The following is a 230,686-nucleotide window of genomic DNA, read 5'->3' on the forward strand; positions in this document are numbered from 1 at the left end:
TGCAGCTAAGCCGGCTACTGAAGCGGCGGACGTACCTCAGGCTCCTGAGCAGCAGTAACACCCTGTAGGTTGTAAGCAACAAACGATTTTGCCGAGGTGGTGGAATTGGTAGACACGCTACCTTGAGGTGGTAGTGGCCATAGGCTGTAGGGGTTCGAGTCCCCTCCTCGGTACCAATTTTCAGGAAGGCCCGCTCGATGCGGGCCTTTTTGTTGCTGGAGTGTTGATTGACCCTGGTTGGGGTTCAGTCGTATAATCCGGCCCCAGCTTTGATGTGGGATTGAGCAGCAAGGTCGCTCCTCGGATGTTTAATCCGAAGCTGGCTGGGTTAAACCAGCCCCCGCATTGAGTTGCAGAGGAGCCCCTTTTAAGGGGCTTTTTGCTAGCTGGGCGACAGCTTTGCCGGCCTTTAGAGGGCGGTTTGATGATGGGCGATTCGCCCATTTTTTATTTTTACAGCATGCGCGAGGGGTTCAGGTGTCGAGCAAGCTAGAACAGTTGCAGGCCTTGGTGGCCCCGGTAGTCGAGGCTCTTGGCTACCAATGTTGGGGTGTCGAGTTCCTGTCACAAGGGCGGCATTCTCTGCTGCGAATTTATATTGATAAACAGCCTGACGGCGTGTTGATCGAGGACTGTGAAATTGTCAGTCGGCAGATCAGTGGCGTGCTCGATGTCGAGGACCCGATCAGTGCCGAGTACACCCTTGAGGTGTCCTCGCCAGGTATGGATCGGCCTCTGTTCACCCTTGAACAGTTCGCCAGCCATGCCGGTGAGCAAGTAAAGATCAAGCTGCGTTCGCCTTTTGAAGGTCGACGCAACTTCCAGGGCCTTCTGCGCGGTGTGGAAGAGCAGGACGTGGTAGTGCAGGTGGATGACCATGAATTCCTGTTGCCGATCGACATGATCGACAAGGCCAACATTATCCCCAGGTTTGATTGAGACGCGGATCCCCCGCAAGTGGCGCGGATAGCGCGGATCCAATGGATTGCGAAAGGCGAGGCGTACGATGAGCAAAGAAGTACTGCTGGTTGTTGAGTCGGTATCCAACGAAAAGGGCGTACCGGCTAGCGTAATTTTTGAGGCGCTGGAGCTGGCTTTGGCCACAGCGACCAAGAAGCGTTTTGAAGACGAAGTAGAGTTGCGTGTGGCGATCAATCGTCAGACCGGCAACTACGAAACATTCCGCTGCTGGACGGTGGTGGAAGAAAGTGACTTTGATGATCCTGCACACCAGGTCACTACTGACATGCCGCGTGCAGTCGAGGCCAACGCCAAAGTTGGTGACGTGCTGGAAGAGAAGATCGAATCCATCGAATTTGGTCGTATTGCCGCGCAAACCGCCAAGCAAGTGATTGTGCAGAAAGTCCGCGAAGCTGAGCGTGCTCAGGTGGTTGAGGCTTATCGCGAGCGCCTTGGCGAAATCATCTCCGGCACCGTGAAGAAAGTTACTCGTGACAGCGTCATCGTTGACCTGGGTAACAATGCTGAAGCAATGCTGGCTCGTGAAGACATCATCTCTCGCGAAACCTTCCGCGTCGGTGTGCGTCTGCGCGCACTGCTCAAGGAAATCCGTACCGAGAACCGCGGCCCGCAGCTGATCCTCTCGCGTACCGCGCCAGAAATGCTCATCGAGCTGTTCCGCATCGAAGTGCCGGAAATCGCCGAAGAGCTGATCGAAGTCATGGGTGCGTCCCGTGATCCGGGTTCGCGCGCAAAGTTGGCGGTGCGTTCCAAAGACAAGCGCATCGACCCGCAAGGTGCCTGTATCGGCATGCGCGGTTCGCGCGTGCAGGCGGTTTCCGGCGAATTGGCGGGCGAGCGTGTGGACATCGTGCTGTGGGATGACAATCCCGCGCAGTTCGTGATCAACGCCATGTCGCCGGCCGAAGTTGCAGCCATCATCGTCGACGAAGATGCCCATGCCATGGACATCGCCGTCGGCGCAGACAACCTTGCTCAGGCCATTGGCCGTGGTGGTCAAAACGTACGTTTGGCCAGTCAGTTGACTGGCTGGACCCTGAACGTGATGACCGAAGCGGACATCCAGGCCAAGCAGCAAGCAGAAACAGGCGACATCCTGCAGCGCTTTATTGACGAGTTGGAAGTCGACGAAGAGCTGGCCCAGGTGTTGGTCGAAGAGGGCTTCACCAGCCTTGAAGAGATTGCCTACGTACCGATGGAAGAGATGCTCAGCATCGATGGTTTTGACGAGGATATCGTCAACGAGCTCCGCGCCCGTGCCAAAGATCGCTTGCTGACCAAAGCCATCGCCAACGAGGAAAAGCTGGCAGATGCCCACCCAGCCGAAGACTTGCTCTCGCTTGAGGGGATGGATAAGGCGCTTGCGCATGAACTGGCAGTGCGCGGCGTTGTTAACCGCGAAGACCTGGCCGAGCAGTCTATTGATGACCTGCTCGACATCGACGGTATCGACGCTGAGCGAGCCGGCAAGTTGATCATGGCCGCCCGAGCCCATTGGTTCGAGTAAGCAGTTGCGGCCTGAGGAGAGAAATGCATGACGCAAGTCACGGTTAAAGAACTGGCCCAAGTGGTCAATACGCCGGTTGAACGCCTGCTGCAGCAAATGAGTGAGGCAGGTTTGCCGCACAAGAGTGCTGAGCAAGCAGTGACTGACAGTGAGAAGCAGGCCCTGTTGGCCCACCTCAAGAGCAGTCACGGCGACAGCAAAACAGAAGAGCCGCGCAAGATTACCTTGCAGCGCAAAACTACCAGCACCCTGCGAGTTGCCGGTAGCAAGACCATCAGCGTTGAAGTGCGCAAGAAGAAAACCTTCGTCAAGCGCAGCGCTGAAGAAATCGAAGCTGAAAAGCAGCGTGAGCTGGCTGAACAACGCGCTGTAGCTGAAGCGGCCAAGGCAAAGGCTGACGAAGAAGCCAAGCGCCGCGCCGCAGAAGAAGCGCAGCGTCCTGCGCCTGCTGCTGAAGCGGTAGTTGAAGCAGCTCCAGCTGTAGCGGCTGAGTTGCCGGTAGTGGCTGCTCCTGTGGTTGAAGAGCGCAAGAAGGACGAGCCGCGTCGTCCGGACAAAGCGCGTAATGATGATGCCGATCGCCGTGGTGGTGAGCGCAAGACCACTCAGCATCGTCCGACCGTCAAGGAAAAGGCTCCAGCACCACGTGTTGCGCCGCGCACCATCGACGAAGAAAGCGACAGCTTCCGTCGTGGCGGTCGTGGCAAGGCCAAGCTGAAGAAGCGTAATGCTCACGGCTTCCAGAGCCCAACAGGTCCGATCGTGCGTGAAGTGAAGATCGGCGAGACCATCACTGTGGGCGATCTGGCTCAGCAGATGTCGGTCAAAGCCGCTGAAATCATCAAGTTCATGTTCAAGCTGGGCACTCCCGCGACTATCAACCAGGTGCTGGATCAGGAAACTGCTCAGCTGGTTGCTGAGGAACTGGGCCACAAGGTCATCCTGGTCAGCGATACGGCTCTGGAAGACTCCCTGGCGGAGTCGCTGAAGTTCGAAGGCGAGACCTTTGCTCGTGCGCCGGTTGTTACCGTAATGGGTCACGTTGACCACGGTAAGACCTCGCTGCTCGACTACATTCGTCGCGCCAAGGTGGCGGCTGGCGAAGCTGGTGGTATCACCCAGCACATCGGTGCCTACCACGTAGAGACCGAGCGCGGCATGGTCACCTTCCTCGACACCCCTGGTCACGCCGCGTTTACCGCCATGCGTGCCCGTGGTGCCAAGGCGACCGATATCGTGATTCTGGTGGTTGCAGCGGACGACGGCGTGATGCCGCAGACCATTGAAGCCGTTCAGCATGCACAGGCAGCTGGCGTGCCGCTGGTGGTCGCAGTGAACAAGATCGACAAGCCGGGCGCTGACCTTGATCGCATTCGTAGCGAGCTGTCGGTGCACGGTGTGACCTCGGAAGAGTGGGGCGGTGATACTCCGTTCGTTCCTGTGTCGGCGAAAGTCGGTACCGGTGTCGACGAACTGCTCGAAGCCGTACTGCTGCAAGCCGAGATCCTCGAGCTGAAAGCCACTCCGTCGGCCCCGGGCCGTGGTGTTGTGGTTGAATCGCGTCTGGATAAAGGCCGCGGTCCGGTTGCGACCGTACTGGTTCAGGACGGTACTCTGCGCCAAGGCGACATGGTGCTGATCGGCTCCAACTACGGCCGTATCCGCGCCATGCTCGACGAGAACGGCAAGCCGATCAAAGAAGCGGGCCCGTCGATTCCAGTCGAGATTCTCGGTTTGGACGGCACTCCGGATGCTGGCGATGACATGAGTGTGCTGGCTGACGAGAAGAAGGCCCGTGAAGTTGCACTGTTCCGTCAAGGCAAGTTCCGCGAAGTGAAACTGGCCCGTGCTCACGCCGGCAAGCTGGAAAACATCTTCGAGAACATGGGCCAGGAAGAGAAGAAGACGCTTAACATCGTCCTCAAATCCGACGTCCGTGGTTCGTTGGAAGCACTGCAAGGCTCGCTCAGCGGCCTGGGTAACGATGAAGTGCAGGTGCGTGTGGTCGGTGGCGGCGTCGGTGGTATCACCGAGTCCGATGCCAACCTGGCACTGGCCTCCAACGCTGTACTGTTCGGCTTCAACGTGCGTGCTGATGCCGGTGCGCGCAAGATCGTCGAGCAGGAAGGTCTGGATATGCGTTACTACAACGTGATCTACGACATCATCGAAGACGTTAAGAAAGCCCTGACCGGCATGCTCGGCAGCGATGTTCGCGAGAACATCCTGGGTATTGCCGAAGTGCGTGACGTGTTCCGCTCGCCGAAATTCGGTGCGATTGCCGGTTGTATGGTGGTCGAGGGTACGGTCTTCCGTAACCGTCCGATCCGCGTACTGCGTGACGACGTGGTGATCTTCGAAGGCGAGCTGGAATCCCTGCGTCGCTTCAAAGACGATGCCTCCGAAGTGCGTAATGGCATGGAGTGCGGTATCGGCGTGAAGAGCTACAACGACGTCAAGGTCGGCGACAAGATCGAAGTGTTCGAGAAAGTCCAAGTGGCTCGTAGCCTGTAAGCACGAGTCGCAACATGCAGCGCCCGGCCCCGCTTTTGCGCGGCCGGGCGTTTGCCGCTTTTAGGTCCGCTGCTTTTTCGAGCAGCGTGACGAGTGAAGGTAGTAGAAATGGCCAAAGAATTTAGCCGGGCCCAGCGCATCGGCGACCAGATACAGCGCGAACTGGCGCAGTTGATCCGCCTGGAAATCAAAGATCCGCGTCTTGGTGGCTTGGTAACCATCACGGCGGTAGAAGTCAGCCGCGATTCCAGTCATGCCAAGGTGTTCGTCACCATCATGGGTGGCGAGCCTGAAGAAGGTGTTGATCCAGTCGTGCAGAGCCTTAAGGTGCTCAACGATGCCAGCGGCTTCCTGCGCATGCAGTTGGGTAAGGCAATGAAGCTGCGCAGCGTGCCGAACCTGCGTTTCCATTACGACGAAAGCGTGATTCGCGGTGCGCAGCTGTCGGCACTGATCGAGCGTGCAGTCAGCGAAGACCGTCAGCACGCTGATGAACCCGAGGCCAAGGAGTAAGCGCGTGGCCCAGGTCAAACGTATTCGTCGTGCCGTTGATGGCATCATCCTGCTGGATAAGCCCAAAGGCTTTAGCTCCAATGCTGCGCTGCAGAAGGTACGCTGGTTGCTGAATGCCGAGAAGGCTGGGCACACCGGTAGTCTCGATCCCCTGGCCACCGGCGTATTGCCGCTGTGCTTCGGCGAGGCAACCAAGTTCTCCCAGTACCTGCTGGATGCCGACAAAGGCTACGAAACCCTGATGCAGCTGGGGGTCACCACCACCACGGCTGATGCCGAAGGTGAAGTGTTGGAGCGTCGCCCAGTGACCGTTGGTCGCGCCGATATCGAGGCTGTTCTGCCCGGTTTTCGTGGTGAAATCAGTCAGATACCGCCGATGTACTCGGCGCTCAAGCGTGATGGGCAGCCACTCTATAAGCTGGCTCGTGCAGGTGAAGTAGTGGAGCGCGAGCCGCGTTCTGTTACTATTGCGCGCCTGGAATTACTGGGCTGCGAGGCGGAGCAAGCGCGCCTGGCGGTCGATTGCAGCAAAGGCACCTATATTCGCACCTTGGTCGAAGACATCGGCCATCTGCTGGGTTGTGGTGCGCACGTTGCAGAGCTGCGTAGAACCAAAGCCGGCCCCTTCGATTTGAGCCGTACCGTAACGCTCGAAGAGCTGGAGCGGGTGCACGCTGAAGGTGGCAACGAAGCGGTTGATCAGTTCCTGCAACCGGTCGACAGCGGTTTGGAACACTGGCCGTTGCTGCAGTTCTCCGAGCACAGTTCGTTTTACTGGCTGCAAGGGCAGCCGGTACGTGCCCCGGAAGCGCCGAAGTTCGGCATGGTTCGGGTGCAAGATCACAACGGTCGTTTTATCGGTATCGGTGAAGTGAGCGAAGACGGGCGCATTGCGCCGCGTCGTTTGATTCGGTCAGCATGACCGTAGCGCATACCTGGGGTTTCGGCTCTGGTGTGCGTGTATCGAGGGTGGCTGTTAATAGGCACGGTCATACCTCACTTAAAAACACGGGAAGATATTCCCGGCCTATTGAAATGGTTGCTTTGCAGCCGTTTCTTAACTGAGAGGATTGCCCCATGGCACTCAGCGTTGAAGAAAAAGCCCAAATCGTAACTGACTACCAGCAAGCTGCTGGCGACACCGGTAGCCCGGAAGTGCAAGTTGCACTGCTGTCCGCCAACATCAACAAGCTGCAAGGCCACTTCAAGGCCAACGGTAAAGATCACCACAGCCGTCGTGGTCTGATCCGTATGGTTAACCAGCGTCGTAAGCTGCTGGATTACCTGAAGGGTAAGGACACCAGTCGTTACAGCGCCCTGATCGGTCGCCTGGGTCTGCGTCGCTAAGCAATGCTTACGCGTAGCTGACTGCCGAAGCTGGAAGTGGGGTTTACCCTGCTTCCAGCTTTTGCTTTTCTGCTTTAGCTGTTTTGGACGATAGCGGGTCCGATTCCCGCAACCGCCCACTCATTCTGTAAGACCCGTCTGTTCACATGCTGAACAACGGCTGCAAGAAACGCTTTCCCCAAGGGCAACAAAGAGAAGGAAAACACCGTGAACCCGGTAATCAAGAAGTTCCAGTTCGGTCAATCGACCGTTACCCTCGAGACAGGCCGTATCGCCCGTCAAGCCTCCGGCGCAGTGCTGGTCACCGTTGACGACGACGTCGCTGTACTGGTCGCCGTAACCGGCGCCAAGACTGCTGACCCAAGCAAAGGCTTTTTCCCGCTGTCCGTGCACTACCAGGAAAAAACCTACGCTGCCGGCAAGATCCCAGGCGGTTTCTTCAAGCGTGAGGCCCGTCCTTCCGAGAAAGAAACCCTGACCTCGCGTCTGATCGACCGTCCGATCCGTCCGCTGTTCCCAGAAGGTTTCCAGAACGAAGTGCAGGTCATCTGCACCGTGATCTCCACCAGCAAGAAAACTGATCCGGACATCGCTGCGATGATCGGTACCTCGGCTGCGCTGGCCATCTCCGGCATCCCGTTCAACGGCCCGATCGGTGCCGCACGCGTCGCTTTCCACCCGGAAACCGGCTACCTGCTGAACCCGACTTACGAGCAACTCAAGGCCTCGAGCCTGGACATGGTCGTTGCCGGCACCAAAGACGCCGTGCTGATGGTTGAATCGGAAGCGAAAGAGCTGACCGAAGACCAGATGCTGGGCGCCGTACTGTTTGCCCACGACGAATTCCAGGTGGTTATCAACGCTGTTGCCGAACTGGCTGCTGAAGCCGCCAAGCCGACTTGGGACTGGCAGCCGAAAGCGGAAAACACTGCGCTGCTCAATGCTATCCGCAGTGAGTTTGGTGAAGAAATCTCCAAGGCCTACACCATCATCATCAAGCAGGACCGCTACGCGCGTCTGGGCGAGCTGAAAGACCAGGTGGTTGCCAAGTTCTCCGGCGAAGAAGGCCAGCCTTCTGCTGGTGAAGTCAAAGATGCCTTCGGCGAAATCGAATACCGCACCGTGCGCGAGAACATCGTTAACGGCAAGCCGCGTATCGATGGCCGTGACACCCGCACTGTGCGTGGCCTGAACATCGAAGTGGGTGTTCTGGACAAGACCCACGGTTCGGCGCTGTTCACCCGTGGCGAAACCCAGGCTTTGGTGGTTGCCACCCTCGGTACCGCGCGCGACGCACAGCTGCTCGACACCCTGGAAGGCGAGAAGAAAGACCCCTTCATGCTGCACTACAACTTCCCGCCTTACTCGGTCGGTGAGTGTGGTCGCATGGGCGCTACCGGTCGCCGCGAAATCGGTCACGGCCGTCTGGCCCGTCGTTCGGTCCAGGCCATGTTGCCGGCTGCTGACGTGTTCCCGTACACCATTCGTGTGGTTTCGGAAATCACCGAGTCCAACGGTTCCAGCTCCATGGCATCCGTCTGCGGTGCTTCCCTGGCGCTGATGGACGCCGGTGTACCGATGAAGGCGCCGGTTGCCGGTATCGCCATGGGTCTGGTTAAGGAAGGCGAGAAATTTGCCGTTCTGACCGACATCCTCGGCGACGAAGATCACCTGGGCGACATGGACTTCAAAGTAGCCGGTACCGCTAATGGCGTTACTGCGCTGCAGATGGACATCAAGATCCAGGGCATCACCGAAGAAATCATGGAAATCGCTCTGGGCCAGGCCCTGGAAGCGCGCCTGAACATCCTCGGCCAGATGAACCAGGTCATTGCCCAGTCGCGTACCGAGCTGTCGGCTAACGCGCCGACCATGATCGCCATGAAGATCGACCAGGACAAGATTCGCGATGTGATCGGCAAAGGTGGTGCAACCATCCGCGCGATCTGCGAAGAAACCAAGGCGTCGATCGACATCGAAGACGACGGTTCGATCAAGATCTTCGGCGAAACCAAGGAAGCTGCAGAAGCGGCGCGTCAGCGCGTACTGGGTATCACCGCAGAAGCCGAGATCGGCAAGATCTACGTCGGTAAGGTTGAGCGCATCGTCGACTTCGGTGCCTTCGTCAACATCCTGCCGGGCAAAGACGGTCTGGTGCATATCTCCATGCTGAGCGATGCTCGCGTTGAGAAAGTGACTGACATTCTGAAAGAAGGTCAGGAAGTTGAAGTACTGGTGCTGGACGTGGACAACCGCGGCCGTATCAAGCTGTCGATCAAGGATGTAGCTGCTGCCAAGGCTTCGGGCGTTTAATCGCCGCGTTTCTAAACAGCAGAAAAGAGGGCCCTTCGGGGCCCTCTTTTTTTGTCTGTAGATAAAGCGTTTAGCCTCGTCGTCCATAGAGGTCGCAGCTGTCGTGCAATATGCCTTGCTCGGTAGGCCCTAGCATGCAGATTGCACGAGGCTGGCTGATCTATTTTGTATTTAAGTTATTGATATTTAAAGATTATTTAATTTTAAGAGGGTTGGCACAACGCTTGCGATAGTACTGGGGAGACTGCAGCTCGTAGTGGCTTGCAGATTGTTCAGTACACGCAGGAGGCATTATTTATGAAAAAGCCAATCAAGCATTTCGCAGTAACCGCCATGACCGCTACCGCGCTGGGTCTGTTGCTCGCCGGGCCGGTTATGGCAGCGGACGCCCCGACCGTGCAGCCAACCCTGCTGGCCGCCAGTGAGACGATGGATAAAGCAGAAGATGCGGTTTCCGACACCTGGATCACCAGTAAGGTGAAGTCGACTTTTCTGGCCGACAGCAGCTTGAGCGGTATCGACATCAAGGTCGAAACCAATAAGGGCGTTGTTACGCTTTCCGGGGTTGTTGCCAGCTCCGCCGAACGTGATCTGGCCATTGCCAAGGCCGGCGAGATCAAAGGTGTGAGCGCTGTATCCGCCGAAGCGCTGAAAATCGCTCAGTAATCCATGGAAGCGTGCCAGGCGCTGCGATAGGCCTGGCAGCCACTCAACGACGAGGACAAGCAGATGAATGCTGACGTAATCAAAGGCAAGTGGAAGCAAATCAATGGTCGCATCAAGGAGCGTTGGGGCAACCTGACCGATGATGACCTGGACGTCGCTGAAGGCCATAGCGAGTACCTGGCCGGCAAGCTGCAAGAGCGTTACGGCTGGACCAAGGAAAAGGCTCAGGATGAGCTGCGCGATTTCAGCAGCAAGCTGTAATCAGGCGTAAAAAAGCCCCGCAGGCATAACCTGCGGGGCTTTTTTGTGGCTCTTATGGAAAGGCTTAGCTGCCGCGTTTACTTTCCACGCTCTTCAGGCGGCCGCCTTCGAAGCGCAGGTAGTAGTTCATGCCGTTACGCGGGCCATAGACCCACTCCTCGACGAGGAACTCGTTATTGCCGTGGGCATCCAGGGTGTAGCCGAGCATGTCGCGGGCAATCGGTTCGCCACATTTGCTGGCGACCTCTGTGGTGCGGTCGCCGGTGCTGGCGATGCCCTTCTCACAGCGCAGGGTGCTGGCCTGGGCGCTGGTTGCCAGCGCGAGCAGGGTCAGGCTGAGTGCTATCCGTTGCATGGTGCAATGTCCTTATCGTGGGTGTGTGAGTTTCAGGGGGGGCCTAGTTGCCGCGTTTACTGTCGATCTTGATCAGTCGATTGCCTTGAAAGCGCAGAAATTGGTACATGCCGTTGCGTGGCCCGTATGACCACTCTTCGACTGCGACCTCATTGTAAAAACCGTATTCATCCAGCACTTCGCGGTAGCCGAGAAAATCACGACTCAGGGGTTCGCCGCATTTGCTGCTGACTTCGCTGGTGGTGTCGTCGAGGCTGACCAACCCGCTGTCGCAACGTAGGGTCGATGAGGCCTGTGCACAGAAAGGCACAAGTAATAGCAGGGCGCTGATCAGGGCTTTCATCTATTAGCGGCTACGACGGCGTTCGATGGCGCGCAGGCGCGTGCCTTCGAAGGTGAGAATACTGAGCATGCCGTTATCGGGGCCGTAGACCCATTCCTCGATCTGGTATTCGCGCCGCTCGTTTGGACCGAGCGAGTAACCGACCAAATCGCGGAAGGCTGGTTCGCCGCATTTCTGCAGTACCTCGAAGCGCCGGTCATCCAGGCTTACCAGTTGGCTGCCGCAGCGCAGCGTTTCGGCCTGGGCCAGCGACGAGATACCTGTGCAGGCAAGGACCAGGGTTGTGACAAGAGCACGCATATGACGAAGACCTTACTCGCTGCCGAGATGCAGGGTGGTGGCGACGCGGCCATCGGCGTCAGCCTGTGCAATATTGACATCCAGCAGGTAGATACGTTCGTCGGCCAGGCCGCCGCGCTCGACCAGATAACTCTTAATTTCTGCCGCCCGCGCCTGGGCCAGCTGACGCTGCAGCAGTTCGCTCTGCGCCCAGGATTGCAGCACACCTTCGCGCATCTTCACGCTGCGCTCCTCGTCGGGCAATTCGGCCCACTCGGCTGGTGGCTGCTGCTTGAGGCGGGTGCGGTAGATGCCCTCAAGCAGTACGGCCTTGTCGTCCTCATCCACCACCAGCTCACTGGCTTCGGCAGGTACATCCTCCCCACGGCGTTGCAGCATCTTGTACCAGGTGTTCTGGTATTCGCGCTCCAGGCGCGCGGCGGCCAGTGGTGGGCCGTCGCTGCTCTGCACGCTCATGCCTTCGACTTCCAGGCGCAGAGTCGGACGTTCCTTCAAGGCGCTGGCCAGGGTATCCAGCGCTTTCTGTGCATCGCCGTCGAGCTCGCTGTCGCCGGCATTAAAGCGCACGGTGCTGAGGTCAACGTCACTGCCGCCGCTGACCAGGCCGCCGATAAATTTGAACGGTGCTTGCGCGGCGCGCAGGACCAGATTGCGCAGGGTCTGCCAGACGATCGGCATAACGCTGAACTGCGGGCTGTTGAGGTCGCCCTGCACGGGCAGCTGGATACTGATATTGCCCTCGGTATCTTTGAGCAAGGCAATGGCCAGGCGAATGGGCAGGTCCATAGCGTCCTTGCTGTCGACTTTCTCGCCCAGCTGCAGGTCTTCCAGTAGCAGTTTGTTCTCGGCATTGAGCTGGCCTTTCTCGATCTGGTAATGCAGGTCGAGGTTGAGGCGGCCCTTGCGGATGCGGAAGCCGGCGAACTTGCCGGAGTAGGGCGTGAGGGTGGTCAGTTCGACATTCTTGAAGCTGGTGGCGATATCCAGGCTGTTCATCGGGTCGAACGGCGTCAGCTTACCCTTGATGCTGACGGGCGCGTACTTGTCGACTTTGCCTTTTATATCGACGCTGGCGGTTTTCGGGCTCTGGTTGTCGAGTGTACCGATCTGGCCGTTGAGTTGCTGGATGGCCGTAGCGAAGTTAGGCGTCAGGCTGAAGTCGGCAAAGTTCGCCGAGCCGTCCTTGATGCTGATACCGCCGATGCGCATCGGCAGCGGTTTACTCGCTGCAGCGGGCTTGGCGTTGGCCTCTGCCTGCTGTGGAATCATCAGGTCGTTGATATTGGTGGTCAGGTCTTCATTGATGATAAAGCGCACATAGGGCTGCTGCAGTTTGACCTGGCCGATCACCAGGCCCTTGCCGTGTTGATAGTCGATTCCTTCCACCAGCACTTGCTGCCATTTGAGGAAGTCGCGGTCCTTTAGCGTGTCGAGAGTATGCAGCTGGTTGATCTCGGCTTGCCCGCCAATGCTGAAGACCAGCGGCTCGACGCTCTGCAGATCAACCGCCAGGTCGCTGCCGAGCTTGCCGCTGCGCAGTTCCAGACGGACGAAGGGGCTCAGGTAGGTCTGCGCCAGGCGCAGGTCTATATCGCGGGTGGCAACCTGCAGCTTGGCCGTGGTTGGGCTCAGTTGCACCTGGCCTTCGGCCTTGATCTGCCCGGTCTTGTTTACCCCTGTATCGAGTTTGAGGGCAAAGGGCGAGGTGCCCAGGCTGTCAAAGTCGCTTAGGTCGAGATTAAGCGGGGCCAGGTCTATTTTGACTTCCGCGCCGCCGGCGCGGTCGGCTAGATGCACCTGATAGTCGCGCAGTTGCACGTCACGCAGGATTACCTGCCAGGGTTTGCTGGGCTCTTCCGGCTCGGCGGCAGTGGCGGTTTCCAGCTCAGCGGATTGCTCCGCAGTGCTCGGTTCGCTTGGCTCTTTAACCGGCTCGGCTTCCGTTGCTGCCGAGCCTGCGCCACCCTCATTTGGAGCTGGAGCTGGAGCTGGAGCTGGAGCTGGAGCTGGAGCTGGAGCCGGTTTGGCGGGTTGGCTGGCCAGCAATTTCTGCCAGTCGAGCTGACCATCGGCCTCACGCGCGGCCCAGGTTTCCAGCTTCTGGCTACGAATTTTGCCGACGATGACCTGCTGCTTGGCCAGGTCCACGCTGGTTTCGCTGATATCCAGGCTTTCCAGGCGCAGCAGCGGTTTGTCCGCCGGGCTCTTGATGGCAAAGCTGCTGACACTGAGCTGAGTGTTGCTCAGTAGCAGTTCGGTGCCTTTGGCCAGATTCAGGCTGTAGTCGCTGCTCAGATCGACGGTGCCGTCCTCCAGGACCAGCGGCACCGCATCGCGCACGTAGGGCCAGATGGCTTTAAGTTTGCCGTCAGTGACTTTCAGACTGCCGCTGGAGCTGATTGGCACCAGACTGATGCGTCCGGTCCAGTCGATGCGCCCGCCGGTGGGGCCCGTGGCGACCAGGCTCATGTCGGCATTGTCGTCAGGCAGGGTGCTGAGGTTGAACAACTCGAAGTTGAGGTCGTCGTAAATAAACTCGATTGGCTCGCTGGGGCGCAGATCCTGAAAATGCACGTTGCCGCCACTCAGTTTGATCCGCGAAATACGCAGCGGGAACGGCTCGCCGGCCGGCTCTTCAACCGCAGGCTCGGTGCTAGGCGGGACGTTAAACAGTTGCGTTAGATTGAGTCTGCCATCCTTGCCGAACAGCACTTCACTGTGCGGCTTGTCCAGTTCTATATCGGCCAGGTGCAACACGCCGCTCCACAGGCTATCGAGTTGCAGATTGGCATACAGGCGTTCGAAGGCGATCTGCTGCTGGTCGGTTTCGCCAATCTGCAGGCCCCAGAGGCTGAGCTCCAGGCTGAACGGGTTGAGTTGCAGGCGCTGCAGGGTGGCGGGTACTTCGGCGTAGTGCGCCAGTTGCTGGTTGGCGATGCGCAAACCGATACCGGGCAGAATCAAAAAGCCCAGCAGGCTGTAGAGGGCAACGGCGATGGCAATGGCGCTGGCAGCGCGCTTTATTCCTTTAAGCATAAAAACGTCATCTATCCCGACGAGAAGTGCCTTGGAGTATGGCACGCGTGTGCAGTTCCGCAGAGGCTCTGCGCGGGGATTTTCTGCGAACTTGCGCGTGGATCAGAACTGCAGGATCAAGGTTTTCAGCGGCGGCTGGCCATCCTGTGAGGGGAAGTCGCTGGCTGGTGGCAGCAGCTGCCAATCGCGCACCGGGCGGCCGAGCTTTTCCGCGCAGCGCAGCACCTGTTCGCGCCAATCGGCCAGGGCGACTTTTGCCAGGTTGTTGCAGCAGATCAGCACACCATCATCGGCGGTGGCGAGGATCGCCGGCTTGAGCAGGCTCTGGTAATCGCGCAGCAGGTCGACAGTGCCGAACGCACTTTTGGCCCAGGCGGGCGGGTCGAGCAGTACCAGATCAAACTGACGCTGCTCAAGGCGCGGATAGTGCGGCAGTTTCTGCCCGCGCCGCGCATTGATCGGCAGCCCCGCCAGTTGGCGAATCGCTGGAAAGTAATCAGATTGCACAAACTGCATGGGTAATAGCTGCGGATTGAGCTGGCCATTCTCGCGCCCGACTGCCAGGTTGCCCTCGGCAAAATCCAGGTTGACGACTTCGCTGGCTCCGCCTGCTGCTGCACTCAAACCGACGCCACAGGTGTAGGCGAACAGGTTAAGCACCGATTTACCGGCGCTGTGCGCTTTGACCCAGCCGCGGGCATTACGCAGGTCGAGAAACAGCAGCGGGTCTTGCCCAGCATGGCGGCCACGTACGCGGTAGTTGAGGCCCCATTCATGGCCGATCAGGTCTTCCAGTGCAGCAGGCTCGGCCTGGTAGACAGCATCAGTGCGGTCGATCCGCGAGTTGCCCTGGGAGCGATCGTTGTAGACCAGTAGCAGTTGTGTGCCGAGGCTGGCCTGGCACTGCTCGGCCAGTTGTAGCAGTTCGTCGCGACTCAGGCTCTGGTGGAAGCTCTGTACCAGTAATTGCGGGCCGTAACGGTCGATGGTCAGGCCGCCGGCGCCTTCCTGGCTGCCATGGAACAGGCGATAGCAGTCGGTGCCTTGCTGATGCAGTGCAGTCAGCAGATCTTGACGGTTATGCAGTGCGGCGCGCAGCGCCTGATCGTGAGAGGGCATGCGCTGCGACTCGAAAAAGGAGGGCGCGCAGTTTATCAAGATTCACCTGCTGGGACGCAGGCTCGGCAAAAACAGCAAGGGCACCCTAAGGTGCCCTTTAATTTGCGAGTGTTATTTGATCAGACGATGCGGTTAACGCCAGTGCGGTCAGCGCCATCAGCAGCGATGCGGTTGCCACCAGTGCGGTCAGCGCCGTCAGCAGCTACGCGATTACCACCCGTGCGATCTGCACCGTCTTCGGCGATGCGGTTGATGCTGGTATGGTCAAAACCATCAGCAGCGATACGGTTGCTCAGGCTGCGTTCGGCGCCGTCTGCGGCGAAAACGTTGCTGGTCAGGCTGGCGGCAAGCAGGGAAGCGATCAGGTACTTGTTCATCTGGGTGTCCTCGCAAGAGTGGGGGTAAGTGGCTACGGGGCTCATGTTGCGCCGCAGCCCGACTCTTGAGAAACGCAGGCGGTCAATAGCAATCATCATTGCTGTCGATGGCAAATAAAAAAGCCGGCCCCCTGATTGATGGGCGCCGGCTTCTCTGTCGCAATCACTGAGCGGTGTTATCAGGCCCGTTCGATCGCCAGTGCCACGCCCTGGCCGCCGCCGATACACAGGGTGGCGAGGCCTTTCTTGGCGTCGCGTTTGATCATCTCGTGCAGCAGGGTCACCAGCACGCGGCAGCCGGAGCCGCCAATCGGGTGGCCGAGGGCAATGGCGCCGCCGTTGACGTTGACCTTGCTGGCATCCCAACCCAGTTCCTTGCCGACCGACAGGGCCTGGGCGGCGAAGGCTTCGTTGGCTTCGATCAGGTCCAGGTCGCTCAGCTGCCAGCCAGCCTTGGCCAAGCAACGCTGGGTGGCGCCGACCGGGCCGATGCCCATGATCGCCGGGTCGACGCCGGAGTTGGCGTAGCTGGCAATTTTTGCCAGCACCGGCAAACCGAGGGTCTTGGCCTTTTCTGCGCTCATCAGCATTACGACGGCCGCACCGTCATTCAGGCTGGAGGCGTTGCCGGCGGTGACACTGCCGTCTTTCTTGAACGCAGGCTTGAGTTTGCTCAAAGACTCGGCGGTGGTGCCGGCGCGCGGCTGCTCGTCAGTGGCGAAGGCCAGTGGCTCGCCCTTGCGCTGGGGAATCATGATCGGGGTGATTTCATCGACAAAGCGTCCGGCTTCGATGGCTGCCACGGCTTTTTGCTGTGAGGCGGCGGCGAAGGCGTCTTGCTCTTCACGACTGATGCCGTATTTGTCGACCAGGTTCTCGGCGGTGATGCCCATGTGGTAGTCGTTGAAGGCATCCCACAGGCCGTCAGTGATCATGGTGTCGACCAGCTTCGCGTGGCCCATCCGCAGGCCGGTGCGTGCGCCGGGCATGACGTAGGGGGCCAGGCTCATGTTTTCCATACCGCCGGCGATGATCACCTCGGCGTCGCCGCAGCGAATTGCCTGGGCACCCAGGTGCAGGGCTTTCAGGCCCGAGCCGCAGACCTTGTTCAGGGTCAGTGCGGGTACGGCGTGCGGCAGGCCGGCGAGGATCACCGCCTGACGTGCCGGGTTCTGCCCGCTGCCAGCGGTGAGTACCTGGCCAAGGATCACTTCGTCGACCTGCGCGCCGTCCAGGCCGGTCTGTTCCAGCAGGCGGCGGATTACCGCTGCGCCCAGTTCTGGTGCCGGGATATTGGCCAGCGAACCCTGGAAGCTGCCGATGGCGGTGCGGGTGGCGGCAACGATGACGACGTCTTGCATAACGCGATCCTCACAAGTGACAGGCGCGGCTGGCCGCGAAAGGTCGCTATGGTGGCACAGCGGCTTTGTTTACGGCCAGCATGCGAACCGGCCGGTCAGCGTGGCGGTAACTGCAAACGTTTGCGCGCGCGGTGGATGGCGCCGCCGCGTACTGCCCAGCGCAGCACGGGGGCCAGGCTATGCACGCCGCTGTAGATCACTCGGCTGCGCGCCGGGCTGATGTGCTGGCCGAGCATCTCTTGTGCCCAATCTGGCAGCAAGTCGATGCCAGCCTGCATCAGCAGCTTGGCCGCCGGGGCAGCGGAGGCGCTGGGTGCCGGGGCGTTGAGCAGGATGCGCAAGATTTCCAGCGAGCGTTCATCACAGAGCAGCTCGGGGCGCACAGCTGCCAGGTAGGCGGCGACCTCGGCGCGTGAGCGCGGCACCTGGGTGGCGCCCAGGCGTTCGGCGATCAGTGCAATTTCCGCGTAGTAGCGGTCCTGATCGGCTTCGCTCAGTTGTGGGTTGCGGTAACGCAGGTGGGCCTGGAGGAAACTGTGCACCTCGGCCACATGCACCCAGGTCAGCAGCGTCGGGTCACTGGCGGCATAGGCGCGGCCATCCGGGGCGGTGCCTGTGACCCTGAGGTGAATGGCCTTGACCTTGTCGATCAGCCAGTCGGCATCGGCACGCGAGCCGTAGGTGGTGCCAGATATAAACTGGCCGGTGCGACGCAGTCGGCCGAGCAGATCTTCGCGAAAATTCGAGTGATCCCACACGCCGGCCAATGCCAGTGGATGCAGAGCTTGCAGCAGCAGGGCGCTGATACCGCCGATCAGCATACTGGTGAAGTCACCATGCACCTGCCAGCTCACCGAGTCCGGGCCGAACAGGCCGGGGTCGCCCTGGGGCTTTTCGAAGTCGATCTGGCCAAGGGCGATACCGCTCAGGCTAAGGACTTGGCTTTCGATACGGCGGCGCAGAAATTCCATGGCGGCTCTGCAGGGCGGCCATGTTTTTGTGCATGGCAGCCCTGCGTCTGGGTCAGCGGTTTAGGCGCTGCTCGATCAATCCGTCGACCACCGTTGGGTCGGCCAGAGTCGAGGTGTCGCCCATGTTTTCCAGTTCGTTGCAGGCTATCTTGCGTAGGATGCGCCGCATGATCTTGCCCGAACGGGTCTTCGGCAGGCCGGGTGCCCACTGGATCAGTTCGGGTTTGGCGAAGCTGCCGATTTCCTTGCCAACCAGGGCCAGCAGTTGCTGCTTCAGCGCATCGTTGATTTCCACGCCGTTCATCGGTGTGACGAAGGCGTAGATGCCCTGGCCTTTGAGGTCATGCGGGTAACCGACCACGGCGGCTTCGGCGACGGCGTCGTGCAGCACCAGAGCGCTTTCCACTTCGGCAGTGCCGATGCGGTGGCCGGAGACGTTGATCACGTCATCCACCCGGCCGGTGATCCAGTAGTAGCCATCCTCGTCGCGGCGCGCGCCGTCGCCGCTGAAGTAGTAACCGGGGTAGGGCTTCAGATAGGTGTCGATCATCCGCTGATGGTCGCCGTAAACGCTGCGGATCTGGCTCGGCCAGCTGTCCTTGATTGCCAGCACGCCGCTGCCAGGGCCGTCGATCTCCTTGCCCTGTTCATCCAGCAGCACCGGCTGCACGCCAAAGAACGGCCGGGTCGCCGAACCCGGTTTGAGGTCGGTGGCCCCGGGCAGTGGGGTGATCAGAATGGCGCCGGTTTCGGTCTGCCACCAGGTGTCGACGATTGGGCAGCGGCGTTCGCCGACCACGTTGTAATACCACTCCCAGGCTTCCGGGTTGATCGGCTCGCCGACGCTGCCGAGCAGGCGCAGGCTGGTGCGTTCGGTGCATTCGACCGGGCCGCTGCCTTCACGCATCAGCGCACGCAGGGCGGTGGGCGCGGTATAGAAGATGTTCACCTGGTGTTTGTCGATCACCTGCCAGAAGCGCGAGGCGCTCGGGTAGTTGGGCACACCTTCGAAGATCAGACTGGTCGCGCCGTTGGCCAGCGGGCCGTAGACGATATAGCTGTGCCCGGTGACCCAGCCGACGTCGGCGGTGCACCAGTAGATATCGCCCTCGTGGTAGTCGAACACGTACTTGTGGGTCATCGCCGCCATCAGCAGATAGCCACCGGTGCTGTGCAGCACGCCCTTGGGTTTGCCGGTGCTGCCTGAGGTGTAGAGGATAAACAGCGGGTCCTCGGCGTCCATCGGCTCCGGCGGGCAATCGCCGTCGGCTTCGCGCAGGGCTTCGTGGTACCAGATATCGCGGCCTTCCACCCAGTCGATCTCACCCTGGGTGCGTTCGACCACCACCACTGTGGACACTGCTGGACAGCTCTGCAGCGCCTTGTCGACGTTGGCCTTGAGCGCCACGTACTTGCCACCGCGCACGCCTTCATCGGCGGTGATCACCGTGCGGCAATCGGCATCGAGAATGCGGTCCCGCAAGGCGTCCGGAGAGAAGCCGCCGAACACCACCGAATGCACCGCGCCAATGCGTGTGCAGGCGAGCATGGCGTAGGTGGCCTCGGGGATCATCGGCATGTAGATGCACACCCGGTCGCCTTTTTTCACCCCACGGCTTTTCAGCACGTTGGCCAGGCGGCTGACGTTGTGGTGCAGCTTCTTGTAGGTGATATGAGCCGATTCGCTGGGGTTGTCACCTTCCCATATCAGTGCGATCTGCTCGCCGCGCTGTTCCAGATGGCGGTCGATGCAGTTGTAGCTGACGTTCAGTTGTCCGCCCTTGAACCAGCTACCCGAGCCGCTGAGCAGGTCGCCCTGCTGCACGCTGTCCCAGGGCTTGCTCCAGTCGAGGAAGGCCTTGGCCTGCTCGGCCCAGAAGATTTCCGGTTGTTCGATCGATTGCTGGTAAAGACGCAGGTAGTCGTCGTTGTCCAAGTGTGCGCGTTGGCGCACGGCATCGGGCACGGGGTGGCGGGTGATTTCGAACATGGCGGGTCCTTGTTGTTGTGTTCCGCGATGTTCGTAGGGTGAACCAAGCGGGTGCTTGGTTCAAGTGCTGGCCTTGTGCTCAGTCGCCGTGGATCAGCCGCGATGCCGTTCGCGGAAGTGCTGGATCAGACCCTGGGTCGAGGCGTCGCTGGCAGGCTCGTCGAGCTGACCGGTGAGGCGCTGATAGACGCCCTGGCCGAGCTCCTTGCCCAGCTCGACGCCCCACTGATCAAAGGCATTGATACCCCAGATGGCGCTCTGCACGAAGACCTTGTGCTCATACAGCGCTACCAGCGCGCCGAGGTTGAACGGGTCGACGCGGTTGAGCGCAAGGATATTGCTCGGGCGGTTGCCGGGAATCATTTTGTGCGGGGCTAGGCGCTGTACTTCTGCCTCATCCAGGCCTTTGCCACGCAGCTCGGCCTCAGCCTCGGAACGGGTTTTGCCATGCATCAATGCCTGGCTCTGCGACAGGCAATTGGCAAACAGCCACTGGTGATGGTCGGCCAGTGGACTGAAACTGTTCACCGGCACGATAAAGTCCGCCGGTATCAGCTCGGTGCCCTGGTGCAGGAGCTGGTGGTAGGCATGTTGGCCGTTGCAGCCAACGCCGCCCCAGATCACTGGGCCGGTGCTGAAGTCCACGGGGCTGCCATCCTGGCGCACGCTCTTGCCATTGGATTCCATGTCCAGCTGCTGCAAGTGCTTGGTGAAGTTACGCAGGTAGTGGTCGTAGGGCAGGATCGCCTGGCTTTTCGCGCCCCAGAAGTTGCCGTACCAGATACCCAGCAGGGCCATCAGCACTGGCATGTTTTCCGCCAGCGGCGCCTGGGTGAAATGCTGGTCCATGGCGTAGGCGCCGGCCAGCAGCTCCTTGAAGTTGGAGATGCCAATCGCCAGCGCAATTGGCAAACCGATGGCCGACCACAGCGAATAACGCCCGCCGACCCAGTCCCACATCGGGAAGATGTTTTCCGCCTTGATACCGAATTCGATGGCGGCCTTCTGATTGCTGGTGACCGCAATAAAGTGTTTGTGCAGCTCGGCTTCCGGACCGCCCAGGGCCAGGTACCAGTCGCGCGCGGCGAGGGCGTTTTTCAGGGTTTCCAGGGTGCCGAAGGATTTCGACGAGACGATAAACAGGGTGGTCTGCGGGTTCAGCCGTGCGGTCAGTTCGCGGAATTCGCTGCCGTCGATATTGGCCAGGTAATGACAGCGCACGCCGCGCTGGGTAAAGGGCCGCAGTGCTTCGGACACCAACTGCGGGCCGAGGAACGAACCGCCAATGCCAATGTTCACCACTTCGGTGATCGGTTTGTCGCTGTAGCCGCGCCACAGACCGCTGTGTACGCGGCTGACCAGTTCGGTCATCTGATGCAGCACGCGATGCACTTGCGGAATCAGGTCGACACCGTCGAGTTTCAGGCTACGGCCAATTGGGCTGCGCAGGGCCGTGTGCAGGGCTGCACGCCCTTCAGAGGCATTGACCTGATCGCCGCTGAACAGCGATTGAATGGACTCCTGCAGCTGGGTCTGTTCTGCCAGTTGTACCAGCAGTGCCAGGGTCTTTTCGTCGATCAGGTTCTTTGAGTAATCCAGCAGCAGGCCGCAGCTGCTCAAGGAGAAGCGGTTAAAACGTTGCGGATCACTGGCAAAGGCCTCGCGCATGCTGAAGTCGTTCATCTGCTCGCGCTGCTCGCGCAGCGCCTGCCAGGCGGGCAGGCTGGTGACGTCATGCGGCTGCTGGAAATAGGCCATTGGTGCGTGTTCCTTGCTCTGGGTGCGACGATTTATGCAAAAAAGCCCGGTGTGATCCGGGCCTTGAGTGTAACTGGCGGGCGTGGGGCCAGCATCTACGCCGTGGATCAGCCTGGAGTATCGAGGTCGAAAGCCAGGTTGTCGATCAGCCGGGTGCTGCCAATAAAGGCGGCCACCAGAATCACCAACTGGCGATCATCGGCGCAGGCCGGGCGCAGGCTGTTGGCTTCGCGTACTTCCAGGTAGTCCGGGCGAAAACCGGCGGCGCTGTGCTGCTGCTGCGCTGCCGCAACCAGCGTGGCGTAGTCGCGCTCACCCGCGCGGATCGCCGCAGCCATACCCTGCAACGAACGGTACAGCACGGGCGCAGCTTCACGCTGTTCGGTAGTCAGGTAACCGTTGCGCGAGGACAGCGCCAGGCCATCTTCGGCGCGTACGGTCGGCTCGCCGATAATCTGGATCGGCATATTCAGGTCACGCACCAAGGTGCGGATCACCGCCAGTTGCTGGAAATCTTTCTGCCCAAAGATCGCCAGATCCGGCTGCACCATGTTGAACAGTTTGCTCACCACCGTGGCGACGCCTTCGAAGTGCCCTGGGCGGCTGGCACCACACAGTCCTTCGGACACACCGGGCACGCTGACGCGGGTCTGGCCATCCATGCCGTTGGGGTACATTTCCTCGACATCCGGAGTAAACAGCAGGTGGCAACCGGCTTCGACCAGTTTTTCCTGATCGGCGAGCAGGGTGCGCGGGTATTTGTCGAGGTCTTCGCTGGGGCCGAACTGCAACGGATTGACGAAGATGCTGGCGACCACGAAGTCGGCGCGCTGGGCGGCTTTTTCCACCAGTGCGGCGTGGCCGGCATGCAGGTTGCCCATAGTCGGGACAAAGGCGATCTGTTTGCCTTCGGCGCGCGCCTGGGCGACAGCGGCGCGCAACTCGCGCACGCTTTTAACTGTGTTCATGCAGAAAATCCGTGTTCGGCTGCTGGGAAGCTCTGGTCTTTGACCGCTTTGACATAAGCGCTGATGGCGTTCTGGATGCTGCTCTGGCCGGCCATGAAATTCTTCACGAACTTCGGTGTACGGCCGCTCAAAGACAGGCCGAGCATGTCGTGCAGTACCAGCACCTGGCCGTCGGTGGCCACGCCGGCACCAATGCCAATCACCGGGATTTTCACCGTCTGGCTGATTTCGGCGGCCAGTTCGCTGGGCACGCATTCGAGCAGCAGCATGGCGGCGCCGGCTTGTTCCAGGGCCATGGCGTCGGCACGCATTTGCCGTGCCTGGGCTTCCTGGCGGCCCTGCACTTTATAACCACCAAGGATATTCACTGCCTGTGGGGTGAGGCCGAGGTGGGCGCATACGGGTACGCCGCGCTCAGCCAGTTGGCGAATTGGCTCAGCCAGCCAGGCTGCACCTTCAAGCTTGACCATGTGGGCGCCGGCTTGCATCAGTGCCGCGCTGTTGTTCAGGGCCTGCTCAAGGGTGGCGTAGGCCATAAAAGGCAGGTCGGCGAGAATCAGCGCGCCCTGGTTGCCACGTTTGACGCTGGCGGTGTGGTAGGCCATTTCGGCGACAGTGACGGGCAGCGTGCTGTCATGGCCTTGCAAGACCATGCCGAGGGAATCGCCCACCAGCAGCACATCGACACCGGCCTGGCAGGCCGTTTGGGCGAACGTGGCGTCATAGCAGGTCAGCATGGCGATTTTCTCGCCGCTCTGCTTGAGGCTTTGCAGGGTGGTCAGGGTTACATCAGGCATGAAAACTGTCCTCACTCAGGCGTTCAGTCAGCAGTTGTGCTGCTTCAAGTTGGCCTGCATTGGCCTCGAATTGCACCGGTGCGGGGCAACGGGACGCCTATAGTCCTGATGGGGGGGCTCGAAGTCAATTGCAGGTGTTACCGGCTTGTTACTGGCGTTACCGCCAATGTGCCTGCTGGCTGCCGAGGTTATCGCTGTGCCGATAGGATGACCCGTCAGTCGAGATTGCCCTGCTTTCAGTTCAGCTCTGCTTTGTTAAGGCGTTCCAGCCCGACAAAGGGGCAGGCGTCCAGCAGTTCGGTCAGCGTGCGGCCATCTGGCAGCTGCAGGTTGGGGGCGATCTCAGCCAGCGGGTAGAGGACAAAGGCGCGGGCATGCATGTGGTAGTGCGGCACGGTCAGGCGTGGTTCATTCAGCTGGTGTTCACCGAACAGCAGGATATCCAGATCGAGGGTGCGGGGGCCCCAGCGTTCGGCCTTGCGCGTGCGACCCTGCTCCAGTTCGATGCGTTGCAGCTCATTGAGTAAGGCGAGAGGGCTGAGCTCGGTATCCAGCGCGGCCACGGCATTGACGTAGCGCGGTTGATCCGCCGGGCCCAGCGGGTCGCTGGCATAGAAGGACGATTGCGCAACCAGGTGCGTTTGCGGCAGCGCGGCCAGGGCGGCCAGGGCGCTGCGCAGCTGTTCGAGCGGGGTGGCCAGGTTACTACCCAGGCCGATATACACGCGTTCCATTATTCGCCAGCAGGGTTGCTTGGGCTTTCGCCCGCCGGACCACGTTTGCGCTTGCTGTTGCTGCGTTTGCGCTTGCGCGGCGCGCCAGGTGCGTCGTCCTTGTTGCTGAGGTCGCGGATCATATTGCGCCGCTCGCTGTCACTGACGTCCTGATAACGGGTCCACCAGTCGCCGAGGCCGCCGGTTTCTTCACCGGCGCTTTCACGCAGCAGAAGGAAGTCGTAACCGGCGCGGAAGCGTGGGTTTTCCAGCAGCATATCGGCGCGTTTGCCGCTACGACGTGGCAGACGTTCCTGCATATCCCAGATTTCGCGGATAGGCATGGTGAAGCGCTTGGGCACGGCGATGCGCTGGCATTGTTCGCTGATCAGCTCGTGAGCGGCTTCCTGCATGGCCGGGATCGGCGGCATGCCGCGATCCTGCAGCTTGATCACGCGGGCCGGCAGGGCTGGCCAAAGCAGTGCTGCAAGGAGGAAGGCTGGGGTGACGGTCTTGCCCTGATGGATGCGCAGGTCGGTGTTGTCCAGGGCGTTGCGGATCAGCTGGTCGGTGTAATCCGGGTTGAGTTTCAGCGCCTCGGCGCTGGCTGGGAACAGTTGGCCGAACAGGCCGTAGTCGACCAGCAGCTCGTAGGTGTACACCGCGTAGCCGGCGAGAAACAGCTTGAGTACTTCGTCGAACAGGCGTGCGGCGGGGATGCCGCCGAGCAGCGGGGCCAGTTTGTAGATCGGCGCGGCGCTGTGTTTTTCGATGTCGAAATCCAGCTTGGCGGCAAAACGCACGGCACGCAGCATGCGCACCGGGTCTTCCTGGTAGCGCTGGGTCGGGTCGCCGATCAGGCGGATTAGGTGGTTGCGGATATCGTGCACGCCATTGGCGTAATCGAGAATGCGTTCGGTGACTGGGTCGTAGTACAGCGCATTGATGGTGAAGTCGCGGCGCTGGGCATCGTCTTCGAGGGTGCCGTAAACGTTGTCGCGCAAAATACGCCCGCTTTCGTTGCGCGAGGACAGGTTGCTGTTCTCTTCTTCATCACCTTCGGGGTGATTGGCGCGGAAAGTTGCTGTTTCGATTATTTCCCGACCGAAGTGCACGTGAACCAGCTTGAAGCGCCGGCCAATTACTCTGGCGTTACGGAACTCGGCGCGCACCTGTTCCGGAGTGGCGCTGGTGGCCACGTCGAAATCCTTGGGGTCGATATCCAGCAGCAGGTCGCGCACGCAACCACCGACCAGATACGCCTGGTAGCCGGCCTGTTGCAGGCGTTCGACCACGCTGATGGCGTAGCGGCTGATTTCACCGCGCTCGATAGGGTGCTGGCTGCGGCTCAGCACTTCGGGCGTGCTATGCGAGTGTTTGCCACGGCGGATGGGGGTGCGAAAGGATTTGAACAGCTTTTTCAGCATGGGAGGCACTGTTTGACTAAATGACTGGCCAGAGTATATGCCGGCCGCAGGAATGGCGCGGATTCTAGCATTGAGTCGGGGTTTGATGCAGGAAACGGCGGGAGGCTGCTGCAGGCGGGGAGTTTGAAGCTACTGGGGGAGCCGAAGCTCCCCCCCAAATTGGTGCGTGCTCTTTTTTTATTATTATGGCGGGCTTGTTGTTTTTGTTGATTTACCCGTTCCATCCAGTCAAGGACTTTTGGAAAACTTCCCAAGCTGGGAATCAAGAGCAAACGGATTTCTTTGGATGCTGATGCTGCCATGATCACACAGTGACCCAACCAGTTCCGGCGCTGCCTTAGGGCAGTTTTATTATTCTCAGCCTGGTTTTGGGGCGAACCCCAAAGGCAATTCCTTTCCAAAAGAATCAGTTAGCTGCGCCTCCGCGTTGTTGTTTTTATTGTGCTGGAGTCGGTACGTCTTATTTTTATATAGGTTTGGAGCGTGCTTGTTATTGTTGTTGTGCCAGTAATAAAGCAGAACCCGTGCCAGTTTTTACAATTCCTTTAAAAACAAGGGCTTGAGCTGTAGTTAGGGTGCTTGGGTGGCATAAAAAAGCCGGGCTCTCGTTACCATAAGACCCGGCTTTTGTTACTAAGTGTTGAATGGGTAACAGGCTGTGGAACCTCTTGCGCACACATCTGTCACCCATGCGCAGGGCTCTAGCCTGCGGTTGCCCCCGAAGATTTGCGCCGTGGGATACCCAGGCGCTGGCGGCGTTCCCACAAACATTTGCGGCTGATGCCGAGTTTGCGCGCCAGTTCGGTCTCGGTCATATGGTCCTGGTGTTCCAGTACGAAGTGCTGAAAGTAGTCTTCCAGGGACAGGTCTTCGGTCGGTTCGCTCGGTTCATGCCCCAGGCCGCCGCTTTGCGCGGGCAGGCCGGTGAAGTCGTCCTCCAGGTCATCCAGCTCGATGTCGATGCCTAGCAGCTCGGCTGAGATGCTGCTGCCTTCGCAGAGAATCACCGCGCGCTCGATGGCGTTTTCCAGTTCGCGCACGTTACCCGGCCAGGGGTAATGGCGGATGGCCTGTTCAGCATCGCTGGCAAAACTCAGGTCGAGACGGCCCTGGCGAGTGCTTTGACGGATCAGGAAGGCGCGGGCGATTTCGATTACGTCCGCCCCGCGCTCACGCAGCGGCGGCAGTTTCAGCGCAATCACGTGCAGACGGTAATACAGGTCTTCGCGGAACTGGCCGATCTTCGACAGGGTTTTCAGGTCACGGTGCGTCGCGGCGATCAGGCGCACATCGACCTTCTGTGATTGCACCGAGCCAACCCGGCGAATCTCGCCTTCCTGCAAAACGCGTAGCAGGCGCGCCTGAGCTTCCAGCGGTAGTTCACCGATTTCATCAAGGAACAGGGTGCCGCCATCGGCGGCTTCCACCAGGCCGGCGCGGCCGGCGCTGGCACCGGTAAAGGCACCTTTTTCATGGCCGAACAGTTCGGACTCGATCAGCGATTCCGGAATGGCCGCGCAGTTCACCGAAATCAGCGGGGCCTTGGCGCGGCGCGAGAGGTTGTGCAGGGCGCGGGCGACCAGCTCTTTACCGGTGCCGGACTCGCCTTGAATCAGCACGTTGGAGTCAGTTGGCGCGACCTTGCGGATCTTGCTGTACATCTCCTGCATGGCGGTGCAGGAGCCGATGATGCCGATTTCGCCATTGCTGTTGTCCACCACCTTGTCGGTGCTGGTTTTTGCCGAGTTGGCGGCCGGCGCTGGTGCACTCTTGGCCTGCTGGTGATCGCGCAGGATACGCGCCACGGCCTGGAGCATTTCGTCGTGGTCGAAGGGTTTGGCGATGTAATCCACCGCGCCCATCTTCATCGAGTCGACTGCCGAGCGCAGGCTGGCGTAACTGGTCATGATCAGCACCGGGGTGCCTTGGCCGAGCTTGATCAGTTCGGTGCCGGGCGCGCCGGGCAGGCGCAGGTCGCTGACAATCAGGTCGAAGCTGGGGATGCTGAAGCGCTCTTGCGCTTCCTGCACCGAGCCCGCTTCGCTGACTTCGTATTGGTTACGTTCCAGCAGACGACGCAAGGCAGAGCGGATAATGGTTTCGTCTTCGACGATCAAAATATGAGGCATCAATTCGGTCTCTCGACGGTCTCGGGGCATGCCGCTGGACTAAAGGGCCTGGCAGGCATGCTCGCTGGTAGCTGGTTTAAGTCGCTATGGACGTCGCCTCGACATGCCTCGGCAGGCTGACCCTGATACGGGTGCCGCGTTGAAGCTCGGGGTCGGCCGGGCTGTCGATTGTTATCTGTCCATAATGCTCTTCCACGATCGAATAGACCAGTGCAAGGCCCAGTCCCGTACCTTTGCCCGGGTCCTTGGTGGTGAAGAAGGGTTCGAACAAACGATCGATGATCGCCTTGGGAATACCGCTGCCTTCGTCCTCAACGATCAGGTCGACGGTGTGCTCGAAACGTTCGCTCTTGACCCGGATCGCGCTGCCCGGCGGTGAGGCATCGCGGGCGTTGGAGAGCAGGTTGATCAGCACCTGAGCCAGGCGTTGTGGGTCACCGACCACCCAGTGATCGGAGTCGCAGAGATTGAAGAACTGCACTTCGACGCTGCGCCGGTTGAGTGCCAGCAGGGCGATGGCGTCCTGGGCGACCTGCGCCAGGCACACTGGTTCCTCACTGTTCTGGTGGCTGCCGGAATGGGCAAAGCTCATCAGCGACTGGACGATGCGCGACACGCGTTTGGTCTGCTCGATGATCTGTTCGCTGATCTCGGTTAGCTCGCTGTCACCTTCGCGTTCTTCGCGCAGGTTTTGCGCCAGGCAGGCAATGCCGGTGATCGGGTTGCCGATTTCGTGAGCCACCCCGGCAGCCAGGCGACCAATGGAGGCCAGGCGCTCGGAGTGCACCAGCTTGTCTTCGAGCATCTGGGTTTCCGTGAGGTCTTCAACCAGCAGCACCAGGCCGCTGTTACCCGGCGCCAGGGGCTCGTCGATGGCCGCCTTGTGCAGGTTGAGCCAGCGGGTCTGTCCATCGAGGGCCAGGCGCTGTTTGTGTAAGTGCTCGTCGGGCAGTTCGATAAACCGTTCCAGCAAGCCGCGCCAGGGTTCACCCAGAGTATTCAGGCGCGAGCCAACGACGCGCTGGGCGGGGATTTCCGTGAGCTCTTCCATGGCCTTGTTCCACATCAGGATCTCCTGATCCTTGGCCAGCGAGCAGACACCCATGGGCAATTCCTGCAGGGTCTGGCGATGGTAACGGCGCAGGGTGTCGAGTTCGGCGGCCAGGCCGGTGAGGCGCGAGTGGTAGTCCTCCAGGCGGTTCTCGATAAAGTGAATGTCCTCGGTGACATAGGTTTCGCTGCCGGCTTTATAAGGCAGGAAGGTCTCGACGATGTCCTGGGCCACGCTGGGGCCCATTAGCCCGGAGAGGTTGGCTTCGATGCGGTCACGTAGGCGGCGCAGGGCATAGGGGCGGCCTTCGTCGAACGGTAAATGCAGGTCGCGCAGTGCTTGCTCGACTTCGTGCTGCGCGGTCTTGGCGCCCAGGGGTTTGGCCAGCTGCGCGGCAAACTCCTGCGGCGAGGCGGCCAGCAGTTCGCGGCGTTGCGGACGGCGCACGTTATCCACGGCGCAGGCTTCGGCGGCGCTCTTTTCTTCCGGACTGGCTTCGGTAAATACCGACACCAGGGTGAACACCAGCACGTTGGCGGCCAGCGAGCCGATTGCGGCCAGGTGCCAGCTGCTGTCATCCAGTACATAGATGACGTTGAACCAGGGCAGGTAGAGACCCTGCAGATTGCCGAGCATCGGCAACAGCATGCTGACTATCCACACGCCGATCCCCGCCAGCAGACCGGCAATAAAGCCTTTGCGGTTGGCGGTCGGCCAGTACAGTACCGACAGCACGCCGGGGAGGAACTGCAGGGTGGCGACGAAGGCGACGATGCCCAGGTTGGCCAGGTCCTGTTCGGCGCCGAGTAATAGATAGAAGCCATAGCCAGCCATGATGATCAGCAGGATCAGCGCGCGCCGCGTCCACTTCAGCCAGCGGTAGATATTGCCTTCCGAGGGCGGCTGATACAGCGGCAGCACCACATGGTTGAGCACCATGCCAGACAGCGCCAGGGTGGTGACGATGATCAACCCGCTGGAAGCCGACAGGCCGCCGACATAGGCAATCAATGCCAGGGTCTGGCTATTCACCGCGATGCCGACGCCAAGGGTGAAGTATTCCGGGTTGGTGGTGGCACCCAGCTTGAGCCCTGCCCAGAGGATCAGCGGCACCGCCAGACTCATCAGCAGCAGGAACAGCGGCAGACCCCAGCTGGCGCTGACCATGGCGCGCGGGTTGAGGTTCTCGGTAAAGGTCATGTGGTACATGTGCGGCATGACGATGGCCGAGGCGAAAAACACCAGCAACAGGGTGCGCCAGGGGCCTTCCTGCAGCGGCGTGTGCAGGCTGGTCAGCGAGGACTGGTTCTGCACCAGCCAGGATTGCAGGTCCTGCGGGCCGTCGAATACGCCATACAGCGCATACAGACCGATCACGCTGATCGCCACCAGCTTGACCACTGACTCGAAGGCGATGGCGAAGACCAGGCCTTCATGTTTCTCGCGGGTGGCGATATGCCGGGCGCCGAACAGGATGGTGAACAGAATGATCAATCCGCAATAGGCCAGCGCTACGCGTTCCTGCACCGGCTCGCGGGTGAGGATGCCGATGGAGTCGGCCACCGCCTGAATCTGCAGGGCCAGCAGCGGCAGTACGCCGACCAGCATAAAGACTGTGGTCAGTGCGCCGGCCCAGGTGCTGCGAAAGCGGAAGGCAAACAGGTCGGCCAGTGATGAAAGCTGGTAGGTGCGGGTGATGCGCAAAATCGGATAGAGCAACACCGGCGCCAGCAGAAACGCCCCAGACACCCCCAGATAACTGGCGAGAAAACCGTAGCCGTATTGATAGGCCAGCCCCACGGTGCCGTAGAAGGCCCAGGCGCTGGCGTAGACGCCTAGTGACAGGGTGTAGGTCAGTGGATGGCGAATTATCCAGCGCGGAATCAGGCCGTGCTCACTGATCCAGGCCACGCCGAACAGAATAAGAAGGTAGGCGGCGCTGATCAGAATCAGCTGGCTCAGGCTAAAGCTCGTCAGCATTACGTTGGCTCTGTAGCGAATAAGGGTAAGGAGCGGTCACGCAGGTCGCGCCGCAGCAGGTCAGAGCTCATCGGCATCACGCTGACTCTGCAGGATGAAGGTCACGACTATCAGGATCAGCCACAGCAGGTAGGGGCGGTACCAGGCCCCATTGGGGTCGATCCACCAGTCCATGATGGCCGGGGAGAACAGGTAGATCCCCACCACCAGGATCAGCACCAATCGATAGATATACATGCCGCATCTCTTCGCTTAATTGCCGGCGATGGTAACGGATGCGTGACGCTCTGGGCTATTGGTCGGGAGGCGTGGGCTGAGTGCGTGCGGGGGTTGGCTTTTTCTTATTAATTGGTACTATCGTTCCACTTAATAAGAACAACGCTGGAGATTGCCATGCGCCTTGCCCCGCTTTCCGTGCTTGCCCTGTCCGTGCTGCTTGCCGCCTGCAGCGAAGAACCGGCCCCAGTGGCCGATCTGGATTTCCAGAAAGACCTGCAGACCCAGCTGATCAAAGCCAAGCCCGGTAGCGTGATCGAGATTCCTGCCGGCACCTATCAGCTTGATCGCAGCCTGAGCCTGAAAGTCAGTGGCGTGACCATCAAGGGCGCGGGCATGGATAAGACCATCTTGAGCTTCAAGGGGCAGAAGTCCGGCGCCGAAGGCCTGCTGGTGGATGCTTCTGATTTCACCATCGAAGACATCGCCTTCGAAGACACCCTGGGTGATTCGCTGAAAGTGGTAGGCGGTAAGAACATCATCATCCGCCGCGTGCGCACCGAGTGGACTAATGGCCCTGCCACTGAGAACGGCGCCTACGGCATCTATCCGGTGCAGACCGAGAACACCCTGATTGATGGCGCGGTGGCCATCGGCGCCTCCGATGCTGGCATCTATGTCGGCCAGTCGCGCAACGTGGTGGTACGCAACAGCCGCGCCGAGCGCAACGTCGCCGGCATCGAGATCGAAAACACCATCGACGCCGACGTGTATGACAACGTCGCCACTGGTAACACCGGCGGCATTCTGGTGTTCAACATGCCCAACCTGCCGCAGGCCGGGCGGGTGACGCGGGTATTCCGCAACAAGATCGAAGGCAACAACCACAAGAACTTCGGCCATAAAGGCACACCGGTGGCCAGTGTGCCGGCAGGTTCTGGTGTGGTGATCAACTCCAACGATGATGTCGAGGTGTTCGACAACGATATCGGCGATCACAAGACCGCCAACGTGATCATCAGCAGCTACTTCAGTACCGGCTATACCGACCTGTCCACGGCGGAGAGTTTTGACCCCTATCCGGAAGGCATCCATATCCATGGCAACCGCTTCGGCCCTGGTGGCGACAGCCCGGATCACCTTGAACTGAAGGCGCTGAAGGTCAGCCAGTTCGGCTTGAACGGCCGCCTGCCGGATATTCTCTGGGACGGCTACGTCAACCTCGACATTCTGGTGGACGGCAAACTGCCGGCGGATCGGGCGATCTGCATCAATAACGGCGAGGCGGGGATGATCAACGTCGACGGGCCGAACAGCTACAAAAACATCAGCACTGACATGACCGACTACCGTTGCAGCCTGCCGCCATTGCCTGCCGTCAAACTGGCTTCGGCTGACGCCGACCAGGGGGCCTGATGCGTCGTCTGTTATTGGGGGCGCTGTTGCTCCTCGCTGGCTGCGAGCAGCAGCCGGCGCCGCTGTACTTGCCGCAAGGTGACAACTACCCGCAAACCCTCAGCGAGTGGGGCATGCTGCAACGCGCCGATGGTTTTATCGCGCCCGTTGCTGAGGCCTTGCCCTACGACCTGAACACCCCGTTGTTCACCGACTACGCGCACAAACTGCGCAGCGTGTGGATGCCGGCGGGTACAGCGGCGAGTTATGGCGACGCGCACTTCGATTACCCGGTGGGCACGGTGCTGAGCAAGACCTTCTACTACCCCAAGGATGCTCAGGGCCGCCTGCTGCTGAACGAGCGGGATGATCGCGATCCGCAGCGCGGTCTGGAGCTGGCGCGGGTGCAGTTGATCGAGACACGCATCCTGCTGAAACAGCAGGACGGCTGGGTAGCGTTGCCCTATGTGTGGGATGAACAGCAACAAGAGGCGCATCTGGAATGGGCGGGTGACAGCCGCGAGTTGAGCTTGCTGAATGCCGAGGGCAAGACTCAGGCAGTGGCCTATCAGGTGCCGGATGCCAACCAGTGTGCTGGTTGCCATGAAGAAACCGCAGGGCAGGGCGTCAATCCGCTGGGGCCGAAGGCGCGGCACCTGAACAAGGATTTTGCCTACGCCGACGGCACGCACAATCAGTTGCAGCACTGGCAGCAGCAGGGCCGTTTGCAGGCTGTGCCGGCCGAGTTGCAGGGCGTGCCGCAGAACGCCTTATGGCCGACGCCGCGCGCTGGCGAAAGTCTGGAGCAGCAGGCGCGCAGTTACCTGGACGCCAACTGCAGCCACTGTCACAACCCCAAAGGGCCGGGGCGTACTTCGGGGCTGTTGCTCGACCCGGCCACGGCCATCGGCATCAGTTATGGCTTGTGCAAGCAGCCGGTGGCGGCGGGCAAAGGCTCGGGTGATCGGCTGGTGGATATTCACCCGGGCCAGCCGGATAAGTCGGTACTGCTGTTTCGCGTGGAAAGTGTCGACCCGAGCATCATGATGCCGGAGCTGGGACGCTCCACCGTGCATACCGAGGGCGTGGACGTACTGCAGCGATGGATTGCCAGCCTGCAAGGAGACTGTTGAAGGGCGCGACCTGTTTTCGTGCGCCGCAGCAAGTGTGGGGCATGGCTGGCCCTGTTGTGGTGCGTGCCTGTAGCGGATGAATGCGCCAGGCCGCGCCAGCTCTGGCTTGGGCCACTGGCATAAGTCTTGCGCTGCCTGGTTATCGCCCAGGCTCGCAGGAGGCCCGCTGTGTCGATTCATATCGCCTTGCACCATGTCAGCCACTACCGCTACGACCGCGCGGTCAATCTTGGCCCGCAGGTCGTGCGCCTGCGTCCTGCACCGCACAGCCGTACCCGGGTGCTGTCCTACGCGTTGAAGGTCGAGCCGGGCGAGCACTTTATCAACTGGCAGCAGGACCCCCAGGGCAACTACCTGGCGCGCCTGGTGTTTCCGGAAAAGACCCGGGAGTTGAAAATCGAGGTCGATCTGGTCGCCGAAATGGCGGTGTTTAACCCCTTCGATTTCTTCCTCGAACCCTACGCCGAAAAAATCCCCTTCTCTTATACCGAGGGCGAACAGCTGGAGCTGGCGCCTTATCTGGTCAAGCTGCCGGCCGGCAAGCTGTTTGCCAAGTACCTGGCCAGCATCGAGCGCACGCCTCTGCCGAGCGTGGATTTTCTGGTGGCGCTGAATCAGCGCCTTTCCACCGATATCAGCTACCTGATCCGCCTGGAACCCGGCGTGCAGACGCCGGAAGAAAGTCTGGAGAAAGGCTCCGGCTCCTGCCGCGATTCGGCCTGGCTGCTGGTGCAGCTGTTCCGCCACCTGGGCCTGGCCGCGCGCTTTGTTTCCGGCTACCTGATCCAGCTGAAAGCCGATGTGAAATCCCTCGACGGTCCATCCGGCACCGAGGTGGATTTCACCGACCTGCATGCCTGGTGCGAGGTCTATTTGCCTGGCGCCGGCTGGATTGGCCTGGACCCGACCAGCGGCCTGTTTGCTGGGGAGGGCCATATCCCGCTGGCCTGCAGCCCTGAGCCGTCTTCGGCCGCGCCGATCAGCGGTGGCGTGGATGAAAGTGAATGCGAGTTCAGCCATGAAATGTGGGTCGAACGTATCTGGGAAGCACCGCGGGTGAGCAAGCCTTACAGCGAGGCGCAGTGGCAGGCGATTGTCGACCTCGGGCAAAAGATCGATGAGGACCTGCAGGAGCAGGACGTGCGCCTGACCATGGGCGGCGAGCCGACCTTTGTCGCCCTCGATTACCCGGATGATCCGGAGTGGAACACCGCCGCCCTCGGGCCGAACAAACGCCGCCTGGCCACCGATTTGTTCCATCGCCTGCGCGAGCACTACGCAGCGCAAGCACTGGTGCATTTCGGTCAGGGCAAGTGGTACCCCGGCGAGCAGCTGCCGCGCTGGTCGTTGAATGCCTACTGGCGGCGCGATGGCGAGCCGATCTGGCACAACCCGGCGCTGTATGCCGATGAGCAAAAAGACTACGGCGTCGATGCGGCCAAGGCCGCCGACTTTCTTACCCTGCTCGCCGAGCGCCTGGGCGTGGACGCTAAATACTGCGTGCCGGCCTATGAGGACCGCTTCTACTACCTGTGGCGCGAGCGCAAGCTGCCGATCAACGTCAGCGCCGAAGACCCACGCCTGGCTGACCCGCTGGAGCGCGAGCGCCTGCGCAAGGTGTTCGAGCAGGGGCTGGACAAAGTGATCGGGCATATCCTGCCGTTGGCCCGGCAGGCCAAGCAGCTGGGCTGGCAGAGTGGCAGCTGGTTTTTGCGTGATGAGCACTGCCGGCTGATCCCCGGCGATTCGGCGATGGGCTACCGCCTGCCGCTGGATTCGCAACCCTGGGTCAGTGAGGCCGACTACCCCTACATTACCCCGGAAGACCCGAGCCAGTGCTTCGCTCCGTTGCCGGCAGCGGCGCAGATCAAGCCGCAGTCGCGCGGTGTCTGGTCGGGCAGTCAGACCAGTACGAACAAACGTCCGCTGCTCGGTCAGTCGGCTGCCGGTGTGGTGCGCACCGCGCTGTGCGCCGAGCCGCGTGACGGCAAGCTCTATCTGTTTATGCCTCCGCTGGTGCGCCTGGAAGATTACCTGGAGTTGGTGGCCGCCATCGAAGCCACTGCTGCCGAGATGAAGTGCCCGGTGCTGCTGGAAGGTTATGAACCGCCACTGGACCCGCGCCTGCAGTTCTTCCGTGTAACTCCGGACCCCGGCGTAATCGAGGTGAATATCCACCCGGCCGCCAGTTGGGATGAGCTGGTCGAACGCACCGAGTTTCTCTACGAGCAGGCGCGCGAGTGCCGCCTGTCCAGCGAGAAATTTATGATCGATGGCCGTCACACCGGCACCGGTGGCGGTAATCACTTTGTTCTCGGCGGCGCGACGCCAGTGGACTCACCGTTTCTGCGGCGGCCGGATCTGCTGCGCAGCCTGATCAGCTACTGGCACAACCATCCGTCGCTGTCCTACCTGTTCAGCGGCCTGTTTATCGGCCCGACGTCCCAGGCGCCGCGTATCGATGAAGCGCGTAACGATGCGCTGTATGAGCTGGAAATCGCCTTCGCGCAGATGCCCGAAGTGGGCCGCGACTGCCAGCCCTGGTTGGTCGACCGCCTGCTGCGCAACCTGCTGGTGGACGTGACCGGTAACACCCACCGCTCCGAGTTCTGTATCGACAAGCTGTACTCGCCGGACTCGGCCTCTGGGCGCCTTGGTCTGCTGGAGCTGCGCGCCTTCGAGATGCCGCCCCATGCGCAGATGAGCCTGGCCCAGCAGCTATTGATTCGCGCGCTGATCGCGCGTTTCTGGCGTGAACCCTACAAGCCGGCGCGACTGGTGCGCTGGGGCACCGAGCTGCATGACCGCTACCTGCTGCCGCACTTTATCGAGCAGGATTTTGCCGACGTGCTGCAGGAGCTCGACGGCTGTGGCTATCGCCTGCACAGCGAGTGGTTTGCCCCGCACTTCGAGTTCCGCTTTCCCAAATCCGGGGATTTCAACGTCAAGGGCATCGAGCTGGAACTGCGTCAGGCCCTGGAACCCTGGCATGTGCTGGGCGAGGAGGGCGGTGGTGGCGGCACGGTGCGTTATGTGGATTCCTCGCTGGAGCGTATGCAGGTCAAACTCAGCGGCCTGCCGAGTGACCGCTATGTGTTGACCTGCAACGGCGTGCCGGTGCCGTTGCGGCCCACCGGCAAGGTCGGCGAGTTTGTCGGCGGCGTACGTTTCCGCGCCTGGCAGCCGGCCAACTGCCTGCACCCGACCATCGAAGTACACGCGCCGCTGGTCTTCGACCTGGTGGACAGCTGGATGAACCGCTCTCTGGGTGGCTGCCAGTACCATGTCGCCCACCCCGGCGGACGTAATTACGACAGCCTGCCGGTGAATGCCTACGAGGCGGAGAGCCGGCGCATGGCGCGCTTCTTCCGTTTGGGCCACAGCCCCGGCAAACGCCCTACATTGCCGCCAATCAACAATAATGAACTGCCCATGACCCTGGATTTGCGCCTGGTTTAGCCGCGCATACGAAATGCCTTTTATCGAGCCTGCCATGCCCGACCTGCTTGCCGACTACCCCCTGACGCCAGGGGCTTACCACGAACTGTTTGACACAGACGGTCAGGTGCGTCCGCACTGGCGCCTGTTGCTGGAGCGTCTGCAGCGCAGCAGCCCGGCGCAGCTGGCGCAGCGTCAGGCCTTGCTGGCCCGACAGATTCAGGAAAATGGGGTGACCTACAACGTCTACGCCGACCCCGATGGCGCCGACCGGCCGTGGGAGCTGGACCTGCTGCCTAATCTGATTCCGGCCGAAGAATGGCAGCAGATCGCCGCCGGCGTGGCCCAGCGGGCCGGTTTGCTAAATGCCGTGTTGGCCGACCTGTATGGCCCACAGCAACTGCTGGCCGACGGGCTGTTGCCGGCTGAGCTGGTGTTTGGCCACAACAACTACCTGTGGCCCTGCCAGGGTGTGCAGTCGCCTGGCGGCACCTACCTGCACCTGTATGCGGTGGATCTGGCCCGTGCGCCGGATGGCCGCTGGTGGGTCACCGCCGACCGCACCCAGGCGCCGTCTGGTGCGGGTTATGCCCTGGAAAATCGGCAGATCGTCTCCCGCGCTTTTCCCGAGCTGTACCGCGACCTGCGCGTGCAATACCTGGCCGGTTTCTTCCGCACTCTGCAGGACACCCTGGCGCGCCAGGCCCCGGCCGGCAGTGAAACACCGCTGGTGGTGCTGCTCACCCCGGGGCGTTTTAACGAGAGCTATTTTGAGCACCTGTACCTGGCGCGTCAGCTCGGCTATCCGCTGGTGGAAGGCAGCGATCTGACCGTGCGCGACGCCAAGGTCTACCTGAAGACCCTGGCTGGCCTGCGCCGTGTGCATGCAGTGCTGCGCCGTCTGGATGATGACTTTTGCGACCCGCTGGAATTGCGCACCGACTCGGCCCTCGGTGTGCCAGGCCTGCTGGAAGCGGTGCGCCAGGGCCATGTGCTGGTGGCCAATGCCCTCGGCAGCGGTGTGCTGGAGTCCCCAGGTTTGCCGGGCTTTCTGCCGGCCATTGCGGAAAAGCTATTGGGCGAAGAACTGCTGCTGCCGAGTGTCGCCAGTTGGTGGTGCGGCGAACCGCCGGTGCTGGACAAGGCCCTGGAACAGCTCGACGAGTTGCTGGTGCGCGCCAGCTTTCCCTCGCAGAGTTTTGCCCCGGTGTTTGGCCGTGATCTGGATGAAGCGCAGCGCGCCGAGTTGGCTGAGCGACTCAAGGCGCGGCCTTATGCCTATGTTGCCCAGGCGCTGGCGCAGCTGTCGCAGGCACCGGTCTGGCAGCCTGAAGAAGGCCAACTGGCGCCGCGCGCCATCGGCATGCGGGTATTCGCTGTGGCGAGTGCCGAGGGTTACCGGGTCATGCCCGGTGGCCTGACTCGGGTCGCCGCCGAAGCCGATGCCGAAGTGGTGTCGATGCAGCGCGGCGGCGCCAGCAAGGACACCTGGGTGCTCGGCGAACGGCATGCCGGCGGCGAACCCTGGCAATGGCTGCGCCCGCTGGGCGTGGCCGACCTGGTGCGCAGCGACCCCTATCTGCCTTCGCGGGTGGTGGAAAACCTCTACTGGTTTGGCCGCTACAGCGAACGCTGTGAAGACGGTGCGCGGCTGCTACGCATCATGCTGGCGCGCTATGTCGATGACGACGATGACCCGCAGGCGCTGCAAACCGCCCTGAGTCTGGCCGAGAGCCTGGGCCTGCTACCGGATGCTGAAAGCGGCGAACTGCAACAGCGCCTGCTTGAAGCGCTGCTGGGTGAGGACTGGCCGGGCAGCCTGCGTGGCAATCTGCAGCGCCTGCAGTGGGTGGCCGGCAGCGTGCGCGGCAAGCTGTCCCAGGCCAACTGGCAGGCCCTGCTCGAATTGCAGCGCGAGGCCCAGGGGTTGAGCAGCGAGCAGGCCGACTTCGGCGAACTGCTGGATTTTCTCGACCGCCTGCTGCTGTCATTGGCGGCGCTGTCGGGCTTTGCCCTGGACGATATGACCCGCGATGACGGTTGGCGCTTTCTGATGCTCGGGCGTTGTATCGAACGCCTGCAGTTTCTCTGCGACAGCCTGGCCAACTTCCTCACCAGCAGCGCGGCGCAGGATCAGTCGGCGCTGGAATGGCTGCTGGAGCTGGGCAACAGCAGCATCACCTACCGCACCCGTTACCTGGCTTCCGCGCAGCTGATTCCGGTACTCGACCTGTTGCTGCTGGATGAGCAGAACCCGCATGCCGTGCTGTTTCAGGTGCGCACCCTGCTGCGCTCGCTGGCGCGCCTGGGCGAGCGTTTCGAGCTGCCCAGCGAGCGTCGGCTGAAACACCTGGAAGGGCAGTTGGCGCGCTTTAGTCTGGCCAGCCTGGAGAATCCGCTGTTTGGCGCGGCGAGCGTGCAGGAGGTGCTGGATGGTTTGTCTGGGCTGTTGGAAAGCATCAGCCAGGCCAGTGCGGACATCTCCGACCGTTTAGGCTTGCGCTTTTTTGTGCATGTCGACGCCAGCCAGCGGACGCAATCCTCATGAGCAGCGCCTTCTACCAGATTCTTCACGACACCCATTACCGTTACGCCAGCCCGGTGTCGCTGGCCCAGCAGCTGGCCCACCTGTGGCCACGGGCTTGCCCCTGGCAACGCAACCATGCACAGCAACTGCTGGTCAGCCCGCAGCCGTGCCAGCGCCAGGATGCTCTGGATGTATTTGGTAACCCGCTGACCCGCCTGGTGTTCGAGCGCCCGCATGACGAACTCAAAGTCAGTGCGCGGCTGCAGGTCGAAGTGCTGGCGCGCCCAGCGTTGGATCTGCAGGCGTCAGCGCCCTGGGAAGACGCCTGCACGGCGTTGCGCTACAGCGGTCAGGCGTTGCTGCCTGGAGTGCTGGAGGCGACGCGTTTTCGTTTCGAGTCGCCCTATGTGCACCTCAAGCAGGTGTTTGCCGATTACGCGGCGGATTGCTTCAGCCCCAGTCGTCCGCTGCTGGCCGCCGTGGACGGGCTGATGCAGAAGATCTTTGCCGAATTCAGCTTTGATGCCGCCGCCACTCAGGTGGCGACGCCGCTGCTGCAGGTGTTGGAGGAACGCCGCGGCGTGTGCCAGGACTTTGCCCACCTGATGCTTGCCTGCCTGCGCTCCATGGGCCTTTCGGCGCGCTATGTCAGCGGCTACCTGCTGACCCAGCCACCGCCCGGCCAGCCCCGGCTGATCGGCGCCGATGCCTCGCATGCCTGGGTGTCGGTGTTCTGCCCGCAGCAGGGCTGGGTGGATTTCGACCCGACCAACAATATCCGACCGTCGCTGGAACATATCACCCTGGCCTGGGGCCGCGATTTTGCCGATGTCTCACCGCTGCGTGGGGTGATTCTCGGCGGCGGCAGCCATGACCCCGAGGTGCAGGTGACGGTGCTGCCGATCCCCGCGATCTAGCGCTTATGTAACGGCGTGCTAGCGTTTTTCCAGTGAATACTCACTGGAGCTGCGCCATGGAAGAAACCAACCTGATCAATCTCGGCACCGAAAAAGTTGCCGATCTCTACAACCTGGTCGCGCAGTACGGCGCGGCGTTTGCCATCAAGATCATCTCGGCAATTGCCTTCTGGGTGATCGGCCGCTGGCTGATCGGTTTTGCCGTCGGCATGGTGCAGCGTGCCCTGGGTCAGCAGCGGGTCGATCCGACGGTGCTGCGTTATGTCGGCAACTTTATCTCGGTGACCCTCAACATCATTCTGGTCATCGGCATTCTCGGCTACTTCGGCGTGCAAACCACCAGCCTGGCGGCGCTGATTGCGGCGGTCGGCCTGGCCATCGGTATGGCCTGGTCGGGGCTGTTGGCCAACCTGGCGGCGGGTGGTTTTATTATCGTGCTGCGGCCGTTCAAGGTCGGCGACTTTATCAGCGCCGGTGGGGTGACCGGCACCGTCACCGAGATCGGCTTGTTCGTCACCGCGATCAATACCCCGGATAACGTGATGACCCTGGTGGGTAACAACAAGATCTTCTCCGACAACATCCAGAACTTCAGCCACAACGCGTTTCGCCGGGTTGATCTGCAGGCGCAGCTGTCCGGCGCGGCAGATTACAAAGCCGCTGTGGCGCTGCTCAAGGAACGTATTGCGGGTATTGCCAATGTGCTGAGCGAGCCGGCGGTGGATGTGGAAATTATCGAGTTCAATCTGGTTGGCCCGGTGCTGGCGGTACGTCCGTATTGCCACACTGACCACTACTGGCAGGTGTATTTCGATAGCAACAAGATGATCAAGGATGCCCTCGGCGAAGGCGGCTTCCCGGCGCCGATGCCAGCGCAGACGGTGATCATGCAGCAGGCGGGGTAACAGAGGAGGCCGGCCGCCAGGGGGCGGCCGGCGCTGGATCAGGCTTGCGTCTTGCTCGGTTTCACCGCTTTCCAGATGCGGGTTGCCAGGCTGACCAGCAGTAGGGCAATGGCCCCGGCGATAATCCCGGCGATGGCATTCAGCAGGGTTGGCAGCAAGGCCGCGAGCAGGCCGCTGCTGGCCGCCACGCTCTGCGCCATCTGGTCGATCCATTCCTGCGCGGCATGTACGCCGTGGGTGAGGATGCCGCCGCCGACCATAAACATCGCTGCGGTGCCGAGAATCGACAGGGTTTTCATCATGTACGGCGCGGTAAACAGAATGCCGCGACCGACGCTGCGTTGCAGGCGGCCGCCCAGGCCTTCGCCGCCACGCTGATTGAGGTAGAGGCCGGCGTCGTCCAGCTTGACGATACCCGCCACCAGGCCATAAACCCCGACCGTCATAACCAGGGCGATGGCGGACAGCACCGCGACCTGCTTGCCAAAACTGGCCAGGGCCACGGTGCCAAGGGTGATGGCGATGATTTCTGCCGAGAGGATAAAGTCGGTGCGGATCGCGCCCTTTATCTTGTCCTTCTCGAACGCCAGCATGTCCACTTCCGGGTCGGCCACGGCCTGCAGCAATTCTTGATGCTGCGCCTGATTATCGGCCTTGCTATGGAGGAACTTGTGCGCGAGCTTCTCGAAGCCTTCGTAGCAGAGGAAGGCGCCGCCAAACATCAGCAGCGGCGTCACCGCCCAGGGCGCAAAGGCGCTGATCAGCAGGGCGGCAGGCACCAGAATCAGCTTGTTTTTCGCCGAACCCTTGGCCACCGCCCAGACCACCGGCAGTTCACGTTCGGCGCGCACGCCGCTGACCTGCTGGGCATTCAGCGCCAGGTCGTCGCCGAGTACCCCGGCAGTTTTCTTGGCGGCGACTTTGGTCATTACCGCCACATCGTCAAGGACGGCGGCAATATCATCAAGCAGGGTTAACAGGCTAGCGCCGGCCATGCGAGGGATTCCTTTCTTGGGTTTCTGGGGCAAATCGCCTGGCAGAAGGGCAGGCGACGGTGCGCAGATTTATACGTGAGTCAGCACGCATCAGCCATAGGCGGCAAAGCCAGTTTTGCCGCAGTGCACGAAAAAACGGTGGTACGGGTTAGTCGCTGCTATTGCCGCACGATCCACTGGCGCCACTGGCATAGGCGGCGAGCAGGCTGCGTAACAGGTCATTGAGCGGCATGGGCGTATCTCCTTGGTGAGTGGAGTGACGTTACGCCTGTGCCCGGTGGCTGGGCTGTTGATTGTCTTGATGGGGGTCATAGCCGGAAGCCGCTTTGGCGTTATGCACAGCCATTGCGGCAGCGCACAGTTAGTTGTGCACAAAGACTGTGGAGCGAATTGTGGATAAGGTGGGCGTAGGCGATTGCAGGCTTAGTCGTGTGGCTGCTTGCGGCCTTTGTACGCTTTTTGATCAGTCAATTATTTACCGTTAAAACAACAGGTTAGCCTGGTTATTCAGGACGTTATGGGGTAGCACTGAAGTTGTCCACGACTACTGTGGGTAGAGCTGTTGATAACTCTGGTATGCCTGGCTGTGAGGCTGATAAAACCTGGTTTTGCGCTCTTTGATCGATTTTTAAGCAGCTTGCCGAGGTCTCGAAATACGTCATTTATGCTCTGCCGAGTCAAGCAATAATCGCGTTATTTCAAGGGTTTGCCGCAGGGCTGCGGCGCACGGTGGATAACTTATCCCAGGTTGCTGTGGAGCGATCTGTGGATAAGCTGAGCACGCTTGCGTTCAGGCCACAGCAGGCGTGGTCTGAACGCGGTAGGTTGTTTTTTATACAGAGTGGCGCGTTTAGTCTTCCAGGGCGCTGATCTGCGTCGAACGCCCGAGCACCTGCAGGGCACGGTCCGGGTAATCGGTGATCAGTGCGTTTGCCCCCAGATCAATCAGGCGGCGCATATCGGGCTGTTCGTTGATGGTCCATAGCTGCACGTTCAGCCCACGCTGTGCGGCAGTCTTGAGCAAGCTGGCGCTGGCGACGTGCAGGCCGCCGTGGGCTTCGGGAATCTGCAGTGCCTGGTAGGACGGCGACAGCAGGCTGCCCAAACCGACCCAGTTGAGTGCTACCAGCAGGCGAACCGAGCCAGGCCCGGCAGAGGTGGCAACGCCCGGGCACTGTTCGCGGAACAGTTGCAGGCTGCGGTCATAGAAGCTGCCGACAATCACCAGGTCGCGTTGCTGGTGCGCCTCAAGTGCATCACACAGCTGCGCTTCCATGCCGACATCCGGCACCTTGATTTCAATCACCTTGGGAATGCTGGGGAAACGTTCGAGCACTTCGGTAAAGGTCGGAATGCGCACGCCCTGGCCACGGTAGGGGTAGCTTTGGCCGCCGTCGGCGCTCCAGCGGTAACCGGCGTCCAGCGCCTGCAGCTGCGCCAGGCTGAGTGCAGCAACCGGGCCCTCACCATTGGTGGTGCGATCCAGGGTGCGGTCGTGAATCACCACCAGTTCGCCGTCACTGGACAGGTGCAGGTCCATCTCCAGCATGTCCACGCCCAGGGCGCTGGCGCGCTCGAAGGCAAACAGGCTGTTTTCCGGCCACAGGCCTTTGCCGCCGCGGTGGGCAATCACCAGCGGTTGTTCGGCAAGGCTGCTGAGCACTGCGGCTGGTTGGGCCGGTTTACTGGTCAGGGCCAGTACGCCGAGGGCGATGGCCAGTAACAGCAGTGGAACAGAGAGAAAGCGGGCAACGCGCAGCATGGTCAGGGTCCAGGGCAATCAAGAGAGAGGAGGTTTAATACGCCTCGACTATGACAAAGCCATGGCGGCTGGGCGAGAGGCGAAATGCGCCAGCCGAGCGACCTATGCGGTCAGGGGGCGGATGCGGGTGGACGCTGGCCGTCCACCCGAGCCAGTAACTCAGCCGGCTAGCAGCCAGGCGCCGGTGACTGCTGAAGCCGCGCCAAGTACGCGCACCACCGGTGCAGCGGCCTGGGGCAGCAGGCGCACCAGGGCGTAGCCGCTGGCGTGCAGGGCAGCGGTGGCCACCACGAAACCGGCGGCATAGCCCCATGGGCTGGCCAGCTCTGGCAGCTCCAGGCCGTGGGCGACGCCGTGAGTCAGGGCGAACACTGCAGTCAGGGCGATGGAGAAAATCATTGGTAGGCGAATGGCTACAGCGACCAGCAGACCGAAAGCCAGAACAGAGGCGGCGATGCCGGTTTCCATCAGCGGAATCTGCAGACCGTTAAAGCCCAGCAGGCCGCCGAGCAGCATAGTGCCGACAAAGGTCAGCGGCAGCGCCCAGCGCGCCGCGCCGGATTGCTGAGCAGCCCATAGGCCGACGGCGAGCATGGCCAGCAGGTGGTCGAGGCCGAACACCGGGTGCGCCAGGCCGGCCATTAGGCCGGAGTGATCGTGGCCAGCGTGGGCGAACGCCACTGCGGGGCTGAGAAACAGGGCGAGGGCGAACAGGGATTTACGCAGGTTCATCGGGTGTCTCCTTGACTGAATAGGTTCTCAAGCGGCCGTGAGCATGCCGTGTTGTTCGATAAAGGCGATGATCTGCTCCAGACCCTGGCCGATCTTCTGGTTGCTGAAGACAAACGGCTTATCGCCGCGCATCTTCAGGGTGTCGCGCTCCATTACCTCCAGCGAGGCGCCGACCAGCGGGGCCAAGTCGACCTTGTTGATAACAAGCAGGTCGGACTTGCAGATGCCCGGGCCGCCTTTGCGCGGCAGCTTGTCGCCGGCGGACACATCGATCACATAGATAGTCAGGTCTGACAGCTCCGGGCTAAAGGTGGCCGAGAGGTTGTCGCCGCCGGACTCGACGATGATCAGGTCCAGGCCCGGAAAGCGCCGGTTGAGCTGGTCGACCGCTTCCAGGTTGATCGAAGCGTCTTCGCGAATCGCCGTGTGCGGGCAGCCGCCGGTTTCCACGCCGATGATCCGCTCTGGCGCCAGGGCCTCGTTGCGCACCAGAAACTGCGCGTCTTCCTGGGTGTAGATGTCGTTGGTCACCACGGCCAGGTTGTAGCGTTCGCGCAGGGCCAGACACAGGGCTAGGGTCAGGGCGGTCTTGCCGGAGCCGACCGGGCCACCGATGCCGACACGCAGGGGTTGGCTGTTCATTTTCAAGTCTTCCTTATCATCAAGAACGGAATAAACGGCTGTACTGGCGCTCATGCGCCATGCTCGCCAGGGCCAGGCCAAAGGCGGCGCTGCCCCAGTGTTGCGGTTCTAACTCGCTAGCCTGGCGCTGCGCCTGATCGAGCAGCGGCAGCAGTTGCGAGGTCAGACGCTGAGCGGCTTGCTGGCCCAGCGGCAGGGTTTTCATCAGCACCGCCAGCTGGTTTTCCAGCCAGCCCCAGAGCCAGGCGGCGAGGGCATCCTCGGGCGCGATTTGCCAGGCGCGTGCTGCCAGTGCCCAGCCGACGGCCAGGCCGGGTTCGTCCAGCTCGTCAAACAGCTGCTGCGCCGGTTGATCCAGTTCAGGCAAACCGCTAAGCAGTTGTTGCAGGGAGTAACCCATCTGGCGGCTTTCCAAACGCAGTTCGCGGGTTTCGCGGCTGGCACGTTGTTGTTCGGCCAGGCTGCGCAGCTGGGACCAGTCCTCGCGTGCGGCAGCCTGGCAATGGGCGAGCAGCAGCGGTGCCTCGAAGCGCGCGAGATTGAGCAGCAGCTGATCGGCAATCCAGCGCTGGGCGCTTTCCGCGTTATCCACCAAGCCCTGTTCCACGGCCATTTCCAGGCCCTGGGAGTAGCTGTATCCGCCAATAGGTAATTGGGGGCTTGCCAGTCTCAGTAGCGCCCAGGCCTTATTCATCGGGATGTTCCAAGTCGCGACCGATAGACCCTTCTGCCGAGTACGCTGTAGCCGGCGTGCTACTCGGCAGCTGCGGGCTGGCGAGCCGGAGGAGCTGCCAGGCTTTATTCACTTGCGCGCACCGAATTGATGCAGGCGCGGCGCATAGCTGAACTCGGCATCCCCAGCATGGGAATGGTGATGGCCGCCGCCGTAAGCGCCTTGCTCGGGCTGGTAGGGGGCTTCGATCAGTTCCACCGTGGCGCCGAGTTGTTCGAGCATGGCCTTGAGTACGTAGTCATCCGGCAGGCGCAGCCAGCCATCGCCGAGTTGCAGGGCCACGTGACGATTGCCTAGGTGGTAGGCGGCGCGCATCAACTCGAAGGCGTTGGCGCAGGTGACGTGCAGCAGCGGCTCTGCGCGGGCGATGACGCTTACGATGCGGCCGTCTTCGGCCTGCAGGCATTCGCCATCGTGTAAGGCGGGTTGGCCGCGTTCGAGGAACAGGCCGACATCTTCGCCTGTGCGGCTGTAGCAACGCAGACGGCTTTTGCTGCGGGCTTCGAAGCTCAGTTCGAGTTCAGCATCCCAGTGCGGCTGGGCGGCAATACGGCGGTGGATCACCAACATGGGGCAGTTTCCGGCAGGGCAATGCCGGTTATAGAGCAAGTGCCTTGCCAAACTGCCGTTGCGCCACGCAGAGCGGGGCGCCGGGGTGGGTGTGGCTGAAATTAGAGCGTGATGAGGTTTGGTTTGGTGCGCCTGCTTGGGTTTTGCGCGTTTTTGGTGCGATGGGCCGGCGGTGATCAGTCGCGGGTTTGCCCGAGGCCTTGCCAGTGCTTGGCACCGATAAAGATAAAGCGCAGCTGCTCGATCATTTTGACCTCGGGCGAGGCGTGCATCGGCAGGGGCGCTGCGGGCGGGTCGATCAGCTCGGGCAGGGTGGCGAATACGGTTTTCACCACCAGGTCGGCGATTACATTCTGCGCCGGTGCGTCGAAGTGTTGCAGCTTCGGCATGGCCGCAAGATCCGCCACCAGGTCGGCGGTAATACGTTCACGCAAAGCGCCCACTGCCTGGCGTACCAGTAGTGAGCCGCCATACTGCTCGCGGGCGAGAAACAGAAACTGCGAGCGGTTGGCCGCCACGGCGTCGAGGAAGATGCGCACCGAGGCGTCGATCACACCGCCCACCTCGAACTCATGGTGGCGTACCTGGCGAATGGTTTCGCGAAAGGTTTCGCCGACTTCGGCAATCAGCGCCAGGCCCAGGGCATCCATATCGTCGAAATGCCGGTAGAAACCGGTCGGCACGATGCCGGCGCAGCGCGCCACTTCGCGCAGGCTCAGGCTGCCAAAGCCACGGCCGCTGTCCATCAGGCTGCGCGCTGCGTCCATCAGGGCGTGGCGGGTTTGCAGTTTTTGTTCGGCGCGCGGTTGTAGTGGTTTCAAGCGGGCATGGCTCTGCATGGCGAAATCAGCGCAGCACTCTAACAAACGCTCATTGTTTACGTCGAACCGTGCGTGCGTCGCCGGCTTTGAGTGTACGACTGTTGACTGAATAAGCGTGCTCTGCCAGCCTAGTGAACAATTGTTCACTGGAGTCTTGTCGTGGCCCTTCTTCCTTTTGTCTGGGTGCGCGTGCTCGCCAGCCTGCTGTATCCGCTGCGTGTGCTGGTCGCCCATGGTTGGTTACGAGAAAGTGATGTAGATGCCGGGTTGAAGTGGCTGCACCCGGCGCTGCGGCTGAATCGAGTGTTTGCCCGGGTTACCCAGCGCCAGTGGGTGGCGGATGACATGCTCGAACTGACCCTGCAGGCCAACGGCAACTGGCGTGGCGCGCAGCCGGGTCAGCACCTGCAGCTATTCCTCGAACGCAATGGCGTGCGCCTGAGTCGCAGCTACAGCCTGACGGCGGTGCGGCCGAATGGCTGCGTGCAGGTCGCCATCAAGTATCAGGCCGGCGGCCGGGTGTCACCCTATTTACTGGAACACCTGGCGGTGGGTGATGTGCTGGAACTGGGTCCGGTGTATGGCGAATTGAGTTGGCCAGAGGCGCACGAGGGTGTGTTGTTGTTGGCGGCAGGCAGTGGCATTACGCCGTTGCTGGGTCTTTTGCGCAGTGCTCTGGCGCAGGGTTTCAGTGCGCCGATTACCTTGCTGCATTACGTGCGGGAGCAGGGCCAGCGCGGTTTTGTTGCCGAATTGCAGGCCCTGCAGGCGCAGCACTGCAACCTGCAGGTGCGTTGGTCACTGACCGCTGCTGGTGCTGGGTTGGAAGGATCAGTTGGGCGTTTTACGGATAAGCATCTGGCCGAGGTTACGCAGCTGGATCAGCGCCGTGTGCTGGCCTGCGGCCCGGCAGGTTTTGTCGCCCAGGTGCAGCAGTGGTGGCAGGCCGCTAGCTTGCCTGGCGCGCTGCAGGTCGAAGCTTTCACTGCACCCGTGCTGCGCGCTGACGTCAGCCTGCGCGAAGTCCGCCTGAGGTTTGCCCGCAGCCATCAGCAGGCGACCGCCAATAATCAGCTCAGCTTGCTGGAACAGGCCGAAGCCCATGGCCTGCAGCCGGCCCATGGCTGTCGTCAGGGTATCTGTGCCAGCTGCACCTGCACGTTGCTGAATGGCACGGTGCGCGATTTACGCAGCGGTGTGCTGTTTAGTGAGCCCGGGCAATCCATTCGTTTGTGCGTCAGTGCCCCCCACAGCGACGTCGAAATTGATCTTTAACTTGCGAGTGAATCCCCATGCGTCGTGATCGCGAACTCTCCACGGATGAAATGAACGCCTTCGGCAACGAGCTGGACGCCCTGCGCCAACGCACTCTGGCCGATCTCGGCGAGGCGGACGCCCGTTATATCCGCCGGATTCGCGCAGCAGTACGGTTCTGCTGCTGGAGCGGACGTGGCCTGCTGATGCTCGGTTGGTTTCCGCCGACTTGGTTGCTCGGCACCTTGCTGTTGGGCCTAGGCAAGATTCTGGAGAATATGGAGCTGGGGCATAACGTCATGCACGGCCAGTACGACTGGATGAATGACCCCGAGTTTGCCGGACGCAGCTATGAGTGGGATATCGCCGGGCCGAGCGACTTCTGGCGGCACACCCATAACCATGTGCACCACACCTGGACCAATGTGCTGGGCATGGATGATGACGTGGGCTATGGCGTGGTGCGCTTGTTTCCCGAGCAGCGCTGGAAGCCGTTCTACCGTTGGCAACCACTGTGGGTGACGATTCAGGCCGTGCTGTTCCAGTACTCGGTGGCGATTCAGCATCTGCGCCTGGACAAGGTCTACAAGGGCAAGCTGAGCAAGGCCGAGGTGCGCCCGCTGATCAGGCAGTTCAACGCCAAGGTGCTGCGGCAGTGGGGCAAGGATTACCTGTTCTTCCCGTTGCTGGCGCTGCTGGTCGGGGCCAATGCTGTGGCGGTGCTCGCCGGTAATGCCGTGGCCAACCTGATTCGCAATCTGTGGACCTTCACGGTTATCTTCTGCGGTCACTTTACCGAGCAGGCGGCGGTGTTCAGCAAGGAGTCGGTGGTCGGCGAGAGCCGTGGGCACTGGTATCTGCGCCAGCTGCGCGGGTCCAGCAACCTGAATGGCGGACCGCTGTTCCATATCCTCACCGGTAACCTCAGCCATCAGATCGAACACCACCTGTTCCCCGATCTACCGGCGCGGCGCTATGCGGCGATGGCCGTGGAGGTCCGTGAGATCGCCGAGCGTTATGGTCAGGTCTATAACAATGGCAGCTTGTGGAGCCAGTTTTCGACAGTGCTTAAGCGGATCTGGATCTACCGCCGTCGTCCGGTCGAAGCTATGCCAGCTGGCGCTTAACTGTGCGATCCAAGCTGCGTAGGGTGGGTGACGCTGTTTTCATCCACCATTCATCCTGAGTGACAGTCAGCGCGTAAACACGCACGTCAGGTAACGGTTGCTAAAGCCGTAGCGCAGCATCGAATACAGCCGGCTGAACAGGTACAGCGGGCGCTTGCGGTAATACAGCAGCACCGCATTGCCGACCCCTTCACTGCGGTGCTGTTTCTGTTGATCGACCTGTTTCGAGAACAAACCTTTGAACTGCCACCACTGAATCTGTTCCAAGTGCTGGCTGGCATGCAGCCCTTGCTGGCGGAACAGTGCATAAAAGCTGCGTTTGCTGAAGTCATGCAGGTGGTGGGGGTTGCCGTCCAGGGTTGGCGTGATCGGCACCGAAGCGATCACTTTGCCGTCGTCAGCCAATAAGCGCGCATAGTTGGCCAGCAGCACGTGCGGGCGCGGCAGATGCTCGATGGTTTCCAGGCTGACGATGCAATCGAAGCCCTGGTCGCTGCTGAACTGCTCGGCATCGGCACACTCATAGCGCAGGTTGGGCAGCTGGTAATGCTCGCGAGCGTAGGCAATGGCCGCAGGGTCAATGTCCACGCCAGTGACCTGCTTGTCCGGGTTGCGCTCGGCCAGCAGGGCGGTGCCATAGCCACAACCACAGGCCATATCCAGCACGCGCTGGCCGCTGAGATGCTCGGCGGCGAATTCATAGCGCTGCATGTGAATCTGCAGGCTGGCCTGGTCATCCGGGTTAAGCGGGTTGAGATCCTTCGGGTAAATCCGTTCGATGGTATGCATGGTCATGGCAGCGCAAAGAGAAGCCGGGACTATATGTCAGGCGGCCCAGTTTTCCCACGCGCTGTATTGGCATGCTTCGTGGTTCTGTACTTTCTTTCTCGGCGGTATGACACAAGGATGGTTTGCTATGTCGACATCTTCTGCACCCCGTTATCCCCTGGTTCTGGTGCCAGGCTTACTCGGCTTTGTCAGCCTGCTCGGTTATCCCTATTGGTACGGCATCGTCACGGCGCTGCGCCGCATCGGTGCAAAAGTCTTCCCGGTACTGGTGTCTTCGGTGCATTCGACTGAGGTGCGCGGCGAGCAACTGTTGCTGCGTATCGCCGATGTGTTGCAGGAGACTGGCGCAGAAAAGGTCCATCTGATCGGCCATAGCCAGGGCGCGCTGACGGCGCGTTATGCGGCTGCGCTAAAGCCCGAGTGGGTGGCGTCCGTCACCTCGGTGGCCGGGCCTAATCATGGTTCGGAGTTGGCGGATTTTCTCAAGCGTAAAGCCCCGCACGGCAGCCTGCGTGAGCGCGTGTTGAGTGCTTTATTACGCAGCGTGGCGCGTTGTATGGCGTGGCTGGAGCGTGGTTATAAAGGCGAGCCACTGCCGATGGATGTGGCAGCGGCGCAGCAGTCACTGACTAGTGATGGCGTGGCGGCCTTTAATGCGCAGTATCCGCAAGGCTTGCCTGAAATATGGGGTGGTGAGGGCGCGGCCGAGGTCAACGGCGTGCGCTACTACTCTTGGTCCGGCACCATTCAACCTGGTATCACCGATAAGGGTGGCAACCGCTTCGACGGGCCGAATGTCGCCTGCCGGATGTTTGCCAAAACTTTTCAGCGTGAAGTTGGGCAGTGCGATGGCATGGTCGGGCGCTACAGCTCACACCTGGGCACGGTGATTGGTGATCAGTACCCGCTGGATCACTTCGACATCATCAATCAGACCTTCGGCCTGGTCGGTAAAGGCGCCGAGCCGGTAAAACTGTTTGTCGAGCACGCGCAGCGTTTGGCGGCGGCCGGGCTCTAGAGTTCGTTTAGCTCAACCCAGATGCCCTGATCGTCTTCGCGGATGGCAAGCTCTTGCAGCGCTTGCCCAGCGCAGGGGCCAGCGACGCATTCGCCGGATTCGATGAGAAACAGTGCGCCGTGGGTGGCGCACTGGATCAGGCTGGCGCTGGCATCGAGAAACTGGTCGGGCAACCATTCCAGGGGGATGCCACGGTGCGGGCAGCGATTGCGATAGGCATACAGCTGGCCATCCTTGCGCACTGCAAACAGCTTCTCTCCGGCTATCTCAAAGCCCCGGCTCTGGCCTTCGGCCAACACATCCGGTGCACATAAACGCAACATAAGAACCTCCCCGACAGGCCGGCATTATGCCGCCCTGGCGCGGAAGTGAAAGAGGAGGGCGCATCCATGCGCCAAGTGGAACTCAGTATTGCCAGGAAGCGGATACGCGCAAACTACGTCCGGCTTCGCTGTAGTAGTCGTCCGGCTGCACCAGGGCACTGGTCGGAACGTTCAGGGCATTCCAGTACTTCTTGTCGAGCAGGTTGAACAAGCCAGCCTGTAGTTTCACGCCGTCCAGGGCGGCAGGTTTCCAGTAGCCGGTGAGGTCGACCACACCGTAGCCGGGGGCAGCGAAATCACTGTCGTTCTCCACCTTGTCTCGCGCCGCAGCGGCGGTCAGCATCAGGTCGGCGCCGTAGCGGTCCTGCTCGTAGCTCAGGCCAACGATGCTGGTGAGCGGAGCCACGGAGCTGAGGTACTGGTTGGTTTCGCGGTCTTCACCTTCAGCCCAGGCCAGGGAGCCCCAGACCTTCCAGTGCGGTACGAACTCCCAGTGCGCAGTGGCTTCGGCGCCATAGATCTGCACCTTGGCGCGGTTCTCGGTTCGGGTTACGCCCAGCGGGTAGTCGGCGGTGCTCAGGCCGACGGCAGCCAGGTCGGCAGCGTTCATCGCCACATCATCGTCGATGAAGTTCTTGTAATGGTTGTCGAACAGGCTCAGCGATCCGCCCAGCTTGTGATTACCCAACTCCAGACCGACTTCGTAGCCGTTGCTTTCTTCCGGTTTGAGGCCGGTGTTGCCGAGACGCAGATAGCTGCCTTCGGCGCCGTAGTTCATATACAGCTGGGTGGCATCAGGGGCTTTGAAGCCTTGGGCCCACTGCGCATACACCATCGCCTGCTCGGTCACTTGCCAGGTCGCCAGCAGGCTGCCGGAGAGCTTGTGGTCGCTGCTGGATTGCATGGTTTCCGGATTGGCCGGGTTGACGTTGTTGTTGAAATCGCTAGTGGCCTTGGGATCCTGTTTGTAGTGGTCGTAACGCAGGCCGGGAGTCAGCTTGACGCGGCCGTCAGCGAAGGCGATCTCGTTGGTGGCGTAAAGCGCCCACTGAGTGCCTTCGGCCTTGGGCATGTCGGCCTGGTTGGTATGCAGGAAGCCGCATGCACTTGGGCCCATGAGTTCGTTGAGTACCGCAGGGCAGTTGTCGTAGCCCTCGGATACCTGCTCGGTGGTTATCTGGTAGACCTCGCCACCGAGAGTCAGGCTGTTCGGCAGGCCGGCAATCTCAAAGGTTTTACCGACATCGCCGGAGACCCCAAGGAGCTCCTTTTCGATCTGGTTGTCACGGCCGAAGGCTCCGCTGGGAAACTTGTACGGGTTGCCGCCGGGGCCGAACATTGCATCGGGAAACGCTGCGCGGGCGTCGGTGACAGTGCGGATGCCGTTCTGATCGTCGCGGCGGCGCAGCTTCTGCCAGTAGGCAATGGCATTGGCGCTATCGATCAAGCTGTTGTGGTTTTCTGCCCGGAAGGCATAGTCGACGGACAGGCGCTGGCGCTTGTTGTGCTCCGAGGTGCCATTCTCGCCGATCAGGTAGTTGCTGCCCTGGTTGGTGCGGCTATCGATGTCATTCTCGCGCTCGAACAGTTCGCCAGTGAAGCCGACCTTATGGCCGCCGTCGAAGCGCTGTTGCAGTTTGACCAACAGGCTCTGCTGTTCGGTGTCGGCAGGGTTGGCTTCAGTACGGGAGGTGTCGTAGGTATTGGCATCGCCGCCGCTTTCCAGCTCGTTGCCCTGGCGCTGGCCTGCTTGCAACAGCCAGGAGGTGTCCTGGAAACGGCCGGCGATGGCGCCGTTGAGACCCCAGCTGTGGTCGGCGCTGTCGTAGTCGGTCTTGACCAGGCTGCCGAAGTCCTTGCCGCCCTGCAGCAAGTCTTCCGGGTTGAGTGTGTAGAGCGCTACCGCGCCACCCAGGGCGCCGGAACCGACCACGCTGGAGTTGGCGCCGCGCACGATATCCACCGAGGACAGGCCGTTGAAGTCGATCGAGTCGAGGCCGCCCTGAGCGCCGCCGGTTGGGCCCTGGCTGCGCGCGCCGTCAGTCATCCATGGCACGCGAATGCCGTCGATGGTGGTCAGTACGCGGTCGCGATCCAGGCCACGGATATTGATGCTTTCGCTGGTGCGGCTGTAATTCACGCCCGGCTCGGAGCGCCGCGAAAGATCGTCAAAGCTGCGGATAAACCGCTTGTCCAGCGTTTCGGCGTCAGTGCTCGTGGTGGTGGGCAATGACTCTTCAACTACGCTTCCGATTACCTGTGTATCCGGCAGCGTCGCCGGCTGTTCGGCCAGGACCAGTGAAGGGCTTAGCAACAGCAGCGCAAGCCAGGGGCGGAGGGCAAAGGGAGGACGTATCGGCATGGGACTACTCCAAGAACATGCAGGACGGGTTCTGTGACCGTTCGGGTTGGCGATGGCGGCGAACGATAATAGGATTGACAGTCATATGCAAATGATTATCAAATAGATCCTGTCTTGGAGGTCAGTCTGGCCTGCGAGTGCTGCTAGCCCGACCTGTTCATGCTTGTGTATGGCGCTGGGCGGCTGTGCGTGAATAACCAAGCGCCTTGTTTTCGGCACGGCGTACCCCGTGATGAAGGAGTTTCCATAATGAATACCCAGTCCCCCAGTCAGCCGACTAGCGACCTCTACTTGGCGTGGCAGGTGCTGCGCACTGAGCAGCCGCGCCTGCGCGCGCGCGATGCGGCCGAGCGCCTAGCTGTCAGTGAAGCCGAGCTGGTCGCCAGCCGCCTAGGGGTCGATACCCTGCGCCTGCGCCCTGAGTGGGCGGGGTTGCTGCCTGCATTGGGCGAGCTGGGTTATGTGATGGCACTGACCCGCAACGAGCATTGCGTGCATGAGCGCAAAGGCTATTACCGCGAGGTGACTGTTACCGGCAATGGTCAGATGGGCCTGGTGGTTTCGGCAGATATCGATCTACGCCTGTTCCTCGGCGGCTGGGCCAGTGTATTTGCCATTGAAGAGCAAACCAGCAAGGGCACTCAGCGCAGCATTCAGGTGTTTGATCGCCAAGGCACAGCGGTACACAAGGTGTTCCTCACCGAGGACAGCCAGCTACAAGCCTGGGAGCCGCTGCTGGAGCGTTTTGCGGCGGCTGAGCAAAGCGCCGATCTTGACCTGCAGCCACTGCCGCCGGCTACTCCAGCCCAGGCTGATGAGGTGATCGATGCCGAGGCTTTGCGCGTGGGCTGGTCTGCCCTGAAAGACACTCACCATTTCTTTGCCTTGCTGAAAAAGCACGGCACGACCCGTACCCAGGCACTGCGTCTGGCGGGTCGTGAGTGGGCCGAACCGCTGGATGTGCGCGAATTGCCGAAGCTGATGGAGCAGGCTGGCGCGCGGGAAGTGCCGATCATGGTGTTTGTCGGCAACCGCCACTGCATCCAGATCCACTCCGGACCGGTGAAGAACCTGCGCTGGATGGACACCTGGTTCAATGTGTTGGACCCCGAGTTCAACCTGCATCTCAAGACCACGGGCGTGACTGAACTTTGGCGCGTGCGCAAGCCCAGCACCGATGGTGTGATCACCAGTTGGGAGGCGTTTGATGATGACGGCGAACTGGTGGTGCAGCTGTTCGGTTCGCGCAAACCGGGTGTTCCTGAGCGCGAGGACTGGCGTGCCCTGGCCGAAGAGGCCGTGGCTGTGCCGGCCTGAATCGATTTTCCGCTGTGGTTACAGCGCCGCGTCCCTGGCTTGACCGGGGCCGGCGTTCACCTCTGTTTCCTTAGAGAATTCTCATGAAGCGCCTTAGTTCTCTGCTCGCCCTGAGTGCGAGTTTGTTGTCCTGTTCCTGGCTGATGGCTGCCGAGCCGTTGCCGCAACGCTGGATCAGTTCCGGCGGCTCGCTCAGTGAGTGGGTGGTGGCGCTGGGTGGCGAAAGCCGTTTAGTTGGGGTGGACAGCACCAGTCAGCATCCAGAATCGCTGCGCGAATTGCCGAGCATCGGTTATCAGCGCCAGCTGGCGGCTGAGGGCATGCTGACGCTGCGCCCGGATATGCTGATCGGCAGCGAAGAAATGGGCCCGCCGCCGGTGCTGGCGCAATTACGTGGTGCCGGTGTGCGGGTGGAAATGCTCTCGTCCAAGGCGGATCTGAGCAGTTTGCAGGCCAGCCTGCAGCGCATCGGCACCCTGTTGGGCGAGCCACAACGCGCCGATCAGGCCTTCGCGGCCTACCAACAGCGCTTGCAGCAGCAGGCCGACTGGCTGGTGAGCGCGCAGCGTCAGCAAGCTGCGCCGGGTGTGCTGCTGTTGCTCGGGCATGCCGGCGGTAGCCCGATGGCGGGCGGCAAGGACACCTCGGCAGACTGGCTGATCGAACGTGCCGGCGGGCGCAACCTGGCCAGCCACAGCGGCTTCAAGGCGCTGTCCACCGAAGCCCTGCTGGCACTTGATCCGGAGGTGGTGATCATCGCTGACCGCAGCCTGTCCGGTGACGCTGCGCGTGAGGCATTGCTGCAGCAGAACCCGGCGTTGTCAGCGACCCGGGCAGCGCGTAACCAGCGTGTACTGATGCTTGACCCGACGCTGTTGGTCGGTGGTCTCGGCCCGCGTTTGCCGGATGGGCTGGCGGCCTTGTCCGCAGCCTTTTATCCTGCCAGCCAACCTCTGGTCGCCGAAGCTAAGCCCACGCCATGAATCCTGTTATTCGTCCACGCTCACTGTTTATCGCACTGAGCCTGTTGCTGGCGCTCGCGCTCTGGTTATCCCTGGCGCTGGGGCCGGTCAGCCTGCCGCTGCTCGATACCCTCAAGGCAGCGTTGCGCCTGCTGGGTCTGGCGCAGCCGGGGGATGATCTGGCTCAGGCTGAGCTGATACTCGGGCAGATCCGTCTGCCGCGCACCTTACTCGGCCTGCTGGTCGGTGCGGTGCTGGCGCTGTGCGGCGTGGCGATGCAAGGGCTGTTTCGCAACCCGCTGGCAGATCCCGGCCTGATCGGGGTATCCAGCGGTGCGGCGCTCGGTGCGTCGATTGCGATTGTCGGTGGTGCGGCACTGGGCGGCTTACCGGAAGCGTTCGCGCCGTATCTATTGTCGTTGTGTGCCTTTATCGGCGGCTTGGGGGTGACGGCACTGGTCTATCGCCTGGGCCGGCGTGATGGTGAAACCAATGTGGCGACCATGCTGCTGGCCGGTATTGCGCTGACGGCATTGGCCGGTGCGGCCATCGGCCTGTTCACTTACCTGGCCGATGACGCCACCTTGCGTACCCTGACGTTCTGGAACCTGGGCAGCCTGAATGGCGCCAGCTACGCGCGTCTGTGGCCGTTGCTGTTGGTCACGGCAGCGGTGGCGCTGTGGTTGCCGCGCCGAGCCAAGGCACTGAATGCCTTGTTGTTGGGCGAATCCGAAGCGCGTCACCTGGGCTTTGCGGTTGAGCGGATCAAGGCTGAGCTGGTGTTTTGCACCGCCTTGGGCGTCGGTGCCGCGGTGGCGGCGGCGGGGATGATTGGTTTTATCGGCCTGGTGGTGCCGCATCTGGTGCGCCTGCTGGTCGGGCCGGATCATCGTGTGCTGTTGCCGGCGTCAGCGTTGGCGGGTGCCAGTCTGCTGCTGCTGGCGGATCTGGCCGCGCGGCTGGTGCTGGCGCCAGCGGAACTGCCGATCGGTATCGTCACGGCGCTGATTGGTGCGCCGTTCTTCCTTTATCTGTTGCTGCGGGGGCGTACCTGATGCTGCGCGCGGAAAATCTGGCGGTACAGCGCGGCCCGTGCACGGTGTTGGCGGATATCAATCTGGAGCTGTGTCCTGGGGAGGTGCTCGGCGTGCTGGGCCCCAATGGCGCCGGCAAGAGCACCTTGCTCGGCGCCTTGTGTGGCGAGTTGCAGCCCAGCCACGGCGACGTGTGGCTGGATCAGCGGCGGCTGCAGGACTGGCCCGGCAGCGAGCGTGCGCAACGCCTGGCGGTTTTGCCACAAACCTCGACGCTGAACTTCGCTTTTCGCGTAGAAGAAGTGGTCGGCATGGGCCGTTTGCCCCATGCGAGCGGGCGCGTGCGTGACGCGCAGATCATCAAGCAGGCGCTGGAAGCGGCTGATGCCTTGCACCTGGCTGGGCGCAGCTACCTGGCGTTATCCGGCGGTGAGCGTCAGCGCGTACACCTGGCGCGGGTGCTGGCGCAGCTCTGGCCGGGTGGCGAAGGGCAGATGCTGCTGCTCGATGAGCCGACCTCAATGCTTGACCCGCTGCATCAGCACACCACATTGCAGGCCACCCGCGCATTCGTCGAGCAGGGCGCAGCGGTGCTGGTGATTCTTCACGATCTTAATCTGGCCGCGCGTTATTGCGACCGCCTGTTGCTGCTGGAGCGTGGCCGCCCCCATGCGCTCGGTAGCCCCGAAGAAGTGCTGCGTGCCGAGCCACTGCAGGCCGTGTTCGGTCTCGAAGTGCTGGTGCAGCAGCATCCGGAACGGGGTCATCCTTTAATTGTTGCTCGCTAGGGTTGTGTTTATGCGTATTGCATTACTGCTTGTGGTGGCGCTGTTGAGCGCTTGTCAGGCCTCGTTACCGGCTTTACCCGCTTGGCAAAGCCCGGAAGGTTTGCAGCAGCCTGAGCTGGGGCAGATTGTCGAGTTGCGCACAGGCGCGCGGCTGACCCCTGAGCAACTGCTGACGCGTCTGGCTGCCGCGCCCAAGGTGCTGGTCGGCGAGCGGCATGACAATCCCGATCACCATGCGCTGCAGCTCTGGTTGTTGCGGGCGCTGGCAGCGCAGCGGCCACAAGGCAGCCTGTTGCTGGAAATGTTGACGCCGGATCAGCAGGTCAAGGTCGATCAGGTACGCGCAGCCATCGCGGCCGGGCAGGCGCCGCAGGACATGCTCACTGCTCTGGCCTGGCAGCCGGGCTGGGCCTGGTCGCTCTACGGGCCGCTGGTGCAGCATACGCTGCGTCAGCCGTACCCATTGTTGGCAGCCAACCTTGAGCGCCGCGAAGTCATGCAAATTTACGCTCAGGTGCCGCAGCTGCAAGGCCAGGCTTCTACAGCGCAGCCAGTGCGTGAGGCGCTGTTTGAACAGATTCGCCAGTCGCACTGCAACCTACTGCCGGAAAGTCAGTTACCCGCCATGCTAGCCGTGCAGCAACAGCGTGACCGGCGTATGGCCGAAGCCCTGCTGGCCGCACCTGAGCCTAGCCTGCTGTTTGCTGGTGCTTTCCATGTGCGTCGCGAGCTGGGTGTGCCGCTGCATTTGCAGGATTTAGGTGCAGCTGAAGCTGTGCAGGTGCTGATTCTGGCGGAGGTCGGCAGCCAGATAGCCGCTGAGTCGGCCGATTACGTCTGGTACACCCCAGCGCAACCTGAGCAGGATCACTGCGCAAAACTGCGACCCTAGCCCGATTTGCCTGCGGCTGAGCAGGTAGTCTGCGGTTTTCACCGGAGACTGCTGATGCCAGCTGCTGCCCACGCCCTGCTTACCCGCTACTTCAACGCCCTCAACGAACGCGACAGCCGTGCCTGCCTGGCCCTGCTCAGCGCCGATGTGTTGCTGGACATCAACCAGGGGCCGCGCGAGCAGGGCATACAAGCTTTTGCCGACTATCTGGCGCGCACCCAGCGCTGCTACCGCGAAAGCATCGATAACCTGCAGATTCTCACCGAACCAAGTGGGCAGCGCGCCGCTTGTGAGTTCACTCTGAGCGGCGAATACCTGAGCACCGATGATGGCCTGCCGGACGCCTGTGGTCAGAGCTATCAGCTGACGGCCGCGAGTTTCTTCGAGATTCGCGACGGTAAGATCTGCCGCGTAAGCCAGCATTTCAATCTGCCGGAGTGGCTGGCGCAGGTCGATTTCTAAAGGCTGGTAAGCGTGCTTTTCAACAGGCAAAAAAAGACCCGGCAAAAGCCGGGTCAATAACCGTGATTAGCCTGATGAGGAGATAATCTGAAGAGGCCGACTGAAGGTCTCTTAAGCTTATCGGCTGATCTCGCGATCAGTTGCGATAATAATAACAATTCTCATTTTCAAGTCAACACCATTAATCCAACTTTTTTATCAGCCTGCCAAATGTTTGTTCGCCCCCATAAACAAACAACCCGACACTAGGTCGGGTTGTTGAGGTCGCCAGCGGCTTTCAGGATGCTTCGGCCGGCAGGCGCAGCTGGGTGACTTCCTTGTTCAGCAGATCGATGCGCTTGGCCATGCTCTCGATCAGGCTGTGGGCAATTCGCGGGTTGCTTTGCATCAGGCTGAGGAACTGCTCTTTAGGAATAACCATCACGGTGCAGGGCTCGCTAGCCAATACGGTGGCGCTGCGTTTCTCGCGGGTGAACACCGCCATGGCGCCGAAGATTTCATCCTTCTGCACGTCACCGACCTTGTGTCCGTCGACGTACGCCTCGGCATGGCCTTCGATGATGATAAATACGTTGTCGGCGACATCGCCCTGATGGATCAGCTCTTCACCTGCCGCAAAGTGCTGGAAGCCGGTGGACGGGCGAATTTCCGGCTGTTTCAAGCGCGCCAGGGCATCGGAAAGCAGAGCGGTGTGGCCGATCAGGTACTGGATGAACAGCTCCTGGCGCTGTTCGCTAGCATAGATGTGCTTGAACACGTCGCTGCGTGAGTAGGGAATCAGGCTCAGCTGTTCTTCACTGCTGTAGCGACAGCTGGGCATGTCCAGGCCCTGGCGCAGGCCAACCAGGTCGCCTTCCTGTAAATAAAACAGCGGGCGTTCATCAACCACAGCATGCAGCAGGCCATTCTCAATGATGAATAACTGATTGCCCGGCAGCATCTTGGCCAGGTCTTCTGCGCGTTCGAGTTGTAGTGGCGATCCAGCAGGTGCAAGCCCATCGAGCAATTGAGTGGGGATGCTTTGTAGTCGGTTGATCAGCTGATCGGCGTAAGCCGGTTGCTCCCCGAGTAAATACATGAGCGAATTTCCTTGAACTGGCTGGGCATACTAAACCGCACGAACGTCCCTAAAACAATAGTTGCCAGCGCGCTTCAGGTAAATCAAAAGCCTGAGAGGTTGTGAGCTAGCTCTTGTTGTGGGATGAAGTTTCATCGAGTTGACCATTCAGCTCGGCCTTATGTCCGGGTGGCAGCTCGTTCCAGTGCACGTCCAGCAGTGCGCCTTCAATCGCATACAAAAGCACCTTGGATGCCCTGAAGCCCCGCGCGCGTACCGCTCGATAGGCGCTGACCGCACCCAGTCGACGCAGATCATTGGCGCTGTGAATGCCAACCGCGTGTAACCACTGGGCTGAGGTTTTGCCGAGGTTCTTCAGGTGTTGCAGTTCATCGTTCATCAAGCCTCCTTGCGCTGCTGGGCAGTCGTGCGGGTGGAGTCAGTTTGGCGTGCCTGCCAGAAAGTGTAGCGGCCAGCGGACAAAGCGTGGCTGTTTGGCATCACCCCAGGCCTGGCGCAGCGTTGGTTGCAGTTGCTGCAGTGGATCGACGCCGTTTTGCTGTTCGTAACGTTGCACTGCAGACCAGGTGCGCAGGTAGCCAAATAGTTGTTCCAGCGTCCAGCTGGCTTCGATAGCCGAGGCGGGTGGAGCGAGCGGGGTAAAGGGGTTGTCGATATCGCGGTAGCCGGCATCAACACTGGCGCGGCCTGCAGGCCAATAGCCGTTCAGGGTATTCCAGTAAAGATCGTCGATCAGTGCGTCCAGCTCATCGTCAATGCGCATCAGGCTGTAACACCAGGCACAGAACACGCCGCCAGGCTTGAGTAGGCGACGCACTTCGCTGAAGAACGCTGGAGTGGCGAACCAGTGCAGTGCCTGCGCCACCACGATCAGATCCAGGCTGTTGCTGGGCAGGGGTTGTGTCTGCGCCTCGGCGACGAACAGGTGAAGCCCCGGCTGGTTCGCACCAGCCAGCAACTGCTCAAGACTGGCATCGCAGGCCAGTACCTGCTTGAAGTGCTGAAGCAGCGGGTAGCTGGCCTGGCCATTGCCGCAGGCGATATCCAGAGCCTGTAGGCGTTCTGGGCATTGTGCTGCTAGCCAGGTAAACAGGCTTTCTGGGTAAAGCGGGCGGAAGCTGGCGTAGGCATCTGCTCGGGCGCCGAACAGTCGGCTGACGTGGTTGCCTCTCAACGGGTGTTGTAGCGCAGGCGGGTGCCGAAATTCACCGACATCAGAATCTCGTCAGCCGTCAGTTCGACCGGAAAGTAGGCCCCGGAAATCTGCGCGTGGGCCAGGCTGGCGCCTTCGAGCTTGGCGTTGCGCAGATCGAGGCCGCGCAAGTCAGTACCGCGAAAGTAGGCGTTGGTAAAGTTGATTCCTTGAGCGTCCAGGGCGCGCAGATCAATGCCGCGAAAATCACCGTCGCTCAGGTCGACGACTGTGTCTTTGGGCTTTTGCGCATTAAAGGCGGAGATCTGCTCGTTGCGGATCAGGACATACAGCGGGTTATCCAGTTGGCGGGGCTGGCTCATGGTGCATCTCCTTATGGACTCACCGCCAGTATAGAAGCCGCGGCGCGCTCTGCTCGCGCCGCAACGTCGTTAGCCGTTTTCTGGTTACAGACCTGGCAGGCGTTGACGAATGCGCGCTATCAGGCTGTCCAGGCTGGCGCTTTCGTGGGTGTCGACGCGCTTGCTGTGCAGGCGTTCATCGTCACTCAGTGCTTCGCGGCTGGCTTGCTGGGCGTGCACAACGTCCATGGTGGCATCGGACGGATCGCTGCCGGCGGCTTTGCGCTGTTCCAGCCAACTGGCGATCACTTCGTCTGGGGCGCTGCATTCCAGAATGATGAAGGGGGCGCCGCAGGCTTCTGCCACCTGGCTGGCTGCTTCGCGCTGCGCCTGCTTGAGGTAAGTGGCGTCTATGACTACCGGAAAGCCGGCGTGCAGGGCTGCTTCGGCGAGCTGGTGCAGGCGCTGGTAAGTGGCGGCGCTGGCGCCCTGGGTGTAGATGCCGGCGCTGAGTTTGCCGAGGTCAGCATCCTTCTGTTCGCCGAACAGACGTTTGCGCTCCACATCCGAACGCAAGCGAATAGCGCCCAGAGCCTCAACCAGGCGCATGGCCACATGGCTTTTGCCCACTGCAGAAACACCGTGGGTAATGGCCAGGAAGTTCGAAGGTATGGCGCTGTAGCTTTCCGCCAGGTTGGCGTAGTTGCGGTATTGGCGCAGGGTCACGGCTTTTTGCACCGCATCGGTCTGATGGGCCAGGCTGAATAGCGCGACCTTGGCGCGTACCAGGGCGCGGTAGGCCTTGTAGAAATTCAGCAGTTGCAGGGCAGCGTAATCACCGGTGTGTTCCAGCCAGCCATTGACGAAGCGCCAGGCATGCGCCTTGAGGCCGCGGTCTTCCAGGTCCATGGCGAGGAATGCGGCGTCCGAGGCAATATCAATCAGGCGGAACGGCTCGTTGAATTCGATACAGTCAAACAGCACCACTTGGCCGTCGAGCAGGGTGGCATTGCCCAGATGGATGTCGCCGTGGCATTCGCGAATCGAGCCATTGGCTGCACGCGAGGCCAACAGCGGCTCAAGGCGTGTGCAGTTGGCTTCAGTCCAGGCCTCCAGGGCGTCAAGTTGCTGCAGGTCGGCCGCGTCGCTGAGCATCGGGCGGATCTGTTCGAAGTTCTGCCGCATGGGGGCGACGATTGCTTCAGGTGTGCACAGTGCATGGTTGGTTGCGACGACTGGGGTCGTCCCGTGGAAGTCGGCGATCTGTTTGGCCAGGGCGTCGATATGCGCCTCGCTCAGTTCGCCGCGTGCTTGCACGTCACTGAGTAGCTGGCTTTGCGGGAATTGACGCATTTTCAGGGCGTATTCGATGGCCGGGCCACTGCCGCCGAGTTGTGGCGTATCGACGCTGCCACTGATCGGCAGTACTTCCAGGTAAAGGCCCTGAGTCAGGCGCTGGTTGAGGCGCAGCTCTTCCTTGCAGAAGTGCTCGCGGGCGCTTAGCTCGGTGAAGTCGAGAAAACCGAAGTTCATCGGTTTCTTGATCTTGTAGGCAAAGGGGCCGGTAAGCACCACCCAGGAAATATGGGTTTCGATAACCTGAAACTGCTCCACGGGGTGAGGGTAGAGGGCCGGGTTCTGCAGTGCGGCGATCAGAGCTTGGCTCACGGGCGATCCTTGGCGTTGTACTGAAATAAGAGGCGGCCATTATGGCCGCTCAATGCCAGTCTGCAAACCGCTGCGCTGGCCTGCTGGCAAGTGGGCAAAGTGCGTATAATGCCGCGCCATGACTCGTACCCGATCTTCCCGTCCCCGTTCTAAACGCCGTTCCGGCGGTATGCGCCCCTGGTTGGGCTGGGCTATCAAGCTCGGCTTGGTTGGTTTGGTGGTGCTCGCCGTGTTTGCGGTTTACCTCGATGCAGTGGTGCAGGAGAAATTCTCCGGTAAGCGCTGGACTGTGCCCGCCAAGGTGTACGCCAGGCCACTGGAGTTGTTTGTTGGGCAGAAACTGGCCAAGGACGACTTCCTCAAAGAGCTGGATGCCTTGGGCTATCGCCGCGAAAACGCGGTGGCCGGTCCCGGCGGTGTGTCGGTTGCGGGCAACAATATCGAACTGCATTCACGCGGCTTTCAATTCTATGAAAGCACCGAGCCGTCGCAGCGCGTGCGCGTGCGTTTTTCTGGCGATTACGTTGCAGGGCTGACTCAGGCAGGTGGTGGCAACCTGGCCGTGGCGCGGCTTGAGCCGTTACTGATTGGCGGCTTGTACCCCGCGCATCAGGAAGATCGTGTGCTGATCAAGCTGGAACAGGTGCCACCGTATCTGGTGGAAACCCTGGTGGCGATTGAAGACCGTGAGTTCTTCAATCACTTCGGTGTGTCGCCCAAGGGCATTGCCCGCGCGGTATGGATCAACGCCACTGCCGGTCAGCTGCGTCAGGGGGGCAGTACCCTGACTCAGCAGTTGGTGAAGAACTTTTACCTGACCAACGAGCGCACTCTGGTTCGCAAGGCCACCGAAGCCATGATGGCGGTGTTGCTGGAGTTGCATTACGACAAGAAGGACATTCTTGAGGCCTACCTCAACGAGGTTTTCCTTGGCCAAGATGGCCAGCGTGCAGTGCATGGTTTTGGCTTGGCCAGCCAATACTTCTTCAGCCAGCCCCTCTCGGAGTTGAAACTTGATCAAGTCGCACTGCTGGTCGGTATGGTCAAAGGGCCAACCTACTACAACCCGCGGCGCAACCCGGAGCGGGCGCTGGAACGGCGCAATCTGGTGCTTGATGTGCTGGCCGCACAGGGTGTCGCCAGTGTTGAAGAAGTGGATGCCGCGAAGCAGAAACCATTGGGTATCACGCGGCGCGGTAGTTTGGCAGACAGCTCGTTCCCAGCCTTCCTTGACCTGGTCAAACGCCAGCTGCGCGAGGATTACCAGGAGCAGGACCTGACCGAAGAAGGTCTGCGCATCTTCACCAGCTTCGATCCGATCATGCAGCTCAAAGCCGAAAGTGCCTTGGCCGACACCCTGAAACGCCTATCCGGGCGCAAAGGGGTGGATCAGGTCGAAGCTGGGATGGTGGTGACCAGTCCGGAAAGTGGTGAGGTGCAGGCGATTATTGGCAGTCGTCAGCCGCGCTTTGCCGGCTTCAACCGGGCATTGGATGCGGTCCGGCCGATTGGTTCGCTGATCAAACCGGCGATCTACCTGACGGCTCTGGAGCGTCCGAGCCAGTACACCCTGACCAGTTTGCTCGAAGATCAGCCGTTCTCGATCAAGGGGCAGGACGGTCAGGTGTGGAGGCCACAGAACTATGACCGCAAGGCCCATGGCACCATTTACCTGTACCAGGGTTTGGTCAACTCTTACAACCTGTCTACCGCCAAGCTAGGGCTGGAAATCGGTGTGCCGGAAGTGCTGAAAACGCTTAACCGTCTAGGTGTCGAACAGGAGTGGCCAGCATACCCATCGATGTTATTGGGAGCGGGTGGGCTGAGCCCGATAAACGTGGCGAATATGTACCAGACCATGGCCAATGGCGGTTTCAATACGCCGTTGCGGGGTATTCGTGCGGTGTTGACGGCTGAGGGTGAACCGCTCAAACGTTACCCGTATCAGATTCAGCAGCGCTTCGACAGCGGTGCCATCTACCTGCTGCAGAACGCCATGCAGCGCACGATGTCAGAAGGCACAGGGCGTTCGGTCTACAGCCAACTGCCGCGTTCCCTGGCTTTGGCCGGCAAGACCGGCACCAGTAACGACTCGCGCGACAGCTGGTTTGCCGGCTTCAGTCAGGATGTTCTGGCGGTGGTGTGGTTGGGGCGTGATGACAATGGCCCAACGCCGCTGACCGGTGCGACTGGGGCGCTGCAGGTGTGGACGGACTTTATGCGCAAGGCCGATCCACTGCCGCTGGATATGCCCGTGCCAGATAACGTGGTGCAGGCCTGGGTAGATGCCAGTAGCGGTCAGGGTACTGACCCGAGTTGTCCGAATGCAGTACAGATGCCGTATATTCGCGGCAGCCAGCCTGTCGCCGGACCGGCCTGTGGTATTCAGGCACCGGTCAACGAAGTGATGGATTGGGTGCGCGGCTGGTTGGATTAAGCGAAGAGGGTTTGACGTGAATAAGTGGTTGATTCCAGCTGTAACGGTTTCGCTGGTGCTGGCTGGTTGCAGCAGTGTGCCACGCGGCTCGATTCCGGTCGTTGAAGGCGGTACTGCGGTAGCTGGTGCGCAGTCAGGTACGTCTGGCGGCTATGGTGCTCCAGTTACACAGCCTCAGGCCCTGCCGGAAGACTCCGGCGTGGTAGTGATGGTGCCGGGTGGTGGCGGTAGTTCCGCGCCGATCCAGTCGTTCCCTGCCGGTAATGCTCCGCTGGATACTGGCGTCTCCACGCAGCCGTGGAGTGCTACGCCGCCAGCAGCTACTCAGGGCGGTTATGCCGCGCCGGCGCCGAGTGGCATTCCAGGCAGCGGTTTGGCCATGGATGAGCAGCTGGATGGTCCGGTTCTGGCTTTGTTGACTACGGCTCAGCAACAGCAGGGTGGTGGTGATCTGAATGGTGCTGCTTCCAGCTTGGAGCGTGCCCAGCGTATTGCTCCGCGTGAACCGCAGGTGCTGTACCGCCTGGCTGAGGTTCGCCTGGCCCAGGGCGATGCTGCACAGGCCGAACAGTTCGCCCGTCGCGGCCTGAGCTATGCCAGCGGTCGTCCGGCTTTACAGGCCAGCCTGTGGAACCTGATTGCTCAAGCGCGCGAGCGTCAAGGCGATGCTGCCGGTGCTGCGCAGGCCCGTGAGCAGGCGCGAGTTAACCTCTAATGGATGCGCGTGTGCTTGCGGTGGCAGAACAGTTGCTGCTGATCGAGCGTGAACTACGCCTGCTCGGCTGGTGGGAGATGCAGGCGCCCAGTGCGCAGGCGTTATCCAGTCAGGAGCCGTTCTGCGTCGATACCTTGGCGTTCGAGCAGTGGCTGCAGTGGATATTTCTACCGAGGATGAAACAAATGCTGGAAGCCGGGGCAGCATTGCCTAGTGTTTCCGGGATTCAGCCGATGGCGGAGCAGGTGTACGGTGGTCAGGCCAAAAAGGCTAGAGAACTGATTAAGCTATTGGGCGAGTTCGATCAGCTGATTGTTGGCGCGAGCTGAGTCGCGCCAACTGGCTTACTTGCAGTTTTCCGCAATTGCCTTCTGCGCTGCGCTGATACGACTTTGGCGCTCTTCTTCGCTTAGACGGCGCAGTTCGCCCTCTACTTCCATGCGTAGGCGGGGGTTGTTCTGCAGCTGCGAAAGGTTGGTGCGTACGTCTTCGCAATACTTCTTGCGCTCTATTTCCTTGGCAGCAACCTCTTGCTTGACCTTCTCATCAATGGCCGCCTGCTCGGGGTCGGCGATGCTTTCGAAGGTCGGTGCCGCTTTCTTCTCTTCTGCTGCAACAGGTTTTGGCGGCGGTGTTGCGGTATTGATGCTGGTGGCGTCTTGGCCTTGTGGCGGTTGTGCGCTGAAGTGCGTTACGCCTTGAGCGTCGACCCACTTGTAAACCTGGCTGGCCATGGCGGTGGCGCTCATGGCGAGCAGCAAGCTGCTGGTGATCATCATGCGGCGCATGCGGTTTCCTTATATTGAGCTGCGGTGCCTGCTCACTACTATAACCAAAATGTTCGAATCGTCATCCTGCGCTGCGTCACAGCAGAACATTGCAGATTCAATCACGGATTGCTTGACTTGGCAGCGCCGAATCCGAACAATTCCACGCTCGCTGTAGTGGAGTCCGCCGCAAGCAGGCTTTAGCTCAGTAGACATGAGGTGCACACCCGCGCCGACCTGTTACACCCGCAACGCGTTACCTCGCGCTGGGTGGGAAAACCCCGCAACACTTTGGGGTATTCCCAATACTTGCTCAGTTGTAGCTGACGTAGTCGGCGACCACCGTCGCTCATGCTCTGCTGGCAGTAAACCTATCTTAGGCCGTCCTCCTTGTTGGGCGGTTTTCTGGCGTTTTAGAGGTGAACAACGTGGAGCTTTTATCCGGCGCTGAAATGGTCGTCCGCTTTTTGCGTGACGAAGGTGTTAAGAACATCTATGGGTACCCAGGCGGTGCTCTTCTACACATCTACGATGCCCTGTTCAAAGAGCCGGAAGTGCAGCACATCCTGGTTCGTCACGAGCAAGCGGCAACCCATATGGCTGACGGCTATGCCCGCGCCACCGGTAAAGCCGGTGTGGTGCTGGTAACCTCGGGTCCTGGCGCAACCAATGCCATTACCGGTATTGCCACTGCCTATATGGACTCCATTCCGATGGTGGTGTTGTCCGGTCAGGTGCCAAGCACCATGGTCGGTACTGATGCTTTCCAGGAAACCGACATGATCGGTATCTCCCGGCCGATCGTGAAGCACAGCTTTATGATCAAGCATGCTTCGGAGATCCCAGAAGTCTTGAAGAAAGCCTTCTATCTGGCGCAATCCGGTCGTCCAGGTCCGGTGGTCGTGGATATCCCGAAGGATATGACCAACCCGGCTGAGAAGTTCGAGTATGTCTATCCGAAGAAGGTCAAGCTGCGTTCCTATAGCCCGGCCCTGCGCGGGCATTCCGGACAGATCCGCAAGGCGGCTGAATTGCTGCTGACGGCCAAGCGTCCAGTCATCTACTCAGGTGGTGGCGTGATCATGGGTGGTGCTGCAGCGCCGCTGACTGAGCTGGCGCAGATGCTCAACCTGCCGGTCACCAATACCCTGATGGGCTTGGGCGGCTATCCAGGAACAGATCGCCAGTTCCTCGGCATGCTCGGCATGCACGGCAGCTACACCGCTAACCTGGCAATGCACCACGCCGATGTGATCCTTGCTGTTGGTGCACGCTTCGATGACCGCGTGATCAACGGCGCGAGCAAGTTCTGCCCGAATGCCAAGATCATCCACGTTGATATCGATCCGGCCTCCATCTCCAAGACCATCAAGGCCGATATCCCAATTGTCGGTCCGGTTGATAGCGTGATGACCGAGATGGTCGCGATCCTTAAAGAGATCGGCGAGCAACTAAACAAGGATGCGCTGGCAAGCTGGTGGAAGCAGATCGAGGAGTGGCGCGGCGGTCGCATCATGTTCCCTTACGACAAGGGCGACGGCAGCATCATCAAACCGCAGACCGTGATCGAGACTCTGTCCGAAGTCACCGGTGGCGACGCGTTTGTGACCTCCGACGTTGGCCAGCACCAGATGTTTGCTGCCCAGTACTACCGCTTCAACAAGCCGAACCGTTGGATCAACTCCGGCGGCCTGGGCACCATGGGCTTTGGTTTCCCTGCGGCCATGGGCGTCAAGTTGAGCTTCCCGGATGACGAAGTCGCCTGCGTAACCGGTGAAGGCAGCATCCAGATGAACATTCAGGAGCTGTCGACCTGCCTGCAGTACGGTTTGCCGGTGAAGATCGTCAACCTGAACAACGGTGCGCTGGGTATGGTGCGCCAGTGGCAGGACATGAACTACGGTAGCCGTCATTCGCATTCCTACATGGAATCGTTGCCGGACTTCGTCAAGCTGGCCGAGGCCTATGGCCATGTCGGCATGCGCATCACTGATCTCAAGGATCTAAAACCGATGATGGAGGAGGCTTTTGCGATGAAAGATCGCCTGGTGTTCCTCGATATTCAGGTTGATACCAGTGAGCACGTCTATCCGATGCAGATCAAAGACGGTGCAATGCGCGATATGTGGCTGAGTAAGACGGAGCGTACCTAATCATGCGACACATTATTTCCCTGCTGCTGGAAAACGAGCCCGGCGCATTGTCCCGCGTGGTTGGTCTGTTCTCGCAACGCAACTACAACATCGAAAGCCTGACTGTGGCACCGACCGAAGACCCGACCCTGTCGCGTCTGACGTTGACCACTGTGGGTCATGATGAAGTCATCGAGCAGATCACCAAAAACCTCAACAAGCTGGTTGAGGTGGTCAAGCTGGTCGACTTGTCGGAAAGCGCTCACGTTGAGCGCGAGCTGATGTTGGTCAAGGTCAAGGCGACTGGAGCTCAACGTGCTGAAGTCAAGCGTACCACCGACATCTTCCGTGGGCAGATTGTCGATGTGACCAGCAGCGTGTACACCATTCAGCTGGCTGGTACGAGCGACAAGCTGGACAGCTTTATCCAGGCCATCGGCACTGCGTCGATTCTGGAAACCGTGCGCAGTGGCGTTACCGGCATTGCCCGTGGCGACAAGGTGCTGAGCATCTGATTGCGTTGTACTGATAAAACGAAAAGCCCTCAGAGAGAGATTCCTGAGGGTTTTTTGCGTTTCTGGGAGGCGACTCGCTGTCAGAATTTAGCGTTGGCGATTCCAGAATGCGTTGATCAGCGGATCTTTAAGGCGTTTCTCCAACGCGAACAGGCCAATATCGTAGGCGGTTAGCGCTGGCTGAGTGTCGTAGATGCGGATACGTGCGGTCAGCGGGCTGTTGTCGAGTACGATTTGCGGAACCACACCAATGCCAAAGCCCAGGCTGACCATGCTGACGATGGCTTCATTGCCGCTCACCTGGGCGTAAATGCGCGGTTTGATGTTGTGGTTTTTTAACCATCGATCGGTGCGGGTCCTGGCAAGGCCTTCTTCTGAGAGAATCATCGGTACGTCTTTCCAGGTGTCCGTGCCGGGGCGCTTCAGTTGCTCCTCGGTTAACAGCTGGGGTGACAGTGGGCCGATAAAGCACAGTGCGGAGCGAGCAATGGATTGAAACGCGACGCCAGCAGGCAAACTGTCAGGACGGGCGCCGATGGCAAGGTCTTCCAGTCCTTCTTGCACGCGCTCTACGGCTTTGGCCGGGTCGCCGGTGTGCAGCTTCATTTCAATGCGTGGGTAGTCCTGGCGAAAGCTGCTCAAGATGTCATAGAGGAAGCTGTAGCTAGCGGTTACCGAGCAATACAGGGAGAGCTCGCCGTGCAGGATCAACTGGTCCTGCTTAAAGGTCTGACGGATGGCCTGCCAGCCATTCATAACCTCGCTCGCATACTCGCGGAACTGTTGTCCCTCGCGGGTCAGGCGCACTGAACGGTTGTCTCGCAGAAACAGTGGCGCGCCCAGTTCGTCCTCGAGTTGCTTGATGCTGCGGCTGAGTGCGGAAGGGCTGACGTGTTGCTCGCGGCTGGTTTTGCCGAAGTGCAGGTTGTCGGCCAGGGAGAGAAAGAGTCTGAGTGCGTGACTATCCATGATCGTTTCAAATCTCGGCATGTTGTGTTGCAAATATATCATTTTACGCAATGGGGCGGATCACTTAAGGTGTCTTCGTCGCGGTGCATGCACCCCATCCCTTTTCGATTAAAAGAGCCAAGAACATGAAAGTTTATTACGACAAAGATTGTGACCTCTCGATCATCCAGGGTAAGAAAGTTGCCATCATTGGTTACGGTTCCCAGGGCCACGCTCAAGCATGCAACCTGAAAGATTCCGGCGTTGATGTAACTGTTGGCCTGCGCAAAGGCTCCGCCACTGTTGCCAAGGCTGAAGCCCACGGCCTGAAAGTGACTGACGTTGCTTCCGCCGTTGCTGCTGCCGACCTGGTCATGATCCTGACCCCGGACGAGTTCCAGTCTTCCCTGTACAAAAACGAAATCGAGCCGAACATCAAGAAGGGCGCTACCTTGGCCTTCTCCCACGGTTTCGCGATTCACTACAACCAGGTTGTGCCGCGTGCTGACCTCGACGTGATCATGATCGCGCCGAAGGCTCCGGGCCACACCGTACGTTCCGAGTTCGTCAAGGGCGGCGGTATCCCTGACCTGATCGCTATCTATCAGGACGCTTCCGGCAACGCCAAGAACGTTGCTCTGTCCTACGCCGCTGGCGTGGGTGGCGGTCGCACCGGCATCATCGAAACCACTTTCAAAGACGAAACCGAAACCGACCTGTTCGGCGAGCAGGCCGTTCTGTGTGGCGGTACCGTTGAGCTGGTTAAAGCCGGATTTGAAACTCTGGTTGAAGCGGGCTACGCGCCAGAAATGGCTTACTTCGAGTGCCTGCACGAACTGAAGCTGATCGTTGACCTCATGTACGAAGGCGGTATCGCCAACATGAACTACTCGATCTCCAACAACGCCGAGTACGGCGAGTACGTGACCGGTCCGGAAGTGATCAACGCCGAGTCCCGTCAGGCCATGCGCAATGCTCTGAAGCGCATCCAGGACGGCGAATACGCCAAGATGTTCATCAGTGAGGGCGCAACCGGCTACCCTTCGATGACTGCCAAGCGTCGTAACAACGCTGCTCACGGTATCGAAATCATCGGTGAGCAACTGCGCTCCATGATGCCGTGGATCGGTGCCAACAAGATCGTCGACAAAGCCAAGAACTAAGGTTTTATGACGTAAGAAAAGACGCGGCCAAGGCCGCGTTTTTTCATGGTGCGGCAAGGCTTCTGGTATAAAGCCTGAGTGTTGCATGGGTGCTGGCGTGAACCCTGATCGTCAGTGTCTGTCGAAATTCTCCAAATCCGTTGCAAGGTGTTGTTCATGAATGAACGTCCAGATGAGCCGCAGTCTCCCGTCGACGCCGAAAGTTTGCTGCCAATCGATGAGCATATAGAGGAGGGGCATGACGCCGAAGGGCGCAAGGTCCGTCATCGCGGTATTTATCTGCTGCCCAACCTGTTTACCACGGCCAACCTGTTTGCCGGGTTCTACGCCATCATCAATGCCATGAACGGCAACTTTTATGTGGCTGCGGCTGCGGTGTTTGTTGCCATGGTGCTGGATGGTCTGGATGGTCGTGTCGCACGATTGACCAATACCCAGAGTGCTTTCGGCGCCGAGTATGACTCGCTGTCCGATATGGTCGCCTTTGGTGTGGCGCCTGCCTTGCTCGCGTTTGAGTGGGCGCTCGGCAGCATGGGTAAGGTCGGCTGGATGGTTGCCTTCATCTATGTAGCTGGGGCGGCGCTGCGTTTGGCGCGCTTCAATACGCAGATCGGTAGCGTCGACAAGCGCTACTTTATCGGTCTGGCCAGCCCGGCTGCTGCGGGTGTGGTGGCGGGCACGGTATGGGCCTTCAGTGATTTCGGTATCAAGGGCTCGAATATGGCCTTTGTGGTTGCAATCCTAGTGGCTGCTGCCGGCATGCTGATGGTCAGCAATATCAAGTACAACAGCTTCAAGGATCTCGACCTGAAAGGGCGTGTGCCTTTTGTGGCAATCCTGGCGGTGGTGTTGGTGTTTGCTGTGGTGTTCAGTGATCCGCCGCGGATTTTGCTGATCATCTTCCTGGCTTACGCGGCCTCGGGGCCTATTCAGTACTTGCTGCGCCTACGTCGCGGCAATAGCGCGTAGTTACAGCGCAGTGGTTCCGGCAAAGCCGTTGAAGCGTCAGCTTCAACGGCTTTGTCGTTTCTGAGGGCGGCGCGGGTGGTGGGTGGTCGTGGCTGTTGAATTTGCGGCTTTTGAAACAAAAGCATAACAATCGATTGACCTTGGTTATTTTGTCCCTATAATGCGCAGCTCTTCAGGCGTAAGCAGCTCCTTAAACTTCTTATAAAACAAGAAGTTATATTTAAAATAGGGGTTGCAAAGCAGCGAAAGCTGCGTAGAATGCGCCACCTCTTCAGGTGGTGATATTTGAGTCTGAAGAGGTTCGGTCAGGTAGATCGAAAGCGGTAAAAGAGGCAGTTGACAGTGGTTTGAAACGCTGTAGAATTCGCCTCCCGCTGACGAGAAGCTAGATGTTGATCGGAGGCGCAAGTGGTTGAGATTGAAAAGAAATTTTCAAAATCACTTGACGGAAGGTGAGGCTGCTGTAGAATGCGCGCCTCGGTTGAGGCGAAAGGCTTAACCACCCGCTCTTTAACAACTGAATCAAGCAATTCGTGTGGGTGCTTGTGAGGTAAGACTGCTAGTCGCAAGATTATCAGCGTCACAAGTAACACTCGTTAATTTGAGAGTTTTTTGTCGATTGCTGAGCTAAGTTTAGGGTTTTTTCAAAACCCAAGCAGTATTGAACTGAAGAGTTTGATCATGGCTCAGATTGAACGCTGGCGGCAGGCCTAACACATGCAAGTCGAGCGGTAGAGAGAAGCTTGCTTCTCTTGAGAGCGGCGGACGGGTGAGTAATGCCTAGGAATCTGCCTAGTGGTGGGGGATAACGTTCGGAAACGGACGCTAATACCGCATACGTCCTACGGGAGAAAGCGGGGGACCTTCGGGCCTCGCGCCATTAGATGAGCCTAGGTCGGATTAGCTAGTTGGTGAGGTAATGGCTCACCAAGGCGACGATCCGTAACTGGTCTGAGAGGATGATCAGTCACACTGGAACTGAGACACGGTCCAGACTCCTACGGGAGGCAGCAGTGGGGAATATTGGACAATGGGCGAAAGCCTGATCCAGCCATGCCGCGTGTGTGAAGAAGGTCTTCGGATTGTAAAGCACTTTAAGTTGGGAGGAAGGGTAGTAACTTAATACGTTGCTGCTTTGACGTTACCGACAGAATAAGCACCGGCTAACTTCGTGCCAGCAGCCGCGGTAATACGAAGGGTGCAAGCGTTAATCGGAATTACTGGGCGTAAAGCGCGCGTAGGTGGTTCAGTAAGTTGGAAGTGAAATCCCCGGGCTCAACCTGGGAACTGCTTTCAAAACTGCTGAGCTAGAGTACGGTAGAGGGTGGTGGAATTTCCTGTGTAGCGGTGAAATGCGTAGATATAGGAAGGAACACCAGTGGCGAAGGCGACCACCTGGACTGATACTGACACTGAGGTGCGAAAGCGTGGGGAGCAAACAGGATTAGATACCCTGGTAGTCCACGCCGTAAACGATGTCAACTAGCCGTTGGGAGTCTTGAGCTCTTAGTGGCGCAGCTAACGCATTAAGTTGACCGCCTGGGGAGTACGGCCGCAAGGTTAAAACTCAAATGAATTGACGGGGGCCCGCACAAGCGGTGGAGCATGTGGTTTAATTCGAAGCAACGCGAAGAACCTTACCTGGCCTTGACATGCTGAGAACTTTCTAGAGATAGATTGGTGCCTTCGGGAACTCAGACACAGGTGCTGCATGGCTGTCGTCAGCTCGTGTCGTGAGATGTTGGGTTAAGTCCCGTAACGAGCGCAACCCTTGTCCTTAGTTACCAGCACGTTATGGTGGGAACTCTAAGGAGACTGCCGGTGACAAACCGGAGGAAGGTGGGGATGACGTCAAGTCATCATGGCCCTTACGGCCAGGGCTACACACGTGCTACAATGGTCGGTACAAAGGGTTGCCAAGCCGCGAGGTGGAGCTAATCCCATAAAACCGATCGTAGTCCGGATCGCAGTCTGCAACTCGACTGCGTGAAGTCGGAATCGCTAGTAATCGTGAATCAGAATGTCACGGTGAATACGTTCCCGGGCCTTGTACACACCGCCCGTCACACCATGGGAGTGGGTTGCACCAGAAGTAGCTAGTCTAACCGCAAGGGGGACGGTTACCACGGTGTGATTCATGACTGGGGTGAAGTCGTAACAAGGTAGCCGTAGGGGAACCTGCGGCTGGATCACCTCCTTAATCGAAGACTTCAGCTTCTTCATAAGTTCCCACACGAATTGCTTGATTCATTGAGAAAGACGATTGGGTCTGTAGCTCAGTTGGTTAGAGCGCACCCCTGATAAGGGTGAGGTCGGCAGTTCGAATCTGCCCAGACCCACCAATTGTTGTGGGGTTTGGCCTTGTAAGAATATGGGGCCATAGCTCAGCTGGGAGAGCGCCTGCCTTGCACGCAGGAGGTCAGCGGTTCGATCCCGCTTGGCTCCACCATATACAGCCTCGTTGAGAGTTCAGAAATGAGCGTTCCTGCTAAAGCAGATGAATGTTGATTTCTGGTCTTTGACCAGTAAGAAAATCGTTCTTTAAAAATTTGGGTATGTGATAGAAGTGACTGATTGATTACTTTCACTGGTAATTAATTTGGTCAAGGTAAAATTTGTAGTTCTCAATTGCAAATTTTCGGCGAATGTCGTCTTCACGTTAGAGACAATAACCAGATTGCTTGGGGTTATATGGTCAAGTGAAGAAGCGCATACGGTGGATGCCTTGGCAGTCAGAGGCGATGAAAGACGTTGTAGCCTGCGATAAGCTCCGGGGAGTCGGCAAACAGACTTTGATCCGGAGATCTCTGAATGGGGGAACCCAGCCAGCATAAGCTGGTTATTACACACTGAATACATAGGTGTGTAAGGCGAACCAGGGGAACTGAAACATCTAAGTACCCTGAGGAATAGAAATCAACCGAGATTCCCTTAGTAGTGGCGAGCGAACGGGGACTAGCCCTTAAGTTGATTTGAGAATAGTGGAAGGCTCTGGAAAGTGCCGCCGTAGTGGGTGATAGCCCCGTACACGAAATTCTCTTATCAATGAAATCGAGTAGGACGGAGCACGAGAAACTTTGTCTGAATATGGGGGGACCATCCTCCAAGGCTAAATACTACTGACTGACCGATAGTGAACTAGTACCGTGAGGGAAAGGCGAAAAGAACCCCGGAGAGGGGAGTGAAATAGATCCTGAAACCGTATGCGTACAAGCAGTGGGAGCCCACTTTGTTGGGTGACTGCGTACCTTTTGTATAATGGGTCAGCGACTTATATTCAGTGGCGAGCTTAACCGAATAGGGGAGGCGTAGCGAAAGCGAGTCTTAATAGGGCGTTTAGTCGCTGGGTATAGACCCGAAACCGGGCGATCTATCCATGGGCAGGTTGAAGGTTGGGTAACACTAACTGGAGGACCGAACCGACTACCGTTGAAAAGTTAGCGGATGACCTGTGGATCGGAGTGAAAGGCTAATCAAGCTCGGAGATAGCTGGTTCTCCTCGAAAGCTATTTAGGTAGCGCCTCGTGTATCACTGCTGGGGGTAGAGCACTGTTTCGGCTAGGGGGTCATCCCGACTTACCAAACCGATGCAAACTCCGAATACCAGCAAGTGTCAGCACGGGAGACACACGGCGGGTGCTAACGTCCGTCGTGAAAAGGGAAACAACCCAGACCGTCAGCTAAGGTCCCAAAGTTATGGTTAAGTGGGAAACGATGTGGGAAGGCTTAGACAGCTAGGAGGTTGGCTTAGAAGCAGCCACCCTTTAAAGAAAGCGTAATAGCTCACTAGTCGAGTCGGCCTGCGCGGAAGATGTAACGGGGCTCAAACCATACACCGAAGCTACGGGTTCAACGTAAGTTGAGCGGTAGAGGAGCGTTCTGTAAGCCTGTGAAGGTGAGTTGAGAAGCTTGCTGGAGGTATCAGAAGTGCGAATGCTGACATGAGTAACGACAATGGGAGTGAAAAACTCCCACGCCGAAAGACCAAGGTTTCCTGCGCAACGTTAATCGACGCAGGGTGAGTCGGCCCCTAAGGCGAGGCAGAAATGCGTAGTCGATGGGAAACGGGTTAATATTCCCGTACTTCTAATTACTGCGATGGAGGGACGGAGAAGGCTAGGCCAGCACGGCGTTGGTTGTCCGTGTTTAAGGTTGTAGGCTGAATGCTTAGGTAAATCCGGGCGTTCAAGGCCGAGAACTGATGACGAGTTATCTTTTAGATGACGAAGTGGTTGATGCCATGCTTCCAGGAAAAGCTTCTAAGCTTCAGGTAATTAGGAACCGTACCCCAAACCGACACAGGTGGTTAGGTAGAGAATACCAAGGCGCTTGAGAGAACTCGGGTGAAGGAACTAGGCAAAATGGCACCGTAACTTCGGGAGAAGGTGCGCCGGTGAGGGTGAAGTATTTACTGCGTAAGCCCATGCCGGTCGAAGATACCAGGCCGCTGCGACTGTTTATTAAAAACACAGCACTCTGCAAACACGAAAGTGGACGTATAGGGTGTGACGCCTGCCCGGTGCCGGAAGGTTAATTGATGGGGTTAGCTAACGCGAAGCTCTTGATCGAAGCCCCGGTAAACGGCGGCCGTAACTATAACGGTCCTAAGGTAGCGAAATTCCTTGTCGGGTAAGTTCCGACCTGCACGAATGGCGTAACGATGGCGGCGCTGTCTCCACCCGAGACTCAGTGAAATTGAAATCGCTGTGAAGATGCAGTGTATCCGCGGCTAGACGGAAAGACCCCGTGAACCTTTACTATAGCTTTGCACTGGACTTTGAGTTTACTTGTGTAGGATAGGTGGGAGGCTTTGAAGCGTGGACGCCAGTTCGCGTGGAGCCATCCTTGAAATACCACCCTGGTAACCTTGAGGTTCTAACTCTGGTCCGTTATCCGGATCGAGGACAGTGTATGGTGGGTAGTTTGACTGGGGCGGTCTCCTCCTAAAGAGTAACGGAGGAGTACGAAGGTGCGCTCAGACCGGTCGGAAATCGGTCGTAGAGTATAAAGGCAAAAGCGCGCTTGACTGCGAGACAGACACGTCGAGCAGGTACGAAAGTAGGTCTTAGTGATCCGGTGGTTCTGTATGGAAGGGCCATCGCTCAACGGATAAAAGGTACTCCGGGGATAACAGGCTGATACCGCCCAAGAGTTCATATCGACGGCGGTGTTTGGCACCTCGATGTCGGCTCATCACATCCTGGGGCTGAAGCCGGTCCCAAGGGTATGGCTGTTCGCCATTTAAAGTGGTACGCGAGCTGGGTTTAGAACGTCGTGAGACAGTTCGGTCCCTATCTGCCGTGGACGTTTGAGATTTGAGAGGGGCTGCTCCTAGTACGAGAGGACCGGAGTGGACGAACCTCTGGTGTTCCGGTTGTCACGCCAGTGGCATTGCCGGGTAGCTATGTTCGGAAAAGATAACCGCTGAAAGCATCTAAGCGGGAAACTTGCCTCGAGATGAGATCTCACTGGAACCTTGAGTTCCCTAAAGGGCCGTCGAAGACTACGACGTTGATAGGTTGGGTGTGTAAGCGCTGTGAGGCGTTGAGCTAACCAATACTAATTGCCCGTGAGGCTTGACCATATAACACCCAAACAATTTGATGTTTGTGTGTCTCTATGAAGACTGCAACAGCCGAAAATTTGCACAACTACAAAACACATCACATACCCAATTCGAGGTAGCGAGCCGCGAAAGCAGCGCGACATCTCAGCTGAATCGCTTGACGACCATAGAGCATTGGAACCACCTGATCCCATCCCGAACTCAGAAGTGAAACGATGCATCGCCGATGGTAGTGTGGGGTTTCCCCATGTGAGAGTAGGTCATCGTCAAGCACCTATACCAAAACCCCCGATCGTGAAAACGATCGGGGGTTTTACTATTAGTACAAGCATGAAGTTTTGAGTGATCAAGGCCAGTGCTGAAAAGATGTAATGCAAGTGGTTGAGTAGAAAGAACTTTTTCTGAAAGGAACTTCGAAAAATAGCTTGACGGAAGATGAGGCTGCTGTAGAATGCGCGCCTCGGTTGAGACGAAAGACTTAACCACCCGCTCTTTAACAACTGAATCAAGCAATTCGTGTGGGTGCTTGTGAGGTAAGACTGCTAGTCGCAAGATTATCAGCATCACAAGTAACACTCGTTAATTTGAGAGTTTTTTGTCGATTGCTGAGCTAAGTTTAGGGTTTTTTCAAAACCCAAGCAGTATTGAACTGAAGAGTTTGATCATGGCTCAGATTGAACGCTGGCGGCAGGCCTAACACATGCAAGTCGAGCGGTAGAGAGAAGCTTGCTTCTCTTGAGAGCGGCGGACGGGTGAGTAATGCCTAGGAATCTGCCTAGTGGTGGGGGATAACGTTCGGAAACGGACGCTAATACCGCATACGTCCTACGGGAGAAAGCGGGGGACCTTCGGGCCTCGCGCCATTAGATGAGCCTAGGTCGGATTAGCTAGTTGGTGAGGTAATGGCTCACCAAGGCGACGATCCGTAACTGGTCTGAGAGGATGATCAGTCACACTGGAACTGAGACACGGTCCAGACTCCTACGGGAGGCAGCAGTGGGGAATATTGGACAATGGGCGAAAGCCTGATCCAGCCATGCCGCGTGTGTGAAGAAGGTCTTCGGATTGTAAAGCACTTTAAGTTGGGAGGAAGGGTAGTAACTTAATACGTTGCTGCTTTGACGTTACCGACAGAATAAGCACCGGCTAACTTCGTGCCAGCAGCCGCGGTAATACGAAGGGTGCAAGCGTTAATCGGAATTACTGGGCGTAAAGCGCGCGTAGGTGGTTCAGTAAGTTGGAAGTGAAATCCCCGGGCTCAACCTGGGAACTGCTTTCAAAACTGCTGAGCTAGAGTACGGTAGAGGGTGGTGGAATTTCCTGTGTAGCGGTGAAATGCGTAGATATAGGAAGGAACACCAGTGGCGAAGGCGACCACCTGGACTGATACTGACACTGAGGTGCGAAAGCGTGGGGAGCAAACAGGATTAGATACCCTGGTAGTCCACGCCGTAAACGATGTCAACTAGCCGTTGGGAGTCTTGAACTCTTAGTGGCGCAGCTAACGCATTAAGTTGACCGCCTGGGGAGTACGGCCGCAAGGTTAAAACTCAAATGAATTGACGGGGGCCCGCACAAGCGGTGGAGCATGTGGTTTAATTCGAAGCAACGCGAAGAACCTTACCTGGCCTTGACATGCTGAGAACTTTCTAGAGATAGATTGGTGCCTTCGGGAACTCAGACACAGGTGCTGCATGGCTGTCGTCAGCTCGTGTCGTGAGATGTTGGGTTAAGTCCCGTAACGAGCGCAACCCTTGTCCTTAGTTACCAGCACGTTATGGTGGGAACTCTAAGGAGACTGCCGGTGACAAACCGGAGGAAGGTGGGGATGACGTCAAGTCATCATGGCCCTTACGGCCAGGGCTACACACGTGCTACAATGGTCGGTACAAAGGGTTGCCAAGCCGCGAGGTGGAGCTAATCCCATAAAACCGATCGTAGTCCGGATCGCAGTCTGCAACTCGACTGCGTGAAGTCGGAATCGCTAGTAATCGTGAATCAGAATGTCACGGTGAATACGTTCCCGGGCCTTGTACACACCGCCCGTCACACCATGGGAGTGGGTTGCACCAGAAGTAGCTAGTCTAACCGCAAGGGGGACGGTTACCACGGTGTGATTCATGACTGGGGTGAAGTCGTAACAAGGTAGCCGTAGGGGAACCTGCGGCTGGATCACCTCCTTAATCGAAGACTTCAGCTTCTTCATAAGTTCCCACACGAATTGCTTGATTCATTGAGAAAGACGATTGGGTCTGTAGCTCAGTTGGTTAGAGCGCACCCCTGATAAGGGTGAGGTCGGCAGTTCGAATCTGCCCAGACCCACCAATTGTTGTGGGGTTTGGCCTTGTAAGAATATGGGGCCATAGCTCAGCTGGGAGAGCGCCTGCCTTGCACGCAGGAGGTCAGCGGTTCGATCCCGCTTGGCTCCACCATATACAGCCTCGTTGAGAGTTCAGAAATGAGCGTTCCTGCTAAAGCAGATGAATGTTGATTTCTGGTCTTTGACCAGTAAGAAAATCGTTCTTTAAAAATTTGGGTATGTGATAGAAGTGACTGATTGATTACTTTCACTGGTAATTAATTTGGTCAAGGTAAAATTTGTAGTTCTCAATTGCAAATTTTCGGCGAATGTCGTCTTCACGTTAGAGACAATAACCAGATTGCTTGGGGTTATATGGTCAAGTGAAGAAGCGCATACGGTGGATGCCTTGGCAGTCAGAGGCGATGAAAGACGTTGTAGCCTGCGATAAGCTCCGGGGAGTCGGCAAACAGACTTTGATCCGGAGATCTCTGAATGGGGGAACCCAGCCAGCATAAGCTGGTTATTACACACTGAATACATAGGTGTGTAAGGCGAACCAGGGGAACTGAAACATCTAAGTACCCTGAGGAATAGAAATCAACCGAGATTCCCTTAGTAGTGGCGAGCGAACGGGGACTAGCCCTTAAGTTGATTTGAGAATAGTGGAAGGCTCTGGAAAGTGCCGCCGTAGTGGGTGATAGCCCCGTACACGAAATTCTCTTATCAATGAAATCGAGTAGGACGGAGCACGAGAAACTTTGTCTGAATATGGGGGGACCATCCTCCAAGGCTAAATACTACTGACTGACCGATAGTGAACTAGTACCGTGAGGGAAAGGCGAAAAGAACCCCGGAGAGGGGAGTGAAATAGATCCTGAAACCGTATGCGTACAAGCAGTGGGAGCCCACTTTGTTGGGTGACTGCGTACCTTTTGTATAATGGGTCAGCGACTTATATTCAGTGGCGAGCTTAACCGAATAGGGGAGGCGTAGCGAAAGCGAGTCTTAATAGGGCGTTTAGTCGCTGGGTATAGACCCGAAACCGGGCGATCTATCCATGGGCAGGTTGAAGGTTGGGTAACACTAACTGGAGGACCGAACCGACTACCGTTGAAAAGTTAGCGGATGACCTGTGGATCGGAGTGAAAGGCTAATCAAGCTCGGAGATAGCTGGTTCTCCTCGAAAGCTATTTAGGTAGCGCCTCGTGTATCACTGCTGGGGGTAGAGCACTGTTTCGGCTAGGGGGTCATCCCGACTTACCAAACCGATGCAAACTCCGAATACCAGCAAGTGTCAGCACGGGAGACACACGGCGGGTGCTAACGTCCGTCGTGAAAAGGGAAACAACCCAGACCGTCAGCTAAGGTCCCAAAGTTATGGTTAAGTGGGAAACGATGTGGGAAGGCTTAGACAGCTAGGAGGTTGGCTTAGAAGCAGCCACCCTTTAAAGAAAGCGTAATAGCTCACTAGTCGAGTCGGCCTGCGCGGAAGATGTAACGGGGCTCAAACCATACACCGAAGCTACGGGTTCAACGTAAGTTGAGCGGTAGAGGAGCGTTCTGTAAGCCTGTGAAGGTGAGTTGAGAAGCTTGCTGGAGGTATCAGAAGTGCGAATGCTGACATGAGTAACGACAATGGGAGTGAAAAACTCCCACGCCGAAAGACCAAGGTTTCCTGCGCAACGTTAATCGACGCAGGGTGAGTCGGCCCCTAAGGCGAGGCAGAAATGCGTAGTCGATGGGAAACGGGTTAATATTCCCGTACTTCTAATTACTGCGATGGAGGGACGGAGAAGGCTAGGCCAGCACGGCGTTGGTTGTCCGTGTTTAAGGTTGTAGGCTGAATGCTTAGGTAAATCCGGGCGTTCAAGGCCGAGAACTGATGACGAGTTATCTTTTAGATGACGAAGTGGTTGATGCCATGCTTCCAGGAAAAGCTTCTAAGCTTCAGGTAATTAGGAACCGTACCCCAAACCGACACAGGTGGTTAGGTAGAGAATACCAAGGCGCTTGAGAGAACTCGGGTGAAGGAACTAGGCAAAATGGCACCGTAACTTCGGGAGAAGGTGCGCCGGTGAGGGTGAAGTATTTACTGCGTAAGCCCATGCCGGTCGAAGATACCAGGCCGCTGCGACTGTTTATTAAAAACACAGCACTCTGCAAACACGAAAGTGGACGTATAGGGTGTGACGCCTGCCCGGTGCCGGAAGGTTAATTGATGGGGTTAGCTAACGCGAAGCTCTTGATCGAAGCCCCGGTAAACGGCGGCCGTAACTATAACGGTCCTAAGGTAGCGAAATTCCTTGTCGGGTAAGTTCCGACCTGCACGAATGGCGTAACGATGGCGGCGCTGTCTCCACCCGAGACTCAGTGAAATTGAAATCGCTGTGAAGATGCAGTGTATCCGCGGCTAGACGGAAAGACCCCGTGAACCTTTACTATAGCTTTGCACTGGACTTTGAGTTTACTTGTGTAGGATAGGTGGGAGGCTTTGAAGCGTGGACGCCAGTTCGCGTGGAGCCATCCTTGAAATACCACCCTGGTAACCTTGAGGTTCTAACTCTGGTCCGTTATCCGGATCGAGGACAGTGTATGGTGGGTAGTTTGACTGGGGCGGTCTCCTCCTAAAGAGTAACGGAGGAGTACGAAGGTGCGCTCAGACCGGTCGGAAATCGGTCGTAGAGTATAAAGGCAAAAGCGCGCTTGACTGCGAGACAGACACGTCGAGCAGGTACGAAAGTAGGTCTTAGTGATCCGGTGGTTCTGTATGGAAGGGCCATCGCTCAACGGATAAAAGGTACTCCGGGGATAACAGGCTGATACCGCCCAAGAGTTCATATCGACGGCGGTGTTTGGCACCTCGATGTCGGCTCATCACATCCTGGGGCTGAAGCCGGTCCCAAGGGTATGGCTGTTCGCCATTTAAAGTGGTACGCGAGCTGGGTTTAGAACGTCGTGAGACAGTTCGGTCCCTATCTGCCGTGGACGTTTGAGATTTGAGAGGGGCTGCTCCTAGTACGAGAGGACCGGAGTGGACGAACCTCTGGTGTTCCGGTTGTCACGCCAGTGGCATTGCCGGGTAGCTATGTTCGGAAAAGATAACCGCTGAAAGCATCTAAGCGGGAAACTTGCCTCGAGATGAGATCTCACTGGAACCTTGAGTTCCCTAAAGGGCCGTCGAAGACTACGACGTTGATAGGTTGGGTGTGTAAGCGCTGTGAGGCGTTGAGCTAACCAATACTAATTGCCCGTGAGGCTTGACCATATAACACCCAAACAATTTGATGTTTGTGTGTCTCTATGAAGACTGCAACAGCCGAAAATTTGCACAACTACAAAACACATCACATACCCAATTCGAGGTAGCGAGCCGCGAAAGCAGCGCGACATCTCAGCTGAATCGCTTGACGACCATAGAGCATTGGAACCACCTGATCCCATCCCGAACTCAGAAGTGAAACGATGCATCGCCGATGGTAGTGTGGGGTTTCCCCATGTGAGAGTAGGTCATCGTCAAGCACCTATACCAAAACCCCCGATCAGGTAACTGATCGGGGGTTTTATTTTGCGCCGCGAAAACAAGTCAGGCGCAGGTGCGCCTTTGATAGGCAACTAAACAGCGCGTGGTTATGATGCCTAAGCGTACTTTTATCAGGGTTCTTCTATGGCCGGACCGGCACGTTCTGAACCACTTTCCGAACTTGAGCTTAAGCAGCTGATTGCCTGTCATGAGTGCGATCTGTTGCTGCGTAAGCCTGAAGCTGCTGCAGGTGAGCGGGTCGAATGCCCACGCTGTGGTTATGAGTTGTACACCCATCGTGCACAGGTCGTGCGCCGCAGTATGGCGTTGGTGATTGCGGCTTTGTTGTTGTATATCCCCGCCAATTTTCTGCCGATCATGCAGCTCAACCTGCTCGGGCAGGCGACTGAGGATACCGTCTGGACGGGCGTACTCGGCCTGTATAACAGCGGCATGCAGAGCGTGGCCGTGGTTGTGTTTCTCTGCAGCATGGCGGTGCCACTGCTCAAGCTGTTGTGCCAGTTTGCCGTGTTGCTGACCATCCGACTGGATATCGGTCGTAGTTATGGCCTACTGCTTTATCGCATTTATCACCATATGCGCGAGTGGGGCATGCTTGAGGTCTACCTGATGGGCATCCTGGTCGCGATTGTGAAGCTGGTCGATCTGGCCGAGTTGAGCATTGGTCTGGGGCTGCTGTGTTTTGTCGCGCTGTTATTGGTTCAGGTCTGGCTGGAGGTGACGATGTCGCCCCATCAGATCTGGGAAGCTTTGTCGGGGGAGGATGCGCATGCGGGCGATTGATGCTGGGTTGTTGATTTGCCATGAATGTCATCAACTCAATCCACAGCAGCCGGGCAGCGACAAGCAATTCTGCGCGCGCTGCGGCGGACACTTGCATGCGCGTCGTCCCAACAGTCTGGTGCGTACCTGGGCGTTATTGCTCACGGCGGCGGTGCTGTATATCCCGGCCAACCTGTTGCCGATCATGACGGTTAACTCGCTTGGCAAGGGGCAGTCCGACACCATCATGTCGGGGGTTATCGAATTGGTGAACTACGGCATGCTGCCGATTGCCGCGGTGGTGTTTATCGCCAGCATTGTGGTGCCGACCTTCAAATTGGTCGGTATTGCTCTACTGCTGTACTCAGTACAGCGACATCAGCCGATGTCAGCGCGTCAGCGCGTGTTGATGTACCGCTTTATTGAATGGATCGGGCGCTGGTCGATGCTGGATATTTTCGTCATCGCGATATTGGTGGCGGTAGTCAACTTCGGCAGTTTGGCGAGTATCGTTCCCGGCTATGGCGCTACCGCGTTTGCCAGTGTGGTGGTGTTGACCATGCTGGCCGCTTTAACCTTTGACCCCCGCTTGATTTGGGATAACACGGACTCGGACGACCACCATGAATGATTTGCCGTTGGCTAAAGCGCGCCCAGCTTCAAATTGGTCGGCTATTTGGGTATTGCCACTGATAGCACTGTTGATCGGTGGCTGGCTGGGTTGGCGTGCCTACAACGAAGCCGGTATCGAGATCCAGGTGATGTTTGCCAGCGGTGATGGCATTCAGCCGGGTAAGACTGAGGTCATCTTCAAGGGCATGCCGATCGGTAAGGTCAGAGCCCTGGAGCTGGATGACAGCGGCGAGCGGCGCGGTGTGCGCGCCACCCTGGAGATGGACAAGCGAGTTGAGCAGCACCTTCGTACTAATACGCGCTTCTGGCTGGTCAAACCGAGCGTTTCGCTGGCCGGTATCACGGGGCTGGAAACCCTGGTGTCGGGTAATTACATCACCGCCAGCCCAGGTGATGGCGAGCCTACACGTAAATTCACCGCGCTGACCGAGCCGCCGCCTTTGGCCGATACCGAGCCTGGTTTGCACCTGACTCTTAAGGCCGAACGACTTGGCTCGCTCAACCGCGACAGCCCGGTGTTTTACAAGCAAATCCAAGTGGGCCGGGTGAAGAGTTATGCCCTGCTTGAAGATCAAAATCTGATCGAAGTTAAGGTATTCATCGAACCGCAGTTTGCCTCTCTGGTGCGTAAACACACGCGTTTCTGGAATGCCAGCGGCGTCTCTATCGATGCCGGTTTATCTGGAGTGAAAGTACGCACCGAGTCTTTGGCGAGCATTGTCGCGGGCGGGATTGCCTTCGCTACGCCCGAGCACCGCAAAGATAGCCCGCCGACAGACCCGAGCCTGCCGTTTCGTCTGTATGAAGACTTCGACAGCGCCCAGGCGGGTATCCGCGTGTCGCTCAAGCTGCATGAGTTCGATGGGCTGGAGCCGGGCCGTACGCCGGTTATGTACAAGGGCATCCAGGTCGGCCATATGAAGACCTTCAAGGTTGATCAGGATCTCAGTGGTGCGCAGGTGGAGTTGATGCTCGACCCACGCACCGAAGACTACCTGGTTGAAGGGACCGATTTCTGGGTGGTCAAACCATCGATTTCCCTGGCTGGGATAACCGGGCTTGAAGCGCTGGTCAAGGGCAACTACATCGCCATCCGGCCGGGTGACGCCGGCAATCCACCGCTGCGTGATTTTGTCGCTAGAGCCAAAGCTCCGCCGCTCGATCTGTCAGCGCCGGGTTTGCATCTGGTGTTGTTCAGCGACACACGCGGTTCTCTGGAGGTCGGTAGCCCGATCTTGTTCAAGCAGGTCAAGGTCGGCACGGTGCAGAGTGTTCAGCTGTCGCGTGATGACAAGCAAGTGGCCTTCGGCGTGCACATCGAGCCTGAGCATGCGCATCTGGTGAACAGCAGCACGCGCTTCTGGAATGCCAGCGGCATTACGCTGAAGGGTGGACTGTCCGGCGTTGAGGTCAAGAGCGAATCACTGCAGACCTTGTTGGCAGGTGGCATTGCCTTTGAAACACCGAATCTTAATGCGCCCAAAGGCAATAAACGGGTCGAACGCTTCAGCCTGCACAGCAGCCAGGAAGTGGCGCTGCAGAAAGGCGTTGAGCTGACTATTCGCGTACCCAGTGGCGACGGTCTCAGCCCCGGTACGGCGATTCGCTACAAGGGCCTGGACGTTGGCAAAGTTGAACGCATTGAGCTCACCGATGATCTGCAGGCGGTGATTCTGTATGCGCGGATCACCCAGGCGACTCAGCAGATCGCTCGGGTCGGTACGCAGTTCTGGGTGGTCAAACCCGAGGTCAGCCTGACCCGCGCTGCCAATCTGGAAACGCTGGTCACCGGCCAGTATCTGGAAGTGCAGCCCTCGAATCAGAAGGGCGCTGCACAGGTTAACTTTACGGCTGCCGCAGCACCGCCTAAAGCCAGCGCCCGTGAGCAAGGTCTGCGTTTGGTGTTGAGTGCGGCGCGGCGTGGTTCGATCAAACCGGGTGTGGTGGTCAGTTACCGCGAAGTGCCGGTGGGCAAGGTCACCGACTTTGAACTGGGGCCGACCTCGGATCGCGTGCTGATCCACATCCTGATCGAGCCGCGTTATGCGCCCTTGGTGCGTACCGGCAGTCGTTTCTGGAATGCCAGCGGGATTGGCGTGGATGCTGGGCTGTTCAGTGGCGTGAAGGTGCGAACCGAGTCGCTGGAGGCTTTGCTGGAAGGTGGTATTGCCTTTGCCTCCCCGGATAATCCGCAAATGGGCGGCCCGGCGCAAGTTGGGCAGACCTTTGCCCTGCACGATGAGGTCAAGGAAGAATGGTTGCGCTGGGCGCCGAAGATCGCGCTGGAGAAGTAACCGACAAGGGCCGCAATTGCGGCCCTTGTGCTTTATGGCGGGTGAGCCAGCGTTAGGCTGGCTCGGTTGCTGCGGTTGTGGTTTCTGCCTTGCTCTTGGCGCTGTCGCGGCGCTGGATATATTTCCAATCCGCTTCATCGATATAGATGCCATTCGGCCCGCTGCCGCCTTCCAGGTCGATCGCGACATGGGCCGAAACCTGCGGTTTCACCGAGGCGAGAATCGGCACAAAGCCCAACTGCAGGCTGGTTTCGATCAGCGCCTGCTGGTTCTTCTCGTCGATATCCGCCGCCTCGTCCAGGTAGTAAGGCAGCCGCACCTTGCCGGCCTGGTCGCGGTCCATCAGGTGCAGCAACAGGTACATGTTGGTCAGCGCCTTGATGGTCATGGTGGTGCCGTTGGAGGCCGCGCCATCGATGTCGGTGTGGATCACCGGCTGGCCATGCAACTTGGTGATCTCGAAGGCCAGTTCAAACAGGTCCTTCAAGCCCAGCTGGTTATGGTTGGCGGCGACCAGACGTGCCAGGTATTCCTTGGCCTCCTCGTTCTTGCTGTCCTGTTCGCTGCTCTGTTGCAGGTCGAACACCGAGAGGGTTTCGCCTTCTTCGTACTGGCCGGCGCTGTGGATGATCTGGTCGATATGCTTGAGCGCGTCCTTGTTCGGTGCGAGAACGATGCGGAAGCTTTCCAGGTTGGACACCTGACGCTTGTTGATCTCGCGGTTGAACAACGCCAGCTGGTGTTCCAGGTTGTCATAGTCGCTACGGATATTGCGCAGGGTACGGGCGATGTCAGTGACCGCCGCGCGGCGCGCCTTGGCCAGGGTGATGGCTTCGTCCTGGCGGTGCGCATAGGCGTTGACCAGCAGGTGCAGGCGACGCTCGACATCATCTTCGCTGTCGAACTTGGCCACACCTTTCAGGCGCACCTGGGCATATAGCGCCTCGATCTGTCCGTCGATGCGTTGCAGGCCCTGCCAGGCGTCCTGGTAGTCGTTGAGCAGCGGCAGCAGGTTGTCCAGGCTGTCATCCACCGGGTCGGTAAACGGCGTGCCGAACGGCAGGTTAGCCGGCAGCAGCTGGCGACGGCGCAGGGCGTCTTCCAGGGTGCGTTCCTTGGCTTCCAGATCGGCGAGCTGACGGCCGACCAATTGCAGCTTGGCGGAGAGCTGCTGCACGCGCTCGGTAAAGGCATCGGCGGCGCGTTTGAGTTCATCCTGGGCGGCTTCCAGCTGGGCCAGCTGCTCCAGTTTGCCGGCTTCCTCAACGGAGAGCGTCTGGCTCTTGCGAAAATCTTCCAGGGCTTTCTGCGCATCCAGTACGGCCTGGTAGAACTGCTCAGCCTGGGCCTTGCTCGCAGCGCGGTCAGCGGCCACAGCCTGCTGGGTTTTCAGCTGTTTGTATTCGCGGTCCAGGCGGTCCTTCTGGTCGCGCAAGGCGGCGCGGTCGGCCAGGGCCTGCAGAGCCGGCGGCTCGATATGGCTGAGGTCGATACTCAGGCCGGGCACTTCGAAGTGCTCACCTTTGAAGCGGTCGAGAATGCTTTCCAGGGATTTGACCCAGGCATCGCCGTCGGCCACCTGAATGCCTTTCTCACCCAGCGGCAGGCTGAACAGTTGGCCATTGAACAGGCGCATCAAGCGGTCGACGTCTTGCTGGCTGAACTCCTCGCGCAAGCGCGAGTAGCTGTTGTTGTCGGCGTGTTCGAGTTGCTGCTTCACCGACTTCAGGCGTTTTTCCAGATCGCGCAGGCGCTCGTCGAGATCCTCGGCGGAGAACTGCCGCGACTGCGCCAGGGCGCCGGCCAGTTCGTCGTGAGCATCCTTGGCGGCCAGCAGCTGCTCTTCCAGCACCTTGGCGTCATTGACCAGGGCGAAGCGGTTTTTCAGCACCGATAGCTCGCCGAGCCAGCGCTGGATTTCGCTGATCTCGCGCTCCATGCGCATCAGTTCCTGGGTGCCGTCACGTTGTTCCTGTTGCAAGCCGTCCTGCTCGCCACGGTAATGTTCGGCCTGGATTACCAGTTCCTCGCGGCGTGCGCCGGCATAGTCCTGCCAGGTGCCGAGCAGCGAGTCGAGCAGCGGCGACAGGCGATGCAACTTGCCGCGCAGCAGTTCGCGCTGGGCCACACCGGCTGCCAGGGCTTCGATCAAGGGGCCGGCGGTAACCAGCGCCTGATAGTCCTGCTCCATGCGTCGCACATCGCGGAAGGCTTCTTCGGTGGCGGCGATATAGTCGACGCTGCCTGAGCGCAGGCTGTGCTCGAAGGCGTCGAGGAACAGTTGCTTGAGTTTGGCGGCGGTGATTTCGCGCATATGCAGCAGGTTGATAAACAGCGCGCGGAAGGTTTTCAGGCTCTGTTCGCTGGTGGAGCGCAGTGGGATCAGGGTCAGATCCAGCGGAATTGAGGTATGCCCGCCGACCAGCAGGCGGCGCAGCTCTTCCGGCTTCAGCTCGTAGGCCTTAATGCCTTCGCGCTCCAGATTATTGAACAGCTCGCGTTGACGCAGGCAGGTGCCGTTTTTCTGGTAATGCTCCAGGTCCAGGGTGCCCTGGTAGGCGAAGAACTGATGGCCGAAACCGCCGCCCGGACCGCGCCCGGCCACGCCGATAACATGGGGGCCGTGGGGCAGGGCGACTTCGACGAGGATATAGCTGGTGTCGCTGGCGAAGTAGAACTTGCGCGATTGCTCCAGGCTGTACTTGCCGAAGCTCATGTCCGACATGCGCGCCAGAATCGGGAACTGCAGGGCGTTGATCGAGGCGGATTTACCCAGGTTGTTGGCGCCGTAGACCGACAGCGGGTTTTCCAGCGGGAACAGGCCGAGGCTGTAGCCGGCGGTATTCAGTAAGGCGAAGCGTCGAATGCCGTAGCGTTCCTGGCTCATGCGTCCATCTCCTGTGCGTCACGTTCTTCGGCCATGGCGCGGGCCAGTGCGTCTTCTTCGGATTCCTCGGTCGGCTCTTCGGTGAGGCTGATGATCTCGTCTTCGGTCTCATCGTCCAGCAGCACCGGCGTCGGCAGCGGCAGGCTGCTGTGCAGCGTGGCGGCCAGGTCGCGGTCCTGTTGCACCGAGAGACACACATCGAGGAAGCGGTGCATCGGCGCGAGGAAGCGGTAGATGCCGTTGTCTTCGCTGGCAAAACCCAGTTGGGTCAGGCGGCGCATGACTTTTTCTTCCAACTCTTCCTGGGTGGTGACTTCGGCCTGGAGGAGCAGGTCGCGATACTTTTCCAGTAGGGCGGGCAGCTCGTCACGGCCAAGGCTGCCGCCGTCGAGTACGGCCAGCGGGTCACGGCCCTGATCGGCCAGGTGCTCGACCAGAATAAAGGTGAACAGCGCCAGGCGCTGAGCGGTCTTGTTGACCTGAGCACCCATCTGTTCGGGCACGAAATAATAGAAGCCGCGGCTGTCGCAGGTCAGCTCATAGCCCAGGGCCTTGAACAGGCCGCGGTACTGGTCCTGTTGGCCGGCCAGCTGGGTGTAAAGCTCCGGGTTGCTGCGGCTGATGTGGTAGCCCTTGAACAGCTCGCGGAAGATCGGGGCGAGCTGGGTCAGTTCTTTCAGATCGATATTCATACGGTGGTCCCGGCCGGCTTGATCAGGGCAAAGGAGCTCAGGCTGACCTGATGCTCGCGGGTGAGGTAGTCGCGGCGCTCCAGGCGCTCGCGCTGGAAACGGCCATCGCGGGACAGGCGCGAGAACCAGTAGAGCAATTCGTCGGTGGCGCCTTCGGGTTCCTGCTCCAGCAGCCAGACCATCAGATCCGGCAGCGGCAGAGCCTGTTCGCAGCGCTCGATCATCTCCCGCGCCGTGCGCGGCGCGCGGGGGGCTTCGCCTTTACGGCTGCCATGGGCCTTGGGGAACTGCGCCGGCTTCGGCTCGAACCGGGCCAGGGCGTAAACATAGGCCTCGACCTGCGACGCGGTGCCGAGAAAGGTGCTTTGTGGGCGACTGAACAGCGGCAAGGAGGCCTGCGGCACGGCGTCCAAGCCCTTCTTGCGAATGGCCGCCAGGGCCAGGGCCGCGCCACGGGTCACGGCGTTATGCCGGCGCGCTTCCTCGCGCAGCGGCAACAGCAGCTCGCGAGCACGGCGCAGGGTCAGTTGGGCGGTGGTCTGCATTTCCAGAATGCGTGCGTGGGTGCGCAGCAGCAGGTCGTCATCCACCAATTGGCCGAGGCGCTGCTGTTCGCCAAGCAGGCGCAGCAGCACATGTTCGACGCGGTAGACGCCTTGCTCGAAGGCGCCGTCGGCGGCGACCAGCTGGATCATCGGTTCAACGTATTCGTCCCAGGTGGCCAGCACTTCGGCGTAGCGCTGACGCAGCGGAATCTGCCGGTCGCTGGTCTTGGCCCGATCGGCCACGGCGACCAGGGCCTGTTCGTCGTTGGCCAGCTTCTTCAATACATCGCGCACGCGCATATCGAGCAAACGCAGCTGACGCGCTAGGTCGGCGGCGTCGCGCACCTCGAAGGCGTCCTTGATATAGCCTGCCAGGCGCTCCAGATGGCGCAAATAGGCTTCGATTTCCAGGCACAGGCCCAGGCGGTGTTCACGGCGCAGGTAGGCGAGGAAGTCGTGAATCTGTGCGTTCAGCTCGAAACGATTGGGGCTCTTGGCCACCGGCACCATGATATCCAGGCGAATCCACTGGTCGAGCAGGGCGGTGACATCGGTTGGCGTGCCTTCGGGCAACTGTGCGGCGAGCTGATTGCGCAGCTCCACCAGGCTCAGGGTGCCGGCATCGAAGCGCTCGCACAGCGGCTCCAGCAACGTCCAGTGTTCGGCAAGGGCGCGCAGTACGCGCTTGGGATCAATCATCGGGCTCCGCTCCGCGGGCTTTTCGCAAAAAACGCCGATTGTACTGCAAGCCGTGGCCAAGGCTTGAGTGTCAGTCATCGTCTGTTCCGCGTTGCCTGCGTGCGTGTAACCCTGGTTGTGGTGATGGGTAACAGCGTGATGGCGCTCTGCTGTGGGGTAGGGGCGGATTCTCGGGGATTTCTCGACTATGGGTCGGCACGTTTAGCCGGCCGACTTTTTATAGTGCTAATCAAGGCGTGGAGTCCGCAGGGCTCTGCCATTCAAATAAGAACGACAGGGAATCAGCTATGCGTCCGACCCTTGGTTTTGCCAAAACTGCGCTCGCCTTGATCTGTGCTGGATTAATCAGCAGCACTGCCTACGCCAGAATGGTCGAGCTGGAGGACAGCGAGCTGTCGGAAGTGACCGGTCAGGCCTTTATCAACCTGACGACGGATAGCAACGCCGGGATCAACTACACCCGGGTCAATTTCGGCATGAATGTCGATACCCAGCTGAATATGAAGAAGTTGCAGCTGGGGCAGTACAACGATTCGGTGACCCGTCCTGGCGAGGCATTGGGCACCTCTGACCTGCTGATCAATAACTTTGCATTGGGTACGGTCAATGCCGATGACACCATCAACCCGTTCAAGATCGCCAATCCATTTCTGGAACTGGCCTATTCGGGCAACAAAGTGGTGGGGGTGCGTATTGGTTTCGGTGAAGCCAAAGGCATTCTGTCCGGGGATATTCAGAGCTTGACGGGCAATATCCCCGTTCATATCAAAGGTACTGCTGATGCGGTTTATGACAGTGCTAATGCCGGCCAGAAGTTGGCACTTTTTTTGGGTGGAATATATGAGACAAGCATACTAGAGGCTGATGCTCAGTTAGTGGCATCCAACGGGACTGCAGACCCCATTCGTGCCGGTCTGGCTGGGATCAAGAATGGCGACGGCCTGAACTGTACTAGCGGTTGTTTGCCGGGTATTTCCGACGCAGCCCTGGCCATCCTCAAGTCAAATGGCTGTGCTTTGCTAGGTATCCAGACCTGTTTCTCGCTATCGCAATTCCAGTCACTCCCTGTTGGCAATATGGCGGTCAATGACTCGGCTTCTACTGCTGCGATTGAAGGCGCCGCCAAAGGGTTCTTTATTTCCATGCAAACCCAGGACGTGGCCTGGCGTGACATGGATAGCAATGCGCTGATCAATACCTTGAAAGGGGCCTTTATGAACCTGCCCAAGTACCGTGATGCCAACGGCAATATGGTGGCCCCGATCAATATCGATTTTGAGCAGGCGTTCAATGGTATTCCCCGGCAGGACACCTGCCTGGGCACAGCCACTGCGGGGTGCTGATCATGCGCGCGCTGACTGCTGTTGTTTCGTTGATGCTGCTGACTGGTGTGGCTCAGGCTGAGTTGCAAGCCATGGATGACCAGGAACTCTCGGCTGTTCAGGGCGCCGGATTTGGCTTCGTGCTGGATGGTGTATTACTGGATGCCTCCGGTGCGGTGATCACCATCAATGACATCAACAATGCCTCCGGGCAGAACGTGCCGATTTCGGTGAAGGAGTTCTACCTGGGGGCGACCGGCAGTAATAAAGGTGCAAACCTGAATCCGGTAAATATTGGTCGTTTGGATCATCCTTTCGAGATTACTTTGGCCAAAGGGGAAACCCTGCGCACCCTGCGTGATGATGGGCAATGGGTGCAGACCACGCCGAGCAATATCAGTGTGCTGGAGTTCAAGTTCCCCGAGCGTTTGACCGGTGCTGGCGGTCAGGCCTGTATCAGCGGCTATGCCGCTGCCGGAAGTAACTGCTCCAGCCGTGCTTCTGAGCGAGTTGATCTGGGGATTCGCTTCGACTTCCAGGTCGCTGCCGGGCGTACTGACATCATCAATCTTGATTTCAGCGAACTGGTTATGGACGGCAGCTACCTGCGGCTATGGGGTGATGATTCGCGCGGTCAGTTAGTCGGTGAAGCGCGGGTGAATCTGTTCGCCAAGAGCCTGCAACTGATGTCCTGCGCTGCCGGTACAACCAATTGCACCACCGCCCAGGAGCAGACTGCGCGCACCCTGACGCTGAGCAATGCCTACGCCAATATTTCGCTGGGGTACGGCAAGAGCCAGCCGTTGCTGTTTGATGTCAGCAGTAACGGTCAATTTGTGCTGGAGCTGCCCAATCCGGTGACCCGTGCCGCCAACGGCAGCGCGCGTCCGGTAGCCGAGCGTAATGCGATTGCCAGTGACTTCTATGCCAACGCCCCACGCACCAATATCGTGATCGACAACCTCAAAGCCGGCACAGGCAGCTTTTCTACCGGTGGCTACAACTTTGGCTACAACGCCATCCAGGGGCTCAGCATCAACTACCTGAAGGTGACCAGCCGTGACCTCTAAAGTCTGGTTAGCCATCAGCGCGCTGCTCGCCATGCCGGCCTTGGCCGAAATGCAGGCGTTGGATGATGACACCCTGAGCCGCATGAATGGCCAGGGTGGGGTGTACCTGTCCGGTGAGTTCAGTATCAACAAGGATGGCGGCGTGCTGTGGAGCAAGCCGGTCAGCAACAACCCCAGCACCTGGACAGCCAGCCAGCGTAGCTGCGCCAATGCGGGCGCTACGACGCCGGAAAACTGTGGCATGCGTGTGGCGATCCGCTCCGAGGCGGAAGGCGGCTGGTATGTGCTGGATAACCTCAAGGGCGTGTTCAGCTTTGAGGGCCTGACTCTGCGTACGCGCACCATCAACAGCGGTTTCAATGGTGACGGTGCTGCGTTCAATCAGGATGTGCTGGAGTTCGGCTTGCCCAACGAGGTGAAGTTCAAGGACGGCAGTTTTGCCTTTGGTGTAGCCAATCAGGGCGGCTGGCAGAACAAGTCCCTGAGCGTGGCCAATGGCGGGAATCCGTCCTACCAGCAGACCAATATCTTCTCGGCGAAGATCGACGGCACCATCCGTATGCAGGGCAACGTGCTGATCTTTCCGCAGAATTGAGGAGCAGGGCCATGCACCGTTATTCGCTGTTGTTGCTCGCACTTCTGAGTCCACTGACACAGGCCATGCAGGCACTGGATGATCAGGCGCTGTCATCCGTCAGCGGGCGTGACGGCATCAGCCTGCAAACCACAGGCGCTGGCTGGTCGGCGGGCAGTATTGATTACAAACAGGATGGTCAGACCCTCAGCCTCAATGGTGTCAGTGGCACGCCGCAAACGGCGGGTAGCAGCTCGACCACCACGCTGGATGTCGTGGGTAATCAGCTGCAGGTGCAGCATAGCGGCAGTGCTCAGGTGCTCAGCATCGATAACATTGAGCTGGCCGGCAGCAGCAAAAGCTTTGGTGCTTTTCGCGCGTTTTTCACCCTGGGGGCCAGCCTCAAATTGAGTGGCGGCGGGGCCAGTGGCGTTAGCGGTTTCAGCGTGGATGACAGCCAGCTGTCGTTGAGCGCGGCGACCTTTTATTACCGCGACAATGGCTTTGACCTGATCGTCAAAGGCCTGTCGTTCGATACTTACCTGAACAACGCCTACCTGGACATCGTCAGCGGCGGCAGCGGCCAGGAGATCAAGCTGGACCTAGGCACCTCGCGCTTTGTCGGCTCGATCGCCGGCATTGGCTTGGATCTGGCCCATGGCGACCCCACTGTCGGTGTGGCGGTGACGCCGGGTACTCCCGATCTGCGTGACGTGGATGCACAACGCAGCTTCGGCAAGCTGGATATGGACCTGCGCCTGGGTGGCAGTATCAGCATTGCTGGCGGTGGGGCCAGCGGCGAGGGGCTGCGGATCAAGCCGAATATCACCATCGCCAACAGCCTGTTCCAGTATCAGGACGAAGGTGTGCTGCGTGCCGAGAATTTTGCCGGCAGCTTGATCAGTAACTCTGGTTTAACCCTGGATCTGGAGCAGGACGGCGCTGGCAGCTACGCGAAAATCGCCTTTCAGGACCTCAAGTTCAACGCCACCCTCGGTGGTCTGATCATGGGCAACCCGAGCAATCAGAAACTCGGCGGCCTGGCGGTGGATCTGAATTTTCTCGATCAGGGTGCGCGGCAGAACTGGTTGAAACTGCGCCCGGGCGGCGACCCCAACTCCGGGCAGAAAGGCATCAGCGCCGACCTCAGCTGGAATATGGTCAACAGCTCGCTGGCACTCACCGATAACGGCAACACCATGTGGTTCAGCGGCCTGCGTACCCACGGTACCGGTCAGTTTACCTTTGATCTGACCAAGAGCTGCGCCGCCGGTGTGAGCGCGAGCTGCTATGCCGGCACCAACAGCGATATAAACAGCGGCGGCTACAACGGTCATTTCGATGGCATGCGCCTGGGTTTCAAGAATGTGGTCGGCAGCTACAGCTTCGATGGTCTGCGGGTGGGGACGGCTGATGCGCCGCTACAGGGCGGAACCGAGTTGCTGGTGCTGATGGAAATTTTCCCGGCCTACGATTTCACCCTCAATGGTCAGGTCACTCTGCGCGCGGGTGGTGCTGTGGGTGATGGGCTGCGCTACAACGCCGACTTCTATATCACCGAGGCGAATGCGGCGATTACCGTGGATGAAAACGGTCGTGGCCTATGGCTCTCAGGCAGCAGCTATGACATGCATTACCGCGAAGGCTCGCTGGACATCAGCACTAACGGCGTGGAACTGCGTAAAGGCACGTACTGGTCCAAGCTGGATGTGAACGACGTGCGCTGGGGCGACCGGCAAACCGGCAGCAGCATTGGCCGTCTGGTGCTTAAGCGCTATGAGCAAGGTTCGACTCTGGCCATCAATTCGGGTGGTGCTGGTGCGTTGTGCGTTGGCGGTAGCGGTGGCACGTCAGCGGCATGTGTGGCCAGCGGCGGGCGCTGGGAGGACCGGGGCGACGAAGGCATCTCGGTCAAGCTGAAGAATGTGTTCGTTCGTGATGGCTCCGGTAACCCGGCCAATAGCGTGTCGAATAACGAGAAGCGCAATCAGATCATCATTGAAACCGGACGAGTCAACGGGGCCAACGGCACTGGCAGCCAACTGGTGGTGGACAACTTCCATACCTCCGACGGCAACCCAACGAATCCTAACGCCAACGACTACGGCTTCAACGTAGACCTCAACCTGGACGTGGCACCGACCAAGGTGTGTAGCAAGTCAGCTTCCGGTTGTACGCCGGTCAGCCCTGACCCGCTCGGCTTTGCGGTCAATGGTCGGGTGCACTTCAAGGAAGTGAACATTGACCGGATTCAGAACGTCCATCCCACTGGCGGTGCCGTGACTTCAATGTATGGGGTCAAGCTGCAGAACGCCGATATTCGTGCCAACCTGACGGCCACGCCGATCAATTGATCGGCATAACCCCGGCTCGTTAACGCTGGGACGCGTCATGCCCCTGTCATCCTGATTGGTCATCCTGCGGCGCGTGGGTTGTTTCACGTTGGCCGCTCAGTCGTTGCCGATGGTCACTGAATCGACGAAATATCCCCGCTGCTCTTTCGGTATGTGCCGGTTGTCGGCACAATTCGCCTCCACTTTTCGGGGAGGGGTCAGCTTTGCTGATTGCCTGCCGGCCGACTTTGCATAGCATTCGGGGCACAGACACGCAGATGATCAAGACGCCGTACTACCTCATCGACAAGCAAAAGCTCTTGGGTAACCTGGAGAAAATTGCCTACGTACGCGAGCACTCCGGGGCCAAGGCGCTGCTGGCGCTCAAATGCTTCGCCACCTGGTCGGTGTTCGACCTGATGCAGCAATACATGGACGGCACGACCTCATCGTCCCTCTATGAGCTGAAGCTCGGTCGGCAGAAGTTCGCCGGCGAAACCCACGCCTACAGCGTGGCCTGGGCGGATGACGAGATCGAAGAAATGGTCGCCAACTGCGACAAGATCATCTTCAACTCCATCGGCCAGCTCGAGCGCTTTGCCTCGCAGACCGAAGGCACCATTCGCGGCCTGCGGGTCAATCCCCAGGTGAGCAGCTCCGACTACCTGCTGGCCGACCCGGCGCGCCCGTTCAGCCGCCTGGGCGAGTGGGATCCGGAAAAGATCGCCGCGGTGATGGATAAGATCAGCGGCTTTATGTTCCACAACAACTGCGAGAACGGCAGCTTCGAGCTGTTCGACCAGATGCTGAGCACCATCGAAGAGCGCTTCGGTCATCTGCTGGAGCAGGTGGAGTGGGTCAGCCTCGGCGGAGGCATTCACTTCACCGGTGAGGGCTATCCGCTGGATAAGTTCTGCGCGCGGCTGAAGGCCTTCTCCGAGCGTTTCGGCGTGCAGGTGTATCTGGAGCCCGGCGAAGCGGCCATCACCCTGAGTTCCTCTTTGGAAGTCACGGTGCTCGACACCCTGTACAACGGCAAGCACCTGGCCGTGGTCGACAGCTCGATCGAAGCACACATGCTCGACCTGCTGATCTACCGCCTCAACGCCAAGATGGAACCCTGCAGCGGTGAATACACCTACATGGTGTGCGGCAAGTCCTGCCTGGCCGGTGACATCTTTGGTGAATATCAGTTCGACAAACCGCTGGCCATCGGCGATCGCCTGTCGTTTATCGACGCCGCCGGTTACACCATGGTCAAGAAGAACTGGTTCAACGGCCTGAAAATGCCGTCCATCGCGGTCAAGCAACTCGACGGCAGCGTCGAAGTGGTGCGCGAATTTGGCTTTGACGATTACCTGTCGAGCCTGAGCTGATCCGTAGGGTGGATGGTGCTTTTCTCATCCACCCGCGTGATGACTGAAGGGGGGGCGAGTCAAGCGCCGTCCACCCTATCTGTTTTAAACCCGCAACACCTGTCTCTTAAACGCAGTACCCAGGAGGTGAAACAATTGAAGAAGAACGTTCTGATCATTGGTGCAGGAGGTGTCGCCAAGGTGGTGGCCCACAAGTGCGCGCAGCACAACGACGAATTGGGTCGCATTGCTATCGCGTCGCGCAACATCTCCAAATGCCAGGCCATCATCGACAGCGTTAACGCCAAGGGCAGTTTGAAACAGCCGGCCGAGATCAAGGCCTTTGCCCTCAATGCGCTGGATATTGAAGCAACCAAAGCACTGATCCGCGAAACCGAATCGCAGATCGTCATCAATGTGGGTTCGGCCTTCCTCAATATGTCGGTGCTGCGCGCCTGCATCGAGACCGGCGCCGCCTACCTTGACACCGCCATCCACGAAGAACCGGGCAAGATTTGCGAAACGCCGCCTTGGTACGGTAACTACGAGTGGAAGCACCTGGCCGAATGCCAGGAAAAAGGCGTGACTGCCATCCTCGGCGTCGGTTTCGACCCGGGCGTGGTCAATGCCTACGCTGCACTGGCGCAGCAACAGTACTTCGACAGCATCGAGTCGATCGACATCCTCGACGTCAACGCCGGTTCCCACGGCAAGTACTTCGCCACCAATTTCGATCCGGAAATCAATTTCCGTGAATTCACCGGCCAAGTCTGGAGCTGGCAGAACAGCCAGTGGACCAGCAACACAATGTTTGAAGTCAAACGCACCGACGACCTGCCGGTAGTCGGCGAACAGAATTTGTACCTGACCGGGCATGACGAAGTGCATTCCCTATCCAAACACCTGAACGTGCCCAACGTGCGTTTCTGGATGAGCTTCGGTGAGCACTACATCAATGTGTTTACCGTGCTGAAAAACCTCGGCCTGCTCTCCGAACAACCGGTAAAAACCGCCGAAGGCCTTGAAGTTGTGCCGCTGAAAGTGGTCAAGGCCGTTCTGCCCGATCCGTCCTCGCTGGCGCCGGGCTACAGCGGCAAGACCTGCATTGGTGACTTGGTCAAAGGCACCAAAGACGGCAAGCCGGCTGAGCTGTTTATCTACAACGTCGCCGACCACAAGGACGCCTATGTCGAGACCGACAGCCAGGGCATTTCCTACACTGCGGGCGTACCGCCGGTCGCGGCAGCGCTGCTGGTGGCGCGTGGCGATTGGGATGTGGCGCGCATGGCCAACGTTGAAGAGCTGCCGGCCGAACCGTTCCTCAAGCTGCTCGATGTCATGGGTCTGCCGACTCGCATCAAAGATCAGCACGGTGATCGTCCGTGGGATCAGGCGCTTTGATCGGTCTTATCTAGCGGTGCTCTAGCTCGCTCAATCCGCCTAACGCCCGCCATTTTGGTGGGCGTTTTGCTATCTGGAGTTCGATTCGCGAGCAATGGTGGATGTAAACAGCGACATCCACCCTACGTGCCGGTTTATGCGATCAACCTGTGTGAGAGGCTGGGCGGCATCCCGTTTTAGCCGCGACGTGGCATCCATGCGCGCCGCGCTTCCCGCCCGTGGCATTTCACGCGACAATCAGCCCTTATCGACACGCGCCCCAACGTCGGGTGCGTGCTACGGCGACTCCGTGAGGACACCAGCATGAGCAGCAACGATCGCGTCATTATTTTCGATACCACCCTGCGTGACGGCGAGCAGAGCCCCGGCGCGTCGATGACCGGTGAAGAAAAGCTGCGCATCGCCAAGGCCCTTGAGCGTCTGCGGGTTGATGTGATCGAAGCCGGCTTTGCCATCGCCAGCCCGGGCGACTTTGCGGCGGTCAAGGCGATTGCCGACAGCATCAAGGACAGCACCGTGTGCAGCCTGTCGCGGGCTCTGGATGCGGACATCGACCGCGCCGCCGAAGCACTCAAGGGTGCCAACAGCGGGCGTATCCACACTTTTATCGCCACCAGCCCGATTCATATGCAACACAAACTGCGCATGCAGCCGGATCAGGTCGTCGAGCAGGCCGTGCATGCGATCAAACGCGCGCGCAACCTGTGCAGCGACGTGGAGTTCTCCTGCGAGGACGCCGGTCGGTCCGAACTCGATTTCCTCTGCCGCATTATTGAAGCGGCCATCGATGCCGGTGCGCGCACCATCAATATTCCCGATACGGTTGGCTATGCCATTCCGCATCAGTACGCCGAGACCATCCGCCAGCTGCTCAACCGTGTGCCCAACGCCGATAAAGCGGTGTTCTCCGTGCATTGCCACAATGACCTAGGCTTGGCCGTGGCCAACTCACTAGCGGCTGTGGTGGCGGGTGCCCGTCAGGTTGAGTGCACCATCAACGGCCTTGGTGAGCGCGCCGGTAATGCCGCGCTGGAAGAGATCGTTATGGCGATCAAGACCCGTGAAGACTTGCTCGGCGTGCACACGCGTATCGATACTCCGCACATCCTCAGCACTTCGCGCATGGTCTCGGGCATCACCGGTTTTCCAGTGCAGCCGAACAAGGCCATTGTCGGCGCCAATGCCTTTGCCCACGAGTCCGGTATTCACCAGGACGGCGTACTCAAGCACCGCGAAACCTACGAAATCATGTCTGCCCAGTCAGTGGGCTGGCACACCAACAAGCTGTCGCTGGGCAAGTTGTCCGGGCGCAACGCCTTCCGTTCGCGTCTGGACGAGCTGGGGATCGTGCTGGCAGGCGAGGCTGAGTTGAACGCTGCGTTCGCCCGTTTCAAAGACTTGGCCGACAAGAAGCAGGAAATCTTTGATGAAGACCTGCAAGCCCTGGTGTCCGACACCCTGGCCGAAGAAGCACCGGAGCACTTCAAGCTGATCACCCTGGAGGTGGCGAGCAAAACCGGCGAAGTGCCGCAGGCGCAAGTGGTGGTGAGCGTTGCGGGGGCCGAGCACGGTGGTAATGCCCTGGGGTCCGGTCCGGTGGACGCAACCTTCCGGGCCATCGAGGCGATTGCCAGTTCCGAGGCCACTTTGCAGCTGTATTCGGTCAACGCCATCACCCAGGGCACCGACTCGCAGGGTGAAGTGACTGTGCGGCTGGAAAAGGGCGGGCGCATCGTCAACGGCAACGGCGCGGACACCGACATTCTGGTGGCCTCGGCCAAGGCCTATATCAATGCGCTGAACCTGATGCAGGCCGGGCAGAAAGCGCACCCACAGGCGGCTGACGTTTGATTGCAGAACTGCGCCGCCGTGCCTACCTGAGCGCCATGCAGGTGGCCAACTGGCTGCCGCGTGTGGAGTTACCGTTTGCCGCGCCTTCGCGCCCGGAACTGCTGCAACCGCTGGTTGAGGTCGAGCCTGAGCAGGAGGTAGCCGCTGCCGTGCCACAGGCGGTGGCTGAAGCTGCGCCGGCCTATGAGCCGCCGCGTACCGAAACCGCCGTTTTCGCGTCAGTTACCCGCCCCAAGATCGAAGTACCGCGTCCGGCGCCTCAGGGGCGCATGGCCAAGGTGGAGCCGGCTACAGTCGACGCAGAAACGCAGGTCACGTCCCAGCCAACGCCCGTCGCACCACCCCGTTTTGCCCTGCAATTGCTGCGTGCTGGCGCCTGTGCAGTACTGGTCGAATTGCCCACCGGTGAGCCACTGCAAGGGCGCGATCCGGCGTATCTGCTGCTCAAGGATCTGCTGCGTGCCGCCGGCCTGCCGGACAGTCCGCAGCTGATTGGCGAGCCGGTGCGCTGGCCGCTGCTGGTGCGCGGGCAGATCGACCAGGGGCCGCAAGCGGCGCTGGAATATGTGCAGAGTTTTGTCGGCGCGCGGCTGGAAGAGCAGGAGCCGTGCAGCTGCCTATGGCTGGTGGGGCTGCCGGCGATTCGTTTTGCCGGGGAAGCCACTGCCGACGCCTACAACCGCGAGCTGCAAGTAGAGGGCCCGGGCGCTGCCTGGGCGCTGCCGGGCCTGGAACTGCTGATGGATGAGCCAGAACGCAAGCGTGAGCTGTGGCAAGCCATGCGCCGCGTGCGTCAGCGCTGGTTGGCTGCCAATTGAAGACTTCTTTCCCGGCCGCTTGGCTGGGTTTCTACCGTTTGCCGAGTCAACCTGAATGAGTGATGCAATCAGCTTCCGCCCGATGACGGCGGCGGATATCGATGCGGTGCTGAAAATCGAATATGCCGCCTTCAGCCACCCTTGGACGCGCGGCATCTTTACCGACAGCCTGACCGCTTACAACTGCTGGGTGATGTTTGAAGGCCAGCAGCAGGTCGGCCACGGCGTGATCCAGATCATCATGGATGAGGCACACTTGCTCAATATCACCGTCAAGGCGGAAAGCCAGGGGCGTGGTCTGGGTTTAAAACTGCTCGAACACCTGATGCAGGAGGCCCAGAAGCAGGGTGCCAATGACTGTTTTCTGGAGGTGCGCGCGAGTAATCAGGTGGCTTACCGCCTCTATGAGCGCTACGGCTTTAACGAGGTTGGCCGGCGTCGCGATTACTACCCAGCCGTCGGTGGCCGTGAGGATGCCTTGGTGATGGTCTGCCCGCTGTTTGACTAGATCCCTTTTCGGCCATGCGCTGACACGATTGGCTACCGCCAGCGGCTCTATTCGCCGCTGACCTGGCGCTGGGCTTGTCGCATACTCCCGGCAGCCGCGTTTATCGCCCATTGCCCTAAGGATCTGTCATGCGCCTGTCTGCTTCGTTGCTTGCAGTGTTCTGCTTATTCGCCACCGCTCAGGCCACCAGTGCCGAGCGCAGTTTTACCATCCTGCACACCAACGACTGGCAATCACGCCTGCTCGGCTTCGGCCCGAACAACGAATACTCCCCAGCGACCACCGGCGATGACGATACCGTCGGCGGCGTTGCGCGCCTGGCCACCTTGCTGGATCAGCGCCGCGCTGCTGCTGGCGAGCAACCGGTGCTGCTGCTCGATGGCGGCGACTTCAGCATGGGCACGCTGTTTCACACCGTGACCCGCGAAACCGGTGGCGAGCTGCGCCTGATGACCGAGCTGGGCTATGACGCGGCGACCCTGGGCAATCACGAATTCGATTTTCGTCCTGCCGGGTTGGCCGCGATGATCAGCTCGGCGCACAAGATCAAGGGCGATGCGCTGATGCCGCTGCTGTCGAGTAACCTCGGCTTTGACCCCGCGCGCAAGGAAGACGACAGCTTGCAGGTTCATTACGAGGCCGGGCGCATTGCGCCTTACAAGCTGATCGACAAGGGCGGCATTCGTTTTGGCTTGTTCGGCCTGCTCGGTAACAACGCCGTGGCAGTCAGCCCGATGATCAAACCGGCGGTGTTTGCCGATCCGGTCGCGACTGCCCAAGCCATGGTCGCCAAGCTGCGCGAGGAGGGTGCCGAGGTGGTGATTCTGCTTTCGCACATGGGTGTGGTGCAGCAGGAAGACGGCAGCTGGCGCGGTGAAGAGGTCGAACTGGTCGAACAGGTGCCGGGCATCGACATCGTCGTTGGCGGTCACTCGCACACGGCTCTGGCGCAGCCTGTGCTGGTCAATGGGCGCACGCCTGTGATGCAGGCCGGCTCCGAGATTCAGCACCTGGGTGAATTGCGTATGCGTTTGCCGGCGGATGGCAAACCGCAGGTGGTCGATTACCAGCTGCACCCGATCAATGACCAGATTGCCGGCAGCGCTGCGGTGACTGCCAAGGTTGAGGACTTCAAGCAGGTGGTCAGCGCGCAGATGCTCGCGCCCAAGGGGTACACCTTCGACCAGCCGCTGGCGAAGGTCGATAAAACCCTGACCCGCGCCCATGACGATCCGATTCTCGGCAATCTGGTCACCGACGCGCTGCGCCATGCGACGGGCAGCGATGTGTCATTCACCGGCAATGGCACCATTCGCGACAACCTGATCATGGGCCGGTATGGCGTGCAGGCGGTGTCTGATCTGTTCCGCATCGCTCCGCTGGGCGTTGGTGAGCTGGATGATGCGCCGGGTTATCCGCTGATCAAGGTGTATGTCAGCGGGCAGGAGCTGAAGAACCTGCTCGAAGTACTGCTGCTGGCCTATCAGGTGCGCGAAAGCAAAAGCTATTACCCGCGTGTGTCCGGCCTGCGCTTCAGCTACAACCCCTGGCGCGTGCCGTTTGACCGGGTCAGCCGGATTGAACTGGGCGACCCGATCAAGGGTTACACGCCGCTGGACCTGGCCGATCAGCGTCTCTACAGCATCGGTGCCACCAGCTATGTCGGCAGTTTCACCTGGCTGGTCAGCGACCTGACCAAGGGTCTGCTCAGCGTGCAGCCAAAGGATGCCGAGGGGCGGCCACTGGCGGCGATCAAGGATGCAATCATTGATGCTGATCCGCAGCAGCCCGGCGTGCAGGAATACAAAGAGTGGCAGGGGCTGCTTGACCATATTCGCAGCATGCCGGATCTGGATGGCGATGGCCTGGCTGATATCCCGACCCAGGGCGCGGCCGCCGAGCAACGCATGCTGCGTGTGCCCAGTCTGCAGCCAGCCGAGCTGTACCATTATGCCGGGCCCCTGCAATGGGGCGTGAGCCTGGTGCTGTTGGCGGGTGTGTTGCTGATTGTCTGGTTGTTGCGTCGCCGTCGCGCCTGATCAAGTCCGCTGCCGTCTGTTTGCTGTGACGGCGGCTAACCCGTGCTTGTCAAAAGCCGGTGGCGCTCCTATGGTGCGCATCGACGAATCCGGGAGTGACGCATGAGCGATTTACAGCACCTCTTCGACAACAACGCGCGTTGGGCCGAAGCGATCAAGGAAGAAGATCCCGAGTTCTTCGCCAAGCTGGCTCAGCAGCAGGTGCCCGAATACCTGTGGATCGGCTGCTCCGATGCGCGGGTGCCGGCTAACGAGATCGTCGGCCTGCTGCCGGGCGATCTGTTCGTGCATCGCAACGTCGCCAACGTGGTGCTGCACACCGACCTCAACTGCCTCTCGGTGATCCAGTACGCGGTCGATGTGCTCAAGGTCAAACATATCCTGGTTACCGGGCACTACGGTTGTGGCGGCGTACGCGCATCGATGCAGGACACCCAGTTCGGCCTGATCGACGGTTGGCTGCGCAGCATTCGCGACCTCTACTACGAGCACCGCGAACACCTGGCGCAGTTGCCCAGCGAAGAAGAGCAGGTCGATCGCCTCTGTGAGCTCAACGTGATCCAGCAGGTGGCCAACGTCAGCCATACCACCATCGTGCAGAACGCCTGGCATCGTGGGCAGCCGCTGGCGGTGCATGGCTGCATCTACGGCATCAAGGACGGCCGCTGGAAGAACCTCAACGTCACTGTCAGCGGCATGGAACAGCTGCCGCCGCAATACCGCCTGCGCCCGCTCGGTCAGCGCTGAGGTATGTCGTCTTCCGTGCGTCTCGCGCTGGCCGGCCTGCTGCTGGCGACGCTGTGTTGGTCCGGCAATGCCCTGGTGGCGCGAGCATTTGCCGGGGAGATTCCACCGTTTGCCTTGTCATTCTGGCGCTGGAGCCTGGCGCTGGTGCTGCTGTTGCCCTTCGTGGCCAAGCCGCTGTGGCAACACCGCGCGGCACTGCGTGCGGCCAGCTGGCGCTTGCTGGTGCTCGCCGGTGTCGGTATCGCCGGGTACAACAGCCTGCTGTATGCCGCTGCGCAAACCACCGCTGCGATCAATATCACCCTGGTCAACACCTGTCTGCCACTGATGACCTTTATCGGCGCGGGCCTGCTGCTTGGCGAGTGGCCGCATCGGCGCGCGTGGTGGGGTATGGCTGTGGCCGCAGGCGGGTTGCTGGTGCTGATCAGCAAAGGCAGCTGGGCCAGCCTCAGTGGCCTTGCCTTCAATAAAGGCGATCTGATTATGCTGCTGGCGGTGGCTGACTGGGCGCTCTATTCATTGCTGCTGCGGCGTTGGGCCAGCTACCTGCTGCCGATCCCACCGCTGGCCCTGCTTGGCGTACTGATGCTGCTGGGCGTGCCGCTGATTCTGCCGTTCTATCTCTACGAGCTGGCACAGGGCGCACACTTCAGCGTGACACCACACAACCTGGCTGCCATTGGCTACACCGCCATCTTCGCCTCACTACTTGCTTACCTCGCCTGGAACCACGCTATCCGCATTCTCGGTGCGGCCAAGGCCGCACTCTCCAACTACTTGATGCCAGTGTTTACTGCACTACTGGGCTGGCTGCTGCTAGGGGAGGGGCTGCAAACCTACCACTGGGCCGGTGCTGCGTTGATATTCGCTGGTCTGTTGCTGGGCACACAGGTGCTCGCAAAAAATCGCTGAGTGATCACGTAGAGGTTCTCAGGCAAGCAAATGCGCGCGTTTGCTAGAACTGTGGTGGCTGCGAGGCAAAGACAGACACTGGACGTTTTAATTGTCGGGATGCCCGAGCACCAAGATACGAGCCGCTAGACGTACGTCGCTTCTACGCAAGATGAATATCAGCAAGGGCGGGGGAGAGTAGTTGGAATGTAGTCTGCCCGGAAAACAAAAAAGGGCTTACCTTTCGGTAAACCCTTGTTTTGTTTGGTGGCTACGCAGGGACTTGAACCCCGGACCCCAGCATTATGAAATTTCGGCACTACATGCCGTCAACGCTGGACACCAGTAACTACGGGCTTTCCAGCTATGTTATCACTCCGTTCGATGTGGCTGCTATGGCTTGCAGACTCCTTTCGGGACACTTCACATTGTTGCGTGTTGCGCAACATGCTAGGCTCTGGCGATGATCAAATCTTTCCAGCACAAAGGGCTTCGTAAGCTCTTCGAAACGGGTAGCACGGCTGGTGTGCAGGCTGCTCATGCTAAGCGTTTGAGGTTGCAGCTTGCTGCTTTGGATACAGCCCTGTCTGTCGATGATATGGATATCCCAGGCTTCCGTCTGCATCCGCTCAAGGGTGAGCAGCGAGGGCGCTGGTCGATCATGGTGAACGGCAACTGGCGGCTGACGTTCGAATTTCGCGACGGAAACGCTTACGTCCTGGACTATGAGGATTACCACTAATGAATATGCATAACCCCCCACACCCTGGTGAGTTCATCAACGATATCTATCTGGAGCCTAACGGCATCAGCGGCCGCGAACTGGCGGTAAATCTCGGTGTAGCACCATCTACCCTGAGCCGTGTTCTGAAAGGTACTAGCCGGGTAACGCCAGAAATGGCCCTGCGCCTGTCGGTAGCTCTTGGTCGTTCGCCTGAAAGTTGGCTGGCTATGCAGGATGCTTACGATCTATGGAATGCCCGCCAGCATGTTGACCTGCAACATGTTGGCAAGCTGGCTTTTGCCTGAGTTAGTCTGAGTTGGGGCTCCAGCCTTAAATAAATCTGTCCCCACTTTTCTAGGTTATTGTTTCGTGGTCGTAATATAAATTATTTCAGGGGTTTTTGTGAGTAGTTCAAATACAGTTGCCATTGTAACCGTTATTGTTTCAGCTTTGAGTACAGGCTACGCTGCTTATGTAACAAACCAAACAGCTCGAGAGTCTGAAAGGGTTAAGCAAGAATATATGGTTGAACTAGAGAAGCTGAGAAGTTCTCAGCAAGAAGCTAGCGAAATCAGAAGATATAAAATGAAATTGCGTGATAAATATTGCTCAGAGGCAAGTGCAATATTTAAAGAGCTCACTGGTGCGATAGTGAAATCTCGAAGTGTTATACCGTCTGTAGAGAAGGGTGAAGCGCTGAAATTGGAAGCTTTATTATCGATGCAAGCGCTGGCATATTTAGATAAAGATATTCAAGATGCTCATTCTAGAAAGTATGATAACGCTGGGGGAGGTGGTATGGTAACTGTTTCAGCTTTGGCTATGCAGGTAAGTGATTGCTCAGGTGTAAGTATAGGAAAGTAATTTTGCGCTATGTTTTATTTTAAGTTTTCAAGGGGCTATGAAAATTTTAAGTAAGTATCTCGATCCGGACAGAACAGGATTTTCTAAAGACCCGTTTGGATATAGTGCCTTGGCTCGCCATAAATGGGGTGTTGCGAGCTCTCTGGCCGGGTTTCCCGTCGATATATCGAAGCCTGCTACAAGTGATGAGCTCAAGAACCCCGTTCTATGGATGTCACAAGCGCATGCGCTTACCCAAGCTGCCATTGCTGTAATTAAAGCGGATCAAAAATTCGAGTTGATGCCGCCGAATATACGAGGTGTATGTGATAGCCAATACTGCGCTGTTGGATTAATGCTTGTTGGCTACAGCTTAGAAATATGCCTTAAATCCATGATAATTGCTAAGCATGGCGTAGACGGGTATACAAAGCTAGAAAAGAAAACAAGACACCATCGGTTGCACGAATTGGCAAGTTTTATTCCAGACCTTAGTGATAAGGAGTTAGCCATATTAAAAGGGCTAACACATTTTGTGTATTGGGCTGGTCGATATCCTGACCCTGGGTCTGGCAGAGAAGATGATGCAGAGGAAATTTTTGATATTTCAGAAAGAAATGAAATATCAGCTCATGATTTATTCAAGCTTTCAGCAAGGGTAATGGGTTACGCGCAAGAGGTAATTGCAAGGCTTTAGGCGACACCTTCTCAGCATTTTAAGCTTCTGGTTCAGTCCTATTTCCACTCATCTGGGCTTCGCTAGTAATAAAGCTCCCCATTTCAGCGACCCCAACAGAGCGCGGGATATCAGGGACATTTTGTGCGCTGCCCAATGCCGCTAGGGAGTCGATCATCAGTTGACTTGCTTTTTCATTCGCCGCATCTATTACTAATTTTGCCTGCGCTTCAGAGTTCGGGATCGGTTGTCCGTTGCTGTCGATCAGCCCGTCTGCTGCTGGAAGTGGTCGCATGTGCGCCATCGCAGCAAAAGCCTCTGACATTGCTAGCAGAGTTCTTTGGTGTTCAGGCATGCGGGGGTCGCCAGAGAAGATAATCTCATCCCTGTTTATGCGGAGTTGGGTTTGAGTTGCATCAGCCAAGTCAGAATTTCTGTGTGAAATTAAAAAACCGACCGAGGAAATTAGGGCAAATATTGCTGCGACCGAGTAGGGCCCTGCTGCTCCAGGCTTTTCATACCACTGAAATATAATTCCAGCAAAGGCTGCAGCCGCTGATATCAGGATTGTTGTGACTACAAAAATCTGGCTTCTTCTTGGCAGGAAGCTGAATTTTGCTGTTAAAGCCGCTTTGGCATTGAGATTAGGCGCCAATTGTAATCGTCCCATCCGGGTGCTTTTTAGCAGCAAAATCCGGGTAATGATCCCGTATATACTCATTTCGGTTATTAAAGAGCTGGATAAGCCTTATCGAATTTCCCATGTAGTAAATTGTACAGTCTTCCGATATATGGCACTTGTCCAGGGTAAAAGTTGGCGTGTAAACAAATAGCCTGCAACTATCGAAACGGCAGGAATTAAATCTCCACCCGTCAAGGGTAATGTCTTTATTCTTAAACCAAGAGCCTTCAACAAGAGACTGAGCTGGCGGCGGTGGTGGTATTAGTCCACCTGCTATACCGCCACTATAGTCGCTAAGGCCTCCTAATATTGTGCTTCTTGGAGGTGGGGGGATGGCTGTGGGTTTTGACATTACTTATTCTTCCCGTTGAATTAATCAACCTGCTTTAATCTGGCGAACCATCGCCGGGCCACTTTCGCTGTTTATCTGCTGCCCGCTTTGAGTTCTTCCAAGTTTACGTCTGCTTCGGCGTAGGCCGGGCTGATCTGGCCTTTGCTTGGGTCGACCTCTCCCTTCCAAATCCACAGCTCGTATTCAGGAAATGCGTCAAGCAGCGCATCCATGTCCTCGATACGCACCTTCACCTTCAAATTGTGGGCGACGGTACCCCAGCGGCGCCGCTCGAGGCCTGTCTTCTTGGAAACCACTGCAGGGCTTAGATATTTCACTAAAGCCCTAATTCGCTCTTCTCTCATTCCGAAAGGTTCTAATAAGTAAAAGGCAAACAGTTTGTCTGCCAAATATGTTGTCTGTATAGTCGTCCCGACAGACAACATATTTGTCTGCTGAAACCCCCTTTAACCACAGTTTATGAGCATTTCAGAGGCAGGGATAGGCGATGACCACACAGCATGTAAACGAACCACCTTTCGATGTGAGCTTTGATCTGGATGGCAAGCGAGTGATCTACCTCGACTGTCGCAACGCCCTCATGTGTAGCAAAGAGGTGTACGCGGCAATGTTGGGTGTCAGCGTCGATACCGTTATTTCTTGGATGCAGAGCTTCACGATCCCCAGCGTGAAAATGGGCCGCCCGCGTGTGGTCAACCTGGCTCAGATTCGCACCGATCTGGCCAAAGGCAAAACCATTTTCTCCCAGGGGGATTACGCCCATGGATAAGCCAGACCACGCGCCGCACCCGAAAGCGGATGGCAATGGTGGGGCGTTGGGTGCTGGCATTGATGATCTTTGCAGCGTACGCACCTTTGCCGAGATGAGCGGCATATCAGTCGAAGAGGCAGTCGACTGGGTGGATAGCGGCACCATCCCTAGCATGCGGCTAGCCGACTTCCGCATGGTCAACCTCGCCCGCCTGCGTGCGGACCTGCTCAAGGGCAAAACCGAGTTCAAAGCGGGGGACTACAGCCATGCCTAGCCAGCGTGTTGCCCTGGATGCAGCCACCGCCACGGCCTACCTGGGCCAAGCTGTGCTGATGGAGTTGCACATGGATGAAGGCGAGCCACCTTACTGGTGCTGCATGCACATCCTGGGTGTTGTGCTTCCTAAAGACGGCGTGTGGGATTACCCCTATTTCATGGTGATGAGCCTATCGGGCGATAGCCGCACCCCGTCTGAAGTGCCTTTTTCAGACATCCTCACTATTGGGGTAATACGGCACCGCGACCGGCATGGTTCCGGCAACGTACTGGGCCGTATTCCCCACCCTACACAGGCTGGGTCAAGGGCCGCGCTCCCGGCTCGTCGGAACAGCTCCACCGTTCCGTCGAACGGAAGCACGGGCGCAGCGCACCCTTGACGCGGTATGCCTATGAACAGCCTATCAACGGGAGCATGGGGTAGCTTCTCCGCCCCATGCTTCCGAGCCCTCGGCGGCAAGAGCGGGATGACAAGGGCAGCGCCCTTGGTGTGCTTCGCCCAGCCCGCACCGCTGCATTTTGCTGACTGCATGCACATGCTTTTTCTGGTGTTGCTCAGCGCCTTCCTGTGGTTTGCCAATTTACCGCCCGATGGCCGCCTGCAACTGTTCCCCATCACCCTGGAACAAGCCTGCCAAGAGCAACCGCCTGACCAAGTAATAGATCCCATAAACCTGATTGAAAAAGAGCTGTGCGCCACGGCTGTCGTTCGTTCGCACGCCGAGGCACGAGGCGCGCGAACGCGCGACAGCGGTGAGGCGCGTACTCGCGAGCGCGGGAGTGGCTCGGTTCAGAACGACGGCGCGAGCGAGGCTCGCGCCGGTGCGCTGACGTCCCTGTAACACGTCATATAACTAACTATTGAAACAGTGGTAACCAGTCAATAAAGGGGTATCGAATGTCAGTTAAAGATCTAATCCGAGTCGATAGACACACCGGTCTTGAGTCAGACAAAGGCCTGCTCTTTCTCGACATAGGTCAGACGGGTTTCGCCGACCTGTCAGGCGTTCGCCTGCTGCGCTGTGGCGTCGATACCGTGCGCCAGTTGTACAAGGGGCTGGTACGCCCAGAAGTCATGGCGCTGTTTGAGGTGCCGGGCGTCATGGTCGATTTTGCGGGCCAGCGTTGGCACTCGGGCCGGGTAGGGCGTGACTCCGGCTACCAGTACAAGCTGCAGAACGCAGACCTGGGCATCATCCTGTTGGTGAAGAACTTCAACGCCAAGCTGGACTGCATCGGCCCGCATCTGAAAATCGAAGTGTCACCGCACACCATCGACAGCCTGTCGCCTGAGCGTCTGCAGGCTCGGTTAGATTTCTATGCTGCCCAGGTGCTGACCCACTTGGAAATCAACCAGTGTGCCGTCCACCTTGCATTAGACCTGCAGGGCTGGACGCCTCCCGCCGATCTGGTGGCCCGCATGCACTGCAAGGCCCGGACGCACCGTGATATTTCCGGCATCAGTGAAATCAGCTGGGCGACCAAATCCAGCACCTACGGCCGCGGTGAAACGTCCATGTTTGGCTCTGCCGGTGGCGTGCAACTGTGTATCTACAACAAAACCGAGCAGGCCAAGGCCACCGACAAGCTCGACTACTGGGAAAGCGTTTGGCGTCGTCGTGACAGCTTCGATTCTGCTGATCCGGAGAACTACGACCCTGAGCAACCAGTATGGCGTGTAGAGCTGCGTTATCACCACTCCATCATCCAGCAGTTCGCTAGCGGCTCCCTGGATGTGAAAACCGGTGAAGTCATCGACACCCGTTCGTTTGCAGCCTTTGCCGGGCATCTGGACGGGCTGTGGCGCTATGGCCTGCGTCAATTCAAGTTGCTTGCTCGCCCTGGTTACTACGCGCCTATCTGGACGCTGATTCGCGATGATGTGCGCGTTGATCTGCCGGTTGATTCCCTGCTCGATGACACGGAATACAAACGCTACTACAAGACGTCGCGGGGCTTCTCCGGCAAGAACGTGGAACTCTTCCTGGGAAACTTCGTAAGCCTGCTGGCACGGGAGCGAGTGGGCGCAAAAAAGGCTTTCTGCACCCTAAAACAATGGGACTGTTGGCCCGTTATACGGGATCACTACGCGGCAAAGGAGGTAAGTGAGTACGGCATTTACCAGCACATCAAAAACCTGCTTGAGGAGCGGAGTGTGCGATGGGGTAGGGCCGTATGATCACCAAGGGCGAAAACGGCTGGGACGTCGATTTCTGGCTGGATCGTTCTGCCGGCATCCGTAAGCGCAAGAAGGCATTTCGCACCAAGTCCGAGGCCGAACGCTGGGTGATCGACCTCAAGCGCCAATACTCGTCTCGCGGACGTGATCCAGGCGAGCGCTTATCCGATCTGGTTAACGTGTGGCATGAGCTGCACGGCTGCACCCTGAAAGACAAATACCGGCTGCCGCGCACCCTGGCTGTGGTTGAGCTGCTGGGCAACCCGATAGCCTCAAGCTTCACTGCCCTGGATTTCAGCCGCTTTCGTATGGAGCGCTTGAAGACCTGTACGGCCTCGACGGTCAACCATGAGCATCGCTACATCAAATCCGTGTTCAATGAGCTGATCCGCCTAGGCGTCTGGAATGAGGCCAACCCCGTGGCCAACCTGCGGCAATTGAAAGTGGATGAGGTAGAGCTGACGTTCTTGAGCCTGGACGATTGCCGGCTCGTCCTCGATGAATGCGCGGCATCCAACAACAGCCATACGCTGCCTGTCGCCAAGCTGTGCCTTGCAACGGGTGCTCGATGGGATGAAGCCGAAAGCATCACGCGCGCGGAAGTCGCAAACTGTCTAGTCAGGTTTGCCAGGACGAAAAACGGCAAGGGTCGATCAGTGCCAATACCGTCTGATCTGCAAGCGCTGATATTGGAGCGGGGTTATCCAGGGGGAGGGCGGTTGTTCAGTTCGTGCCGGTCGGCCTTCCGTAAAGCCTATGAGCGAACGGGGCTACATACACCCGGCCAGCTAACCCACATCCTGCGACACACCTTTGCCAGCCACTACATGATGCAGGGCGGGAACATCCTGGCGTTACAGAAAATCCTTGGCCATGGCGATATCAAGATGACGATGCGTTATTCGCATCTGGCCCCTGATCACTTCGCCACGGCGCTGACCTTTTCGCCGTTGGCTTTGCTGACTGGCAATCAGAACTCGGCCTGATGCATTTTCAATAGGCAACAAAAAACCCGCCGAAGCGGGTTTCTTCAAGACCATTCTGACATCCTGTCAGAAGCCTCCTAGGCCATGGCCGATCATCCTTGATCCTGAGCGCGTCCTGCGCTTCAGTTGATGTGTGTAGATTAGATTCGGGGAGCAAGTGGTAACAGAGGCGATTGCAGTCAGCGCGTGTAAGCCTTTCGCTATAGGTAGTCTATTAGCGACGTTTGTTGGCTTAGTGCGTGGCGATAGTCGTGAGACAAGAAAGGGACACTTGTGGGACACCCCAAAAACAAAAAAGGGCTTACCTTTCGGTAAACCCTTGTTTTGTTTGGTGGCTACGCAGGGACTTGAACCCCGGACCCCAGCATTATGAATGCTATGCTCTAACCAGCTGAGCTACGTAGCCGAGTGGCGCGCATTATTCGCGTCTTGGGGTTGGGTGTCAACCCTGTTCTGCGAAAATTTCTGCGCGCGATCAATCGCTTACACGTTAAAGCGGAAATGCATGACGTCGCCGTCTTTCACGATGTAGTCCTTGCCTTCCAAGCGCCATTTTCCGGCTTCTTTGGTGCCAGCTTCGCCTTTGTATTGGATGAAGTCGTTGTAGGCGATTACTTCGGCGCGGATAAAGCCTTTTTCGAAGTCGGTGTGGATCACGCCAGCAGCCTGCGGAGCGGTGGCGCCGACACGGACGGTCCAGGCGCGGACTTCTTCGACGCCTGCGGTGAAGTAGGTCTGCAGGTTGAGCAGTTCGTAGCCCGCGCGGATTACTCGGTTCAGGCCGGGTTCTTCGAGGCCCAGGGCTTCGAGGAACATGTCTTTTTCTTCGCCATCATCCAGCTCGGCGATTTCTGCTTCGATCTTGTTGCATACCGGCACCACGGGAGCGCCTTCGGCATCGGCAATGGCCTGGACGATGTCGAGCAGTGGGTTGTTCTCGAAGCCGTCTTCAGCGACGTTGGCGATGTACATCACCGGCTTGCTGGTGAGCAGGTGGAAGCCACGTACCAGTTGCTTCTCGTCGTCACCCAGGGTCTTCATCAGGGTGCGCGCTGGCTTACCTTCGCTGAAGTGGGGGATGAGCTTTTCCAGCAGGGCTTTCTGTGCCACAGCTTCTTTGTCGCCGCCCTTGGCATTGCGAGTGGTCTTCTGCAGTTGCTTTTCGCAGCTGTCGAGATCGGCGAAGATCAGTTCGAGGTCGATGATTTCGATATCGCGCTTGGGGTCGACGCTGTTAGCAACGTGAATCACGTTATCGTCCTGGAAGCAGCGCACCACGTGGGCGATGGCGTCGGTCTCACGGATGTTGGCGAGGAACTTGTTGCCCAGGCCTTCACCCTTTGATGCTCCTTCTACCAGGCCGGCGATATCGACGAATTCCATGGTGGTGGGCAGTATGCGCTTGGGGTTGACGATGGCTGCCAGCTCCGCGAGGCGTGGGTCAGGCATCGGCACGATGCCGCTGTTAGGCTCGATGGTGCAGAACGGAAAGTTCTCGGCCGCAATACCGGATTTGGTGAGGGCGTTAAACAGGGTGGACTTGCCGACGTTGGGCAGGCCGACGATGCCGCAGTTGAATCCCATGGTGTTGTCCCTCGCGCGAATGGCGGTAAAGAGTTAGGAGGTGGCTTTCTGGCTGTGCAGCTTGTGCATGGCTTTGCTCCAGTCGCCCGCGAGTATTTCCGGCAGGGTGTCCAGGGCAAAGTCGATGCTGGTGTCCAGCAGTTCCTGTTCGCTGCGTGGTGCGCGGCCGAGGACGAAGTTGGAAACCATGCTGCTGTGCCCGGGATGGCCGATGCCAAGCCGCAGGCGGTAAAAATTATTCTGATTACCGAGCTGGGCGATGATGTCGCGCAGCCCGTTATGTCCGCCGTGCCCGCCACCCAGTTTGAGTTTGGCGACGCCGGGGGGCATGTCGAGTTCGTCGTGCGCCACCAGAATGGCTTCCGGCGGGATGCGGAAGAAATTCGCCAATGCCGCTACGGCCTGGCCGCTGCGATTCATAAAGGTGGTGGGGATCAGCAGGCGAACATCGCGGCCCTGATGGCTGAATTTGCCAACCAGGCCAAAATACTTTTTGTCGAGGCTCAGGTTGATGCGCTGGCTGTCAGCCAGGCGCTCAACGAAAAGGGCTCCAGCATTATGCCGAGTCTGGTCGTATTCAGGGCCGGGGTTACCCAGGCCAACGATCAGTTGTACGGCAGTCATGTCAGGAGCCCTTTTGTGGAAATAGCTCGGCAGAATCGCATACCGAGCTGGTTTCCGACACTGCGAGGATTACTCGGCAGCGCCTTCGTCTTTAGCAACGCGGGAGGCGTGGATGTTAGCCACTGCCAGGTCGTTACCGTGAGCCAGTGCAACCAGCTCAACGCCTTTCGGCAGTTTCAGGTCGGCCAGGTGAACGATCTGACCCACTTCAACGGCAGCCATGTCGACTTCGATGAATTCCGGCAGGTCTTTCGGCAGGCAGGAAACTTCTACTTCCGACAGCACGTGAGACACTTCGCCGCCTTGCTGCTTAACGCCAACTGAAGTTTCTTGGTTGATGAAGTGCAGGGGAACGATAGCGGTCAGTTTCTGGCCAGCGACTACGCGAACGAAGTCAGCGTGCAGCACGTAGCCTTTGGCTGGATGGCGCTGCAGGGCTTTGATGATCACGCTTTCGTTGCTGCCGGCTACGTTCAGGCTCAGCACGTGGCTGTAGGCTGCTTCGTTTTCCAGCAGTTTGGCCAGTTCTTTGGCCAGCAGGCTGATCGATTGTGGAGCTTTTTCGCCACCGTAAATTACGGCAGGAACCATGGCAACGTTACGACGCAGGCGGCGGCTCGCACCTTTCCCCAGGTCGGAACGCACTTCGGCATTCAGGGCAAATTCAGTCATTTCACTTCTCCAAAATAACCAAACCGTCCCTTACGCTTGCGACCAGCGACGGGACGGTTGGTTGAAAAGCCTTGCCGTCAGGGCAGGGCGTTTGCGCTCAGGGCGTATACCGAATTAACGGAACATCGCGCTGATCGATTCTTCATTGCTGATGCGGCGGACCGCCTCAGCGACTACCGGGGCAATGTCCAGTTGGCGAATACGCGAACAGGATTGCGCAGCGGCGGACAGCGGGATGGTGTTGGTCACCACCAGCTCGTCAAGTACGGATTTTTCAATGTTTTCGATTGCACGGCCAGACAGTACAGCGTGTGTGGCGTAAGCGAAGACTTTCGATGCGCCGTGTTCTTTCAGCGCTTTGGCGGCGTGGCACAGGGTGCCAGCGGTATCCACCATGTCGTCGACCAGGATGCAGGTACGGCCTTCAACATCACCGATGATGTGCATCACTTCGGAATGGTTGGCTTTCTCGCGGCGCTTGTCGATGATCGCCAGGTCAACACCCAGGGACTTGGCCACAGCGCGTGCACGCACTACGCCGCCGATGTCTGGGGAGACAATCATCAGGTTTTCAAAACGCTGGTCTTCGATGTCGTCCACCAGTACTGGGGAGCCGTAGATGTTATCTACCGGAATATCGAAGAAACCCTGGATCTGATCCGCGTGCAGGTCGACGGTCAAAACCCGGTCGATGCCTACAACGGTGAGCATGTCAGCCACAACTTTGGCACTGATTGCCACGCGGGCGGAGCGCGGACGGCGATCCTGGCGGGCATAGCCGAAGTAGGGGATAACTGCAGTAATTCGGGTCGCTGATGAGCGGCGGAAGGCGTCAGCCATCACTACCAGTTCCATCAGGTTATCGTTGGTTGGCGCGCACGTCGGTTGAATCAGGAAGACGTCTTTGCCGCGGACGTTTTCATTGATTTCAATCATGATCTCGCCGTCGGAAAACTTACCGACAGAAGCATCACCGAGGGGAATGTGCAGCTGACGTACGATACGTCGCGCCAGATCGGGGTTAGCGTTCCCCGTAAAAACCATCATCTTGGACACGCGCAGTACCTGCCGGCTGGGGGTTACCTGGATGAGTACAGAAATGGCAGGGGCGGCTGGATTCGAACCAACGCATGCCAGGATCAAAACCTGGTGCCTTACCGCTTGGCGACGCCCCTGTATCCTGTGTAACCGAATGCTTTGAGTTGTGTATCCGCTCCAGGGCGGAAATGGCAGGGGCGGCTGGATTCGAACCAACGCATGCCAGGATCAAAACCTGGTGCCTTACCGCTTGGCGACGCCCCTATTACCGTACAACTCTGTGCTCTTAACTACTAAGAGCGAACATTCACTTCCTGACCAATGTTTCGAGCTTGCGGTGCAACATCGAAATGTTACGGCCTTGGGCAATAAAACTTGGCAAAGTGGCTGGAAGTTGGCGGGCGACTTTATCAGCATCGTCCTGGTTTGGGAAGCTCCCAAACACACAAGCTCCAGTGCCGGTTAATCTGGTTTGAACAAATTTGTTCAACAAGATCAAAGCGTTACGAACTTCTGGATAACGCTTCGTGACTACCGGCTGGCAGTCGTTACGACCACCCCCCTCAAGAAGGCTGCGAACTTTAATGGGCGGCGTATCCCGTGTCAACTCGGGGTCGGAGAAAATTTCCGCTGTGCTGACAAGTACTTGCGGAATCGCGACAAGAAACCAGGGTTCGCTCAGGGTAACCGGTTGCAGCTTTTCGCCCACGCCTTCGGCAAAGGCCGCGCGGCCGCGTACGAATACCGGTACGTCTGCTCCGAGGTTCAGGCCCAGTGTGGCCAGTTGATCTTCGCTGCAACCCAGCTGCCACAGATGGTTGAGGCCGAGCAGGGTGGTGGCGGCATCCGAGCTCCCGCCGCCGATGCCGCCGCCCATGGGCAGGCGCTTGTCCAGCCAGATATCAGCGCCCTGCGCGCAGTTTGCGTGCTGTTGCAGTAGGCGCGCGGCACGCACGATCAGATTGCTGTCGTGGGGTACGCCGTCGATGGGCGTATGCAGGTGAATTTCGCCATCGGTGCGCAGGGCAAAGCCCAACTCGTCACCAAAGTCGAGAAACTGAAACAGGGTTTGCAGTTCGTGATAGCCGTCGGCGCGGCGGCCGAGGATATGCAGCATCAGGTTGAGCTTGGCCGGTGCCGGCAGAATCAGTTCGGCAGCGGCGGGTATTACCGGGGCGCTCATTGACCGAGCTGGCGCGGTTGCCAGTCCTTGATCACCAGGGTGACTTGCAGATCAAAGCCGCTGAGCTTGATGCGCTCCGGCAGCCAGAAGCCATTCTGTTCTGCATAGCTCAGGTACTCGACGTGCCAGCCGTCCTGGCTCAGTTGCGCCAGGTGGCTGTGGCTGTCGAGATTCAGGCGGCTTTTGCTGTCGGGTGAGGGTAGGCCGCGAATCCACCAGAGCAGGTGCGAAACCGGCAGGTTCAGTCCCAGTTGATCTTGCAGCAGCTGTTCCGGCGACTCGGCCTGGTAGCGGCCCTGATTGGCGACCTCCAGCTGGATTGCACCAGGGCGGCCGGTCAGGCGAGCGGCGCCGCGACCCAGTGGGCCGGACAGGCGGATGTCGTAGTAATCCTGGCGTTGCAGCCAGAAAAGGGTGCCACTGCCGGAGTCTTGCGGCGCGCGGATACCGACTTTGCCGTTGATCTGCCAGGCGTCCAGGCTGCTGATCTGCTGCTTGTGGGCTTGCCAGCTTTGCGCGTCGCCCTGGCCTTCGAGGGCTTCGCGGGAGGTCAAGCCGGCGCAGCCTGCCAATAATGTGATCAGGCTGAAAACTATCAGGTAGCGCGCAAGCATCAGAGTGTCTCTGCTCCGGTCAGGCGCAGCAGGGTGCTGCGCAGGATTGTGCTGTCGGGTTGCTGTTTCAGGGCTTCACGCCAGAGTTTGCGCGCTTCTTTCTGTTTGCCTTGTGCCCACAGCACTTCACCTAAGTGGGCGGCGACTTCGTGGTCGGGAAATGCCTGCAACGCTTGGCGCAGTAAGCGCTCAGCCTCATCTAGGTTGCCCAGGCGGTAATTTACCCAGCCGAGGCTGTCGAGAATCGCCGGGTCTTCCGGGTTGAGCTGGTGCGCTTGCTCGATCAGCTGTTTGGCTTCGGCGTAGCGCGTGGTGCGGTCGGCCAGGGTGTAGCCCAGGGCGTTTAGGGCCATGGCATTGTCTGGTTCGCGCTCGAGAATAAAGCGCAGGTCACTTTCCAGTAGAGCTAGATCATCGCGTTTTTCCGCCAGCATGGCGCGGGTGTAGAGCAGGTTGAGGTCTTCCGGAAACTGTTCCAGGGCTTGCTGGATCAGCTGCCAGGCGCGTTCGGTGTCCTGCTGCTTGGACCAGGCTTCTGCCTCGATCAGGTACAGCTGAATAGCGTAGTCGGGTTGGCTCTCGCGGGCCTGGCGCAGGCGCTCGGAGGCTTCATCGGCGCGTTGTGCCTTGAACAGCAGGTCGCTCTGGCGGGCCTGGGCGGGCAGGTAGTCATTGCCGGGGCCAACCAAGGCGTATTCGATCAGTGCGCTGGGGATATCATCCAGTTCTTCGTAGGCGCGGGCCAGGTTGTAGTGCGCCGCTTCGCTGTGGCTGCCGCGCTCGACCAGCTCTTCCAGGTAGACAATCGCTTCCTTCCAGGCTTTGGCTTCCAGGCAGACAAGCGCCAGGGAGAAGCGCAGGTCGTCGTCATTGGGGTGTTGTTGCAGCAGTGAGGCAAACTCGCCCTTGGCTTCATCCAAACGATCTTCGGCCACCAGCAGGCGTGCATAGGTCAGGCGCAGGCGCTTGTCGTCCGGGTGCTGCTCTATACCTTTTTCCAGCAGTGGCAGGGCGTCGTCGTTACGCTCAAGGCTTTGCAGCAGGCGTGCATGCAGCAGGATTGAGGCGATGGGGCGATCTTTGCTGGGTTGTTGCTCCAGCAGCTCCAGAGCTTCTTGCGGTTGGCCATCCTGCTGCAGCAACAGGGCCTTGCCAAATTGCAGCTGGCTGTTTTCCGGGTATTTCGCCTGCAGGCGGTTGAAGCTTTGCAGTAGGCCAGCACGCGTGTCCGGGTCGGTTTCAGCAGCGGATAGGGCGAGGAAGTCGAAATGCGTATCGCCCTGACGCTGCAGCACCTGCTCCATAAAGGTCATGGATTCGTCGTAACGACCGGCGCGCGCCAGTTGTACAGCAGCGGCGCGTTGCGCATCGATATTCTCGGGCGCGGTCTTGGCCCACAGCAGGCTGGTTTCCAGCGCAGGCTGCTCGGCCCCCAGGTACTCGGCTATACGAAAACCGCGCTCGGCGACGCCTGCATCCTGGGTGGCATTAGCCTGTTCTACATAGTTTTCCAGGGCAATGTCGAAGCGGTTACGTTGCCCCGCCAGTTCCGCGATCAGCAGCGACAGCAGGGTTTCCTGGCTGAAGTTGCGGTAAACCTGTGGCTGGGTTTTTGCGGCGACAACAGCGGGGTCTTCCACCGGCGGCGTGCCATCCGGGGCAGAGGGGGCAAAAGTCTGGCAACCGCTTAAAAAGGCAGCGGCAGTCAGCAACGCGAAGGATCTATTCATAGGAAGAGTATGTGGCCAACCTGCGGTTTGGGCATCATGACACAAGCGCTGGGGCAAGCCCATGGGCTGCAATGATGCGGATTAATAGATAAACCTGGCTATTGGGACAATAGGCCGCAGTGGTTGTTCTCGCTTTGCCGAAGTAGGACAATTGTCGGCTTCCACTCCCTGTCAGCGACGTGCATGGCCTTTATTGCCCTCGGTATCAACCACAAGACCGCCTCGGTGGACGTCCGCGAACGCGTGGCTTTCACTCCCGAGCAGTTGGTTGAGGCATTGCAGCAGCTCTGCCAGCGTACCAGCAGTCGGGAGGCGGCGATTCTTTCGACCTGCAATCGCAGTGAGCTGTACCTCGAGCAGGACGAGTCGAGCGCTGACGAAGTGCTGGCCTGGTTGGCCAACTACCATCGCTTGAGCCTCGAAGAGCTGCGCGCCTGCGCCTATATCCATGCCGATGACGAAGCCGTGCGCCATATGATGCGCGTGGCCTCGGGGCTGGACTCCATGGTGCTGGGCGAGCCGCAGATCCTCGGTCAGATGAAGTCGGCGTTTGCCGTGGCCCGCGAGGCCGGCACCCTCGGCCCGCTGCTCGGGCGCTTGTTTCAGGCCACTTTTAGCACCGCAAAGACCGTACGCACCGATACCGCGATTGGCGAAAACCCGGTATCCGTGGCCTTCGCTGCCGTCAGCCTGGCCAAGCAGATTTTCGCCGATCTGCACCGCAGCCAGGCACTGCTGATCGGCGCCGGCGAGACCATCAGCCTGGTGGCTCGCCATCTGCACGATCAGGGCATCAAGCGCATCGTCGTCGCCAATCGCACCCTGGAACGCGCCAGCAGCCTGGCCGAACAATTTGGCGCACATGCCGTGCTGCTTTCGGAAATCCCTGATGAGCTGGTCAACAGCGATATCGTGATCAGTTCCACTGCCAGCCAGCTGCCGATTCTCGGCAAGGGCGCGGTCGAGCGGGCGCTGAAGCAGCGCAAGCACAAGCCGATTTTTATGGTCGACATCGCCGTACCGCGCGATATCGAGCCGGAAGTCGGCGAATTGGACGACGTTTACCTCTACACCGTCGATGACCTGCATGAGGTGATCGCGGAGAACCTCAAGAGCCGCCAGGGCGCGGCCCAGGCCGCCGAAGAACTGGTCAGCGTGGGCGCCCGCGACTTTATGCAGCGCCTGCGCGAACTGGCCGCGGTGGATGTACTCAAGGCCTACCGCCAGCAGGCTGAGCGCTTGCGTGACGAGGAGCTGAACAAGGCCCTGCGCCTGCTCAATAACGGCAGCTCGGCCGAGGATGTACTGGCGTTGCTGGCTCGCGGTCTGACTAACAAGTTGCTGCATGCGCCCAGCGTGCAGCTGAAAAAATTCTCAGCCGATGGCCGCGTCGATGCGCTGGGCGTGGCTCAAGAACTGTTTGCCCTCGACGAGGGCGCGCCGCCTGCTTCTACCCATAGCAGCTCGGCCACTCAATAAAGGTCTGCAATGAAAGCGTCACTGATCAATAAACTCGACCTGTTGCAGGATCGTTTCGAAGAGCTGACCGCGCTGCTCGGCGATGCTGAAGTGATCAGTAATCAGCCGCAGTTTCGTGCCTACTCCAAGGAGTACGCCGAGCTTGAGCCGGTGTACCAGGCGTTCAGTGCATTCCGCAAAGTGCAGGCCGACCTTGAAGGCGCCCAGGCGCTGCTCAAGGACAGCGACCCGGACATGCGCGAAATGGCCGAGGAAGAAGTCGCCGAAGCCAAGGAGCAGCTGATCGGGCTGGAGGCCACGCTGCAGCGCATGCTGCTGCCAAAGGACCCCAACGACGGCCGTAACGTGTTCCTCGAAGTACGCGCTGGCACCGGTGGCGACGAGGCGGCGATCTTCTCCGGTGACCTGTTCCGCATGTACTCGCGTTATGCCGAGAAGCAGGGCTGGCGGGTGGAAGTTCTGTCGGCTAGCGAAGGCGAGCATGGCGGCTATAAAGAAGTGATTGCCCGGGTCGAGGGCGACAACGTCTACGGCAAGCTCAAGTTCGAGTCGGGTGCGCACCGCGTGCAGCGCGTGCCGGAAACCGAATCCCAGGGCCGCATCCACACCTCGGCCTGTACGGTTGCGGTGTTGCCCGAGCCGGATGAGCAGATGGCCATCGACATCAACCCGGCCGATCTGCGCGTGGACACCTACCGCAGCTCCGGCGCCGGTGGTCAGCACGTCAACACCACCGACTCGGCGATCCGCATCACCCACATTCCCACCGGCACCGTGGTGGAATGTCAGGAAGAGCGCTCGCAGCACAAGAACCGCGCCAAGGCCATGGCCTGGCTGGCGGCCAAGTTGAAGGATCAACAGGAAGCCGCTGCGCACAAGGAAATTTCCGACTCGCGCAAACTGCTGGTGGGCTCCGGTGACCGCTCCGAGCGCATCCGCACCTATAACTTTCCGCAAGGGCGAGTCACCGATCACCGTATCAACCTGACCCTGTATTCGCTCAACGAAGTGATTGCCGGTGGCGTGGAAGCGATTATTGAGCCACTGCTGGTGGAATATCAGGCCGATCAGCTGGCCGCGTTGGGCGATTGATGCGGGTTTGAGCATGTCCCGGAGTGCATCCGGGCTACGGAAATAAAGCCCATGGTCACTATCGAATCCCTACTTAGCCACACCGAACTGCCCGACTCGCCTACACCGCGCTTGGATGCCGAGTTATTGCTCGCCCATGCCCTGGGCAAGTCGCGCAGTTACCTGCACACCTGGCCGGAACGCGAACTTGAGGCTGAGCAGCTTGAGCGTTATCAGGCCGCAATCGTTCGGCGTCAGGCCGGCGAGCCGGTGGCCTATATCCTCGGCCAGCAGGGCTTCTGGAGCCTGGAGCTGGAAGTTGCCTCGCATACGCTGATCCCACGGCCGGATACCGAACTGCTGGTGGAAACCGTTCTCGCGCTGCTACCTGCCACGCCTGCTGCGCTGCTTGATCTCGGCACCGGCACAGGGGCGATTGCCCTGGCCTTGGCCAGCGAGCGCCCGGCCTGGCGAATAACCGGTGTGGACCGTGTGCCGGAGGCGGTGGCCCTGGCCGAGCGCAATGGCGCGCGGCTTAAACTGGCCAATGCCAGCTTTGTTGAAAGTCACTGGTTTAGTGCCCTGGCCGGGCAGCGCTATCAGCTGATCGTCAGCAATCCGCCCTATATCGCCACCGCTGATCGGCATCTGACCGAAGGCGATGTGCGCTTCGAGCCAAGCAGCGCCCTGGTGGCCGGCGCGGACGGGCTGGACGATATTCGCCTGATCATCCAGCAGGCACCGGACTATCTTCAAGCAGGCGGCTGGCTGCTGCTGGAACATGGCTTTGACCAGGCTGCAGCAGTGCGCGAGCTGCTTAGCGCGCGTGGCTTTAGTGCGGTGGAAAGCCGGCGTGACCTCGGCGGCCATGAGCGCATCAGTCTGGGACGCTTCGATAATGAGTGACGCCATGAGCCCGCAAGACATGCTGAATGACGAGGAGCTGCTGCGCTACAGCCGGCAGATCCTCTTGCAACAGATCGATATCGCCGGCCAGCTGCGCCTGAAACACAGCCGAGCGCTGATTATCGGCCTTGGCGGCCTGGGCTCGCCGGTGGCGCTGTACCTGGCCGCCGCCGGGGTCGGTGAGTTGCATCTGGCGGACTTCGATACGGTTGATCTGACCAACCTGCAACGGCAGATCGCCCACGACACCGCCAGCATTGGCCTGAGCAAGGTCGACTCGGCGAGCAAGCGCCTGCTGGCGATCAACCCGCAGTTGCGCCTGCAAACTCATTGCCAGGGGCTGGACAGCGACTCCCTTGCCGCCGCGGTGGCGGCAGTGGATCTGGTGCTGGATTGTTCGGACAACTTCAGCACCCGCGAAGCGGTCAACGCCGCGTGCGTAGCGGCCAAGGTGCCGCTGGTCAGTGGTGCGGCGATCCGCCTGGAGGGCCAACTCTCGGTGTTCGATCCACGGCGCGATGACAGCCCTTGCTACCACTGCATCTACGGCCACGGCAGCGAGGCAGAGTTGACCTGCAGCGAAGCCGGGGTGGTCGGCCCGCTGGTCGGTTTGGTCGGCAGCCTGCAGGCGCTGGAAGCCTTGAAGCTGCTGGCGCAATTTGGCGAACCCCTGGTCGGCCGCTTGCTGTTGATCGATGCGCTGGGCAGCCGTTTTCGCGAGCTGCGGGTCAAGCGTGACCCAGGCTGCAGCGTGTGTGGAGTGACCAGCGGTGAGTAACGCGCCGATTGGTGTGTTCGACTCCGGCGTCGGCGGCTTGTCGGTGCTGGGCGAAATTCGCGCGCTGCTACCGAATGAGTCACTGCTGTATGTCGCCGACAGCGGCCATGTGCCCTACGGCGAAAAGAGCCCGGAATTTATCCGCGAACGCTGCCGGGTGCTGGCCGAATTTCTGCTGGCCCAGGGCGCCAAGGCGCTGGTGCTGGCCTGCAACACCGCCACGGTGGCAGGTGTTGCCGAGTTGCGTGAGTTGTATCCACAGCTGCCCTTGGTGGGTATGGAACCAGCGGTCAAGCCTGCGGCGGCCGCGACGCAATCCGGCGTGGTGGGCGTGCTGGCCACCACCGGCACGCTGAAAAGCGCCAAGTTCGCCGCCTTGCTCGACCGTTTTGCCAGCGATGTACGGGTGATTACTCAGCCGTGTCCGGGGCTGGTCGAGCGGATTGAAGCCGGTGAGTTGGATAGCCAGGCTACCCGCGAGTTGCTGCAGGGCTTTGTCGCGCCGCTATTGGCTGAAGGCTGCGATACGCTGATTCTCGGCTGCACCCATTACCCCTTTATCAAACCGCTGCTGCGCAGCCTGGTTCCGGATTCGATCAGCCTGATCGACACGGGCGCGGCGGTGGCGCGGCAAGTCCAGCGCCTGCTAACCAGCCATGATCTGCTCGCCAGTGGCACGGCGCAGCCTGCGCAGTTCTGGTCGAGCGGTGATCCCGCAGCCATGCAGCGGGTGTTGCCGTTGTTGTGGGGCGCGGAGGCGCTGGTCAGCGCTGTTTAGCCGTAAGTCGGCTTTCTCTGCAGCTAAAGATTTCTATACTCTCAAGCAGTGTCAGCAAGCTTCTACTTGGGTGGATAAGGATTATTACCATGAGAAAAGTCGTGACATTGGCTGTGTTGGCAGCCTTGGCTTGGGGGCACGTCAGTGCAGTGCAGGCGATGGATCTAAGCGTGGCGGTTGGCCAAACCGGCGACTCGACCATGACCTACCGCCTGGGCACCCAGTTCGATTTCAACCAGAGCTGGTTTGCCAGTGATGTCGGTCGCCTCACCGGTTATTGGGATGCGGCCTACACCTATTGGGACGGTGACGAAGCCTCCAGCAACCACAGCCTTTCGCTCAGCCCGGTGTTCGTCTATGAGTTTGCCGGCGAGCGCTTCAAGCCCTATATCGAAGCCGGGATTGGTATTGCGGCATTCAGCAGCACCGAGCTGGAAGACAATGACCTGGGCTCGTCTTTCCAGTTTGAAGACCGCATCGGTTTTGGCCTGCGCTTCTCCGGGCAGGAAGTCGGCGTGCGGGCGTTGCACTATTCCAACGCTGGCTTGAAGCAGCCGAATGATGGGGTCGAGAGTTACAGCCTGCATTACCGTCTGAGTTTCTAGCGGGTTATTGGTTAAAAAGCCGGATTGCGATCCGGCTTTTTTATGGCCGTCGCTGGGCGACGTCAGAGATTGTTCCTGATGAGTTTTTATCTCGGCAATAAGCCGCGCACTCAGCGGTAGATGCTGCTCATGCTTTTGCGCTCGTCCAGGCATTCGGGGGAGGCGGTTTCGAATTCGCGGCAGATCAGTGGGCGCACTTCGTAGATGGTGCAGCGCATGCTGTCGCGGTCCAGCGCGGCGCACCAGCCGTCGTCCAGGCGCAGCATGACTTCGCCACCCCAGTCATCGGTGTCGATATAGCGCGGCGGCACGCCGGTGTCGGTGATTAGCATGACTTCCAGCTGACAGCAGCAGGCTGCGCAGTTGCTACAGCTGACAGCCTGCTCGTCGGCGAGTTGGGTATGGGGGATGTTCTGACTCATGCCGCGCAGTGTACGTCATCGGTGTTATTGCGGCGTCTGCTGCCGACGTAGGGTGGCTGGCGCTTTATCCATCCAGCCGAGCCTTTCTACTAAGTCGACTGGCGTGCGCGCAGGCTCTGTTCGTATTGGCTGCGGTAGAGTTTGGCGAAGCCATGTAGCACGGGCATCACCGCGGCCCAGATGGCGCCGATCAGCAGCAGGCTTTGCCAGGTGCCGTAGGGCAGGCCGACGCCAGCAATCTGCGCGCCGCCGTAATAGGACAGTGGTGCGCCAATGGCGCCGAGCAGGCTGCCGCGCCACCAGGGTTGCGCGGTCCAGGCCAGGCAATGATTGAGCGTGGTGGCCATCAGCAGCCACAAGCTGGCCAGCCACAGCGGGATCAGCGTGCGCGGCTCGCCGAAGTCGAATACGCCGAGGTTGAGTAGAAAGCTGTCCAGCGCGCTGCCGGCGAGAAACACCGTGATCAGCAGCTTACCTTCCGCCGCCCAGCTGCTGGTCCACAGCAGATGCACCGCCAGTACCGCTGCGACAATCAGCAGCCACAGGCTGTCGCCGCCGAAGACGCAGGCGAACCAGCCGAGCTGAAATAGCAGGGTGTTGACGATCAATTTAGGCATTTAGATTTCCCAGTAGCGGAGCAGGACGAGCGGCCGGCTTCGCCAGCAGCAATTGCGCGGTGCCGATGGTGCGCTCGATAAAGCCGCCCTCGCAATAGCACAGGTAGAACTCCCACAGGCGGAAGAAGTAATCGTCGTAGCCTTGCTGCTCCAGCTTGTGCCGCGCGTGGCGCAGGTTGTCGTGCCAGATGCGCAGGGTGCGGGCGTAGTGCAGGCCGAAGTCTTCCATGTGGTGCAGGTTCATATCGGTCTTGGCGCTGATGATTTCCAGCATCTTGTTCACCGATGGCAGTGCGCCGCCGGGGAAGATGTAGCGCTGGATAAAGTCCACGGCGTTTTTCGCCTGCTCGTAGCGCTGGTCACGGATGGTGATGGCTTGCAGCAGCATCAGGCCGTCGGGCTTGAGCAGGTTGGCGCATTGCTGGAAGTAGGTGGGCAGGAAACGATGACCCACTGCCTCGATCATTTCGATCGACACCAGCTTGTCGTACTGGCCGGCCAGGTCGCGGTAGTCTTCCAACAGCAGGGTGATTTGCCCTTGCAGGCCTTGCTCCTGAATGCGTCGTTCGGTGTAGGCGAACTGCTCGCGCGACAGGGTAGTGGTGGTGACCTTGCAGCCGTAGTGGGTGGCGGCGTAAATCGCCATGCTGCCCCAGCCGGTACCGATCTCCAGCAGGTGGTCGCTGGGCTTGAGGGCAAGCTTCTGGCAGATGCGTTCGAGCTTGTTCAGCTGCGCCTGTTCCAGGCTGTCATCGGCACTGCGGAACATCGCCGCCGAGTACATCATGGTCGGGTCGAGGAACTGCTCGAACAGCTCGTTGCCCAGGTCATAGTGGGCAGAGATGTTCTTGCGCGAGCCTTTGCGGGTGTTGCGGTTGAGCCAGTGCAGGCCCTGAATCAGCGGACGGCCCAGCTGGGCCAGGCCGCTTTCCATGGCGTCGAGCACGTCGAGGTTGCTGACGAACACGCGAATCACCGCCGTCAGGTCCGGGGTGGTCCAGTAACCGTGGATATAGGCTTCGCCCGAGCCGATTGAGCCGTTGCCGGCTACCAGCCCCCAGACGGCGCCATCCTGCACCCGGATCTCGGCGCTGAGGCTGGAGTGGGCATCGCCGAACTCCATGCGTTCGTCACCTTCAATGATCACCAGTTGGCCGTGGCGCAGCTGTTTCAGCTGGCGCAGTACTGCACGGCGCAGCAGGCTGGCACCAATGCCGCTGCCGGCACGCACCACATGTTTGGCGGAGGTCAGGCTAGAGCTTTTCATGGAGGGCGTCCTTTGATGCGGGGCGGGCGACGCGGAAATCACCTTCAGCGGCCCGATGGGTGAACAGGGGAATACGTTTGAGCAGCAGACGCAGGGCTTGCCAGTAAATGGCGGCCACGGTCTTGCCGGTCATCCAGGGAAATTGCAGCAAATAGCGATGCAGGCTGGCGCGGTTGAGCGCGGTGCGTTGCAGGCTGAGGCTGGCGTCGAAGAGTTTGTCCTCGCCCTGCCAGTCGGCCATGTGAATACCCAAGCGCTCGCCGGCCGGGCTGAAACTCATGCGGTATTCCAGCTCGCGCGGCAGAAAGGGTGAGACGTGAAAGGCTTTGGCCACCGCGACGTGCAGGTGGCCCTCGCCCTCGGCGGGTAATACGTAGTGATAGCGTTCACGCCAGGGCGTATTGCTCACCTCGCAGAGAATCGCCGCCAGACGGCCATCGGCTTCATGGCAGTAAAAGAAGCTCGCCGGGTTGAAACTCAGCCCCCAGCTGCGCGGCTGGGTCAGCAGGCAGATGCGGCCCAGTGGCGTGCGCCCCAGCGCTTCCGTCACACGCTGGCGTACGGCATCGATCAGGCTGATGCCGGCACCGGTGAATTGCGGCAGGTAATCGGTTTCACGAAAGGCAAAAGGCGCAAAGCGGCCACGCCCGGCCAGGGGCGATAGCGCGAGCACGGCGTCCTGCTCGCTCAGGTCGAGGTAGAGCAGGCCCATGCGATAGCGGAAGTTGTGCAGGCGCGGGGCAAAACGCCGGTGCTGCACCCAGCCGCTGTAGAGGGCGCTGTTCAGTGCCGTTGGGCTGTTCACTACAGCGCCTCACCGAATTCACGGGCCACGCGCAGCGCGCTGACCACGCCATCTTCATGGAAGCCATTGGCCCAGTAGGCGCCGCAGAAGTAGCTGTGGTTGGCCCCCAGCAATTCTTCCCAGCGCGCCTGCGCAGCCATGCCGGCCAGGCTGTATTGCGGGTGGGCATAGGTGTAGCGCGCCAGGATCTTGCTTGGGTCGATGGCGGCGGTCTGGTTCAGGCTGACGCAGAAAGTCGTATCGCTCTGGATGCCCTGCAGGATATTCATGTCATAGGTGACGGCTGCCGGCTGATCCACCGGGCCGCCGAGACGATAGTTCCAGCTGGCCCAGGCCAGTGGCCGTTTTGGCAGCAGGCGGGTGTCGGTGTGCAGCACCACATCGTTATCGGCATAGGGCAGCGCGCCGAGGATGGCCTGTTCGGTTGAGGTCGGCGCGGCCAGCAACGCCAGGGCCTGGTCGCTGTGGCAGGCGAACACCACCTTGTCGAAGCGCTCGCTACCGGCCGCGCTGTGCAGGGTCACACCGTCGCCATCGCGTTCAACCCGGGTCACGGCACAGTTCAGGCGGATGTGTTGCTTGAACGATTCAGTCAACGGCGCCACATAGCTGCTGGAGCCGCCTTCGATCACGCACCACTGCGGACGATCACTGACTGACAGCAGGCCGTGGTTCTTGAAGAAGCGCACAAAGAACTGCAGCGGGAAGCCGAGCATGTCATTCAGTGACATCGACCAGATCGCCGCGCCCATGGGCACGATGTAATGCTGGATAAAGCGCTCGCTGTAACCATTGGCCTTGAGGTAATCGCCCAGGGTCATGTCGGCGTCGATGCGCTGGTTGTTGAGGTCCTGCAGGGCCTCGCGGTTGAAACGCAGAATGTCGCGCACCATGCCGATGAATTTCGGCGATACCAGGTTGCGGCGCTGGGCAAACAGGGTGTTGAGGTTATGCCCGTTGTATTCCACGCCGCTTAGCGGATCGCTGACCGAGAAGCTCATCTGGGTGTCCTTGAAGCCCACCCCCAGCTGGCTGAGCAGGCGGATAAAGTTCGGGTAGGTCCAGTCGTTGAACACGATAAAGCCTGTGTCCACGGCATACCGCTGCCCCTTCACCTCAACATCAACGGTGTGGGTGTGACCGCCGATCCAGTCGCTGGCCTCAAACACCGTGATGTCGTGACGGCGGTTGAGCAGGTAAGCGCTGGTGAGGCCGGCAATGCCGCTGCCGATAATGGCAATTTTCATGGGCTGTCCTTAGGTCTTGGCTTCGGTGCGGGCCATGCGGGCGCCGAGGGCAACCTGCAGGCCTTTGGGCAGGCGCCCGAGTAGTTTGAGAATGGCAATAAATGCGCCAGGGAAGGCGATTTCAAAGGGCTGCTGATCAAGACGCTGAGCGATGTAGGCGGCGGCTTTTTCCACCGACCAGCGCATGGGCATGGGGAAGTCGTTTTTCTGCGTCAGTGGGGTGTCGACAAAGCCGGGGCTGACCAGGGTGACGGCAATGTTTTCCGCGTGCAGGTCGATGCGCAGGGCTTCCAGCAGGTAGCGCATGGCAGCCTTGGAGGCGCCGTAGGCTTCGGCGCGCGGCAGCGGCATAAAGGTTACCGAGCTGCCGACGCCGACCAGATGCGGGCGATTGCCCTGGCGCAGCAGGGGCAGCGCGGCTTCGATGCAGTAGCTGGCCGAGAGCAGATTGGCGCGCATCACCCGCTCGACCATCGCCGCCTCGAAGCTGCGTACTTCAACGTATTCGCAGGTGCCGGCATTGAGGATGGCGCAGTCCAGCGCGCCCCAGACCTGGGCAATGTGCTCGCCGATGCTGCGCACTTGCGCGGCATCACTGAGGTCGCCAGCCACCACTAGCACTTGCTGTGGGTAGCGTTTGGCCAACGCTTGTAACGGCTCAAGGCTGCGGGCGCTGAGGGCCAGGCGATGGCCTTGTTCGAGCAGTTGTTCGGCCAGGGCCGCGCCGATGCCACTGCTGGCGCCGGTGAGCCAGATGCGCCGTGCGTTCGCGTTCATGCCAACCTCCGTTTCAGCCAGCGAATTGCCGAGCCAAGTAAGGGCAGGTGCTCGTAGAGCAGGCTGCCGGCGTCGAAATAGTCACGGTGACGATAGACCTTGTTGTGCCACAACAGGTGCGAGCAGCCTTCCACGCGGATCAGTTGCCCGCCTGCCAGGCGTGGGTGACGGTAGCTCATGGTCCAGCGCAGGTAGCCTTCGCCATCACGCACCTGGTCAAAGCCGTAGAAGTCAAAGCGCAGTTCGCTGATGTTGGCGTACATTTCGCCGAAATAGCGCTGCATATTGGCCAGGCCACGCACTTCGTGCAGCGGGTCGCAGAACAACGCATCGTCGCTGTACAGCTGGCCCAGGCGGTCGAGGTTGTCCTTGTTCAGCCCGGCAAAATCCTGGGCGAACTGGCGCAGAAAGTCGCTCACAGCACCTCCTCGCCGGCAAAGTGCGGCAGGCTCTTGAATGCGGCGAGGGCGCGTGTGCGGCTTTTGCTCAGGTCGACAATCGGCGAGGGGTAGTCGGCGATGCCGAACAGGCCGCCCATGGCCGCCGGGTTATGAATATTGGTCTTGTTCAGGCCGACCAGCTCGGGCAGCCATTGGCGGATAAAGCGCCCGTCCGGGTCGAACTTCTGTGACTGGCTAAGCGGGTTGAAGATGCGGAAATACGGCGCCGAATCGGTGCCGGTCGACGAACTCCACTGCCAGCCGCCGTTGTTCGCTGCCAGATCGCCATCGATCAGGTGACGCATAAAGAAGCGCTCGCCTTCGCGCCAGTCGATCAGCAGGTTTTTGGTCAGAAACATCGCCACGATCATGCGCAGGCGATTGTGCATCCAACCGGTGGCCAGCAGTTGGCGCATCGCTGCATCGACAATCGGGAAACCGGTACGGCCTTGTTGCCAGGCTTTCAGCTCCAGCGGTGCATCACGCCAGGCCACGGCCTCGGTTTCTGGGCGGAAGGCGCGGTGCATCGACACGCGCGGGTAGCCCACCAGGATGTGCTTGTAGAACTCGCGCCAGAGCAGCTCGTTGATCCAGGTGACCACGCCGATATTGCCACTGTCGAACTCACCTTGGTTGACCGCCAGTGCCGCGTGCAGGCATTGGCGTGGCGAGATCACCCCGGCGGCCAGGTAGGCGGACAACTGGCTGGTGCCGGGCTGTGCGGGAAAATCCCGGGCGCTCTGGTAGAAGTCGATCTGCTGCGCGGCAAAATCATCCAAACGCCGCGCCGCCTCAGCTTCACCGGCTGGCCACAGTTCACGCAGTTCGACAGCGGGCAGGGCGAAGCCTGCAACTTGTTCAGGAATGGCATCGCCTTGGATCGCCAGCGGCGCCTGTGCCTTGGGTGTGGCTATGAGTGCCGGCAGGGCGCTGTGCAAGCGTTGGTAGCAGACCTTGCGGAACTGGCTGTAGACCTGAAAGTAACCGCCGGATTTGGTCAGCACGCTGCCGGGCTTGAAGAACAGCTGATCCAAGTGACTGTGAAAATTCACTCCTAGACCATCAAGGGTTTGCGCCACGGCCTGGTCGCGGCGGCTTTCATGCACGCCGTATTCTTCATTGACCTGCACGCTACTGATCTGCAGCTGCTGGCACAGTTCACCAATCACCTGCGGCGCGGCGCTCCAGTGATCGGCTTCCCGTACCAGCAGCGGCACATTGAGTTTGCTCAGCTCTGTGGCCAGTTCTTTGAGGTTGCGCAGCCAGAAGTCGACCTTGCTCGGCGCGTCATCGTGGGCCAACCACTGGCCGGGACTGAGCAGGTACAGCGCCACGGTCGGGCCGCTGCGCATGGCGGCTGCCAGGGCGCTGTTGTCCTGTACGCGCAGGTCGGTACGAAACCACATCAGTTGCAGCATGGTATTTCCCATCAGCTGTGCAGCAGGTTGAGGTCGGTAAGGTTATGCAGCGCGGCCAATGGATCGGCGGCCAGGCTCAGTTCAGCGTTCTGTGCGGTGATGTCGACTAATTCTTCGGCGTGAATCTGCACCACTTGCCCGACCAGCAGGCAGGGACAGTCATAGCCACCGAGCAGGCGCTGCAGGTGTGTACTGTTCAGCGCCTGACTGGAATACAGCAGCACCGCACGCGGTTGAATGTGCTCAACCGCCAGGGCGAGTTCTGTGGGTGGCAGTGGCCAGTCGAAGACTTCCACCGGGCAGCCGGCGCTGCTCGCCAGCCAGGCGGTCAGCCACAGGCCGGGGGCCATCGGCAGGTCGGAGACGTTGATCAGCAGCAGCGACGGACCGTTGTATTGGCGATTGTTGTGGTAAAGCCGCGCACCGAGTTTGCTGCGCAGCCAAGAGAAGAAGAACACCCGCTCTGCCTGTGCGCCGAACTGGTTACGCCAACGCAGTTCCAATTCCTCAAGCAACGGCAGGAGCAGTTGCTGGCACAGGGTATGTGGCGGATAGAGCGCTAGTTCGCTGTTGAAGCAGTCATCCAGGCGCCGCTCATTGAGGTTGCAGATGGCCTCCTGCAGTTGCTGGCGCCGGGCTTCCCATTGCGAGCTGGCTTCGGCAAAAGCCGGCTGGTTAGAGCGCAGCAGCCCCTTGACCTGACTGACCGACACACCGCGATTGAGCCAGGTGAGAATCGCCTGGATGCGCGCGACGTGTTCATTGGAGTACAAGCGATGGCCCTTGGGTGTGCGGTGCGGCACGATCAAGCCATAGCGCCGTTCCCAGGCGCGCAGGGTGACGGCGTTGACCCCAGTGATGCGTGCCACGTCGCGGATCGGCATAAAGCCCTGGGCGATCGCCGCTTGGTAATCGTCGGCCGCCCCTACGCTGATCGGCTCCAGGTTCATAGGGCGTTACGCAGGCTGAGGTTTTCCGGGTGCGGCTGCAGATAGACCTGCTGCGCAATGTAGGTGTCCGGGTGGCGGCGGAAGTGATGTTTGAGCAGGGTCATGGGCACCACCAGCGGCACCACGCCATGGCGGTACTGGCCGATCAGTTGCTGCATTTCCTGTTTCTCTTCGCTGCTCAGCGATTGCTTGAGGTAGCCGCTGAGGTGCTGCAGCACGTTGCTGTGGGTGCGGCGGGTGGCGCAGCTTTTCAGCGCACTCATCAGCTCGCTGAAATAGCGCGGCGCCAGTTCGTTGATGTCGTGCTGACCGAGGTTGCCGAGCATGCGCCCGAGCAGCTTGTACTGCATGGGGTTGGTGGCCATCAGCAGGTATTTGTAGCGCGAGTGGAAGTCGATCAGGCTTTTGCGCGTCAGGCCATCACGCAGCAGCTGTTGCCACTGCGAATAGGCGAATACGCGGGTGATAAAATTTTCGCGCAGGATTGGGTCATTCAGGCGGCCATCTTCTTCCACCGGCAGGTTGGGATGGCGGGCGCAGAAGGCCTCAGCAAAGATGCCGCGCCCCGGCTCACTGGGGCGGCCGTTGTCCTGGTAGACCTTGACCCGGTGCAGGCCGCAGGACGGCGACTGCTGCATAAAGATGTAGCCGCAGATATCGGTCAGCTCAGCAGCCATGTGCTCGCCGTACTCGGCCAGCGGTGCGGTGACGTCCACGCTACGGTTGACCGTGCCGACGGCGCGTGGCGCTTGCGGATCGCCAACTAGGCGGATTGGTTCACGTGGCGTGCCCATACCAATCGCGACTTCCGGGCATACCGGAGCGAAGTCGAAATACTCGCTAAGAATGCGGCTGCACAGGCGCGATTCCTTGTGTCCGCCGTTGTAGCGAACCTCATTGCCCAGCAGGCAGGCACTGATACCCAGTTTGGGCTTACCGGCGGCGTTTTCGGGTGGGCTCATGGGCAACCTCTGATGTACGACTTGTACATATCCTGGTGGATGTACAACTTGAGTTCATCATAGGTTTGTAATTGTACAAGTCAATATTTTTGTACAACTACTGTATGGTTTTGTGTGTGGGCCTGTTACGTCCAGCCCATGCGCCAGTGCTCAGCATCTTCCAGTACACGCCAGTCCAGGCGTTGGCAACGCTGATTGAGCACGGCCTGCAGTTCGATCTGCAGCACCGTGCCGTCTTCGTCGCAGAACAGTTCGGTAACGAGAAAATGCTTTTCACGATTCTGCGGCTGCACTGCTGTCCATTTCGATAGCAGCAGCTTGCGCGGATTAAGTCGATGCTTGCCTAGGGTTTTGCGAACCTGATCCGTCATTGCAAATGCTCAAGCAGACGGCGCGCTGCTTCCTGGCCGCTGAGCCAGGCGCCTTCGACACGACCGGACAGGCACCAGTCGCCGCAGGCATAGATGCCCAGGTCGGCATCGGCCAACACACCCCATTGGTGCGCGCTGGCGGGGCGGGCGTAAAGCCAGCGGTGCGCCAGGCTGAAAGCCGGGGCCGGCACAGCGCAGCCGATCAGTTCGGCGAAGGCACCTAGAAGGTGTTCGATCACCGCTTCCTTGGGCATATCCAAGTGCTGTTTGGTCCACTGGCTGCTGGCGTGCAGCACCCAGGTGTCGAGCAGGGTGTCGCGGCCGGGTTTGCTGCGATTACGTGCCAGCCAGTCGAGCGGACTGTCCTGTACAAAACAGCCTTCCACGCGGGTTTCCAGCGGGCTGTTGAAGGCCAGGGCGACGGCCCAGGTCGGGTCCATGGCCACGCTTGCTGCCGCGCCGGCCAGCTTGGGGGCGCTGGAGAGCAGTGCTGTGGCTTGCGGCGCCGGGGTTGCGACGATCACATGGCTGAACGGGCCGTGGCTGTTGCCTTCGGCATCCTGCAGGTGCCAGTGCTGCTCGCCGCGAAACACTTCGGTAATGCGGCAAGAAAAGGCCACCGGTAATGCGCCGAGCATGGCGCGAGTGATCGCACTCATGCGCGGGCTGCCGACCCAGCGCACTTGCTCATCCGGCGAGGCGCTGAGCTGGCCGTTACTGAAGTTGTAGAGGCTGGGGGTCCATTCGGCGACCCAGCCACGCGCTTGCCACTGCTGCACCACCTCGACAAAGCGGCGGTCGCGGGCGGTGAAGTACTGCGCGCCCAAGTCCAGTGCGCCGGCATCGCTACGCTTACTGGCCATACGGCCACCGCTGCCGCGGCTCTTGTCGAACAGTTGTAAGGGGTGCCCGGCGGCATGCAGCGCCTGCGCGGCAGACAGCCCGGCGATGCCGGTGCCGATGATGGCGATGGGGTGAAGAGCAGTCATGGTCTACCTCGTGTTTTCAAGCGTTAGGCTACGCTTTAGACAAAAGCTATACAATATCGTTTTTGTGTATAAGCTATGCCGGAGTCGATCCTGCCTTTCTATAGTTAAGACAACCTGCAGCCGGATTGAAGCCACAAACAGGCATAAATCAGTCGACGGTCGTGAATTATGCAAAGGCCATGCGAGGGCAAGCGAATGCACATTCTTCTGACGGGCGGAACCGGCTTGATCGGTCGGGCGTTGTGTCGGCACTGGCTGCAGCAAGGCCATCAGCTGACGGTGTGGAGTCGCCGCCCCGAACAGGTAGGCGCCCTATGCGGGGCCGCAGTGCGTGGTATTGGCCAGCTTGATGAACTGGGTGAAGAAGCGCTGGATGCTGTGGTCAATCTGGCCGGAGCGCCGATTGCCGACCGCCCCTGGACGCGCAAGCGTAAGGCGTTGCTGTGGGTCAGCCGGATTGGTCTGACCGAGCAATTGCTGGCCTGGCTGGAGAGCCGTGCGCACAAGCCGCAGGTGTTGTTGTCCGGTTCGGCAGTGGGCTGGTATGGCGACGGTGGCGAGCGCGAGTTGCATGAAGATTCGCCGCCGGTGAGTGAGGATTTCGCCGCGCAGTTGTGTGGCGCCTGGGAAGAAACTGCCCTGCGCGCCGAAGAGCTGGGCATTCGTGTGGTGCTGCTGCGCACCGGGCTGGTGCTGGCAAGTGACGGCGGGTTGCTCAAACGTCTGTTGCTGCCGTTCAAACTCGGCTTGGGCGGCCCGCTGGGCAATGGTAGGCAGTGGATGCCGTGGATTCATCTGGCCGATCAAATCGCCCTGATTGATTTTCTCCTGCAGCAGGACTCCGCGCGCGGTCCTTATAATGCCTGCGCGCCGACGCCTGAGCGTAACCGCGCCTTCAGTCAGGCCCTGGGCCGTGAACTGCATCGTCCGGCCTTTATGCCGGCCCCGGCGTTTGCCCTGCGCGTGCTGCTGGGGGAGCTGTCGGTGCTGCTGCTCGGTGGCCAGCGCGCGATGCCAACGCGCTTGCAGGAGGTGGGTTTCAGTTTTCGTTTTACTCATTTGGATGTGGCCCTGGCAGATTTGCTCGGCCACCACTGACTAGGACTTTGCATGACCGATCACGCCTTGCTGTTGGTAAACCTGGGCTCGCCGGCCTCCACTGACGTGGCCGATGTGCGCCGTTACCTCAATCAGTTCCTGATGGATCCCTACGTCATCGACTTGCCCTGGCCGCTGCGGCGTCTGCTGGTTTCGCTGATTCTGATCAAGCGCCCGGCGGCCTCGGCGCATGCCTATGCCTCGATCTGGTGGGATGAAGGCTCGCCGCTGGTGGTGCTGAGTAAGCGTCTGCATCAGGCGATGAAGGCGTCCTGGACCCATGGCCCGGTGGAACTGGCGATGCGCTATGGCGAGCCGTCGCTGCAAACCGTGCTGACCCGCCTGGCCGAGCAGGGCATCAAGAAGGTCACCCTGGCGCCGCTGTACCCGCAGTTTGCCGACAGCACCACCACCACGGCGATCGAAGAAGCCAGGCGCGTGGTGCGTGAGCAGCAGCTGCCGATCCGCTTTTCCATCCTGCCGCCGTTCTACGATCAGCCGGAATACCTGGATGCCTTGGTCGACAGCGCCAAGCCTTATCTTGAGCAGGAGTTTGACCATCTGCTGCTGAGTTTCCACGGCCTGCCGGAGCGGCACCTGCACAAGCTCGACCCCAGTGGTCATTGCCTGAAAGGCGCGGATTGCTGCCGTAGCGCCTCGCCAGAGGTGCTCGCCAGCTGTTACCGCGCCCAGTGCCTGCGCAGCGCCGAGCTGTTCGCCCAGCGCATGGGACTCAAGCCCGAGCAGTGGTCGGTGTCGTTCCAGTCGCGTCTGGGCCGGGCCAAGTGGATCGAGCCCTATACCGAAGCGCGTCTCGACGAGCTGGCCAAACAGGGCGTGAAGAAGTTGCTGGTGATGTGCCCGGCCTTTGTCGCCGACTGCATCGAAACCCTGGAGGAGATCGGCGACCGTGGCCGCGAGCAGTTTGTCGAAGCCGGCGGCGAGAGCCTGCAGCTGGTGCCGTGTCTGAATGATCATCCCAGCTGGGTGGCGGCGCTAAAGACCCTCAGCGAGCGTGCTCCGCTGATGCTGTAAGCGAATACGGCGCGGCTGTCATTCGCTCGAAGGGATGCAGCGCATTCGCCGCACTGATAACACCTCCGGGCGATACTCATCGCCCTGTATATCGGCCTAAGCTGGCAGCTCTTTCAACCGTCGTGCACCGCACCAACGGTGCCGAGGAGACTGCCAGTGCCCAACAACAATAACGGCTATCCCTCTTCCACCCGCGCCTGGGTGACTGTCGCCATCCTGATGGTGGCGTATGTGCTGTCGTTTATCGATCGGCAGATTCTCAACCTGTTGGTTGGCCCGATCCGCCGCGACCTGATGATCAGCGACACGCAGATGAGCCTGCTGATGGGTTTGTCCTTTGCGCTGTTCTACACCGTCTGTGGGATTCCTTTGGGCCGTTTGGCCGACACCAAGAGTCGTCGTGGGCTGATCGCTATCGGCGTGCTGTTCTGGAGTGCGGCCACTGCCGCCTGCGGCATGGCCAAGCTGTATTGGCAGTTCCTGATCTGCCGCATCGGCGTCGGTGTCGGTGAGGCGGCGCTGTCGCCTGCGGCCTACTCGCTGATTGCCGACAGCTTTCCGCCCGAGCGCCGTGCTACCGCGATCAGCGTGTATTCCATGGGGGTTTACCTCGGCTCCGGACTGGCCTTTCTGCTCGGCGGCCTGGTGATTCAGTTTGCCTCGGCGCAGGGCGATGTGGTGCTGCCGGTATTCGGTGAAGTACGCCCGTGGCAGCTGATCTTTTTGATTCTCGGTGCGGCCGGGGTGTTGTTCACCCTGCTGATGCTGGCAGTCAAGGAGCCTGCACGGCGTGGCGTGGGTGCGGGTGTTGCGGTGCCGCTGGCGGATGTCGGTCGCTATATCCGATCCAATCGGCGTACGGTGCTATGCCATAACTTCGGCTTTGCCGGCCTGGCGTTTGCCGGTTACGGCAGCGCGGCCTGGGTACCGACATTCTTTATTCGCACCTATGGCTGGGACGCCGGTCAGGTCGGCATCGTCTATGGCAGCATCGTGGCGGTGTTCGGTTGCCTGGGTATCGTCTTCGGGGGGCGCCTGGCAGACTGGATGGCCAAGCGCGGCAGCAGCGATGCCAATATGCGTGTTGGTCTGTATGCGGCGTTGGGGGCAGTGCCCTGCGTCCTATCCTTCCCGCTGATGGACAGCGCGTTGTGGGCTGCGGTGCTGATGGCGCCAACGGTGTTCTTCCTGAGTATGCCGTTTGGTGTGGCGCCGGCGGCCATCCAGGAAATCATGCCCAACTCGATGCGTGGCCAGGCCTCGGCAATCTACCTGTTTGTCATCACCTTGATCGGCCTGGGCATCGGCCCGACGGCGGTGGCCTTGGTGACCGACTATGTGTTTGCCGATGACAACGCGCTGCGTTATTCGCTGCTGATTGTTACCGCGCTGGCGGTATTCAGCTCCATCGTGCTGTTGAGCATGGGGCTCAAACCCTATCGCGAGAGTGTGGTGCGGCTGCAGGGATGGTCGGCCAACCCGGCTTAAATCTTGTCAGCTGGCATAAAAAAGCCCCACAGATGCGGGGCTTTTTATTGGGCGCGGTTTACAGGTCCGGCTCTTCCAGCACGGTTTTACTGCGCCAGCCTTGGCCGCCGGGCAGTACCAGGTTGAGTACCAGGGCGCAGATGGCGCACAGGGAAATGCCGGAGAGGGCAAAGTCTGTGTTGCCAATCACCATGCCGCCGATGCCGAACACCAGGGTCACCGACACGATGATCAGGTTGCGCGCTTCGGACAGGTCGACCTGATGGCGGATCAGGGTATTCAGGCCCACCACCGCGATGGAGCCGAACAGCAGGCAGAGAATGCCGCCCATCACCGGTACCGGAATGCTTTGCAACGCGGTGCCGAATTTGCCGACAAAGGCCAGGGCAATGGCGAAGCAGGCTGCCCAGGTCATGATCTTCGGGTTGTAGTTCTTGGTCAGCATCACCGCGCCGGTCACTTCCGCATAGGTGGTATTCGGTGGGCCGCCGAACAGGCCAGCGGCCGAGGTGGCCAGGCCGTCGCCGAGCAGGGTGCGGTGCAGGCCGGGCTTCTTGATAAAGTTCTTGCCGGTCACGCTGCCGATCGCCACTACGCCGCCGATATGCTCGATGGCCGGTGCCAAGGCCACCGGAACGATGTACAAGATCGCGCCCCAGTGCAGCTCAGGCGTCACGAATGCCGGAATCGCCAGCCAGGGTGCGGCCGCGATATTGCTGGTGTCGATCACCCCGCAGAACGCCGCGACGATGCAGCCGACGATGATCCCCGCGAGGATCGGCACCAGGCGCAGCAGGCCACGGCCCATAGCCGCGACCAGTACGGTGGTGATCAACGCCGACATGGAAATCAGCATGGCGGTTTCATACGGAACCAGCTGCGCGCTGCCATCACCGGCCTTGCCCATGGCCATGTTCACCGCTACTGGCGACAGGGCCAGGCCGATGGAAATGATCACCGGCGCGATGACTACCGGCGGCAACAGACGGTCGATAAAGCCCGCGCCCTTAACCCGTACCACGGCGCTGAGCAGGATATACACCAGGCCCGATGCGACGATGCCGCCGAGCACGGCCGGCAGGCCGAACTCGCCTTTGGCGGCGAGAATCGGGGCGATAAAGGCAAAGCTCGAGGCCAGAAAAACCGGCACTTGGCGCCCGGTCACCAGTTGGAACAGCAGGGTGCCGATACCCGCAGTGAATAGCGCTACGTTGGGGTCCATACCTGTGATCAACGGCATCAGCACCAGGGCGCCAAAAGCCACAAACAGCATCTGCGCGCCGGAAATGCCCTGGCGCCAGAGTGGATCGTTGTATTCGTCCTGCATGCTTACGCGTCCTTCTGTTTGGTGCCGAAGATCTTGTCGCCGGCATCACCGAGGCCGGGAATGATGTAGCCGTGCTCGTTCAAACGCTGATCGATGGACGCGGTGTAAATGGTCACGTCAGGATGCGCATCGTTGACCACCTTGATGCCCTCTGGTGCAGCCACCAGGACCATGGCGCGGATTTCCTTGCAGCCGGCTTTTTTCAGCAGGTCGATGGTAGCGACCATCGAGCCGCCGGTGGCGAGCATCGGGTCGATGATCATGGCCAGGCGCTCGTCGATTTCCGAGGCGAGTTTTTCCAGGTAGGTGTGCGCTTGCAGGGTTTCCTCGTTGCGCGCCACGCCCACGGCGCTGACCTTGGCACCTGGAATTAGGCTAAGCACGCCTTCGAGCATGCCGATGCCGGCGCGCAGAATCGGCACCACAGTGATTTTTTTGCCGGAGATTTTTTCAACCTGCACGGTGCCGCACCAGCCCTCGATCTCGTAGTTTTCCAGGGGCAGATCCTTGGTCGCTTCATAGGTCAGCAGCGCACCGACTTCCTGAGCCAGCTCCCGAAAATTCTTCGTGCTGATATCGGCGCGGCGCATCAGGCCGAGTTTGTGACGGATCAGCGGGTGGCGGATCTCGAGGATGGGCATGGCGGGGTCTCCGGCAGGACGGGTAAAAAACTGGCCTAGATTAAAGCATTGGCTATGCCAAGTGCTGAGCCAAGATGGCCTAATGTCGCTAAATAGCGCCTAACGTGTCGTGGCTTGCGGGTAATTGCCGCAGTTGGTCTGCCGGGGCTTGCTCTGCATGACGCAGATGCGTACCTTTGCCGGCTTTTATTTTGACGCATCGATCAACTTTCTGGTTCGGGCGTCCCGCTCCCAAGAGGAAACAGCATGTCCGTCGATCTCGCGCATATCCGCCAAGTCATGGCCGAAGCCGATTGCCTGCACAGCAATGCCGAGGTTGAGGTGGCCATCGACACTATGGCAGCCGCCATTAACAGCGATATGGCCGACAGCAACCCCGTGGTGTTCTGCGTGATGAACGGTGGGCTGATCTTTTCCGGCAAGCTGCTGCCCAAGCTCAACTTCCCGCTGGAGTTGTCCTACCTGCACGCCACCCGCTACCGCAATGAAACCAGCGGTGGCGAGCTGTTCTGGAAGGCCAAGCCGGAAATCTCCTTTATCGACCGCGACGTGCTTATCATCGACGACATCCTCGATGAAGGGCACACCCTCGGTGCAATCATCGACTTCTGCCGTCACGCCGGCGCCAAGAACGTGCGCATCGCCGTGCTGGTAGATAAAACCCACGACCGCAAAGCACGCCCGGACCTCAAAGCCGATTACGTCGGCATGTCCTGCGTTGATCGCTATGTGTTTGGCTATGGCATGGACTACAAAGGCTACTGGCGCAATGCGCCGGGTATCTACGCAGTTAAAGGGTTGTAAAACGTATGACTGGGCCGCGCTTTCTTGATCAGACCCTGTTCGGTGCACTGGCCGAGCAAGCGGCGGCCAGCCCACGGCAACGCCAGCACCATAACTTCCACCAGATGGAGGAGCCTTGTCATCGCATGGCTGTCGGACTGCAGCCGGACACCTATATCCCGCCGCACCGTCATCTCTCGGCGGATAAAGCCGAAGCGCTGCTGGTACTCAAAGGCCGCCTGGGCCTGCTGATTTTCAATGACGCCGGTGAAGTGCTGGATAAGCGCGTACTGCAGGCCGCTGGTGAGTGTGTCGGCGTTGATCTGCCGCCTGGTGTATTTCACGCTCTGGTGGTGCTGGAAGCCGACAGCATTCTGTTTGAATGCAAAGCCGGGCCCTACAAACCTGTGGGGGAAGGCGAACAAGCCAGTTGGGCGCCGCGTGAGGGTGAGCCTGGTGTTGCCGAGTACCAGGCCTGGATGCGCGCACAATTCACTTAGTTCGTTTATTCCCCATCGTTCTTGGGCGCTAGCCAGCGCAACGCTTTCTCTTTGGCTTGGGCCAGATCGCGTACATACGCCAGCTCACCCTCGACGCGCACGATGCCGGCACGGCGTAATTGCAGGCGCACCTGGGGCGTGGGCCCGCTGAGCACCAGGGCGACCTGCTGCTCGCGGTAGTCGCGCAGCACGTTGTCCAGCGCGGCAATCGCGGTCATATCTAGCAGCGGTACGGCGCTGATATCGACGATCACCACCTTCACCCCTGGGGTAAAGCGCCTGAGTACGCTCAGGGCTTTTTCTGCAGCACCGAAGAACAGCGGCCCGCGAATGGCGTAGGCCAGCACGTGTTCGGGCAGGTCATTAAGCGCCTGGTGAAAGTGCTTGGGCAGTGGCGCAGTGTCGGTCAGGTCGCTCATGCGCTTGATAAACAGCCCGGCTGCCAGCAGCAAGCCAACGCCTACCGCCAGCACCATATCGAACAGCACGGTGAGGATCAGGCAGGTCAGCAGCACCAGCACATCGCTGCGCGGGGCGATGCGCAGGGTGTGGCGCACATGCCGAGGCTCGCTCATGTTCCATGCCACCACCAGCAGCAAAGCCGCCAGCGCGGCCATCGGCAGGTAGCTGAACAAGGGCGCAAGAAACAGGATGGCGATCAGCACCACCGCCGCGTGGGTAATCGCCGCCAGTGGCGAGTAGGCCCCCGCACGCACGTTGGCGGCGCTGCGGGCAATCGCCGCGGTGGCGGTGATGCCGCCAAAGAAGGGCGCGACCAGATTGCCGATGCCCTGGCCAATCAGTTCGCCATTGGGGTCGTGTTTGCTGCCGGTCATGCCATCGGCGACCACCGCGCAGAGCAGCGATTCGATGGCCCCGAGCATGGCAATGGCAAACGCCGGGGCGAGTAGTTGGCGCAGCAGCTCGAAACTCACCACCAGCGGCTTACCATCGGCACCGGGCAGCTGCCAGGGCCAAACCAGGCTTGGCAGAAACGGCGGAATACCCGGGTGCTCAACCCCATTCAGGCTGTAGCTGAAGCGCTCACCCAGAGTGGCCACCGGAATCTGCAGGCTTTCCAGTAGCAGTCCGAGCAGCGCGCCGATGGTCAATGCGACCAGATGACCGGGTATTTTCGGCACCCAGCGCGGCCAGATCAGTAGAGTCGCCAGGCATACCAACGCCACCAGGCTGTCGCCCAGTTTCAGGCTGGGCAGGGCGTGCAGCAGGCCGTTGAGCTGGTCCAGATAGTGATTTGGCTGGCTAATTAGTTGCAGGCCAAGCAAATCCTTGATTTGCAAGGTGGCGATGACGATGCCGATACCGGCGGTAAAGCCCAGGGTGACCGGGTAGGGGATAAATTCGATCAAGCGGCCGGCGCGCATCAGGCCGAGCGCAATCAGAATCAGCCCGGCCAGCAGGGTGCACAGCAGCAGGCCGCCGAGGCCGAATTGCTGGGTGACCGGTAACAGAATCACCACAAAGGCGGCGGTCGGCCCGGAGACGTTAAAGCGCGAGCCGCCAAACAAGGCGATCAACGTACCGGCGACCAGCACCGTATACAGGCCGTGCTGCGGCGCCACGCCGACGGCAATCGCCAGGGCCATGGCCAGCGGAATGGCGATGATTCCCACCGTTAACCCGGCGCTTAGATCGCTGCGCAGGTTTTTCCAACCGTAGCCAGCGCGCAGGGTCTGGCGCCAGGCGGAGAACAGCGGCGGTAAGGGCAGCGACATAATGACTCCCAACTCGGTAGGCGCAGTATAGGGTTTGAGTACGGTGGGCTGTGTTGACCTAAGTCGGCTGTGCGCCAGCCTCCTCGCGTGTTACACGGTACGGTTGCCGCGCATCCGTTGAGCCCTTGCCCACCCCGGAGTTACACTGCCGCCCCCGTGTGGCCTGGTTAGCTGGAGTGAGTGATGCGTAAAGACAAGAAACAGGTGATTGGCGAAGAGATTGGTGACGAGCCGATCAAGCTGTTCCTCAGTGTGGAACCGGCCGATGCCACGCCGCCGTCGCTGCACAAGCTGGTCAAGGCCTACCGCGGCCTGCGTATCGATGACTTCGAGCGCTTTGTCGGCTTCTTCGTTGCTGCCGGCTACGACCTGAACGCCAAGGATGCCCAGGGCAATGACTTTATCGCGCTGATCCAGGATCAACGCTTTGCCGAGCCTTACATCGACGTGATCAAGGCCGCGCGCGGCTGACATCGAGTCAGCGCGCACAACGCTGACCAAGGCTCACGCCTGCCCACAAAGCCGCGACCTGTTCGCGGCTTTGTCGTTTCTAAAACCCGCTGTGCTTCTTGCTGATAATCACGCAAATCAATAGTGCTGGGCGGGGCGAGACGACCGGTCATATTCTTGCCGGCATGAACTCCAGCATTCGACTCGACAAGCGTGACCTGATCCTCGCCAGGGGCGCCGAGGTGATGACCCGTCGCGGTTATCACGGTGCCGGTGTGCAGGAAATCGTCCAGGCCGCGGGGGTGCCGAAAGGCTCCTTCTATCACTACTTCGCCAGCAAGGAAGACTTCGCCCTGCAGGCCTTGCAGCAGGTCTATCAACCACGCCTGGCGCGTTATGCCGAAGCCTTGAGCAATCCGGCGCTCAGCCCGCGTGAGCGCATCCTCGGTTATTACGCTGAGCTGGTGGAGCACTTCGCTCGCCAGGAGCGTCTGGAATACCACTGCTTTATTGGCAGCCTGAGCTTCGAGATGGCCGAGCTGTCGCCGACGCTGGGCGCCCAGGTTGATGCGATTCTGCAAACATCAGCGGACATTTTGCAGGCCTGCCTGGAACAGGCGCAGGCGGCGGGTGAACTGCCGGCCGATGAAGATTGCCGCAACCTGGCGAGCTTTATCGCCAACGCCTGGCAAGGCGCGCTGACCCGGCTCAAGGTGGCGAACAACACTCGCGCCCTGACTGACTTTATCCACCGTCTGCAGCTGCTGTTGCAGGCCTGATCCCAAGCTCCCTTTAACCAGTTGCGGCGCTCTGGCCGCCCCGAGGAATGATGATGACCGATCCCGTTAAAGCGCTGTTCCAACCCTTTACCCTGGGCAACCTGGAGCTGCCGACCCGTGTGGTCATGGCGCCGATGACCCGTTCCTTCTCCCCAGGTGGCGTGCCCAACAGCAAGGTTATCGAGTATTACCGCCGCCGCGCCGCTGCCGGTGTTGGCCTGATCGTCACCGAAGGCACCACCGTTGGCCACAAGGCCGCCAACGGTTATCCGAATGTGCCGCGTTTTTATGGTGAAGACGCCCTGGCTGGCTGGAAGAAAGTGGTCGAAGCGGTACACGCCGAAGGCGGCAAGATCGTTCCGCAGCTCTGGCACGTGGGCAATGTGCGCAAGTTGGGCACCGAGCCGGACGCCAGCGTCCCAGGCTACGGCCCGAGCGAGAAGATTAAAGAAGGCAACGTGGTTGTGCACGGCATGACCCAGGACGACATCAAGGAAGTGATCGCCGCCTTCGCCCAAGCCGCCAAGGATGCTAAAGCCATTGGCATGGACGGCGTGGAAATCCATGGTGCCCACGGCTATCTGGTTGATCAGTTCTTCTGGGCCGGCAGCAACCAGCGCACTGACGAATACGGCGGTGACCTGGCGCAGCGCTCGCGCTTTGCCATTGAGCTGATCCAGGCTGTACGCGCCGCAGTCGGCCCGGAATTCCCGATCATCTTCCGCTTCTCGCAGTGGAAGCAGCAGGACTACACCGCACGCCTGGTGCAAACCCCGGAAGAGCTTGGGGCGTTCCTCAAGCCGCTGAGCGATGCTGGCGTGGACATCTTCCACTGCTCGACGCGCCGCTTCTGGGAGCCGGAGTTCGACGGTTCTGAGCTGAACCTGGCGGGCTGGACGCGCAAGCTCACCGGCAAACCAACCATCACCGTTGGCAGCGTCGGCCTGGATGGCGAGTTCCTCCAGTTTATGGTCAACACCGACAAAGTGGCCCAGCCGGCCAGCCTGGAAAACCTGCTGGAGCGCCTGAACAAGCAGGAGTTCGACCTGGTTGCCGTAGGCCGCGCGCTGTTGGTTGACCCGGATTGGGCGGTAAAAGTACGCGATGGCCGCGAGCAGGACATTCTGCCGTTTAGCCGTGATGCCCTGACCAGCCTGGTCTAAGAACCTATCTCGAATCTGCTGCGCGTCGGCGATACGGCGTTAAAAACAGGCTCGCTCTAGCTCGCGAGATCCGAAACAGGTTCTAAATACCCGTTTTATCGTGTGCGCCGCAAAACGGCGCAACACTCCTCAAGCCCCGGCACATCGGGGCTTTTTTTCGTCTTTTAAATGAGCAGCCTGTAGGAGCGGGCCATGCCTGCGAAGCCCTTATCGCGGCCATGGGCCGCTCCTACAAAAGCTTGCTGCACGACGGTCACAGGCAAGCTGCGCCTCGTTGGCTAGTATTGCCAGTGCCCCGTCCTCAGGTGTCGACCATGAAGCGTGCCGTACAGATCGCCGTATCCGTTGTGTTGCTGATACTTATCAGTCTGGCCGCTGCGGTCGCCTGGAATTGGGCGCCGGATCGCCCCGTGGCGGACCTCAAGCCGCGCTGGGCTTTGCCGCCGTCGCAGTTTGTGGCCATCGACGGCATGTTGGTGCACCTGCGCGACCAGGGCCCACGGGATGATCCCACGCCGATTGTGATGCTGCACGGCACCTCGGCCAGCCTGCATACCTGGGAAGGCTGGGTGGCGGCGCTGCAGGACAAGCGTCGGGTGATCAGCCTCGATCTACCAGGCTTCGGCCTGACCGGGCCATTCCCCGGTGGTGATTACCGCATGGCCCACTACAGCGCCTTCCTCGGTCATGTGCTGGATCAGTTGCAGGTGCCGCGCGCAGTGCTGGCGGGCAACAGTTTTGGCGGACAGCTGGCCTGGCAGTTTGCCCTGGATCAGCCGCAGCGCGTCGAGCGGCTGGTGTTGGTGGATGCCGCCGGTTACCCGCGCAACGCCACCTCCATGCCCATCGGTTTTCGTCTGGCGCAGATTCCTGCACTGGCGCCGTTGATGGCTAACCTGCTGCCGCGCTCAATGATTGAGGCAAGCATCCGCAACGTCTATGGCGACCCGGATAAGGTCAACGATGAACTGATCGACCGCTACTACGAACTGACCCTGCGCGCCGGCAATCGCGAAGCCTTGCGTCAGCGGTTTATCCAGGCCGAAGCGGGGCAGAGTTACACCCGTATCGCCGAACTCAAGGTGCCGACGCTGATTATCTGGGGTGGCCGTGATGAGTTGATTCCGCCGGTCAATGCCGAACGCTTCAAGCGCGACATCAAGGGCAGCCGTCTGGTGCTGTTCGACGACCTGGGTCATGTGCCCCAAGAAGAGGACCCCGCGCGCACCGTGGCGGTGCTGATGGGCTTTCTAGAGGGCTAGCCGGGGGTTAGGGCGGCTTTTTGCTGCGCACTAAGCTGCTGATATTTCGAGAGAGATTGCTTGCATAAAAGAGCTGGCGTGCTTTGTGCTAACGCTGTCAGCGCTGGTTGGCTTTGCGCCATCTTGGTCTAGGCTCTCGGAATAACAATTATTCGGCAGGTGCAGTATGCCCAAGGCCATCAGGCTGTTTGTGCACGCAGTGGAGGCGCTCAACCGCGTTGTCGGGCGCTTCGCCATGTACCTGATCTTCGCCATTCTCGGCGTGCTGCTCTATTCCTCCATCAGCAAGACTTTCTTTATGCCGGCCGCCTGGACGCTGGAATCGGCGCAGTTTCTGATGGTCGCTTACTTCCTGCTTGGCGGCGCCTATTCCATGCAGCTCGATGCCCATGTGCGCATGGACCTGTTCTACAGCCGCTGGTCGCCACGGGCCCGCGCGGTCATCGATGCAATCACCATCGGCTTTCTGATTTTCTACCTGGTGTTCCTGCTCTACGGCGGTATTTCCTCGACCCAGTACGCCCTTGAGTACAACGAAACCAGCTACTCGGCCTGGTCGCCGAAAATGGCGCCGATCAAGATCATCATGTGCATCGGTATCGCCCTGATGCTGCTGCAGGCCATCGCCACCCTGTTCAAGGACATCGCCGCTGCGCGGGGGGAACCGCTGTAATGGATTACGAGCTGATAGCCCTGCTGATGTTCTCCTCGATGATGTTGCTGCTGCTTACCGGCAAACGGGTATTTGGCGCGATTGGTTTTGTCGCAGTGGCGGCGGCCCTGCTGTTGTGGGGCGATGGCGGTTCGGAAATGGCCTTCAGCGCGGCCATGAAGCTGATGAAGTGGTACCCACTGCTAACCCTGCCGTTGTTCGTATTTATGGGTTACATGCTCTCCGAATCGGGGCTGGCCGAAGACCTCTACAAGATGTTCCACGTCTGGATGGGCCCGCTCAATGGCGGCCTGGCCATCGGCACCATTGGCCTAATGGTGGCGATCTCGGCGATGAATGGCCTGAGCGTGGCGGGCATGGCCATCGGCGCCAGTATCGCGCTGCCGGAGCTGCTACGCCGCGGCTACGACAAGATCATGGTCACCGGGGTGATTCAGGCCGGCAGTTCCCTCGGTATTCTGATTCCGCCCAGTGTGGTGCTGGTGCTGTACGGCATGATCGCCCGCCAGCCGGTTGGCCAGTTGTGGCTGGCTGGGGTGTTTCCCGGCTTGCTGATGGCGGGGCTGTTTATCCTCTATATCGCCATTCGCTGTCGCCTGCAGCCCGAGCTGGGGCCAGCGTTGTCCGAAGAGGAGCGCGGACAGATCAGCCGGCGCGAGAAGCTCTTGCTGCTCAAGGCCGGCATTGCGCCGCTGTTTATCTTCTTCTGCATGACCGGTTTGTTTCTCATGGGCATCACCAGCCTGGTGGAAAGCTCGGCGGTGGGCGCCGCAGCAGCCACCCTGATGGCGTTGGTCAAGGGGCGTTTGACCCGCAGCGTGATGGAAGAAACCCTGCGCAAGACTCTCGGCATCAGCTGCATGTTTATGTGGATCATCCTCGCCGCCCTGTGCTTCGGCGCGGTATTCGACGGCCTAGGCGCGGTCAAGGCGATTGAGGCGTTCTTCCTCGACAGCCTCGGGCTAGGGCCCTGGCAGGTGCTGATCCTGATGCAGCTGTCGTTCATCATCATGGGCATGTTCCTCGATGACACCGCCATGCTGGTGATCGTCGCCCCCCTCTATATTCCGCTGGTCGGCGCCCTGGGCTTCGACCTGGTCTGGTATGGCGTGCTCTACACCATCACCTGCCAGATCGCCTATATGACTCCGCCCTTTGGCTACAACCTGTTTCTGATGCGCGCCATGGCTCCGCCGGAAGTCTCGCTGCGTGACATCTATGTATCCGTTACCCCATTCGTGCTGATCATGGTGCTGGCGCTGGTGCTGGTCATGGTCTTCCCGCAGATCGCCCTGTGGCTGCCGCAGTGGCATTACGGTGGGTGAGCACATGAATTTCAGCTGTAGGCCAGCGCAGTCGTACCGATAAAGCCAGTGAGGATTGCTGCGGCGCAGCGCCGCTTATGCCGTACGCAATCCTCAAGGGCTTTTGAGCAATCAGGTGCAGGTTGCCCCTCTGAAAACCCTGCCAGTGCCCCGTGGGCCAGGCAGTGCGGTTGTATGCCATCTGAATCGACAAGCCTGGAGATAACAGCATGAGTACGAGACGCAGTTTTCTGAAAACCGCCGCGGTGGCCACCGGGGCAGCAGGGGCAACGGCATTGGGTTCGGCGCATATCTACGCCGCCGAGCCGAAGAAAATCGTTTGGCGCCTGCAGACCTATGCCGGCGCCGCCTTGGGCGAGCATGTGATCAAACCGTCCATCGATGCCTTCAATAAGGCTGCCAATGGCGAGATGGAAATCCAGCTGTATTACGCCGACCAACTGGTGCCCACCGGCGAGCTGTTCCGCGCCATGCAGAAGGGCACCATCGATGCCGTGCAGAGCGATGACGACTCCATCGCCGCGCCCGTGGATATTTCGGTGTTTGGCGGCTACTTCCCCTTTGCCACCCGTTACAGCCTGGACATTCCGGTGCTGTTCAACCAGTACGGGCTCAATGAAATCTGGGCCGAGGCCTATGGCGAAGTCAAAGGCGTAACCTGGCTCGGCGCCGGCGCCTGGGACCCTTGCCACTTCGCCACGGTCGAGCCGATCACCAAGCTTGAGCACCTCAAGGGCAAGCGCATTTTCACCTTTCCCACTGCCGGTAAATTCCTCACCCGCTTTGGCGTGATTCCGGTGACCCTGCCCTGGGAGGATGTCGAAGTGGCGATCCAGACTGGCGAGCTGGACGGTATCGCCTGGTCCGGCATCACCGAGGACTACACCGTCGGCTGGGCCAACGTGACCAAGTACTTCCTCACCAACAACATTTCCGGCGCCTGGTGCGGCTCCTACTTCGCCAACTCGGACAAATGGGCCGAAGTGCCGGAGCATCTGAAAACCCTGTTCAAGCTGTGCATGGACAGCTCCAACTACTATCGCCAGCACTGGTACTGGGGCGGGGAGGCGCAACTGCGGGTCGAAGGCGGCAAACTGCAACTGACCTCGATTCCGGCCGAGGAATGGGCCACTGTTGAGGCCGAAGCTTTGGTGTTCTGGGATGAAATCGCCAAAACCAGTCCACGTTGCGCGCGGGTGGTGGAGATCTTCAAGAAGTACAACGCCCTGATGGCCAAGGCCGGTGCGCCCTATCGCGGCTAACTGCCTGGGTTCGCGACACCTCACGCCCGTATTGCAAAATGCGGGCGTATTTTTTGCTCGGCTGGCTGGCGGCTCAGTCAGTGCGCGTAGCGATTGCGCAAGGCCTGGAAGCGACCATCCTGCTGCACGTGCAGCAAGGCAGCGCGCCAGCGCGCGATGTCCTGCTCCGGCATGCTGCGTGAGAGGGCGATAAAGCCTTCATCGCGGCCCAGTTGCACGGCGCTCGGGCGTACCCTGTCAGCCGCGACGCCAGCCTCGTGCAGCCTGTGCGCCAGCCCGGAGTCGGCCGAGGCAACCAGCGCAACCCGGCCGGCAGCGAGCATGCCGAAGCAGGTGCTGTAGGCGTTGTTGCGTTTTAGCTGGGTGAACGCCATGGCCGTCAGGCGTTCGTCATGGGAGCTGCCGTTGAGCACGCACACCGACAGGTTCTTGGCATCCTCCAGGCTGTGGATACCGGTGGGCCGTTGGCTGTTCTCGTAGAGCCAGTCGGTCTCTTCCCAGATGGGCCCGACCCAGTGCGCCAGCGGCAGGCGCTCCGGCGTTTTGCCAAGGTTGAAGAGCACCACATCGTCACGCTGTTGCAGTTGCGCCAGACCGCGCGCCAAGGGCACTTCCTGGATTGCCAGCGGCTCGGCCATATCGGCCAGCAGCTCGCGCACCAGCTCTAGAAAGAACGCCCGCTTGCCGGCATGTTCGCGGCCGCGTAACTGGCCGTCGATCAGCACGGCCTGGCTATCCAGGCTGTGGGTGTAGATCAGCCAGTCACGCGCCAGGCAGGTTGTAGGCGCAAGCCAGGTAGCCAGGGTTAGGGCCAGGGCGGCGGCAACTGCTGCGCGACGCCGAGTCTGGCCGGGCGCTGGCAGGGGGCGGGGCATCGGGTTCAAGCAGTCTCCGGTATGGCATCTGGCGGCTACGTTGCACATGCGGCCAGGTCTAAGGCGGGCGGTGGTCTGTGCTTTTACAGCAGAGCAGTGTCTGCCGTCACCTGTGCTGCAACGCTTGCCGGTTGTTTTGCCTAATTGCCCAGCCAACTTGGCAAACCTGTACCACACTGATTGAGCTTTTTGCCGGGTGTTCTAACAGGCGTTGGGTAGTCGTCAGGGCGCGTTGTGTGGTGGTTGTGGGGATGCGCTTGAGACGCTGTTGTTGCCTGCAGGACTGACACCGGATGTCGGCCATAACAACAATAGACAGGTGTATTTATGCTCAATCCGCGAGACGTGAAGACCGTTCAGGATGCCAAGCGCATTGTCGAAGAGCGCGGCCTTAGCCATATCAAGGTCGGGGTGTTCGATAACGATGGCGTGATGCGCGGCAAATACCTCAGCCGCAGCAAGTTCTTCTCTGCCCTCGACAGCGGCTTTGCCTTCTGCGATGTGGTGCTCGGCTGGGACGTGAAGGACCAGCTCTATGACAACGCTCAATACACCGGCTGGCACACCGGCTACCCGGATGCGCCAGTGCGGGTGCTGCCGCATACCTGCCGTGAATTACCCTTCGAGAACGGCATGCTGCTGTTTATCTGTGAGTTTGCCGAGGCAGCGGAAAAGGTTTGCCCTCGCGGCACCCTGCGGCGGGTGATTGAGCGCTGCAAAGCCATGGGGTTCGATGCCTTTGCTGCGCTGGAATATGAGTTCTTCATGTTCGATGAAACCCCGGAGTCGGCCCGCGAGAAGGGTTTTCGTAATCTCAAACCCTTTACCCCGGACTGGTTTGGCTACTCGATGATCCGCAACTCGGTGCACGCTGAGCTGTACCACGAGATTCTGGAAATGGCCGAACGCATGGACTTCCCCATCGAAGGCCTGCACACCGAAACCGGCCCAGGCGTGCTGGAGGCGGCGATTGCCTATGACCGCGCGGAAGCTGCCGCCGACAAGGGCGCGCTGTTCAAAACCTTTATGAAGGTGCTGGCCCAGCGCAACGGACTGATGGCCACCTTTATGGCCAAGTGGTCGGGCAAATATCCGGGGCAGAGCGGGCATATCCATGTGTCGTTGCGTGATCTGGCCAGCGGCAAGTCGGCGTTCTATGACCCGAGCCAGGCGCACAATATGAGCAAAATTCAGCGCCACTTCCTTGCCGGCCAGCAGCGCCTGATGCCGGAGTTCCTCTGCATGGTGGCGCCAACGCTGAACAGCTACCGCCGGCTGATTCCCGGCTTCTGGGCGCCCACCGATGCCACCTGGGGTGTGGAGAACCGCACCGCTGCGCTGCGCGTCATTCCAGGCAGCGACAAATCCCAACGTCAGGAATATCGCCTGGGCGCGGCCGACGGCAATCCGTTTCTGGCCCTGTCGGTGGCGCTTGGCTCCGGTCTGTATGGCGTGATGCAGCAGTGGGAGCCGACCGAGCCGGTGGTGGGTAATGCCTACGCGATGAAGCACCCCGAGGAGCTGGCCCTGCCGCGCACCCTGTGGGATGCCGCGCAACGGTTGAAGGCCTCGACGGCGGCACGGGAGCTGTTTGGCGATGAGTTTGTCGAGCATTTCGCCGCCAGCCGTGAGTGGGAAGAGCGCGAATACCGCCGGCATGTCAGCGACTGGGAACTGGATCGCTACTTCGAAATTATCTAGCGCGCGGCCCCGGCTGATTGGGCTTATGGAGTCTTTTCAATGAGCAAACTGCAATGCATTTCCCCCATCGACGGCTCGGTGTATGTCGAGCGCCATCTGGCCTCCAACCCTGAAATTCAGGCGGCTCTGGCCAAGGCCGAGTTGGCGCAGCAGGCCTGGAAAACCACCCCGCTGGCTGAACGTATCGCCATCGGCCGTAAGGCGATTGCTGTGTTCGCCGCCAAGGAAACCCAGCTGGCTGAAGAGCTGTGCTGGATGATGGGCCGGCCGATCCGCTATGCCGCAGGCGAAGTGCGCGGTTTTGTCGAGCGTGCCAGCTATATGGCGGATATTGCCGAGAGCGCCCTGGCGGATATCCAGGTGCCGGATAAGCCCGGTTTTATCCGTTTTATCCGCCGTGAACCGCTGGGTGTGGCGCTGGTGATCGCACCCTGGAACTATCCCTACCTGACGGCGGTAAACGCGGTGATGCCGGCGCTGCTGGCCGGCAATGCGGTGCTGCTCAAGCATTCGGCGCAAACCCCGCTGTGCGCCGAGCGCATGGTCGAGGCCTTTAGCGAAGCTGGCTTGCCGGACGGAGTATTCCAGTACCTGCACTTGAGCCACGGCGAAACCGAGGCGCTGATCCAGGCGCCAACTATTGCCCATGTGGCCTTCACCGGTTCGGTACCCGGCGGCACCATGGTCGAGCGGGTGGCGGTGGGGCGCTTTCTCAGCATCGGCCTGGAGCTGGGCGGCAAGGATCCGGCCTATGTGCGCGCCGACGCTGACCTGGCCCATGCGGTGGAAACCACGATTGATGGGGCGTTCTTCAACTCCGGGCAATCCTGCTGCGGCATCGAGCGCATCTATGTGCACGAATCGCTGTATGACGCCTTCGTCGAGCAGGCGGTGGCGCTGGTCAAGCAGTACAAGCTCGGCCGCTCCGATGACCCGGGCACCACGTTAGGCCCACTGGTGCGTGCCGAAGCGGCGGATTTCGTGCGGGGGCAGATTCACGATGCCATCGAGCAGGGCGCTACCGCGCACTTAGTGCCAGCCGACTTTGCCATGGACCATCCCGGTTCGCAGTACCTGGCGCCGCAGGTGCTGACCAACGTGCATCACGGCATGCGGGTGATGACCGAAGAATCCTTCGGTCCGGTGGTGGGCATCCAGAAGGTCAAGGATGACGAAGAAGCCCTGGCGCTGATGAACGACAGCGAGTTTGGCCTGACGGCCGCGATCTTCAGCCGTGACGTGGATGCCGCCATGGCCCTGGCCGAACGGGTGGAGGCGGGCACGGTGTTTCTCAATCGCTGTGATTACCTCGACCCGGCACTGGCCTGGACCGGGGTGAAGAACTCCGGGCGCGGCTGCACGCTGTCCAGCGTCGGCTTCGAGCATGTTACCCGGCCGAAATCCTTCCATTTCAAGACCCAGCTGTGAGGCGCGCCATGGACCTGAATCACTACCGCATGAACTGGAATTACCCGACCTCGGTGCGCGTCGGCGTGGGCCGCATCAGCGAGCTGGCGGCGGCCTGCCGACAACTGGGCATGAGCGCACCGCTGCTGGTCACCGACCCTGGCCTTGCCGCACTGCCGATGATCGACCGTGCGCTGCTGCACTGTCGCGATGATGGCCTCAAGGCCGGGTTGTTCCATGGCATCAAGGGCAACCCCACCGGGCAGAACGTGATGGACGGGGTGGCCGCATTCAAGGCCGGCAAGCATGACGGGGTGATCGCCTTTGGCGGCGGCTCGGCGCTGGATGCCGGCAAGGCCATCGCCCTGATGGTCGGCCAGGAGCGGCCGTTGTGGGATTTCGAAGACATCGGCGACAACTGCAACCGCGTCAATGTTGCCGGCATGGCCCCGGTGGTGGCGGTGCCGACTACTGCCGGTACAGGCTCGGAAGTCGGCCGCGCCTCGGTGATCACCGATGATGCTGCGCATATCAAACGCATCATCTTCCACGCGCGCATGCTGCCGGCGCTGGTGATTCTCGACCCGGAACTGACCCTCGGCCTGCCAGCCAAGATCACTGCCGCCACTGGTATGGATGCGCTGTCACACAATCTGGAGGCCTTCTGCTCACCGCTGTTCCACCCCATGGCCGAGGGCATCGCCCTGGAAGGCATGCGCCTGGTGCAGGAGTATCTGCCGCGCGCAGTGGCGCAGGGCAGTGATGTGGAAGCGCGTTTGCAGATGCTGGTGGCGTCGAGCATGGGCGCGACCGCTTTCCAGCGCGGCCTGGGCGCCATGCACGCTTTGGCCCATCCGCTCGGCGCGCTGTACGACGTCCACCACGGCCTGCTCAATGCGGTGCTGATGCCCTATGTACTGGTGGCTAACCGAGAGCGCATCGAACCGCAGATGGAGAAAATGGCGCGCTACCTGAACCTGGCCAAGCCCGGTTTTACGGACGTACTTGAGTGGGTGATGGCGCTGCGTGAGCAGGTCGGCATCCCGCATAGCCTGGGCGAGATCGGCATTGATGATGCGCGCATCGAGCAGGTTGGGCAGATGGCCGAGGTCGATCCTTCTGCGGGCACCAACCCGATTGCCTTTACCGCTGCGCAATACAGTCAGTTGTTTGAGAAAGCCCTGCGCGGCACCCTCTAATCTCTAGCTTTACCAGCGCTGCTCGCGTGGGCGAGCAGCGCTGTAGCGAACAGATACATGACCCGCCGGTTCTTCGCTTGCGCTGCCTGCGCGTGACTCCTTATATTCCCCCGGCATTTAAGCGCGCCCGGCTTGCGCCTGCCCGGCTGCAAGCAGGGCCTGTTACCGCAATGGTGAGAGGCCATGATCGAAATAAAAAACCTAACCAAGCGTTTTGCGCAGCACACGGCTGTTGACGACCTGTCCTTCAGTGTTAAGCCCGGTGAAGTACTGGGCTTTCTCGGCCCTAACGGTGCCGGCAAATCCACCACCATGAAGATGCTCACCGGCTTTCTCGCGCCGACCTCAGGCAGTGCCAGCATCCTCGGTTTCGATATCCAGAAAGACACCCTCAAGGCCCAGCGGCAGATCGGTTATCTGCCCGAAGGCGCGCCGTGCTACGGCGATATGACGGTGCGCAGCTTCCTCGAATTTATCGCCGAGGTGCGAGGTTTCAAGGGTGCCGAGAAACGTGAGCGGGTTGCCAAAGCAGTCGCTCAGGTCGAGTTGGACGCCGTGCTGGAACAGTCGATCGAAACCCTCTCGAAAGGCTTCAAGCGCCGCGTCGGTCTGGCCCAGGCGATTCTGCATGACCCCAAGGTGCTGATCCTCGATGAGCCCACCGATGGCCTCGACCCGAATCAGAAGCATCAGGTACGCAAGCTTATCCAGAGCCTGGCACACGACAAGATCGTGATCATCTCCACCCATATCCTTGAGGAAGTCTCCGCTGTGTGCACCCGCGCGGTGGTGATCGCCCACGGCAAGCTGCTGGCCGATGGCACACCGCTGGAGCTGGAAAGCCGCTCGCGCTATCACCAGGCCGTTACCCTGGTGGCTGCCGAGCCGCTGGACCAGGCCGCACTGGCTGCGCTGCCGGGCGTGGCCGGGGTGGAAGAAAATGCCCTGGAGCACAGCCTGAGTATCCTGGCCAAACCGGGTGAAGTGATCTTCCCGCAGGTCAATGCGCTGATCGCCGAGCGCGGTTGGCAGGTCAAGGAATTGAATGTCGAACGCGGGCGGCTGGACGAAGTGTTCCGCAGCCTGACCCGTGGGGAGGTGGTATGAGTCAGCTGTCGGTGGTCTTCAAACGCGAGCTGGCGAGCTACTTCGCCACGCCGCTGGCCTATGTATTTATCCTGATCTTCCTGGTGTTGTCCGGGGTTTTCACCTTCTACCTCGGTGGTTTCTTCGAGAGCGGCCAGGCCAACCTCGCGCCGTTCTTCAACTTCCACCCCTGGCTGTACCTGTTTCTGGTGCCGGCGATTGCCATGCGCCTGTGGGCCGAAGAGCGCAAGAGCGGCACCATCGAGCTGCTGATGACCCTGCCGATCACCCGTTTCGATGCGGTTACCGGCAAGTTCCTCGCCGCCTGGGCCTTTGCCGGTCTGGCGCTGCTGCTGACCTTCCCGATGGTGATCACCGTCAATTACCTCGGTGAGCCGGATAACGGCGCGATCATCACCGGTTACATCGGCAGCTGGCTGCTGGCCGGCGCCTACCTGGCGATTGGTTCGTGCATGTCGGCACTGGCGAAGAACCAGGTGATCGCCTTTATCCTGGCCGTCAGCGTGTGCTTTCTGTTTATCGTCAGTGGCTTCCCCATGGTGCTCGACGGTTTCAGTGGCTGGGCGCCGCAATGGCTGGTGGATGCCGTGGCTTCGCTGAGCTTCCTGACCCGATTCGATGCGATCAGCAAGGGCGTGATCGACCTGCGCGACCTGCTGTATTTCCTCACCCTGATTGCCGCCTGGTTGGCAGCGACGGCGGTGGTAATCGACCTGAAGAAAGCTGACTGAGGCCGCCCATGAAAAAGCTGATGGTTTCCAGCGCCGGGCTTGCACTCATTGCCCTGGCGTTTCTCGCCTTCAACCTGTTCTCCAGCGTCAGCCTTAGCGGCGTGCGTCTGGATCTGACCGAGCAGAAGCTCTACACCCTTTCCAGCGGCACCGAGCAGATTCTTGCCGAGTTGGACGAGCCGGTGGAGCTGAACTTCTTCTACTCCGACACCGCCACCAAGGACCTGCCCGCGCTGCGTACTTACTCCAAGCGCGTTGAGGAAATGCTCAAGGCCTACCAGCGTGAGGCGGATGGCAAACTCAAGCTGACGATCATCGACCCCGCACCGTTCTCCGAGGACGAAGACAAAGCCGCCGAGTTCGGCCTGCAAGGCATTCCGCTGCAGCAGGGCGGCGACTCGATCTACTTCGGCCTGGCCGGCAAAAATGCCGAAGGCCAGACCCAGGTGATCCCGTTCTTCGCCCTGGATCAGGAAGAGTTCCTCGAATACGAACTCAGCCGTCTGGTGCAAAGCCTGGCCAAACCCGAGCGGCCGGTGGTCGGCGTGCTGTCTGGCTTGCAGGTCAACGGCGGTTTCGACATGGCCGCACGCCAGCCGACACCGGCCTGGATGCTGATCGAAGAAATCCGTCAGCTGTTCCAGATCGAAAGCCTCAAGCGCGATGTCGACCTGATCCCGGAAAAGGTTTCGGTGCTGCTGCTGATTCATCCCAAGCAGCTGCCCGAGCAGACCCTGTATGCGATTGACCAGTTCGTCCTGCGTGGCGGCAAGTTGCTGACCTTCGTCGACCCGTTCAGCGAGGCCGATACCCAGGCTGAAATGCCTGGCGAGATGGTTATCGACAAAGCCTCCGACCTGCCCGCGCTGTTCAAGGCCTGGGGCCTGCGCATGGTGCCGGATCAGGTGCTGGGCGACGGCTCCTACGCCATGTCGGTGAGCATGGGTCAGGGCCAGCGCCCTGTGCGTCACGCCGCCTGGCTGAGCCTGCCGAAAAACGCCCTGGACAAGGACGACATCAGCACCGCCTCGCTGGAAACCATCACGGTGGCCACCGCCGGCATGCTGGAGCCGCTGAACGGTGCAAAAACCCAGTTCATCCCGCTGATTCGCAGCTCGCAGTACGCCATGCCGTTTGATGTCAAACGCTTCGGCATGCTGGCCAATCCGGAAGAGCTGATCCGCGAACTCAAGCCCACCGGCGAGCGTTACACCCTGGCCGCGCGTATCAGCGGCCCGGCGCAAACGGCTTTCCCGGAAGGGATCGAAGGGCAGAAGGATGGCCTCAAGCAGGCCGACAACATCAACGTGATCGTTGTTGCCGACACTGACATGCTCACCGACCGCATGTGGGTGCAGGTGCAGGACTTCTTCGGCCAGCGCATCCCGCAGCCGTGGGCGGATAACGCCGGTTTCGCGATCAACGCCCTGGACAACCTGGCTGGCTCCGAAGCGCTGATCAGCGTGCGCTCGCGCGGTCGCTTTACCCGGCCGTTCGAGGTGGTGGACGCGATTCAGCGTGAGGCTGAGGTCAAGTTCCGCGAGAAGGAACAGGCCCTGCAAACGCAACTGGCTGATACCGAGCAGAAGCTCGCCGCCCTGCAGCAGAGCGAGGACCCCAGCAAAGCCCTGGAGCTGACCCCGGAACAGCAGGCCGCTGTGCAGCAGTTTGTGCAGCAGAAGCTGGCGATCCGCAAGGAGCTGCGCGACGTGCGTTACCAGCTGAATGCCGATATCGAGGCCCTGGGCAGCACGCTCAAGTTCCTCAATATCGCCCTGGTGCCGCTGCTGCTGACCCTCGGCGTGCTGGCGCTGTGGTTGTGGCGTCGGCGCCGTCACGGCTGATCCCGCCTGTACCTGCAAAGGGCCGCTTGACGCGGCCCTTTGTGTTTCTGTCCTGTCGGTCAGATAATGCGTGCGCGCCAATGCGCCAAGCGGATCGCCGTGACCGATCTAAGCAGTCCTGTTAACTCAGTCTTGAGGATTAATTAGATGCCTACCCTCCTGGTCAAAATATTCGAAGGCCGCAGTGATGAGATCAAACGCGAGTACGCCAAGGCCCTGACCGACGCGTCGACCAAAGTGCTCGGCTGCGATGCCAGCGCAGTGGATGTGATCTTCGAGGACGTGAAAAAAGGTGACTGGGCCACCGGTGGCGTGATGTGGTCTGAGCGCGACTAGCCGGCCATCACCTCGGCCCGTGGTGATGGGTTACGCCGCTGCGCGGCTAACCCATCCTAGGTCGATTGTTCTGCTCCGCGAATATCGCTGTATAGCTTGTCCTGTATGGCCTGCAGCCTTTCTGCAAAAAGTGCTTTTCAGTCATAAACGCTGTTTTATACTCGGCCTTCGGTGATGGCCGGGTATTCGCCTGCAGGCCGCGCCACACAATAAAAACTGCACGCTGGAGATACAGGTAATGGCTGAGCGCGAGACAGGCACCGTCAAGTGGTTCAATGATTCCAAGGGTTATGGCTTTATTCAGCGCGAGAGCGGCGCGGACGTGTTCGTGCATTTCCGGGCGATCCGTGGCGAAGGCCATCGCACCCTGCTCGAAGGGCAGAAGGTCGAGTTTGCCGTGACCCAGGGGCAGAAGGGCTTGCAGGCTGACGACGTGTCCGCCGTTTAAGCCCACTGCCTCAGTAGAAAAGCCCATCGCCGATGGGCTTTTTGCTTTCTGCCCTTCGGTCGTTTTCCCCCAGGCAAAAATGCGACAATCGCCGCCTTCCTGCTCTTCCCCTTGACCCCATCCCGCGATTACCCGATGACCGCCGCCATGCCCGCCGTTGACCAACTGCTGAAAAACCTCGACCAGACCCTGCTGGGCGACCGTCATCGCCTGCGCCGCCAGTTGCATGAGCTGCGCAAGCAGACGCCGGTGGACGAAGCCAAGCTGGCCCAGTGGTTGCAGCGTTTCGAGGCATCCCGGGCCAAGGTTGAGGCGCGCAGGCGTAGCGTGCCGACCATGCGTTACGACGATGCGCTGCCGATTGCCGCCAAACGCGACGAGATCAAGGCCGCCATCAGCCAGCACCAGGTGGTGGTAATCGCCGGCGAAACCGGTTCGGGCAAGACCACTCAGCTGCCGAAGATCTGCCTGGAACTGGGCCGTGGTGTGCACGGGCTGATCGGCCACACCCAACCGCGCCGCTTGGCCGCGCGCAGCGTGGCCACCCGAGTAGCGGAAGAAATTGGCACGCCGCTGGGCGAGCTGGTCGGCTATCAGGTGCGTTTCGAGGACCAGAGCAACGAGCGCAGCCTGATCAAGCTGATGACCGACGGCATCCTGCTGGCCGAAACCCAGCACGACCGTTACCTGGAAAAGTACGACACCATCATCGTCGACGAAGCCCACGAACGCAGCCTGAACATCGACTTTCTGCTGGGCTTTCTGAAAACCCTGCTGGTGCGACGCCCTGACCTGAAGCTGATCATCACCTCGGCGACCATCGACCTGCAGCGCTTCTCTGAGCATTTTGGCGGCGCGCCGATTGTCGAGGTGTCCGGGCGTACCTTCCCGGTGGAGACCTGGTATCGGCCGCTGGCCGCCGAGCAGGACGAAGACGGCAACCGCGTCGAAGAAGACCTGTCGGTCGATCAGGCGATTCTCGCTGCCCTGGATGAAATCAGCGCGTTCGAGAAAGCCGAAGGCAAGCGCCCTGGCGACATTCTGGTGTTCCTGCCCGGTGAGCGCGAGATTCGCGACGCCGCCGAGGTGCTGCGCAAGGCCAACCTGCGCCTGACCGAAGTGCTGCCGCTGTATGCGCGGCTGACCCCGGCCGAGCAGCAGAAGATTTTTGCACCCATGGGCGCGCGCAAAATAGTGCTCGCCACCAACGTCGCGGAAACCTCGCTGACTGTGCCGGGCATCCGTTATGTGATCGACAGCGGTACGGCGCGCATCAGCCGCTACAGCTACCGCGCCAAAGTGCAGCGTTTGCCGATTGAGGCCATCAGCCAGGCCAGCGCCAACCAGCGTAAGGGCCGCTGCGGGCGGGTCGAGCCAGGCATCTGCATCCGCCTGTACAGCGAGGAAGACTTCAACGGCCGCCCGGCCTTTACCGACCCGGAAATCCTGCGTACCAACCTGGCAGCGGTGATTCTGCAGATGCTCCATCTGCGCCTCGGTGAGATCGACGCCTTCCCGTTTATTGAGCCGCCGGATGGCAAAGCCATCAGCGACGGCTTTAACCTGCTGCAAGAGCTTTCGGCGGTTAACCGCGAGGCTCAGCTGACGCCGCTGGGCCGTCAGTTGGCGCGCCTGCCGGTGGATCCACGCCTGGGCCGGATGGTGCTCGAAGGGGCCAAGCAGGGCAGCCTGGACGAAATCCTGATTATCGCCAGCGCCTTGTCGGTGCAGGATGTGCGCGAGCGACCGTCCGACCGCCAGCAGGCTGCTGACCAGGCCCATGCGCAGTGGAAGGATGTGGATTCCGACTTCGCCGCGCTGATCAACCTGTGGCGCGGCTTTGAAGAACAGCGCCAGGCGTTGGGTTCCAGCGCATTGCGCAGCTGGTGCCGGAAGAACTTCCTCAACTATCTAAGGTTGCGCGAGTGGCGCGACGCGCATCGCCAGTTGGTGCTGATTACCCGTGATTTGCAGCTCGGCAAACCGGCGAGTGATGCCGGTAAAAACGCACCGCGTGCTAACGAGCAGACGCCGGCTACTCAGGATCGCCGCAATGCCGCACTACAGCTCTCCGCTGTGCAGAAAGAAAAGGAGCTGGCCGAAAAAGACCAAGCCGCCCAGCGCGCCAAAGGCTACGCCGCCGTGCACAAGGCGATTCTCGCTGGGCTGCTTAGCCAGATCGGCCAGAAGACCGAAGACGGCGACTACCTCGGCGCCCGTCAACGGCGCTTCTGGGTGCATCCGTCCTCGGTTATAGGGCGCAAGAAACCGGTTTGGCTGATGACTGCTGAACTGGTGGAAACCACCAAGCTGTTTGCGCGCATGGTGGCCAAGATCGAACCGGACTGGATCGAACCGCTGGCCAGCCACCTGATCAAGAAAAACCACCTGGAACCGCACTGGGAGAAGAAACGCGGTCAGGTGGTGGCCTATGAACAGATCAGCCTGTACGGCCTGATCGTGGTCGGCCGCCGCGCGGTGCATTTCGGCCCGGTTGATCCCGTGGCCTCGCGCGAGTTGTTTATCCGCGAGGGCCTGGTGGGTGGCGAGATCAACTCGCGCGCCAAGTGCCTGACGGCCAACCGCCAGTTGCTGGAAAAGCTCGACGAGCTGGAAGCCAAGGCCCGCCGTCGTGACATCCTCGCCGACGAGGAAACCCTGTTCGCCTACTACGAGGCGCGCCTGCCGGCGACTATCTACCAGAGCGCTACCTTCGACAGCTGGTACAAGACGGAAAGCGCGAAGAATCCGCAGCTGTTGCTGATGCGCGAAGAAGATGTGCTCGCCCGCTCGGCCTCCGAAGTCACTGCCGCCCAGTACCCGGACACCCTGCGCCTGGGCGAACTGACCCTGCCGCTGTCGTATCACTTTGAGCCCAACCACCCGCGCGACGGCGTCACCCTGCGCGTGCCGGCGCCGCTGTTGCCGCAACTGCCGCCCGAGCGCCTGGAATGGTTGGTGCCGGGGCTGCTGGAAGCCAAGTGCATGGCCCTGGTACGCGGCCTGCCCAAGGCGCTGCGCAAGAACTTTGTGCCGGTACCGGATTTTGTTGGCGCTGCCCTGGGCAAGATCAGCTTTGCCGACGGCAGCCTGCCCGAGGCCCTGGGTCGCGAGCTGACGCGCATGACCGGCACGCGGGTCAGCGACGAGGCGTGGGCCGAGTCCGCCGCACAGCTTGAAGGCCATTTGCGCATGAATATCGAAGTGGTCGACAACCAGGGCAAGCCCCTCGGTGAAGGTCGCGACCTGGCCGAGCTGACCGCGCGTTTCAGCGAGGCCACTCAAGCCGGGTTGGCCCTGCCGAAAACCGCCAAGAGCCAGCAGCCGGTGGAGGCCAAGGCCTTTAGTGAAGTGGCGGCGAAGACCCAGCAACAGGTCGCTGGCCTGTCCATGACTGTTTACCCGGCGCTGGTGGAAGAAGCGGGTGTGGTCAAGGAAGGGCGCTTCCCGACCCTGGCCGAAGCCGAGTTTCAGCATCGCCGTGCCTTGCAGCGCTTGCTGTTGCAGCAACTGAGCGAGCAGGCGAAGTTTCTGCGCGGCAAGTTGCCAGGGCTGACCGAGCTGGCGCTGCTGTACCGCGACATGGGCCGAGTCGATGCGCTGGTTGAAGATATTCTGCTGGCCAGCCTCGACAGTTGCATCCTCGAAGGCAGCGAGCCGCTACCGCGCGACGGTGCCGGTCTGGCGGCCCTGGCCGAGCGCAAGCGCGGCGACTGGACCAGTCATGCCGAACGCCTGGCCAAGCTGACCCTGGAGATTCTCAAACTCTGGCACGGCCTGCAGAAGCGCTTCAAAGGCAAAATCGACCTGGCCCAGGCCATGGCGCTTAACGACATCAAGCTGCAGCTAAGCAACCTGGTCTATCCCGGTTTTGTCCGTGAAACCCCGGCGCAGTGGCTCAAGGAAATCCCCAGATATTTGAAGGCCATCGAGCAACGCCTGGACAAGATCGCCGGCCAGGTGCAGCGCGACCGCGTGTGGAGCGGCGAGCTGGCGGGTTACTGGGAGCAATACCAGGCGCGCCTGGGCAAACACAGTCAGGAAGGCAAACGCGACCCACAGCTTGTGCTGTACCGCTGGCTGCTGGAGGAATACCGCGTGTCGCTGTTTGCCCAGCAACTGGGCACCAAACTGCCGGTCTCCGACAAGCGCCTGAGCAAACAGTGGAGTAGCGTCGAGGCCTAAGCGAGTTGCGCCCTATTGGCGGCTCGCCGGCTTACTTGATCACGGGGTGGTACTGCTAGACTCAGCGGACATCCCATCGAGCCCGCGTGAGTGATGATCTTGATTGCAGTCGATATCCGCCGCTCGCCCTTACTGCCTCTCCGCTTATCGCTTGTTCTGTTGCTGCTGGCCTGTTGGTCGGGGCTGGCGGCAGCTGCCTGTGAGAAAACCCTGCGCTGGGACGATGACCCGCCGTTCAGCATGCAGACGGCGGATGGCGCGGTGGTGGGCATCGACGTTGAAATCAACCGTGCGGCGCTGGCGCGTTTGGGCTGCCAGATCAAACTGCGCAAACTGCCCTGGGCGCGGGCGCTCAAGGAGCTGGAGATGGGCCGCCTGGATATTTTGCCTGGCGCCTTCCGCCGGCCAGAGCGCGAGGTCTATGCGCATTTTTCCGGCCCGGTGCTGCCACCCTCGCGCAATATTCTGTTTATGCATGCCCCAGCACTGCAGCGCTGGCCCATCACCCAGCTGCTGGAGTTGCAGCACAGTGAATTTCGTCTGGGCGCACAGATCAACGTGGCCTATGGCGCAGACTACGAACAACTGATGGGTGACCCTGCTTTTGCCGCGCGGGTGGTGCAGGTGGCCAATCGCAACAACCTCTGGCGCATGGTCGGCAAGGGCCGTATCGATGGGGTGATTGCCAACGAAAACACCGGCGTCTACGAAATCCAGCAGCTGGGCCTCAGCGAGCGGATCAAGCCCACGGCCGTAGTGGTGTCCAGTGACGCTGCAGAGATTGCTTTCAGCAAGCGCTCAATCGCGCCTGATTTTGCCCAGGCCTATGCCGATGCGCTGCGTGAGCTGGTGGAGGATGGCCGTTATGCGCGGATTGTGCAGCGCTATATAAAACCCTAAGCGCTGTGCTTCCCCTGTGGATACGAGCCATAGCCGTGATGCTGCATGCGTCAGTCACACCCTGATTGAATGTTTATCTCGCTTGACATCAGGTTTCCCTGGAAACAAACTCTTGTCAGTTTGTTTCCAGAGAAACCAATATGAAGAAGTCGCCCCCACTGACTGTCAGCCCGCTGGATGCCCACCTTGGCTTCTGGCTGCGTTTTGTTTCCAACCAGGTCTCTGCTCGCTTTGAGAAGCAGCTAGAGCAGCACGACATCACCCTGTCCGAATGGGTTGCCCTGCGCACCTTGTATGAGCGTGCGCACACCACCCATGCCGAGTTGATTACTGCTCTGGGCATGACCAAAGGGGCCGCCTCCAAGGTTGTCACCAAGCTGCAGGGTAAAGGCCTGGCCGAACGCCCGCTGGCCGAAGACCGCGCCAGGGAGCAGCGCCTGTTGCTGACCGTCGCCGGCAATAGCCTGGTGCCCAAACTGGCGGCGTTGGCGGATGAGAATGACCAGCTGTTCTTTGGTCACCTGAGCGACGCTCAGCGTGCAGAGATGATGTCCCTGATGCAGGACATTGTGTTGCGCCAGAACCTCACACAAGTCCCGATCAACTAGCCATTAGCCTGCTGGAGCCGTCATGAATCACTCGATTGAATCCATTATCCAGATCACCTTCAACCGTTCGAACGAGGGCAGTATCCATTTTGGTCAGGTTGTGGAGGCCTTGCTCGGCGCCGGCGTGGAGTCTTACTGGGTGGATTACCGCGCCTGCCGCACCACCTACTACCTGCCCAATGGGCAAACCTACAGCCTGGATATGGCTGCACCGCAGGCGGGGATTGCCCGGGTGTTTTCCGCCCCGGATATCCAGGCCGCGATCCGCGCAGCGCAGCAGGGCGAACTGCTCTACCCGGAGTTCAAGCGCCGTTCGCAAACCGCTGGTTGCATCGGCTATATGGTCTGGTTGCAGGGCCGCCATGTGAGCTACTACGGCCGCAACGGCGAGGCGCATATCGAGCGCTTTCCGGACTGAGTGCATGACCAGCCCCGACCTTTATCTGGCTGCCATCGAGCAGGCACTGCGGCCGCTGGCCAATGCCGCCAGCGCGGTGAAGATGCGCGCCTACCTGCTGGATCAGTTCGCCTTTCTCGGCTTGCCTGCGCCTGTGCGCAGAGCGGCCGTCAAACGGCTGGGCAAGCTGCGTTGGGATTGCAGCGCCGAGGTGCTGGCCGCTGCACAGCTGTTGTGGTGCCAGCCAGAGCGTGAGTACCGCTACACCGCGATTGACCTGCTCAGGCAGCAGCGCCGGCTTTTGCGCAGCGCAGATTTACCGGCGATTCGTCAGCTTCTGCAGCGTGATGCCTGGTGGGAAACCGTCGATGGGCTCAGTGCGGTTATCGGCGCGATTGTCCGCGCGGAGCGGGCAACAACAGAGGCCGCGCAGGCAACGATGGACCAGTGGATTGCTGACGCCGACCTGTGGGTTCGTCGTGCCGCCATGCTCCATCAACTCGGCTGGCGACTGGATACCGACGCCGAGCGCCTGTTTACCTATGCGCAACACCTGGCCGGCGAGAAGAATGTGTTTATCCGCAAAGCGATCGGCTGGGCGTTACGCGACTACGCCCGCTGGAGTCCGCAGGCAGTGAGTCGCTTTCTACGGGACAACGCTGAGCAATTCTCCGCGCTGACGTTGCGTGAGGCGCAGAAGCACCTTGGCGCCAGTCAATAATCGCGCCCATCAGAAAAACGGGATTACCGCTGGGTAATCCCGTTGTTGTTGCCTGAAGCAACGCGCCAGGCTGGGTTGCTCGGCGTGCTGCCAGGCGTTACGCCACCACCGGGATCAGCGGGTCGGCTGCGGCCAGGGCAACTGCCCGGTCCGCTGCCGGTGGGTAGATCCACTGGGTGTTGATCTGGGTTTTCAGCGCCTTGCCTTCCTGGCCGGTCAGCAGCACCTTGCGCTCCCAGCCTTCGGTAAACACCGCGCCCCAGGCACCCAGATCCAGGCAGGTAACGTACTTGTGCTGGCTGTAGGCAATCGGCGCGACACCGAGCAGATCGGCGGCGGCGTTGTTGCCGGCCGAGCGGCCCAGGGCAATGGCGTGCTGGCAGGTCATCAGGGCGTGGTTGCCATGGTCATCCACGGCGGCATAGGCGGTGTCGCCGGTGGCGTAGATGGCATCCTGGCCGAGCACCTTGAGGTTGCGGTCCACGTGTAGGCGGCCATGTGCGTCGCGTTCGCCGTTGATCTGCTGGGTCAGTGGTGAGGCTTTCACGCCCACGGCAAAGATCACCGTACTGGCGGCAATGCGTTCGCCATTACCCAGTTGTACGCCGTGCTCATCGACTTTGGATACCGGGCTGCCGAGCCGCCAGGTGACGCCCAGGCTGTCGCTGGCTTCGGCGACGATCCCGGCAATTGCCTCGCCCATGGCCGCGCCAACCTGCTTGGCCATATCCACCACGATCACGCGGATGTCGGTCTGCTCACCGAGGATGGCGCGCAGGCGTGCCGGCATTTCGGTGGCGGTTTCGATACCGGTAAAGCCGCCGCCGACTACCACCACGGTGTTGCGTGCTGCGCTCTCTGGCTGCTGCGCCAGGCTTTGCAGGTGGGCTTCGAGTTTCTGCGCCGACTCCAGGCTGTCGACATCGAAGGTAAAGCGTTCGATACCTTCCAGCGGCGGGCGTGCCACCTGGCTGCCGGACGCGAGGATCAGGCGGTCATAGTTCAGTGCAGCCTCGGCACCCGACGCGTCGCGGTAGCTGACGCGCTTGCTCGCGGCATCAATCTGCGTGGCACTGCCCTGGACGAAGCGCACACCCACGGCCTCGAACAGCGGGCCGAGCGGGGCGACGGTGCTAGCCAGGTCGGGTTCATAAAAACGTGGACGCACGCGCAGTTCCGCCTGGGGCGCAAGCAGGGTGACATCGATGTCCAGGCGCTGCTGTTGATCAAGCAGGCGCACGGCGCTGAGTGCACTCCACATGCCGGCAAAGCCGGCACCGATGATCAGGATTTGCTGTTTCATATTGGTAGGTTCCCGTAGTGAAGAGAAAGGCTGTTGGCTGACGACGGGAGTGATTCTGCCTCTAGCTTGGATCAGGGTATTGATCCATTCTTGCCTGAATTCATTGGTCCACTTTGGAGCGGCCATGCCCGCCGAAAAATCGCCCCCGCAGGTGGTCTTCCTGCCATTGGGCACGCCCGAACCGGGCGTCAGCCTGCAGCGCTGGTTGTATGAGGCGCTGCGCGGCGCCATTCTCGGCGGCCGCCTGCCGGCGGGCAGCAAGCTGCCCAGCACGCGCGCGCTGGCCGAGCACTACAAGCTGGCGCGGGGCACCGCCCAGGCGGCCTATCAGCAGTTATTGTCCGAGGGCTATCTGGAGGCGCAGACCGGCAGCGGCACGCGGGTTTGCCAGGTGCTGCCGGACGCCACGCTGAACGCCGGCTACGTGCGGCGCAAGGTCGTGGCCACGCAAGAGGCGCCGCGCACGCCGCCAGCCACGCCGTGGGTCGAACGCCTTGAAGCGATCACCCCAATATTTGCGCGGCGCTCGGTGACGCCGGGGTTGCGGCCGTTCTTCCCGCATCGGGGCGATGTTCAGGCGTTCCCCGTCGACCTGTGGCGCAAGCTGCATATCCAGCAGTTGCGCGCCTCGCGGCTGTCCATCCTGCTCGATTCGGACCCCGGCGGCTTGCCGGCGCTGCGTGAAGCCATCGCCGGCTACCTGGCCATCGCCCGTGGTGTGCAGGTGCCGGCCGAACGCATCCTGGTGCTCAACAGCGTGCAGCAGGGGCTCGACCTGTGCCTGCGCCTGTTGGCACCGGGCAACTCCAAGGTATGGATGGAAGACCCCGGCTACCCCGGCGCACGTCAGCTGATCGATGTATCGGGCGTGCAGCGCGTGGATGTGCCGGTCGACGCCTTCGGCATGCAAGTGGAGGAGGGCGTGCGTCTGGCCGCCGATGCCCGGCTGGCTTATGTCACGCCGTCACGGCAGGCGCCGCTGGGCAGTGAGTTGTCCCCAGCGCGGCGCCTGGCCCTGTTGCAGTGGGCGGCGCAGCACGGCAGCTACATCTTCGAGGACGACTACGACAGCGAATACCGCTTTATCGCCAAACCGATTCCCGCGCTGCGCTCGATGCCGGCGGCAGAGCAGTCGGTGATCCTCGCTGGCACCTTCAGCAAGCTGCTGTTTCCCTCCATCCGTCTGGCCTACCTGGTGTTGCCGGCGCACCTGCTGGAGAGTTTCACCCGCGCCGCCGCGCTGATGTCCCGCCACGCCAACAGCCTGTCGCAAGCGGTACTGGCCGACTTTATCCATGAAGGGCATTTCGACCGCCATGTACGGCGCATGCGCAAAATCTACGCCGCACGCGCCGAGGCCTTCGCCGAGTCGGCGCAGCGGCATTGGCAGGGGTTGATTGATGTGCCGGAGATTCGTGCCGGGCTGGATATCACCTGCAACCTGCAGCTGGACAACGAGTCGGCTGCCTTCGCCCGCCTGCAGGCCGCCGGCATCGACACCCTGCCGCTGGCGCGCTACTGCGTACAGCCCCGCGAACCGGGGCTGGTGCTGGGTTTTGCGCCCTACGATGAGCGCGCGATTGAGGATGCCGCCAAGGCGGTTGCTGTGGCCTTGACGCAATAGCGCCGCGCGACTCTAACGCATACCTGGGTTAGGCGGGGCGCCTGGTTGGCGGCGAGCCAACGCGGCCGTTGGCGATAGGCCGAGGTCAGGGGTGCTTAGACAAATACCTGCCGAGCCATCCCGCGCGGGATGCGGTTTCTACCCGGCAGTTGCTCCAGGCGTTGCTGCCATTCGGCGCGAGGTTTCAGGGTGGCGGTTGGCTTTACCAGCTCAGCCGCTGCGGCAGCGGCCTTTGCCGCTTTTGCGGCGGCTCTAAGCTCAGCAAGACTTGGGGTTTTACGGACAGGCTCAGCAGTGCCTTTTTCAACGCTGCGCAGGCACAGCTTGCATGAAACCTGAGTGACATCCTGGGTGCTGCTCAGGTTCGAGCCGGTGCGTCCACATGCGACATTTTCCGCGGACGCGGTGTAGTGAATAGCCAACGTGTTGTCTCCTGCATTTTTGGGGCGCGGGATTCTACACGGTTCGGTTCGCACGCCAACTGCTTATTGCGGGGGCGAGGCGGAGCAGGGGGACGAGGGCCGCATAGTGGTGCCATGTCGAAGCCTCTGCAATTGTGAGTGTTGAATGGGTGGACTTATATATCTATTTGTAATTTTTTGACGAGACTAAGATGCTCCAATCAGAAATGTCCCGTGCGCAAACTGCCCTAAAAATCGACATCCCGAGACGGGGTGTGATTTTTAGGGCGCGAGGCTTTAGTCTTGATGTATCGAAGCTTAGCAGCATGCTTATTTTTATAGAGGAATGATGGCTTGCGATCCTGCATTTTTATTTATGTTTGTTATTGTTGAATCGCACTTTCTATAGTCCGTGTGAAATGCTGTAGTCTTTCCCCAAGATTTTCTTTGTTGTTGCTGATAAGTTGTAGTGCTGACTTTGATATAAACTTTCTTGTTTCTTCCGGTAGATCATGCCTGTTGAATAGTAGTTGCATTAGTTTGAAGAAGGTTGCTTTTTTGGAGAAGCTTCCTTTGTTTTGAATTAGTCGTTTGATGTGGGTTCTAAGATCTCCATGCTCAATGTCAATGAGCAGGTAAGTTAGAAGTGATGCTTTTATTTCGTCATTCGTGCGGTCAAGTGTTTTATTTATAATGTTATGGAGTCTTGGCTTTCTGCTTGAAAGTGAATCGCTCATTAGTTGTTGTACGTGATTCGGGATGACTCCTTTTACAATCGACAAAAAAGTTCTAAAGTGTAGGATGAACTCTTCCTTTTCTTCTCTTGTTACGCCGCTGGCAAAAAATTCCTCTTCTATTTTAGGGAGGATTAAAGGGATGATTAAGTCCTCGTCCAGTCGTGACAATATAGACTTTGTTAGTAGTATGTAACAGGTTGTTATGTCGTCGAAGAATCCAAGAGTTTCTTCTGGATTCATCGTAAGTTCGGTGCTTCTAAATACTCTGGAGTAAAGTGAAAGGTTCTCTTTGAGTACGTTTGTTATATCTTTTCCGGAGTTCTGAGATTTTTTTGGTTGAGATGAGTTGTTGTTTGATTCTAATGGGCTAATCTCGTCCATTAATTCGTCGTTTTTAGATTTGTCTGATTTTATTTCATGGATTTTTTCTTCGAATTCTTCAGATGTAGATGCGATATCTAGAAAGGAAATGTTGTTAATTTCGTTTAGGTCGAGGTTGTATATGTCAATTCGGTGCTCAGAGATTATTGTCTCGTGCGCTACCGATAGTGCTTCATGGGTTTTTTTCTTTATAAATTCTAGAACTTCTGTTGTAGAAGGGTTCTTGGATGCGTAGTACTCGACTACCTTGTCGAGTTTGAGGTAATTTTCGTTGCTCAGTATGTATGACTTAAATTCATCTGAGTGTGACATGTAATAAGAGGCGGCGAAGTCAAAAAAACATACTTGTGAGAATTGGTAAGTGTTTCCGGTTTTAATAAGTATGCCGCTGGATGTTAATGGTTCAATATAAAATTCTACTTGGTAAGTGAATAAGGTTTTTTCATTAAATTCTAGCGCTATTTTTAGTAGTGAATTTGCTTCGAGTGCGTCAGTGTTTTTTATGATCATTTCTTGGCTTGTATATCCAAGAAAGTGCAGCAGTTCTTTGTATTGTGGTTGTTGTGGCGATGCTTGGATGAAATGCTTTCGCAATAATATCTCAATAAAGTTTTCTATTACGTCTGATTCGTTGATTATTCCTTTCAGTTCTCTTTTGTTTTCATAAATTGCTAAGAGCATTGAGTAAATGAAGTGATTGTGCGGGAGTTGTGAGTTTTTTGCGACACGCATCACGTCGCTATATATTTTGTCCTCGGTGTCAAATGCGATTGATGGGGCCCATTTTGAAACTATCTCTCGTATATTGTTTCGCTTAAGCCCCCCTATTGAAGCTGCGCCTATCGATATTTCTTTTATTTCTGCAAAAGAATTTATTGCTTCAATTTCATTTGCGGATGAAATGCTTATCAGATATCGGCAGCTGGGGTTGTCTTCAATGAATTCCAGTATCGCTTTCTGATTGTTTATATTTGAATCGCAGAAGTTGTCTATGAATATTGATGCATGGCCGTCCAACACACTCTGCTTTATCTTTTTTTCGAAAGATGTGGAAAGGTCTTGGTCTATGTATTCCTGAATTAAAGATTGAATTATCTTGTTCTTTGAGGAGAGGTCACGAGATTTTGCATCTAGGTGAAAGCAGATTTCACAAAAGTCACGCTTAGATTGTTTTTCAAGTTTTTTAGTGTAAATGTATTGGAGTGTAAATGATTTCCCCTGCTTACTTCCTCCGCAAATAATCGCTACGCCTTGAAAGTTTTTAAGTTGTTCAATGTTTTTAATGTGGGATATTTCGGGGAAAAGTTTTAGGCATTCAGGTTGTCCGAAATTTGGTTGGACAAAAAGCTCCCTAACAGATTTTTGTTTTTGTTCATTTATGCCGGTGTTTATTAAAATTTCTTTGTCTGCTTTCTCGAGTATTTTTGCCGATAATAGAGCGAATTTTTCAGAGTCGAAAGTTATATTCCCATCAATGGAGAAGTCGAATTCTCCATGCTTCCCTCTATCGATCCATGGGCCAAAGTTCTTCGAGTCTGATGAGTATTTCCTATATGTTGCTTTTCCATATTTTATATTGTTCTTGTTGTGAAGTTGTATTATGGAATAGCCTGTATTTTTTTCCTGTGTATCAAGTGTGCCCGCCTGTAATCTTAGAGTGATATCTTCTGAGAATTTAGTCTCAATGCTTTGGTCGAAGTGATGCATGTGGCCAAATAATAAGGCATCTATTTTTTTCTCGATCAGAGCGGAAACTGGATTTGCATCCTCTAAGTTTATCCAGTCGAGCGGGTGATGAACTAATAAAATTCTTTGGGCTTGTGTGGGTGTGCTTTTTATTGCTTCCTTCAGCTGCGACTCCGTAATGTATAAATTCTCTTTGTCGTCATCGTCTTGCGCTAACCAGGCTGAGCTTAATGAAAGTATATAAAGATTGTCGCCTGCTTTGTATGTCGAATATAGTGGGGTGCTTGATATGATGTTTTTCTTGTCTTTGTCGATAAATTTTTTGTAATTGTTAAATGATTGAATTCTGTTCCAGTTTTCCGCTCCTTTAATTATGTCTGTGGCGAGTTTGTTTTTTTCTTCTATGCTAGAGGTTTCTCTATACTTTCTTTCGAATCTCGATATTAAATTTCTGTCTGAGTCGTGATTTCCTGGGCAGATGTATAAATCTTTCTTGTCAATATTAAAAGATTCTAGTAAGGGTCTTATAAAGTATTCGTCGAGTTTACTATATTCGTCCTCTTTTCCGCTAAAAACTAAGTCTCCAGTAAAGATTATTGAGTCGACTGATTTTCCTGTTTCGGCTAATACGGATTTAGCATCGTTCCCGATTTGTAATGCCATCTCTTTACATTTTTCATAATTTAGTCCGTGTTTTATGTTCGTCGAGAGGTGTAGGTCCGATATGTGAAGTATTATTTCCATAGTACACCTTGCTGTATGTTCGTGGTTTTTATCGGTGGGGTGTTTGATTTTTATCTTGATCGTCTACATATAGAAACCATTATTTAATAATTTTTCTGATATTTTCTACTGTAGGTTAAAGTTCCGATTGATTCATGGCCTTGCAGAAAAGCCGTGCTGGCCATTTGATTTCACATCCCCCGACCTTATCCAATGTGGGTGCCGTCGCGCAAGTCATAGCTTTGCAGTTAAAAAGGACTGAACATGCAGCAAATTGTTATACGTGATCGGCTGATAGTGCTGATTTCAACTACGTGAGGCTGCGGGGTATCCGAGGGCCTAGATGCTTTGGATCGGTCGAATGGGACACAACTGGTAGGGGCTTAATTCACCTCAATGATCAGAAATCAACCGTATCTTGCAGAGTAATGTAGCTGACACGCTATTACGTGGTGCTGTCATAACTGGGCAGGTGCAAGATTCCGCACCCTACGATGAGCGGATCATCAAGAACGCGGCTATGGAAAGAAGACGGTTTTATTTTCGACTCTCTAAATCGGTCCAAAACTGCCCGCTACATAGGTTTGCGCCCGATACACCACGAACGCCAATCCCCGGGCTATCCACATCGCTTGTCACCGCGATTTGCCATGCACGGCGTGGCTCGACAGAATCGCGCCCCGATTCGGCTTAATGGCCGGACGTCGAGGCTGAGAAGGGGCTGGAGTTGAACGAGCAGATATTGTCTATGCGCCTGGAGCGTGTGGCGGCGCATGTGCCGGCAGGGGCGCGGTTGGCTGATATTGGCTCGGACCACGCCTATCTGCCGGTGGCGTTGATGCGCCGTGGGGCCATCGAGGCTGCAGTGGCGGGGGAAGTGGCGTTGACGCCGTTCCACGCGGCTGAACGCAGCGTGCGTGAAAGCGAGCTGAGCCAACGTATCAGCGTGCGTCTGGCCGATGGTTTGGCGGCGATTGAGGCGAGCGACGCAATCACGGCAATCAGTATCTGCGGGATGGGCGGCGAGCGGATTCGCGACATCCTCGACAGCGGCAAGGCGCGCCTGAGTGGCCAGGAGCGTTTGATCCTGCAGCCCAACGGCGGTGAGCAGCCGCTGCGCCAATGGCTGATGGACAATGGCTACCGCATCCTTTGCGAGGAGGTGCTGCGGGAGAATCGCTTTGCCTACGAAATTATCGTTGCCGAACGTTCTGGCCCGGTGAGCTACAGCGCCGAGGAGCTGTACTTTGGCCCGCTGCAGATGCAGACGCGCAGCCCGGCGTTCCTGGCCAAGTGGCAACGCATGCTGCGTCTAAAGCAGCAGACCCTGGCCGACTTCGCTCAGGCGCGGCAGGCGGTGCCGGAAGAGAAGGTGCAGAAAATCGCCCAGCAGACGCAGTGGATTACTGAGCTGCTGGCGTAAGTCGGGCTCCGGCGATCAGCATGCAGTGCTAGGCGGTTGGCACGGTTCCGCCATCAATTACAAACTCGCTCCCCGTGATGGATGCCGCGCGAGGCGATGCCAGGAAGGCAATCAGGTCAGCAACCTCTGACGGCTTGGCAGGGCGGCCGAGTGGAATACCACCGAGTGCATCCATGATGATGCGTTTCCCTCCCTCGTAATCGGTACCGGCTTCCTGCGCCAGCCGCTCGGCCAAGGCCACCGAGGCTTCGGTCTCGATCCAGCCAGGCGACACCCGCACCACACGCACGCCTTGTGGCGAGACTTCTTTCGACAGGCTTTTGCTGTAGGTCGACAGCGCCGCCTTGGCCGCTGCGTAAGCCGTAGTGGCTTCGGGCAAGGGCAGGCGGTTCTGAATCGAGGTCACATGGATGATCACGCCGCTCTGGCGCTGCAGCATCGCCGGGAGCAGGGCGCGATCCAGGCGCACGGCTGGTAGCAGGTTCAGGTCGAGTTCGCGTTGCCACTGCGCGTCGTCCAATACCGCAAAGCCGCCGCTGGGGGCCGATGAGCCACCTAGGACGTGGACGATGATGTCCACATCCCCTAGCCGTTGCTGGGCTGCGGCTACCAGTGTTGCGCAGCCTTCCGGGGTCGCGAGGTCGGCCTGCACGAACAGTTCAGCCGGCAGATCGCTGGTTGCCTGTCGAGCCGAGGTCAGCACCTTGGCGCCCTCGGCAAGGAACAGCTCGACGACCGCGCGGCCGACGCCTTTGGTCCCGCCGGTGATCAGTACTCGCTTACCGCTCAGATCGAGGTTCATGGCGCGATCTCCAGCGAGCGAATCTGGCCGTCCTGCAGCAGGAACAGATGATTCAGCTGCAGCGGGCTGCCGGGGAAGTTACCGACCAGCCGCGCCGTGACGCTTAGCGAATCGTCATTCTGCGTCGCCGTCAGCGGCTCGACGCTGTAGGTGAAGGCCTGGCGGGCCTGCTGTTGCCAGGCTGCGATGGCGGCAATGCCCTGGTGCGTGCGATTTTCGTCGGTCACGCTGGCGTCTGTGTAGAAGCAGGCAGCAAGGCGCGAGATGTCGCCGCCATTGCTGACAGCAAAGTAGGTCTGTACGGCGTCAGGCAGTTGCAGGTTCATGGCCTGATCTCCTCTCACAGTGGGTTGGGGTTTACGACTGTGATCTTGCCGCTCGTTTGATAGTTTGCTCAACTGGGACAGAAGTTAACGACCTATCCCGAATATCAGGACAGTTACATGGCAGATTCGCGCCTTGGTCTCAATGAGCTTGAAGCTGTACTGGCCGTGGCGCGCCGTGCGTCGTTTCGACAGGCAGCCATCGATCTGGATGTTTCGACCACGGCATTGAGCAACACCATTGCCAAGCTGGAGGCGAGCCTCGAAACGCGGCTGTTCAATCGCACCACCCGCAGCGTGTCGCTGACCGAGGCGGGGGCGATGTACCTGGAGCAAGTCGGCCCGGCTCTGCAGGAAGTGCGTGCGGCGCTCGAAGCGGTGCGCTCGCACAGTGCCGGGCCATCGGGTGTGTTGCGCATCAATGCGTTTGCCAGTGCTGCCCGCGCCGCGTTGCTGCCGCTGGTGTTGGCGTTTCTGCAGCGTTACCCGAAGGTGCATATCGACCTGGTGACCGAAGGCCGCCTGGTGGATATCGTCGCGGACGGTTTCGATCTCGGCGTGCGTTCTGCGAATCTTGTGCCCAGCGATATGATCGTGATTCCGCTCGGCCAGCCGCAGCGTTATGCCGTAGTCGGCTCGCCCGCCTACTTCGCCCAGTACGGTCGGCCGCGTAGCCCGGCGGACTTGCTCACGCATCAGTGCATGCGCATCCGTCTGCCGAATGGGGCGATCTACCCCTGGCATTTTGAACGGGCGGGCGAAGTAACCCGGCTTGATGTGACAGGCCAACTCACCCTGGACGAGCCGAGTGTTGCCAAGGCGGTGGTGCAGGAGGGCGTGGGTCTGGGCTTTTTTATGCAGCAGGACGTGCAGGCTGAACTCGACGCCGGACAGTTCGAGCGGGTGCTGGAAGAGTGGACGCCGCCCCGTGACAACCTGTGCCTGTACTACCCGAACCGGCGCAACCCCTCCGCCGCGCTCAAGGCCTTCACCGCCCTGGCACGCGGTAATCTGCCGAGCAAAGACCAGCTGGGTTAATGCACCGACTGTCCACAAGCGCCTGCTATCAGGCGATCAAGCCCAGGGTCAGCCCCTTCAAGGTGGCGGCCGCGCGGGTGGAGCAACCTAGTTTGCGGAAGATGCTTTCCATGTGGGTGCGCACGGTGCTCGGGCTGATCTCCAGCCGCCGCGCCACTTCCTTGTTGCTGGCGCCACGGCTGATTTCCAGCAGAATGGAACACTCGCGGGGGGTGAGCAGCGCGTTCTTTGGCTGCGGCAAGCGGCGTTCGCCGCGTGCGGCAGCGATCACCGCTGCGCAGATGTCAGCGTCGAACAAGCCACGGCTGGCGTCCTGTTTGAGCAGCCGCGCCGCCTCTGCTTCGCTATGGGCGGGCCGCCAAGGCCTGGCGCTCCTTAACGCCACCCAGGCGACTGCGCTGGCGAGTAGACGATACGCGGCGCACTGGGCATCGGCCGACGCACCGCGAAAGTAGCCGCTGCCGTCGAGTCGTTCGTAGGCATGGGCGGCAATCTCGCCAGGTACCGCCAGCTCAGTGATTTGTCGTGATGCCTTATGCGTCCAGTAGGGGACGAGGTGAATACGTTCTGTGGCGCCGTAGGGTAGCGGCCCGGCAGTGTTCCACAGCTGATTGGAGACGGCTGCCCGCCCCAGTCCATGGATCAGCGCGGCTTTGCCAATCTCCGTCTGGTCGGGCTCTGGTAGCCCCCACAAGCGTGCGGCCTCAACGGCAATCAGCGCCACCTGCCGGGAGTAACCTGCCAGCCAGGGCAACTTCAGATCGATCACGTCACCCACCAGCGTCAGTGACACGAGGCGTTCGAGCCGGGTGTCGTCCTGCGCCTCGGCAGGTGTTTCCAGTTCCACTAACCATGCCTTGGCATTGCGCACCAGCAGCGTGGCGAGGGCGGCGGGGTAGCGGCGGTCGGATTGTTCGCTGATCCAACTCAGCGCCGCATCCAGGCCATGGGCGCGGCTGAGGATGTCCAGGTCGCCGGCCAGCACCACCTGGTAGGCCACGTCCGGGATGTGCTCGTGGCTCACGCCGAAAGGGCGGCCGGTTCCGTCATAGGTTTCAAATATCCGGCACAAGCCGGCTTCGACCGCTGCGCCGAGTTCGAGGGTTTTCGCGATCTGGCCAGACACCTCGCAATGCACCACGGCGAGCGGTGCGGCTTGATGCACGGCGTTCATCTGTTCGGCGCCCAGGGTCTGGTCGAGCATCGCGCGGCGGCCATCGACATCATTGCCCAGCAAATGGGCGAAGCCATCGGCGTTGGCGGTGCAGCCGGACCAGCGCAGCAAGGCGACCTGCTGCGCCGTCATCAGGTGCTCGCCGTCTCCGTGCATGGCGCGCGCCAGCATCTGCGCCAGGCGGGCAACACGTTGGGAGTGGCCAAGGGGCTGGCCCATGCTGAGGTCGCCGGCCTGGGAGATAGCCCCCAGCGCGCCGCTCAATGAGATGTCGAATTGCAACGCGCTATCCATGAAGAAAAGCCCCAGGGTCGGATAAATGACCGATACCCGCTAAGCAGACCCGTCAGCAGAATTTGAACTCCCAACACAGGAGTTCAGCCCATGAAAACATTCAAGTCGCAACTCGTCACCGCCGCCTTCGCCCTGACCAGCACCCTTATGGTAAGTGTCAGCCAGGCTGCCGAGGCAACGCCTTCGGTGGTCATCGTACACGGCGCCTTCGCCGACGGCTCGGACTGGGCCAAGGTAGTGCCGTATCTGCAGGCTGAAGGGGTGGCCGTGACGGTGGTGCAAAACCCACTGACCTCGCTGGCCGACGACGTTGCTGCCACCCAGCGCGTGCTGAACAACCAGCCAGGCAACGTGGTGCTGGTCGGCCACTCCTGGGGCGGTACGGTGATCAGTGAAGCCGGCGCCCATGAGAAAGTCAGCGCCCTGGTGTACGTTGCGGCCTTCGCCCCCGATGCCGGGCAGATCAGTGGTGAACAGGGCAAGGGCGCGCCTACGCCGCCTGGCATCAGCCAGATCAAGGCGGACAGCAACGGCTTCCTCTACCTGACGCCAGAAGGCATGGCCAAGGACTTCGCCCAGGATCTGCCGGCGGCACAGACCGCGGTGATGAGCGCAACGCAAGGCCCGATCAAGGCATCGGCCTTCGATGATCGCACCACGGTCGCTGCCTGGAAGACCAAGCCGTCCTGGTACCTGCTCGCCTCTGAGGACCGCATGATTCACCCCGACGTTCAGCGCTCCAGTGCCAAGCGTATCGGCGCCACCCTGACCGAACTGGGCACCAGCCATGTGCCGCAGCAGTCACAGCCTGGCGAAGTGGCCAAGGTGATTCTCGAAGCGGTGCGCAGTGTCGATGCGCAGTGAGCGGGAGTGCAGTTTCATGCTCATGGCCTATGACCTGAAAAATTAAGGGCTTAACCTCTCCCGAATGTGCTCGCAGCCACTGCAAGGATTTTCAGCAGTAGGCTGCGCGCAAACACTACGCTAGGGTCTGTTAGGCCATTCTTTTAGGTCAGTCTCGACGTTGGGCGGTGAGTGTGGACAGGTTTCAGGAGATGAAGGTACTGCTGGCCGTTGCGGAAGCAGAGAGCTTTGCCGGCGGTGCCAGACTGGTGGGGATGTCACCACCCAGCGTGACCCGGGTGATTGCCGGTTTGGAGAAGCGCTTGGGCACGCTGTTGCTGGCGCGCAGCACGCGAAGCCTGCGCCTGACCGAAGCGGGGCGGCGTTATGTGGAGGACTGCAAGCGTATCCTGCTGGAGCTGGAGGAGGCCGAAGAGTTGGCCACTGGCAGCAGCATTCGTGCACGGGGCAACCTGACCGTGACGGCTCCGGTGATGTTCGGTGAGCTGTACCTGATTCCGCTGATTACCGAGTACCTGTCGGCGCATCCACAGGTGACGATCAATGCGCTGCTGGTGGATCGTCTGGTGAATATGGTGGAGGAGGGCGTGGACGTCGCCATCCGCATCGGCCAGTTACCGGAAACTGGCTTGCAGGCCATCAAGGTTGGTCATATTCGCCCAGTCATCTGCGCTGCACCGGCTTTTCTCGAACGCTTTGGCCGGCCACAAGAACCCAAGGAGGTCATGGCTGCGCCCATCGTGATGTCCTCGGCCAGCAGCCTGCTCACCGACTGGCAGTTCAACCTGGGCACCAGCGCTCTTACCCTGCATCCCAAACCGCGCCTGTTGGTGAGTTCCAACCAGGCGGCGATCAATGCTGCACGGCTGGGTTGGGGCCTGACGCGGGTGTTGTCGTATCAGGTGGCCGAGCTGGTCGCCAAGGGTGAGCTGGAGATCATTCTGGAGTCCTTTGAGGCTTCGGCACTGCCAGTGCATGTGCTCTATCAAGGCGGCGGCCGAGTACCCGCCAAGGTGCGCACCTTTGTCGATTTCTGTGCCAGCCGCTTTCTACAAGACCCAGCGCTGCAAAGGGGCGAAGGTGCTTAAGCCATGAGCCGCTATCGGCAGATGCAGGTATTCGCCGCCGTGGTGCAAGCCGGCAGCCTGGCCGCGGCCGCGCGCCAGCTTGAGCAGTCGCCTGCGACCATCATGCGCAGCATCGCCGCCCTGGAAGCACGGCTGAACAACAGGCTGTTGCTACGCGGGCCGCGCGGCGTCGAGCTAAGCCCCGCGGGCGAGCAGTTTGCCGTCAGCTGTCGGCAGATTCTCGAACACACCGCCGTTGCCGAGCGCTCTGCCGCTGGCATGCATGCGTGCCCCGCTGGTCGGTTGAGTCTGTCGTTACCGCTGCTGATGGATCAGCAGGTACTGATGCCAATCGCCCTCGATTATCTGACGGCGTTCCCTGAGGTGCAGTTGGTCACTCAGGCCCGCGAAGGCGTGCCCAAACTGCTTGAGGAGAACATTGATGTTGCCCTGGTGGTGGGCCATCTGCCTAACTCGTCCGGGTTTGCCATGCCGGTGGGCAGGGTGCGGCCGATTGTTTGCGGTTCTCCCGCCTACCTGGCCAAGTGGGGGCGCCCGCAAACGCCCGAGGACCTCAAAGCGCATCGCACGGTACTGACCACCGCCAGCGGCCAGCAAAGCGAATGGCGTTTTTATGGCGAGCGCTCCATACGCTTGGTGAAACCCTTGCCGGTACTGACGTGCACCACTCAACGCGCCGCCATCCATGCCGCGACGCTGGGGCTGGGGCTGATTCGCTGCATGAGCTACGAAGCGCACCATGAATTGCAGAGCGGGTTGCTTGAGCCGGTATTGAACGACTTTGCCAGCCAGGCCTTGCCCGCCCAGTTGATCTACCGCGACGGCCGCCGGGCCGAGGCGCGTGTGCGCACCTTTATCGACTTCGCCACGCCAAGGCTACGGGCTCATCCGGCATTTCTAGACTGACAGGGCGCTGAGAACATGCCTGTGTGCGGTTGCATTCTTTTATAAAACGAAATTATGCATTGCTCTGCATGGTGATTCTGCTTAGCTGCGAGCAGGCGCAGCATAAACCTACCAGCGCAAAAGTCGACAACCCGGTTTGACGTCGCTGACTACCCTAACCCCATACGGAGCCGCACCATGTCTCAGCCAGCCATCAAACTCTATCGTCACCCACTGTCCGGCCACGCCCATCGCGTTGAACTGCTGCTCTCTCTGTTAAAGCTGCCCACCGAATTGGTATTTGTTGACCTGGCCAATGGGGCACACAAGAAGCCTGAATTCCTCGCCATCAATGCCTTCGGCCAAGTACCGGTGATCGATGACAACGGCACCGTTCTCAGCGACTCCAACGCCATTCTGGTTTATCTGGCGAAGACCTATGGCAAGGGTGCCTGGCTGCCTGAAGAGCCCCTCGCGGCGGCGCGTATTCAGCGCTGGCTGTCGGTGGCAGCGGGCCAGTTGGCTTACGGCCCTGCATCAGCTCGGCTGATCACCGTGTTCGGTGCGCCTTTGAATGCCGAGGATGTGATCGCCCGTTCCCATGCCCTGCTCAAGGTGATGGACAGCGAGCTGGCCAACAGCCCGTTCCTGGCTGGCGCAACCGCCAGCATCGCCGATGTCGCCAACTACACCTATATCGCCCATGCCCCGGAAGGCAATGTCTCGCTACAGGCCTATCCGAATGTGCGGGCCTGGCTGGAACGGGTCGAAGCACTGCCAGGTTTTGTGCCGATGCAGCGCACTGCCGCAGGTCTACAAGCCGCCTGAGTCGACGCAGGCTGCCGGGTCTCCCGGCAGCCGTCTTGAGGAGCGCATTGCATGGATCATCTGCCCAAACACCGCCGCTCGCCCTGGCATGCCGGGGAAAAAACGCTTCAGGACATCTACAGCGTCGCCGAACGCATGGAAGTGATTGGGCAGAAGGTCATTCGCGATTACATGCCCGACCAGCACCGCGAGTTCTACCAGCAACTGCCGTTTATGGTTGTCGGTGCAGTCGATGCACAACAACGGCCCTGGGCGACCCTGCTGGAGGGGCCGGAAGGCTTCGTCACCTCGCCCGATCCGCAGCAGTTGCTACTGGCCGTTCAACCTGACGAGCAGGACCCAGCCGCTGCCGGCTTGCAACCCGGCCACGCCATTGGCCTGCTGGGCATCGAGCTGCATACGCGCCGGCGCAATCGCATCAATGGGGTGATCCAGCAGGTTTCTGCTGATGGTCTTGCCGTTGCGGTCGAACACTCCTACGGCAATTGCCCCAAGTACATCCAGGCACGCTCTTATACCCACTCATCGGAGCCGTTGCAGCAGCGGGCTGAGCGCGAGAACTTCACCGAACTGAATGACCGCGCCACCGCGATGATCCGTGCGGCGGACACCTTTTTTATCGCCAGCTACTTCGACCATGACGCGCACAATCGCTCTGTGGACGTCTCGCACCGTGGTGGCCGTGCCGGCTTTGTCAAAGTCGAAGGCAACCGGCTGACGATTCCCGATTATGCCGGCAACCTGTTCTTCAACACCTTGGGCAACCTGCAGGCCAATCCGGTTGCGGGGCTGTTGTTTGTCGATTTCGCCACGGGCGACATCCTGCAACTCACCGGCCGCACCGAGCTGATCCTCGACAGCCCGATGATCCACGCCTTCGAAAGTGCCGAGCGCTTGTGGACCTTCGAGGTTGAGCAGGCTGTGCTGCGCCCGGCGGCAACCTCCTTGCGCTGGACCTTTCACGACTACGCACCGACCAGCCTGGCCACCGGAAACTGGGCGGATGCCGACGCGAAGCTGCGCCAGAGTGAGCAACGCCGGCAGTGGCAACAGTGGCGCGTGACCCAGGTGCAGCAGGAAAGTCAGGACATTCGCTCGTTTTATATTCAGCCGCTGGATGGCACGGCGGTGGCGTTTACTCCGGGCCAGCACATGCCGGTGCGTCTGCACATTCCAGGTGTTGAGCTGCCACTGGTCCGCACGTACAGCGTTTCCAGCGCGCCGTCTGACGGGCAGGTGCGCATCAGCGTCAAAGCCCAGGGACCGGCTTCGCACCACCTGCACAGCCAGGTGCAGGTGGACGATGTGCTGGAAGTTCGCTCGCCCATGGGCAGCTTTACCCTGATCGAAGAAACCGAGCGCCCGGTGGTGTTGATCGCTGCCGGGGTGGGCATTACGCCCTTGCTCTCGATGTTCCGCGAGCTGGCCGCGCAAAATCATCAGCGGCAACGCCATGTGCATTTGTTCCAAAGCGCCCGAACCCTGGCGGACCTGTCATTCCAGGCCGAACTCAAGGCGCTGCAACAGCGCGATAGCGAGCACCTGCATATCCATCGTGCACTCAGTAGCCCAGGCACCGAGGCGGTTGTGGGGCGTGATTTTGAAATCACCGGTCGCCTCGACTTTTCCCAGGTAAAGGCACGGCTGCCGCTGGATGATTACGACTTTTACCTGTGCGGCCCCGGCGGCTTTTTGCAGGCCATGTACGACGGGCTGCGGGCGCTGAACATCCCGGATGAGCGCATCCATGCCGAGGCATTCGGCCCTTCGACGCTGCAACGTTTAACGGTTGAACAGTCTGCTGCGCCGATTCAGTTACCCGCCGCCAGCGCCCCAGTACCGGTCTACTTCGCGTCCTCGGCGAAGGAGGCGCGCTGGACGCCGGGCAGTGGCAGCTTGCTGGAGCTGGCCGAGAGCCGTGGTCTGAGCCCCGACTTCAGCTGCCGGGGTGGTTCGTGCGGCACCTGCAAAACGCGTCTGGTCAGCGGCCACGTGCATTACCCCAACCCACCGGCGCAACTGCCAGAGGGCGACAGCGTGTTGATCTGCTGCGCCGTACCGGCGGAACTGGACGGTGCTATCCAACCCCTGGTGCTTGATCTCTAGTGAGGTGCTGCGACATGAACCGCGAAACAGTGAACCGTTACGACGCGCCTGACGCATCGGGTGAAACGCCAGGGCACTGGGAGGTGAGTTATTTACTGCCGCAGTTGCTGCCTGGTTCTGAGTACTCGGGCCACGACGTAAATGCGGCGCTGATGGGGGTGTTGAAGCGGCTATTTGCCGCCTTACGGACACCACGTGTAGCGCCGCCCGTCATTCCATCCCTCACCACGTGCAGGAGCCAGCGCCATGTCTACCGCTGAAATTCGTCAACCGGTTCCGCCCTTTACCCGGGAGTCCGCCATCTTAAAAGTCCGTCTTGCCGAAGATGGCTGGAACAGCCGCGATGCGGCCAAAGTGGCCATGGCTTATAGCCTGGACACCCAATGGCGCAACCGCGCCGAATTCGTCACCAGCCGTGCCGAGGCGCAGGCGTTTTTAGAACGTAAGTGGCGCAAGGAGCTGGAGTACCGCTTGATCAAGGAGCTGTGGGCGTTTACCGATAACCGCATCGCCGTGCGCTATGCCTACGAATGGCACGACGACTCGGGCAACTGGTTTCGCTCCTACGGCAACGAGAACTGGGAGTTCACCGAAAACGGTCTGATGGCGCATCGCTTTGCCTGCATCAACGACCTGCCCATTGAAGAGTCCGAACGCAAATTCCGCTGGCCATTGGGGCGGCGCCCTGATGACCATCCGGGGCTTTCGCAATTGGGGCTATAAGTCCAACCGACTCAGAAGGGCTGAGCGCTGCATGGACGGGGCCGTCATCGAGTACCTACCTGAATAGCCGTCGCAACGTGGTGCCCTTTGCAGATACTGGTGAACATCCGTTTGCTCACCAGCGCGTGTTCCTGCGCTTGCTGGTTTTCCAGCAGAGGCGCCCACAGGCGCCTTGCTTGGTTTAGAAGTCCTGTACGGTTGGGCGCAGCACGATTTCGTTGATGTCGACATCGGCAGGCTGCTCGATGGCGAAGGCGATAGCGCGTGCCACTGAGTCGGCGGGAATGGCCTGCTGGTAGAAGTCGACCACGAAATCGCGGCTGGCCTGGTGGGAACTGCCGAACTTGAGTTCAGAGTCGACGGCGCCCGGCTCGATGGTGGTGGTCCGAATACGACCACCCACTTCATGGCGCAGCCCCTCGGAAATGGCGCGGACCGCAAACTTGGTACCGCTGTAGACCGTACCACCCGGGCTGAATACCTTCAGGCCCGCGACCGAGGCGATATTGATGAAATGCCCGCTGTTCTGCTGCTGGAACACTGGCAGTGCGGCTGCTACCCCGTACAGCAAGCCTTTGATATTGATGTCAATCATGCGGTCCCACTCGTCCACCCGCCCTTCGCTCAGCGGGGCGATGGCCATCAGACCTGCGTTGTTGACCAGCACGTCGAGGCGGCCGAAGGTGTCTATTGCGCCCTGGATCAGTGCCTTGACGTCATCCTGGGAGGTGACATCGGTCTGGTAGGCCACCGCTTGGCCACCAGCGGCTACCAGCTCTGCAACCAGCGCATCCAGTTTCTCCTTGCGGCGTGCCGCCAGGACTACACGCGCCCCTTTTTCTGCCAGATGGCGGGCCGTGGCCTCGCCCAAACCGCTGCTGGCGCCAGTGATGATGACTACTTTTCCGGAAATATTGTTGCTCATGCTCTGAACCTCATCGTGACAGGTTGAACGACGCCGGGAGATGTCCCTGGCTTGCGAGCACAGTAGAGCCACTGCAAATCTCAATAAATGGAAATGTTTGGATTAAGCTATTCCTTATTTTGGAATAAAGGCGGGTAACACATGCTCAATCGCATGGAGATGGTCAGGATCTTCTGCGCCGCTGCCGAGTCCGGCAGCTTCCGTGCAGCCGCAAGCCGCCTGGGTATTTCACCGCAGAGCGTGACGCGCGCCGTTCAGGCGCTGGAAGCCGAGCTGGGTGAGCCGCTCTTCCACCGCAATACCCGTCAGGTGCATATCACCGCCTTTGGCCAAGGCTATGCACAGGAAGCCCGTTCGGCCCTTGAGCACTTCGATGCACTCTTTCGCTCGCATCGCAGTGAACCTGAGCTTTCAGGCCGTATCGGGATTACCGCGCCGCAAACTATTGGCCGACACTACCTGGTTCCGTTTCTGCAGCCGCTGATGGCGGCTCATCCACACTTGCAGTTCCACTTGCGCCTGGAAGACCAGATGACGGACTCGGTGGAGGCGCAGATCGACATCGGCATTCGGGTCGGCTTGATACGCGACCGTCGTTACGTTGCGAAGGCACTGGCACCCGTACCCATGCATGTGGTTGCCAGCCCGGAGCTGGTCGAGCGGATTGGCTCACCGCGCTCGATTCAGGCGCTTGACGCCTGCCCACTGTCCGCGTTGATCGACCAGCGCAATGGCAGGCCCTGGCCTTGGCTGTTCGCCGATGGCCAAAGTTTCACTCCCCGGCAACCCGTGTTGATTTGCGACGATGCTGATACCGAGCTGGAGGCGATTGTGTCCGGCACCTGTTTTGGTCAGATTCCCGCCTACCTTGCCAACCCATTAATCCGCAGCGGCAAGCTCATAACCGTGTTGGATGAGCTTGCTCCACCGCCCTGGGACCTGTTCATTTATCGCCCGCAACAGGGCCCAGTTTCACGCCGAGTACGCCTGGTGTTCGATCACTTGACTGAGGCATTTCGCGACCCCCAACGTTTTCCTAGCGGCTGAGTTACCGCCGGGGTTGGGCTGCACATGCCTATCTTCGGCTGTGTGAATAATTCTGCACGTTGTACCAGCCGACCACTGTAGAGGGGCACGCCGGCGTATTCCCCTCAAAGCCGCTCATGTGAGCGGCTTTGTTGTCTGCGGCGTTAACCGCGCGACAGTGGCGGCGTGCGTGGCGGCACCAGACGTTTCGAACCGGTGGATTCGAACGCGGTGGCAAAGCGCAGCAGGGCCGAGTCGTCATAGGCGCGGCCGGCGAAGGTCAGGCCGGCTGGCATGCCGATATCGGCCATCACGCCCATTGGTACGGTGACGGTGGGCACGCCCAGGTGACGGATGGCCAGGTTGCCGTTGGCCACCCACACACCGTTGCTCCAGGCGATATCCGCAGACGCTGGATTGACGTCGGCATCCGCCGGGCCGACATCGGCGACGGTGGGGAACAGCACGGCGTCGAGGCCGAGGTTGTCCATCCAGTCTTCCAGGTCGAGCTTGCGGGTGTGCTCCAGGCCGCGCAGGCCGTCGGGCAGTGTTTCGATCTGGTCCCAGGTCTTCAGGCCGCGCTTGGCCATGTTGACGTATTCGTCCATGCCAGCGGCCAGGTCGCCTTCGCGGTTGGGCAGGGTGCCGGGGTCGTGGGGGAATATCTGCGGGCCGTCGACATCTGCCAGGCGATTGAGCTTTGGGTCTCCGTTGGCGCGCAGGAAGTCGTCAAAGGCCCAGCCGCTCAGTTCCCACAGTTCGTCATGCAGAAACTCCGGGGTGACGATGCCGCGGTTGTACGCGGTCGGTGCGCCGGGGCGGTCGCCTTCGCAGTTGGACACCAGCGGGAAGTCCACTTCGATGACTTCGGCGCCGGCGGCTTCCAGTGCCTTGCGTGCCTGCTCCCAGAGCGCAATGACTGACGGCCGAGTGTGGATGCGCTGGCCAGTCGGGCCGCCAATGCCTGGGTTTTCGCTGGTGCCGGCGGCGTCATCCTTGTTGATAAACATACGTGGCACGCCAAAGCGTTTGCCAGCCAGGGCATCGGCTTTGGCGGCCAGGTCGGCATAGGCGGCTGGACGTACCTCGGAGGCTTTCGGGATCGACACCCAAGGCTGCAGGCGCCACAGGTCGCCACGGTTGTCCGGGTCATCGGCGACCACGATATCGAGTATTTCCAGCAAGTCGGCCATGGTTCGCGCATAAGGCACCACCACGTCCATGGTCGGCGTCAGCGGCCAGTTGCCGCGTACCGATATCACTCCGCGTGATGGCGTGTAGGCGCACAGGCCATTGTTCGAGGCTGGGCCGCGACCGCTCGACCAGGTCTCTTCGGCCAGACCAAAAGCGGCAAAACTGGCGGCAGTGGCGGTGCCGGCACCGTTGGATGAGCCGGAAGCGAAGGGCGCGGTGAGGTAATCGGCGTTGTACGGGCTTTCCGCCCGGCCATAGACGCCGCGTTGCATACCTCCGTTGGCCATGGGCGGCATATTGGTTTTACCCAGGCAGATGGCCCCGGCGGCGCGCAAACGCTCGACGGTAAAGGCATCGCGATAGGCGACTAGGTCCTTGAAGGCTGGGCTGCCGGAGGCGGCGGTCAGGCCCTTGACCAGGTAGCTGTCTTTGGCCGTGTAGGGAATACCATCGAGTGGGCCAAGCGTTGCACCACGGGCGCGGCGCTCATCGGATGCCTGGGCTTCCTTGAGCGCATCGGGATTGCGCACGACGACTGCGTTAAGTTGGGTCGGGGTGCCGGCAGCATCGTAGGCGTCGATGCGGGCGAGGTAGGCCTGCACCAGTTCGACCGCCGTGGTCTGGCCGGCTTTGAGCGCGGTGCGCAGTGAAGCAATGGAAAGCTCGGTTACCTCGATCATGCTGTCACCGCTGGCTGTTGAAGAAAGTTGTTCATATCAGTTCTCGTGGCGCTGTTGTGTACGCGTTGAACAGGTTGCTGGCGTCTATTTTAGCCGCGTGCTGGCGTGGCCAGGCCCTTGATGACTGCCGGGCGAGCGACAAAGGCTTGCAGCACCCGCTGCACATTAGTGAAGCGCTCGAATTCCACCAGCTCGCCGGCCTCGTAGAAACCCACCAGGTTGCGCACCCAGGGGAACACGGCGATATCGGCGATGCTGTAGTCCTCGCCCATGATCCAGCTACGGCCTTGCAGGCGTTGTTCAAGTACGCCGAGCAGGCGCTGGGATTCGGCGACGTAACGGTCGCGTGGGCGTTTGTCCGGGTAGTCCTTGCCAGCGAATTTATGAAAGAAGCCCAACTGGCCGAACATCGGGCCGATGCCGCCCATCTGCCACATCAGCCACTGCAGGGTTTCGTAGCGCGTGGCGGGGTCCTGTGCCAAGAGCTGGCCGGTTTTCTCTGCCAGGTAGATCAGGATCGCCCCAGACTCGAACAGCGCCAACGGTTTGCCGCCTGGGCCGTTGGGGTCGAGGATCGCCGGGATCTTGTTGTTGGGATTGAGCGAGAGGAATTCTTCACTGAGCTGATCGTTAGTGTCGAAGCTGACCAGGTGGGGCTCATAGGCCAGGCCGATCTCTTCCAGCATGATCGAGGCCTTGACGCCGTTGGGCGTGGGCAGCGAATACAGCTGCAGGCGCTCTGGGTGCTGGGCGGACCATTTTTGCGTAATGGGGTAGGCGGAAAGGTCTGACATGGGCGCTCCGGATTAAGGTGGCGAAAGGCTCAGGATAACGGTGATTGGCCATTTGGTCAGGTTGCAGATTTTTCCCCGCGTGCAGAAATCGGTATGGTTGGGGCCATCTCAACCCCAGCACACTGGAGAACCCCGATGAGCCTGCACGGCGAATACGACAACCAGAATATCTTTGCCCAGATCATCCGCGGCGAAGCCCCTTGCTACAAGCTCTACGAGGATGAGGATGTACTGGCCTTCCTCGATGTGTTTCCGCAGTCCTTCGGCCATACCCTGGTGATCCCCAAGCGCTCTGCGGCGCGCAATATTCTGGAAATCGACAGCGACAGCCTGAGCAAGGTGATGGCCGTGGTGCAGAAGCTTACGGGTGTGATCGTCGACGAGCTGGAGCCTGCCGGGGTGCAAGTGGCGCAGTTCAATGGCGCGCCAGCCGGGCAGACGGTGTTTCATATTCATATGCATATTGTGCCGCGCTATGCCGGCGAGACGCTCAGCGTGCATGCCGGCGGCAAGGCGACTCCGGAAGAGCTGGCGGCGCTGCAGGCGCGTCTGCTCAAACGCATCGCCGGTTGATAAAAGCCTGGTTGCGGCGGCGCAAAAGTCTGTACTTGAGGCCGGCCGCGCCAGGGGCAATACTCAAGCCGTTTTGGCTGTTCCCCTTTGCTGTTTTCTGCGCCCATGGAGGGCTCCCATGCGATTGATTTGTGCCGTTTTACCGCTGCTGCTGTTGGCCGGCTGTTCGTCCTGGAAGCCCGCGCCAGAGGATGTCAAACCTGTGCCGGCGGACCGTTTGCTGGGCTATCAGGTGCCGCTGGGGCAGGGCGGACAGTTGCAGGTCAATCGCGACTTCGGCGGCATGGGCGGCGGCTGCTATGTGGCGGTACTGGTTGACCGTAAGGTGGCTGCACGCATTGGTGTGGGTGAGCAGGTGCGTTTTCAGGTGCCGGTCGGCACACGGGTGCTGAGCATTGGTATCGACGAGATGGACGACACCCTGTGCGGCATGGGCCGCCTGCGTCGTGAACTGGCCGTGAAAGTTGAGCCGGGCTCGCAGCAGAACTTCCGCATCGTCAGCGATAACCGCAAAGGTTTCGACATCCTGCCAGTTACTCAGTAACCCTCAGTTAGCCGGTGCCCTTTCAGGCGCCGGCTACTTCTGCCGTCTGCATCGGCCCGCGCATCGCCCGGATAACCTTCTTTTCTGATGTGCGCTGGCGCTCAGACTGGCGGCAATCTGCTACTGCGTATGGCTGTGCGGGCAAGCAGCAAGGGTAGAATCCGCTCGGTTAATTAACGGAGACGGGTCGTGAAGGGATTGCCGATTGCCATTGTCGGGGCCGGTACGGCGGGGTTGGCCACGGCGCTGTTCCTCGTTCGTCAGGGTTTCAGCGTACGCCTGCTGGAGCGAGTGCCGCAGCTGCAGCCGGTGGGTGCTGGGGTGTTGTTGCAACCTTCGGGGCTGGCGGTGCTGCAGCAGTTGGGCCTATTTGCCGAGTGCAGCGGCCTGGGTGCTCCTGTCAGTCGCTTGTACGGCACCTCGGCCAATGGCCGGGTGATTCTCGATACCCGTTACGCGCATTGGCAGCCCGGCAGTTTCGGCATGGGCATTCACCGCAGCGTATTGCTCACGGCCTTGCTCAACGCAGCGCGGCACGCCGGTGTGCCGGTTGAAACCGGCGTGTATATAAGCCGTTTCAGTCAGCATGGCAGTCATGTGCAGCTGTATCGCCAGGACGAACAGGGCGTCGAGCAGCCATTCGGCGAGTTCGCCGCGTTGGTGCTGGCTGATGGCGTGCGCTCGGCCCTGCGCGGGCAGATGCAGGTCAAGCAGTGGTTGCAGCCTTACCCTTGGGGCGCGTTGTGGAGCATTGTGCCGACCCCGGCTTTGTCGCCAAACGCACCGGATACCACGGACCTGCGCCAGTGGTACCGCGACTGCGCGCAGATGTTCGGCATCATGCCCACTGGGCGTACTCACCTTAACCGCGAGCAAGCGCTGAGCAGTTTGTTCTGGAGCCTGCCGGTGGCGCAGTTTGACGCCTGGCGTGACGCCGGCTTGGCTGCCTGGAAAGCCCAGGTGCTGCAACTGGCGGGCAGCGCTGCCGAACCCTTTGTTGAACTGATCGAACGTCCCGAGCAACTCAGCCAGGCGGTGTATGCCGATGTGCGCATGCAGCAGTGGCACGACGGCCGGGTGATCGCCATCGGCGACTGCGCACACGCCATGAGCCCACAACTGGGCCAGGGCGCGAATATGGCACTGGTGGATGCGGCTGCCTTGTCCGCCGCTGTCACCACACAACGCACCCCAAACGACTGCGACTGGTCAGCGGTATTCGCCGCCTATGCCAGCAGCCGGCGTGATCACCTGCGTTATTACCGCCAAGCCAGCCGCCTGCTCACGCCACTGTTCCAATCTCACAGCCGCAGCCTGGCCTGGCTGCGTGACAGCGTATTGTTGCTGGCTCGGCACAATCCATTTGGCCGTGCGCATGCGGTCAGTACCCTGGTGGGTGGGCGCAGTGGTTGGTTACTGAAGGGTGCCGAACGGCCGTTGCAGGTCTGGAATGGCCAACCTGAGGCGCGGGTTTTAGATGAACGTGCGACCCCCGTAAATACTGCCCAGCTGTCGGTGACCTGAGCCCTATGTGACCGGCCGCGAGTGCTGCACGCTTTGTTAATCTGCTCATCTATTTCAATTTGTAGCGAGGGATCGCCGTGTCGTTCCGTGTTGTGCTGAGTGGCCGGGCCTTGCCTGGGTATACGTCTGAGCAGATTGCTCAGCATTTACAGACGCAGCTGAAGTTCTCTGAGGCCCAGGTGAAGGCCTTGCTGCCGCCGGCACGGCGTGTGGTCAAAAGTGGTTTGGATCGGCCCAGTGCCGAGCGCTGGTGCACTCGGTTACAACAGGCAGGTCTGGCCGTCTCGGTCGAGGAGGTTGCCGCGCCTGCGGCGGTCGACCCTCTGACGGTTCTACAGGAATTAGCCCAGAAGGGGCTTAAGCGTGCCCGGCCCAGCCCGACGTATGCCTTGCAGCTGTTTCTGGTCACGCTCTGCTGCCTCTTGGTGCCGACGCTTTATGCGGGGTTGGTGATTGGACTGGGTGCTGGGCTTGCCTGGTACTTGCTGCATATCCACGAATACCTCGGCGGTTTGCGTAATATCTGGTTGCTGCTTTGCATCTATGGCGTGCCCGCAATCAGCGGCGGCATTCTGCTGCTGTTTATGGCGCGGCCATTCTTTCTACCCAGCCAGCGTGGTGATGAACCGCTGGAGCTGGACCTGGCCTGCGAACCGCGTTTGCAGCTGGTAATCAACCAGTTGTGTCAGGCGATTGGCCTGCGCCCACCGGTGGCGGTCCAGCTGTCCAATGACGTGAATGCCAGCGTGCATTTCGAGAATGGCTGGAGTGGATTCTTCTCTGGCCGCAAGGTGCTGACCATCGGCATGCCACTGGTTGCCGGGATGAGCGTGCAGCAGTTTGTCGGCTTACTGGGGCACGAGTTTGGCCACTTTGCTCAGCGGCTGGGCATGCGCTGTAACTTCCTGATCAACTCGGTTAATGCCTGGCTGGAAGTGCGCAGTAATAGTCGCGACCCTTGGGATGATCGCCTGCAGGAATGGCTGGAGAACGATCCCTGGTGGATTCTGCAGCTTGCCATCTGGGTGGCGCAGCAGGGAATCGAGCTGTCGCGGCTGCTGATGCGTGGCTGTTTCTGGCTGAGCTTTCGCCTGTCCCGTTCGCTGTCGCGGCAGATGGAGTTCGACGCCGACCGTTACGAGAGTTTGCTGGCCGGGAGTGCGGCGTTTCGTGGCAGTGCCTTGCAGTTGCGCGCGCTGTCCTGGGCCTGGCGTGAAGTGGATCAGCAGAATGCCCGTACCTGGCGCGAGCGTCGCCTGCTGCGCGATATGCCGCACGCCACTGCCGAGAAGACCTCCAGCCTGAGCCAGGCCACTCGGCAGCAGATGGAGCGGAGCCTCGAAGAGGGCAGTACCCGCTATTGGCATACTCACCCTGCCGATCTGGCGCGTATCCAGCACAGTGAAGCCCTGCAGGCGCCCGGCTACTTGCATGACGCCCGCCCGGCAGCCGTTCTGTTCGAGCACTTCGCCGAGCATTGTCAGCGTGTCACCGAGGCTTACTACGCGGAGCTGGGCCTGGACTATGACGAGCAGCAGTTACAGGACAGCCAGCAGATCTTCCAGATCAGCGCCCAGCGTGAAGAGGCGCTTGATCAGCTCTGGGAGTGGACAGGCCGGCAATGGCGCAATCTGCCCTGGCTGGCGCTGCATCAGCCGGTGCAGGCGGCGCATGCCGCGCTGGGCTGGCAGGCGGTGATTGACGAGTTGCGGCGCCTGTCTCCGGAAATTACTCAGGCCTGGACTCAGGCTGAAGCGCAGGAAGACCAGCGTGTGGCGCTGGCCTGGTGTGGCGAGTTGCAGCGCAATGGGGTGACCGCACGACTCAGTGACAGCGAGGCGTTTGATCCGGCTAAGCACTTGCCGTTGTATCGGCAGATCGATGAGGGCAAGACCCCGGCGCAGCTGCAGTTGCTCCTGGCTGCTTCGTTATACCGGCGTCGCCTGGAGCTGAGCCTGGCGAATGCAACCACGGCGCTGCGTGAAACAGCGCGTCTGGCGCTGCATTTGAGCAAGCTGTATGTCGACTATGCGCGCCTGCTGGAGGCCCGCGAACTGGCCGAACGCTTTCTGGATTGGCATCAGCAGACTCCCGACAGCCTGACTGAGCGCTTGAGCCAGGATGCCTTGTCGCGCTATCAAGATTTGGCCCTGCGCTTGCTCAAAGCGGCGGATCAAACGCCCCAGACCCTGCTTGATGGCAGCACGCTGGGCGGTTATCTGCGTCTGCGCTGCCCACGGCTAAATGCCCAGGCCGGCGAGCCGGTCGAGTTCCTGCGCAATAGCGCGACGCTGATCGACAGCCTGGCCTATGTGCATCGCCGGGCCATGGCTGAGCTGGCCAGCTATGCCTTGCAGCGTGAGCGCGAGCAGGGACTGCGCGGCATCCGGCTGGTGCTCAAGGTTGGCGATCCAGGCTGAGCGAGCGGTGCTTGATAACAACTGCATTCGCTCCTGTGCGCGTTGTGCGCTGTAGTTGGGTTGTTATCTGCAAGGTTTGAAGGCTGTAAGTGACGCACTTGCTCGTGCGTCACTTACAGCGGCTGCTCAGGTTTTGCGCTTAGGCAGCGCTATCGAGCGTTTTTAGCTGCTGCAACTGGCGCCGCAGCATCCAGATCACCACCAGGCTCAGGCAGACGTTGGACAGCGGCAGGGCCAGCCATACGCCGTTGAGGCCCAGCAGAAGTGGCATCAGCGCGAGGAAGGGCAGCTGGATCAGCATATTGCCCACCGTCACCAACGTGGCGTAGCGGGCCTGGCCCATGGCCTGGAAGAAGCTCGCCGCGAGGATGATAAAACCATCAAGGAACATGGCGAACAGATGCAGGCGCAGGCCCAACACGCTGGCATCCAGCAGGGCTTGGTCGCTGCCGCTGAAAATTCCGGCAAACAGCCTTGGCAGGAGCAACAGCGCTGCAGTCATCAGCACGCCGCTGCCCACTGCCGTGAGCAGACCCAGGCGCAGTACGCGGCGGACCTTGTCCGGCTCGCGGGCACCGTAGAAGTAACTGACCAGGGGCTGCATACCGCCGCACACGCCTTCGGCAAACATGTAGTAGAAGGCCATCAGGTAGCCGGCGATGGCGTAGGCGGCAACCTGCAAGGGGCTGCCGTAGTGCATAAACAGCAGGTTGTGCAGCACCACCACCAGGCTCATGTAGAGGTACATCAACATGCTGGAGAAACCGGTGGTGAGGGTGTCCAGGCTTTTGCGCAGGTTGAAGGTGCAGGCGGTCAGGGGCATCTGCAGCGGGTTGTGCCGGCTGCAGATAAAACCCAGGCAGATCAGCACTGACAGGCTTTCGCCGATCACAGTGGCCAAGGCGGCACCGTGCAGACCCCACTGCAGTTCGATGATGAACAGGTAGTCCAGTGCCACGTTGGCGAGCGCGCCCACCAGCATGGCCAGGGTCGCCAGGCGCGGTGCGCCGAGGTTGCGAACCAGCAGGGGCAGGGCGATGGAGCCGAATACCAAAGGCGTGACCCAGCCGAGCACTAGCAGGTAGTCATTGCCCAGTTGTGCCAGATCGTTCTCGGCGCCTTGCATGGCCATAAACGCCGGGCCATTCAGCACCACCAGCACGCCTGTGGGGATGCCCAAGAGAACCAGCAGCCAGAGTGCCTGAGCCAGGTAGCTGCGTGCTTGCGGCCACTGCGCGGCGCCCTGGGCCAGGGAGCATTGAGCGCCGCCGCCCATGCCGATCATCATGCCGATGGCCAGCATCACTCCGGACAGCGGCCAGGCCATGTTGATCGCCGACAACCCGGTGGCGCCCATGGCGTGGCCAATAAAGATGCCGTCCACGACCATGTACAGTCCGCTGATCATCAAGGCGGCGATGGCCGGGATGCTGTAGCGCCAGAAGGTGCGGGTGATGCTTTGACTGTTGTTCATAGGGGGGCACGGGTAAACGGTTGCGCGGCTGGGTCAGCCGATTTCGAGGGTCTGGCAGGCTTTGGCGAGTAACTGGCTCAGCTGCTGCATCTCTTCAGTGCTGAGGTTTTGTTCAAGGCTGGCGGCGGTTTGCACGTAGACATCGCGCTCTTCCTGTTCCAGCGCATTGGATTTGGCCGTGGCCATCAGGCGCATGGCGCGGCCGTCTTCACTACAGGGCAGGCGCTGCAGGTATCCGCGTGCCTCCAGCTTGCTGGCCATGGCACTGGCACTGGCCTTGCTGACGTTCATCCGTTCGGCCAGTTCGGTCAGGCGCAGGCCGTTTTCGGCGGACATCAGGGCATACAGGTAGTCCAGCTCGCTGTTGCTCAGCTCCATGCTGCCGCTGTGCTGGGCGTACCGCCGCCAGTGGTGCCACATGTGCCATTGCAGGCGTTTAAGGCTGTCGGTGATCGGCATGCTTGCTCTCCGTTATATTTCGTTAGGCTAACTAACTATTAGGGGCGCGGCAAGCTCGGGGCCGATCGGTGGTCGCGTATATGGGCTTGAGGTCAGCGGTATCGAGCCAGCAACTCGTCGAATTCGCCAGCCTGTTTCATCTGCACCATGGCGCGCAGCAGGGCCATGGTCGGGACATCCGGGGCATCGCGGACGATGCAGGCGATGGGGTCGGTAGCCACTTCGCTCAGGTGGTGCAGTCTTTCCCCGGGCGCTTGGTGGCGGTTGAACCAGTGCAGCGAGAGTTCGTTGCTGATGGCGTAGCGGTAGCGCCGGGCACTGAGTTTGAGCAGCACCTGGTCTTGGGTGCGGGCGTCTTCACGCTGGATCTGGCCGCTGGCGAACAGCGGCTCCAGGCGTGGATAGGTGAAGCCGAGGACGGTGCCCAGGCGCTCATTGAGTAGTTGCTCGGGCTCCAGTTTCTCGGGCGTAACGCCTGCCAGCACATCACGCTGGGTCATAAAGGGCAGGCTCCAGATATAGCGATAGTGGCCACTGTTGACCCAGTTCGGGCTGACGTAGCAACGCATATCAATTTCTCCGTTTTCCAGCGCCTGCTGTACGCGCATACGCGGCATCACCACCATCTCGGCTTTGCGGCCAACCTTGGCGGCCAGACGCTGATGCAAGTCGACCAGAATGCCTTCCACTGCCTTGCCGTCTTTGATACGCACCATGGGCATGGCCCAGCTGTCGTTGATCGAGAAGCGCAGCGCCCGCTCGGCGGCCAATGATGCGCCGCTCAGGGTGAGCAACAGCAGGGCAGTTAACAGCTTGGACACCAAGGCAGGTCCTTTGCGCTGTAGGCGCTTCAGCGGGTCATCGGCAGGGCTGCGCCCATCAATGCAAACAGCCCGCCGCAGCAGCGATTGAAGCCTTTGCCACTGCGTTGCAGCCAGGGCCGCACGCGATGGGCCATTCGCGCCAGCAGGTATTCAACACTGCCTTCAACCACGGCAAAGGTCAGCGCCATGATGGCGAACTGCAGTAAGAGGTCACCGCGTGGGTCGAGAAACTGCGGCAGAAAGGCGCCGAAAAACAGAATCACCTTGGGGTTGGACAATGCCGATAGCAGGCCCTGGCGAAACAGCTTGAAGCCGCTGCTCTCGGCTGCTTTTTCGGCCATCGCGAGGTGCAGTGGCGGCGCGCGCCAGAGCTGAATGCCGAGCCAAATCAGGTAGGCGCCGCCGAGCCATTTGAGGATGGTGAGGGCCTGTGCCGAGGCTTGCAGCAGGGTGCCGATACCGAGCATCGACAAGGCCATCAGCAGGGTAAATCCCAGCACGCCGCCGCTGACGGTAAACAGGGTTTTGCGGTGGCCATACAAGGCGCCATGGCTGAGCGCGAGCAGGCCATTGGGGCCTGGAGTCAGCGACAGGCCAAACACTGCCGTAAGAAAGATCAGCCAGGTATGCAGGGCCATAAGACAGGTATCCAGAAACGCAAGAGTGCAGGGCCTGTGCGGCCCTGCGAACCTCTGTTTTTTCATGCTGTGCCCGGATAGTCAAGCCGGCTTAAGTCGCACGGTCGCATTCATCGGCTTGAGCGGCGCACGGGGATCAGCGATTGGCCTCCTTGAAGTTATCGTCAGATGGCTCCTTGGTATAGGCACCCTGATCGTGGACCAGTTTCTTGCTGCCATTCATCAAGGTGCTGATGCGGCTGTCGCTGGTTTTCGCCGAAGCGGCCTGGCTGCTGGTGCCGCTGATCAGCGGTGGGTTGCTGCTGAACGACCACAGGTAGTGCCATACGGCGGCATTGTGTTTCTCGGTCAGTTGCGTGGCGTTGAAGTACCAGGGCTTGAGCTCGCTGAAGGCGGTCATGTTCATCAGCCCCGTATTGCTATCGCCGATAAAACCGGTGCTGCTGGCCCCGGAGGTGCGGTAGGTCTCGAAGATCACGCCCTTGGTTTTCAGCGCGTTGACATAGGTACGGCAGACTTCGCCGACCCACTTGTTGCCCAGGTAGTTTTTCGCGTTGTTGGAGTAGAAGGGGTCGAGCAGGGCGACGCGCTTGGGCAGCAGTTTGCTATTAACGGTTCCGGCGCTGACCGCATCGCTGATCTTCTTGGTCAGGACGATGGCCATTTGGTTGCCCAGCGAATGCCCGGCAATGCGGATGTTGCTGCCGCTGTAGCCGGCCAGGTTGGCTTTGTAACTGTTGAACAGCAGATCGCTGGCCGATTGGCTGGGGCCGCTGGCGTAAACCCCGCTGCTGTTGCGCCAGCGCATGGCGCGCGGGCCGCTGGCGGTCCAGATCTTGGCCTCGGCATCCTTCACTTCACCTTCATCGGCGAACTGGTTCCAGTACAGCACGCCGACGTTGTAACCGGCTGCCAGCCAGGCGTGGGCGAGGTCCAGATCGGGGCCGCCGGCATCCTTACGGTTGAAGGTTTCGCGGTTCTTCTTTTGCGTTGAGCCGTTCTGCCAGCCATGGATATAGATCAGCGTCGGCTTGCTGGCCACGTAATAGGCATTGCTCTGACCGGGCACGGCCTTCTGCCAGCTGTCGCCGTAACCGAACCAGTACAGGCCGTGGTCGAGATTCTGGAAGGTGCTGTCGGGGAATACACCCACGGCAGCCTGGCTCAAGGGGGCAAAACTCAGCACCAGCAATAGCAGCAGCTTGCGCATGACGGAAACCTTTCTTGTTATTAGGGAAGGGCGAGCATATAGATTGTCCGACAATCAGCTATCACCCGGACGGGTGAGGTCATCCAGGCGCCATTGCGCGGGCGCTTGCGCGATGTGTCTTGCGCCACGTTGTGAGCATCTTTGCCTCAGTAGCCGACAGCTTGTTGCAGTTGTCCTGACGTGCTGAGCGGACGAAGCACCTCTGGCTGTGGCAAACTCCGTGGCTCGTAACAGGACGTTTCATGGATCGAGTTTGCTGAGCCTGTCAGCCGTTTTTTGCCCATGGCCTAGCCTGCCCTGGGCGTATTGCATAATTGGCCGCTGCCTGCGGCGAAGAACAAGAGGAATGACTGTGCATAACGTCGTGATCAGTGGTACCGGCCTCTATACCCCGGCAAACAGTATTTCCAACGATGAGTTGGTCGAGTCGTTCAACGCCTTCGTCCAGCAATTCAATGCCGACAACGCCGCGGCCATCGCCAGTGGTGAAGTCGAAGCGCTGAGCGAGTCGAGCAGTGGCTTCATCGAAAAAGCCTCGGGTATCAAGAGCCGCTTTGTCATGGACAAGGCCGGTATCCTCGATCCCAAGCGCATGGCGCCGCGCCTACCGGAGCGCAGCAATGAAGACTGGGGCATCCTCTGCGAAATGGCCGTAGGCGCCGCCAAAGACGCCATGGCCCGCGCCGGCAAGACTGCCGCCGATATCGACGGGGTGATCGTGGCCTGCTCCAACCTGCAACGCGCCTACCCGGCGGTGGCGATTGAAGTGCAGGCCGCACTGGGCATCCAGGGTTTCGGTTATGACATGAACGTGGCCTGTTCCTCCGCCACCTTCGGCATCCAGGCTGCTGCCAATAGCGTGCAGCTGGGCCAGGCCCGCGCGATTCTGATGGTCAACCCGGAAATCTGCACCGGCCACCTGAACTTCCGTGACCGCGACAGCCACTTTATCTTCGGTGACGCCGCCACGGCGGTCATCATCGAGCGCGCCGACCAAGCCACCTCGAACTACCAGTTCGATATCGTCGGCACCAAGCTGATCACCCAGTTCAGCAACAACATCCGCAACAACTTCGGCTTCCTCAACCGCTGTGCGGAAGAGGGCGTCGGCGCCCGTGACAAGCTGTTCGTTCAGGAAGGGCGCAAGGTGTTCAAGGATGTCTGCCCGATGGTTGCCGAGCTGATTGCCGCGCACCTGGCCGAGAACAAGCTGAACGTCGGCGATGTGAAGCGCTTCTGGCTGCACCAGGCCAACCTCAACATGAACCTGCTGATCGCACGCAAGCTGCTGGGTCGTGATGCCGAGCCAGGCGAAGCACCGGTGATTCTCGACACCTACGCCAACACCAGCTCGGCCGGTTCGGTAATCGCCCTGCACAAATACCAGGAAGACCTGCCGAGCGGCGCCCTCGGTGTGCTCAGCTCGTTCGGCGCAGGTTATTCGATTGGTAGCGTGATCCTGCGTAAGCATTGATGGATTACCCGGCTGATCAGGCGCTGCTCACGCGTCTGCGTGCAGGCGAGCAGAAGGCCTACCGCGAGCTGGTTGCCACCTATCAGGGGGCAATGCGCGCGGTGGCCTTTGCCATTGTCGGCAGCCGTAATGCCGATGAAGTGGTGCAGGACGCCTGGCTGGCCGTGGTGCGCAGCCTCGATGGCTTTCAGGAGCGCTCCAGCCTGAAGACCTGGCTGCTGACTATCACCGCCAACACCGCGAAAACCCGTCTCAAGGGCAATCGCCGTGAAGTGCTGCTCGACGACATTCCCTCGCCCCACGGCAGCATTGGTGATGAGCGATTCAGCTCGGATGGCCATTGGCTGCTGGCGCCGCATGCCTGGCATCACGACTCCCCGGAAGCCCTGCTGACCGAGGACGAATTACGCGAATGCCTGGAGAAAACCCTGGCCAGCCTGTCCGAGTTGCAGGGCAGCGTGCTGCACCTGCGTGAGCGTGAAGGGTTGGAGTTGGAAGAAATCTGTAATCTTTTGCAGGTCTCGCTCTCCAATGTGCGGGTGCTGCTGCACCGCGCGCGTCTCAAGGTATTCGCCACCCTGGAGCATTTTGAGGAGACTGGCCAATGTTGAGTTGTAAGGAGTTGGTGGCCCACTCCAGTGAGTTTATTGATGGCCAGTTGGGCCTGGGTAAACGCATGTCCGTGCGCTTGCACCTGGCGATGTGTCAGCACTGCCGGCGGTTTATCAAACAGATGCGTCTGAGTCAGGCAGTACTGCGCCAACTGCCGCCCGGGCAGAGCGCCGAGCTGGACGCTTTGGCGGCCAAGCTGGCGGAGTTGCGTCGCAACCATTCCTGATCGCCAGGCCGTTGGCCTGGCTAACTTCTCGTTTACTCGGCGTCTTGCGCGGCTTTAAGTGCTTCATAGGCCGGCGCGGCGTAGATGCCGACTTCCACTGCCAGCTCCATCACCCGCGCCAAGTCCGTGCTGTACACCAGTACGGCTTGCAGCTCGTCATCCAGCGGCTCGCTGAAATCCAGCAACACATAACCCTTGGTTTCCGGGCTGAGGCTGGCGAGTTGCACCTGAATGCGATTCAGCGCTTTCAGCGGCTCGACCTTGGCCAGTTGCTTGGCTTTGAGCACAAAGCTCACCTCTGGTCCGAACGATTCGGTGATCTGCTGGAACAGCGCGTCATAGCTGTCGGCCTGGAACAGCACAGTCTCCGGAAGGCTGCCGACCACCACCCATTCACCCAGCGGAATGGGAAAGCTGTCGTCGAAATTGATGTCCGGGTTGGCGGCGAGAAACGCCTGCGGATCGGCGTAGGCCTGTGCGGCCTCATCGGCGATGCGCGTGACTTCTTCCGGCAGCATGCAGCCCGAGCTTATTTTGCTGATCAGTTCTTCAAGCTGGGCTTTCATTGGGTTCATCCTGCGGCAGAAAAGAGGCCGGCAAGGATAGCCGCAAATGGCTGCAGAAGCTGCATATCGGCCTATTTCTGGCCTGCACGAAGGACAGCGTACCGCTGCTTGCAGCGGCTCAGCATAGGGGCTGTCTGTGCGCTACCGTACAGATATAAAAACAGATTGGATTATGCTGCTGTGTGCAGTTAAGGCTCTGTAGCGAGCGCATATCAATCGCCAACAGGCCTTAGAAGACCGGAGACAGTGATGTCCGCAGCCCCCAACCCGCAGCAAAACCACCTGCTTGCCGCCTTACCTAACGAAGTGCTGGAGCGTCTGTTGCCGCACCTTGAGTTGGTGGATATGCCGCTGGGCATGGTGCTCTACGAATCAGGCGATACCCTGCGCCATGTGTACTTTCCCACCGATTCGATTGTGTCCCTGCTGTATGTGATGGAAAGCGGCGCGTCGGCGGAAATTTCCGTGGTGGGTAATGACGGGGTGATTGGTGTGGCGCTGTTTATGGGCGGTGAAAGCACCACCAGTCGCGCCCTTGTACAAAGTGCTGGCAGCGCTTATCGGGTGCTCGGCAAACGCTTCAAGGAAGAGTTCAACCGGCATGGCGACATGCTGCAGCTGATGCTGCGCTACAGCCAGGCGCTGATTACCCAGATGGCGCAGACGGCGGTGTGCAACCGTCATCACTCGATTGATCAGCAGCTGTGCCGCTGGCTGTTGTTGTCGCTTGATCGGTTGAGGGACAACAAGCTGGCCATGACCCAGGAACTGATCGCCAATATGCTCGGCGTGCGCCGCGAGGGCGTCACCGAGGCCGCCGGCAAACTGCATCGCCAAGGCGTAATTGATTACAGCCGCGGGCTGATCACCGTGCTCGATCGCGCCAAGCTGGAAAGCCTGAGCTGTGAGTGTTACGCCGTGGTCAAGCGTGAAACCGACCGCCTACTGCCTTAAAACCAGCGCATCCAAAGCCCCAATCTCTTACGCGCGCGGTTAGCCATTTAATGGCTTGGCTTGAGTGCCGCAGCGCACAGAGCTTTGCCAAATGCTCAGGCAGACTGCAGCGGCGATAGCGTCAAGCACCGTTGTCGTGCCATTTTTTGGCAAGCGTCGTGCTCGGGACAAGTGAATGTCTGTTAAAGCACCGCTGCAAATCCTCAGCCTTCTGATCGAAGGGCTGCCCAGCAAACAACGCAAACAACTGCTAAATGGCTGCGAACCTGTGGACCTGGTTTTCGGCAACGTGTTGCATGAAGCCAACCAGCCGATTCGCCATGTGTATTTTCCGCTGAGTGGCTTTGTCTCGCTGGTGACCACCCTCGATGGGCATCAGCCGCTGGAGATGGGCCTGATCGGCAATGAAGGCATGCTGGGCGCAACCCTTGCCCTGGGCATTGGCCAGGCGCCCATGCGCGCGGTGGTGCAGGGTTCGGGCAGTGCCTTGCGTATCAGCAGTCAGTTATTCAAGCAGGAGCTGTTGAGTAGCCCGGCGCTGCTACGTGCGCTCAAGCGCTACCTGTATGTGGTGATGACGCAGCTGTCGCAGAGCGCAGCCTGTACGCATTTCCATGAAATCGAGCCACGCCTGGCGCGTTGGCTGCTGATGACCCACGACCGTGCGCATGCCGATCATTTTCACCTGACCCATGAGTACCTTGCTGACATGCTCGGCGTGCGCCGCAGTGGTGTATCGATTGCCGCCGCAGCCATGCAGGCACGCGGATTGATCAGCTATAGCCGCGGTGAGATTCATATCCTTGACCGCGCCGGGTTGGAGCTGGCCGCCTGCGAGTGTTATGCCGCGCTGCAGGCCGACTACCGCGCGCAGTTTTAACCCAGGGTGCCCGTTGTCTGGTAAAGCGTATTGATCGGCGAGCTGATGCCGCTGCGCAGCAGATTGGCAAACTGATCCGCGCTGACCGGGTGGCTGAACAGAAAGCCCTGGCCTTCGCTGCAGTGATGGCTGCGCAGAAACTCCAGCTGCGCGGTTTCTTCGATCCCTTCGGCGATTACTCGCTGTTTCAGGCTGTTGCCCATGGCGATCACGGCGCTGACGATAATGCCGTTGCTGTTGTGGATGTCCTGCACAAAGGAACGATCAATTTTCAGCACATCGATGGGGAATTGGTTGAGGTAGCTGAGGCTGGAGTAACCGGTGCCGAAATCGTCCACCGCCAGTTGTACGCCGAGGGTCTTCAGCTGCTGCAGGATCGTGGCGCTGGCCTGGGCGTCGCGCATCAGCACGCTTTCGGTGATCTCCAGCTGCAGGTTGTTGGGCTTAAGGCCGGTGACCCTCAGGGCGCTTTCCACGCTGTCGACAAAGTCCTTGCGGCGAAACTCCAGGGCCGAGATGTTCACCGCCACCGAATCCAGGGCATAGCCGCAGTTCTCCCAGCGTTTGGCCTGGGCGCAGGCTTGCAGCAGCACCCAGCGGCCCAGTGGCACGATCAACCCGCAGGCTTCGGCCACCGGAATAAACCGCGCCGGCAGAATCATGCCCCATGCCGGGTGCTGCCAGCGGATCAGCGCTTCGGCGCTGGTGATTCTGCCGCTGTGCAGGTCGATCTTCGGCTGGTAGTGAAGGATAAATTCGCTGTTTTCCATGGCCGTGCGCAGGTGCGCTTCGATCAACTGGCGTTCAACTGCGTGAACATTCATCTCCTGGCGGAAAAACTGGTAGTTGTTACGGCCTTCTTCCTTGGCCAGGTACATCGCTGTGTCGGCATTCTTGATCAGGCCTTCGGCATCCGTGGCATCGTTGGGGTACGTGCTGATGCCGATGCTGGAGGTAATGTGCAGTTGCTGCTGGCCAATGGTGTGGCTCATGGCCAGGACACTGAGGATTTTTTCGGCGGTGCGCGCGGCATCGTCGGCCGAGTGGCTTTCGCTCAGCAGCACCACAAACTCATCACCGCCCAAACGGCTGACCGTGTCAGAGCTGCGCACGCAGTCGCTCAAGCGCAGCGCTACCGCTTGCAGCAGCTGGTCGCCGACGCCGTGGCCAAGCGAATCATTGATGTGCTTGAAGTTATCCAGGTCGAGAAACAGCACCGCCAGATGGCTGCTGCGGCGCTCGGCCAGAGCGATCGCCTGGTTGATGCGGTCATTGAGCAAGGCGCGGTTGGGCAGGTTGGGCAGGTTGGTCAGGGCGTCATGCTGCGCCAGATGGGCCATCTTTTCGGTCATGGCGTGGGCGGCGGTCATGTCATGGAAGACCATTACCGCACCCTTGAGGCGCCCGGCCGAATCATGGATCGGCGCGGCGGAATCTTCGATGGCGGACTCGCTGCCATCGCGGCGGATCAGTATCGTGCCTGCCGCCAGCAGTTTGCTCTCATCGTGCTGCAGCACCTTGACGATGGGGTTGGCCACCGCCTCGCGGCTTTTATCGTTGACCAGGTGCATCACGCTGTCGATCGGTAGGCCATGGGCTTCGTCGAGTTGCCAGCCAGTCATATGTTCGGCGGCGCTGTTGAGGTAGTCGACGTTGCCCTGCAGGTCGGTACTGATTACCGCATCACTGATCGAGTTGAGGGTCAGTGATGCGCGGGCTTTTTCGATGAACAACGCCTCTTCCACCGCCTTGCGCTGGATGATATTGCGCAGCGATTGCGGCACCAGGTAACTGTTGAAGTGGCCCTTGGACAGGCAACCCTGGGCACCACGCTGAATGGCGTCCCAGGTTTGCTGGTCATCCTCCAGGGTGCTCAGCGTGAGGATCGGAATGCTGGAGGCGAGGACGAACAGCTGATCGAAGGTGGCCAAACCCTGGCTGTCCGGCAGATCGAGATCAACCATGATCGCGTCGATGGGCTCTTTGCGATGGCTTTCCAGGCGCTGCAGGGCCTGCGCCAGGCTGGTCACCCACTCAATCAGGAACGGGCCGTCCTGGGCTCTATCCAGAACATCTTCCAAGGTCGCGGCGTCGTCGGTATTGCCGGTAATGATCAGAACGCGATTAGCCATGATGCCTATTCCTCCGTGAACAACATTACGCGGTGCGGGTGAGGCGCCTGCGTTGCCGATATGGCGTTAAGCATCGTGGGAGGTGCTGTGTGGTTGCGCGCTCAGAAGCGCAGCCGTGGCGGTGGCGGCTGGTCGTACTGCGGCGCGTTTACCGGCAGGCTGATCCAGCGGTCGTATAGACGCGCCTTGCTGCTGTTGAGTTCAGTATTCTCTGGTTCCGGTTGCAGCCTGGCGTTGTGCAGGTTGTAGCGCTGCGCCGGTTCTGTGGTTGTCACGTGCTGTGGCGCGCGGCCGAACACTTCTGGCGCAAAGAGCTCGGCAGAGGCGTTGCCAGCCAGCAAGGCTGGCAGGATCAGGGCGATGCTGCCGGCTATCGCGTGGATGTATCCGAGCCTGTGCATGTCATCTCTCCCCGTTTATGGACGTGTCCACGTGCCTTCTCCAACGCACAACGTCCGGCCGCGAGCTGACCCGCGCTAACGTCGACAACTGCAATAGGTTTACTGCCCGTTAAGTGAGCTTTCGCTCAGGATGCGCGGCATGGCCAATCAGCGGGCCAAGCCGTTCGGGTGTGGGGCGGGTTGGCGCTGGGTTGGTCTGTCCATGGTCACCTCTGAGCAAGTCCCATGCGGGCGCAAATACGGGGGCTGAGTATTAGATACGCTGCTTGCAGAGGGCTTGTCAGTGCGCTATCGCACCTAGCGCGCTTCGATATAAAGCCTCTCGGGATTACCCGGTTGGGCTGCTAGACTGGCGCACTTTTCACCGTCCGATCATTTTTGGAGCCTGTTGTGAGCCCGCGTATTCACCCTTTGGCCGGTCAGCCGGCACCTGCGTCCCTGTTGACTGATATCACTGCGCTGCTGGCGGCCTATTACGATCTGCAGCCGGACCTGAGCGTGGCCAGCCAGCGCGTGGCATTCGGCACCTCCGGGCATCGCGGCAGCTCCCTGGCTTACAGCTTCAACCAGGCCCATGTGCTGGCGATCAGCCAAGCGATCTGTGATTACCGGGTGGCCCAGGGCATTAGCGGCCCGTTGTTTATCGGCGCCGACACCCATGCGCTGTCACAACCGGCGCTGGACAGCGCGATTGAAGTGCTGGCAGCCAATGGCGTGCAGACCATGATCTCTGCCGGCGGTGAGTTCACCCCGACGCCGGCAATCAGCCAGGCCATCCTGGTACACAACCAGGGTCGCAGTGCTGGCCTGGCCGATGGCATCGTCATCACCCCCTCGCACAACCCGCCGGACAGCGGCGGTTTCAAGTACAACCCCACCAACGGCGGCCCGGCTGACAGCGATATCACCACCTGGGTGCAGAACCGCGCCAATGCGTTGCTTGAAGGCGGCCTGCGTGAGGTCAAGCGCATGCCCTTGGCGCAGGCGCGACAGGCGGCCAATGTGCAGGAATACGATTACCTCGCCAGCTATGTGAATGACCTGGGCAACGTCATCGACTTCGCCCCGATCCGCGCGGCGGGCCTGCGCCTGGGTGTCGACCCGTTGGGTGGCGCCGGCGTGCATTACTGGGGCCGCATCGCCGAGCAGTACGGCCTCAATTTGGACGTGGTGAGCGAGATCATCGATCCGCAGTTCGCCTTTATGAGCCTGGACTGGGACGGGCAGATCCGCATGGATCCGTCCTCCAGCCATGCCATGCAGCGTCTGATCGGCCTGAAGAACGGCTACGACATCGCCTTTGCTTGCGACACCGACTACGACCGCCACGGCATCGTTGCGCCGAGCGTCGGCCTGTTGCCGGCCAACCACTTCCTCAGTGTGGCCATCGATTACCTGTTCCAGCATCGCCCGCAATGGAGCGCCACAGCAGCGGTGGGCAAAACGCTGGTGAGTAGCGCGATGATTGACCGCGTCGCTGCGCGCTTGGGCCGGCCGATGCAGGAAGTGCCGGTGGGCTTCAAATGGTTTGCCGGCGGTCTGTTCGACGGCTCCCTGGGCTTTGGCGGTGAGGAGAGCGCCGGGGCGACCTTCCTGCGCCGTGATGGCCGGGTCTGGACCACCGACAAGGACGGCATCGCCCTGGCGCTGCTGGCTGCTGAGATGACCGCAGTAACCGGGCGTGACCCTGGCGAGCTGTACCAGGGGCTGAGCGATGAGTTCGGCGCGATTTATGCCGACCGGGTTGATGCGCCGGCCACCCCTGCGCAGAAAAAAGCCTTGGGCAAACTCTCGCCCGCACAGATCAGCAGCCGCGAGCTGGCCGGTGATGCCATTACCCAGGTGCTCGACAAGGCGCCGGGCAATGGCGCGGCGATTGGCGGCATCAAGGTGATCAGCGAGGGCGGCTGGTTCGCCGCGCGGCCGTCGGGCACCGAAGACATCTACAAGATCTACGCCGAGAGCTTCCGCGATGCGGCGCACCTGCAGCGCATCTTCAGCGAGGCGCAGCAGATCGTGGATGGGGCACTGGCCGCCGAATAGCAGGGCCGCCGTCGGTGCGATAGCGCACCGACACCTGCCGCTGTGGCGTACAGGATGAAGCAGCGCTTGGGTGCCATGCCGGCACCTGTTGTTCCGGCGTGTTGCAACTCATCAAGGAGAACGCCATGAGCCTGGGTACCATTCTATTGATCGTGCTGGTGCTGTTATTGATCGGTGCCATACCGGCCTGGCCACACAGCAGAAGCTGGGGTTACGGGCCTACGGGCGGTTTGGGCGTAGTGGTGGTGGTGCTGTTGGTGCTGCTGTTAATGGGCCGAATTTAACCGCTACCTGACATGTCCCACGGCCGTTGCGCAGCAAGTGGTTTGCCGCTTTCGCCTGAGTGATTCAGGCGTTAGTCTGCGCAGCGTATCCCCCGCTGTGGTCGCCGCATGTACCGTCTTGATCTGAAAATCCGCCTGCATAACGGTTCTGATATTGCCATTGGCCCCGGCAAGGCCGAGCTGTTGGCTGCCATCGCCCAGCACGGTTCGATCAGCGCCGCCGCGCGCGCCATGGGCATGTCCTATCGGCGCGCCTGGTTGTTGGTGGAAACCATGAACCGCAGTTTCAAACAGCCGCTGGTCAGCACCCTGGCGGGCGGCAAGCAGGGCGGTGGCACCCAGCTCACCGCCACCGGCGAGCTGATTCTGCAGCGCTACCGCGCCCTCTATGCCGCCGCTCTGGCAGCGGTGCAGAGTGGTTGCGACGAGCTGGCCGAACTGCTGGCCGAGCCGCCCGCTAACAGCGGCCTATAACTCAATCCGCAAGCGATGCGCCGCGCCATCCAGGGCGACTTTTAATGGCCCTTGCGGGCAAGTGATGGGCTGCTCGTCCAGCCAGGCTTGGCGAATGCCCTGGCTGCGTTGCGCCGGGTTGCTCAGCTCAATCTGGTAGTGGCTGCCAGCCAGGGCGATACGTGCGCTAAAGCCCGGCCAGTCGGGAGGGATGCAGGGGTTGAGCAACAGCCAGTCACCCTCGCGGCGAATACCGAGAATCCCTTCCACGCCGGCGCGGTGCATCCAGCCGGCTGCGCCGGTGTACCAGGTCCAGCCGCCCCGGCCGTTGTGCGGCGCCACCGCGTAAACATCGGCGGCCAGCACATAAGGCTCGACCTTGTAGCGCTGGCAGGCCTCAGGGCTGTTGCCGTGGTTGATCGGGTTGACCAGGTCAAACAGGTCGAACGCCTGCTTGGCCGAGCCGAGCTGGCAGTACGCCAGAATCGCCCACATCGCCGCATGGCTGTATTGCCCGCCGTTCTCGCGCAGGCCCGGCGGATAACCCTTGATATAGCCAGGCTCCAGCGGGGTTTTGTCGAACGGCGGGGTGAACAGCAGGGCGATGCCATCGTCCTCGCGAATCAGCTGGCGTTGCATGGCAGCCATGGCCATGTTCGCCCGCAGTGGATCGGCGCTGGCGGACAGCACCGCCCAAGACTGGGCAATCGAGTCGATCCGGCATTCGCTGCTTTGCACCGAGCCGAGCCAGGTGCCGTCATCGAAGGTCGCGCGGCGGTACCACTGGCCATCCCAGGCATAGGTTTCCAGCGCCAGGCGCAGCTGCTCGGCGTGCGCTCGCCAGCGTGCCACGCGGGGGCTGTCATGCACCTCGGCGTAGGGCGCGAACAGCGCAATGGTGCGCAGCAGCAACCAGCCCAGCCACACGCTTTCGCCTTTGCCGTGCTCGCCCACGCGGTTCATGCCGTCATTCCAGTCGCCGCCGCCAATCAGCGGCAGGCCCAGTTCGCCGGTCAGCTGCAGGCATTGGTCGAGGCCACGGGCGCAGTGCTCGAACAGCGAAGCCGGCGCATCGGCCTGCATCGGCTGGAAGAACGCGTCATGTTCGCCAGCGGTCAGCAGCGGGCCTTCAAGAAAGTCCAACTGTTCATCGAGAATCGCCGCATCGCCGCTGCACTGGATGTACTGCGCGGTGGCGTAGGCCAGCCACACCCGGTCATCGGAGATGCGCGTGCGCACGCCCTGGCCGGAATGCGGCAGCCACCAGTGCTGCACATCGCCTTCGACAAACTGGCGGCTGGCGGCGCGCAGGATATGCCCGCGGGTGATCGAGGGGCTGGCGAAGGTCAGCGCCATGCCGTCCTGCAGCTGGTCGCGGAAGCCGTAGGCGCCGCTGGCCTGATAGAACGCCGAGCGCGCCCAGACGCGGCAGGCCAGGGTCTGATAGAGCAGCCAGCCGTTGAGCATGATGTCCATGGCGCGGCTTGGCGTTTGCACCTGCACCGCGCCGAGCACGCGCTGCCAGTGCGCTTGCACCTTGAGTAGCACGGCGTCCAGATCGGCCTCGCGGTACTGCGCAATCAACGCGCTGGCCTGCTGCTCGCTGGCGCATTGGCCGAGGAGCCAGAGCACTTCAATGCTTTCCCCGGGTTGCAGCTCCAGCTGGCATTGCAGCGCGGTGCAGGGGTCGAGCCCCGCACCGAGGTGGCCGCTCAGCGGCGCCAGGCGGGCCAGGGCGGCGGGTTGTGTGAGGCTGCCGTTACGCCCGATAAACTCGCTGCGATCCCCCGTCCAGCTGCTTTGCCGCCCGCCCAGGTCGCTGAATGCGCTGCGCCCGGTAAAGGCGATGCTCCACGGGTTGCGTATCAGGATGGCGCCGGTGGCGCTGTCCTGCTGACTGACGATAAACGGCGCGCTGGCCGCCCGCGTGCTGCCCAGCACCCATTCGGCATAGGCGGTAACGCTCAGCCGGCGTGGCCGCCCGGAGAGGTTGCGCAGGGTCAGCCGGGAGATCTTGATCGGGTCTTCCAGCGGCACGTATTGCAGCAACTCCATGGCAATGCCGCCGGCCTGGTGGCTGAAGCGGCTGTAGCCAAAGCCATGGCGGGCTTCGTAGTAACCGCTGTCGCGCAGCGGTTGGGCGGTGGGGCTGAACAGCGCCAGGCTGTCTTCGTCGCGTACATACAGGGCTTCGCCCGGTGGGTCGCTGACCGGGTCGTTGGACCAGGGCGTGAGCTGGTTTTCCCGGCTGTTGTCGGCCCAGGTGTAGCCGCTGCCTTCGGCCGAAGCCTGAAAGCCGAACTGCGGATTGGCGATCACGTTGATCCACGGCGCCGGGGTGTTGCTCCAGGCGTCCAGGCGCACCAGGTACTCGCGGCCATCCAGGTCGAAACCGCCCAGGTCGTTGGCAAACTCCAGCGGGCTGGGCGGCGGTGCGTGGAATACCGGAATGGGCTGCGCACTGTGGTTGCTGGCGCTTGGCGGTACGGGGCTGGGGCAGGGCGGTATACGCGCCAGCTGCTCGGAAATCGGCCCGCGATGCGCCACCAGCAGCACCCTGGCGACGGCCTGCAGGCGTTCGCGGTATTCACCGCTGAGCAGGTCGGCACGCAGCACGAATACCGCGCCCTGCGCCAGTTCGGCGGTAAAGCGGGGGCGTGATTGGCTGCTGCGCACGGCAGTTTCAATGGCCACCTGCAGATCCTGCAGGTAGGAGGAGGCATGCTCGTTGACGATCACCAGGTCCACGGCCAGGCGCTTCATCCGCCAGTACTCGTGGGCGCGCAGCAGTTGCCGCACCTGGGCAATGTCTTCGGCGTCACTGATGCGCAGCAGGACTATCGGCAGGTCGCCGGAAATCCCCTGGGACCACAGCCCGGACTGGCTGCCGAGGCCGCGCAGCAGGCTGGCCGGCGGTGCGCGAAAACGCGAGTCGGCATACAGGATCGGTGCCGCCAGGCGTTGAAAGTCGGCAGCTTCGGCGGCGAGCATGTCGAGGTGGCGCAATTGCACCTGGGCCTGGGTCCAGGCCAGGGTTTTCGCGCGCTCGAAGGCGCTGCGGTCGTGGTGCTTGTCGATCAAATCAAGCAGCGCCTCACGGGTAGGCGCCACCACCGTCCAGAACGCCACACGGGCAATCTTGCCGGGCTCGATCAGCAGACGCTGGCGCAGCGAGAAGATCGGGTCCAGCACCGTGCCGACGGTATTCGATAGGCGCTGGCCCTGGCGGATTACCGCAGCGGCATGCAGCGCACAACTGCGTCCGAGAAACTTCGCGCGGTCGGACTCGTATTGCGGCTCGGCACTCACTTCACCTTCAATCACGGCAAAGTGCGCGGCCCACAGCGACGGTTCGCTGGCACTGCGCGGCCGGCGTGTGGCAATCAACGCGCCGAAGGCTGGCAGGTACTCGGTGACCACAAACAACTTGGAGAACGTCGGGTGGGCGTTGTCGCTGGCGGCGCTGGCCATTACCAGTTCGGCGTAGGAGGTCAGTTCGATCTCCCGCGTGATGCGGCCGCTGTTGGTCAGCGAGACGCGGCGCACTTCACCGTCGTCTTCGCCGGACACCAGCACTTCTAGGCTGGTGCTGAGATTGCCGTCGTGGCGGCTGTAGCTGGCGTAGTCCTCGGCGAACACCACTTCGTCATAGGGGTTGCTGCTGCTCGGCTGCGCGCCCAGGGACCAGCGGGTGCCATTGAGGGTGTCCCAGAGAAAGATAAAGGAGCCGTGCGAGTCGCGGGTGCTGTCTTCTTGCCAGCGGGTGATGGCGATGTCGCGCCAGCGGCTGTAACCCGCGCCGCTGGCGGTGAGCATCACGCTGTACCGGCCGTTACTGAGCAGGTGAGTAACCGGCGGATTGCCGTTGAAGTGGTTCAGTCGGCGTTCGTTGTGCAGCGTGCAGTCGGCTTCTGTGGCGCAGGCGCTGACTTCTTCGGCGCGCGGATGGGCGACCGCAACATTGCGTGGCATACGTTCCTGCAACAGCAGCTCGCAGGCCTGGATCATGGGTTCGCGGTGGAAGCGCGCCCGCATCTGGCCGTCATGCAGGGTGTTGGCAATGGCGACGATGCTCATGCCCTGATGGTGGGCCATAAAGTTACGCACGATGGCGAAGGGCTGCTCATCCGGCAGGCGGGTGCGGGTGAAATCCAGCGCTTCATAGAAACCATAACGGCCCAGGGCGCCCATCTCATTCAGGCGGCGGTAGTTAGCCAGGGCGCCTTGCGGGTCGACCATGGTGGCCAGGCCGGTGGCGTAGGGGGCAATCACCCGATTGGCGGACAGCCCGCGCTTGAGGCCCAGGCCCGGTACGCCGAAGTTGGAATACTGGTAGGTCTGCTCCATGTCGCGGGCGTTGTAGGCCGATTCGGAAATGCCCCAGGGGATGCCCAAATCATTGCCATAGGCGGCCTGGCGCGCGACTACCAGGCGGTTGGTCTGCTCCAGCAGGCTGCCGGCGGGGGCACGCATCACCAGCGAGGGCATCAGGTATTCGAACATCGAGCCGGACCAGGAAATCAGTGCCGAGCCGCTGCCCAGTGGCGTGGCAGTGCGGCCCAGGCGAAACCAGTGACGGGTGCTGACATCGCCCTTGGCGATGGCGAACAGGCTGGCCAACCGCGCTTCCGAGGCGAGCAGGTCATAGCAGCTGCTGTCCAGGCTGTTGTCAGCCAGGCAGAAGCCAATCGACAGTAGCTTGCGTTCCGGTTCCAGCAGGAAGGCGAAATTCATGCCCAGGGCCATGTTGCGTGCCTGCTCCGCGACGCTGCGCAGCGCGTCGTGCAGGGTTGTGCGTTGGCTATCCGTCAGCTCGGCATCCTGCTGCAGATCGCCCAGGGCCTGGGTGAGGGCCTGCAGCCAGAACAGCAATTCGCCGGCCTGGTTATCCGTGTCGAGTGGGGCGAAGCCGCTGGCCAGCTGCGTGGCTTTGTCACTCAGGCGCAGCAGGGCTGGCAGCAGGCTAAACAGCGGCTGCGCGCCATTCAGGCCGGCTTCGATCTGTTGCAGTAATTCGTGCAGTTGTTGGCTGCGTTCGCTACTGGCAGTCGGCAGGGCCGCCAGCGCGGTGCGGGCCAGTTGTACGTTGTCGTCGATACCCTGGCGGGCGTCCGCACTTACGGGGGCTTTCAGCCATTCTTCGCAGGCATTGGCCACCACCAGCAGGTGGCCGGCCAGGTTGCCGCTGTCCACTGATGACACATAGGCCGGCGCCAAAGGGCGCAAATCCTCGGTGTCGTACCAGTTGAAGAAGTGCCCGCGATGGCGCTGCAACTGCGCCATGACTGCCAGCGTGGCCTGCAGGCGGGCGACGGTGCGCTCGGTGCCGGCCCAGCCGAAATCACGGGAGGCGATGGCGGAGAGCAGGTACAGGCCCATATTGGTGGGTGAGGTGCGGTGGGCAATAACCGGCTTGGGATCTTCCTGAAAGTTATCCGGTGGCAGCTGGTTGTCGGCTGGCGTGACGAAGGTTTCGAAGAAGCGCCAGGTACGCCGGGCAATCAGGCGTAGCTCGTTGCGTTGCGTCGGGTCGATCAGCAGGCGTTTGGCCATGCGTGGCGAACGGCTGACCAGCATGGCAATTGCCGGTGCGCTGAACCAGAACAATGCGAAGGGCAGTACCAGCGGCCAGATGGCCGGTGACCAGAACAGGGCCAGAGCGCACAGCAGCAGGCCGAGCGTGGTGCCGCCGGCCATGCCGCAGTAGAAACCCAGCAGTTTCAAGCGCGGGCTGATCGCCGCCTGCGCGGCGGTGGTCCATTCCAGCAGATTACGTCGGGTGATCAGCAGGCGGGTCAGGGTACGGCTGATCGCATCGAGCATGCGCCAGCTTTGGTCGGCGAGGAATGTCAGGTTCAGCGCGCTTTGCAGCAGGGCCAGCAGCAGGTCATCACGCAGCTTGCCGAGGTGGCTGCGCCAGCGGATACCGGCGCGTGCCGGCAGCAGGCCGAAGCACAGTGGCAGCAAGGCGGGGATCAGCAGGCTGGCAATCAGCAACAGGCTGGCGCTCAGCGCTGCTGGCAAGGGCAGCAGCCAGCTCAGGCCCAGTGCCGTCAGGGTGGCCGGCGCCAGCAGGGAGCGGCGCAGGTTGTCGAGCATCTTCCAGCGGCCGATGCTCGGCAGCGCCGGTTTGCCGTGTAGCGGCCCGAAAATCCATGGCAGCAGCTGCCAGTCGCCCCGCGTCCAGCGGTGCTGACGCTTGCTGGCGACGTCGTAGCGTGAGGGGAATTCCTCGACCACTTCCACATCCGAAGCCAGGCCTGCGCGAGCGAAGACGCCTTCAAACAGGTCATGGCTGAGCAGGCTGTTTTCCCTGACTCGGCCGGCCAGCGCGGCCTCGAAGGCGTCGATGTCGTAGATGCCCTTGCCGGTAAAGGAGCCTTCGCCGAACAGGTCCTGATACACATCGGACACGGCAGCAGCGTAGGGGTCCATGCCGCCGGGACTGGAAAACACCTTCTGGTACAGCGAGCCTTCGCGCTGCAACGGCAGTGATGGGGTCACCCGGGGTTGCAGGATCGCGTAGCCGCCGACCACCCGTTGTAGCTCGGTGTTGAAGCGCGGTTGGTTCAGCGGGTGGGCCATCTTGCCGATCAGACGCAGCGCTGCATCGCGGGGCAGGCGGGTGTCGGCGTCCAGGGTGATGACGTAGCGCACCGCGTCCGGCACGCGCTGGCTTAGCCCAGGCACCGGGGTAAAGCTGGTGTCATTGGCACCGCGCAGCAAGCGATTGAGTTCATGCAGCTTGCCGCGCTTGCGTTCCCAGCCCATCCAGACGTTTTCACTGGGGTTGAACTGCCGCCGGCGGTGCAACAGGAGAAAGCGACTGCCGGCGATACCTGGCCCGTAGCGCTGGTTGAGCTGGTCGATGGCGGCGCTGGCCAGTTGCAGCAGGGCGTCGTCGCTGGCCAGGTGCTCCTGGTCGGCATCCAGGCCATCGGTGAGCAGGGCGAAAGTCAGGTCGCCGCCATGCCCGGCCAGGTGATGCACTTCCAGGCGCTCGATCTGCTCCAGCAGATCAGCCTCGTTGCCGAGCAGGGTCGGTACGGCAATCAGCGTGCGCAGGCTGCTGGGCACCCCTTCGCTCAGCTCCAGGCCCGGCAGGCCCATGGCGCCAAAGCTGGAACTGACCGCGCGATTGACCAGCGCGGTGGCCACTTCAGTGGCCGGCAGAAAGCCCAGCACACCCAGCGCCAGCAGCCAGCCGGCAGTCACTCCCTGGCTAGCCAGGCTGTACAGCGCCAGACCCAGTAGCAGGCTGGCCAGGCCAACGATGGCGCCGACGTAGCCGGTCATACCGAGGTGGATATGGCCACGGCTGATGCGCAGGCGCAGCGGCGGACGAAAATCGATGCGCTGCTCCAGCGCCAGGCGGCCTTCGGCGATCAGGTGGTAGCCGGGGTCGCTTGTGCGCGGATCTGCGTTCTGGGTTGCACTGGCCTGCTGTGTGGCCAGCAGCGCCTGTTCGGCAACTTCCAGTTCGCTGCAGCGACTGCCTCGGGCCAGTTGTTCGATGGCGCTGCGGTACTGGTTGCGGGTGGCAAAATCCATCGCGGCAAAATCGCTGCGTGCGCCCAGGCGGGCATCCACCAGGCTGACGTTCTCGAACAGCTGCGCCCAGTCGATGGAGGAAATCAGGCGCATGCTGTTGATGATGTTGCGTACCGTAAGGTTGGACGCGCCCTGGCGCTGCTGCGCATGTTGCACCACTTCATCGATGCTGCTGCCCTGCGCGCCGAGGCGCTCTTCCAACCAGCCCAGTGCCGGGGTGGTGAGCGGGTCATGGTCACGCAGGCGCTTGGCCAGTTGTGCGGCAAACGGCTCGCTCAACGCGGTGCGGGCGCGCTCGTGCAGTTCCCTGTCGAGCGCCGCGTGCGGGGCATCTTTACCCAGCAGGCGGCTGGCCAGGGCGTCGGCGTCGGCCCGTGCGCTGCGCCCGGCGGTCATCTGGTCGGCCAGGCGACGCAGGTTTTCGATCAGCACGATGCGCAGGGTAATCGCCACGGCCCACAGCTCGCCGATGGTCAACGGCTGCACCTGCTGATAGGCGACGATAAAGCGCTGCAGAATGTCCGGGTCGAAGTGGCTGTCGGTGTGAGCGATAAACGCCCAGGCCATGCCCAGTACCCGTGGATAACCGGCAAAGGGACCGCTGGCGAGTTTCGGCAGTTGGCGGTAATAGCCCGGCGGCAGGTCATCGCGGATCTCGCGAATCTGCTCTTCGACCAGGTGATAGTTGTCCAGCAGCCACTCGGCTGCCGGTACCACGCCACGGCCGTTGGCCAGTTCCGCAGCACTGGCGCGGTAGGCCGCAAGCAATACCTTGGCGTTGTCGTTCAGCCGGCGATGCAAGGACAGCACGGCGGGCGGCTTGCTGCTGATCGGTTGGGCAGCGGCCAGGGTGTAGGCGTGTTGTTCGAGGCGTTCGATGCCGAACAGTTCTTCGCGTACCGGGGCGTGATCAAGCCATGGCGAGGGTGCAGCGGCATGGCTGAATAGAGCAGAAAAGACGGAGGTCATAGGGCGCGGTTCCAGCCATCATTGGCATGCGCGATGGGCGTCGAGGTGCGAGACCCATCTGAGAAACCGCGACAGCGGACCTACGAAGTCACGATTGCCGTGCCCCTGTTGCTTCGCCGTGCTGATATTGCATATTGGCCGCAGACGCTTGTGTGTCCGGTCAACACCCAAGACCCGGGTACCGCGATGGCGAAGTAAACCTGCACCATCGGGAAGAATGCTGTCGCAGCATTGTCGTCACCCTACAGCACGCTGCTGGCTGGCGTCTGTTCGCTAGCGGACATAGGCACAAATGTGTCGACGTTTAGCGAAGTTGGGCTTCGGCGAGGGTCAGGCTGCGCGGAATAAGCGATGCATCCCAGTGCTGGCTGGCCCAGCGCAGCAGTTCGGCAGGCTGGCCATGGGGGGCGCCGTCCGGCAACGGTTGGCCAAGCGCACGCAGGGCGCGAATCAGCAGTGGAGTGGCCTGATCGGCCGGTAGCGGTGGCGAGCGGTAGGATTTGCCGAGCTTGTGGCCATCGGGCTGGATGATCAGCGGTACATGCAGATAGCGCGGTTGCGAAAAGCCAAGCAGCTCCTGCAGGTACAGCTGGCGCGGGGTGGAGTCGAGCAGGTCTGCACCGCGCACTATATCTGTGATGCCCTGCCAGGCATCGTCGAGCACCACGGCCAGTTGGTAGGCATACAGGCCATCGCGGCGGCGAATCACAAAGTCACCGACCTCGCGGCCCAAGTGCTGGCGGTAGTCGCCTTGTACGCGGTCGACAAAGTGGTAGCTCAGCTCCGGCACGCGCAGGCGAATCGCCGCATCGGCAAAGCCGTGGCCGGCATTGCGGCAAGTGCCAGGGTAGATGCCCTGAGTGCCTTCCAGTTGCTTGCGTGAGCAGGTGCAGGCGTAGGCCAGACCCTGGCTGAGCAGACGTTCGACCAGTGCAGCATACTCGCCGTGACGATTACTCTGGCGCACCAGTTCGCCATCCCATTCGAAGCCGTAACTTTCCAGGGTTCTGAGAATGCCTTCTTGGGCGCCGGCGACTTCGCGTGGCGGGTCGAGGTCTTCCATACGCAGCAGCCAGCGGCCATTTACCGCGCGCGCGTCAAGGTAGGACGCCAGGGCTGCGACCAGTGAGCCGAAATGCAGGTAACCGCTAGGTGTGGGGGCGAAGCGGCCGATATACGCGGGTGTGTTCATGTCTGGCACACACAGGGAGGCAGAAACAACAGAGGGTGCCGAAGCACCCTCTGGTTCAGATCAGGAACCGATCTGTTTTTCTTTGATTTCCGCCAGGGTTTTGCAATCGATGCAAAGGGTGGCGGTGGGGCGTGCTTCCAGTCGGCGGATGCCGATTTCTACGCCGCAGGAATCGCACCAGCCGTAGTCGTTGTCTTCGATCAGTTGCAGGGTTTCGTCGATCTTCTTGATCAGCTTGCGCTCGCGATCACGGGCACGCAGTTCCAGGCTGAATTCTTCTTCCTGGCTGGCGCGGTCCGCTGGATCGGGGAAGTTGGCTGCTTCGTCCTGCATGTGGTGCACAGTACGATCAACTTCCTGCATCAATTCCAGCTTCCACTTGTTGAGGATGCCGGTGAAGTGGGCGCGCATCGGCTCACCCATGTATTCCTCGCCCTTTGTTTCTTTATAGGGCTCAAAACCACGAGTCAGTTGGCTGCTTTTTGCTTTTGCTTTGGTGGGCATGGATGACCGCCTCTCACTCTCTCTAATCCACTGCGCAGGACGGTGTCCCTTGCCGATCCTACGTCGCGTAGAACTGGCCCTGCGGCTGCAAGCGGGCGAACTTACCAGAACAACTCAGCCTGCGCCACTCCCGGTTGTCGAAGCTGCGTTGGGTATGCTTTAGAATCCGCGGCTTAATCCAGACCAAGGCAGTCCCATGGCTCAGTCCTACAGTGCGCGCAGCCGCGCCATAGAACCTTTTCACGTGATGGCGCTGCTGGCCCGTGCCAATCAGCTGCAGGCCGACGGCCATGATGTGATCCACCTGGAAATCGGTGAGCCGGATTTCACCACCGCCGCGCCGATTGTTGCCGCCGGGCAGGCGGCGCTGGCCGATGGGCACACCCGTTACACCGCCGCGCGCGGCCTGCCGGCCCTGCGTGAGGCGATTTCCAGTTTCTATGGCCAGCGTTACGGTCTGGATATCGATCCGCAGCGCATTCTGATCACCCCCGGCGGCTCGGGCGCTTTGCTGCTGGCCACCAGCCTGCTGGTTGACCCCGGCAAGCACTGGTTGTTGGCCGATCCCGGTTACCCCTGCAATCGACATTTTTTGCGCCTGGTCGAAGGTGCGGCGCAGCTGGTTCCGGTTGGCCCTGATGTGCGTTATCAGCTAACGCCCGACCTGATTGAGCGTTATTGGGATCAAGATAGCGTCGGCGCCTTGGTGGCTTCGCCGGCCAACCCCACCGGCACCTTACTCAGTCGCGACGAGCTGGGCGGGCTGTCGAAGGCGTTGAAAGCGCGCGGCGGGCATCTGGTGGTGGATGAGATCTACCACGGCCTGACCTACGGTGTAGACGCTGCCAGCGTGCTGGAAGTGGACGACGAGGCCTTTGTGCTTAACAGTTTTTCCAAGTATTTCGGCATGACTGGCTGGCGCCTCGGCTGGCTGGTGGCACCACCGGCCGCCGTGCCGGAACTGGAGAAGCTGGCGCAGAACCTCTATATCAGCGCGCCGAGCATGGCTCAGCATGCAGCCTTGGCGTGTTTCCAGCCGCAGACCCTGGAGATCCTCGAACAACGCCGCCACGCGTTTCAGCTCCGTCGCGATTTCCTCCTGCCAGCGTTGCGTGAACTTGGCTTCAAGATCGCTGTGGAGCCGGAGGGCGCCTTCTATTTATATGCCGACATCAGCGCCCTCGGCGGTGATGCCTTTGCCTTCTGCCAGCACTTTCTGGAAACCGAGCATGTGGCCTTTACCCCTGGCCTGGATTTCGGCCGCTACCAGGCCGCGCAGCATGTGCGCTTTGCCTACACCCAGGATTTGCCGCGTCTGCAGCAGGCGGTGGATCGCATCAAGCGTGGTTTGAACAGCTGGAAGCCCCATGCAGTTTGATCCGCCTCTGGAAGAAGGGCGCCTGCTACGTCGCTACAAGCGCTTTCTCGCCGATATCGAGACCGCCAGCGGTGAGCTGCTGACTATCCACTGCGCCAATACTGGCTCGATGCTCAATTGTATGAGCGAGGGCGCGCGTATCTGGTTCAGTCGCAGCAACGACCCTAAGCGCAAGCTGCCAGGCACCTGGGAAATCGGCGAAACGCCGCACGGCCGTCTGGCGGTGATCAACACCGGGCGCGCTAATGCCCTGGTGGAAGAGGCCTTGCGTGCCGGGCTGATCGCCGAGCTGAACGGCTTTACCAGCCTCAAGCGCGAAGTGCCTTACGGTCAGGAACGCAGCCGTATCGACTTTCGTCTGGACTACCCCGCAGGTGCGGCGTTCGTCGAAGTTAAGAGCGTCACCCTGGGGTTCGCCGACAGCCGCGTCGCCGCCTTTCCCGATGCGCGCACCGAGCGTGGCAGCAAACACCTGCGTGAATTGGCGGCACTGGCCCGTGAGGGCATTCGCGCGGTGCAGCTGTATTGCGTGAACCTGACGGACATTGATGCCGTGCGCCCGGCCGAGGAGATCGACCCGGCCTATGCCGCCGCTTTGCGTGAGGCGGTGAGCGCCGGTGTGGAAGTGCTGGCTTACGGCGCGGCGATCAGCGCGCAGGGTGTGCAGCTGATCAAGCGTCTGGATGTGCGGTTGTAGGAACGGGGCTTCCGTTCCTCTTTAATGCTGCGTTCTGCCGGCCGGTAACGCTTGCACAGGTTGCATGGCGCTGCGCAGATGCTGCTCGAACAGCTCGACAATCGCCGGCCAGCCCTGACGTGAGGCATGTAGCCGCGCATTCAGGCGCACTCGGCGCAGGCCCTCTTGGTCGGTGAGCAACCAGCAGGCGGCGTCGATAAAGCCTTGTTCGTCCTCAGCCACCGCAAGCGCGCCGTTGTGGCCGTGGCGTATATGTTGCGCGGCCGCCGCTTGATCAAACGCCACCACGCCAAGCCCGGAAGCCAGGGCTTCGAGCACCACATTGCCGAAGGTTTCCGAGAGGCTGGGAAACACAAACAGATCGCCCGAGGCGTAATGCGCAGCCAGCTCTTCACCGCGCTGCAGGCCGCAGAACACCGCTTCGGGCAGTTGCTGCTGCAGGCTGGCGCGCTGCGGGCCATCCCCGACCAGAATCAGTTTCAGCCGCCGCTGCGGGTGCGCCTGTTGCAGCGCCCGAAAGCTCTTGCTGAGCAGGGCCAGGTTCTTTTCCGCCGCCAGGCGGCCGACATGCAAGATGGCGATGTCCTGTTCCGCCAGGCCCCAGCGCTCGCGCAAGGCCTCGCTGCGTTTGGCCGGGTGGAACAGCTGGCTGTCGACGCCTCGCGAGAGCAGTTCCAGGTTGTCGAAGCCACGCCGCTGCAGCTCGACCTGCTGGCTAACGCTGGGCACCAGGGTCATCTGCGAGCGGTTGTGGAACCAGCGCAGGTAATTGGTCAGCAGGCGGGTTAACAGGCCAAAGCCGTAATGCCCGGTGTATTGCTGAAAGTTGGTATGAAAACCGCTGACCACCGGGATCTGCAAACGCCGCGCCGCACGCAGGGCGGATAAGCCCAGCGGCCCTTCTGTGGCGATATACAGCACATCCGGGCGCTGCCGTTGCCAGCTGCGCAGCAGCTTGTGCAGCGACGACTGACCCCACTGCAAACCGGGGTAACCGGGCAGCGGCCAGCCACGGGTCAGCAGCAGATCTTGGTCGGCCGCACCGCGCGGGTCGACGTTCTGCCGCGGACGCACCAGTTGCACACGATGGCCACGGCCACGCAAGCCGTCGACCAGGCGCCCGAGGGTGTTGGCCACGCCATTGATTTCCGGCGGGAAGGTTTCGCTGATCAGCGCGATATGCAGGGAAGCTGTGCTCATGGCAGCAGTGTCCGCTGCCGCTATGTAATGACTGTGACGCTTTGGTTGCGTTTGTATTTCAGTCGAGCAGTTCGATCAGCTGTTGGCGCAACCAGGCGTGCGCCGGGTCGAGGTGCTGTTGCTGATGCCAGATCAGGCTGACCTGCACCGGCGGCATATCGAAGGGCAGCGGCGCGATTTCCAGCGCATGCACCGGAGCGAAGGCTTCGGCCAGACGCGCGGGCACGGTGCCGAGCAGATCGGTCTGGGCGACGATGGCCGGGATCGGCAGGTAGTTGGGCAAATGCAGCGCCGCCTGCCGGCGCACCCTGGCCGAGCCGAGGACGATTTCCAGCGGCGAGCCACGTCCGGCGCGCGGCGTTACCGTGATATGCCGCGCCTGTTGGTAATCCTCCAGGCTTAGCCCGCCGATAAAGGCCGGGTGGTCGGCGCGGCCAATGGCCACCAGCGGTTCTTCGCGCAGCGGCGCGTAATGCAGGTCAGGCGAATCGAAGTGCAGGTAGTCGATGGCCAGGTCCAGCGCACCGCTTTCCAGGCGTTGCACCAGGCTGTCGGCATCATCGGCTTGCACCAGCAGCTCGACCTGCGCAGCGTTGCGCGCCAGGTGTGCTTGCAGCATGGGCAGCAGCGCAGCTTGTGCGTAGTCATTCAGCGACAGGCTGAAGGCGTGTGGCGTTTGTGGATCAAACGGCTCGGCCGGGCCCAGGCCGGTCTGCAGCAGGCGCAAAGCCTGACGTACCGGCAGATACAACGCCTGGGCGCGGGCGGTGGGCGTTAGGCCCCGGGCCGTGCGCAGAAACAGCTCTTCGCCGAGTTGGTGGCGCAGGCGGGCGAGGGCGTTGCTCACGGTTGACTGGCTCAGGTGCAGGCGTTCGGCCGCGCGGGTCAGGTTGCCTTCCTGCATCAGTGCATCGAAGACCAGCAGCAGGTTGAGGTCGAGCTGACGCAAATTCGTTATCAAGAATAATGCTCTTTCTGAATATCCATTATCGGAATGATCTGGCCGCGCCTAGACTGCTGTCAATCCGCTCAGGAGTTATGCCGTGGCCTACAACAATGACAATGCCCAGGCTTTCCGCACGCGTTATCGGGATGCCATCCACCCGCTGTACAACCCCTGGCTGCATGCCGCCTTTGTGCTGGCCTATGGCCTGACCTGCATCAGCCTGCTGTGGCGCACGCTGGACGCGGTGGCGCTTTGGCAATGGCTACTGGTGCCCCTGAGCCTGGTGTTCTTCAGCTGGGGCGAGTACCAGGTGCACAAGCGCCTGGGGCACAACAAGACGCGCTTCGGTCAACTGTTCTACAAGCGCCACACGGGCGATCACCACAGCTTTTTTATCGAAGGCCAGATGCGCTACGAGACGCTGCGTGATTGGCGGGTGATCCTCTTTCCTGCCTGGCTGATTGTGCTCTACAGCCTGCCGCTGCTGGGTATCTGGTGGGGGCTGTCACACCTCGACGGCAACCTGGCGGCGCTGTTCGCCGGCAGCATGCTGCTGGGCTATATGAGCTATGAAGTGGTGCACGCCTGCGAGCATCTGCCGGCCGAGCATCCCGTCGCGCGGTTGCCGTGGATTCGCCAGATGCGCCGCCTGCATGCGTTGCACCATCGCCGTGAGCTGATGCATGCGCGCAACTTCGGCATCGTCCATCCGCTGATGGACTGGCTGTACGGCACCTTGCACTGGGAGCCGGAGCCGACGTATCAGCAGAATCGCCAGCAGCATCGCATTCGCCTCACCCGCCCGGCGGACGAGGTGCTGAGTTATGCAGCCGCGCCGGCGCATTGGCCCGAATGGCATCCATCCTCGTTGCGCATCTACGGCCGCGAGGACGCGTTGCTCGCCGGTGAGGTATTTGAGGAAGACATTCACGCCGGTTGCCGCGCCGGGCATCTGCGCTGGGATGTGCTCGACTACCAGCCAGGACGCCGCTGGCAAGCCAGCGCTCGTGGTGATCACGGGCTGGCGTTGCTGCTGACCTACGAGTGCACAGAAGTGGAAGGCGGTTGTGAGTTCGTGCGTACCCTGGAATACGGCTTCGACGGCCTGCTGATGCGTTTGGCTAATCGCCTGCTTCTAAGCCGGCGTATTGAGCACGAATCCCAGACCTCGATGCAGGCGCTGCGCGCGGTACTTGAGCGCAGCCAACCTGCAGGGTGATGACTTAGGAAGTGGACGTAAGCGCCTGTTCCTGACGCTCACGCACCCAGAACACCGTGGCGCCGGCCACTGCTGCCGGCATCATCAGGATATTCAACCCTGGCACCAGCAGTGCGGCGTAGGTAATGCCGCCAAAACCCAGGCTCTGCCAGCGTTTCTCCCGAAGCCAGGCGAGCATGTCTTGCCAGCTCATCTTGTTGTTGTCTGCGGGGTAGTCGATGTACTGAATCGCCATCATCCACACGCCAAACAGCAGCCACAGCGGCGCGGCGATCAGGTTGACCACCGGGATAAAGCTCAGGATCAGCAGGCCAATGGCGCGGGGCAGAAAGTAGCCCAGCTTGCGCATCTCGCGGCTGAGGGTGCGTGGCACCATGGCAGTCAATTCGGCCAGGCTGAAGGGCGGAAAATCATCCTGCCCGCGCACCACCACTTCGACCTTCTCCGCAAGAAAACCGTTAAACGGTGCGGCAATGATATTGGCCAGCAGGGTGAAGGTGAAAAACACCATCAGCAGTACCAGCACGACAAACAATGGCCACAGCACGTATTCAAGAAAGCTCAGCCAACTCGGCAGGCTGGGCATAAAGGTCTCGACCCAGCCACTGAACTGCTGCATGGAGATCACAATCAGCGCAGTAAACAGGATCAGGTTGATCGTCAGCGGCAGCAGCACAAACAGCCGCAGGCCGGGGCTAAGGACCAGTTTCAGGCCTTCGCTGAGGTATTGCGGGCCGGTCAGCACGGGGGCGTGCATGGGAGGAGTCTCCAGGAAGTTGAAGTCGCGCCGACCTTACCGGCTTTGTGTGGCAGGTGAAAGCCTCTGCAACGGACGCTAACGATTGCCGGTGTGCGCTTATAGCGCTTGACTATGCACAGTATTGGCAAAGCATATTTCCGCAGTGCGTCGGGCAGGCATAGGCTGCGCAGCAT

Annotated in this window: 196 protein-coding genes, 8 tRNA genes, 6 rRNA genes and 1 pseudogene (1 of these 211 cut by a window edge); 123 read left to right on the forward strand and 88 right to left on the reverse strand. The window is 60.2% G+C overall.

The window, feature by feature from the left end:
- The 11 genes from secG to RHP75_RS05200 form a co-directional block, all read left to right on the forward strand.
- A protein-coding gene (secG, locus tag RHP75_RS05150; RefSeq protein ID WP_275961686.1) for a preprotein translocase subunit SecG crosses the window boundary here: on the forward strand, positions 1–58 show its 3' portion. It extends 326 nt beyond the left edge of the window; 58 of the gene's 384 nt are visible here — the last part of the coding sequence; the start codon falls outside the window, past its left edge; the stop codon is at positions 56–58.
- Positions 59–90: 32 nt separating this feature from the next.
- Positions 91–176 (forward strand) — tRNA-Leu (locus RHP75_RS05155).
- Between the two features lie 301 nt (positions 177–477).
- The gene (gene rimP / locus RHP75_RS05160; protein WP_090255979.1) at positions 478–939 is read left to right on the forward strand and encodes a ribosome maturation factor RimP; all 462 of its coding nucleotides are present in this window, start codon (positions 478–480) and stop codon (positions 937–939) included.
- Positions 940–1,006: 67 nt separating this feature from the next.
- Positions 1,007–2,488, forward strand: a complete 1,482-nt coding sequence (gene nusA, locus RHP75_RS05165; protein ID WP_090255980.1) for a transcription termination factor NusA — start codon at positions 1,007–1,009, stop codon at positions 2,486–2,488.
- Positions 2,489–2,515: 27 nt separating this feature from the next.
- A complete protein-coding gene (gene infB, locus RHP75_RS05170) occupies positions 2,516–5,002 on the forward strand; it encodes a translation initiation factor IF-2 (protein WP_311090744.1) in 2,487 nt (828 codons plus the stop codon).
- 108 nt (positions 5,003–5,110) lie between these two features.
- A complete protein-coding gene (rbfA, locus tag RHP75_RS05175) occupies positions 5,111–5,515 on the forward strand; it encodes a 30S ribosome-binding factor RbfA (RefSeq protein WP_311090745.1) in 405 nt (134 codons plus the stop codon).
- Positions 5,516–5,519: 4 nt separating this feature from the next.
- On the forward strand, positions 5,520–6,437 hold the full coding sequence (gene truB, locus RHP75_RS05180; protein WP_311090747.1) for a tRNA pseudouridine(55) synthase TruB: 918 nt from the start codon (positions 5,520–5,522) through the stop codon (positions 6,435–6,437).
- Positions 6,438–6,592: 155 nt separating this feature from the next.
- Positions 6,593–6,862: a 30S ribosomal protein S15 gene (gene rpsO / locus RHP75_RS05185; protein WP_090255984.1), complete on the forward strand. Its 270-nt coding sequence runs from the start codon at positions 6,593–6,595 to the stop codon at positions 6,860–6,862.
- A 207-nt stretch (positions 6,863–7,069) separates the two neighbouring features.
- Positions 7,070–9,175: a polyribonucleotide nucleotidyltransferase gene (pnp, locus tag RHP75_RS05190; RefSeq protein WP_311090748.1), complete on the forward strand. Its 2,106-nt coding sequence runs from the start codon at positions 7,070–7,072 to the stop codon at positions 9,173–9,175.
- Between the two features lie 297 nt (positions 9,176–9,472).
- Complete coding sequence (locus RHP75_RS05195) at positions 9,473–9,841, forward strand: BON domain-containing protein (RefSeq protein ID WP_311090750.1); 369 nt, start codon at positions 9,473–9,475, stop codon at positions 9,839–9,841.
- A gap of 63 nt (positions 9,842–9,904) precedes the next feature.
- A complete protein-coding gene (locus RHP75_RS05200; protein ID WP_305594391.1) occupies positions 9,905–10,102 on the forward strand; it encodes a CsbD family protein in 198 nt (65 codons plus the stop codon).
- A gap of 64 nt (positions 10,103–10,166) precedes the next feature.
- On the opposite strand, the gene RHP75_RS05205 is transcribed toward RHP75_RS05200, so the two are convergent.
- The 17 genes from RHP75_RS05205 to RHP75_RS05285 form a co-directional block, all read right to left on the reverse strand.
- Positions 10,167–10,457 (reverse strand): DUF2845 domain-containing protein, encoded by a 291-nt coding sequence (locus RHP75_RS05205; RefSeq protein ID WP_160015927.1) that lies wholly within the window; start codon positions 10,455–10,457, stop codon positions 10,167–10,169.
- Between the two features lie 43 nt (positions 10,458–10,500).
- Positions 10,501–10,800: a DUF2845 domain-containing protein gene (locus tag RHP75_RS05210; RefSeq protein WP_311090752.1), complete on the reverse strand. Its 300-nt coding sequence runs from the start codon at positions 10,798–10,800 to the stop codon at positions 10,501–10,503.
- A gap of 3 nt (positions 10,801–10,803) precedes the next feature.
- Positions 10,804–11,100 (reverse strand): DUF2845 domain-containing protein, encoded by a 297-nt coding sequence (locus tag RHP75_RS05215; RefSeq protein WP_311090754.1) that lies wholly within the window; start codon positions 11,098–11,100, stop codon positions 10,804–10,806.
- A gap of 12 nt (positions 11,101–11,112) precedes the next feature.
- Complete coding sequence (locus RHP75_RS05220; protein ID WP_311090755.1) at positions 11,113–14,136, reverse strand: DUF748 domain-containing protein; 3,024 nt, start codon at positions 14,134–14,136, stop codon at positions 11,113–11,115.
- Positions 14,137–14,238: 102 nt separating this feature from the next.
- Positions 14,239–15,255, reverse strand: coding sequence for a class I SAM-dependent methyltransferase (locus tag RHP75_RS05225; RefSeq protein WP_311090756.1), 1,017 nt, complete (start codon positions 15,253–15,255; stop codon positions 14,239–14,241).
- A 119-nt stretch (positions 15,256–15,374) separates the two neighbouring features.
- Positions 15,375–15,632, reverse strand: coding sequence for a hypothetical protein (locus RHP75_RS05230; RefSeq protein ID WP_409079707.1), 258 nt, complete (start codon positions 15,630–15,632; stop codon positions 15,375–15,377).
- 179 nt (positions 15,633–15,811) lie between these two features.
- A complete protein-coding gene (locus RHP75_RS05235) occupies positions 15,812–16,993 on the reverse strand; it encodes an acetyl-CoA C-acetyltransferase (protein ID WP_311090757.1) in 1,182 nt (393 codons plus the stop codon).
- Between the two features lie 95 nt (positions 16,994–17,088).
- Complete coding sequence (locus RHP75_RS05240) at positions 17,089–17,964, reverse strand: oxygenase MpaB family protein (RefSeq protein WP_311090758.1); 876 nt, start codon at positions 17,962–17,964, stop codon at positions 17,089–17,091.
- Positions 17,965–18,016: 52 nt separating this feature from the next.
- Positions 18,017–19,954: an acetate--CoA ligase gene (gene acs, locus RHP75_RS05245; protein ID WP_311090759.1), complete on the reverse strand. Its 1,938-nt coding sequence runs from the start codon at positions 19,952–19,954 to the stop codon at positions 18,017–18,019.
- A 93-nt stretch (positions 19,955–20,047) separates the two neighbouring features.
- Positions 20,048–21,712 carry a glucose-6-phosphate isomerase gene (pgi, locus tag RHP75_RS05250; RefSeq protein ID WP_311090760.1) on the reverse strand — a complete coding sequence of 555 codons (1,665 nt, stop codon included), beginning with the start codon at positions 21,710–21,712 and terminating at the stop codon, positions 20,048–20,050.
- Between the two features lie 107 nt (positions 21,713–21,819).
- The gene (panC, locus tag RHP75_RS05255; protein ID WP_311090761.1) at positions 21,820–22,680 is read right to left on the reverse strand and encodes a pantoate--beta-alanine ligase; all 861 of its coding nucleotides are present in this window, start codon (positions 22,678–22,680) and stop codon (positions 21,820–21,822) included.
- Positions 22,677–23,477 carry a 3-methyl-2-oxobutanoate hydroxymethyltransferase gene (panB, locus tag RHP75_RS05260; protein WP_311090762.1) on the reverse strand — a complete coding sequence of 267 codons (801 nt, stop codon included), beginning with the start codon at positions 23,475–23,477 and terminating at the stop codon, positions 22,677–22,679. Before panB ends, panC begins: the two co-directional genes overlap by 4 nt.
- Before the next feature lie 236 nt (positions 23,478–23,713).
- Positions 23,714–24,211, reverse strand: a complete 498-nt coding sequence (folK, locus tag RHP75_RS05265; protein ID WP_311090763.1) for a 2-amino-4-hydroxy-6-hydroxymethyldihydropteridine diphosphokinase — start codon at positions 24,209–24,211, stop codon at positions 23,714–23,716.
- Complete coding sequence (locus RHP75_RS05270; protein ID WP_311090764.1) at positions 24,211–25,617, reverse strand: polynucleotide adenylyltransferase PcnB; 1,407 nt, start codon at positions 25,615–25,617, stop codon at positions 24,211–24,213. The genes folK and RHP75_RS05270 overlap by 1 nt, the downstream gene beginning before the upstream one ends.
- Positions 25,618–26,318: 701 nt before the next feature.
- Positions 26,319–27,746 (reverse strand): sigma-54 dependent transcriptional regulator, encoded by a 1,428-nt coding sequence (locus RHP75_RS05275; RefSeq protein ID WP_311090765.1) that lies wholly within the window; start codon positions 27,744–27,746, stop codon positions 26,319–26,321.
- Positions 27,747–27,822: 76 nt separating this feature from the next.
- Positions 27,823–30,777: an ATP-binding protein gene (locus tag RHP75_RS05280; protein ID WP_311090767.1), complete on the reverse strand. Its 2,955-nt coding sequence runs from the start codon at positions 30,775–30,777 to the stop codon at positions 27,823–27,825.
- Between the two features lie 60 nt (positions 30,778–30,837).
- Positions 30,838–31,014 (reverse strand): hypothetical protein, encoded by a 177-nt coding sequence (locus RHP75_RS05285; RefSeq protein WP_003244646.1) that lies wholly within the window; start codon positions 31,012–31,014, stop codon positions 30,838–30,840.
- 156 nt (positions 31,015–31,170) lie between these two features.
- Here RHP75_RS05285 and RHP75_RS05290 point away from each other — a divergent pair, with 156 nt between their 5' ends.
- The 6 genes from RHP75_RS05290 (at position 31,171) to RHP75_RS05315 (ending at position 41,308) form a co-directional block, all read left to right on the forward strand.
- A complete protein-coding gene (locus tag RHP75_RS05290; RefSeq protein WP_311090795.1) occupies positions 31,171–32,409 on the forward strand; it encodes a parallel beta-helix domain-containing protein in 1,239 nt (412 codons plus the stop codon).
- Positions 32,409–33,521, forward strand: a complete 1,113-nt coding sequence (locus RHP75_RS05295; protein WP_311090796.1) for an SO2930 family diheme c-type cytochrome — start codon at positions 32,409–32,411, stop codon at positions 33,519–33,521. Before RHP75_RS05290 ends, RHP75_RS05295 begins: the two co-directional genes overlap by 1 nt.
- Before the next feature lie 168 nt (positions 33,522–33,689).
- Positions 33,690–36,980 carry a transglutaminase family protein gene (locus tag RHP75_RS05300; RefSeq protein ID WP_311090797.1) on the forward strand — a complete coding sequence of 1,097 codons (3,291 nt, stop codon included), beginning with the start codon at positions 33,690–33,692 and terminating at the stop codon, positions 36,978–36,980.
- A 34-nt stretch (positions 36,981–37,014) separates the two neighbouring features.
- Complete coding sequence (locus RHP75_RS05305) at positions 37,015–39,507, forward strand: circularly permuted type 2 ATP-grasp protein (protein WP_311090798.1); 2,493 nt, start codon at positions 37,015–37,017, stop codon at positions 39,505–39,507.
- A complete protein-coding gene (locus RHP75_RS05310; RefSeq protein WP_311090799.1) occupies positions 39,504–40,403 on the forward strand; it encodes a transglutaminase family protein in 900 nt (299 codons plus the stop codon). The genes RHP75_RS05305 and RHP75_RS05310 overlap by 4 nt, the downstream gene beginning before the upstream one ends.
- A 56-nt stretch (positions 40,404–40,459) precedes the next feature.
- Entirely contained in the window at positions 40,460–41,308 is an 849-nt protein-coding gene (locus RHP75_RS05315; RefSeq protein WP_160015908.1) for a mechanosensitive ion channel family protein, read from the forward strand.
- A 38-nt stretch (positions 41,309–41,346) separates the two neighbouring features.
- Here the strand turns inward: RHP75_RS05315 and RHP75_RS05320 are convergent, their stop codons facing one another.
- From RHP75_RS05320 to RHP75_RS05350, 7 genes are all read right to left on the reverse strand, one after another.
- Entirely contained in the window at positions 41,347–42,303 is a 957-nt protein-coding gene (locus RHP75_RS05320; protein ID WP_311090800.1) for a DUF808 domain-containing protein, read from the reverse strand.
- 850 nt (positions 42,304–43,153) lie between these two features.
- Positions 43,154–44,065 (reverse strand): glycerophosphodiester phosphodiesterase, encoded by a 912-nt coding sequence (locus tag RHP75_RS05325; RefSeq protein ID WP_311090801.1) that lies wholly within the window; start codon positions 44,063–44,065, stop codon positions 43,154–43,156.
- Positions 44,066–44,224: 159 nt separating this feature from the next.
- Positions 44,225–44,797 (reverse strand): HupE/UreJ family protein, encoded by a 573-nt coding sequence (locus tag RHP75_RS05330; RefSeq protein WP_311090802.1) that lies wholly within the window; start codon positions 44,795–44,797, stop codon positions 44,225–44,227.
- 27 nt (positions 44,798–44,824) lie between these two features.
- Positions 44,825–45,439 (reverse strand): urease accessory protein UreG, encoded by a 615-nt coding sequence (ureG, locus tag RHP75_RS05335; protein ID WP_311090803.1) that lies wholly within the window; start codon positions 45,437–45,439, stop codon positions 44,825–44,827.
- A 19-nt stretch (positions 45,440–45,458) separates the two neighbouring features.
- Entirely contained in the window at positions 45,459–46,133 is a 675-nt protein-coding gene (locus tag RHP75_RS05340; RefSeq protein ID WP_311090804.1) for an urease accessory protein UreF, read from the reverse strand.
- Positions 46,134–46,241: 108 nt separating this feature from the next.
- Positions 46,242–46,742: an urease accessory protein UreE gene (gene ureE / locus RHP75_RS05345; RefSeq protein WP_311090805.1), complete on the reverse strand. Its 501-nt coding sequence runs from the start codon at positions 46,740–46,742 to the stop codon at positions 46,242–46,244.
- Positions 46,743–46,918: 176 nt separating this feature from the next.
- The gene (locus tag RHP75_RS05350; RefSeq protein ID WP_170050409.1) at positions 46,919–47,581 is read right to left on the reverse strand and encodes a TetR family transcriptional regulator; all 663 of its coding nucleotides are present in this window, start codon (positions 47,579–47,581) and stop codon (positions 46,919–46,921) included.
- 141 nt (positions 47,582–47,722) lie between these two features.
- On the opposite strand from RHP75_RS05350, the gene RHP75_RS05355 reads away from it, so the two are divergent.
- Positions 47,723–48,838 carry a ferredoxin reductase gene (locus tag RHP75_RS05355; RefSeq protein ID WP_311090806.1) on the forward strand — a complete coding sequence of 372 codons (1,116 nt, stop codon included), beginning with the start codon at positions 47,723–47,725 and terminating at the stop codon, positions 48,836–48,838.
- A gap of 17 nt (positions 48,839–48,855) precedes the next feature.
- Positions 48,856–49,944, forward strand: a complete 1,089-nt coding sequence (locus tag RHP75_RS05360; protein WP_311090807.1) for a fatty acid desaturase — start codon at positions 48,856–48,858, stop codon at positions 49,942–49,944.
- Positions 49,945–50,010: 66 nt separating this feature from the next.
- On the opposite strand, the gene RHP75_RS05365 is transcribed toward RHP75_RS05360, so the two are convergent.
- A complete protein-coding gene (locus RHP75_RS05365; protein WP_311090808.1) occupies positions 50,011–50,739 on the reverse strand; it encodes a class I SAM-dependent methyltransferase in 729 nt (242 codons plus the stop codon).
- Between the two features lie 121 nt (positions 50,740–50,860).
- Here RHP75_RS05365 and RHP75_RS05370 point away from each other — a divergent pair, with 121 nt between their 5' ends.
- Complete coding sequence (locus RHP75_RS05370) at positions 50,861–51,751, forward strand: triacylglycerol lipase (RefSeq protein ID WP_311090809.1); 891 nt, start codon at positions 50,861–50,863, stop codon at positions 51,749–51,751.
- On the opposite strand, the gene RHP75_RS05375 is transcribed toward RHP75_RS05370, so the two are convergent.
- Positions 51,748–52,074: a Rieske (2Fe-2S) protein gene (locus RHP75_RS05375; protein ID WP_311090810.1), complete on the reverse strand. Its 327-nt coding sequence runs from the start codon at positions 52,072–52,074 to the stop codon at positions 51,748–51,750. The two genes, RHP75_RS05370 and RHP75_RS05375, sit on opposite strands and share 4 nt — an antisense overlap.
- Positions 52,075–52,156: 82 nt before the next feature.
- Entirely contained in the window at positions 52,157–54,436 is a 2,280-nt protein-coding gene (locus tag RHP75_RS05380; protein WP_311090811.1) for a TonB-dependent hemoglobin/transferrin/lactoferrin family receptor, read from the reverse strand.
- Between the two features lie 249 nt (positions 54,437–54,685).
- Between RHP75_RS05380 and RHP75_RS05385 the strand changes: the two genes are divergently transcribed.
- From RHP75_RS05385 to RHP75_RS05410, 6 genes are all read left to right on the forward strand, one after another.
- Positions 54,686–55,753 carry a ChuX/HutX family heme-like substrate-binding protein gene (locus RHP75_RS05385; RefSeq protein ID WP_311090812.1) on the forward strand — a complete coding sequence of 356 codons (1,068 nt, stop codon included), beginning with the start codon at positions 54,686–54,688 and terminating at the stop codon, positions 55,751–55,753.
- 83 nt (positions 55,754–55,836) lie between these two features.
- Entirely contained in the window at positions 55,837–56,736 is a 900-nt protein-coding gene (locus RHP75_RS05390; protein WP_311090813.1) for an ABC transporter substrate-binding protein, read from the forward strand.
- Positions 56,733–57,770: an iron ABC transporter permease gene (locus RHP75_RS05395; protein WP_311090814.1), complete on the forward strand. Its 1,038-nt coding sequence runs from the start codon at positions 56,733–56,735 to the stop codon at positions 57,768–57,770. The genes RHP75_RS05390 and RHP75_RS05395 overlap by 4 nt, the downstream gene beginning before the upstream one ends.
- Positions 57,770–58,537, forward strand: coding sequence for a heme ABC transporter ATP-binding protein (locus RHP75_RS05400; RefSeq protein ID WP_311090816.1), 768 nt, complete (start codon positions 57,770–57,772; stop codon positions 58,535–58,537). Before RHP75_RS05395 ends, RHP75_RS05400 begins: the two co-directional genes overlap by 1 nt.
- A 10-nt stretch (positions 58,538–58,547) precedes the next feature.
- On the forward strand, positions 58,548–59,429 hold the full coding sequence (locus RHP75_RS05405; RefSeq protein ID WP_311090817.1) for a ChaN family lipoprotein: 882 nt from the start codon (positions 58,548–58,550) through the stop codon (positions 59,427–59,429).
- A gap of 54 nt (positions 59,430–59,483) precedes the next feature.
- Entirely contained in the window at positions 59,484–59,891 is a 408-nt protein-coding gene (locus RHP75_RS05410; protein ID WP_311090818.1) for a nuclear transport factor 2 family protein, read from the forward strand.
- A gap of 277 nt (positions 59,892–60,168) precedes the next feature.
- Here RHP75_RS05410 and RHP75_RS05415 read toward each other — a convergent pair whose 3' ends face one another.
- From RHP75_RS05415 to RHP75_RS05435, 5 genes are all read right to left on the reverse strand, one after another.
- Positions 60,169–60,969 (reverse strand): cyclic nucleotide-binding domain-containing protein, encoded by an 801-nt coding sequence (locus tag RHP75_RS05415; RefSeq protein ID WP_160015887.1) that lies wholly within the window; start codon positions 60,967–60,969, stop codon positions 60,169–60,171.
- 106 nt (positions 60,970–61,075) lie between these two features.
- Positions 61,076–61,348, reverse strand: coding sequence for a TfoX/Sxy family protein (locus tag RHP75_RS05420; RefSeq protein ID WP_311090819.1), 273 nt, complete (start codon positions 61,346–61,348; stop codon positions 61,076–61,078).
- Positions 61,349–61,387: 39 nt separating this feature from the next.
- On the reverse strand, positions 61,388–62,143 hold the full coding sequence (locus RHP75_RS05425; RefSeq protein WP_311090821.1) for a class I SAM-dependent methyltransferase: 756 nt from the start codon (positions 62,141–62,143) through the stop codon (positions 61,388–61,390).
- On the reverse strand, positions 62,140–62,484 hold the full coding sequence (locus RHP75_RS05430; RefSeq protein WP_160015884.1) for a pentapeptide repeat-containing protein: 345 nt from the start codon (positions 62,482–62,484) through the stop codon (positions 62,140–62,142). The genes RHP75_RS05425 and RHP75_RS05430 overlap by 4 nt, the downstream gene beginning before the upstream one ends.
- 84 nt (positions 62,485–62,568) lie before the next feature.
- Positions 62,569–64,131, reverse strand: a complete 1,563-nt coding sequence (locus tag RHP75_RS05435) for an AAA family ATPase (protein WP_311090823.1) — start codon at positions 64,129–64,131, stop codon at positions 62,569–62,571.
- 118 nt (positions 64,132–64,249) lie between these two features.
- On the opposite strand from RHP75_RS05435, the gene mrcB reads away from it, so the two are divergent.
- From mrcB to RHP75_RS05450, 3 genes are read left to right on the forward strand one after another with little or no spacing between them, the layout of a single operon-like run.
- A complete protein-coding gene (mrcB, locus tag RHP75_RS05440) occupies positions 64,250–66,568 on the forward strand; it encodes a penicillin-binding protein 1B (protein ID WP_311090824.1) in 2,319 nt (772 codons plus the stop codon).
- Between the two features lie 16 nt (positions 66,569–66,584).
- Positions 66,585–67,283, forward strand: a complete 699-nt coding sequence (locus RHP75_RS05445) for a tetratricopeptide repeat protein (RefSeq protein WP_311090825.1) — start codon at positions 66,585–66,587, stop codon at positions 67,281–67,283.
- Positions 67,283–67,612: a YqcC family protein gene (locus RHP75_RS05450; RefSeq protein ID WP_311090826.1), complete on the forward strand. Its 330-nt coding sequence runs from the start codon at positions 67,283–67,285 to the stop codon at positions 67,610–67,612. The genes RHP75_RS05445 and RHP75_RS05450 overlap by 1 nt, the downstream gene beginning before the upstream one ends.
- Positions 67,613–67,627: 15 nt before the next feature.
- Here the strand turns inward: RHP75_RS05450 and RHP75_RS05455 are convergent, their stop codons facing one another.
- Positions 67,628–68,071, reverse strand: coding sequence for a DUF4124 domain-containing protein (locus RHP75_RS05455; protein WP_311090828.1), 444 nt, complete (start codon positions 68,069–68,071; stop codon positions 67,628–67,630).
- Positions 68,072–68,478: 407 nt separating this feature from the next.
- Here RHP75_RS05455 and RHP75_RS05460 point away from each other — a divergent pair, with 407 nt between their 5' ends.
- Positions 68,479–70,203: an acetolactate synthase 3 large subunit gene (locus RHP75_RS05460; RefSeq protein ID WP_160088604.1), complete on the forward strand. Its 1,725-nt coding sequence runs from the start codon at positions 68,479–68,481 to the stop codon at positions 70,201–70,203.
- Between the two features lie 2 nt (positions 70,204–70,205).
- The gene (gene ilvN, locus RHP75_RS05465; protein WP_090256033.1) at positions 70,206–70,697 is read left to right on the forward strand and encodes an acetolactate synthase small subunit; all 492 of its coding nucleotides are present in this window, start codon (positions 70,206–70,208) and stop codon (positions 70,695–70,697) included.
- An 87-nt stretch (positions 70,698–70,784) separates the two neighbouring features.
- Here the strand turns inward: ilvN and ilvY are convergent, their stop codons facing one another.
- Entirely contained in the window at positions 70,785–71,666 is an 882-nt protein-coding gene (gene ilvY, locus RHP75_RS05470; protein ID WP_311090830.1) for an HTH-type transcriptional activator IlvY, read from the reverse strand.
- Positions 71,667–71,791: 125 nt separating this feature from the next.
- On the opposite strand from ilvY, the gene ilvC reads away from it, so the two are divergent.
- The 15 genes from ilvC (at position 71,792) to RHP75_RS05545 (ending at position 88,875) form a co-directional block, all read left to right on the forward strand.
- Positions 71,792–72,808 carry a ketol-acid reductoisomerase gene (ilvC, locus tag RHP75_RS05475; RefSeq protein ID WP_160088600.1) on the forward strand — a complete coding sequence of 339 codons (1,017 nt, stop codon included), beginning with the start codon at positions 71,792–71,794 and terminating at the stop codon, positions 72,806–72,808.
- Positions 72,809–72,964: 156 nt separating this feature from the next.
- Positions 72,965–73,777, forward strand: coding sequence for a CDP-diacylglycerol--serine O-phosphatidyltransferase (gene pssA, locus RHP75_RS05480; RefSeq protein WP_167147880.1), 813 nt, complete (start codon positions 72,965–72,967; stop codon positions 73,775–73,777).
- Between the two features lie 663 nt (positions 73,778–74,440).
- A 16S ribosomal RNA gene (locus RHP75_RS05485) occupies positions 74,441–75,977 on the forward strand.
- Positions 75,978–76,042: 65 nt separating this feature from the next.
- Positions 76,043–76,119, forward strand: a tRNA-Ile gene (locus RHP75_RS05490).
- 31 nt (positions 76,120–76,150) lie between these two features.
- A tRNA-Ala gene (locus tag RHP75_RS05495) sits at positions 76,151–76,226 on the forward strand.
- A 244-nt stretch (positions 76,227–76,470) separates the two neighbouring features.
- Positions 76,471–79,361, forward strand: a 23S ribosomal RNA gene (locus RHP75_RS05500).
- Between the two features lie 138 nt (positions 79,362–79,499).
- Positions 79,500–79,615, forward strand: a 5S ribosomal RNA gene (rrf, locus tag RHP75_RS05505).
- 374 nt (positions 79,616–79,989) lie between these two features.
- Positions 79,990–81,526: ribosomal RNA gene (locus RHP75_RS05510) — 16S ribosomal RNA — on the forward strand.
- 65 nt (positions 81,527–81,591) lie between these two features.
- Positions 81,592–81,668 (forward strand) — tRNA-Ile (locus RHP75_RS05515).
- 31 nt (positions 81,669–81,699) lie between these two features.
- A tRNA-Ala gene (locus RHP75_RS05520) sits at positions 81,700–81,775 on the forward strand.
- A 244-nt stretch (positions 81,776–82,019) separates the two neighbouring features.
- Positions 82,020–84,910: ribosomal RNA gene (locus RHP75_RS05525) — 23S ribosomal RNA — on the forward strand.
- A gap of 138 nt (positions 84,911–85,048) precedes the next feature.
- Positions 85,049–85,164, forward strand: a 5S ribosomal RNA gene (gene rrf / locus RHP75_RS05530).
- Together the 16S, 23S and 5S rRNA genes with 4 tRNA genes alongside form the textbook arrangement of a ribosomal RNA operon.
- A 145-nt stretch (positions 85,165–85,309) precedes the next feature.
- On the forward strand, positions 85,310–85,969 hold the full coding sequence (locus RHP75_RS05535) for a paraquat-inducible protein A (RefSeq protein WP_311090831.1): 660 nt from the start codon (positions 85,310–85,312) through the stop codon (positions 85,967–85,969).
- Positions 85,956–86,579 carry a paraquat-inducible protein A gene (locus RHP75_RS05540; RefSeq protein ID WP_311090832.1) on the forward strand — a complete coding sequence of 208 codons (624 nt, stop codon included), beginning with the start codon at positions 85,956–85,958 and terminating at the stop codon, positions 86,577–86,579. Before RHP75_RS05535 ends, RHP75_RS05540 begins: the two co-directional genes overlap by 14 nt.
- A complete protein-coding gene (locus tag RHP75_RS05545; protein ID WP_311090833.1) occupies positions 86,572–88,875 on the forward strand; it encodes an MlaD family protein in 2,304 nt (767 codons plus the stop codon). Before RHP75_RS05540 ends, RHP75_RS05545 begins: the two co-directional genes overlap by 8 nt.
- Positions 88,876–88,911: 36 nt before the next feature.
- On the opposite strand, the pseudogene mksF reads toward RHP75_RS05545, so the two are convergent.
- From mksF to mksB, 3 genes and pseudogenes are all read right to left on the reverse strand, one after another.
- Positions 88,912–91,762, reverse strand: a pseudogene (mksF, locus tag RHP75_RS05550) (Mks condensin complex protein MksF); the annotation flags it as partial.
- A complete protein-coding gene (gene mksE, locus RHP75_RS05555; RefSeq protein ID WP_311090835.1) occupies positions 91,759–92,454 on the reverse strand; it encodes an Mks condensin complex protein MksE in 696 nt (231 codons plus the stop codon). The pseudogene mksF and the gene mksE, both read right to left, overlap by 4 nt.
- Positions 92,451–93,698 (reverse strand): Mks condensin complex protein MksB, encoded by a 1,248-nt coding sequence (mksB, locus tag RHP75_RS05560; protein WP_311090836.1) that lies wholly within the window; start codon positions 93,696–93,698, stop codon positions 92,451–92,453. The genes mksE and mksB overlap by 4 nt, the downstream gene beginning before the upstream one ends.
- Positions 93,699–93,985: 287 nt before the next feature.
- On the opposite strand from mksB, the gene RHP75_RS05565 reads away from it, so the two are divergent.
- From RHP75_RS05565 to RHP75_RS05640, 16 genes are all read left to right on the forward strand, one after another.
- Positions 93,986–95,041 (forward strand): DUF6160 family protein, encoded by a 1,056-nt coding sequence (locus RHP75_RS05565; RefSeq protein WP_311090838.1) that lies wholly within the window; start codon positions 93,986–93,988, stop codon positions 95,039–95,041.
- Between the two features lie 2 nt (positions 95,042–95,043).
- Positions 95,044–96,090 carry a hypothetical protein gene (locus RHP75_RS05570; RefSeq protein WP_311090840.1) on the forward strand — a complete coding sequence of 349 codons (1,047 nt, stop codon included), beginning with the start codon at positions 95,044–95,046 and terminating at the stop codon, positions 96,088–96,090.
- A 31-nt stretch (positions 96,091–96,121) separates the two neighbouring features.
- Positions 96,122–96,685 (forward strand): hypothetical protein, encoded by a 564-nt coding sequence (locus RHP75_RS05575; protein ID WP_311091869.1) that lies wholly within the window; start codon positions 96,122–96,124, stop codon positions 96,683–96,685.
- A gap of 11 nt (positions 96,686–96,696) precedes the next feature.
- Positions 96,697–99,018, forward strand: a complete 2,322-nt coding sequence (locus tag RHP75_RS05580; RefSeq protein WP_311090841.1) for a DUF6160 family protein — start codon at positions 96,697–96,699, stop codon at positions 99,016–99,018.
- A 257-nt stretch (positions 99,019–99,275) separates the two neighbouring features.
- The gene (locus RHP75_RS05585) at positions 99,276–100,373 is read left to right on the forward strand and encodes a carboxynorspermidine decarboxylase (RefSeq protein ID WP_311090842.1); all 1,098 of its coding nucleotides are present in this window, start codon (positions 99,276–99,278) and stop codon (positions 100,371–100,373) included.
- Between the two features lie 135 nt (positions 100,374–100,508).
- The gene (locus tag RHP75_RS05590; RefSeq protein ID WP_311090843.1) at positions 100,509–101,753 is read left to right on the forward strand and encodes a saccharopine dehydrogenase family protein; all 1,245 of its coding nucleotides are present in this window, start codon (positions 100,509–100,511) and stop codon (positions 101,751–101,753) included.
- 303 nt (positions 101,754–102,056) lie between these two features.
- On the forward strand, positions 102,057–103,604 hold the full coding sequence (locus tag RHP75_RS05595; RefSeq protein WP_311090844.1) for a 2-isopropylmalate synthase: 1,548 nt from the start codon (positions 102,057–102,059) through the stop codon (positions 103,602–103,604).
- On the forward strand, positions 103,601–104,422 hold the full coding sequence (locus RHP75_RS05600) for an energy transducer TonB (RefSeq protein WP_311090845.1): 822 nt from the start codon (positions 103,601–103,603) through the stop codon (positions 104,420–104,422). The genes RHP75_RS05595 and RHP75_RS05600 overlap by 4 nt, the downstream gene beginning before the upstream one ends.
- A gap of 55 nt (positions 104,423–104,477) precedes the next feature.
- Positions 104,478–104,930 (forward strand): ribosomal protein S18-alanine N-acetyltransferase, encoded by a 453-nt coding sequence (gene rimI, locus RHP75_RS05605; RefSeq protein WP_090251416.1) that lies wholly within the window; start codon positions 104,478–104,480, stop codon positions 104,928–104,930.
- A 128-nt stretch (positions 104,931–105,058) separates the two neighbouring features.
- Positions 105,059–106,969 (forward strand): 5'-nucleotidase C-terminal domain-containing protein, encoded by a 1,911-nt coding sequence (locus RHP75_RS05610; RefSeq protein WP_311090846.1) that lies wholly within the window; start codon positions 105,059–105,061, stop codon positions 106,967–106,969.
- 102 nt (positions 106,970–107,071) lie between these two features.
- A complete protein-coding gene (can, locus tag RHP75_RS05615; protein ID WP_160088338.1) occupies positions 107,072–107,716 on the forward strand; it encodes a carbonate dehydratase in 645 nt (214 codons plus the stop codon).
- A gap of 3 nt (positions 107,717–107,719) precedes the next feature.
- Entirely contained in the window at positions 107,720–108,628 is a 909-nt protein-coding gene (locus RHP75_RS05620) for a DMT family transporter (protein ID WP_311090849.1), read from the forward strand.
- Positions 108,629–109,070: 442 nt separating this feature from the next.
- Positions 109,071–109,349, forward strand: a complete 279-nt coding sequence (locus RHP75_RS05625) for a type II toxin-antitoxin system RelE/ParE family toxin (RefSeq protein WP_260496798.1) — start codon at positions 109,071–109,073, stop codon at positions 109,347–109,349.
- Entirely contained in the window at positions 109,349–109,636 is a 288-nt protein-coding gene (locus RHP75_RS05630) for a HigA family addiction module antitoxin (RefSeq protein ID WP_311090852.1), read from the forward strand. Before RHP75_RS05625 ends, RHP75_RS05630 begins: the two co-directional genes overlap by 1 nt.
- A gap of 97 nt (positions 109,637–109,733) precedes the next feature.
- Positions 109,734–110,195, forward strand: coding sequence for a hypothetical protein (locus RHP75_RS05635; protein ID WP_311090853.1), 462 nt, complete (start codon positions 109,734–109,736; stop codon positions 110,193–110,195).
- Positions 110,196–110,232: 37 nt separating this feature from the next.
- Complete coding sequence (locus RHP75_RS05640; RefSeq protein WP_311090854.1) at positions 110,233–110,871, forward strand: hypothetical protein; 639 nt, start codon at positions 110,233–110,235, stop codon at positions 110,869–110,871.
- A gap of 19 nt (positions 110,872–110,890) precedes the next feature.
- On the opposite strand, the gene RHP75_RS05645 is transcribed toward RHP75_RS05640, so the two are convergent.
- Both RHP75_RS05645 and RHP75_RS05650 read right to left on the reverse strand, forming a co-directional pair.
- The gene (locus RHP75_RS05645) at positions 110,891–111,520 is read right to left on the reverse strand and encodes a hypothetical protein (RefSeq protein WP_311090856.1); all 630 of its coding nucleotides are present in this window, start codon (positions 111,518–111,520) and stop codon (positions 110,891–110,893) included.
- Positions 111,521–111,955: 435 nt separating this feature from the next.
- Complete coding sequence (locus tag RHP75_RS05650) at positions 111,956–112,273, reverse strand: DNA-binding protein (protein WP_311090857.1); 318 nt, start codon at positions 112,271–112,273, stop codon at positions 111,956–111,958.
- 98 nt (positions 112,274–112,371) lie between these two features.
- On the opposite strand from RHP75_RS05650, the gene RHP75_RS05655 reads away from it, so the two are divergent.
- The 5 genes from RHP75_RS05655 to RHP75_RS05675 all read left to right on the forward strand — a co-directional run bounded on the left by RHP75_RS05655 (position 112,372) and on the right by RHP75_RS05675 (position 116,076).
- Positions 112,372–112,653, forward strand: coding sequence for a DNA-binding protein (locus tag RHP75_RS05655; RefSeq protein WP_311090858.1), 282 nt, complete (start codon positions 112,372–112,374; stop codon positions 112,651–112,653).
- On the forward strand, positions 112,646–112,909 hold the full coding sequence (locus RHP75_RS05660; protein ID WP_311090860.1) for a hypothetical protein: 264 nt from the start codon (positions 112,646–112,648) through the stop codon (positions 112,907–112,909). The genes RHP75_RS05655 and RHP75_RS05660 overlap by 8 nt, the downstream gene beginning before the upstream one ends.
- 532 nt (positions 112,910–113,441) lie before the next feature.
- The gene (locus RHP75_RS05665; RefSeq protein WP_311090861.1) at positions 113,442–113,753 is read left to right on the forward strand and encodes a hypothetical protein; all 312 of its coding nucleotides are present in this window, start codon (positions 113,442–113,444) and stop codon (positions 113,751–113,753) included.
- Between the two features lie 56 nt (positions 113,754–113,809).
- On the forward strand, positions 113,810–115,090 hold the full coding sequence (locus RHP75_RS05670) for a hypothetical protein (RefSeq protein ID WP_311090863.1): 1,281 nt from the start codon (positions 113,810–113,812) through the stop codon (positions 115,088–115,090).
- Positions 115,087–116,076 (forward strand): tyrosine-type recombinase/integrase, encoded by a 990-nt coding sequence (locus RHP75_RS05675; protein ID WP_311090864.1) that lies wholly within the window; start codon positions 115,087–115,089, stop codon positions 116,074–116,076. Before RHP75_RS05670 ends, RHP75_RS05675 begins: the two co-directional genes overlap by 4 nt.
- A 329-nt stretch (positions 116,077–116,405) precedes the next feature.
- Here RHP75_RS05675 and RHP75_RS05680 read toward each other — a convergent pair.
- From RHP75_RS05680 to RHP75_RS05725, 10 genes are all read right to left on the reverse strand, one after another.
- Positions 116,406–116,482 (reverse strand) — tRNA-Met (locus tag RHP75_RS05680).
- 77 nt (positions 116,483–116,559) lie between these two features.
- Complete coding sequence (gene ychF, locus RHP75_RS05685) at positions 116,560–117,660, reverse strand: redox-regulated ATPase YchF (protein WP_311090865.1); 1,101 nt, start codon at positions 117,658–117,660, stop codon at positions 116,560–116,562.
- Between the two features lie 33 nt (positions 117,661–117,693).
- Positions 117,694–118,284, reverse strand: coding sequence for an aminoacyl-tRNA hydrolase (pth, locus tag RHP75_RS05690; protein ID WP_311090867.1), 591 nt, complete (start codon positions 118,282–118,284; stop codon positions 117,694–117,696).
- Between the two features lie 69 nt (positions 118,285–118,353).
- Positions 118,354–118,956: a 50S ribosomal protein L25/general stress protein Ctc gene (locus tag RHP75_RS05695; RefSeq protein WP_160013439.1), complete on the reverse strand. Its 603-nt coding sequence runs from the start codon at positions 118,954–118,956 to the stop codon at positions 118,354–118,356.
- 114 nt (positions 118,957–119,070) lie between these two features.
- Complete coding sequence (locus RHP75_RS05700) at positions 119,071–120,012, reverse strand: ribose-phosphate pyrophosphokinase (RefSeq protein ID WP_090251437.1); 942 nt, start codon at positions 120,010–120,012, stop codon at positions 119,071–119,073.
- Positions 120,013–120,056: 44 nt separating this feature from the next.
- Positions 120,057–120,131, reverse strand: a tRNA-Gln gene (locus RHP75_RS05705).
- Between the two features lie 52 nt (positions 120,132–120,183).
- Positions 120,184–120,258, reverse strand: a tRNA-Gln gene (locus RHP75_RS05710).
- Positions 120,259–120,301: 43 nt separating this feature from the next.
- Positions 120,302–121,177 carry a 4-(cytidine 5'-diphospho)-2-C-methyl-D-erythritol kinase gene (gene ispE, locus RHP75_RS05715; protein ID WP_311090869.1) on the reverse strand — a complete coding sequence of 292 codons (876 nt, stop codon included), beginning with the start codon at positions 121,175–121,177 and terminating at the stop codon, positions 120,302–120,304.
- A complete protein-coding gene (gene lolB / locus RHP75_RS05720; protein WP_311090870.1) occupies positions 121,174–121,791 on the reverse strand; it encodes a lipoprotein insertase outer membrane protein LolB in 618 nt (205 codons plus the stop codon). The genes ispE and lolB overlap by 4 nt, the downstream gene beginning before the upstream one ends.
- The gene (locus RHP75_RS05725) at positions 121,791–123,521 is read right to left on the reverse strand and encodes a tetratricopeptide repeat protein (protein ID WP_311090871.1); all 1,731 of its coding nucleotides are present in this window, start codon (positions 123,519–123,521) and stop codon (positions 121,791–121,793) included. Before RHP75_RS05725 ends, lolB begins: the two co-directional genes overlap by 1 nt.
- A 183-nt stretch (positions 123,522–123,704) precedes the next feature.
- On the opposite strand from RHP75_RS05725, the gene hemA reads away from it, so the two are divergent.
- From hemA to RHP75_RS05755, 6 genes are all read left to right on the forward strand, one after another.
- The gene (hemA, locus tag RHP75_RS05730; RefSeq protein ID WP_311090873.1) at positions 123,705–125,000 is read left to right on the forward strand and encodes a glutamyl-tRNA reductase; all 1,296 of its coding nucleotides are present in this window, start codon (positions 123,705–123,707) and stop codon (positions 124,998–125,000) included.
- 9 nt (positions 125,001–125,009) lie between these two features.
- Positions 125,010–126,092, forward strand: a complete 1,083-nt coding sequence (gene prfA, locus RHP75_RS05735; protein WP_311090875.1) for a peptide chain release factor 1 — start codon at positions 125,010–125,012, stop codon at positions 126,090–126,092.
- A 51-nt stretch (positions 126,093–126,143) separates the two neighbouring features.
- On the forward strand, positions 126,144–126,977 hold the full coding sequence (gene prmC, locus RHP75_RS05740) for a peptide chain release factor N(5)-glutamine methyltransferase (protein WP_311090877.1): 834 nt from the start codon (positions 126,144–126,146) through the stop codon (positions 126,975–126,977).
- A gap of 19 nt (positions 126,978–126,996) precedes the next feature.
- The gene (locus tag RHP75_RS05745; protein WP_311091871.1) at positions 126,997–127,755 is read left to right on the forward strand and encodes a molybdopterin-synthase adenylyltransferase MoeB; all 759 of its coding nucleotides are present in this window, start codon (positions 126,997–126,999) and stop codon (positions 127,753–127,755) included.
- The gene (gene murI / locus RHP75_RS05750; protein ID WP_311090878.1) at positions 127,748–128,533 is read left to right on the forward strand and encodes a glutamate racemase; all 786 of its coding nucleotides are present in this window, start codon (positions 127,748–127,750) and stop codon (positions 128,531–128,533) included. The genes RHP75_RS05745 and murI overlap by 8 nt, the downstream gene beginning before the upstream one ends.
- Positions 128,534–128,622: 89 nt before the next feature.
- Entirely contained in the window at positions 128,623–129,138 is a 516-nt protein-coding gene (locus tag RHP75_RS05755; RefSeq protein WP_311090879.1) for an acyloxyacyl hydrolase, read from the forward strand.
- Between the two features lie 110 nt (positions 129,139–129,248).
- Here the strand turns inward: RHP75_RS05755 and RHP75_RS05760 are convergent, their stop codons facing one another.
- The 12 genes from RHP75_RS05760 to RHP75_RS05815 form a co-directional block, all read right to left on the reverse strand.
- Positions 129,249–129,560 (reverse strand): YkgJ family cysteine cluster protein, encoded by a 312-nt coding sequence (locus RHP75_RS05760; protein WP_311090880.1) that lies wholly within the window; start codon positions 129,558–129,560, stop codon positions 129,249–129,251.
- A gap of 89 nt (positions 129,561–129,649) precedes the next feature.
- Positions 129,650–130,177, reverse strand: coding sequence for a DUF2878 domain-containing protein (locus tag RHP75_RS05765; RefSeq protein WP_311090881.1), 528 nt, complete (start codon positions 130,175–130,177; stop codon positions 129,650–129,652).
- Positions 130,170–131,444, reverse strand: coding sequence for a cyclopropane-fatty-acyl-phospholipid synthase family protein (locus RHP75_RS05770; protein WP_311090882.1), 1,275 nt, complete (start codon positions 131,442–131,444; stop codon positions 130,170–130,172). The genes RHP75_RS05765 and RHP75_RS05770 overlap by 8 nt, the downstream gene beginning before the upstream one ends.
- Entirely contained in the window at positions 131,431–132,231 is an 801-nt protein-coding gene (locus RHP75_RS05775; protein WP_311091872.1) for a DUF1365 domain-containing protein, read from the reverse strand. The genes RHP75_RS05770 and RHP75_RS05775 overlap by 14 nt, the downstream gene beginning before the upstream one ends.
- Positions 132,232–132,248: 17 nt before the next feature.
- A complete protein-coding gene (locus RHP75_RS05780; RefSeq protein ID WP_311090883.1) occupies positions 132,249–133,496 on the reverse strand; it encodes an FAD-dependent oxidoreductase in 1,248 nt (415 codons plus the stop codon).
- Positions 133,497–133,505: 9 nt separating this feature from the next.
- On the reverse strand, positions 133,506–134,273 hold the full coding sequence (locus RHP75_RS05785; protein ID WP_311090884.1) for an SDR family NAD(P)-dependent oxidoreductase: 768 nt from the start codon (positions 134,271–134,273) through the stop codon (positions 133,506–133,508).
- A complete protein-coding gene (locus RHP75_RS05790) occupies positions 134,270–134,692 on the reverse strand; it encodes a nuclear transport factor 2 family protein (RefSeq protein WP_311090885.1) in 423 nt (140 codons plus the stop codon). Before RHP75_RS05790 ends, RHP75_RS05785 begins: the two co-directional genes overlap by 4 nt.
- Positions 134,689–136,128, reverse strand: a complete 1,440-nt coding sequence (phrB, locus tag RHP75_RS05795) for a deoxyribodipyrimidine photo-lyase (protein WP_311091874.1) — start codon at positions 136,126–136,128, stop codon at positions 134,689–134,691. Before phrB ends, RHP75_RS05790 begins: the two co-directional genes overlap by 4 nt.
- A 14-nt stretch (positions 136,129–136,142) precedes the next feature.
- The gene (locus tag RHP75_RS05800; protein ID WP_311090886.1) at positions 136,143–137,081 is read right to left on the reverse strand and encodes a MerR family transcriptional regulator; all 939 of its coding nucleotides are present in this window, start codon (positions 137,079–137,081) and stop codon (positions 136,143–136,145) included.
- A complete protein-coding gene (locus RHP75_RS05805) occupies positions 137,078–138,043 on the reverse strand; it encodes a 2-thiouracil desulfurase family protein (RefSeq protein WP_311090887.1) in 966 nt (321 codons plus the stop codon). The genes RHP75_RS05800 and RHP75_RS05805 overlap by 4 nt, the downstream gene beginning before the upstream one ends.
- 125 nt (positions 138,044–138,168) lie before the next feature.
- Positions 138,169–138,414, reverse strand: a complete 246-nt coding sequence (locus RHP75_RS05810) for a TIGR02450 family Trp-rich protein (RefSeq protein ID WP_311090888.1) — start codon at positions 138,412–138,414, stop codon at positions 138,169–138,171.
- Positions 138,411–139,403 (reverse strand): NAD(P)/FAD-dependent oxidoreductase, encoded by a 993-nt coding sequence (locus RHP75_RS05815; RefSeq protein ID WP_311090889.1) that lies wholly within the window; start codon positions 139,401–139,403, stop codon positions 138,411–138,413. The genes RHP75_RS05810 and RHP75_RS05815 overlap by 4 nt, the downstream gene beginning before the upstream one ends.
- 195 nt (positions 139,404–139,598) lie before the next feature.
- On the opposite strand from RHP75_RS05815, the gene RHP75_RS05820 reads away from it, so the two are divergent.
- The 3 genes from RHP75_RS05820 to RHP75_RS05830 all read left to right on the forward strand — a co-directional run bounded on the left by RHP75_RS05820 (position 139,599) and on the right by RHP75_RS05830 (position 143,024).
- On the forward strand, positions 139,599–140,501 hold the full coding sequence (locus tag RHP75_RS05820) for a TIGR01777 family oxidoreductase (RefSeq protein WP_311090890.1): 903 nt from the start codon (positions 139,599–139,601) through the stop codon (positions 140,499–140,501).
- A gap of 12 nt (positions 140,502–140,513) precedes the next feature.
- Positions 140,514–141,536, forward strand: coding sequence for a ferrochelatase (hemH, locus tag RHP75_RS05825; protein WP_311090891.1), 1,023 nt, complete (start codon positions 140,514–140,516; stop codon positions 141,534–141,536).
- Between the two features lie 156 nt (positions 141,537–141,692).
- Positions 141,693–143,024 (forward strand): MFS transporter, encoded by a 1,332-nt coding sequence (locus RHP75_RS05830; RefSeq protein ID WP_311090892.1) that lies wholly within the window; start codon positions 141,693–141,695, stop codon positions 143,022–143,024.
- 58 nt (positions 143,025–143,082) lie between these two features.
- Here RHP75_RS05830 and RHP75_RS05835 read toward each other — a convergent pair whose 3' ends face one another.
- Both RHP75_RS05835 and upp read right to left on the reverse strand, forming a co-directional pair.
- Entirely contained in the window at positions 143,083–144,351 is a 1,269-nt protein-coding gene (locus tag RHP75_RS05835; protein WP_311090893.1) for a uracil-xanthine permease family protein, read from the reverse strand.
- Positions 144,352–144,353: 2 nt separating this feature from the next.
- Positions 144,354–144,992, reverse strand: coding sequence for a uracil phosphoribosyltransferase (upp, locus tag RHP75_RS05840; protein ID WP_090251496.1), 639 nt, complete (start codon positions 144,990–144,992; stop codon positions 144,354–144,356).
- Positions 144,993–145,238: 246 nt separating this feature from the next.
- On the opposite strand from upp, the gene RHP75_RS05845 reads away from it, so the two are divergent.
- Positions 145,239–145,796 carry a hypoxanthine-guanine phosphoribosyltransferase gene (locus tag RHP75_RS05845; protein ID WP_311090894.1) on the forward strand — a complete coding sequence of 186 codons (558 nt, stop codon included), beginning with the start codon at positions 145,239–145,241 and terminating at the stop codon, positions 145,794–145,796.
- Between the two features lie 5 nt (positions 145,797–145,801).
- Positions 145,802–146,275 carry a WbuC family cupin fold metalloprotein gene (locus RHP75_RS05850; RefSeq protein ID WP_311090895.1) on the forward strand — a complete coding sequence of 158 codons (474 nt, stop codon included), beginning with the start codon at positions 145,802–145,804 and terminating at the stop codon, positions 146,273–146,275.
- Positions 146,276–146,280: 5 nt separating this feature from the next.
- Here the strand turns inward: RHP75_RS05850 and dauA are convergent, their stop codons facing one another.
- On the reverse strand, positions 146,281–148,011 hold the full coding sequence (gene dauA / locus RHP75_RS05855) for a C4-dicarboxylic acid transporter DauA (RefSeq protein WP_311090896.1): 1,731 nt from the start codon (positions 148,009–148,011) through the stop codon (positions 146,281–146,283).
- Positions 148,012–148,194: 183 nt separating this feature from the next.
- Between dauA and RHP75_RS05860 the strand changes: the two genes are divergently transcribed.
- The 7 genes from RHP75_RS05860 (at position 148,195) to RHP75_RS05890 (ending at position 154,925) form a co-directional block, all read left to right on the forward strand.
- Positions 148,195–148,482, forward strand: coding sequence for a PA4642 family protein (locus tag RHP75_RS05860; RefSeq protein ID WP_160088297.1), 288 nt, complete (start codon positions 148,195–148,197; stop codon positions 148,480–148,482).
- Positions 148,483–148,646: 164 nt separating this feature from the next.
- The gene (locus RHP75_RS05865; protein WP_311090898.1) at positions 148,647–149,240 is read left to right on the forward strand and encodes a TetR family transcriptional regulator C-terminal domain-containing protein; all 594 of its coding nucleotides are present in this window, start codon (positions 148,647–148,649) and stop codon (positions 149,238–149,240) included.
- Between the two features lie 53 nt (positions 149,241–149,293).
- Positions 149,294–150,403, forward strand: coding sequence for an NADH:flavin oxidoreductase (locus tag RHP75_RS05870; protein ID WP_160088293.1), 1,110 nt, complete (start codon positions 149,294–149,296; stop codon positions 150,401–150,403).
- Between the two features lie 314 nt (positions 150,404–150,717).
- Positions 150,718–151,665 (forward strand): alpha/beta hydrolase, encoded by a 948-nt coding sequence (locus RHP75_RS05875; RefSeq protein ID WP_311090899.1) that lies wholly within the window; start codon positions 150,718–150,720, stop codon positions 151,663–151,665.
- Between the two features lie 166 nt (positions 151,666–151,831).
- A complete protein-coding gene (locus RHP75_RS05880; protein WP_257778840.1) occupies positions 151,832–152,338 on the forward strand; it encodes a TRAP transporter small permease subunit in 507 nt (168 codons plus the stop codon).
- The gene (locus RHP75_RS05885; protein WP_311090900.1) at positions 152,338–153,663 is read left to right on the forward strand and encodes a TRAP transporter large permease subunit; all 1,326 of its coding nucleotides are present in this window, start codon (positions 152,338–152,340) and stop codon (positions 153,661–153,663) included. The genes RHP75_RS05880 and RHP75_RS05885 overlap by 1 nt, the downstream gene beginning before the upstream one ends.
- Positions 153,664–153,872: 209 nt before the next feature.
- The gene (locus tag RHP75_RS05890; protein WP_289239729.1) at positions 153,873–154,925 is read left to right on the forward strand and encodes a TRAP transporter substrate-binding protein; all 1,053 of its coding nucleotides are present in this window, start codon (positions 153,873–153,875) and stop codon (positions 154,923–154,925) included.
- A gap of 77 nt (positions 154,926–155,002) precedes the next feature.
- Here RHP75_RS05890 and RHP75_RS05895 read toward each other — a convergent pair whose 3' ends face one another.
- On the reverse strand, positions 155,003–155,800 hold the full coding sequence (locus RHP75_RS05895; RefSeq protein ID WP_311090902.1) for an ABC transporter substrate-binding protein: 798 nt from the start codon (positions 155,798–155,800) through the stop codon (positions 155,003–155,005).
- A 327-nt stretch (positions 155,801–156,127) separates the two neighbouring features.
- On the opposite strand from RHP75_RS05895, the gene RHP75_RS05900 reads away from it, so the two are divergent.
- The 13 genes from RHP75_RS05900 (at position 156,128) to RHP75_RS05960 (ending at position 171,384) form a co-directional block, all read left to right on the forward strand.
- Positions 156,128–157,501 (forward strand): glutamine synthetase, encoded by a 1,374-nt coding sequence (locus RHP75_RS05900; RefSeq protein WP_311090903.1) that lies wholly within the window; start codon positions 156,128–156,130, stop codon positions 157,499–157,501.
- A gap of 39 nt (positions 157,502–157,540) precedes the next feature.
- A complete protein-coding gene (locus RHP75_RS05905) occupies positions 157,541–158,929 on the forward strand; it encodes an aldehyde dehydrogenase family protein (RefSeq protein WP_311090904.1) in 1,389 nt (462 codons plus the stop codon).
- Between the two features lie 8 nt (positions 158,930–158,937).
- The gene (locus RHP75_RS05910; RefSeq protein WP_311090905.1) at positions 158,938–160,107 is read left to right on the forward strand and encodes an iron-containing alcohol dehydrogenase; all 1,170 of its coding nucleotides are present in this window, start codon (positions 158,938–158,940) and stop codon (positions 160,105–160,107) included.
- 183 nt (positions 160,108–160,290) lie between these two features.
- A complete protein-coding gene (locus RHP75_RS05915) occupies positions 160,291–161,214 on the forward strand; it encodes an ATP-binding cassette domain-containing protein (protein WP_311090906.1) in 924 nt (307 codons plus the stop codon).
- A complete protein-coding gene (locus RHP75_RS05920; RefSeq protein ID WP_233686360.1) occupies positions 161,211–161,945 on the forward strand; it encodes an ABC transporter permease subunit in 735 nt (244 codons plus the stop codon). Before RHP75_RS05915 ends, RHP75_RS05920 begins: the two co-directional genes overlap by 4 nt.
- A gap of 8 nt (positions 161,946–161,953) precedes the next feature.
- Positions 161,954–163,789, forward strand: a complete 1,836-nt coding sequence (locus RHP75_RS05925; RefSeq protein WP_311090907.1) for a Gldg family protein — start codon at positions 161,954–161,956, stop codon at positions 163,787–163,789.
- A gap of 147 nt (positions 163,790–163,936) precedes the next feature.
- Positions 163,937–164,125 (forward strand): 4-oxalocrotonate tautomerase, encoded by a 189-nt coding sequence (locus tag RHP75_RS05930; protein ID WP_311090908.1) that lies wholly within the window; start codon positions 163,937–163,939, stop codon positions 164,123–164,125.
- Between the two features lie 238 nt (positions 164,126–164,363).
- The gene (locus RHP75_RS05935; RefSeq protein WP_090251540.1) at positions 164,364–164,573 is read left to right on the forward strand and encodes a cold-shock protein; all 210 of its coding nucleotides are present in this window, start codon (positions 164,364–164,366) and stop codon (positions 164,571–164,573) included.
- Between the two features lie 135 nt (positions 164,574–164,708).
- A complete protein-coding gene (hrpA, locus tag RHP75_RS05940; RefSeq protein WP_311091875.1) occupies positions 164,709–168,758 on the forward strand; it encodes an ATP-dependent RNA helicase HrpA in 4,050 nt (1,349 codons plus the stop codon).
- Between the two features lie 93 nt (positions 168,759–168,851).
- On the forward strand, positions 168,852–169,658 hold the full coding sequence (locus RHP75_RS05945; protein ID WP_311090909.1) for a transporter substrate-binding domain-containing protein: 807 nt from the start codon (positions 168,852–168,854) through the stop codon (positions 169,656–169,658).
- Positions 169,659–169,798: 140 nt separating this feature from the next.
- Complete coding sequence (locus tag RHP75_RS05950; RefSeq protein ID WP_311090910.1) at positions 169,799–170,266, forward strand: MarR family transcriptional regulator; 468 nt, start codon at positions 169,799–169,801, stop codon at positions 170,264–170,266.
- Positions 170,267–170,288: 22 nt separating this feature from the next.
- On the forward strand, positions 170,289–170,684 hold the full coding sequence (locus RHP75_RS05955; RefSeq protein ID WP_311090911.1) for a DUF1398 family protein: 396 nt from the start codon (positions 170,289–170,291) through the stop codon (positions 170,682–170,684).
- Between the two features lie 4 nt (positions 170,685–170,688).
- Positions 170,689–171,384: a DNA alkylation repair protein gene (locus tag RHP75_RS05960; RefSeq protein WP_311090912.1), complete on the forward strand. Its 696-nt coding sequence runs from the start codon at positions 170,689–170,691 to the stop codon at positions 171,382–171,384.
- Between the two features lie 97 nt (positions 171,385–171,481).
- Here the strand turns inward: RHP75_RS05960 and RHP75_RS05965 are convergent, their stop codons facing one another.
- Complete coding sequence (locus tag RHP75_RS05965) at positions 171,482–172,687, reverse strand: FAD-dependent oxidoreductase (protein ID WP_311090913.1); 1,206 nt, start codon at positions 172,685–172,687, stop codon at positions 171,482–171,484.
- A 124-nt stretch (positions 172,688–172,811) separates the two neighbouring features.
- Here RHP75_RS05965 and RHP75_RS05970 point away from each other — a divergent pair, with 124 nt between their 5' ends.
- Positions 172,812–174,311, forward strand: a complete 1,500-nt coding sequence (locus tag RHP75_RS05970) for a PLP-dependent aminotransferase family protein (RefSeq protein ID WP_311090914.1) — start codon at positions 172,812–172,814, stop codon at positions 174,309–174,311.
- Between the two features lie 95 nt (positions 174,312–174,406).
- On the opposite strand, the gene RHP75_RS05975 is transcribed toward RHP75_RS05970, so the two are convergent.
- Positions 174,407–174,733, reverse strand: a complete 327-nt coding sequence (locus RHP75_RS05975; protein ID WP_160013485.1) for a hypothetical protein — start codon at positions 174,731–174,733, stop codon at positions 174,407–174,409.
- A gap of 362 nt (positions 174,734–175,095) precedes the next feature.
- Complete coding sequence (locus tag RHP75_RS05980) at positions 175,096–178,260, reverse strand: metallophosphoesterase (RefSeq protein WP_311090915.1); 3,165 nt, start codon at positions 178,258–178,260, stop codon at positions 175,096–175,098.
- Between the two features lie 706 nt (positions 178,261–178,966).
- Between RHP75_RS05980 and RHP75_RS05985 the strand changes: the two genes are divergently transcribed.
- A complete protein-coding gene (locus tag RHP75_RS05985; protein ID WP_311090916.1) occupies positions 178,967–179,662 on the forward strand; it encodes a tRNA (adenine(22)-N(1))-methyltransferase TrmK in 696 nt (231 codons plus the stop codon).
- 28 nt (positions 179,663–179,690) lie between these two features.
- Here RHP75_RS05985 and RHP75_RS05990 read toward each other — a convergent pair whose 3' ends face one another.
- Both RHP75_RS05990 and RHP75_RS05995 read right to left on the reverse strand, forming a co-directional pair.
- Complete coding sequence (locus RHP75_RS05990; RefSeq protein ID WP_311090917.1) at positions 179,691–180,464, reverse strand: SDR family oxidoreductase; 774 nt, start codon at positions 180,462–180,464, stop codon at positions 179,691–179,693.
- Complete coding sequence (locus RHP75_RS05995) at positions 180,461–180,790, reverse strand: nuclear transport factor 2 family protein (protein WP_311090918.1); 330 nt, start codon at positions 180,788–180,790, stop codon at positions 180,461–180,463. Before RHP75_RS05995 ends, RHP75_RS05990 begins: the two co-directional genes overlap by 4 nt.
- A 117-nt stretch (positions 180,791–180,907) precedes the next feature.
- Here RHP75_RS05995 and RHP75_RS06000 point away from each other — a divergent pair, with 117 nt between their 5' ends.
- Positions 180,908–181,825, forward strand: coding sequence for a LysR family transcriptional regulator (locus RHP75_RS06000; RefSeq protein ID WP_311090919.1), 918 nt, complete (start codon positions 180,908–180,910; stop codon positions 181,823–181,825).
- Between the two features lie 28 nt (positions 181,826–181,853).
- Here the strand turns inward: RHP75_RS06000 and RHP75_RS06005 are convergent, their stop codons facing one another.
- Positions 181,854–183,293, reverse strand: coding sequence for an HD domain-containing phosphohydrolase (locus RHP75_RS06005; protein WP_311090920.1), 1,440 nt, complete (start codon positions 183,291–183,293; stop codon positions 181,854–181,856).
- Positions 183,294–183,383: 90 nt separating this feature from the next.
- On the opposite strand from RHP75_RS06005, the gene RHP75_RS06010 reads away from it, so the two are divergent.
- The 6 genes from RHP75_RS06010 (at position 183,384) to RHP75_RS06035 (ending at position 189,787) form a co-directional block, all read left to right on the forward strand.
- Entirely contained in the window at positions 183,384–184,157 is a 774-nt protein-coding gene (locus RHP75_RS06010; RefSeq protein WP_311090921.1) for an alpha/beta hydrolase, read from the forward strand.
- A gap of 191 nt (positions 184,158–184,348) precedes the next feature.
- Complete coding sequence (locus RHP75_RS06015) at positions 184,349–185,245, forward strand: LysR family transcriptional regulator (protein WP_311090922.1); 897 nt, start codon at positions 184,349–184,351, stop codon at positions 185,243–185,245.
- 3 nt (positions 185,246–185,248) lie between these two features.
- Positions 185,249–186,151 carry a LysR family transcriptional regulator gene (locus tag RHP75_RS06020; RefSeq protein ID WP_311090924.1) on the forward strand — a complete coding sequence of 301 codons (903 nt, stop codon included), beginning with the start codon at positions 185,249–185,251 and terminating at the stop codon, positions 186,149–186,151.
- A 177-nt stretch (positions 186,152–186,328) separates the two neighbouring features.
- Complete coding sequence (locus tag RHP75_RS06025; protein ID WP_311090926.1) at positions 186,329–186,958, forward strand: glutathione S-transferase; 630 nt, start codon at positions 186,329–186,331, stop codon at positions 186,956–186,958.
- Positions 186,959–187,009: 51 nt separating this feature from the next.
- The gene (locus RHP75_RS06030) at positions 187,010–189,064 is read left to right on the forward strand and encodes a pyridoxamine 5'-phosphate oxidase family protein (RefSeq protein ID WP_311090927.1); all 2,055 of its coding nucleotides are present in this window, start codon (positions 187,010–187,012) and stop codon (positions 189,062–189,064) included.
- Between the two features lie 246 nt (positions 189,065–189,310).
- Positions 189,311–189,787, forward strand: a complete 477-nt coding sequence (locus RHP75_RS06035) for a nuclear transport factor 2 family protein (RefSeq protein ID WP_311090928.1) — start codon at positions 189,311–189,313, stop codon at positions 189,785–189,787.
- Between the two features lie 181 nt (positions 189,788–189,968).
- Here the strand turns inward: RHP75_RS06035 and RHP75_RS06040 are convergent, their stop codons facing one another.
- Complete coding sequence (locus RHP75_RS06040) at positions 189,969–190,712, reverse strand: SDR family oxidoreductase (RefSeq protein WP_311090929.1); 744 nt, start codon at positions 190,710–190,712, stop codon at positions 189,969–189,971.
- Between the two features lie 141 nt (positions 190,713–190,853).
- On the opposite strand from RHP75_RS06040, the gene RHP75_RS06045 reads away from it, so the two are divergent.
- A complete protein-coding gene (locus RHP75_RS06045) occupies positions 190,854–191,759 on the forward strand; it encodes a LysR family transcriptional regulator (protein ID WP_311090930.1) in 906 nt (301 codons plus the stop codon).
- Between the two features lie 143 nt (positions 191,760–191,902).
- Here the strand turns inward: RHP75_RS06045 and RHP75_RS06050 are convergent, their stop codons facing one another.
- Positions 191,903–193,612: an amidase gene (locus tag RHP75_RS06050; protein WP_311090932.1), complete on the reverse strand. Its 1,710-nt coding sequence runs from the start codon at positions 193,610–193,612 to the stop codon at positions 191,903–191,905.
- A gap of 89 nt (positions 193,613–193,701) precedes the next feature.
- On the reverse strand, positions 193,702–194,406 hold the full coding sequence (locus RHP75_RS06055) for a glutathione binding-like protein (protein ID WP_311090933.1): 705 nt from the start codon (positions 194,404–194,406) through the stop codon (positions 193,702–193,704).
- A gap of 135 nt (positions 194,407–194,541) precedes the next feature.
- On the opposite strand from RHP75_RS06055, the gene RHP75_RS06060 reads away from it, so the two are divergent.
- The 4 genes from RHP75_RS06060 to RHP75_RS06075 all read left to right on the forward strand — a co-directional run bounded on the left by RHP75_RS06060 (position 194,542) and on the right by RHP75_RS06075 (position 199,467).
- Positions 194,542–194,979 carry an HIT family protein gene (locus tag RHP75_RS06060; protein WP_167145583.1) on the forward strand — a complete coding sequence of 146 codons (438 nt, stop codon included), beginning with the start codon at positions 194,542–194,544 and terminating at the stop codon, positions 194,977–194,979.
- A 118-nt stretch (positions 194,980–195,097) separates the two neighbouring features.
- Positions 195,098–195,523 carry a 3-isopropylmalate dehydratase gene (locus RHP75_RS06065; RefSeq protein WP_311090934.1) on the forward strand — a complete coding sequence of 142 codons (426 nt, stop codon included), beginning with the start codon at positions 195,098–195,100 and terminating at the stop codon, positions 195,521–195,523.
- Positions 195,524–195,712: 189 nt separating this feature from the next.
- Entirely contained in the window at positions 195,713–197,047 is a 1,335-nt protein-coding gene (locus tag RHP75_RS06070; protein ID WP_311090935.1) for an NAD(P)/FAD-dependent oxidoreductase, read from the forward strand.
- A 77-nt stretch (positions 197,048–197,124) separates the two neighbouring features.
- A complete protein-coding gene (locus RHP75_RS06075) occupies positions 197,125–199,467 on the forward strand; it encodes a M48 family metallopeptidase (RefSeq protein ID WP_311090936.1) in 2,343 nt (780 codons plus the stop codon).
- Between the two features lie 139 nt (positions 199,468–199,606).
- On the opposite strand, the gene RHP75_RS06080 is transcribed toward RHP75_RS06075, so the two are convergent.
- From RHP75_RS06080 to RHP75_RS06100, 5 genes are all read right to left on the reverse strand, one after another.
- Positions 199,607–200,941 carry an MATE family efflux transporter gene (locus RHP75_RS06080; RefSeq protein ID WP_311090937.1) on the reverse strand — a complete coding sequence of 445 codons (1,335 nt, stop codon included), beginning with the start codon at positions 200,939–200,941 and terminating at the stop codon, positions 199,607–199,609.
- Between the two features lie 33 nt (positions 200,942–200,974).
- The gene (locus tag RHP75_RS06085; protein ID WP_311090938.1) at positions 200,975–201,400 is read right to left on the reverse strand and encodes a MarR family transcriptional regulator; all 426 of its coding nucleotides are present in this window, start codon (positions 201,398–201,400) and stop codon (positions 200,975–200,977) included.
- Positions 201,401–201,492: 92 nt separating this feature from the next.
- Positions 201,493–202,221 (reverse strand): transporter substrate-binding domain-containing protein, encoded by a 729-nt coding sequence (locus RHP75_RS06090; RefSeq protein ID WP_311090939.1) that lies wholly within the window; start codon positions 202,219–202,221, stop codon positions 201,493–201,495.
- A gap of 29 nt (positions 202,222–202,250) precedes the next feature.
- The gene (locus RHP75_RS06095; RefSeq protein WP_090251605.1) at positions 202,251–202,862 is read right to left on the reverse strand and encodes a LysE family translocator; all 612 of its coding nucleotides are present in this window, start codon (positions 202,860–202,862) and stop codon (positions 202,251–202,253) included.
- Between the two features lie 136 nt (positions 202,863–202,998).
- Positions 202,999–204,072 (reverse strand): hypothetical protein, encoded by a 1,074-nt coding sequence (locus tag RHP75_RS06100; protein ID WP_311090940.1) that lies wholly within the window; start codon positions 204,070–204,072, stop codon positions 202,999–203,001.
- A gap of 352 nt (positions 204,073–204,424) precedes the next feature.
- Between RHP75_RS06100 and RHP75_RS06105 the strand changes: the two genes are divergently transcribed.
- From RHP75_RS06105 to RHP75_RS06115, 3 genes are read left to right on the forward strand one after another with little or no spacing between them, the layout of a single operon-like run.
- Positions 204,425–205,546, forward strand: a complete 1,122-nt coding sequence (locus tag RHP75_RS06105) for a beta-ketoacyl-ACP synthase III (protein WP_160016304.1) — start codon at positions 204,425–204,427, stop codon at positions 205,544–205,546.
- Complete coding sequence (locus RHP75_RS06110; RefSeq protein WP_311090941.1) at positions 205,546–206,157, forward strand: RNA polymerase sigma factor; 612 nt, start codon at positions 205,546–205,548, stop codon at positions 206,155–206,157. Before RHP75_RS06105 ends, RHP75_RS06110 begins: the two co-directional genes overlap by 1 nt.
- A complete protein-coding gene (locus tag RHP75_RS06115) occupies positions 206,151–206,384 on the forward strand; it encodes an anti-sigma factor (RefSeq protein ID WP_090251613.1) in 234 nt (77 codons plus the stop codon). Before RHP75_RS06110 ends, RHP75_RS06115 begins: the two co-directional genes overlap by 7 nt.
- A 32-nt stretch (positions 206,385–206,416) precedes the next feature.
- Here RHP75_RS06115 and RHP75_RS06120 read toward each other — a convergent pair whose 3' ends face one another.
- The gene (locus RHP75_RS06120) at positions 206,417–206,950 is read right to left on the reverse strand and encodes a hypothetical protein (RefSeq protein ID WP_160088217.1); all 534 of its coding nucleotides are present in this window, start codon (positions 206,948–206,950) and stop codon (positions 206,417–206,419) included.
- Between the two features lie 249 nt (positions 206,951–207,199).
- On the opposite strand from RHP75_RS06120, the gene RHP75_RS06125 reads away from it, so the two are divergent.
- Positions 207,200–207,904 (forward strand): Crp/Fnr family transcriptional regulator, encoded by a 705-nt coding sequence (locus RHP75_RS06125; RefSeq protein ID WP_167145567.1) that lies wholly within the window; start codon positions 207,200–207,202, stop codon positions 207,902–207,904.
- A gap of 175 nt (positions 207,905–208,079) precedes the next feature.
- Entirely contained in the window at positions 208,080–208,784 is a 705-nt protein-coding gene (locus tag RHP75_RS06130) for a Crp/Fnr family transcriptional regulator (protein ID WP_311090942.1), read from the forward strand.
- On the opposite strand, the gene RHP75_RS06135 is transcribed toward RHP75_RS06130, so the two are convergent.
- Together RHP75_RS06135 and RHP75_RS06140 are read right to left on the reverse strand one after the other, a co-directional pair.
- A complete protein-coding gene (locus tag RHP75_RS06135) occupies positions 208,781–210,916 on the reverse strand; it encodes an EAL domain-containing protein (RefSeq protein WP_311090943.1) in 2,136 nt (711 codons plus the stop codon). The genes RHP75_RS06130 and RHP75_RS06135 overlap by 4 nt on opposite strands.
- A 101-nt stretch (positions 210,917–211,017) precedes the next feature.
- The gene (locus RHP75_RS06140; RefSeq protein WP_311090944.1) at positions 211,018–211,317 is read right to left on the reverse strand and encodes a hypothetical protein; all 300 of its coding nucleotides are present in this window, start codon (positions 211,315–211,317) and stop codon (positions 211,018–211,020) included.
- Between the two features lie 390 nt (positions 211,318–211,707).
- On the opposite strand from RHP75_RS06140, the gene pgm reads away from it, so the two are divergent.
- From pgm to RHP75_RS06155, 3 genes are all read left to right on the forward strand, one after another.
- Complete coding sequence (pgm, locus tag RHP75_RS06145) at positions 211,708–213,360, forward strand: phosphoglucomutase (alpha-D-glucose-1,6-bisphosphate-dependent) (RefSeq protein ID WP_311090945.1); 1,653 nt, start codon at positions 211,708–211,710, stop codon at positions 213,358–213,360.
- Positions 213,361–213,485: 125 nt separating this feature from the next.
- The gene (locus RHP75_RS06150) at positions 213,486–213,644 is read left to right on the forward strand and encodes a DUF3309 family protein (RefSeq protein ID WP_090251631.1); all 159 of its coding nucleotides are present in this window, start codon (positions 213,486–213,488) and stop codon (positions 213,642–213,644) included.
- Between the two features lie 108 nt (positions 213,645–213,752).
- Positions 213,753–214,118, forward strand: a complete 366-nt coding sequence (locus RHP75_RS06155) for a winged helix-turn-helix domain-containing protein (RefSeq protein ID WP_311090946.1) — start codon at positions 213,753–213,755, stop codon at positions 214,116–214,118.
- On the opposite strand, the gene RHP75_RS06160 is transcribed toward RHP75_RS06155, so the two are convergent.
- The 3 genes from RHP75_RS06160 to dksA form a co-directional block, all read right to left on the reverse strand.
- Entirely contained in the window at positions 214,113–222,617 is an 8,505-nt protein-coding gene (locus RHP75_RS06160) for a GH36-type glycosyl hydrolase domain-containing protein (RefSeq protein WP_311090947.1), read from the reverse strand. The two genes, RHP75_RS06155 and RHP75_RS06160, sit on opposite strands and share 6 nt — an antisense overlap.
- Positions 222,618–222,921: 304 nt before the next feature.
- Positions 222,922–223,809, reverse strand: coding sequence for a tRNA glutamyl-Q(34) synthetase GluQRS (gene gluQRS / locus RHP75_RS06165; protein ID WP_311090948.1), 888 nt, complete (start codon positions 223,807–223,809; stop codon positions 222,922–222,924).
- Between the two features lie 60 nt (positions 223,810–223,869).
- Complete coding sequence (gene dksA, locus RHP75_RS06170) at positions 223,870–224,313, reverse strand: RNA polymerase-binding protein DksA (RefSeq protein WP_090251641.1); 444 nt, start codon at positions 224,311–224,313, stop codon at positions 223,870–223,872.
- A gap of 196 nt (positions 224,314–224,509) precedes the next feature.
- On the opposite strand from dksA, the gene RHP75_RS06175 reads away from it, so the two are divergent.
- Both RHP75_RS06175 and sfsA read left to right on the forward strand, forming a co-directional pair.
- Positions 224,510–225,691, forward strand: a complete 1,182-nt coding sequence (locus RHP75_RS06175; RefSeq protein WP_311090949.1) for a pyridoxal phosphate-dependent aminotransferase — start codon at positions 224,510–224,512, stop codon at positions 225,689–225,691.
- Entirely contained in the window at positions 225,681–226,388 is a 708-nt protein-coding gene (gene sfsA, locus RHP75_RS06180; RefSeq protein WP_289239690.1) for a DNA/RNA nuclease SfsA, read from the forward strand. Before RHP75_RS06175 ends, sfsA begins: the two co-directional genes overlap by 11 nt.
- A gap of 21 nt (positions 226,389–226,409) precedes the next feature.
- On the opposite strand, the gene RHP75_RS06185 is transcribed toward sfsA, so the two are convergent.
- The gene (locus tag RHP75_RS06185) at positions 226,410–227,588 is read right to left on the reverse strand and encodes a glycosyltransferase family 1 protein (protein WP_311090950.1); all 1,179 of its coding nucleotides are present in this window, start codon (positions 227,586–227,588) and stop codon (positions 226,410–226,412) included.
- A 58-nt stretch (positions 227,589–227,646) separates the two neighbouring features.
- Positions 227,647–228,549 (reverse strand): LysR family transcriptional regulator, encoded by a 903-nt coding sequence (locus RHP75_RS06190; protein ID WP_311090951.1) that lies wholly within the window; start codon positions 228,547–228,549, stop codon positions 227,647–227,649.
- An 82-nt stretch (positions 228,550–228,631) separates the two neighbouring features.
- On the opposite strand from RHP75_RS06190, the gene RHP75_RS06195 reads away from it, so the two are divergent.
- Positions 228,632–229,753, forward strand: coding sequence for an SRPBCC family protein (locus RHP75_RS06195; protein ID WP_311090952.1), 1,122 nt, complete (start codon positions 228,632–228,634; stop codon positions 229,751–229,753).
- Positions 229,754–229,757: 4 nt separating this feature from the next.
- Here the strand turns inward: RHP75_RS06195 and cysZ are convergent, their stop codons facing one another.
- Positions 229,758–230,510, reverse strand: coding sequence for a sulfate transporter CysZ (gene cysZ, locus RHP75_RS06200; RefSeq protein ID WP_167145542.1), 753 nt, complete (start codon positions 230,508–230,510; stop codon positions 229,758–229,760).
- Positions 230,511–230,686 lie beyond the last annotated feature (176 nt).

Source organism: Pseudomonas sp. SG20056, from assembly GCF_031764535.1.
Taxonomy (GTDB): domain Bacteria; phylum Pseudomonadota; class Gammaproteobacteria; order Pseudomonadales; family Pseudomonadaceae; genus Aquipseudomonas.

Excerpts from the sequence above, each read along its gene's own strand:
- RHP75_RS05980 (WP_311090915.1), bottom strand. The coding sequence starts at position 178,260 with ATGGAAATAATACTTCACATATCGGACCTACACCTCTCGACGAACATA.
- RHP75_RS05620 (WP_311090849.1), top strand. The coding sequence starts at position 107,720 with ATGTCGTCTTCCGTGCGTCTCGCGCTGGCCGGCCTGCTGCTGGCGACG.
- RHP75_RS06010 (WP_311090921.1), top strand. The coding sequence starts at position 183,384 with ATGAAAACATTCAAGTCGCAACTCGTCACCGCCGCCTTCGCCCTGACC.
- RHP75_RS05295 (WP_311090796.1), top strand. The coding sequence starts at position 32,409 with ATGCGTCGTCTGTTATTGGGGGCGCTGTTGCTCCTCGCTGGCTGCGAG.
- panC (WP_311090761.1), bottom strand. The coding sequence starts at position 22,680 with ATGAACACAGTTAAAAGCGTGCGCGAGTTGCGCGCCGCTGTCGCCCAG.
- RHP75_RS05935 (WP_090251540.1), top strand. The coding sequence starts at position 164,364 with ATGGCTGAGCGCGAGACAGGCACCGTCAAGTGGTTCAATGATTCCAAG.
- RHP75_RS05290 (WP_311090795.1), top strand. The coding sequence starts at position 31,171 with ATGCGCCTTGCCCCGCTTTCCGTGCTTGCCCTGTCCGTGCTGCTTGCC.
- mksB (WP_311090836.1), bottom strand. The coding sequence starts at position 93,698 with ATGATTGATCCCAAGCGCGTACTGCGCGCCCTTGCCGAACACTGGACG.
- RHP75_RS06005 (WP_311090920.1), bottom strand. The coding sequence starts at position 183,293 with ATGGATAGCGCGTTGCAATTCGACATCTCATTGAGCGGCGCGCTGGGG.
- upp (WP_090251496.1), bottom strand. The coding sequence starts at position 144,992 with ATGCCCATCCTCGAGATCCGCCACCCGCTGATCCGTCACAAACTCGGC.
- RHP75_RS05230 (WP_409079707.1), bottom strand. The coding sequence starts at position 15,632 with ATGAACAAGTACCTGATCGCTTCCCTGCTTGCCGCCAGCCTGACCAGC.
- RHP75_RS06150 (WP_090251631.1), top strand. The coding sequence starts at position 213,486 with ATGAGCCTGGGTACCATTCTATTGATCGTGCTGGTGCTGTTATTGATC.
- RHP75_RS05865 (WP_311090898.1), top strand. The coding sequence starts at position 148,647 with ATGAACTCCAGCATTCGACTCGACAAGCGTGACCTGATCCTCGCCAGG.
- RHP75_RS05815 (WP_311090889.1), bottom strand. The coding sequence starts at position 139,403 with ATGACTGCTCTTCACCCCATCGCCATCATCGGCACCGGCATCGCCGGG.
- RHP75_RS05325 (WP_311090801.1), bottom strand. The coding sequence starts at position 44,065 with ATGCTGCGCGTTGCCCGCTTTCTCTCTGTTCCACTGCTGTTACTGGCC.
- pssA (WP_167147880.1), top strand. The coding sequence starts at position 72,965 with ATGAATGAACGTCCAGATGAGCCGCAGTCTCCCGTCGACGCCGAAAGT.
- RHP75_RS05870 (WP_160088293.1), top strand. The coding sequence starts at position 149,294 with ATGACCGATCCCGTTAAAGCGCTGTTCCAACCCTTTACCCTGGGCAAC.
- RHP75_RS06040 (WP_311090929.1), bottom strand. The coding sequence starts at position 190,712 with ATGAGCAACAATATTTCCGGAAAAGTAGTCATCATCACTGGCGCCAGC.
- RHP75_RS05570 (WP_311090840.1), top strand. The coding sequence starts at position 95,044 with ATGCGCGCGCTGACTGCTGTTGTTTCGTTGATGCTGCTGACTGGTGTG.
- RHP75_RS05660 (WP_311090860.1), top strand. The coding sequence starts at position 112,646 with ATGGATAAGCCAGACCACGCGCCGCACCCGAAAGCGGATGGCAATGGT.
- RHP75_RS06080 (WP_311090937.1), bottom strand. The coding sequence starts at position 200,941 with ATGAACAACAGTCAAAGCATCACCCGCACCTTCTGGCGCTACAGCATC.
- RHP75_RS06095 (WP_090251605.1), bottom strand. The coding sequence starts at position 202,862 with ATGGCCCTGCATACCTGGCTGATCTTTCTTACGGCAGTGTTTGGCCTG.
- RHP75_RS05930 (WP_311090908.1), top strand. The coding sequence starts at position 163,937 with ATGCCTACCCTCCTGGTCAAAATATTCGAAGGCCGCAGTGATGAGATC.
- RHP75_RS06055 (WP_311090933.1), bottom strand. The coding sequence starts at position 194,406 with ATGTCAGACCTTTCCGCCTACCCCATTACGCAAAAATGGTCCGCCCAG.
- RHP75_RS05770 (WP_311090882.1), bottom strand. The coding sequence starts at position 131,444 with ATGAAAAGCTCTAGCCTGACCTCCGCCAAACATGTGGTGCGTGCCGGC.
- RHP75_RS06155 (WP_311090946.1), top strand. The coding sequence starts at position 213,753 with ATGTACCGTCTTGATCTGAAAATCCGCCTGCATAACGGTTCTGATATT.
- RHP75_RS05820 (WP_311090890.1), top strand. The coding sequence starts at position 139,599 with ATGCACATTCTTCTGACGGGCGGAACCGGCTTGATCGGTCGGGCGTTG.
- RHP75_RS05595 (WP_311090844.1), top strand. The coding sequence starts at position 102,057 with ATGAGCAGCAACGATCGCGTCATTATTTTCGATACCACCCTGCGTGAC.
- RHP75_RS05195 (WP_311090750.1), top strand. The coding sequence starts at position 9,473 with ATGAAAAAGCCAATCAAGCATTTCGCAGTAACCGCCATGACCGCTACC.
- RHP75_RS05655 (WP_311090858.1), top strand. The coding sequence starts at position 112,372 with ATGACCACACAGCATGTAAACGAACCACCTTTCGATGTGAGCTTTGAT.
- RHP75_RS06130 (WP_311090942.1), top strand. The coding sequence starts at position 208,080 with ATGTCTGTTAAAGCACCGCTGCAAATCCTCAGCCTTCTGATCGAAGGG.
- RHP75_RS05340 (WP_311090804.1), bottom strand. The coding sequence starts at position 46,133 with ATGAATAAGGCCTGGGCGCTACTGAGACTGGCAAGCCCCCAATTACCT.
- RHP75_RS05350 (WP_170050409.1), bottom strand. The coding sequence starts at position 47,581 with ATGCAGAGCCATGCCCGCTTGAAACCACTACAACCGCGCGCCGAACAA.
- RHP75_RS05540 (WP_311090832.1), top strand. The coding sequence starts at position 85,956 with ATGCGGGCGATTGATGCTGGGTTGTTGATTTGCCATGAATGTCATCAA.
- RHP75_RS05665 (WP_311090861.1), top strand. The coding sequence starts at position 113,442 with ATGCACATGCTTTTTCTGGTGTTGCTCAGCGCCTTCCTGTGGTTTGCC.
- acs (WP_311090759.1), bottom strand. The coding sequence starts at position 19,954 with ATGTTCGAAATCACCCGCCACCCCGTGCCCGATGCCGTGCGCCAACGC.
- RHP75_RS05630 (WP_311090852.1), top strand. The coding sequence starts at position 109,349 with ATGAATATGCATAACCCCCCACACCCTGGTGAGTTCATCAACGATATC.
- RHP75_RS06085 (WP_311090938.1), bottom strand. The coding sequence starts at position 201,400 with ATGCCGATCACCGACAGCCTTAAACGCCTGCAATGGCACATGTGGCAC.
- RHP75_RS06120 (WP_160088217.1), bottom strand. The coding sequence starts at position 206,950 with ATGAAAGCCCAGCTTGAAGAACTGATCAGCAAAATAAGCTCGGGCTGC.
- RHP75_RS05285 (WP_003244646.1), bottom strand. The coding sequence starts at position 31,014 with ATGTATATCTATCGATTGGTGCTGATCCTGGTGGTGGGGATCTACCTG.
- ureG (WP_311090803.1), bottom strand. The coding sequence starts at position 45,439 with ATGAACAGCCAACCCCTGCGTGTCGGCATCGGTGGCCCGGTCGGCTCC.
- RHP75_RS06025 (WP_311090926.1), top strand. The coding sequence starts at position 186,329 with ATGTCTCAGCCAGCCATCAAACTCTATCGTCACCCACTGTCCGGCCAC.
- RHP75_RS05410 (WP_311090818.1), top strand. The coding sequence starts at position 59,484 with ATGCCAGCTGCTGCCCACGCCCTGCTTACCCGCTACTTCAACGCCCTC.
- RHP75_RS05755 (WP_311090879.1), top strand. The coding sequence starts at position 128,623 with ATGAGAAAAGTCGTGACATTGGCTGTGTTGGCAGCCTTGGCTTGGGGG.
- RHP75_RS05915 (WP_311090906.1), top strand. The coding sequence starts at position 160,291 with ATGATCGAAATAAAAAACCTAACCAAGCGTTTTGCGCAGCACACGGCT.
- RHP75_RS05270 (WP_311090764.1), bottom strand. The coding sequence starts at position 25,617 with ATGCTGAAAAAGCTGTTCAAATCCTTTCGCACCCCCATCCGCCGTGGC.
- RHP75_RS06015 (WP_311090922.1), top strand. The coding sequence starts at position 184,349 with ATGAAGGTACTGCTGGCCGTTGCGGAAGCAGAGAGCTTTGCCGGCGGT.
- RHP75_RS05305 (WP_311090798.1), top strand. The coding sequence starts at position 37,015 with ATGCCCGACCTGCTTGCCGACTACCCCCTGACGCCAGGGGCTTACCAC.
- RHP75_RS05235 (WP_311090757.1), bottom strand. The coding sequence starts at position 16,993 with ATGCAAGACGTCGTCATCGTTGCCGCCACCCGCACCGCCATCGGCAGC.
- folK (WP_311090763.1), bottom strand. The coding sequence starts at position 24,211 with ATGGAACGCGTGTATATCGGCCTGGGTAGTAACCTGGCCACCCCGCTC.
- RHP75_RS05725 (WP_311090871.1), bottom strand. The coding sequence starts at position 123,521 with ATGAATAGATCCTTCGCGTTGCTGACTGCCGCTGCCTTTTTAAGCGGT.
- ychF (WP_311090865.1), bottom strand. The coding sequence starts at position 117,660 with ATGGGATTCAACTGCGGCATCGTCGGCCTGCCCAACGTCGGCAAGTCC.
- RHP75_RS06135 (WP_311090943.1), bottom strand. The coding sequence starts at position 210,916 with ATGGCTAATCGCGTTCTGATCATTACCGGCAATACCGACGACGCCGCG.
- RHP75_RS05970 (WP_311090914.1), top strand. The coding sequence starts at position 172,812 with ATGCCCGCCGAAAAATCGCCCCCGCAGGTGGTCTTCCTGCCATTGGGC.
- RHP75_RS05990 (WP_311090917.1), bottom strand. The coding sequence starts at position 180,464 with ATGAACCTCGATCTGAGCGGTAAGCGAGTACTGATCACCGGCGGGACC.
- ilvN (WP_090256033.1), top strand. The coding sequence starts at position 70,206 with ATGCGACACATTATTTCCCTGCTGCTGGAAAACGAGCCCGGCGCATTG.
- pgi (WP_311090760.1), bottom strand. The coding sequence starts at position 21,712 with ATGGCCTATTTCCAGCAGCCGCATGACGTCACCAGCCTGCCCGCCTGG.
- ilvC (WP_160088600.1), top strand. The coding sequence starts at position 71,792 with ATGAAAGTTTATTACGACAAAGATTGTGACCTCTCGATCATCCAGGGT.
- RHP75_RS05645 (WP_311090856.1), bottom strand. The coding sequence starts at position 111,520 with ATGGGACGATTACAATTGGCGCCTAATCTCAATGCCAAAGCGGCTTTA.
- dauA (WP_311090896.1), bottom strand. The coding sequence starts at position 148,011 with ATGTCGCTGCCCTTACCGCCGCTGTTCTCCGCCTGGCGCCAGACCCTG.
- RHP75_RS06100 (WP_311090940.1), bottom strand. The coding sequence starts at position 204,072 with ATGCGCAAGCTGCTGCTATTGCTGGTGCTGAGTTTTGCCCCCTTGAGC.
- RHP75_RS05200 (WP_305594391.1), top strand. The coding sequence starts at position 9,905 with ATGAATGCTGACGTAATCAAAGGCAAGTGGAAGCAAATCAATGGTCGC.
- RHP75_RS05205 (WP_160015927.1), bottom strand. The coding sequence starts at position 10,457 with ATGCAACGGATAGCACTCAGCCTGACCCTGCTCGCGCTGGCAACCAGC.
- RHP75_RS05450 (WP_311090826.1), top strand. The coding sequence starts at position 67,283 with ATGGATGCGCGTGTGCTTGCGGTGGCAGAACAGTTGCTGCTGATCGAG.
- nusA (WP_090255980.1), top strand. The coding sequence starts at position 1,007 with ATGAGCAAAGAAGTACTGCTGGTTGTTGAGTCGGTATCCAACGAAAAG.
- prmC (WP_311090877.1), top strand. The coding sequence starts at position 126,144 with ATGGTCACTATCGAATCCCTACTTAGCCACACCGAACTGCCCGACTCG.
- RHP75_RS05995 (WP_311090918.1), bottom strand. The coding sequence starts at position 180,790 with ATGAACCTGCAACTGCCTGACGCCGTACAGACCTACTTTGCTGTCAGC.
- RHP75_RS05875 (WP_311090899.1), top strand. The coding sequence starts at position 150,718 with ATGAAGCGTGCCGTACAGATCGCCGTATCCGTTGTGTTGCTGATACTT.
- panB (WP_311090762.1), bottom strand. The coding sequence starts at position 23,477 with ATGCCTGATGTAACCCTGACCACCCTGCAAAGCCTCAAGCAGAGCGGC.
- RHP75_RS05610 (WP_311090846.1), top strand. The coding sequence starts at position 105,059 with ATGCGCCTGTCTGCTTCGTTGCTTGCAGTGTTCTGCTTATTCGCCACC.
- RHP75_RS05565 (WP_311090838.1), top strand. The coding sequence starts at position 93,986 with ATGCGTCCGACCCTTGGTTTTGCCAAAACTGCGCTCGCCTTGATCTGT.
- hrpA (WP_311091875.1), top strand. The coding sequence starts at position 164,709 with ATGACCGCCGCCATGCCCGCCGTTGACCAACTGCTGAAAAACCTCGAC.
- RHP75_RS05380 (WP_311090811.1), bottom strand. The coding sequence starts at position 54,436 with ATGCCGATACGTCCTCCCTTTGCCCTCCGCCCCTGGCTTGCGCTGCTG.
- infB (WP_311090744.1), top strand. The coding sequence starts at position 2,516 with ATGACGCAAGTCACGGTTAAAGAACTGGCCCAAGTGGTCAATACGCCG.
- RHP75_RS05640 (WP_311090854.1), top strand. The coding sequence starts at position 110,233 with ATGAAAATTTTAAGTAAGTATCTCGATCCGGACAGAACAGGATTTTCT.
- RHP75_RS05955 (WP_311090911.1), top strand. The coding sequence starts at position 170,289 with ATGAATCACTCGATTGAATCCATTATCCAGATCACCTTCAACCGTTCG.
- RHP75_RS05315 (WP_160015908.1), top strand. The coding sequence starts at position 40,460 with ATGGAAGAAACCAACCTGATCAATCTCGGCACCGAAAAAGTTGCCGAT.
- RHP75_RS06030 (WP_311090927.1), top strand. The coding sequence starts at position 187,010 with ATGGATCATCTGCCCAAACACCGCCGCTCGCCCTGGCATGCCGGGGAA.
- RHP75_RS05905 (WP_311090904.1), top strand. The coding sequence starts at position 157,541 with ATGAGCAAACTGCAATGCATTTCCCCCATCGACGGCTCGGTGTATGTC.
- RHP75_RS05920 (WP_233686360.1), top strand. The coding sequence starts at position 161,211 with ATGAGTCAGCTGTCGGTGGTCTTCAAACGCGAGCTGGCGAGCTACTTC.
- RHP75_RS05365 (WP_311090808.1), bottom strand. The coding sequence starts at position 50,739 with ATGACCATGCATACCATCGAACGGATTTACCCGAAGGATCTCAACCCG.
- RHP75_RS05240 (WP_311090758.1), bottom strand. The coding sequence starts at position 17,964 with ATGGAATTTCTGCGCCGCCGTATCGAAAGCCAAGTCCTTAGCCTGAGC.
- RHP75_RS05275 (WP_311090765.1), bottom strand. The coding sequence starts at position 27,746 with ATGCCTCATATTTTGATCGTCGAAGACGAAACCATTATCCGCTCTGCC.
- RHP75_RS05330 (WP_311090802.1), bottom strand. The coding sequence starts at position 44,797 with ATGAACCTGCGTAAATCCCTGTTCGCCCTCGCCCTGTTTCTCAGCCCC.
- RHP75_RS05880 (WP_257778840.1), top strand. The coding sequence starts at position 151,832 with ATGCCCAAGGCCATCAGGCTGTTTGTGCACGCAGTGGAGGCGCTCAAC.
- RHP75_RS05860 (WP_160088297.1), top strand. The coding sequence starts at position 148,195 with ATGCGTAAAGACAAGAAACAGGTGATTGGCGAAGAGATTGGTGACGAG.
- RHP75_RS06125 (WP_167145567.1), top strand. The coding sequence starts at position 207,200 with ATGTCCGCAGCCCCCAACCCGCAGCAAAACCACCTGCTTGCCGCCTTA.
- ilvY (WP_311090830.1), bottom strand. The coding sequence starts at position 71,666 with ATGGATAGTCACGCACTCAGACTCTTTCTCTCCCTGGCCGACAACCTG.
- RHP75_RS05785 (WP_311090884.1), bottom strand. The coding sequence starts at position 134,273 with ATGAACGCGAACGCACGGCGCATCTGGCTCACCGGCGCCAGCAGTGGC.
- RHP75_RS05455 (WP_311090828.1), bottom strand. The coding sequence starts at position 68,071 with ATGCGCCGCATGATGATCACCAGCAGCTTGCTGCTCGCCATGAGCGCC.
- RHP75_RS06060 (WP_167145583.1), top strand. The coding sequence starts at position 194,542 with ATGAGCCTGCACGGCGAATACGACAACCAGAATATCTTTGCCCAGATC.
- RHP75_RS05415 (WP_160015887.1), bottom strand. The coding sequence starts at position 60,969 with ATGTATTTACTCGGGGAGCAACCGGCTTACGCCGATCAGCTGATCAAC.
- RHP75_RS06185 (WP_311090950.1), bottom strand. The coding sequence starts at position 227,588 with ATGAGCACAGCTTCCCTGCATATCGCGCTGATCAGCGAAACCTTCCCG.
- ureE (WP_311090805.1), bottom strand. The coding sequence starts at position 46,742 with ATGTTGGTGATCCACCGCCGTATTGCCGCCCAGCCGCACTGGGATGCT.
- RHP75_RS06000 (WP_311090919.1), top strand. The coding sequence starts at position 180,908 with ATGGCAGATTCGCGCCTTGGTCTCAATGAGCTTGAAGCTGTACTGGCC.
- rpsO (WP_090255984.1), top strand. The coding sequence starts at position 6,593 with ATGGCACTCAGCGTTGAAGAAAAAGCCCAAATCGTAACTGACTACCAG.
- RHP75_RS05625 (WP_260496798.1), top strand. The coding sequence starts at position 109,071 with ATGATCAAATCTTTCCAGCACAAAGGGCTTCGTAAGCTCTTCGAAACG.
- can (WP_160088338.1), top strand. The coding sequence starts at position 107,072 with ATGAGCGATTTACAGCACCTCTTCGACAACAACGCGCGTTGGGCCGAA.
- rbfA (WP_311090745.1), top strand. The coding sequence starts at position 5,111 with ATGGCCAAAGAATTTAGCCGGGCCCAGCGCATCGGCGACCAGATACAG.
- RHP75_RS05745 (WP_311091871.1), top strand. The coding sequence starts at position 126,997 with ATGCTGAATGACGAGGAGCTGCTGCGCTACAGCCGGCAGATCCTCTTG.
- RHP75_RS06020 (WP_311090924.1), top strand. The coding sequence starts at position 185,249 with ATGAGCCGCTATCGGCAGATGCAGGTATTCGCCGCCGTGGTGCAAGCC.
- RHP75_RS05910 (WP_311090905.1), top strand. The coding sequence starts at position 158,938 with ATGGACCTGAATCACTACCGCATGAACTGGAATTACCCGACCTCGGTG.
- RHP75_RS06045 (WP_311090930.1), top strand. The coding sequence starts at position 190,854 with ATGCTCAATCGCATGGAGATGGTCAGGATCTTCTGCGCCGCTGCCGAG.
- gluQRS (WP_311090948.1), bottom strand. The coding sequence starts at position 223,809 with ATGAACACACCCGCGTATATCGGCCGCTTCGCCCCCACACCTAGCGGT.
- RHP75_RS06035 (WP_311090928.1), top strand. The coding sequence starts at position 189,311 with ATGTCTACCGCTGAAATTCGTCAACCGGTTCCGCCCTTTACCCGGGAG.
- pth (WP_311090867.1), bottom strand. The coding sequence starts at position 118,284 with ATGACTGCCGTACAACTGATCGTTGGCCTGGGTAACCCCGGCCCTGAA.
- RHP75_RS05575 (WP_311091869.1), top strand. The coding sequence starts at position 96,122 with ATGCCGGCCTTGGCCGAAATGCAGGCGTTGGATGATGACACCCTGAGC.
- mksE (WP_311090835.1), bottom strand. The coding sequence starts at position 92,454 with ATGAATATCGATCTGAAAGAACTGACCCAGCTCGCCCCGATCTTCCGC.
- RHP75_RS06065 (WP_311090934.1), top strand. The coding sequence starts at position 195,098 with ATGCGATTGATTTGTGCCGTTTTACCGCTGCTGCTGTTGGCCGGCTGT.
- RHP75_RS06050 (WP_311090932.1), bottom strand. The coding sequence starts at position 193,612 with ATGATCGAGGTAACCGAGCTTTCCATTGCTTCACTGCGCACCGCGCTC.
- RHP75_RS05375 (WP_311090810.1), bottom strand. The coding sequence starts at position 52,074 with ATGTTGCGTTTATGTGCACCGGATGTGTTGGCCGAAGGCCAGAGCCGG.
- RHP75_RS05385 (WP_311090812.1), top strand. The coding sequence starts at position 54,686 with ATGAATACCCAGTCCCCCAGTCAGCCGACTAGCGACCTCTACTTGGCG.
- rimI (WP_090251416.1), top strand. The coding sequence starts at position 104,478 with ATGAGTGATGCAATCAGCTTCCGCCCGATGACGGCGGCGGATATCGAT.
- RHP75_RS05390 (WP_311090813.1), top strand. The coding sequence starts at position 55,837 with ATGAAGCGCCTTAGTTCTCTGCTCGCCCTGAGTGCGAGTTTGTTGTCC.
- RHP75_RS05420 (WP_311090819.1), bottom strand. The coding sequence starts at position 61,348 with ATGAACGATGAACTGCAACACCTGAAGAACCTCGGCAAAACCTCAGCC.
- RHP75_RS05280 (WP_311090767.1), bottom strand. The coding sequence starts at position 30,777 with ATGCTGACGAGCTTTAGCCTGAGCCAGCTGATTCTGATCAGCGCCGCC.
- hemA (WP_311090873.1), top strand. The coding sequence starts at position 123,705 with ATGGCCTTTATTGCCCTCGGTATCAACCACAAGACCGCCTCGGTGGAC.
- RHP75_RS05360 (WP_311090807.1), top strand. The coding sequence starts at position 48,856 with ATGCGTCGTGATCGCGAACTCTCCACGGATGAAATGAACGCCTTCGGC.
- RHP75_RS05945 (WP_311090909.1), top strand. The coding sequence starts at position 168,852 with ATGATCTTGATTGCAGTCGATATCCGCCGCTCGCCCTTACTGCCTCTC.
- RHP75_RS05765 (WP_311090881.1), bottom strand. The coding sequence starts at position 130,177 with ATGCCTAAATTGATCGTCAACACCCTGCTATTTCAGCTCGGCTGGTTC.
- RHP75_RS05545 (WP_311090833.1), top strand. The coding sequence starts at position 86,572 with ATGAATGATTTGCCGTTGGCTAAAGCGCGCCCAGCTTCAAATTGGTCG.
- RHP75_RS05850 (WP_311090895.1), top strand. The coding sequence starts at position 145,802 with ATGACTGGGCCGCGCTTTCTTGATCAGACCCTGTTCGGTGCACTGGCC.
- RHP75_RS05895 (WP_311090902.1), bottom strand. The coding sequence starts at position 155,800 with ATGCCCCGCCCCCTGCCAGCGCCCGGCCAGACTCGGCGTCGCGCAGCA.
- RHP75_RS05670 (WP_311090863.1), top strand. The coding sequence starts at position 113,810 with ATGTCAGTTAAAGATCTAATCCGAGTCGATAGACACACCGGTCTTGAG.
- RHP75_RS05950 (WP_311090910.1), top strand. The coding sequence starts at position 169,799 with ATGAAGAAGTCGCCCCCACTGACTGTCAGCCCGCTGGATGCCCACCTT.
- RHP75_RS06140 (WP_311090944.1), bottom strand. The coding sequence starts at position 211,317 with ATGCACAGGCTCGGATACATCCACGCGATAGCCGGCAGCATCGCCCTG.
- RHP75_RS05890 (WP_289239729.1), top strand. The coding sequence starts at position 153,873 with ATGAGTACGAGACGCAGTTTTCTGAAAACCGCCGCGGTGGCCACCGGG.
- RHP75_RS05810 (WP_311090888.1), bottom strand. The coding sequence starts at position 138,414 with ATGACGGATCAGGTTCGCAAAACCCTAGGCAAGCATCGACTTAATCCG.
- RHP75_RS05885 (WP_311090900.1), top strand. The coding sequence starts at position 152,338 with ATGGATTACGAGCTGATAGCCCTGCTGATGTTCTCCTCGATGATGTTG.
- RHP75_RS05900 (WP_311090903.1), top strand. The coding sequence starts at position 156,128 with ATGCTCAATCCGCGAGACGTGAAGACCGTTCAGGATGCCAAGCGCATT.
- cysZ (WP_167145542.1), bottom strand. The coding sequence starts at position 230,510 with ATGCACGCCCCCGTGCTGACCGGCCCGCAATACCTCAGCGAAGGCCTG.
- lolB (WP_311090870.1), bottom strand. The coding sequence starts at position 121,791 with ATGCTTGCGCGCTACCTGATAGTTTTCAGCCTGATCACATTATTGGCA.
- ispE (WP_311090869.1), bottom strand. The coding sequence starts at position 121,177 with ATGAGCGCCCCGGTAATACCCGCCGCTGCCGAACTGATTCTGCCGGCA.
- RHP75_RS05310 (WP_311090799.1), top strand. The coding sequence starts at position 39,504 with ATGAGCAGCGCCTTCTACCAGATTCTTCACGACACCCATTACCGTTAC.
- RHP75_RS05215 (WP_311090754.1), bottom strand. The coding sequence starts at position 11,100 with ATGCGTGCTCTTGTCACAACCCTGGTCCTTGCCTGCACAGGTATCTCG.
- RHP75_RS05585 (WP_311090842.1), top strand. The coding sequence starts at position 99,276 with ATGATCAAGACGCCGTACTACCTCATCGACAAGCAAAAGCTCTTGGGT.
- RHP75_RS05805 (WP_311090887.1), bottom strand. The coding sequence starts at position 138,043 with ATGAGCCCACCCGAAAACGCCGCCGGTAAGCCCAAACTGGGTATCAGT.
- RHP75_RS05580 (WP_311090841.1), top strand. The coding sequence starts at position 96,697 with ATGCACCGTTATTCGCTGTTGTTGCTCGCACTTCTGAGTCCACTGACA.
- RHP75_RS05220 (WP_311090755.1), bottom strand. The coding sequence starts at position 14,136 with ATGCTTAAAGGAATAAAGCGCGCTGCCAGCGCCATTGCCATCGCCGTT.
- RHP75_RS05395 (WP_311090814.1), top strand. The coding sequence starts at position 56,733 with ATGAATCCTGTTATTCGTCCACGCTCACTGTTTATCGCACTGAGCCTG.
- RHP75_RS05960 (WP_311090912.1), top strand. The coding sequence starts at position 170,689 with ATGACCAGCCCCGACCTTTATCTGGCTGCCATCGAGCAGGCACTGCGG.
- RHP75_RS06160 (WP_311090947.1), bottom strand. The coding sequence starts at position 222,617 with ATGACCTCCGTCTTTTCTGCTCTATTCAGCCATGCCGCTGCACCCTCG.
- RHP75_RS05400 (WP_311090816.1), top strand. The coding sequence starts at position 57,770 with ATGCTGCGCGCGGAAAATCTGGCGGTACAGCGCGGCCCGTGCACGGTG.
- RHP75_RS05835 (WP_311090893.1), bottom strand. The coding sequence starts at position 144,351 with ATGCAGGACGAATACAACGATCCACTCTGGCGCCAGGGCATTTCCGGC.
- RHP75_RS05695 (WP_160013439.1), bottom strand. The coding sequence starts at position 118,956 with ATGACTGAATTTGCCCTGAATGCCGAAGTGCGTTCCGACCTGGGGAAA.
- RHP75_RS06115 (WP_090251613.1), top strand. The coding sequence starts at position 206,151 with ATGTTGAGTTGTAAGGAGTTGGTGGCCCACTCCAGTGAGTTTATTGAT.
- RHP75_RS05845 (WP_311090894.1), top strand. The coding sequence starts at position 145,239 with ATGTCCGTCGATCTCGCGCATATCCGCCAAGTCATGGCCGAAGCCGAT.
- RHP75_RS05760 (WP_311090880.1), bottom strand. The coding sequence starts at position 129,560 with ATGAGTCAGAACATCCCCCATACCCAACTCGCCGACGAGCAGGCTGTC.
- RHP75_RS05320 (WP_311090800.1), bottom strand. The coding sequence starts at position 42,303 with ATGGCCGGCGCTAGCCTGTTAACCCTGCTTGATGATATTGCCGCCGTC.
- RHP75_RS05370 (WP_311090809.1), top strand. The coding sequence starts at position 50,861 with ATGTCGACATCTTCTGCACCCCGTTATCCCCTGGTTCTGGTGCCAGGC.
- RHP75_RS05430 (WP_160015884.1), bottom strand. The coding sequence starts at position 62,484 with ATGAGCCAGCCCCGCCAACTGGATAACCCGCTGTATGTCCTGATCCGC.
- RHP75_RS05675 (WP_311090864.1), top strand. The coding sequence starts at position 115,087 with ATGATCACCAAGGGCGAAAACGGCTGGGACGTCGATTTCTGGCTGGAT.
- sfsA (WP_289239690.1), top strand. The coding sequence starts at position 225,681 with ATGCAGTTTGATCCGCCTCTGGAAGAAGGGCGCCTGCTACGTCGCTAC.
- RHP75_RS05800 (WP_311090886.1), bottom strand. The coding sequence starts at position 137,081 with ATGAACCTGGAGCCGATCAGCGTAGGGGCGGCCGACGATTACCAAGCG.
- RHP75_RS05925 (WP_311090907.1), top strand. The coding sequence starts at position 161,954 with ATGAAAAAGCTGATGGTTTCCAGCGCCGGGCTTGCACTCATTGCCCTG.
- prfA (WP_311090875.1), top strand. The coding sequence starts at position 125,010 with ATGAAAGCGTCACTGATCAATAAACTCGACCTGTTGCAGGATCGTTTC.
- RHP75_RS05780 (WP_311090883.1), bottom strand. The coding sequence starts at position 133,496 with ATGAAAATTGCCATTATCGGCAGCGGCATTGCCGGCCTCACCAGCGCT.
- hemH (WP_311090891.1), top strand. The coding sequence starts at position 140,514 with ATGACCGATCACGCCTTGCTGTTGGTAAACCTGGGCTCGCCGGCCTCC.
- RHP75_RS06110 (WP_311090941.1), top strand. The coding sequence starts at position 205,546 with ATGGATTACCCGGCTGATCAGGCGCTGCTCACGCGTCTGCGTGCAGGC.
- RHP75_RS05405 (WP_311090817.1), top strand. The coding sequence starts at position 58,548 with ATGCGTATTGCATTACTGCTTGTGGTGGCGCTGTTGAGCGCTTGTCAG.
- RHP75_RS05535 (WP_311090831.1), top strand. The coding sequence starts at position 85,310 with ATGGCCGGACCGGCACGTTCTGAACCACTTTCCGAACTTGAGCTTAAG.
- RHP75_RS05965 (WP_311090913.1), bottom strand. The coding sequence starts at position 172,687 with ATGAAACAGCAAATCCTGATCATCGGTGCCGGCTTTGCCGGCATGTGG.
- RHP75_RS05225 (WP_311090756.1), bottom strand. The coding sequence starts at position 15,255 with ATGCCCTCTCACGATCAGGCGCTGCGCGCCGCACTGCATAACCGTCAA.
- RHP75_RS05210 (WP_311090752.1), bottom strand. The coding sequence starts at position 10,800 with ATGAAAGCCCTGATCAGCGCCCTGCTATTACTTGTGCCTTTCTGTGCA.
- dksA (WP_090251641.1), bottom strand. The coding sequence starts at position 224,313 with ATGCCCACCAAAGCAAAAGCAAAAAGCAGCCAACTGACTCGTGGTTTT.
- RHP75_RS06175 (WP_311090949.1), top strand. The coding sequence starts at position 224,510 with ATGGCTCAGTCCTACAGTGCGCGCAGCCGCGCCATAGAACCTTTTCAC.
- mrcB (WP_311090824.1), top strand. The coding sequence starts at position 64,250 with ATGACTCGTACCCGATCTTCCCGTCCCCGTTCTAAACGCCGTTCCGGC.